Origin of the sequence: Shimia isoporae (assembly GCF_004346865.1) — a bacterium.
In the GTDB taxonomy this organism is placed as follows: Bacteria; Pseudomonadota; Alphaproteobacteria; order Rhodobacterales; family Rhodobacteraceae; genus Shimia; species Shimia isoporae.
The window spans coordinates 56150-279339 of sequence record NZ_SMGR01000001.1 but is presented as its reverse complement, the minus strand read 5'-3'; the positions used below and the strand labels follow the sequence as shown (position 1 = coordinate 279339).

Sequence of the window (223190 nt, the reverse complement as noted above, 5' to 3'; positions counted from 1 at the left end):
CAAAATCCTCAAAGATTCTTGTTAAGCCTCTGAATGTGCGAAGAATTATAGGTGTGGTATCTTTTGTTTGTCTCAAATGGGAGACGGATCTCACGCCTGCTTGGAACGGACTGGACTATGCTGCCAGACCACGCAAGTACTGGTCTCAAGCCCGAGCCATTCGGGCTCTCCTCGGTACCGGCAACCAGTATCCTGCCACCTGATTGAGGAGACGCTTATGACCCTGCCACCTCCGGGAGAGATCGCCAGCCTGGATCGCGACGCACTGTCCGACGCCTGGCGCGAGGCACTTGGAAGTGTCCCGCCGCCGCGCATGAGCCAAACTTTCATGCGCCGGGTGTTGAGTTTCGAGGCACAAGCGCAACAGCAAGGGGGATTGCCCAAAGCTGTGCAGAAGGCATTGCGCAAAGAGGCCGGCAAAGCACGCGCGACAAAAACACCCCAGACCACCCTCAAACTCGGTGGGCGGCTGCTTCGGGAATGGAACGGGGTCACCCATGTGGTCGATGTCACCGAAGGCGGGTTTCTCTGGAATGGAGACACATACCGCTCCCTCTCGATCATTGCCCGCACCATCACCGGCAGCCACTGGTCCGGCCCACGCTTCTTTGGCCTGACACGGAAAGGAGTTTCCAAATGAGCCTGACACGTAAGATCCGTTGCGCCATCTACACCCGCAAATCTTCCGAGGAAGGGCTGGATCAGGACTTCAACTCGCTGGATGCCCAGCATGAAGCCTGTGCCGCATGTATCGCCAGCCAGAAGCACGAGGGCTGGAAGCTCTTACCCACTCGATATGACGATGGTGGTAAATCCGGCGGCACATTGGAGCGCCCCGCGTTGCAGCAGCTGCTGGCCGACATCAAAGCTGGCCTCATTGACATGGTGGTCGTCTACAAGATTGACCGTCTGACCCGCTCATTGGCCGACTTCGCCAGGCTGGTCGATCAGTTCGAAGAAGCCGACTGTTCCTTTGTTTCTGTGACCCAGGCCTTCAACACCTCGTCCTCCATGGGGCGTCTTACCCTCAACGTGCTGTTGTCCTTCGCCCAGTTCGAGCGGGAAGTCACCGCTGAACGCATCCGTGACAAGATCGCCGCCTCCAAAAAGAAGGGCCTCTGGATGGGGGGCGTGCCACCACTGGGCTATGATGCCCACCCGGATCCCAATCGCCGGGAACTGGTTGTGAATGATGCAGAGGCAGAAACAGTTCGGCGGGTGTTTGACTCTTACGACGAACTGGAATGCCTCAACGCCGTCATGCGACAGAGCGAGGCCGAAGGTCTGATCTCCAAGCGCCACGTGTTCTCCACGGGCCGGGTGCAGGGAGGCCGCCCCTTTAGTCGCGGCCAGATCTATCACATCCTGCGCAACCCCACATATCTTGGGCGCATCCGTCACAAGGACAAGTCTTTCCCCGGGCAACACGCGGCGATCATCGAGCAAAGGCAATGGGATCGTGTGCAGGATAAACTTGAGGCTGCCGCCATGCGCCGCCGTGGTGGAGCTGGATCAGAGCGGGCAACATCGGCCACCCCAACCGCACCCTTGCTTGGCAAGTTGCGCGACGAGACCGGCGACATCCTGACCCCGTCTCACACACAGAAGGGTCGCCAGCGTCACCACTACTACGTCTCGAACCGCCTGATCTCGGGCAAGCCCGACCCCACCGGCTGGCGTCTTCCGGCAAAGGCACTGGAGAAGGCAGTGGCCTCCGCCATCGCAAATCACCTGCAATTGGCGGCCCGATACCATCAGGTTTTAACCCGCGCAAACGCCCTTCAATCTTCGGCCGCCTCTGACAGGGTACATAGTCTGGCCCACGATATTGAAAATGGCGGCATGAAGGTAGCCACCGCTTTCCTCAAATCCGGCGCCATCACCGATGGCCGCTTGCAACTTCATCTCGCGCCCGACGCACTCGCAAAACAGCAGGGCCTTCCCGGGGTCGACCTGCATGAGACTCTTTGCACCATCGATGTGCCCTTCACCATCCGACGGCGGGGTGTCGAGATGAAGATCGTCGCGGGCGAGATGCAGACCACGCCCGACGCCACCCTGATCCGGGCGCTGAAGAATGCCCATGACTGGGTCACACAGATGAAGGCCGGCACATCGGTCAAACACATCGCCGCCGCAACCTCCATCTCGGAAAGCTACATCACCCGCATCATCCCGATGGCGTTTCTGTCGCCCCGCATCCAACAGGCCATCCTGTCCGGATCACACCCAGCTGAGCTGACGCTCGAAACCATCGCCCGTAGCAAGATACCGATGGACTGGTCGGCCCAGGAGCACCTCTTTGGATTCGCATAAATCCCCTGATCCCTGATCGGAAAATCCGTTTCCCTGATACCTGCCTGAAAATTCCCTATTCCATGATTTGAATTCCCTGTTCCATCGAGCAGGGAATTTACGTTCCAACCCACTGTAATAGCTCCTGAAAATCCCACTGCTTTTAGGTAGATCAGGGCAATTTCAGTCAAATTCCCTGTTAATCGACCCTTAACAGGGAAATGCCCCACCAAACCTCACCGGCCAAATGACCGCTCTGAGACTTTTGAGAATGTTCACGGAAAACCAGCGACACGGTGCGTCTCAGTTCAAAACACAACCTCGCAACCGACGGAAATCACGCCACTAATCACGGCTAATTCTGCAGGGACAACTGAGACAGGGGTCGGTGGCGGAGGAGGTGGGATTCGAACCCACGGAGGGCGTTAACCCTCGTCGGTTTTCAAGACCGGTGCATTCAACCACTCTGCCACTCCTCCGACGCCCTCTCCCTAAAGCCGACGTAAAACCGACGCAACCCGTTTTTCTTCAAAAATCCGCTTACAGCTTCACGGCCACTTTCCATAAAGCCCGCATCCGGCTACACTCCGCCCAAACGTTCGCTGACGGCAATTCACAGCCATCTCAAACAGCGACATGGGGCAATAAAAATGGACGCAGGCGAGAGGCAATTCATGGCGGACCAACCACAGAAAATCGGCGCGAAAACGGCGCTGAGAGCCGGTACAGCGTTTCTCGCGCTCAGCCTGATCCTGTCTGCCTGTACCGAGGGCGAGGGTTTCACTTTCGGAAAAGGCCCAGATAGCGAAGCATCTTCAAGTGCCACCAGCGCTTCCGGCACAACAAAACTTGTCGAACGAGACGTCGAAGCACCAGAAGTGTTTTCTGTGTCAGAAGCCGGTCTTTGGGACGGCCGCCCGTCACTCGGTGGTGTCTGGGCCGCACACCCTGACGTTGGCGACCCCGAACGCGTTATCATCCGCAACCAATCCAACGGCAAGTTCGTCATTGGTGCGCTGTTCCGCCGAGAACGTGAAATTCCCGGCCCGCGGATTCAGATTTCATCGGACGCAGCCGAAGCTCTCGGCATGCTGGCTGGTCAGCCGGTCGAGCTAAACGTGACGGCCCTCCGCCGCGAAGAAGTCGCACCGGAACCGGAAGTCACCGAGGCCGAAACTGTGGCCGAAGTCGCCGACGTTGAAGAGGCACCATTGGAACCCATCGCAGCAGCGAGTGCTGCCATCGCGGCGGCGGAAGCCAGTGAAACCGCTGCCGCCCCTGCCGCGGCACCCACGGCAACACCGGCGGCCCAATCTGAAGTGGCGCCCAAACCGACATCTACGTCGCTCAGCAAACCCTATGTACAGATCGGCATTTTCTCGGTGGAATCCAACGCCCAAAACGCTGCAAAGCAAATGGAAGCCGCCGGCCTGACGCCGCTGATCAAGAAAACCACATCGGGTTCCAAAACCTTCTGGCGGGTGATTGTCGGGCCAGCCACGAGCAGATCCGACCTGAAAGCGATGATCAAGAAAGTCCACGGCACAGGCTTTACCGACGCCTATGCCGTCACCAACTAACGGAGACCGCTAATGCGTTTGTCCCTGCCCCGATTTCTGTCTCTCGGCTTGGCCCTTCTGTTGACTGCGGTGCAGGCGCAAGCCTTTGAAACAAAGGCCCGAGCCGCCTATGTCGTAGATCAAACAACCGGCACTGTTCTTCTGGCGAAAAACGCTGACGATGCCATCCCGCCCGCGTCCATGTCCAAATTGATGACGTTGTACATGGCGTTCGAAGCGGTCCGCGACGGTCGTCTGTCAATGCAGGAAACCTTACCCGTCAGCCAGCACGCCATGAGCTACGGCGGCTCAACCATGTTTCTGGACACCACCGACCGCGTGACGGTCTCCGACCTTCTGCGCGGTATCATCGTTTTGTCAGGCAACGACGCGTGTGCCGTGATAGCCGAAACGCTTAGCCCCGACGGCACCGAGGCTGGCTTTGCTCGCCTGATGACCCGCCGGGCCCGCCAACTTGGCATGACCAATTCGACCTTCGCCAACTCCAACGGCTGGCCTGCACCGGGCCACGTCATGTCGATGCGCGACCTTGCGCTGCTCGCGAACCATCTGATCACCGAGTTTCCGGAATTTTACCCCATGTTCGCGGAAACCGAGTTTGCGTTTGACGGCCGCGCGCCATCAAACACCCGCAACCGCAACCCGTTGCTGAAGCTCGATATCGGGGCAGATGGCTTGAAAACCGGCCACACACAGGAAGCAGGCTACGGACTTGTCGGGTCCGCAAAACAAGGCAACCGTCGTGTCATCTTCGCCATTTCGGGCCTGTCCAGCGAAAAGGAACGCGCCGAAGTTTCAGAACAAATTGTGAGCTGGGCTTTCCGCCAGTTCTCCGAAACCACGTTAGCGCGGGAAGGCCAGCGGATTGCCGAAGCCAATGTCTGGATGGGCAAAGACCAGCGGGTGGGTCTCGTACCGGCTAAGGACATCGATGTGCTTCTCCCTGTTCTGGCGCAAGGCAAAGTCAAAGGCGAAGTCATTTACAACGGTCCGCTTGAGGCCCCTATCGCCAAGGGCGATCAACTGGCGGAGCTTGTCCTGATGCCAGAGGATCTACCGCAGATGCGCATTCCCCTGGTGGCAGAAGCTGATGTAGCCGAAGGCGGCTTTGGTGTGCGCGTCAGCACCGCCATGAGCACTCTTTTTACCCAATTTACCGCGTCTGAGACCGGCACAGAGGCCAGCCAGTGACGACAAACACCGTAACCGGCGGACACTTCATCACCTTTGAGGGCATCGACGGATCGGGTAAGTCCACCCAGGCGCGCATGCTTGCAGATCACCTGATCGCCGAGGGGCATGAGGTTGTGTTGACCCGCGAACCTGGCGGCTCCAAAGGGGCCGAGGAAATCCGTGCTCTGGTGCTTGAGGGCGATCCCGACCGTTGGTCCGCCGAGACAGAGATCCTTTTATTTACTGCCGCGCGGCGGGACCACCTTGAACGCACCATCCTGCCGGCTCTCGCTGCGGGAAAAATTGTCATCTGCGACCGTTTCGCCGACAGCACACGCATGTATCAGGGATTGTCGCGCGGCGATCTCCGCAACGTCGTAGACCAATTGCACGATCTGATGATCGGCCGCGAACCTGACCTCACCATTTTGATCGACATGGACCCTGCCGAGGGGCTGTCCCGTGCCAAATCCCGTCAAACCGCAGAGGAGCGTTTCGAGGATTTCGGTCAGGCGCTTCAAGACCAGATGCGTTCTGGCTTCCTTGCCTTGTCTCGCGAGTACGCTGACCGCTTTCGTGTGCTGAATGGCGCCGGCACCCCGGAGGAAGTGGCAACTCGTGTCATGGAAGCCCTGGCGGAGCACTTGTCGTGAGTGATGAAACCACGCCAGAACCCGATCGGGTTCCCGGAGCCCCGCACCCACGCGAAACTGATCAGCTTTTCGGACAATCCCAAGCCGAGATGAATTTTCTGACAGCGGTTAATTCAGGCCGTTTGCATCATGGGTGGTTGCTTACGGGACCACAGGGTGTCGGCAAGGCTACAATGGCGTGGCGGATTGCCCGTTTCCTCCTAACCCAGCCAGTTGAGGATGGCGGCGGACTGTTCGGTGAGCCTCAACCCCATGACAGCCTGTCAATCGACCCGGATCACCCTGTTGCGCACCGTATTATAGCTCTCTCCGAACCGGGGCTGTTCCTTTTGCGTCGCGGCTTCGCTGGCAGCACAGACAGCGCTCGGGAGAAATCGCGGCAAGAGGGCAAGTTTGCGGCGGACATCCGAGTCAACGAAGTCCGGGAAATGGCATCCTTTCTGCACATGTCAGCGACCGACGGTGGGCGCCGTGTGGTGATTGTCGACAGCGCTGATGAGATGAACGTCAACGCCGCAAACGCGCTCCTCAAAATGTTGGAGGAGCCACCAGACCGCACAACGATGTTGCTGATTTCACATCAACCCTCCCGGCTCCTGCCAACCATTCGGTCTCGTTGTCGCGAGTTGCGGTTCCATCCGTTGTCGCCGGAAGACATGCATGCTGCGATGGAACAAGCAGGCCACGCCGCCGATGAAACCCCTGCGCTTGCAGAATTGTCCGCAGGGTCAGTCGGAGAAGCGTTGCGCATCACCCAACTGGGTGGTCTGTCAATTTATCAGGAACTGGCCGCGCTCTTTGCTTCTATGCCCCAGTTTGACCGGCAACGTGCCCTAAAGCTCGCCGAAGGCGCTGCTGCCCGCGGTGCTGACGCGCATTTTGACCTGCTCCTGACGTTGCTGGACGTCTTTGTATCCCGAATTGCCCGCACCGGTGCGTTGGGCACGCCTCCTGTTACCGAAATAGTTCAAGGCGAAGCCGAACTCTTGATGCGCCTGTCGCCGGATGCACACAAAGCGCGCGCCTGGGCCAATCTGGCGCAGGAAATCACGGACCGCACACGTCATGGTAAAGCGGTCAACCTTGACCCTGCCGCCTTGGTGCTTGATACGGTTTTCAAGATTCAGAAAACCGCCAGCGCCTAGGCGCTGCCTGAGGGCACCATGACAGACTACCCGCAGATCACTGACAGCCACTGCCATCTCGACTTCCCCGATTTTGACGGCAAACTGGACGAATTCATCGCACGCGCCGCAGACTTCGGCGTCACCCGTATGGTCACGATCTGCACACGGCTAAAAAACGAACCGAGTGTGCGTGCTATCGCGGAAACCTACGACCCGGTTTTTTATGCTGCTGGCACCCATCCGATGAGTGCCGCTGATGAACCGCTCGCCACGGTGGACGAATTGGTAGCACTTGCGCAGCACCCCAAGTTTGTTGGCATTGGCGAAACAGGGCTGGACTACCACTACACGGCCGACAGCAAGGAAATCCAGCAGACCTCGTTGCGCGTACATTGTGAGGCCGCCCGCGAAACCGGGCTTCCGCTGATCATCCATAGCCGCGATGCAGACGACGACATGACTGCGATACTCACAGACGAATTCAACAAGGGCGCCTACTCTTGCGTAATGCACTGCTACAGCTCCGGTCCGGAACTGGCCCGCAATATGCTGGATCTCGGCTTTTACCTGTCAATGTCTGGTATTGCCGCCTTCCCCCGCTCGCAGGAGGTCCGCGACATCTTTGCAAGCGCACCGGTCGACCGCGTCCTGGTCGAAACCGATGCGCCCTACTTGGCACCACCGCCGTACCGCGGCAAACGCAACGAACCTTCATACGTTGAAAAAACCGCGCGTGTCGGCGCGGAAGTCTTCGGTATGGAGTATGCCGACTTCGCCGTCCAGACACAGGCCAACTTCGACCGCCTGTTCTCAAAGGCCAAGCTGAAAGCGGCCGCCGCATGAGCGCAAAACTGACCTTCACGATCCTCGGCTGCGGCAGTTCGGGCGGCGTTCCACGGCTTGGCGGCCATTGGGGGGACTGTGATCCTGACAACCCGAAAAACCGTCGCCGCCGCTGCTCAATGCTGATCGAGCGCACGACCGATGAAGGCACAACCACCGTTTTGGTGGATACCTCCCCGGACATGCGCGATCAGCTCCTCGGCGAGGAAACGGGGCGGCTGGATGCAGTTGTCTATACGCACAACCATGCTGACCACATCCACGGCATTGATGATCTGCGCATGATTGTCTTCAACATGCGCGCGCGCATTCCGGTATGGGCCGACGGCGCCACTCAAAACGATCTTATGAGCCGCTTTGGTTATGCGTTTGTGCAACCCAAGGACAGTCCCTACCCGCCAATCCTGGAAATGCTCACAATCGACGAGACCCGCGATTTTGTGATTTCCGGACCGGGAGGCGATATCTGCTTCACGCCGATTCAGGTCGATCACGGAAGCATCGATGCACTGGCATTCCGGGTGAATGATGTTGTCTACATGCCAGACGTTGTCGACATCTATGACGAGGCATGGCCCAAACTTGAAGGGATGAAGTGTTTCATTGTCGATGCTCTGCGTCGCACACCGCATCCCACCCACGCACATCTGGAAAAGTCGCTGGAATGGATCGAACGCACCAAACCGGAGCGGGCGGTTCTGACCAACATGCACATCGATCTGGATTACGCCACACTCGAGGCCGAAACGCCTGACCACATCACGCCCGCCTTTGACGGCATGAAAATCACCTACGACCTCTGATTTCCGCCAATCCGCGGTCAGAGGCGCGAAAGCGCAAAACATGCAGACACTGATCTCGGTGATCCTGCCGGTCTTTATCCTGATCGGCTTTGGCTATCTCGCCGCCTGGCGCGGTTGGTTCACGCAATCCAACGTCGATGGGTTGATGCGTTACGCCACCAATTTTGCGGTACCGGTCCTGCTCTTTCGTGCGATCAGCAATCTCGATCTCGCCGCAGAATTCAACACAGCCCTGCTCGGCAGTTTTTATGCAGCGGCATTTCTTTGCTTTCTGACGGGGATGCTTGGCGCCAAGTTTTTCTTCGGGCGAGACTGGGAAGACGCCACCGCCATCGGGTTTGTCTGTCTGTTTTCCAACTCCCTCCTGCTTGGTCTCGCAATTATGGAACGGGCCTACGGAGCGGACAGCCTCACCGGCAACTACGCGATCATCTCGATCCATGCGCCATTTTGTTATGGTCTTGGCATTGCTGTCATGGAAGTCATGCGCGCGCGGCACACGTCAAAGGCCCGAATTGTACCCACGGTACTCAAAGCCATGTTCTCCAACGCGCTGATCCTGGGGATCGGGCTTGGCTTCGTCGTGAACCTTGGCAACATCCCCGTGCCCGGAGCGGTCAGTCACGCCGTCAACCTGCTTGCATCCTCGGCATTGCCTGCCGCCCTCTTCGGGATGGGCGGCGTTCTGTATCGGTATCGCCCAGAAGGTGACACGCGCACCATTCTGTTCTGCTGCTTTGTATCGCTCGGACTACATCCCGCATTGACCTTTGCCTTCGGCACTTGGTCCGCGATTTCCATCGACAACATGCGCTCCGCCATTGTGACTGCTTCAATGGCGCCGGGCATCAACGCCTATCTCTTTGCCAATATGTATGGCCGAGCGATGCGTGTTGCGGCCTCTACCGTTCTTATCGGCACAGCGCTTTCGGTGATCACCGTCTGGATGTGGCTAGGCGTTCTCCCCTAGGCAGTGGTCCGTGACCTCGCGGAACGGTGACTTGCGCCCGCGCTGCGACCACCCCATTTTTAGGCCTTAACCTCAGGAGCCAGCCCCATGTCCCAAGAGTCCCAACAAGACCCGATCCGTGTCGATATCGTCTCCGACGTTGTCTGTCCTTGGTGCATCATCGGCTACCGACAGCTTCTGAAAGCTTCCGAGGCCACTGGCATCGCCGTTGAAACCTACTGGCATCCGTTCGAATTGAACCCAGACATGGTGCCCGAAGGCGAAAACATCCGCGAGCATATCATGCGCAAATACGGCTCCACAGCCGAGCAATCCGCACAGGCCCGCACACGTTTGTCAGATCTGGGCGAGGAGCTCGACTTCACCTTTGCGTGGTCCGATGACAGCCGCATCTACAACACCTTCGCAGCCCACCAATTGATCCACTGGGCCAGCGACACCGGCAAAGCCCAAGACCTTAAACTTGCTCTGTTTGACGCCTATTTCACAGAAGGCCGGGACGTGAGCGACAATGATATTCTGATCGACGTGGCAGGGTCAGTTGGCCTCGATACTGATGAAGCACGCGCTGTTCTTTCGGACAACCGCTATGCCGACACCGTGCGCGAAAAAGAAACTTTCTGGACATCCCGCGGGGTTTCCGGCGTGCCGACTATGATTTTTGATGCGCAGCAGGCCACATCCGGCGCTCAAGGCGTCGAAATTTTCTCCAAAGTACTGGAACACATGGCGCAACAGCCCCGTAAGGTTCCGGCGGGCGCATAGAAAAGGGCGCCTCTGAGGGCGCCCTTTCAGTCTCTATCTGATCCGGCTCAAGCGTCTTTGGCGTTGGCGTAAAGCCAATCAAGCACCTCTTGCGCTTCTTCGCCTTCAAGGCCGGCATTCGGGAACATCGACTGAGTGATGGAATCCCACTCTTTCTTCGTGTGTCCTTTCGGATCACGCGGAACGTGGCAAAGCGTGCATTTCTCATAAAACAGCTTTTCGCCCGGCTCCATGTCCTCCAAGAGGCTTGCGACCGCGGTTTCCGCACGCTCCAAGCCGAACACAGAAGCTTCGAGCGTCATCTGCTCGTCAATCAATCGATCGTTCGCCAGATACGCCTTGTTCGGCCCTTCCACGTCGGTCGCTTTACGTAGCTTGGCCAGACAGGTGTTCGCAGTGGTCGCCTGCGACAGTCCGCTTGAAGGCCGGCTGGACGTCAAAATGTTGATCGCCCCCGAGTTACAACGTCCCTTGCTGTCATAGCTCAACCACGCGCCTTCATAGAGAGACACAACGCCTTCCATGATGTCCTCGCCAACGCGAGCGCCGACAATGATCGTGCCGCGATCGTTGTAAAGCTCCACCAAATCACCATCCTCAATGCCATGTTTGGCGGCATCGGCTTTGCTGACCTTGACCCATTCACGATCTTCGATGTTCATCTCGTCGCGCAGGTCCGCCTGCGCGAACTGACTGTGGATGCGGTTGTAGGGGTGCGGACTGACAACATGCACCATGTCCGGCTCCGGCGCGTTGCCGAGATACTCCGCTGGCTCCATCCAGGTCGGCATACCAGGGCAGTCGTCGATATTCATATCCGCAATATTCTGGCAGAAAATCTCGACCTTGCCCGATGCGGTCGCGAGCGGGTTGGCGTCCGGATCTTCGCGGAACGCTCCATGTCGCGTCCAGGTACGCTCCTCAGTCGGAGTGGGTACGCGGGCCACACCCACTTCCCAGAATTCGTCAAAGTCCATGTACTCCGAGGCCGTGGATTTGTCATAGGACTGTTCGATGATGTCCATGACTTCCATATTGTCAGTGAAACCTTCCTCCACACCAAAGAGTGCCGCGAGACGTCTGAAGATTTCAAAGTCGGGAAGACTTTCACCAATCGGTTCGATCACCTTGCGGAAGGCATAAACCTTGTCTTTGGAATATGTACCACCAGAACCAATCTCGTTGGTTTCCAGCGTCGTACAGGCCGGTAGAACAATGTCGGCAAACTGCGCAGAAGCCGTCCACCAACAATCCTGAACAACAACCGTGTGCACTTTCTGCAAGGCCCGGAGCAGTTCGTTCACGTCCTGCTGGTGCGAAGCAAAGTTGTTGCCCGCGTTATAGACCATCTGCACGTCCGGATAGTTATATGTCGTGCCGTTGCGTGTGAACTCCTTACCAGGGTTCAGCAGCATCTCGTTAATGCGGCTTGCGGGACAAATTCCCGGCGCACGGTTGCGGCCTTGTGGCAGTCCACCCGGTGCAATTGCTTGTGCGAAAAGCGCACCGCCCTGCCCCCAGTGCCAGCTGAAACCAACGCCGCCGCCCGGAAGACCGAACTGGCCGGTGAAGCAGCTGAATGCCGTGATTGCCCAATACGGCATTTCGCCGTGGTGCGCGCGCTGAATCGACCAGCTTCCACCGATCTGTGTGCGTTTGTTGTTCGCGTTGTTGGCAAGCGCGCGGATCTTCTGCGCGGGAATGCCGGTGATCTCTGCCGCCCACTCCGGTGTCTTGCGAATACCGTCGTCCTTGCCCTGAAGGTAATCGACGTACTTCTCCCAGCCGACGGTGTATTTCTTGAGGAATTCCTCGTCGTGCTTTTTACGGTCCACGAGGTGATAGGTCATCGCCATGAACAAGGCTGTGTCTGTGTTCGGAATGATTTTCACCCATTCCGCGTCCAACCAGTCCGCCGTGGTCGTCTGCTGCGGATCAATCGAGATGAACTTGACGCCCGCCTCGCGGATCGCTTCCCACTTCGGGAACATGGAGTGGTCAGTCACCCCACCTTCAGCACGGCCGTTCTTGTGCGGGTCTACGCCCACCAGAATGAACTGCTCCGTGTTTTGCAAAAGCTGCCACCACGACGTCTGGCGTGAATAGACTTCCATGTCACCCACGACGTGCGGCATCAAAATTTGGGCCGCGCCGCCCGAGTAATCACCCACTGTGACAGAACAGCCGCCGATCAGATTGAAGAAACGGCCCTGAAGCACGTTCGGCGTCAATACACCGCCATGGGCCCAGGCGCCGTAAGACGATGAGAAGATGGCGTCGTTGTCATGTGTCTCCAGCGTGTCGAGAATGGCCTTGGCTGTCAGGCCCAGCGCGGTGTCCCAATCTACCCGCACCCACTCGTCCTTGGCGCGCAAATCGGTCCGCCGGTCGCCATCCAGCCCCTCAAGATAGGACTTACGAACGTAGGGATACTCGATGCGTGTCGGCGAATACGTCCGGCTGACGGCACCACGCGACACCATATGAGTCGGCCGTGGATCATACTCCGTACGTGGGATTGCCTTAACAAACTCGCCGTCCTCAACCATTGCCCAAAACGCACCGTATTGCTCCGCGTGGGGAATAAAACTCACGTTACGCGCAGCGCCATCCGCGGCGGCAAAAAGGGGTGAACTTGTCAGCGGGGCAAAAGCAGCGGCCGCTGTACCTGATTTCAATAGCTGGCGTCTGGACAGAGTCATCGTCTATTCCTCATAATCTGTAATTCCCAAATCGTCAGATACGGGCCACTCCACCAAAAATATTGGCTGGTCTATGGACGGAGCCGGCATCGTCTCATCGACGCTAGCATGGCTTTTGAAATTCACAAACCTTTCGGATCGGCCGGATGATCACAATTCATCCAACGGTTGCACGCTGAAACAACGGCTCCAAACCTCTGATTCCTTGCGCGCCGGACCAAAGCCTTAACAGGGCCTTAAGCAAGCTCTGCATCGACCGTTTCAAACCGGCAGATCTACCATTCTCCAAAAATTTAAGATGTGATTTTTCGGCTTCTTTTCAGTGACTAAGCACCAATTTCCCTGGGGCCGGACCGTCAGTAACGCGGTGTTAATGGAGTATGCCTACGTTCCGCAAAACAAGCCTGAACTCTGTAAGCGATAGTTACCCGAAATGTGCCCAACTGATCAAATTAGTACCGCAGGCCAAATCGACCTGCCCAAGACCCTGGACCATTCCCATGCCACGGCGCTCCGCGCGCAACTCGAGGCTCTGCGAGGCCAATCGGTCACGCTCGACGCACAGGCTTGCCAGTTCATCGGCGGTGCTGGTGCAGAATTGCTCCTGGCTGCCCACGCTGAATGGTCCGACGCAAGCGTCGATTTCACCGTTCAGAACATGTCCGAAAAATTTGTTGCAGGGGTGTCCAACCTGGGCCTGCAACAGACAGCACTCTTCCAAGAGGTATCCCAAGAATGACAAAAATTTTGGCCATCGATGATTCCCGCACGATGCGGGCGATGCTGGAATCCGCCCTGACCGAAGCAGGGATGGATGTTGATCTGGCAGAAGACGGTGTCGAAGGACTCGAAGTCCTGCCCGGCTCCGCGCCTGACCTGGTGATCACGGACATCAACATGCCGCGCCTCGACGGCTTCGGCCTGATCGAAGGCGTCCGCGCAAAGCCGGAAAACGCCTCGCTGCCGATCCTCGTGCTGACCACCGAAAACGGTGACGCCCTCAAACAGCGTGCCCGTGACGCCGGAGCCACCGGCTGGATCGTGAAACCATTTGACGCAGAAAAACTAGTGGCGGTTATCAACCGCTTGGTTGTCTGAAAGGAGAACCGTTATGTCCGATCTTCGTGACATGTTCTTTGAGGAATGCGACGACCTGATGGAGGTTCTCTCCACCGGTCTCGATGACCTCCAGAACGGCAATGGCGATGCAGAAACCATCAACGCCATGTTCCGCTCCGTACACTCCATCAAAGGTGGTGGCGGCGCATTCGGCTTGGACCGTCTGATCAACTTCGCCCACGCCTTCGAGAATGTGCTCGAAGACCTGCGGTCGGAAAAGATCGAAGCGGACCCAGGCCTCATCGCCTTGATGTTCTCGTCCTTTGACCACCTGAGCGATCTGGTGGATGCCGCACGCGACGAAGTCGACATTCCGGAAGACGCTGGTGCCTCCATTCTGGCTGACCTGCATCAAGTCTCCGCACCTGAAGGTGGTGCTGGCGGTGAAGAAGCTGCAGAAGTTGACTCGGCCGACTTTGTGCCTCTGACACTGGACATCGGCGGCGACGACGACACACTCGCCCCCCTGCCCGATCTCGACTTTGATCTGGGCGGCGCTGCCGAAGACAGCAACGGCACCTTGGCCTATGTCATTGAATTCTCTGCGGATCCGGGTCTCTATGCCCGCGGACACGACCCCGCGCTTCTATTCCGGGCACTGGCCGATCTTGGCGAGTTGACCGTGAATGCGGACACCTCCGAAGTTCTGCCTCTCAACGAAGTTGGGGAATCCTTCGCGGGCCTGAAATGGACGCTTGAACTGATCCCGGCCGAAAGCACCACCGAAGACGACGTGCGCGAAGTGTTCGAATTCGTGGAAAGCCAGTGCGTGCTGGACGTCTCCACCACTTTCGTCGAGGGCGAAGCCCCTGCAGGCCTCCCCGATCTTCCAGATCTGGACGCGCCTGCCGAGCTTCCGCCGCTGGAAGACATTGCAGCGCCCGAGGCCGCACCGGCCCCGATCGCAGAAGCACCCGCGCCTGTCGCCAAGCCGTCCACAAAACCGGCGGAGGCAAAACCGGCGGCCGCAAAAAAGTCTGAACCGCGCAACAGCACGATCCGTGTTGATCTGGACCGTGTCGACCGTCTCATCAACCTCGTGGGGGAGCTGGTCATCAGCGAAGCCATGTTGCGCCAGTCGATGAACGAATTGCCTGTTTCTGCCAACAGTTCGGTGAGTGAGGCCATTGGCCAGCTCAAGACCCTGTCCGGCGTTCTACAGGAAAGCGTTATGGCGATCCGCGCACAGCCCGTGCGTGGCCTGTTCCAGCGGATGTCCCGGATTGTGCGTGAATCTTCCCGTACTGCTGGCAAGGACGCCCGTATGTTGGTGATCGGCGACAGCACGGAAGTCGACAAAACGGTCACTGAACGCTTGGTCGAACCGCTTACCCACATGATCCGCAACTCGGTGGACCATGGTCTGGAAACTGCGGAAGACCGTGTTAAGGCGGGCAAACCGGCGCAAGGGACGATCAAACTCGAAGCCGCGCACCGTTCCGGTCGCGTTGTGATTTCTCTGTCCGACGACGGCGCAGGTATCAACCGCGAGAAAGTTCGTCGCATCGCAGAAGAGCGCGGGCTGGTCCGTCCCGAAGACGACCTGACCGACTCCGACGTGGACAACCTGTTGTTCCGCCCCGGTTTCTCCACTGCGGATGCGGTTTCCGAACTGTCGGGACGCGGCGTCGGTCTGGATGTGGTTCGCAGCGAAATCCAGGCACTTGGTGGCCGGATCAACCTGCAATCCGAGCCGGGCAAAGGCACCTTGATGACCATCTCGCTGCCACTGACGCTGGCTGTGATGGAAGGCATGCTTGTCACCATCGAAGGCGAGTCTCTCGTGGTACCAACGGTGGCTCTGCGCGAAACGCTGCAGCCGGGTCAGGCAAATGTGCATGACTTCTGCGAAGGCGACCGCGGCCTGTCGATGAATGGCGAAATCCTCCCCATCGTCGATCTTGGCGAGGCACTCGGCTTCCGCAGACCGCTGGAAAACCTGGAAAACCAGGCGCTCCTGCTGATCGAAGGCGAAAGCGGCCGGCGCTCGGCACTGGCCGTCGACACCATCATCGAACAGCGCGAAGTCGTGATCAAAGGTTTGGAGCAGAACTATCAATCCATCCCCGGCATCGCAGCCGCCACCATTCTCGGCAACGGCAAAATTGCCCTGATTGTCGACACAGACCAAATGATCCCCGCCGCAGGCAAAAGCCAGCTGAGCCTGCTCAAGGGTCAAGAACATGCAGAGGTAGCCTGATATGACTGAGCAAATTACCGAAGAACAAACCGCAGATCGTATCGAGATCGTTTCCTTCACCATCGGCGAGCAGGCATTCTGCCTCGACATTGGCCATGTCCTGGAAATCCGCGGTTGGACCAGCACAACAACCCTGCCGCACGCGCCGGAATACGTGGTTGGCATGATGAACCTGCGCGGCGCAGTGCTGCCGGTAATGGATCTGTCCATGCGCCTCGGCCTGGGCAAAACCGTACCGGAATCACGTTCGGTGATCATCATCGCGCACATCGATCAGAAAAGCGTCGGCTTCCTGGTAGACGCGGTCTCCAACATCCTGACCGTTAACCCGACCGACATGCAGCCCACTCCTGAAGTGTCTTCGGCAAAAACCGCGGCCTTCATCAAGGGCGTTTACACGCTGGATGAAACCATCGTCCGCGCCATCGACGTGCATCAAATCATGCCTCAGGAAAAACTGGTCGCAGCATGACGCAGAATCTAGGCCATATGCTTGAGGACGGAACCATCAGCGACGGCGATTTCGCCCGTATTGCTGGTCTCGTTCGCGCCATGACGGGTATCGACCTGCAACCGCACAAGCGTGCGATGGTTGCGGCCCGTCTCGCGAAACGCCTGCGGGCGACCGGCATTTCGTCGGTCTCCGAGTATTGCAGCCGTCTCGAAAACGGTACTGCCGGCGCCGAAAAAGATCATTTCGTCAACGCCTATACGACCAATATGACGCGCTTTAACCGCGAAGAGCACCACTTCGAGCATCTGGCAGAACACACGCTGCCGGCGCTGATCGACAAAGCCCGTCGCGGCGGTCGCGTCCGCATCTGGTCCGCTGGTTGTTCGAGCGGCGAAGAGCCATATGGCCTGGCATTCCACGTTTTGGACCTGTGTCCGGACGCACACAAGTACGACATCAAGATTCTGGCCACTGACATCGATCTGGAAATTCTGGATCGCGCCGCAACCGGCCACTACCCCCGCATGTCGACAGAAACTCTGGATGCGAAACAGGCCTCCGCGTATTTCGAGCCGGTTCAGGGCAAAACCGACCAGATGTCGGTTGTCGGTGCTGCGCGCAACCTGATCGCCTTCCGCCAGTTGAACCTCCACGGCGACTGGCCCTTCAGCGGCAAGTTCGACGTAATCATCTGCCGGAACGTGGCCATCTACTTTGATGTTCCGACCCAAAGCAAGCTCTGGCGCCGTTTTGGCGAAGCGCTGACTGACGACGGTTCGCTCTTCATCGGCCACTCCGAAGGCATCGATGCGGATAACGCCGACCGTTTTGAAACTGTGGGCAGAGGCGTCTTCAAAACGACCCGCGCGCACCAAAAATCCGCTGGAAACGGCAAATCCTTAGAAATGGGGAAAGCAGTATGAGCCTGAAAGACAAACTCCACGTCATGGTTGTTGATGACATGTCCACAAGCCGCGGCCTTATCACACAGGCGCTGGATGAAATCGGCATCGTCAACTACCGCACCGAAAACAACGGTCAATCCGCGTGGCGCAGCCTGGCACAACGTCCGGTTCACCTCGTGCTGTCGGACTACAACATGCCCGAGATGGACGGTCTGCAGCTGCTGCATGCCATCCGTTCGCACAAGCCGATTGCCCGCACCGGTTTCATCCTGATCACCGGTCGTGCCGACCCCGAAACCATCAACCACGGCGTCAAGCTGGGCATGAACAACTTCATCAAGAAGCCGTTCCAGACCGCCCAACTCAAAGCCTGCATCGAGAAAGTAGTTGGCGCGCTCTAAGCGCGCCTTCGGGGGACGACTATGACCACAAGATCCACCGCAGATTTGCTGGCCACCATCGCAGAAGATGTTTCTGAAATGGCAAGCGTCGCACACTCACTCGACGCTCTCACCAGCGAACTGGACCTGACACACGCGGATCAGAACAAGATCCGCGACCTGCAAAGGGTGGATGCGCTGTTCCAGCACCTGGACGACGTTTCTGTGCTCCTGCGCAAGATGTCAGCCATGATCGGAAGCGGCCCCGACCTGGACACCGGCGCTCTTAGCAACGCCATTCGGCTGGACTACCTGAAGTCCCGCCTGACCGAAAATACCACCGTCGCAATGGCCCCGGCCGTCTCTGGCGACGTGAACCTGTTTTGACCGACGAGCCTCTGGAGGCAGACATGAACGCGATCTCGAAAATCACTCCGGCCCGCGGCGCCGATGAACGGGCTGTCCCGCGCGAAGCGGTACTGACGTCCGCAACCGACCCCCGTGGTGTAATCACTTTTGCTGGCACAGATTTCCGCGAAGTCGCGGAATACACGGCCGAGCAGCTGCTCAACGCACCGCACAAAATCGTGCGCCACGCCGACATGCCCAAAGGGGTGTTCCACTTGCTTTGGGACACAATCAAAACCGGCAAGCCGATCTGTGCATACGTCAAGAACCGCACCTCCTCCGGTCAATACTATTGGGTTCTTGCCAACGTAACCCTGACCGAAGACGGGTACATGTCTGCCCGCATCCACCCGGAGACCGAGTACTTTGAGATCGCCAAGGAACTCTACGCCGAAATGCTGAAGCTCGAGGCCGCCGGAAAAACACCGGAAGAAAGCGCAAACTGGCTTCTGGAACAGTTGGCGGCCAAAGGAATTCCCGACATCGAGACCTTTAGCGTGCTTGCGCTGGACGCCGAGTTCAAAAAGCGCGGCATCGTTTTGCCCAGCAGCGAAACAGCCTTCTCTCTGATGGACGAAATTCTCGAACTGGTCACCGACATGCGCCAACTGGCGCAGGACATCGAAACCGGCTTCAAACGTGTTCGCGGCGAACCGGTAAACCTGCGCATTCTCGCGGGTCGTCTCGAAGGCGCCGGCGCGGCACTTGGAACGATCTCGCAAAACTACGATGCCATGGCGCAGGAAATGTACGAACTCCTGGGTCGTCTTTATGGCAACAACTCCGGCGCCTTGCAGGATATGCACGTTGCCGTGTCCCACGGTCGCGCGGCACAGCAATTTTCCCAGCTTCTCAAAGAGGCCGTTACCCGTGAGCAAGACCATCTGGTCGAAGGCAACCCTGCGGGCTTGTTGACTGCCCAGCAAGCGCGTCTGGACAACATTTGCGCTCAGCGCATCCGGGAAATTGCCAATGCAGGTAAACCTATCCCTGATATCTGCCGAAGCCTGCGCCGTCGAATCAACGGCCTCGATGTTGTGAAACTGCTTTGCAAAGTCGAAAGCGGGCGTATGCGTGATGTTGACAGCGGTCTGGACGGTATCATCGAACGCCTGCAAGCCTTCCACGACAACACAGATCGTGGACTTGCAGAGCTTTCTTCGAAGGCCTCTCAAATTCAGCAGAAAATGAGTGCCTTTTAATCTGAAAAGGCTCCTGCCCGTTTAACGCGCCAATAACGCTTAACAAGTAAATCAGTATCAAAGTCCCTGACCCATACCCCTTCTCAGGGCTCTGTAAACGAACGGAAAAACGATGTCCGCCATGACCAAAATTCGCACGAGATTCTCTAAACTTGGCATTCAGGCCAAGATCGCCCTTGTGATCGGTGCCGCTTGCATTCTAGCAGTCGGTGCTGGCTTTGTTGCGCAATACAATCAACGCCTTGCAGCGCTGCAGGAGACGCAGACGCAGGTCGCTGAACTGATGACCCGCGCGGTTTCCGGTCAAATTAGGGATCTGGTTGAAAACGGTCAAGGTGAGGTCATCCATGACCAGCTGAAACCGGGTTTGAAAAACTATCCGCAAATTCTGACGGTCTATCTGAACACGCCGGAAGGCGAGCTCACAACTGTTACCAAAGACGGATTTGACGCCGCCCCGGCCAAACCGCTGATCGACGACTTCGCAGCCAAGTTGTCCCGCGACGGCAAGGCGGAATTGCTCCGCACCCAAGAGTACGCTATCAACGGGATTTCCATCGTCGGCAGCGACGGCAAAAGCGTTGCGGGCAACATGGTCATTGTCTGGGACATGGCACCTATCTACAGCGCCGCGATGCAGGCTCAGTTGATGGCGTCTGTCGCAAGCATGATTGCCGCGCTGGTGGCTATGGGATTGATCCTTTGGCTGGTTGGCCGCATGGCGATCCGTCCGATGCTCGCAATTGGTGATTCCATGGAACGCATTGCCGCACATGACTACGATCACGACGTTCCCTTTGGTGACCGCGGTGACGAAATCGGCCAGATGTCGCAACGCCTGACTTTCTTCCGGGACACTTTGTCCGAGGAATCCCAGCTGCGCGCCATGCGCGCCAAAGAAGACAACAAACGTCAGGAACTCGTGTCCCGCCTCGCCGAAGGTCTGGCAGACCTCGCCGACGGCCGTGTGGACCGCTCCATCGACATGGGCCAGTTTGAACATGGCCAGGACGGCATCGAAATCATCAACGACTACAACCAGGTAGTCACCAACCTGCGCGACATCTTGATGACTGTCACCACCACTGCCGAGAACGTTCGCAACAGTTCCGAAGAGATCGCGGAAGTGGTTATCGACCAATCCAAGCGCTCTGAAGCGCAGGCCGTGACCCTCGAGGAATCTGCCGCCGCCATCGAAAGCCTCTCCGGCTCTGTTGAACAAACCGCCAAGAGCGCGGCTGAAGCCAACACCCGCATTCTCGAAAACCGGGTTCAGGCGACTTCCGGCGGCAAGGTTGTCGAACAGACTGTCGAAGCGATGAAAAACATCGAAGCATCCTCCGAGCAGATCACCGCGATCATCGGTGTGATTGACGACATCGCGTTCCAGACCAACTTGCTTGCCTTGAACGCCGGCGTCGAAGCCGCCCGGGCAGGCGAAGCTGGCCGTGGCTTCGCGGTGGTTGCCTCCGAAGTCCGTGCCCTGGCACAACGTGCCTCCTCCAGCGCGAACGAAATCAAGGAACTGATCACCCGCTCCGGCGAACAGGTCACCAACGGCAGCCGCCTTGTAAACGAAGCAGGCACCGCCCTGAACGAAATTATCGGCGGCATCAGCCAGGCATCGGAACTGGTGTCCCAGATCGCATCGGTCTCTCGTGAACAAGCCAACAACTTGTCCGAAATCCGTGACGGTGTGACCGAGCTGGACCGCGTAACACAACGCAACGCCGCAATGATCGAGGAAAGCTCTGCCGCAAGCCGCAACCTGAGCGAAGAAGCCGGACGCCTGACCGAAACACTGGGTGCTTTCACCCTGTCGGAGGACGGACACCAGGAGCGCGCACATGTCGCTCAGCCGGCAGAACAGCAGGAAACGATCCAATCCTGGGACGAAGACCTCGAGCAGGACTCTGCACCTGCGGAAGGCTCTTTCGAAGACGCGCACGACACCGAAGCCGCTTTTGAGGCCGAGGAAGGCATCGTGGAAGAAGAAGCACCGAAAGAAGAGCAGCCGGTGATCGAATTCTCGTCGCGCAATCACCGCGCTCAAGCGGTCAACGAACCCGACGCATGGGCTGATTTCTGATCGTGTCTCTGTCACTCCAACGCAATACTCCGCGGCGAGCGGAGGCCACGGCCTCCGCTGCCCGGACCAGCACTTCGAAAGTCGCCATGAGCCACAACCACTCACACGCCATTATCGGGTTCCGTACGCAGGCCCTTCTGCAGGGAGACGTACAAGTCTCCACCGACCCCGAACTGGTCATCACCACGATGCTGGGCAGCTGTGTCGCTGCCTGCATGTGGGATGAAGTGGCCGGCATCGGTGGCATGAACCACTTTCTGCTGCCCGGCAACGACCCGAATTCGCAGGGCGCCGTGAAAGAAGGTGTTCACGCGATGGAGCTTCTGGTGAACGGCCTCATTCAGGCGGGCGCCAGCCGCGACCGGATGAAAGTAAAACTGCTGGGCGGTTCCAAGATGTTCAACAGCCGCATCGACATCGGCGCCAAGAATGCCGAATTCGCCATGTGGTTCGTGCGCAACGAAGGCTTTGAGCTTGTGGATTGCTGCCTCGGCGGGCAACGCGGGCGCAACATCCGTTTCTGGCCCGTTGGCGGCCGCATCCAACGCCGGTTCATGAACGAATCCAGTTCTGTGATGGAAGAGACCAGCCGCGCTTCCGAACGCCGAAGGGCCGTCAAGCACGACGACAATTCGGGCGAAGTACAGCTCTTCTGAGCCTTACACTCGAACACATTTCAAGGGGCCGCTTCTCGCGGCCCTTTTTTCGCCCAATACATTTTACGAATTTTTTCGATTTATCGGTTGAATTTCCCCACGCGGAGCCCACTTACCACTCACAAAGCGGAATTTAGTCAAATCACCCGGACTGACGACCCCAAAACCTCCCCGCGCTTCAACCTGCAACTAATTGGACCCCAAAAAATGCGCTTCACCAACATCACGGCCCCCCGCCCGTTTGCCATCCTTGGCATCACACTTGCATGCGCAATGGCCACTCCCGTCTCAGCGGTCACTTTCAAAGGCCCTGACGCCAACTTCCTCGCAGCTGCCGAAAGCATCGGTATGACCGGTGAAACTTGGGAAACGCCCGAACTCATCGCCGCCGCGATGCCGCATGTCTACAAATTCTCCCACAGCTATACGCTCCATAAGGGAGACTATGTCCGTCATCTAAAACAAAGCTCCGCGCCGATGGACCTTGCCAAAATTCTGGTACGTGATTTTGACGGCACACTGTCGGCGCAGGACTTTCTTCTCAACCGGATGCAGAACCATAACGCCGTGATCCTGAAGAATGGCGAGGTCATGCACGAGCACTATGGCAATGGCCTGACGGAACACGCACCGCATCTGGATATGTCCGTGTCCAAGTCTTTCACCGCCATGGCCGCGGCCATCGCTGTCGACAAAGGCCTTATGGGCTGGAACGATCTCGCAATCGACTACGTACCCGAGCTACTGGGCACAGCCTTCAAGGCCGCAACCGTGCAGGAAATCTCCGACATGCGCACCGCAGTGGTCCTGGCTGCTGGCACCGTCGAGAAATACTGGGATACCCGCCTCTCTGACGCCCAAGGCTACTATGGTCAGGAAAAATCCGCCCCATACCCCAACGGGACACTCGATTTCTTCCCCCTGATCACTGAGCGGCAGAACTACGCTATGGGCGAGAAATACGACTATCAGGACGTCAATTCAGAATTGCTCGGCCTGATTGTTGATCGCGCAAGCGGGGAAAGCTTCACAAATATTCTGGAGCGCGACTTGCTGCAAAAGGCCGGTGTCGCCGCCGACGCGCATTTCATGTCCGACAAAAAGGGGCTCGCGATGGGCTCCACCGGCTTGAACATGGCCACCAAGGATCTCGCCCGGGTCGGCCTTCTCTTCCTGAATGAAGGTCGAAACGAGAAGGGCGAGCAAGTCATCCCAGAAGACTTCGTCGCGAACCTTTGGGAAGGCAATGACATCGTCCGCAGCGCCTGGCTCAAAGGCAAGGAATCCGCTCTGGCAGGCGGTCACTACAAAGACCAATTCCGCGTTCTGGAAATAGGCGACAAACGCATCCTCGCGATGATTGGCGTAAACGGCCAGGTCTGCGCAATGCACAAAGAAACAAATTCGGTGATCGCATTGAACGGCGCTTACCCTATGGCGGAAACTCCCCGCTTCGCGATGATGCAGTTCCACCAGTTGATACCGTCACTGATTGATGCGTTGGCGGACTAATCTGAAAAACAACATACGTCTGCGCCGCGACTTCGGGGCGCCTGACAACTACCTAAAAAACGAAACCGCCCCAAAGGGCGGTTTTTCATTTTCAAATCTGTTTGAAGATTTGGTGCGGTCGAGAAGACTCGAACTTCCACTCCGGTTAAGGAACAGCGACCTCAACGCTGCGCGTCTACCAATTCCGCCACGACCGCACTTGCCCTGGTGGGTGAGGGGCTAATACCCACCCTTTGCAGGGATGTGAAGCGAAAAATACAGGGAATTTGTATTTTGTTGGCACAAGCCCGCCAACAGGACAGCACGGGCATTTCTCCGCTGGCCGGACGCGGGTCAGCCCGAGATTTCTCTTCCGCTAATATGAGAAATTCAAACCTTCGGAGTGTTGATCAGGAGAACAGCACAAGTCCGAGAACGCCGACCGGCACGACGCACATTGCCGGCAGCAACCACCAGCCCGGAGCCATCCGCTCGACGTCGCCCGTAGCCGTGATGTCGTCGAAGTAGTCCAATACCTCTTGCGGCAACGACGGCGCAAAACCGTCACGGATTTCTTCGTCACGCGGAAACAGGTTTGAACCGTCTGGCATATCTGGGTGCTCCTTGAGCAGGCTATCCACGTCGAGCTGTTCCCGAAAGGAAATCCCGACATCCGAACCGGAATTCTCCGGCATGCCTAAGATATAGGGAGCAAACGTTAACTTGGAGCTACCAAACTCCTTAAAACTTGCCAGAGTCTGTGTTTTGCGCGCCATTCCGCCCGTTTGGCAATTTGTCACCGGCGAACCGTTGCGCAATCCGCACCCTGGACGCGCAGGTGACATACCCGGCCACCTGCCCTAAATGTCCTGCAAACGTATCATTTCGGGAACCGCACATGGTGGAATGGATCATCAGCAACGGTCTGACGGATTATGACGAGGCCGTCGCCTTCATGGAGGCGCGTGCCGAAGCGATTCACAAAGGCGACGCCGAAGAGTGTATCTGGCTGGTGGAGCATCCGCCGCTGTACACGGCGGGAACGTCGGCACGCATAGAAGATCTTAAGGATCCGGATCGCTTTCCTGTCTACACGTCAAAACGAGGCGGGCAGTATACCTATCACGGCCCCGGACAACGCGTGGCCTACGTCATGCTCGATCTCAACAAACGCGGCAAGGACGTCCGACGTTTTGTCGAAAAGCTCGAGGAATGGGTGATCGCGACGCTGGATGAGTTCAATCTGCGGGGCGAAATCCGCGAAGGTCGCGTCGGCGTCTGGATCGAACGCGATGACAAGCCGCTGACGATCTCCGGCCAGAAAGCCGAAGACAAGATCGCCGCCATTGGCATTCGCCTGCGAAAATGGGTGAGCTTTCACGGCATTTCGATCAACGTCGAACCGGATCTGGCGCATTTTGACGGCATTGTGCCCTGCGGAATCACTGAATTCGGGGTAACCTCCCTCGTGGATATGGGCCTTCCGGTCACCATGGATGATCTCGATCTGGCACTCCGGCGCCGCTTTGAGACAACCTTTGGCGAAGCCCCGGAAGGCTGATCGAAAATCCGCCGAATGCGTTAACGGCAAACCCCATAGTTAACAAAGCCTTAACCCGCGCTCGGCGGCGCTCCACACACCTTGCGGCAAGGCTCCGCCAACGCGATTTGCACAGTCGTCTCAGAGGCATAAGTCCATGGCACCGCACCAACCCGGTGCGCACAATAACCCTGGACCTGCAAAGGACGACATAATGAAAAAAGCAACAACCATGACCGCAGCAGCCGTGGCAGCCAGCCTTCTCGCAGCCCCTGCTTTCGCCCATGACTGGACAGGTTTCTACGCTGGTGGCCAACTCAACTACAGCGATGACAGCATCGCCGGATCATCAGCAACCAGCTGGAACGGTGGCGTCCAAGCTGGCTACAATCACGATTTCGGCGGCTGGGTCGTCGGTGGTGAAGCCGAAATGAAATTCCCGGGCTCCGACCTCGGCGGCGCGAAATTCAATGACTCCATCGCACTCAAAGCACGCGTCGGCTACGACCTCAACGGCACGCTGGTCTACGGTACGATTGGCGGCGTGCGCGGCAACATGGGCCTCGGTGGCGTGGACGTTTCCAGCAACGGCTTGGTCTACGGCATCGGCGTCGAGCGTCCGCTGTCCGGCAACTGGACGGTCGGTGCCGAAGTTCTGCAAAGCGAATACAGCAACTTCGCGAGCTCCGGCAGCAGCTTCTACGACACCTCCGCATCGGTGCGTGTGAACTACCGCTTCTGACATTCCAACCTGTCAAAGCGCGTACCCCTTCGGCGTGTCGTCAGCGACACCCCGAGGGGGTTTTTCTTTGCTCGGGCCCTGACGCGCCCCTCTTCCTGTTCACATGAGATGTGTTAAGCTGCCGCCATTGCCCCCGAAGACGGACAGATTGTCGCCTTCGCGATATTTGCCCTGCTTTCAGGAACCTAACTGATAGACTACGTCCCACAGGACCGCGACGAACACGATTCTAGCTTGATAAGGTCAGAGAGATGAAAACCGTATTTGCACTGGCAGCAGCCACCCTTGCCCTCGCAGCGCCCGCCTTCGCCGAAGGTGACGTCGCCGAAGGCGAAAAGAACTTCAAGAAATGTAAAGCCTGTCACATGATCGTCTCCCCGGAAGGTGAAGAGATCTACAAAGGCGGCAAGACCGGCCCCAACCTTTATGGCGTTGTCGGCCGCGTTGCCGGCTCGACCGACTTTAAATACGGCGACGGCCTGAAAGAAGCAGGCGAAGCCGGCTTTGTCTGGACCGCCGAAGAACTGGTCGCATACTCCGCTGATCCGAAAGCGTGGCTGAGCGACAAGGGTTTTTCCAACAAATCCAAGATGAGCTACAAGCTGAAGAAAGGTGGCGAAGATGTTGTCGCCTACCTGATGTCAGTCGCGCCGGCGCCTGAAATGGAAGGTGGCGAAGAAGAGAAGTCCGAATAAGACATCTCTCGCGGTGAAATTCGGGCACCCGTCGCACTCCGTTGCGGCGGGTGTTTTTGTCAGAACCCTTGCCAACCGACGTCGGCTGGCCACTGAGGAATTCAGAAGTGATCACCACAGCCCGCCTCACTCTGCGTCGCGCCCGCGCCGATGATCTGGAAGACATGTACCGGGTTTTCTCAAACCCAGACGCGATGCGCTATTGGGATACCCTGCCGCACACCGACGTTTCCCAGACGGAAGACTTCCTGCAGCGCATGATCGCCGCCCCCGAGGACGCCTCAGACGATTTTATCATCGAACGTGACGGACGGGCGATCGGGAAAGGCGGCTGCTGGCGCATCGCCGAGGTTGGCTTCATCTTGCACCCCGATCACTGGCGGCAGGGCATCGGATTCGAAGCTCTCTCCGCGGCCATTCCCCACGCGTTTGAAACCTTGCCGATTGACCACCTCACTGCCGAGGCCGATCCGCGAAACACCGGATCGCTCACGCTCCTGAACCGGCTCGGCTTTGTCGAAACAGGCCGCGAAAGCAACACGATCAAGGTTGGCGACGAGTGGTGTGACAGCGTGTATCTCCGGCTGGAGCGTCCCGACTGAGGCTAATCCGCTTCGTTAATCCCGCTTATCCAGCGCATCTCCGCGCATGGCCGCCATAAGTTCAGCACCAGGCATGGCTTCTTCGGCGTAGCCAAACGTGCCCGAAACCAGAATTTCCTGCGCTGCCCTTTGCAACGCTCCGTATGCCGCCCGCGCCATTGACCCGCCCACACTGATCCGCGCAACACCTGCGTCCTGCAACTGCGCGACCGAGTAAAACGGCCCGCGCAATCCCATCACAACATTGACCGGCTGCTCCACTTCCGAGCAGAGCGTTTGGATCGCCTCCATATCCGGAAGCGCCGGCGCATAGAGAACCTCCGCTCCGGCCTCTCCATAAGCCTGCAGCCGTGAGATTGTGTCGGCCAGATCCGGTCGGCCGTTAAGATAATTCTCACACCGCGCCGTAAGAACAAATCCAGCGTCCCTCGCGGCCTCCGCCGCCGCCGAGACACGCTCTACCGCTTGCGTCAGGTCGTAGATGCCTCCATCAGGCCCACCAGTCACATCCTCGATAGAGCCACCAGCCAATCCGACGCCCGCCGCCAAACGCACCGTTTCGGCACACACCTCGGGAGACGCCCCGAATCCGTCCTCGAGGTCGGCCGAGACTGGCACATCTACAGCGCTGACGATGGCAGCGGCGTTTTCCAGAATCATCGCGCGGCTGACCGCGGCAACCCCGTCACGAAACCCGGCGCCTACAGCACAGCCCGCACTTGTCGTGGCCAAGGCTCCGAATCCCGCCTGTGCGAGAATCCGCGCCGATCCTGCATCCCAGGGGTTCGGCATCACGAATCCCGCCCCCTTTCGGTGCATTTCACGAAATTGTGCCACCCGCACCGCCTGTTTCTCGAAATCTGACATGCCAATACCCTCTCAAAGCGCCTAAAACACACCAAATCAAGAACAAATCAGGAACACAACCCCTCTGCGACACCTTGGACTTTGACCGATCCCGACCGGGGTGCGACACTTTTTTTTGATCTGCGTCAAATACGGAGATTGCGACTACGCCCCGTAGTCCCTAAAAACGGCCCGGAACGGGCGTCGGCAAGAATCCGCGCGCCCTCGAAATGCATCAACAGGAGGCGACGCATGGCAGACGCAGCCATTCAAGGCCACGAACATCATGACGAGCGCGGGTTCTTTACCCGTTGGTTCTTGTCCACCAACCACAAGGACATCGGTCTTCTTTACCTGATCGTATCCGCCCTTGCCGGTTTTATCGCAGTATTTTTCACTGTTCTGATGCGCATGGAGCTCATGGAGCCCGGCGTTCAGTACATGTGTCTGGAAGGCGCACGCTTCCTGAGCTTCGGCGCAGGTGACGGCCCCTGTACACCAAACGGCCACCTCTGGAACGTCCTGATCACCTATCACGGTGTCCTGATGATGTTCTTCGTGGTGATTCCCGCACTCTTCGGCGGTTTCGGCAACTACTTCATGCCGCTGCAGATCGGTGCTCCGGATATGGCCTTCCCCCGGATGAACAACCTCTCGTTCTGGCTCTATGTGGCCGGTACGTCCCTCGGCGTAGCGTCCATGCTGGCTCCGGGCGGCAACGGTCAGCTTGGTTCCGGTGTGGGTTGGGTTCTGTATCCGCCGCTCTCGACCACCGAAGGCGGCATGTCCATGGACCTCGCCATCTTTGCTGTTCACGTGTCGGGTGCATCGTCCATTCTGGGCGCGATCAACATGATCACCACCTTCCTGAACATGCGCGCGCCGGGCATGACCCTGTTCAAGGTTCCGCTGTTCAGCTGGTCGATCTTCGTGACCGCATGGCTCATCCTGCTGGCTCTGCCGGTTCTGGCTGGCGCCATCACCATGCTGCTGACCGACCGTAACTTCGGCACGACCTTCTTCGATCCTGCCGGTGGCGGTGACCCGATCCTTTACCAGCACATCCTGTGGTTCTTCGGTCACCCCGAAGTATACATCGTGATTTTGCCGGGTTTCGGCATCATCTCCCACGTGATCGCGACTTTCTCGCGCAAGCCGGTCTTCGGCTACCTGCCGATGGTATGGGCGATCATCGCGATTGGTGCTCTGGGCTTCGTCGTTTGGGCACACCACATGTACACTGTGGGCATGTCCCTGACGCAGCAGTCTTACTTCATGCTGGCAACCATGGTCATCGCGGTGCCGACCGGGGTTAAGATCTTCTCTTGGATCGCGACGATGTGGGGCGGCTCTATCGAGTTCAAAACCCCGATGCTCTGGGCATTTGGCTTCCTGTTCCTCTTCACCATGGGCGGCGTGACCGGTATCGTTCTGTCGCAAGCCTCTGTGGACCGCTACTACCACGACACCTATTACGTGGTTGCGCACTTCCACTATGTGATGAGCTTGGGCGCAGTCTTCGCCATCTTCGCCGGTATCTACTTCTACTTTGGCAAGATGACTGGTCGTCAGTACCCTGAGTGGGCGGGCAAGCTGCACTTCTGGACCTTCTTCATCGGTGCAAACCTGACCTTCTTCCCTCAGCACTTCCTGGGTCGTCAGGGCATGCCGCGTCGTTACATCGACTATCCGGAAGCCTTTGCCTACTGGAACAAGATCAGCTCCTATGGCGCGTTCCTGTCATTCGCATCCTTCGTGTTCTTCTTCGGCGTGATCCTGTACTCGCTGTTCCGTGGCGCGAAAGTGACCGAGAACAACTACTGGAACGAATACGCCGATACTCTGGAATGGACTCTGCCGAGCCCGCCGCCGGAGCACACCTTTGAAATCCTGCCCAAGCAGGAAGACTGGGACAAAGGCCACAGCCACTAAGGCGAGCCTCATAAACATCAAAAAGAGGCCCCGGAGCATCACTGCACCGGGGCCTTTTTCTTTTCTTTCGTTGCCGCATCATGCCTGACTTCTCCGATATCAAATCGCGCACAAACGCAACCTATGACCGCGTTGCCAGTCATTGGGACGCAGGCCGCAACACGGACCTGCACGAACGCCCATGGATTGACCGCCTGCTGGCTGGCTTGCCTGCGCCCGCCAGCGTGCTCGATCTTGGCTGTGGCTCCGCCCGTCCCATTGGGCAATACATCGCCAGCCTCGGCCACACCCTCACCGGCGTCGACGCCAGCCCCGCCATGCTTGCGCTCGCCCGCCAACGCGTCCCCGCCGCTATGTTCCACGAAATGGACCTCACCGCCCTCGACCTGCGCGACACATTCGATGCAGTTCTGAGCTGGGACGGCACCTTCCACCTCTCCGTTGCCGAACAACGCACCCTGCTGCCGAAACTGGCTGCCCTTACCGCTCCCTGCGGCAACCTGTTGCTGACAATCGGCTATGGCGAGAGCGAAACCACGGGCACAGTCGCAGGGCAGACTGTCTACCACGCCTCGCTTGATCCCGATGAATACATTCAAACCCTGACCCACCTCGGATTTGAAACCGTAACCTGCACAGCCAACGATCCAGACACGCACGGCCATCACATTATTCTCGCAACAAACAAGACCGCTGTATGACCCGCTCCGAAACGACTCAACGCAATTGGCAAGGCCCCTTCATCCGCCTCGCCGCAGTCTCGCACTAGGCTGACCTGATGCCCTACCGCTGGAATGATGCGCCCAACGCGCCTGTCCTGGTTCTCTGGCCACACCGCTCGCTCCCTAGACGCGGATTTGCAGCGATGATCCTCTTTGCCTTCACCATGGGGACGATCCCGCTTTACGGGCTTTTGGGCACAGTCTTTTTCTGGACGATCCTACCATTTATCCTCGCGATGGTTGCCGCACTCTGGTGGGGGCTGGAGCGCTCTTACAAAGACGGCGATGTGGTCGAGGAGTTGCATTTTTCTGGCGAGAACCTCCATCTCGTTCACAGTCCCTCCAAAGGCGAAAACAAGTCATGGGAGTGCAACGTATTCTGGGCCCGCGCCGAGCTCCACGTCGCGGGAGGGCCGGTGTCAAACTACGTGACACTCTCAGGCAATGGCCGAACCGTCGAAATCGGCAGCTTTCTCTCCGAGGATGAGCGCAAGGCGCTATTTAACGAGCTCGACGACTTCCTCAGAACGCGCCGCTGAAACCGCCAACTGTGGGACCGACGCAATACCGACGGTTTGCCGACGCTTTGCAGACGGGTCTTCCCAACGTCGCCATCCATAGTTTTTCCCGCCAATCGACGAGACACAGGCTATTCTCGGTCAGGAACTGGCAAAGGGAGGCCCACATGTCCATCGCACTTCAGGTTCTGTACCCGGCTACAGACGGCACCAAATTCGATCACGATTACTACACCAGCACCCACATGGATCTGGTTGAGCAACACATGGGCCCGCATGTGGCTTCCACGGTGGTAACAAAGGGTCTTGGCGGTGGTGGCCCAGATGCCCCTGCCCCGTTTCATGCCATCGCGACGATCATCTTTCCATCACAAGAAGCCATGGGCGCCGCTATGGATGCCGCCGGGCCTGTGATGCAGGACATCCCCAATTTCACGGATGTACAGCCTCAGGTGATGGTTGGGGAAGTCGTCTGATCCCAAGAAAAAGGGCGCCAATCGGCGCCCTTCCAAAGTCCGTTCGACTAGACGTCAGGCCATTCCGCCCCGCACCAGACCTTCGGCAATCCGCGCATATGCCTGCGCCATATCGCTTTCGCCTGCCGCGATCGGCGTGCCACCGTCCCCCGCGAGACGTGTATCAAGGTCGATAGGCAGAGCACCCAGCAAAGGCACCCCGATTTTCTCGGCTTCTTTGGCCACGCCACCGTGCCCGAAAATATGCGCTTCATGCCCGCATTTCGGGCAATGGAACATGCTCATGTTTTCGATCAGACCAAGTACAGGCGTTTTTAACTGATCAAACATACCCAACGCTTTGCGCGCATCCAGAAGCGCCACGTCCTGCGGCGTGCTGACCACAATCGCGCCCGTCAGTTCTGTCTTCTGACAGAGCGTCAACTGAACATCACCCGTGCCGGGCGGCAGATCCACGATCAGTACATCAAGGTCGCCCCACTGCACCTGTGTCAGCATCTGCTGCAACGCGCCCATCAGCATGGGACCACGCCAGACAACAGGCTTGTCCTCCTCCAGCATAAACCCCAGCGACATGATCGTGACGCCATGTGCATGCAGCGGCAGGATTGTTTTGCCATCGGGGCTTGCGGGGCGCTTGTTCACGCCCATCATGCGCGGCTGGCTTGGCCCATAGATATCTGCGTCCAACAAACCGACCTTTCGGCCCTGCTTGGCCAGCGCTACTGCCAGGTTGGAAGACACCGTAGATTTGCCCACACCGCCTTTGCCGGATCCAACCGCCAGAATTCGATCCACGCCAGCCACCTTCATCGGCCCCGCCTGCGGCTTGGGATGCCCCCCGACTTTCAACGTCGGAGGAGCCTTCGCAGCCGCCGCGGGCGCAGATTGACCACCGGAATGCGCTGTAAGCACCACCGACACCTCTTTAACGCCTTCCAGCGTCTTAATCAGATCCTCTGCAGCCTGCCGAAAGGGACCCATCTTTTGCGCAATCTCTGCCGTTGGTGCTTCGATCACAAATCGCACCACTCCCGACTCGACAGAGAGAGCACGAACGAAATCATGTGAGACCAGATCGCCGCCGTCCGGAAGGGATATCCGACGCAACGTCGCAAGTACTGACTCTTTCGTTATCGCCACCATTTTCCTCACTTTCTGCATTGCAGCATAATATATAAGCACGCTGCACTTTTACATTTCCTTCACAATTAGGCCTTTGTTTTCCATAACTTGCCCAATCTCCCTGCATTTTCAGGGTGACGTCGCGTCCCTATTCGCTCAGCGCATAGCGGCGTTGCGTCACTTGGTATTGTGCAATTGCAGCACGAACCTATATCACCCTCATCAAGACGAAACGAAACGAACACCGCCAGATGCTCGAGGTATCAAGATGGCATATGTAGCAAACACCAATTCCGTGGCAACCACCACTGAGGCCCGTGGTCTCTCGGTTCTTTTTTCGAACCTCGCAGAGAAATGGCGCCAGTATCGTGTGTACCGCACCACTTTCAACGAACTGATGTCTCTGTCTGATCGCGAACTTGCAGATCTGGGCATGAGTCGTTCGATGATCCGCCGCGTCGCCATCGAGGCAGCACGCGAGCACTAAGAAATTCCGGGAAGCCATCTCCTCCCTCGGCTTTCCAATTCAGCGGTGATGTCTCTCCTCCTCCCTGACGTCACCGCAAGAACATAGGGCCCACGGCCCGCACGGGATCAAGATCTCCTCTCCTCCTCCCTGGGGATCTTGAGACTAGAGCGACGGCACCTCTCCTCCTCCCTGGTGTCGTCGCACTCAAATACCGGGCCAAATGGCCCAAACGGGATCAAAGGTTCCTCTCCTCCTCCCTGGGACCTTTGAGACTAGAGCGGCGACACCTCTCCTCCTCCCTGGTGTCGCCGCACTCCAAATTCGGGCCACATGGCCCACCGGTATCAAGGCTCCCTCTCCTCCTCCCTGGGAGACCTTGACGAAAGAACGGCGGCGCCTCTCCTCCTCCCTGGCGCCGCCGTTTTTCTTTTCAGCACCCCACTCATCGTCCGTTTGTTTCGAGCCCGCTGTCGAAAGCTCCTCGTCTAGACATCTAATCCTCGGAAAAGGCGGGTTTTTTTGTGATCTCACCTCGACAAGAAATGCGCTCCCGTTGCACAAGGCTGTCACTGGCTTATTTCACAAACAGGATTTCGGCATGGCGAAGGCAATTGTAATCCGCGAACACGGCGCATCGGACGTTCTGCGGTACGAAGACATCACCCTTGCCGCCCCCGCTGCCGGTCAACTGCGCCTTCGCCAAACGGCGATAGGCGTCAATTTCCACGACGTCTATGTGCGCTCCGGCCTTTACAAAACCCTCCCTCTACCCGGCACCCCCGGCTGCGAGGCGGTGGGCATTGTCGAAGATATCGGCACCGGCGTTGAAGGCTTCGCCATTGGCGACCGTGTGGCCTATGTCAGCAGTGCCTACGGCGCTTATGCATCTCATCGGCTACTGGACGCATCTCTGGCAATAAAAGTACCTGCGGGTCTTCCGGACGGCCTCGTTGCGACGAATCTTCTACGTGCAATGACCGTGGACATGCTCATCGCACAGGTATGCCGTGTGAAGCAGGGGGACACGATTCTGGTGCAGGCCGCGGCTGGCGGCGTCGGACGCCTGCTGTCGCAATGGGCATCCCACCTCGGAGCAACCGTGATCGGCACAGTGGGGACCGCCGAAAAAGCAAAACAAGCCAAAGCTTCGGGTTGCGCCCACACAATTCTTTACCGTGAAACCGATTTCGTGGAAGCCGTAGGGAACCTGACACGCGGCCAGGGCGTCGACGTCGTTTTCGATTCGGTGGGCAAAGACACGTTCTACGGCTCTCTCGAAGCGCTCAAACCGACGGGGCATCTGGTAAATTTCGGCCAGTCCTCGGGCCCGGTCGCTCCTCTGGAGATGCCACAACTCGCGGCAAAATCCTTAACGGTGAGCCGCCCGATTCTATTTCACTACACGGCAAATCCGTCCGCCTACCAGGAAATGGCAAAAGCCGCGTTCGATGCCTTTTCCAAAGGTTTCCTGACAGCGGACACGGCCACCTCCATCCCTCTCCAAGCAGCTCCAGACGCGCATGCGCTGCTGGAAAACCGCTCAGGCGGAGGCGCCGTAATGCTTGTGCCCTAAGTGGCGCTACAAACCCGCACTTGGGCGCGCCTTGATCGTGTCGAACCAGGCACGGGAGGCCGTGTTTTCTTCGGGAATGCCTTGCTTCACTATCCGGGCGAAATCACAGAATACGAAGCCGGTGATATCCGCCATCGAGAACGCATCTCCCGCCAGATAGGCGCTTTCATTCAAACGGGTCTCCAGCGTCTCAAAGAACCGGCTGAGCCGTAGTATTCCGCGCTCAGCAAGGGCCGGAATTTGCTCGTAGTCCACTGCCCCGGGCAAAGCGCGCCCCTTGAGCGCAGGCGTCGAATTGCGCAGAGCTTCGGCAATTGCCATGCCGGCGTGGAATTCGCAAATCGCATTCCACATCAGGATCTTACCTTTCTCGTCGGGCGTCATTCCCATCATCGGCGGCTCTGGGAATGCGGCTTCAAGGTAGCCCGCAATGGCAATGTTCTCGGACAGAACCGTTCCCTCTTCGGTCACCAGAACGGGAACAGTCCCATTCGGATTGATCGCAAGAAACTCGGGTTGGCGATGGGCGTCGTTGCGCAAGTCCACCTGACGCGTTTCAACTTCAATTCCCTTCTCGGCAATCAACATACGCGCCCGGCGCGGGCTCGGCGCTGTGGCGCAGTCGTAAAAAATCATCCGGACCTCCTCTGGTTGCCCACACCCAACCCAGAGCCCAAACCAAAGTCAACGCCTCCAAAGTTGGGGCAACGCGGGGTCACCAAACATGTCGCCAAGCTTCTTTCGGGTCGGACAAACCCTTGGCCGAGTCCACAGGACGGCGGGGCTCACGCCGACAACGTGATGCCTAAAACGGCACGTCGTCAGGCGCGGTCACAAAGCGGGCCACGACCTTCTTCTCTCCCGCCTTCTCAAAGTCCACAGTCAGCTTGTCGCCCTCAATCTCTGTCACGGCGCCATAGCCAAACTTTTGATGGAACACCCGATCCCCAATGGTGAAGCTGCTGACCGCCGTCATATCGATTGCCGCCGCCTTGCTTTCCTTGGGTTGGCTCATGCCATAGGTCCCAGACCGTGCTTGCATCCGTTTCCAACCGGGCGAGTTGTAGACATTCGCCTCAGCCGCCTTGGCTTCCAGTCCAGACGAAAAGCCGCCACTTCCACCACCCTGATGGCCATACAGCCCCGGCGGAGTCAGCACCTCGACATTTTCCTCGCTCAATTCGTCAATGAACCGGCTTGGCATCTGGCTCTGCCATTGCCCGAAAACCCGCCGGTTCCCTGCAAAGGAGATCGTACAGATTTCTTCGGCACGCGTAATGCCCACATAGGCCAGCCGCCGCTCTTCCTCGAGCCCCTTGAGCCCGTTTTCATCCATCGACCTTTGCGACGGGAACAACCCGTCCTCCCAGCCCGGAAGGAACACCGCAGGGAACTCGAGTCCCTTGGCCGCATGCAGGGTCATGATGGTGACTTTTTCTTCGGCGTCTTCGCTCGCATTGTCCAGAACAAGGCTCACGTGCTCAAGAAACCCCTGGAGATTGTCAAATGTTTCCAGGGCTTTGACCAGCTCCTTCAGGTTCTCCAGCCGTCCGGGTGCTTCCGGTGTTTTGTCGTTCTGCCACATCGCAGTATAGCCGGATTCATCAAGGATCACCTGTGCCAGCTCGATGTGGCTCAATTCCGGTTGACCGTCTTGCACACGGGTCGCTTCCACAGTCAAACCGTCGTCAATCACCGCGTCGTCATCCAACGCCACCTCGACAGTCGGGACCACGCTTTGGCGCCGCCAACGGTCTATGTCATCCAGCAAAACTCCAAGTTCTTTGGCGCCTTTTCCGCCAATGCCTTTTTCCTCAAGCAAAATTCGCGCGCCTTCCAAAAGGCTCACACCATTGTTGCGCGCGCACGTCTGGATTTTCTGCTGCGCCACATTGCCAAGTCCGCGCTTTGGCGTGTTCACAATCCGCTCAAACGCCAGATCATCCTCGGGAGAGACAACCACGCGGAAATAGGCCATCGCATCGCGAATCTCCATGCGCTCGTAAAACCGCGGCCCGCCGATCACACGATATGGCAAACCGATGGTCAGGAACCGGTCTTCAAAGGCGCGCATCTGATGGGATGCCCGTACCAGTATCGCCATGTCGTCAAGAGATTTGCGGCCCATGCCACGCGTGCCGCGCTGCATCGCTTCAACCTCTTCCCCGACCCAGCGCGCTTCTTCCTCGCCGTCCCAATGCCCGATCAGGCGTACCTTCTCGCCCATGTCAGCTTCGGTCCAAAGCTCCTTGCCCAACCGGTTTTCATTGCCGCGAATGACGTTGGAAGCCGCCGCCAGAATGTTGCCGGTCGAGCGGTAATTCTGTTCAAGCCGCACAACATGTGCGCCCGGAAAGTCTTTCTCAAACCGCAGGATGTTGCCCACTTCAGCGCCACGCCAACCATAGATCGACTGGTCGTCGTCGCCCACACAACAGATATTCTTGTGCCCCTGCGCCAACAGGCGCAGCCACAGATACTGTGCGACGTTGGTATCCTGATACTCGTCGACCAGAATGTAGCGGAACCAACGCTGGTATTGCGCCAATACATCCGGATGATCCTGAAAAATCGTGACCATATGCAAAAGCAGGTCGCCAAAGTCGCAGGCATTCAACTGTTTCAAACGCGCTTGATACTGCGCATAAAGCTCGCCGCCGCGATGGTTGTAAGCGCCAGCATCCGCAGCGGGCAGCTTTTCAGGCGTCAAAGCCCGGTTTTTCCAGCCATCGATCAGGGATGCCAACTGCCGCGCAGGCCAGCGCTTGTCATCAATGCCTGCCGCAGTCACCAGTTGCTTGAGCAATCGTAGCTGATCATCTGTGTCCAGAATGGCAAAGTTGCTCTTGAGGCCAACCAACTCCGCATGGCGGCGCAACAGCTTCACACAGATCGCATGGAATGTGCCCAGCCAAGGCATGCCCTCGATCTGATGCCCCAACATATTGCCGACGCGGGTTTTCATCTCCTTGGCGGCCTTGTTGGTAAAAGTCACTGCCAGAATTTCGTTCGGGCGCGCCTTGTTCATATTCAGCAGATGCACAATCCGTGCCGTGAGCGCCTTGGTCTTGCCGGTTCCGGCACCGGCCAGCATCAACACAGGCCCGTCGAGATTCTCGACCGCCTCGCGCTGCGCGGGGTTCAGTTCGTCAAGATACGGCGTCGGGCGCGCCATCATGGCGCGTGCCGACAGCGAAGCGCCTTCGAAGGCGTCAAGTTCGTCGTCAAAACTGCTCATGGCGGGCAATCTACAGCGCCAAATCAGCGATTGGAAGTTCTCTTTATGTTCGCCCACAGTGGCAAACACGTTAAATACTGGACAAATCACGCAATCCGGCGAAACTCGGCGCATGGATTTGCACGCAAAATACCCCGCTCTGAGCGATCTGCGCAGCAAGGCGCAAAGCCGAATCCCCAAATTCGTTTGGGAATATCTGGACAGCGCCACAGGCGACGAGCGCACCAAGGCCCGCAACCGGGCAAAGCTCGACGAAATCCTGTTCCACCCCTCCATCCTTCATGGCGACATCACACCGGACACCTCAGTAGACCTGCTTGGCCAACGCTACCCCTTGCCTGTTGGAATGGCCCCGATCGGCATGTCCGGCTTGATGTGGCCCAACGCAGAGTTCTCTCTGGCCCGCGCGGCCGCGGCGGAGGGCGTCCCTTACTGCATTTCGACAGTGGCCACCAAAACGCCCGAAGAGATGACACCGTATCTGGGTGAAAACGCGTGGTTCCAGCTCTATCCTCCACGCGACGAGGGTATTCGCAAAGACCTGCTGGGCCGGGCAAAAGCGGCTGGGTTCTCCACACTGGTTCTTACGGTGGATGTGCCCACGGCTTCCCGCCGCGAACGGCAGATCCGCTCCGGCCTCACGACACCTCCGCGACTGACGCCCCGCCTTCTGGCACAGGTGGCCATGCGCCCGGCTTGGGCCTTGGCCACTGCCCGCGCGGGCATGCCGCGCATGAAACTGATTGACGACTATGCAGAAGAAGTCAGCGGCCTCAGCTCAACAGCCCACGCCGGCTATCTGTTGCGAACCTCGCCGGACTGGGATTACCTCAAATGGCTGCGCGACCATTGGGACGGTCCGTTTGTGGTCAAAGGTGTGATGCGTCCGGGCGATGCCCAGCGGCTTGATGCGGCTGGCGTAGACGCGCTTTGGCTCTCCAACCACGCTGGCCGCCAGTTTGATGCATCCCCGGCCACGATCGAAGCCCTGCCCGCCATCCGTGCAGCGACAAACCTGCCCTTGATTGTCGACAGCGGATTTGAAACCGGTCTGGATATCCTGCGGGCGTTGGCCTTGGGAGCAAGTTTCGTCTTCATGGGGCGCGGCTTTCACTATGCGCTCTGCGCGCTCGGCGACGCGGGCCCGGCTCATTTGCTGGACATCCTGCGACAGGACCTGGCGGCCAATATGGGGCAACTGGGCGCGGAAACCTTCGATGACCTGAAATCGAGTCTCGTGGACTAGAAAGATCGGACCGATCTACTTTGCCACCAAATCCTTCGGCATGGCGTCAAACGCTGTTTGAGCGGAAACGACCGGCAATCCGGATGGCACCCATCCCGGTCCACGCCTGCCCCCCAACATGCCTTCGCTTACGTCCATAACGCCCTCGACACCATTGTCCCGAAGAAGCGACATCATCCGGCCCGACCTGTTGCCCGAACGACAGATAATCGCGACCTGCTTGTCCGGGTTGCGTTCGATTGCCGCCAACAGCCAGCTTCCAAACTCCGGCTCGCGCATATCGAGCGGCCAAGCGCCCTCAGCGACGCCGGTTTCCTGCCATTCTTCCGGAGTGCGCAGATCAATCAGGATCAACTCACCGGACCGCAGCCGTACATGCGCCTCCGACGCGCTTAGGGTGTTTTCGGCCCAACCGGCATTCGGCACGATCAGCGCCCAACCCGCCAGCAAGAATCCACGACGATCCATCATGTCAAAACACTCCTCAAATCCGGCCCGAATACTGTCACGCGGCCCGTTTCCAAGCAACAAACGCCCACCTCCAACTTAACGGAGTTACAAAACTGCGCGAAAACCCCGCCATGCGCACGATTCAAACAACGCAAATTCATGTTTTCGCAAACACTGGGCGGGTTGCACATAAATGTAACACAAATCTTACAAATCAGGGTCTCTGGGTATTGCGCTGCGCTGCGGCGAAACGCTAGCAATTCGCCCGACACACCGACAGAGCCACAAAGGGGAAGCCTGCCGATGACCGATTTTCAGAAAATCCTGATCGCCAACCGCGGTGAAATTGCCATCCGCGTGATGCGCGCCGCAAACGAAATGGGCAAAAAGACCGTTGCGGTCTTTGCCGAGGAAGACAAGCTTGGCCTGCACCGTTTCAAGGCAGACGAAGCGTACCGTATCGGCGAGGGACTTGGTCCGGTAGCGGCTTATCTGAGCATCGACGAAATCATTCGCGTCGCAAAGGAATCCGGCGCCGACGCTATTCACCCCGGTTACGGCCTACTGTCGGAAAACCCCGACTTCGTGGATGCCTGCGAAGCCAACGGCATCACGTTCATCGGCCCCAAAGCCGCCACCATGCGTGCACTCGGCGACAAAGCCTCGGCCCGCAAAGTTGCGATTGAGGCAGGCGTACCCGTCATTCCAGCGACCGAAGTGCTGGGCGACGATATGGACGCCATCAAGAAGGAAGCCGCCGAAATCGGCTATCCCCTGATGCTCAAAGCGTCTTGGGGCGGCGGTGGACGCGGCATGCGTCCGATCTTCTCCGAAGATGAAGTCGAAGAAAAAGTGCTGGAAGGCCGCCGCGAAGCCGAAGCCGCTTTCGGCAATGGCGAGGGTTATCTGGAAAAGATGATCACCCGTGCCCGCCACGTTGAGGTCCAGATTCTCGGTGATCAGCAGGGCAACATCTACCACCTGTATGAGCGCGACTGTTCCGTGCAGCGTCGCAACCAAAAGGTCGTCGAGCGCGCGCCCGCACCGTACCTCTCAGAAGCGCAGCGGGAAGAGATCTGCGAACTTGGTCGCAAAATCTGCGCCCATGTGAACTACGAATGCGCCGGCACCGTCGAGTTCCTGATGGATATGGAAACCGGCAAATTCTACTTCATCGAGGTAAACCCGCGCGTACAGGTGGAACACACTGTTACCGAGGAAGTCACCGGCATCGACATTGTTCAGGCGCAAATCCTGATCGCCGAAGGCAAATCCATTGCCGAAGCCACCGGCAAGGCCTCCCAGTATGACATTCGTCTGAATGGACACGCGCTTCAGACAAGGATCACCACCGAAGATCCGCAGAACAACTTTATTCCGGACTATGGCCGTATCACCGCGTATCGTTCGGCAACTGGCATGGGCATCCGCCTGGACGGGGGCACCGCCTACTCCGGGGGTGTGATCACCCGCTACTATGACTCACTTCTGGTGAAAGTCACCGCGCACGCGCCGACACCTGAAAAGGCCATCGCGCGCATGGATCGCGCCCTGCGCGAATTCCGCATCCGCGGCGTCTCTACCAACATCGCGTTTGTCGAAAACCTGCTCAAGCACCCGACCTTCCTGAACAACCAGTACACCACCAAGTTCATTGACGAGACGGACGATCTCTTCAACTTCAAGAAGCGTCGCGACCGCGGCACCAAGGTCCTGACCTACATTGCCGACATCTCGGTGAACGGGCACCCGGAAACCACCGACCGTCCAGCACCTGCCGCCGATCTCAAAGAACCGGTTGCACCCGCCAAAAAAGCAGAGCCCGCCTATGGCACGCGCAACCTTCTTGAAGAAAAAGGCGCGCAAGCAGTCGCAGACTGGATGAAGGCACAGAAACAACTGCTTCTGACCGACACGACAATGCGTGACGGGCACCAATCTCTTTTGGCGACCCGTATGCGCTCGATCGACATGATCAAAGTAGCGCCAACCTACGCCTCCAACCTTCCACAGCTGTTCTCGGTTGAATGTTGGGGGGGCGCGACCTTCGACGTCGCGTATCGCTTCCTTCAGGAATGCCCGTGGCAGCGCCTGCGCGATCTGCGTGCGGCCATGCCCAACCTGATGACGCAGATGCTTCTTCGTGCGTCCAACGGCGTGGGCTACACCAACTATCCCGACAACGTGGTGCAGGAGTTCGTCCGTCAGGCGGCCGAGACAGGCGTCGATGTCTTCCGCGTGTTTGACTCGCTCAACTGGGTCGAAAACATGCGTGTTGCGATGGATGCGGTGGTCGAAAGCGGCAAGGTCTGCGAAGGCACAATCTGCTACACGGGCGATCTGCTCGATCCGAACCGCGCTAAATACGACATCAACTACTATGTCTCCATGGCCAAGGAGCTCGAGGCGGCAGGCGCACACATTCTTGGCCTCAAGGATATGGCTGGCTTGCTGAAACCGGCCTCTGCAAGGGTACTGGTCAAGGCGCTCAAGGAAGAAGTCGGCTTGCCGATCCACTTCCACACCCACGACACATCCGGCATCGCCGGCGCGACCATTCTGGCGGCTGCCGAGGCCGGCGTGGATGCCGTGGACGCTGCAATGGACGCATTCTCTGGCGGCACCTCTCAGCCTTGCCTCGGCTCCATTGTGGAGGCCACGCGCAATACCGACCGCGACACCGGTCTGGATATCAAAGCCGTGCGCGAAGTGTCCGATTACTGGGAAGGCGTGCGCGCCCAGTATGCCGCCTTCGAAAGCGGGCTGGCTGCGCCGGCTTCAGAGGTCTACCTGCACGAAATGCCGGGGGGTCAGTTCACGAACCTCAAGGCCCAGGCGCGTAGCCTCGGGCTGGAAGAAAAGTGGAGCGAAGTGGCCCAGACATATGCCGACGTCAACCAGATGTTTGGCGACATCGTCAAAGTGACCCCGTCGTCCAAAGTGGTTGGCGACATGGCACTGATGATGGTCTCCCAAGGCCTAACCCGCGAAGAAGTAGAAGATCCGAAAACCGAACTGGCTTTCCCCGACTCGGTGGTGGACATGATGCGCGGCAACCTTGGCCAACCGCACGGCGGTTTCCCGTCCGCAATCATCGACAAGGTCCTGAAGGGCGAGAAACCCAACCTCGAGCGCCCCGGCAAACACCTCAAGCCAGTGGACCTTGAAGAGACTCGCGCCGAAGTGTCCAAGGAACTTGAAGGCTTTGACGTCGATGACGAGGATCTGAACGGGTACCTGATGTATCCGAAAGTCTTCTTGGATTATATGGGGCGCCACCGCCAATACGGCCCGGTCCGCGCCCTCCCAACACGCACTTTCTTCTATGGCATGGAACCCGGAGAAGAGATCACCGCAGAAATCGATCCCGGCAAGACGCTGGAGATCCGACTGCAGGCAATTGGCGAAACAGACGAGAACGGGGAGGTGAAAGTCTTCTTCGAACTCAACGGTCAACCTCGTGTGATCCGCGTTCCGAACCGTCTGGTCAAGGCGTCGACGGCGGCCCGTCCGAAAGCTGAGCTTGGCAACAAGAACCACATTGGCGCTCCGATGCCGGGTGTCGTCGCCTCGGTGGCCGTGTCAGTGGGACAGGAGGTCAAAGAAGGTGACATGCTTCTGACCATCGAAGCCATGAAAATGGAGACCGGCATCCACGCGGAACAGGACGCCAAGGTCAAGGCCGTGCACATCACGCCGGGCGGTCAGATCGACGCCAAAGACCTGCTCATCGAGCTCGAATAAGTCCCCGGATATGAAAACGGCAAAGGGCGGGGTCTCCCCGCCCTTTTTTGTGTCTCACGCAACGAACGTTGCTATCACAAACGGTGCGACGAAAAACTGCACCGACGCAATACCGACGGTTTGCCGACGCGTTGCAGACGATCATTTTCTTACGATTTCAGGATGTTAACACCAAACTCCATGGTGTTCGCGCAAATAGTCAATCGCTCGCGCATTCTGAGCGTTGCGTCCCAGCCCATCCACATCGGTCTGATGCAACGCATCCGCCGCATGCCCTGAGAGCCGCACATCCGGCTCCCGCATCAAACCTGGTGTCCAGATGGGTGTTCCCGCCTTAGCCAGCATGCCAGACAGCCAAATATCATCCACATGACGCGCCTCGTCGGGCACATCAAAAACCTCAGGCGCAAACTGCTCCGGCCGCACGAGAGCGCCGGCATAACCTTGCAAAATATCCGAATAACCGCCCCGTAGATAAATCCGGCGGCCCACGCGATGAAACCGCGCCTTGCCTCGTGCAATTCGAGCCCGCTCGATCCGGTTGCGCAGGTGGTATTCCAGGTCAGTGATCACCCATTGCCGCACCGCCCGAGGCAACCATTCACTGGAAACAGCTTTATCATGGAACTTGCCAACCTGTTGACCAGCAAGGGCAATTGCACATCCCGGCTTGCGTTTCGCTGCCCGCAGAAAGCCTCGCGCCCAACCCTGTCGATAATGGATGTCATCATCGCAAAACAGGATACTCATATCGTGCCCTGCGAACTCATGCAGGGCGGGCAAAATCTTAGTCGCAGGCCCGAGGTCTTCTTCAACTCGACGAATTTCCACGCCTCGTGGAACTTCGGGCAAATTCCCCTCCCAGTCAGGAAATCGCCGAAAACGTCGAGGTACATAGAGGATAACCGCCTCTGGTTTTGGCCGCTGGTTCACCAACAACTCCAGCGTCGGGATCATTGAGTCAAACCGCGATGGAATGGCTGACAGGGTGATCACATACATCGCGCTCAATCCCAAATCCCGTACGTGCGCTGAAAAAACCGCACGGTTTCAAGGTTCGCGGCATCGCGCTCCCACCCACCAACCACATTCTGGTTCAGCGCCGTCTCATCAAGGTGAGATGGTTTCCGCAAGGGGGTCAGAACCGGATCGAACAGGCCACCTGTGATCCAGATCTTGTGCCCGCTGCGTGCCAGATGTCCCGACAACCACACGTCGTCTACTGACCATGCGAATTCTGGAATTTCAAAGACTTCCGGCGGAAAAAACTCAGGCCGCACCATCACGCCCATGAAGCCTTCCAGACCGTCGGCATATCCTTTTCGCAATGTCAGGCGGCAGGTTGGCTGCACATACTCCACGCCGAAGTACCGCGACTTTGCCCGACGCCACAGCCGCACAAACTGCCAACGCAAATTGGTCGTCCGCCACAGGCGCAAACGTTGCGGGCGCGGTATACTCCGCCTTTCTCCATCCATTGCCGGATAGGTACTCATACCGCTGACGGACACCACGTCGTTCGGCCGCCGGGCACGTTCCTTAAGCAACTGCCGCGCCAAGTGTTTCGGATAGACCTGATCGTCGTCGCAGAACAGGATTTCAACATCCCCGCCGGCAAAATCTCTGACAGCCGGCAAAATTTTGGTGGCGGGCCCGTAATCCTCGTCCACCAGCCGGATCTCCACGCCGTCCGGCACTTCGGGCAATTCGCCATCCCACTGCGGGAACCTCTGATACTGCCGCGACAAGTAAAGGATCACGCGTTCTGCAGGCACCGACTGCGCCAAAAGGCTTTCGAGCGTTGCACCCAGCTGCCCGAACCGAGGCGGGATGGAAGAGAGGGAAATGATATAAGTCTGTGCCACGTCACAGTCACAAAATGGTTGCCTGCCATAGGCTTACCACGAAGCACCGTATGCAGCCACCCTTCTGCAAGGATGCGCCCGATCCCAAAAGGGACCATGGGACCGGGCGGCTTCTCACTGGTGCGGCCATCGGCTCCCCAGCCTGTTCCGCGCGCTCTTTGTGCCACAACGTGGTTAACAAAACCCTATTGGCGCCGGACCGGTCGCAGCAACTTAACCGACGCTTCATCAAAGTTGCGTTCAAACTCGCCCCTTGGCGCTTCCCCTTTGGTCCTGCGCACGTTAGAGACATGCCCGACCACGAAAAGGGATCAAGACTGATGGCGATGGAAAAGACCTTCAACGCAGCCGAAGCCGAAAGCCGACTTTTTGACGCTTGGGAAAAGGCGGGCTGCTTCACCGCGGGCGCAAACGCGAAGCCCGGCGCCTCGACCTATTGCATCATGATTCCGCCGCCGAACGTCACAGGCGTTTTGCATATTGGCCACGCGTTCAACAACACGCTGCAGGACATCCTGATCCGCTGGAAGCGCATGCAGGGCTTTGACACCCTCTGGCAGCCGGGCACCGACCACGCGGGCATCGCCACCCAAATGGTTGTGGAGCGCAAGCTGGCCGAAACACAGCAACCCTCCCGTGCCGAACTGGGACGCGAAAAATTCCTTGAAAAAGTCTGGGACTGGAAAGCCGAAAGCGGCGGCACCATCATCAACCAGCTCAAGCGCCTTGGCGCGTCTTGTGACTACTCGCGCGAAGCCTTCACCATGTCCGGCGCACCCGGCGCGCCCGAAGATGTGGCCGGCGGCAACTTCCACGATGCCGTGCTCAAGGTCTTCGTCGACATGTACAACAAAGGCCTCATCTATCGCGGCAAACGCCTCGTGAACTGGGACCCGCATTTTGAAACCGCGATCTCCGACCTCGAAGTGGAAAACATCGAAGTCGCCGGTCACATGTGGCACTTCAAATACCCGCTCGCAGGCGGCGCGACCTACACCTACGTCGAGAAAGACGAAGACGGTAATGTCGTGCTCGAAGAAGAGCGCGACTACATCTCCATCGCCACGACACGTCCCGAGACAATGCTCGGCGACGGCGCGGTGGCCGTGCACCCTTCTGACGAACGCTATGCGCCTATCGTTGGCACACTCTGCGAAATCCCCGTTGGCCCCAAAGAGCACCGCCGCCTGATCCCCATCATCACCGACGACTATCCGGACAAGGATTTCGGCTCTGGCGCGGTGAAAATCACCGGCGCGCATGACTTCAACGACTATCAAGTCGCCAAGCGTGGCGGCATTCCGATGTATCGCCTGATGGACACCAAAGGCGCGATGCGTGCAGACGGCGAGAATTACGCCGCCGCTGCAACTGTCGCCATGGCCGTTGCCAAGGGGGATCGCACTCTGACCGAGAACGAAGCTGACGCGGTGAACCTCGTGCCTGACGACATCCGTGGTCTGGACCGCTTTGAGGCCCGCAAGCTGGTTGTTGAACAGATCACCTCCGAAGGCCTCGCGGTGATGACCACCGAGACGCAAAAAGACGAGGACGGCAACGAGATCGAAGTCTCCGTGCCTTACGTTGAAAACAAGCCGATCCAGCAGCCGTTTGGCGACCGCTCCAAAGTGGTTATCGAACCGATGCTGACCGACCAATGGTTCGTGGACGCCGAGAAAGTTGTCGGCCCCGCGCTGGATGCAGTGCGCGACGGCACCGTGAAAATCATGCCGGAAAGCGGCGAGAAAGTGTATTTCCACTGGCTGGAAAACATCGAGCCCTGGTGTATCTCCCGCCAGCTCTGGTGGGGGCATCAGATCCCGGTTTGGTATGGGCCCAAGGTCCACTATCAGGAGCACGCGAACGGAGAGCTAGATTTTTCCATTGATTTCAGCGAACTAACGAGCTTTTGCGCCGCAACCGAACAAGAGGCCCTTGCTCTTGCCACCGATCACTACGGTGTTATCGCCCAAGCATTTGCCGAGAAAGAACAAGCTTTCACGGCATCGCTGGAACCTAAAGAACTGATGGCAGTTCCGATTTTCCGCGACCCCGACGTCCTTGACACGTGGTTCTCCTCCGGCCTCTGGCCGATCGGCACCCTTGGCTGGCCCGATAACACGCCGGAGTTGGAAAAATACTTCCCGACCTCCACGCTGGTCACCGGCCAGGACATCCTGTTCTTCTGGGTTGCCCGCATGATGATGATGCAGCTGGCCGTTGTGGATCAGGTGCCGTTTGACACGGTCTACCTGCACGGCCTCGTGCGCGACGCCAAGGGCAAGAAGATGTCCAAATCCACCGGCAACGTCATGGACCCGCTGGAAATCATCGACGAATACGGCGCCGACGCGCTGCGCTTCTCCTCCGCTGCTATGGCCGCGCTTGGAGGCGTGCTGAAACTCGACATGCAGCGTATCGCGGGCTACCGCAACTTTGGCACCAAACTCTGGAACGCCGCGCGTTTTGCCGAGATGAACGACGTCTTCGCAGACGACGTGGCCGCATGGTCCGGCGAAAAACTCACGCAAACCGCCAACCTCTGGATCGTCGGTGAAACCGCCAAAGTCCGCGAAGAGGTCGACGCAGCGCTGGAAAGCTTCCGCTTCAACGACGCCGCCTCCGCGCTCTATGCCTTCGTCTGGGGCAAGGTCTGCGACTGGTATCTGGAATTCTCCAAGCCGCTCTTTGGCTCCGAGGACGCCGCTGCAGTGGCCGAGACCAAGGCCACCATGCGCTGGGTCATTGACCAATGCCTGATCCTGCTGCACCCGATCATGCCCTTCATCACCGAAGAACTCTGGGGCCAGCTGGCTGAGCGGTCCAAAATGCTCGTACACGCAGATTGGCCGACCTACACGGCGGCGGATTTCGTGGATGCCGATGCCGACCGCGAGATGAACTGGGTGATTTCCGTGATCGACAACATCCGCTCTGTGCGCGCCCAGATGGGTGTAAACGCCGGTGCCAAGATCGACGTTGTCGTCAGCGAGATCACCGACCAGAACCGCGAGGCCTTTGCACGCAACAAGGCGCTCATCTTCAAGATCGCGCGCGTTGTGTCCATGGAGGAGGTCGCGACCTTCCCCAAAGGCACGGCCACGGTGGCTGTTGACGGCGCAACTTTCGGCCTGCCGTTGGCGGACATCATCGACATCGATGCTGAAAAAGCACGCCTTGAGAAAGGCTTGGGCAAACTTGCCAAAGAACTCGGCGGATTGCGTGGGCGTCTGAACAACCCCAAGTTCGTCGCCTCCGCGCCGGATGAGGTCGTCGAGGAAGCCCGTGCCAATCTGGCTGCTCGCGAGGAAGAAGAGGCCAAAATCAAGGCCGCTCTGCAAAAACTTGCCGAACTGGACTGAGACCTTTGAAACTGGGCGTGTCATACCTACCTCTTGGGGATGACACGCTCACTTGACGCCCTTATCGAACGCCAGATCCTCAAGGCACAGGCCGAGGGTCAACTCCGCAACCTGTCCGGAGAAGGAAAGCCTTTGCCGGACCGCCCTGTAATCGAAGACGCCGGCACCGCCGTTGGCCATTCGATCATGGCAGGAGCAGGCGTACGGCCCCGCCAGTTCGTTCTGAAGGAACAGTTGGACGCTGCCCGCGAGGAATTGCGGCAAGCCACCAATCCCGACAAGAAAAAAGAGCTAATGGCGAAAATGGCCAAGCTCGAACTGTCCTATAACGTAGAACGCGAAGCTTACGCTAAATTCATGAAATAAAGGCGCCCGAAGGCGCCCTTAATCTTGCTCACAAAATGGTTGCTGAGCGGGATCGATCCCGCCTCTCCTGAATAGGATCAGCTAAACTTTGCGGGGCGCTTTTGCAGGTTCGCGGCGATAACTTCCATCTGGTGAGGCTTTCCCATCAGTTGCGCCTGTACTTTGCTTTCTTCCAGCAAAACCGCGTCCGGATCGTGCATGTTGTCTTCGGCAAAACCGATGAGCGCCTTCGCCGCGCGGATCGCAGAGGGGCTCTTACCCGCGATCTCTTCCGCCAGAGCCAACGCTGCAGCCAGCGGATCCTCGGCAATCTCGCTCACCAATCCCCATTCCAGAGCTTGTGCAGCCTCAAATGGCGCCGCTGTGTAGGTCAGTCGACGGATCACATCCGAACGGGTCAGATGCGGCAGCAATGCCATGCCGCCCATGTCTGGCACGATGCCCCATTTCATTTCCATGATCGAAAACTTGGTGCCCGGCGCCGCGAAACGCACATCCGCACCCAGCGCAATCTGGAGACCACCACCGTATGCCACGCCCTGCACCGCACAGATCACCGGCATCGGCAGCTTGCGCCAAACCAGCGGAACCTGCTGGAACAGATTTGCGTTGCCGTGGGTGCGCGGTTCAAGCAGTTCGACCGGATCTTTGCCTGCCATCGCGCCAAAGCTCATCACGTCAAGACCGGCACAGAAAGACGCGCCTTCGCCCGACAGCACCACGACACGCACGTCGTCCCGATCCATCAGACTTTCTCCGGCTTCGGCAATCGCCTCCAGCATTGCCGGATCAAGTGCATTCATCTTATCACCGCGCGTCAGGGTGACGCGGGCAATATGGTTTTCGACCTCTACAGATACGCGGGCCATGGCCAGCCTCCTCAAAAATTCGGTTTCTCGCAGCCTACTCTTCCAAGGCTCCCAAAGAAATCCACCCTGACGTGAGGGCATTTTCTCTTGCCGCACAGACGTCCTTGCGGCAGTTAACCTTCATGACCGGACCACGCTATACCAAACTCGCCCAATCCCTTCCCGCCACTGTGCCCTTTGTCGGCCCCGAGGCACAGGAACGCGCGATGTCGCGCCCGTTCGCGGCCCGCCTTGGCGCCAACGAAAATATCTTTGGCCCTTCGCCCAAAGCGATTGCGGCAATGGAACAGGCCGCGTCCGGCATCTGGATGTACGGCGACCCCGAAAGCCACGACCTGCGCCACGCTTTGGCTGACCACCACGGCGTCACGCCACAAAACATCGTCGTTGGCGAAGGAATCGATGGTCTGCTTGGCTACCTCGTTCGGCTGCTTGTGGAACAGGGCGACTCGGTGGTGACTTCGGACGGCGCCTACCCTACGTTCAACTACCACGTCGCAGGATTTGGCGGCGTCCTGCACAAAGTACCATACCACGATGACGCGGAAGACCTTCCCGCGCTTCTGACAAAAGCGGCCGAAGTCGACGCGAAACTGGTTTATTTTGCCAATCCGGACAACCCAATGGGCAGCTGGCGCTCGGGTGCCGACATCGTCGCGCAGCTGGACAATATCCCCGACGGATGCGTCTTGCTGATCGATGAGGCCTATATCGAACTGGCACCCGAAGGCACCGCAGCGCCTGTTGACATCAATGACCCGCGTGTGATCCGCATGCGAACGTTTTCCAAGGGTTATGGCATGGCTGGTGCCCGTGTGGGGTACGCAATGGGCGAAGCGGATTTCATCCGGTCGTTCGAAAAAATTCGCAACCACTTCGGTATGAACCGCGCGGCGCAAGCTGGGGCTCTTGCGGCTTTGAAGGATGCCGACTGGCTGGCCGAGACGCAGGTAAAGGTCGCCGAAGCCCGAGACACAATAACCGGAATTGCCGCCAAATTCGGTTTGAAAGCCCTGCCGTCCGCGACCAATTTCGTCGCCATCGACTGCGGGCGCGACGCAACCTATGCCAAATCTATTCTCGATGGTCTCGTAGCGCGCGGTGTTTTTGTGCGAATGCCATTTGTTGAACCCCAAAACCGTTGCATTCGGCTGAGCTGCGGCCCATCAGAAGCGCTCGCGCTGTTTGATGAGGCCCTTGAAGACGTGCTGGCCGAACTCGGATAAAAGACAGGCAGGCAGGCCCTCACGATTTTGTGGCAAGCCAACGGTGGAAACTGCGCTACACTTCCAGACAGGGAGTGTACCATGTCCAGTCCGGTTAAGCGCGTCGAAAACTACACCACCGCCTGCCTTGTGCTGGGGTTTGTGAACCTGCTTTGGATATTCGCCGCGATCTGGGCGTTCTTCGGGTTCGGCTGGGTACTGCTCACCGGCTGGCTGCTCAACAAGGGTATCACCCGGCTCGCAAACCGCTAAGCCTGGCCGATTACATCTGCCGCCGCCTCAAGCGCACCGGCCCCGTGCGGAATATCCAGAACACGCAGCCCTGTCTGTACCGTTGCCAGCATGCCAAGGATCATCTGCGCGTTGACATGCCCCATGTGCCCGAACCGGAAAAATCCGTCTCCCTTGGGATCGTCTTCAGTGCTCATTCCCAACCCGATCCCAAGCGTGAGCCCGGCCTGATCCTGACACCAGCGTCTCAACCGCGTGCCATGTTCCTTTCCGATCCGCAATGAGGTTACCGCATGACTCCGCGCGGCCGCATCTGCGATATTAAGCTCAAACGGACCGCCACGACCCCATGCTTCGCCGGCTGCCCAGATTGCTTTGGCCAGGACTTCATGTCGTGCCCATACAGCCTCGAGTCCTTCGTCTTTGATCATGTCCAGAGCAACCCGCAGACCGTAAAGATGATGGGTCGGCGCCGTTCCGCAAAACAGCTGGTAATAAAGTTCCGGATTGGCACGCGGCTGCCAGTCCCAATACTTGCTGACCCGATCAAGTCCGGCACGCGCAGCTTGGGCCTTGTCATTGAAGAACACAAAGGCTGCACCCGGCGGCACCATCAGACCTTTTTGGCTCGCAGCAACCATGACGTCCGCGCCCCAGGCGTCCATCTCGAACCTGTCGCATCCCAGAGACGCGATACAGTCCACCATCAACAAGGCCGGATGCCCCACCGAATCTATTGCAGCGCGGATAGCGGGAATGTCGCTCTTGGCCGAGGTCGAGGTATCCACATGGACCGCAAGCACAGCTTTGATTTTGTGGTCAGTATCCGCCGCCAACGCCTCCGCCACCCGGGCAGGATCAATCGGAGCACGTCGACCGAAATCGATCACGTCGGTCTCGATTCCGCGGCATTGCGCGACATCCCCCCAACCAAGACCAAAAGAACCCGCCACAGGCACCAGCACTTTGTCATCCGGAGCAAGTACATTGGCCAATGACGCTTCCCAGGCTGCGTGACCATTGCCGATGTAGATGGCGACATCATGAGCCGTGCCCGCGACCATTTTCAGGTCGGGCAACAGGCCATAGGTCAGGTCGATCAGCTCGCCTTCATAGATGTTCGGCGCTCCGCGATGCATTTCGCGCAACACCGCTTCCGGCATCACCGACGGTCCTGGAATTGCCAAATAGGTTTGGCCATGTGCCAAGGTCATTACGGGCTCTCCTGAGTTTAGGCAGGCCGACACTACGCCCAACTGCGGCGGCGTCAATCCGCCGGTGGCCAAATTACGCTGGCCTCACCGTTAACAGCGGAGTAAACCGTGCGGAACGGTCACAACAGAAGGCGTCGCTTGTGGACACGCAAAAGACCCTGCCCGAAACCAGAGCCTGGCCCCTATTGCGTTGGGTCTGGGTTGGTTATCTCAAGAAATACAAATGGTTCCTGATAGCAGCCGGTATCATGATGGCGCTCGAAGGCGCTTCTTTGGGCGCTTTCAGCTACATGATGAAGCCCATGTTTGACTCTGCCTTTGGCAGCGGCAGCACTGGCGCGCTCTTTACCGTTTCGATGGTTTTCGGCGCCATCTTCATGCTGCGAGGTGTCACCAGCGTCTCACACAAGTTGATCGTATCCTTCGTTTCCCAAAAATCGACGGCCGACCTGCGCATGGCCTTGGTTTCGCAACTTATGGTGCAGGATAACGCCTTTCACCAAACCCACCCTCCAGGGCATCTGATCCAGCGCATTCAGGCTGATGTTGGTGCGATCAACAACGTATGGTCGGCGTTTATTCTCGGCGCCGGCCGCGATGCCATTGCATTGGTATCGCTGGTTGGCGTGGCACTCAGCATAGACTGGCGCTGGACGTTGGTTGCGTTCGTTGGCACTCCTCTTCTGGTCCTGCCAGCCCTGGTCGCACAACGATTTGTGCGGCGTCGAGCGCGTGAAGCACGCGATCTGGGCGCGGATCTAGCCACGCGGCTGGACGAAATTTTCCACGGTATCGTGCCCACCAAGCTCAACAGGCTTGAGCAATATCAGTCGGACCGCTTCCGTCGTGACACAAAGTCTCTGGTCACCGCCCAAATCAAGGCGGCCGGTGGGTCGGCCTCCATCGGTGGCCTTGTTGATGTGACTGCCGGACTGGGCGTATTCTGCGTCTTGCTGTTTGGCGGGTCCGAAATTGTGTCTGGCGAAAAAACGGTTGGTGAATTCATGGCCTTTTTCACGGCCATGGGCATGATGTTCGAACCGCTTCGCAGTCTCGCAGGACTCACTGGCAGATGGCAGGTGGCCGCGGCGGCGATCGAACGCCTGAAAGAACTGATGGAACTCATTCCATCGATCAAGGATCCGGCGAAACCAAAACCGGTGCCCGCAGGTGTTCCGCGAATTTCTCTGTCCAAAGTTAACCTGTCCTATGGCGACACACCTGTTCTGAGCGGGACCACATTCACCGCTGAAGCCGGAAAAACAACGGCGATTGTGGGCGCGTCCGGCGCAGGCAAGTCCACGATCTTCAACGTGCTGACCCGCCTTGTCGATCCGCAGTCGGGCGAAATCCTTCTGCAGGATGTGAACAACCGCGACCTGACACTGGATGATCTCCGCAACCTGTTTTCGGTCGTCAGTCAAGAAGCCTTGCTGTTCGACGATACAATTCGCGAAAATATCCTACTCGGGCGTGAAAACGTCTCCGACGAGGAGCTCAACAAAGTTCTCGACGCGGCCCACGTGTCAGACTTCCTACCCAAGCTTGCAAATGGCCTCGACAGCGAAGTCGGCCCGCGCGGCTCCAATCTTTCCGGCGGTCAGCGCCAACGTGTTGTGATTGCCCGTGCCTTGTTGCGCGACACGCCAGTCCTGCTTCTCGATGAGGCAACGTCTGCGCTGGACACCAAGTCCGAAGCCGTCGTTCAGAAAGCACTCGACGGCCTGTCCGAGGGTAGGACCACTCTGGTGATCGCGCACCGCCTCTCGACCGTTCGCGGCGCGGACAAGATCGTCGTAATGGACAAGGGTCGGGTCGTGGACGAAGGCACTCATGATGAGCTTCTGAAACGGGGCGGCGTTTACGCAGAGCTCCACCGGCTCCAGTTCAACACAGAAGGGGCAACTGCCGAGGAGCGGGCGCTTTCTCCGGTGACTGACCCCGCTCTCGACGGAACCGCTGCGCGCCCCGGACTTTTGGCCCGTATTTTTGGTGGCTGGTTGCGCAGCTGAACCCAACGCCCACAGGCTTGCCGGCGCCCGGTTGACCCAGAGGAAACCCTTGACGTTTCCGGCGGTTTGGGTGCTAGCTGCCTGCCACCAGAACTGCGAGGGGAAGCGTTATGTTCAAGCCAGCAATCACCGGCACCGGTGTCTTTACGCCCAGCGAAGTCATCACCAACGATGAGTTGGTCGAAAGCTTCAACGCGTATGCCGACAAAATGAATGCGCAGAACGCTGAGGCCATTGCCGCTGGCGAGCTTGAACCCATACCGCACTCCTCCAGCGAGTTCATTTTCAAAGCCTCCGGCATCGAACAACGCCACGTGCTCGACAAGACTGGTGTCCTGAACCCGGATATCATGCACCCTCTTCTGCGCCAGCGTTCGGACGACGAACCCGGCGTGATGACCGAAATGGCAATTGACGCTTGTGGCAAGGCCCTCACGCAAGCCGGTCTGGAGGGCTCCGACATCGATTTGGTGATCTGCGCCGCGTCCAACATGGAACGCGCTTATCCCGCGGTCGCCATCGAAATTCAGAAAGAGCTTGGCGCAAACGGGTTTGCGTTTGACATGAACGTAGCCTGTTCTTCGGCGACCTTTGGCATTCAGGCCGCTGCAGACATGGTTCGTTCCGGGTCAGTCCGCCGCGCCATTGTGGTGAACCCGGAAATCTGCTCCGGCCACCTGGAATGGCGCGATCGGGACTGCCATTTCATTTTCGGCGACGTGGCGACCGCCACAGTGATCGAACGCTCCGAAGACGCCAAGGGTGACTACTTCGAGATCATTTCAACGCGGTGCGCCACCCAGTTCTCAAACAACATCCGAAATAACAACGGCTTCCTGCGCCGCTCACGTCCTGACGGTGTTGTGGACCGGCGCGACATGCAGTTCATGCAAAACGGCCGCAAAGTGTTCAAGGAAGTGGTTCCGATGGTCTCGACGCACATGCTGAACCATTTGGGCGATGAAGGCGTCAGCGACGTCCGTCGTCTTTGGCTGCATCAGGCGAACAAATCCATGAACGATTTCATCGGCAAAAAAGTAATGGGCCGTACGCCGGAAGCCGGAGAACAGCCCAACATCCTGCAGGACTATGCCAACACCTCTTCGGCAGGTTCGATCATCGCTTTCTCAAAGTATTCGGATGACATGCAAGCGGGCGACTACGGGATGATCTGCTCTTTCGGAGCCGGCTATTCCGTTGGTTCAGTGCTGGTACGCCGCCACTGACACTGCCCGACTCCGTGAACTCCTGAGTCGCTTTTCACCGCATAAGGGAATGGCAAAAACTGATATTATTGCCAGTCACAAACTCGATACCTACCACAATTCACAGCCAATTTTGCGAAACTAAGGCAAAGTTGTTAACAGAATCGGTTACATTCGTGCGCTAGCATAGTTGGTGGAAGGTGCTGATGTTGCACAGTGTTGCTTCCCCAGGCGACCCGCATCATCAGGCCCGGTAGAGGAATTACTCCAAAGCCCCCTTCTGCTCTGTGCTGTCCCGTGCAGAGGTTGTTGCACACCCGTGCACTTGTTCCTGTATGTCTTTTTATGACGCTAGGGTGCTTCGGTTTTCCGGGGCACCCTTTTTGGTAGGCAGCACGACGGAGTTTCAGTCGTCGCTTTTCTCTACCTTTGGCGAAACTTTGCGGAACCGCCCTTTTCCCTGCGGCGCGACTCCCATCTCGACAAGAATCACGGGATCAGGATCTGCGCCCCGGCTCAGCGGATCAGGCACCAGCCCCACACTCATGGCGAGCGCCGCAAGATCGGCCCTGTTGTTCAAACCTGTCTTGGACAGCAGATTGTTCATGCGCTGACGTACGGCTGAAACCGTGACGCCCAACTGTTCGGCAATCACCTTGTCCTGAAGACCCCCGCCAATCATCTCAAGCAACTCGCGCTGCTTTTCGGAAATCCGGTTGCGATCGATAAACTCCGCAGAAAAATGAGTCATGTATCGCTGGAACCCCATCACCGCGACAGTGTTGAGAACCCAGCCATGCGTCTGAATGATACGCTTCATCTCGCGCTTGGAGTGATCACCCGAAAAGGTGATCATCGAGGACTGCGGTGGAGCATGCGAACGCAAAGGCACTGAAAACCCCGCACGCAAACCGCGACGGGCAGCTTCTTCCAGAACTTTGTATCGTTGCTCGGGGATGTGCATGTACTCGTCGATGAACTCAAGACCAATCGCAATCGGGGTCAGGCGTTCCATCGCATGTGTCCTGAAATAGGACCATTTAATGATCTCTGGGTCCGTGTTGAACGCATTGAGCCAACTTGAGTCATACGACGTTCGCACGAACAGCATTTTTTGCCAGTCCGCGTAGTTATTGGCCGTGACGAAATCGATGTAAGGCAGGTTCAACGTGCGCCCGATATCAACGATCAAGGCCCACACCTCGGCAGAACTCTGGGTGGTTTCCAGATCCACGAGGAAATTTTGTAACAGTTCCGGTGTGTGGCGCTCGGCCTCAAATATCGGCCTGCGCCCGGTTCGGTCAGAGCTCAGACGGTTTCCTCCTCAAGGTGCAATTTCATGTCCACCAACACCTGTTGCAACGCAACTGTCTCACGCAAAAGCCGCTTGGCTTCACTCACCGTGATAATCCCGTCCTCGATGGACTGACTGTATTCCGCCATCAGCACCGCAAACCGTTGGCTCAGAGCAATCACGTCGGCATTTACACCGCCTTTGTCATTGGAATTGCGCCGACGGTCGTCGTGATTCAAAGTGCTGCCCTTCAGCTCTGCAAGCGCAGAAGTCACATGCGGGTAAGAGGACGCTTCCTCCAAAGCCGCAACCGCATCAATCGGCATAAACCGATCAAGATGCTCGTCATGTGAGGAATAATACCTACCCAAAGTCGCCTTGGACTTCCCGGTCAATTCACACGCCGCCTCAATGCCAACATCCTTGACCAGAGCCTCGGTGTGTTTCTTGAGATAGCTGCCTACAACACTCATTACATGTGCTCCGTTTTCCGGCGCCCCTGTTTTGGGGGAATATGCCAAGTCTTTTCCCATTAAAGACTTAACCCGAATTTGTCATTTGAAAAAGACCGGATGCATTTGTTCGGCGTGACGAGTTTGACGTTTTTCGCAAAGGGGTTGGTTAGGCAAATACCGAACTGTCCATCGGTGCCCCTCAACCTCCTCGGCCGCACGGACCGCTTCATTCCATCCCCAAAGGTCAAGGCCTTTCGGAGCGGGAAGTGCACCCTCAGCGTCGGGGCGGGGCGGAAATTGAAAAATTTCCGCCCCGTTTTGCTTTGATCTTGCGAGCAACCACGCCTTGGATTTATCACCACGCCCATGGCCAAGCTCTATTTCAACTACTCGACCATGAACGCCGGCAAATCGACGGTGCTTCTGCAAGCCTCCCACAACTACCGTGAACGCGGTATGCACACGTATCTGTTGACCGCGCGCCTTGATGATCGCGCCGGCGAGGGAAAGATTGCCTCCCGCATCGGTATCTCGGCCGCAGCGGACACGTTCGACGGCAGCACGGATCTTTTTGCAAAGATACGAGACCAACTGGCCAAAGATCCCTTCAACTGTGTCTTCATTGATGAGGCGCAGTTCCTGACACAGGATCAGGTCTGGCAACTGGCAAGGGTGGTAGACGACCTCAAAGTACCGGTCATGTGTTATGGCCTGCGCGTCGATTTTCAGGGCCATCTGTTCCCCGGTTCGGCGGCACTTCTGGCGCTCTCTGACGAAATGCGTGAGGTCCGTACGATCTGCCACTGCGGCAAGAAGGCGACAATGGTCGTTCGACAGGACGAAAACGGCAACGCGTTGCGAGAGGGGGCTCAGGTCCAGATTGGCGGCAACGAGACCTATGTGTCCCTGTGCAGGCGTCATTGGCGCGAGGCCATGAACGACCTCCCCCCTGAATGACACCGACACAATACCTACGTTCTGCAGATGCTTTGCAGAGACCGGTTTCTAAACCTTGTTCGGAAGCGCCTTGCCTTGCGCAAAGGCCTTCAAATTTTCAACGGCCATCATTCCCATTTGCGTCCGGACCTCTAGCGCGGCAGTCCCCAGATGCGGAAGCAATGTGACGTTCTCAAGCTGGCGCAACGCCTCTGGTACATCAGGTTCGAATTCGTAAACATCCAGGCCTGCACCGCCGATGACATTGTCCTGCAACGCAGAAATCAGCGCCTGTTCGTCGACCACCTCGCCACGCGAGATATTTATGAAATGGGCGTGCGGCTGCATGGCGTTGAACACATCCGCATCAAACAGATGCTGCGTTTCCGAGCCGCCTGGGACGGCGGCAACCACGACGTCTGCGACGGCAGCCATCTCCGTAAGGTCTTCCACACGTTCGGCATCAAACTCCATCGTTTTTTCAGAACGATTCCAGTACATTACCTTCATGCCAAATCCGAAATAGCAACGCTGTGCAATGGCCTGCCCAATACGCCCCATTCCGGCAATCGCCACGGTTTTTCGCGAAAGATGCATGCCAAGCATCTGGGTTGGATGCCAGCCGGTCCACTTACCTGATCGCACCAACCGCTCGCCTTCTGCGGCGCGGCGCGCGCTCATGAGCATCAGTGTCATCGCAATGTCAGCGGTTGCGTCTGTAACAGCTCCTGGCGTGTTGGTGACTTCGACGCCGGCCGTCTTTGCCGCTGCCACGTCTATGTGGTTGTAGCCAACTCCGAAATTGGCCAACAGCTTGCACCGCGGCTCCGGCACATCCGCGAAGACTTTGGCATCAAACATATCCCCCAACGTGGGCAACACGGCATCATAGTCACGCAAAGCTGTGCGCATGTCACTCTGGCTCAAAGGGCTCGTGTTGCGCCTCAAAACCACGTCGAATTCTTCTCGGGCGGCGGCCACAACGGGTTCAGGCAGCGGCCTTGTAATATAGAGCTTTTTCAATGCATTCGCCCTCCCACGGGGACGCCCTTATCGGGGCCGATCAGAACAATGTCACCATGTTCGTCCGGCAGCCCAAGAACGAGTATTTCGCTCATAAACTTGCCAATCTGGCGTGGTGGAAAATTCACAACCGCCATCACCTGTTTGCCGATCAACTGCTCTGGATCGTAATGCTTTGTGATCTGGGCCGAACTCTTTCGCTCACCAATTTCATCACCGAAGTCGACCCAAAGCTTGATTGCTGGCTTGCGGGCCTCAGGATAAGGCTCTGCGCGGGTCACGGTACCGACGCGGATATCGACCTTGAGAAAGTCGTCAAAGTCGATGTCACCCATTTGCCAACTCCCGACTGCGCAATGTGGCGGCCCCGACTGTACGTAGCATCAAAGGCGGCAGGCCGTTCGCAGGGTCCATCAACTCCTCAAGTCCCGCTTGCGTTGTACCATTCGGGCTGGTCACATTGATACGGAGTTGCTCGGGTGTTTCCTCTGCAAGCTCCGCCAACACGCCCGCCCCAGCAACCGTCGCCTTTGCCAATGCCATCGACAAGTCGGCGGAAAGCCCTTGGGCCTCGCCTGCCGCCGCCAAAGTTTCAATCAGATGAAACACATAAGCCGGACCGGAACCGCTTACACCGGTAACCGCATCCATCTGCTCTTCGCGCTCAAGACGCACCACTTGGCCGACAGCCTGCAACAGCCCTTCGGCGGCACCCAGACCATCATCGCCAGCATGCGCATTGGCAACTATCGCAGTGATACCCTTGCCGACCGCGGCCGGGGTGTTGGGCATCGCCCGCACAATAGGTGTCTCGCTCCCGAGCATGCCTTCGTAAGTTGCGATGGAAATACCCGCAGCCACCGACACAAACAGCGTCGTACCGTTGCCCATGGCAGCCAAAACCGGCAGGGCGTCCGCCATCATTTGGGGCTTAACGGCAATAATCACAATTGCCGGAGAGGCCGGAAGATCGGCATTCACGTGCACACCGGCACGTTGCACAAAATCGTTTGGATAAGGGTCTTTCACCCACACCGACGTCGCTGGCAGCCCATCGGCCAGCCATCCCTGCAACATGGCAGAACCCATTTTGCCGCAACCCAGCAAAACCAGCCCTTTTTCGGCCACATCTTTCATGTCCATAAGTCCCCCCTTCGTCTTTGGGGGAAAGTGTTACGCTCGCCCGTAGGCCTCTGCAATGGCAACCTGCATCGCGTCTTCAACCTTGCGGTCTCCCCAGACAACAAGCTGGAACGCAGGGTAGAAACGCTCACATGCCTCAACAGCCGAACGGATCAGGGCATCGATCTGTTCCGGACCCGCCACTTGGCCGCCGGTCAACGCCAATCCATAGCGATAAATCATCAATTGTTGCTTTGCCCAGAACGTGAACGCACCGGTCCAACACTCATCGTTAACCGCGTTCAGCGCTTCATAGAGCTGCGGCAGTTTTTCTTCGGGAGGCTCGTTTTCGAATGAACACACAAGTCGAAGCGTTTCGTCAAAACCCGACCATGCCAGGGTTATGGAATAAGTCTTCCATTGGCCTTCAACCGCCATTGCAATCTGGTCGTCGGCGATACGGTCAAAGTTCCAGTCATAATACGTCGCGATGTGCTCAACGATGTCGATAGGATGCAGGTCTTCTTCCAGAAGATGTTCGGACAATGCCATAGCGCCACCTCTTTTTGCTGTTGCGCTATGGACGTGGCAGCATCCCTAACGCTTGGTGTCTGCTCTAGAACCTGTGGTCGTTCCCACTGGCCTTACAACATATCGTGCTGCGCTCAAGCTGACCTGTAAAGCAAAATATCTGTGGATAACGCAATAAGTTGTGGATTAAACTCATTTCAGCACAAGACGCAGGCGTTTCCTGCGTACTCGCCCGCAATATTCGGCCGAGACCTGTTTTTTTCGCTGAATAACAACAACTTGACCAGGATTTTCTGAGAAATCCGAATTGCCTTCAGAAAGATCAGTTCATTGATCTCTGAGCGATCTTGGTCCCGTCACTCAGGCCTGCAGACGGGTACAAAACCACCGCTTCGCCCACATCAACACCGTCTAGAACCTGCGCTTCGATACCGTTGTTGCGTCCGATACGGACGTCCCGCAACTGCGCGGAGCCATCGGCTCCCGCAACAAACACCTTCCACTTGCCATCCTGCCGGAAAAGCGCGCTCGAAGGCGCAATGAGCGTGTCTTCGACTTCCCAGACGATGATCCGGGTTTCGACGCGAAAGCCATGCCCCAGTGTGCCCCAGCTCTCCGGATCACCGGTGAATTGGATCACCGCATTGACCCGCTGCTCTTCGACACCCAGCGCCGAGTGCTTGGTAAAACCCCACGGATCAATCCGATCCACAACGCCCGCCAAGTCGCCTTCTCCGCCCCAGTTGGTAATCGCCACGCGGTCGCCAACAGTCACACGCACTGCATCCGTGGACAAAAGTTCGACCACAACCTCCAGGTCGCTGGCGGTGTCGCCCACTTCAAGTATTGGAGTGCCTGCCCCGAGCGTGGTTTCGCTTTTCTGGATCACCTGAAGTACGCGACCGGTGATCGGCGACGGCAGGGAGATCGGGTTCACTTCCGCTGCCTGCGCAACGCCATAAAGGCTTTGGTCGTCAAAACTAATCAACCGCGCTTTTGCGTTGTTAAGATCGGCGACCCGCATCGATATCGCGGCTCTTGCAGTGTCCACCGTGGCCTGAACGGTTTTCCAGGTACCTTCTGCCCGATCAAGCGCGGCCCGAGAGATGGTGTCCTGTTTAAAAAGTGCGCGTGCACGTTTCACATCTTCTTCGGCCAGATCCCGATCCGCCAGAGCCTTGTTTACGTCTGCTTCCGCCACTCGCAGCGCCGCCTCCGCCGCCGCTATTGCAGCGTTGGCCTGCTCTCTTGTCCGAATATCCAATGCCGCAGGATTGGTGGGCAGCATCTGCGCTACTATCGTTTTGCCCTCTTCCACATAGTCTCCCGGCTCCAGAGAGACCCGCAGAAGCCGACCGGCGATCGGCGTGGACACCACATAAGGATCGCGTACCTGCGTTCGCGCTTCCTCATCCACGGTTACAACCATCGGGCCACGCGCGACCTGTCCAATGTCCACCAACATGGGCTTGGGCCAAAAAGCCGCCGCCAGGGCTCCGCCGATAATCACAGCCGCCACCACCGTCAAAACCCGCCGCGATTGCCGTTTCCTCGCCATCTCGCTCACTCTCTCGTCTTCAGGGTTGCCACAAGGTCGACTTTCTCGATCTCGCGTTTCACAAGCCAGCCGCTGATAAGGGCGGCTCCCACCACTGCCATCCCCGCAACGCCAAAGGCATCAGGTCGGAAACCGGTAGGGATCTGATATAGGTCCGTGCTGAAACCGGCGGCCACCAAGTAGGACAGGCCAAAACCGATCAGCACACCCAAAGGCAAAGCAATCAGTACCACCAATGCCAGCTCTCCAAGCAGAATGAAGGCGGCCTCGCTTTGGGAAAAACCCATGACCCGCAAGCTTGCCAAATCCCTTGATTGCTCGCCAAAGCTGATCCTTGCGCTGTTATAGACAATGCCAAATGTAATGATCCCCGCGATCAATGCCATGACATAGCGCATGGTGCCCGCGCCTTCGTCCATCAGCTTTTTCATCGCCAATCGTGCGTCATTCTTGCGGGTAACGCCCGCCACACTCGGCACATCCTTGAGTTCGGCAAACAATGCAGGATAGCTCTCTGCATCAACGCGTAGGTAAGCGCCCGAAATGCGGCCCGGCTCGCCCATCGCGCGGTTCAGGGCGTCTATGTGCATATATGCGGGCGCGCCCATCAGCGTATCTGCAATCCGCGCCACACGCAGCTCAAGCACCGGCCTCCGCCCCTGCAGGACTTCAACCACGACGGTGTCACCGGCTCCGACCCCAAGCGTGTCGGCCAGCGACTTCGCTAGCACAATGCCGCTCTCCGGCATAGGAATATCCCGATGGTCAGCATCCACAGCGCGGCTCAAATGAGCCCCATCCACCATGCCCGTCACTGATCCGCGATAGCTTTCGGTGCCATAACGCAAAACCGCGCTCACGCCACGCGTCGGTTCGACGTCAATCACGCCGGGGAGATGCAACAAATCAAAGGCTGCTTTGTCTGGCATCTGTTCAAAGAATGTGACTGTCACGTCGGAGCGATCGATAACACCGAATGTCGTATCAAGCGCTTCGTCAAAACCGGACATCACAGACATCTGCGCCGAACTCAGCCCCATACCCGCCGCAATTCCTAAAACCGCGCCAAAAATTCGACCAGGGTTGCGCATCACCCGACGCAGGACCATGCGGCTGGGTTGATCCAGCCAGTTTTTCAGCGACGCCGTGATCGCGCCGGAAGTGGAGTAATCCGCAGGAGCAGGCGGGCGCATGGCCACGGCAGGCGTCAGGGCGAAAACCTGACGCAGCACAGAAATTCCGCCGACCACTGCAGCAAGCACTGAGATCAGGATGCCGGTCGCGAAACTTGACGGCTCCACGCGAAAAACAAGAAAGGGCAAATGATAGATCGCTTGGTACAGCCCCGCGAGCGCCCGACCGGCCCACACCCCGCCAAGACACCCCATAACGGCACCGGCCAAGGCGATTGTCACCACCAATTTGAAGTAATGCATCGCGACCTCGGTGTCCGTGTACCCGAAGGCTTTGATCAGCCCGATCTGCTCACGTTCGGCGCTGACCATGCGGCTGATCACGATGTAAAGAAGGAACGCGGCCACGGCCATGAATATGGGAGGCACGACCGAAGACGTCGCCGTCAAACCCTTGATCTCCTCGCTGAGGAACCGGTTTGAAATCTGATCTTCCAGCCCATAGGCGCCCAGGCCGCCATAGCGGTCCAGCAGGGTATCAACGGCCGCGAGTACAGGCTTCACTTCGGCGCCGCGTTCTAACGACAAAAGCGCCTCGTTAAACGCACCCTTCATATCGTAGGCCGCTTCAAGGGCTTCCGCATTCAGCCAAAGCACGGCGAAGCGCGAGTCATCAGGAACAAACTCTCCGGGTGCGGTTGTGAAAAGAAATTCAGGCGATTGAGCGATGCCAACAATGCGGAATTCGCGATTGCTCCCGTACATGGTGGCAGACAACACATCTCCAAGCCCAAGGTCATGCGCATCTGCGAACGCACGCAATAACAGGATTTCGTCGGTACGCCCCGCCCTTGGACGCTGCCCCTTTGATAAATAGACATCATTCAGCCAAGGATCGCGCCACTCCGGCAGGCTCAACACCTGTGCCCTAACAGGCAAATCCTGACCAGCGATGTCGACCAGCGCGCTGCCCTGAACGCGCCCTTCCACAGCCGCAACGCCGGGGATCTCAGCCAGCCGGTCTAGCAGTTTCTGGGGCGCGCGGGTGACCGGCGCAAAAACTTCGGCAAGCCTGTAACGCTCATAGTAGGCCGCGCGGGTTTCCTCGAGCGAGGAAATCATGCCCGACATCATCACCTGCAAGAGAACGCCCACCGCAACCACCATCGCAATTGCGCCTGCCTGCCCCTTTATGCGCCACAAATCGCGCAATAGTTTTCTATCGAGCGCCCTCATCACATCACCACGCGATTTCGTCCGGGCTGAGGCGGGATTCGTTTTGGGTAACCGACTTGATCTGCCCATCCGCGAAATGGATCACGCGGTGCGCCATCTGCGCTGTCGCGGCAGCATGTGTCACGATCATCACGGTTGCACCCAACTCGCGATTCACGTCGTTAATCACATGCAAAACGGCCCGCCCGGTGGCGCTATCCAGCGCACCCGTTGGCTCATCGCAGAACAAGACCGTAGGATTTTTGGCAATCGCCCGTGCAATCGCCACGCGCTGCTGCTCACCACCTGACATCTGCGCGGGAAAGTGGTTCATGCGTTCGCCCAATCCAACAAGCTCAAGCGCCCGCTCAACGGCCATGGGGTTTTCCGCGATCTCCGTGACCAACTCGACATTTTCATAGGCGGTCAGGGACGGCATAAGATTGTAGAACTGAAACACGAACCCGACGTGGTCTCGCCGATAGAGCGTCAACGCTCTGTCACTCATTTCGCTCAGGTTCTGTTCTTGGAACCACGCTTCACCGTCGGTCGCTCGGTCCAGCCCACCTACAATGTTCAGCAAAGTCGACTTGCCTGAACCCGACGGTCCAAGCAATACGACAATCTCGCCCTCCGGAATTTCGAGATCTACACCGCGCAGCGCATGCACCGCCGCAGCGCCCTCACCATAAATCTTGGTTAGGCCGCGTGTCCTGAACGTGGTGGTTTCGGATTGCGTCTTGCGGTCCGCCATGACGTCTCCTTTTCGGCAAGGAGACTAGGCCGCGCCAACGACCCTGTCCATGTGTCGCAAGGTATCAGGCGGCCAAGAACCGCCTGTTCAACAAGCGCTTACTTGCCTTCGAGCGCCTCGATACGCGCTTTCAAAGCTTCGTTTTCTTCCCGCGCTTTTTGCGCCATGGCACGCACAGCGTCGAATTCTTCGCGCGTGACGAAGTCGCGATCAGCAAGCCAGCGGTCCATCAACGACTTCATGGCGTTTTCGGCTTCGTCCTTTGCTCCTTGGGCAACACCCATTGCATTGGTCATCAGCTGGGACATGTCGTCCATGAACTTGTTTCGGGTCTGCATCATGTTCTCCGGTATTGGCTGTCCTCTATATGGGGCGCGCCGTCGCCAGACACAAGAACGTTTGCCTGCCTTGACTTTGCCTGCTCTGCGCGGCCACTTAGGCGCCAAACGGTGAGGAACCATGCGCGCATCCATTCCCTTTCCCGAAATTTCGCCTGAGATTTTCTCGATCTCTGCCTTTGGTATGGAGTTCGCTCTGCGTTGGTATGCGCTGGCTTACATCGTCGGCATCCTGATTGGCTGGCGCATCGTAGTCGCCGCAGTGCGGGCCCAGCGTCTTTGGCCCAATGACACTGCTCCGATCTCCGCGAGACAAGTGGAAGACCTGCTGACCTGGGTGATCCTCGGTGTGATCCTCGGCGGGCGCTTGGGTTACGTGCTGTTCTACAAGCCGTCCTATTACGCGGCCAATCCGAGTGAGACATTGCAAATCTGGCAAGGAGGCATGGCCTTTCACGGCGGGATGCTGGGCGTTGTCATAGCGGCTTGGGTTTACACCAGTGCACACAAGCTCAACAAACTGCAGGTGGCTGACGCCATGGTTCTAGGCATGTGGCCCGGCCTCCTGCTCGGGCGCATTGCGAACTTCATCAATGCCGAACTCTGGGGGCGTCCGACCGATGTGCCGTGGGGCGTTATTTTCCCGGGGCACGCAGCACAGGATTGCGGTCAACTTGCTGCTCTGTGCGCGCGCCACCCGTCGCAATTGTACGAAGCTGCGATGGAAGGCCTTATTCTGGGTGCGTTGATGCTCTGGCTCGCATGGAGGCGTGGCGGCTTCAAAACACCCGGGCTCCTAACTGGGACGTTTTTCGCTGGTTATGGTGTTGCGCGTTTCATTGTTGAGTTCTTCCGCCAACCCGATGCCCATTTCGTAACCGATACCAACCCTCTGGGCCTTGCTTTGCACTTGGGTGGCTACGGCCTCACCATGGGTCAGCTTTTGTCCCTGCCGATGATCCTGCTAGGCGTGTATCTTATTGTAAGGGCCAAACCGGCGTGACCGCCCTGACCACGCACCTTCTGGCCCGCATCGAGGCCCATGGTCCCATGACTGTCGCCGATTTCATGACCGAAGCCTTATTGCACCCGGAACACGGTTATTACACAACCCGCGATCCTTTAGGATCCGACGGTGATTTCATCACTGCCCCCGAGATCTCGCAAATGTTTGGAGAACTCATCGGTTTAGCTTTGGCGCAATCTTGGATGGACCAAGGCGCACCAGCGGCGTTTACATTGGCCGAACTCGGCCCGGGTCGGGGCACACTCATGGCCGACATCCTTCGTGCAACCCGGAAGATACCCGGATTTCACAAAGCCGCGCAGGTACATCTCGTAGAGGCTTCTCCCGCATTGCGGGCAAAGCAACAGGACGTGATCGGTACGGCCACCTGGGTCTCGACGGCTGACGAATTGCCGGAACAACCGCTGTTTCTGGTGGCGAATGAATTCTTCGATGCTCTTCCGATCCGCCAGTTCCAACGCGGCACCGAAGGGTGGCACGAACGCCTCATTGCAACTCGCGACAGCACACTTGGTTTTGCCATTGGCCCGGAACTGCCGCAGCCACAACTCGAACACCGCCTAATCGACACATCAATCGATCAAGTGGTCGAAACCTGCGCGCCCGCCCAATCAGTTGCGCAGACCATTGGTGCGCGAATAGAGGCTCACGGGGGTGCAGCGCTCCTGATAGATTACGGAGACTGGACCTCACTTGGTGACACCCTTCAGGCTCTTCAAAATCACCGGCACGTCGACCCGCTCACAACACCGGGCGATGCCGACCTGACAGCCCATGTAGACTTCGAAGCCATCGCCAAAGCCGCGCCCTGCGCACATAGCCGGCTAACGCCGCAAGGTGTTTTTCTCGAGCGTCTGGGAATCACGCAAAGAGCGCAAGCTTTGGCGACGCAACTCGAAAACGCAGAGTTAGAGAGCCACATCGCCGCGCATCGCCGCTTGACGCACCCGCATGAAATGGGAAACCTGTTCAAGGTACTCGCGCTGTTTCCGACAGACGCCCCATCTCCACCCGGATGCACCACATGACTTTGGAAATTCTCACGTCCGACCTTCTCGGCCCTGTGCGTCACGGGTTTTTCACCCGCCGTGGCGGTGCCTCGTCCGGTGTTTTCCAAGGATTGAACTGCGGCCTTGGCAGTTCTGACCAATCCGAAATCGTTTCGATCAACCGCAGCCGCGTGGCGGACGCCATGGGCGTGCCGCTGAGCCACCTCGCACAACCTTATCAGGTGCATTCCGCAGACGTTCTGACAATCAGCGAGCCCCAATCCGGTGACAGGCCAAAGGCCGATGCCATTGTTACCGCCACACCGGGTCTCGCTCTTGCGATCCTTACTGCAGACTGCCAACCCGTACTGTTTGCCGATGAAAACGCAGGTGTTGTCGCTGCCGCCCATGCCGGATGGCGTGGAGCCGTCGACGGAGTACTTGAGGCCACATTGGATGCAATGGAAGCACTCGGTGCAAATCGCGCTGGTACCAAAGCCGTAATTGGCCCCTCCATTTCCCAAAGCGCCTATGAGGTCGGCCCCGAATTTTTGGACACATTTATGTCCGCTGCACCTGAAAACGATCGCTTCTTTGAGAAAGGAGAAGGCGACCGTATGCTTTTTGATCTACCGTCCTATGGTCTGCACCGTTTACGGGCTGCAGGAATCGGCGCCGCCGAGTGGACGCGGCATTGCACCTACTCCGATCCAGACCGGTTCTATTCTTACCGACGTGCCACACATGCAAATGAGGCCGATTATGGCCGGCTGATTTCGGTGATCCGCCTGTAAACAGGCCTATTGTCCCTCTGCTCCGCCACATTTGCGCCAGATTGCCTAAAAATTGGTTAGGTAATTTCCTCAAATCTGACCAATCCCGCCCCATCTGCGCCCCAATTGAGGGTGAAATTGTTCTCAACACGGAAACAGACCGGCCACAAAAGAAGGGCCGACAGCCACGGAGAGCAGACATGAAAAACCAACGCTTTATCAAATCGGTCGTCGCAGCATCCAAAGCCGAGACACCGGCCATGCCTTGGGCACGCGGAGCCCGTCGCGCCGCCTTCATCGCCAAGCGCAAAGGCGAAGGCTTGGCAAAAGCCGCCTAATTCACCCGGATCACCCGGACCCCTCGTAAAGAAGCCGTCCCGCTGGGGCGGTTTCTTTTGTTTTGAAAGCTGATTTTGCGTCTTAGCGCTTTAAGCGTCGCGGCTCAGCCGTTCTTCAAGCACTTCAAACGGCACTCCGGGCGCGTCTTTTGCTCCACGGATCACCAACGAGGTTTTCACGCTTGCCACGTTGTCGGCACTGGTCAGGTCTTCGGTCAGAAACGTCTGAAACGTGCTGAGATCCGGCGCCACGCATTTCAGGATGAAATCCACCTCTCCGTTCAGCATATGGCACTCACGCACCAGAGGCCATTCACGGCAGCGTTCCTCAAATGCACTCAGGTCCGCCTCTGCCTGGCTCACCAGCCCGACCATTGCAAATACCTGAACCTCGAACCCCAATTCACGGCTGTCCACATCTGCGTGGTAACCACGAATATATCCGGCCTCTTCCAATGTTCGCACACGGCGCAAGCAAGGCGGAGCCGAAATCCCGACTCGCTTGGCGAGTTCCACGTTGGTCATCCGGCCGTCAGCCTGTAATTCTGCCAGAATTTTGCGATCGATTGGATCAAGCCGGTGTCCAGCCATGTGGGTCATTCTCTCCGTTGGATTTGCGGTTCTTATACCACCGCCGCGCAAACGCGCAATAATGTTTCGCGTTTGCGCAATATCCTTTTGCGCTGTCCTGCCTATTGTATCATCACGAGACCGCACGTTCCTGAAATGCGGCTTGCCCTTTTCCTGACTGCATGAGACGGCTATATCCGCTATCGGACTCGCAAAGATATCACATGAAAAGGTGCCTCATGGCCGACACGAAACACACCAAGGTTCTGATCATCGGCTCCGGCCCTGCTGGCTACACCGCCGGCGTTTACGCCAGCCGCGCCATGTTGGAGCCGATCCTTGTGCAGGGCCTTGAGCCGGGCGGCCAACTGACCACCACAACCGAAGTTGAGAACTACCCCTCCTTCGTTGAGGTACAGGGCCCCGAGTTGATGATGAAAATGGAAGAACACGCCCGCGCCATGGGCTGTGAGGTCATCGGCGACATCATCACCGATCTCGACCTGTCTGAGCGCCCGTTCAAAGCCAAAGGCGACAGCGGCACTCTTTACACGGCTGATGCCGTGATCCTCTGCACCGGAGCCCGCGCCAAATGGCTGGGTCTGGACAGCGAAGAAGCGTTCAAAGGCTTCGGCGTGTCGGCCTGCGCAACCTGTGATGGCTTCTTCTACCGCGGTCAGGAGATCGTGGTCGTCGGCGGCGGCAACACCGCGGTCGAAGAGGCGTTGTTCCTCACCAACTTCGCCTCCAAAGTGACCCTGATCCACCGCCGCGACGAGCTGCGCGCGGAGAAAATCCTGCAGGACCGCCTGTTCAAACACGAAAAAATCGAAACCCTCTGGTTCCATGAACTGGAAGAAGTCGTCGGTACCGACATGCCCAAAGGCGTGACAGGCGTGAAAGTCAAACACACCAAAACCGGCGAGATCACCGAAATTCCCGCCGCAGGCGTTTTCATTGCTATTGGGCACGCCCCTGCGTCCGAACTGGTGGCAGACCAGCTGGAACTGCACAACGGCGGTTATGTCCAGGTAGAAGCCGGCACAACGCGCACGTCTATTCCCGGCGTTTTCGCCGCCGGTGACCTGACGGATCATGTTTATCGTCAGGCCGTGACATCTGCTGGCATGGGCTGCATGGCGGCACTGGACGCGGAAAAGTTTATCGCGGAACAGGAATAACCGTCCAATCGCGGCAAACTCAGGCGATCGGCACAACTGCCGGTTGCCACTCTACCCCACAAGGCCGTAGCCTGCGTTCGAGCGAACCGGAGCAACGCCTTGACCCAAGCCACAGCCCTCAATCTCGACGATATTCCCCACCCACCGCTCACACCGTTGGTTGGCCACACGCTTGACCTTCTGCGGGACCCGCTTGGATTGCACATGGGCGCTGCGGCCACTTATGGTCCGGTCTACAAGGTCAAAGTGCTCGGACAATGGCGGGTGTCTCTGGGCGGTGCAGACGCGCTTGAATTCATACTTGGGGACACACAGAAACTGTTCTCCTCGCATGACGGCTGGGACATGCTGCACACGCTGTTTCCTGGCGGACTGATGTTGCGGGACTTCGACGACCACCGCGCCCACCGCCGCATCATGCAGGCTGCTTTTCGCAAGCCCGTGCTGGATGCCTATCGCGCCCGGCTGGAAGAGGCGACGGAGATACTACTCGAGGACTGGGAGACAGACTCACCCTTCAAGTTTTTTCCCGCGATCAAAGATATGACCCTCCGCATGGGGGCCGCTGTTTTTATGGGCTTGGACCTTGACGATCCCCGCGCGGAACAGCTTTCCAGCGCCTTTCGTGCCGAAGTCGCTGCGGCAACAGCGGTGATCCGGAAACCTGTCCCCTTCACCAAAATGGCGCGTGGCATGGCTGCGCGGGTGATGCTGACCCAGCAGTTCTCAATGATGATACCCGAACGCCGGGACAACCCGGGCGACGACTTCTTTTCGCAGATGGTTCTGGCAGCAGACGAAGACGGCAATTCTTGGACCGCGGAGGAATTGGTCGACCACTTCAATTTCCTGATGATGGCGGCCCATGACACAACAGCGTCCGCCCTCACCAAAGTCGCATGGGCGCTGGCAACCTATCCAGAGTGGCAAGACAAGATCATCGCCGAGGTCGACGCTTTGCCTGTAGGCCCGATGGACGACGCGCGTCTCGCGTCGATGCAAGCCGCCGATCTAGTGTTCAAGGAATGCTTGCGGCTCTTGCCCCCGGTCCCTCTGATCCCGCGACGTGCGGTGCGCGATTTCCAGTGGGGCAATCATATCATCCCCGCTGGCACATGGGTCTCGGCCACCCCCGGTACTGTCATGATGTCACCTGAACACTGGACGAATCCGCAAGAATTCGATCCCGATCGATTTGGCCCCGAACGTGAAGAAGACCGCAGCCACAAATATGCATGGGCTCCGTTTGGCGGTGGCGCGCACAAATGCATTGGGCTGCACTTCGCAACGATGCAAGTGAAGCTTTTTCTGGCGGCACTGCTCAAATCCCACCGGATAGAGCTGGCCGATGACACGCCTGTGGACTGGGCACGGGTACCGATCCCGCAGCCCAAGGGCGGACTGCCAGTTGTTCTGCGCAAACGTGCACAGCCATCCTCACCTTGACCCACACGATCGTCGCATCCACTGTCTGAGCAAAAGCGACAGGACATCATCGTGGCAACTTCTACTGGTTCTTCCCTCTGGAAAGGCAATTGGCGCACCCGCGCACGGGTGATATCCGGGCTCGTTCTTTTTGCTTACGTCCTGTTTCACTTCATCAATATCGGATTGGGCATCTTTTCTTTAGAGATCATGGAGTCTTTTCAGGACGTTCGCCAATCCGTGCATCGCTCGGCTCTTGGGTCCACCTTGCTCTACGGCGCACTGCTCACCCACATGGGTCTTGCCCTTTATCGTCTTGCACGCCGGCGCACTTTGAAAATGCCCGCTTGGGAGGCTCTGCAAATCATCTTGGGCGTGCTGATTCCGCTCCTGCTCGCCGCACACATCTGGCATACACGCATGGCCCACGAACTGTTCGGGCTGAACGATCGTATGGGGTATCTTGTCGGCCTGATCTGGAACACCACCAGCGGATGGAATCAGGCCGCTCTTCTGCTTATCACATGGACCCACGGCTGCATGGGGCTGCACTTCTGGCTGCGTACGCAGGCGTGGTGGCGCAGCTCCCTGCCATTGTTGATCAGCCTTGCCACCTTGATCCCGGCCTGGGCGCTTACTGGCTTCATGATTCAGGGGCGCGCTCAAAAAGCGCTCCTCAGCGACCCCGAGGTGTTTCCGGACCTCGCCGAGACCTATAACTGGCTGTCACCCGACGCCTTTGCCTTATTGATAGAACGCACAGGGCAGACCCTCATGGGATTTGCCGCCCTGGTGGTACTGGCCATCGCTGTCCACCTGACCCGCCGATACGTCATCAACCGCGGCGCGGTGCCAATTCAATATGTGTCCGGCCCGGAAATCCGCGGTCAGCGCGGCATGACACTGCTGGAAATGTCGCGCACCAACGGCGTGCCTCATATGGCGCTATGTGGTGGACGCGGACGCTGCACCACCTGCCGCGTGATAATTGAAGAGGGTGCAGATCTTCTCCATCCGCCTTCCCCGGAAGAGGCCGCAAGCCTTGCTGCCGTCAATGCGCCGCCCAACGCGCGCCTCGCCTGTCAACTCAGACCCACGAACCCTGCCACCGTCCTGCAGGTTTTCCGCAGCGACGGACGGCAGGCCCGCGCCCATCAGAGCCTCGGTCAGGAGCGTCGCATGGCGATCCTGTTCCTCGATATGCGCAGCTTTACCGCCCGAACAACGGGCCAACTTCCCTATGACGTAGTCTTTCTGCTCAACCGCTTCTTCGACGCTATCGTGCCATCGATCACTGGGGCGGGCGGCACGGTAGACAAGTATCTGGGCGACGGATTGCTCGCTGTTTTCGAACATGAAGACGAAACCGCTTCAGCGAAGGCCGCGCTGGATGCCGCTGCGGGTATCAGCGCCGCCCTCATCACGTTCAATCAGACTCTCAAGGCGGAGAAGGCACCCCCCGTTGCCATTGGTATGGGGCTGCATCTGGGCACGCTTGTGATGGGCGAGATCGGCGCAGCTGACAATGCGCCGCGCACCATTATTGGCGATACGGTGAACGCAACGTCTCGGCTGGAGGGCAAAACCAAGGAACTCGGTGTTGAAGCACTGATATCCGAAGAGTTGCTCAAAGGTGCAGGTTACAAGACATCTCACCTTGAGTTCGTAGAATTGGAACTGCGTGGCGTGGCGCACCCCATGCCCGCCTTGCCCGTGAAACAGGCCGCAAGATTGCGTCAACAGCTCAACCCGGCACCAGAAACAACAACTTAATCGGCGATTAACCGCCTTGCGCCCAGCGCAATGTGGCTATGCATACGCATAAAAAGCTTCCAAAAGGAGATTTTTCGTGTATTGCGTTCACGCGTGAACACACTTTGAGTTTTGTTGATGACCGCCACTGTTGCCAAACCCTCGCCTGAAGACGAAGACCTGCTCTTCCGACTCCTGCGCCAACTGGACACCGCTCCCGGTGCCAGCCAGCGAGCGACGGCCTTGGCGCTTGGTATTTCTCTCGGCGGTCTGAACGCACAACTTCGGGCCGCTGCCGACTCGGGCCTGATTTCTATTAGCGACCGTGACGGACCCGATAAACGCCAACGGTTCGCTTACACGCTCACCCGTCGCGGCGCAGCCGAGAAAGTGCGGCTCACCGATCAATTCCTTACCCGGAAACTCGCAGAATACAACGCGCTGCATGCGGAACTCACCGGCACCGCAAGTGGCCTTGCTCCAATCAAACACAGGACCCACCCTATGCAAAACAACCTCGCTCCTATCCCCGAGCTCTACGTGTCTTATGAAAGCGCACAGAAGCTCAAAGTCGAAGCAGCAGATCTCGTAAGCTGGGACCTGACCCCGCGGCAGATCTGCGACCTGGAACTGCTAATGAACGGCGGGTTCAACCCGCTCAAAGGCTTCCTGACTGAAGAAGACTACAACGGCGTTGTCGAAAACATGCGCCTTGCTGACGGCGCGCTGTGGCCGATGCCGATCAACCTTGATGTGTCCGAAGAGTTCGCCGCCAGCATCAAAGACGGCCAGGACATCGCTCTGCGCGATCAGGAAGGCGTTATTCTCGCCACCATGACCGTGACCGACAACTGGGTTCCGAACAAAGCGCGCGAAGCGGAAAAAGTCTTCGGTGCAGACGATGACGCGCACCCTGCTGTGAACTACCTGCACAACCAGGCGGGCAAAGTCTATCTCGGCGGTCCGGTAACGGGCATCCAGCAACCGGTCCACTATGACTTCCGCGGTCGTCGCGACACGCCGAACGAACTGCGTTCCTACTTCCGCAAAATGGGCTGGCGCAAGGTCGTGGCCTTCCAGACCCGCAACCCCCTGCACCGCGCGCACCAGGAACTGACTTTCCGCGCCGCAAAAGAAGCACAGGCCAACCTGCTGATTCACCCTGTTGTCGGCATGACCAAGCCTGGCGACGTTGATCACTTCACTCGCGTGCGCTGCTACGAAGCGGTTCTGGACAAATACCCGGCCTCCACGACCTCCATGTCGCTGTTGAACCTTGCCATGCGCATGGCAGGTCCGCGCGAAGCGGTCTGGCACGGCCTGATCCGCGCCAACCACGGCTGCACGCACTTCATCGTAGGCCGCGACCACGCCGGCCCCGGCAAAAACTCCGCCGGCGAAGATTTCTACGGCCCCTACGACGCACAGGACCTGTTCCGCGCCCATGAGGATGAAATCGGCATCGAAATGGTCGACTTCAAACATATGGTTTGGGTTCAGGAACGCGCCCAGTATGAGCCGATGGACGAGATCAAGGACAAAGATGATGTCACGATCCTGAACATCTCCGGCACTGAACTGCGCCGCCGTCTGGCCGAAGGTCTGGAAATTCCAGAATGGTTCTCTTTCCCCGAGGTGGTGAAAGAGCTGCGCAAGACCAAGCCGCCACGCTCCAAGCAAGGCTTTACAGTTTTCTTCACAGGTTTCTCCGGTTCGGGCAAATCCACCATCGCCAATGCGCTGATGGTAAAGCTGATGGAAATGGGCGGTCGTCCCGTGACCCTGCTGGATGGCGATATTGTGCGTAAGAACCTGTCCAGCGAACTGGGCTTCTCCAAAGAGCACCGTGACCTCAACATCCGCCGCATCGGCTACGTTGCGTCCGAGATCACCAAGAACGGCGGTATCGCCATCTGTGCCCCGATCGCACCCTATGCAACCACCCGCCGCGCCGTGCGCGAGGACGTCGAAGCCTTTGGTGCCTTCGTTGAAGTGCACGTCGCAACCTCGATCGAGGAATGTGAGCGTCGCGACCGCAAAGGCCTCTACAAGCTCGCACGCGAAGGCAAGATCAAGGAATTCACCGGTATCTCCGACCCCTATGACGTGCCCGTGAACCCGGAACTGTCGGTCGAGACTGAAAACGTCGACGTCGACAACTGCGCACATCAGGTAATCCTGAAGCTGGAAAGCATGGGCCTGATCTCCGGCTAAAGCCGACGCAAACAAGTACGGAAAGGCGGGGCAATTGCCTCGCCTTTTTTCATGCGGTTTTGTGATTTGTCCGTTTTGTCCTAAAGTGGGACTTTGCACGCAGACATTTTTTAATCCCTATTTTAGCACGCGCATGGACAAACTGATTTCCTCCATAACCGGAAACCTGCACATCATTCGCAGACTTGTCTCCGGCTTCATCGTCTTCGCCTTTTTGGCTTTCGCAGTAGAAAGACTGCCGGGTGTCGACCTTGCCTCCCACTGGACGACCGAAAACGCCAACAACATCCTGGTCGGAGTCGTTTTCCTGTTCAGCGCATATCTGCTTGGCTCAGTAACCGAAAACGCCGGCAACAACTCTCTTCTTTATGTGGCCAGTATCTTTGCCTATGCATTCACATATCCGGTGAGAAAGTTCCGCTGGCTCCCCCTGTTTTTCCGCATAATTGCAATCGTTTACTGGTGGATTCTGGCAAGCTGGATCATGGTTCCAATCATTTTCCTCAGAAGATTTGCAGGTGGAAACAGTTATCAGCACCGGCTGGAGCCGCACCTTGACGGCGCTGGGAAAACGCTCTTCGCTTCCCTCAGTCCAGCGGTCCAATATGGCCTGACGCACCCTGTCAGCGTTCACTCAGACCACGCCAACGAGGACATACTAAGCCGGTGCGGTGACCGCCGTCCGGCGATGGAAGCCCTCATGAACCGGCAAAGCGATGTCGCAGCTGTCTTTTCGGCATCACTCATCGGCTTCTTGGTCTATTTCAGCGTTTCGCTCTACACGTCCAATTTCAACGAAGTTCCGATTTTCGAGCCGCCCAAGGAAAGCAATGAGTCTTCCGAGTCCGAAGATCCGGCTGGCGCTGAGTCCGAAGGTTCGGTGGTCGAAGTTGTTCCGGAATCTGAAGACGAACCGATCATTGTCCTCCCGGAGGAAAACGAGTCCCCGCCCGTGATCCTGGAAAACTCAGGTGAGATCGTCATCGAGGATCCGGTCTTAATCGAAGAACCCGTCATCATCGTGGAAGAGGTATCTTCCTTTCCGACACTCTGGACTCCGTTTGTTGTGGCCGCATTCCTGCCGGTCATCATGCTGATGTCCTACGCGTTGCTCTCGTTTCGCAAGAACGCCTCGATCAACCTCGTTCAGACAGCAGCCAACGCAAACGGCATCAAACCTCAGGGCCACATCGCATCGCGCCTGATGTATGTGAAACGCCGTAAAAGCAAAGCAACAAAATTCGTATCCCGCGCCTTTTGGCTCGCATTTCTTGTCGCGCTGCCGATCGAATGGTTGAGATGGAACCTCGCGGACATTCCCGTGGGCGAGCGCGAATTCTACCATCTTCTGCCGACATTGCCCGACTCATTCAGGGTGCTTTCAGACAACACCGCGCACTACATCATAGGCAAACTCTACTGGGCCGCTGTCATGGCAGCCACGCTGTTTGTTTATCTCGCGGTCTTTGCGCCAACCTTTGGCACCGAAAGTTCCCCGAACCTGCGGAGCAGACTGACCGCAACGCTTTTGTTTACGGCCGTCTACTTCCTGATCAATCTGGGAATCGGCGCTATCCCCAGAGGCATATCCATACCTTCTTGGGGCATCAGCGCGGTGGTGGCAGCAAGGCATTCACTGGGTTTTGTTCTCGGCGGATACATTGCTTTTCTCTCGCTTAGCGACGCGCGACCGCTTGCGAAACAGACAGACCGCTTTGCTCGGCACGTTCCGGTCCTGGTGCGTCTGGCGCTTGCGGCGTTTGCGATCGAATACGCGATCCGTCAGGGCGCGCAATTGACGACTCCTTTGTTCAACAACTTCTACTGGGTTTCCCCTGTCCCCGCGCTTCGGGAAGCCGCCTATTTTGGCGGAATATCCGGCGCTCTGATTATCGTTTTCGGCCCCAGCCGCAAAATCATTGCACACCGGTTGATCTGGTTGACGGGCGCGCTACTCTGGCTCTGCGCGGCGGTCCTGGCATTCACAGAACCGACGTGGTCCAACTTTGACTTGGGTGACGTGCTTGGAAACTCGCATGGCGTGAACCTGCACCTGCCGGATTTCATGCGCCTGAACTTCGGCTGGATCATCGTCACGACAATTGGCACATTGATCCTGGCGCGCATTGTTCATTATGCCTTGCCCGCCTACGCACGCACTCCCGCATCCGAAAACGGAGACACCTGATGAACCGTGTTCTTGCCCTGTTGACCTTTTTGACATCCGCGGCTCCTGTCTTTGCCGAAGCTCCGGAGGTCACGGATGCGCGTGCCAGCAAATCAGGTGATACATGGCGCTTTGACGTCACCCTCCTGCATCCGGACACAGGATGGGATCACTATGCCGACGGTTGGCGGGTCGAACTGAACGACGGCACCGTTCTGACAACGCGCGTCCTCACCCACCCGCATGTGAACGAACAACCTTTCACCCGCTCGCAGTCCGGCGTGAAAATTCCCGAGGGGACCCAAACCGTCTACATCCGCTCCCGCTGCATCGTGGATGGCTGGTCAGACGGTGTGTTTGCGCTGGAGTTGGAGTAGGCGGCCAAACCCTGACCCCAAGGCTTGCCCACCAAACCGCACCGTAACGACACCCAAACGTAATTTTGGCCCTGCCTAAAGTGTCAGGATTGCGCCTACACTTTCCCGGTTCTTTAGTGCGGCGGAGGTCTGCCTAGGATGTGCGAGCGGCCGTCGCGATCTCCTTCATGTGGCGCATATCTGTGCCACAACAACCTCCCAAAACCTGAATATGTGGAAACCTTCGCCTGATATCGGACAATTGGGCACCTAACTCGGTCGGATTGCCATCGTCGAGCTTCTCGGCTTCGTCCAGTTCGGCATGACTACAACGCGAGGCATTCGCAACGATGCCTTTTACGCGCAACATCCAGGCAGCACCTTCCAGACGCGTCGAAAAATGGTCAGGATGCGCACAGTTAATCATGTAGTAGGCTGCATAGCTGTCTGTTGCGGCATCGACTTTCGATATGGCTTGCTCCAGCGTCTCGCCAGTCGGCAACTGCCCATCAGTTCCCACTGTGAAAGAGATGACCACTGGAAGGCTGAACTGACGGGCCGCCCTGACCATGCCAATTGCTTCGCTTGAATAGGCAAGAGTGTACCCGCTGATCACATCCAAATCAGTTTCTGATAACACCGCAATTTGCTCCGCGTGATAGCGTTCTGCTTGATCCGGATTCATTTGCGTGGCAGGGGCATAGGCGTCTTCGCGCGGCCCAATATTTGCACTGATGACTGTCCCGGCACGACCAGAGTCCGACCGAACCGCTGACATCATAGCGATGGCGTCATGATTGAGTTTTGTGAGTTCGCTGAAAGAATATCCAATCGCGGCCCCTCGGTCTCGGCTTGCGACCCATGTCGGGCTTTCGAGAATGACACCTGTATCCGTTTCTTGGCCTAAAGCGATCAGGTCTTCCATATACCCTTTGAGGAGGTCTCGACCTTTTGTGGTTTTCAACAGTGGAAACGAGGCAAAACCCGGCAAATCCAGGCCCTGATTGAATATCAAGTCAGTTTCCATGCCCGTGTACGTCAGGTACAATTCAGGCTTGTCGGGAAGAAATGAAACACGATTATCTGTCAAATTTTCTGGCCGTTTACTCTAAACGCCAATCAACGATATCATGACTGCGTCATTTGTCACTGATGCGCCTCGACTGAAGCAACCACTGGTGCAACCGCCGCGGAACGGCGCTTTGTCCGCACAACACACCCCCCTTCCAAAAAGAAAGCCCACCGCAATCCCTCGCGATGGGCTGAACTCACTCTTTTGGCCAACGCCTAGTGCACGGCCACCGGCGAGTAGTCATTGTCGCGCGCCAGCATGAAAGCCAGCTTGCGTTCCTTGACCAAAGCCAGACGTTCGCCGTCCGCATCATGGACAGCATAAAGCGTCTTGGTGTCTTCGACCTGTTCTTGCACATCTTCCGGCAGATCAGCCACTTCTACCGGCTTCACATAAACAATGCGGTCTGCCACGTGACCGGCAAACTCGTCTGCTTCAAATTCATATGCGTCGTACATGGCTCTACCCCTTCTTGATCTGGATTGTTTGCACCACCGTTTCCGGCTTGGCCCGCGTCAGGTCGACATGCAAAAGGCCATTCTCCATGGCCGCTTCGCCTACCTCGACACCGTCCGCCAACACAAAACTGCGCTGGAACTGACGGGCTGCGATTCCGCGATGCAAAAACACACGCCCCTCGCTGTCGTCATGCTGCCGTCCCCGGATCACCAGTTGGCGATCTTCCACGGTGATGTTCAGATCTTCTTCCGCAAAACCGGCTACAGCCAGAGTTATGCGATACGAAAAATCAGAAGTCTGTTCGATATTGAATGGCGGATAGCCTTCGTTACCCGTCTTTGCGGTCCGTTCCAGAAGGCGCTCAAGCTGTTCAAACCCGAGCATGTGGGGATAGGCCCCCAAAGTATGCTTGCTCATCGACACGTCCTTATCAAAGCGACAGCCATGCGTCCGTCCCGTTCTGGCAACCGACGCTCAGATGAATATGGGGGCCATCCGGAGTAGAGGCAAGGGGGATCGGCGGTTCATGGCACATTAAGCAACGTCTGCGTCATACGCTTTGCACAGAGGCCTCAAGCGACTATATTTACGGCAAACCAAGAAAAAGGATGCCCGAAATGAGCGACACCGGCGATCTGTCGATGAAGAACGATGATGTGCTGAGGGTGGAGCTTGAGGTCTTCAAACAGGAGCACCGCGACCTCGACGATGCGATTCACGCGCTCGTGGAGCGAGGCAAAAACGATCAGCTGACAATCCAACGCCTCAAGAAGCAGAAACTGCGCCTTAAAGACATCATCGCGCGTATCGAGGACCGGCTGACACCCGATATCATCGCCTGATTTGCTCTGCATTGCAGAAACCGCGAATCCCGCTATAACCCGCCTTAATTCCTAGGGACTTTATACGCAGGAAGCGGACATGACGGACACACCAAAGGTCGGCATCATCATGGGCAGCCAGTCAGACTGGCCCACCATGAAAGAGGCGGCCATTCTCCTTGAAGAACTCGGCATCTCCTATGAGAAAAAGATCGTCTCGGCACACCGCACGCCCGACCGTCTCTGGGCCTACGGAAAGGAAGCCGCAGGTCGCGGCCTGCAGGTGATCATCGCCGGAGCAGGCGGCGCCGCCCATCTTCCCGGCATGATGGCATCCAAGACCCGCATCCCCGTGGTCGGCGTGCCTGTTCAAACCCGCGCCCTGTCGGGCGTCGACAGTCTCTATTCTATCGTGCAGATGCCCAAGGGCTTTCCTGTCGCCACCATGGCCATCGGCGCGGCAGGCGCGGCCAATGCCGGCCTCATGGCAGCCGGCATTCTGGCCCTGCAGGACGCCGACCTAGCCGAGCGACTGGATGCTTGGCGCGACGCGCTTTCCGCGTCCATTCCGGATGAACCTCAAGATGACTAAGCCCCTCGCTCCCGGCGCCACCATTGGCATCCTTGGCGGTGGCCAACTGGGCCGCATGCTGTCTGTCGCAGCCTCCAGACTAGGCTACAAGACCTGCATTTTTGAACCTGGCGGCGACTGCCCCGCCAGCCACGTAGCGAACTATCACTTCCAAAAAGGTTATGACGACGCTGACGCGTTGCGCGAATTCGCCAAATCTGTCGACGTCATCACCTATGAATTCGAAAACATCCCGACTTCCGCGCTGGACATTCTCGAAGAGCACTGCCCGATCCATCCCAATCGCGAAGCGCTGCGGGTCTCTCAGGACCGGCTGACCGAAAAAACTTTCTTGCGAGACCTCGGTCTGACAACGGCACCCTTTGCCACGGTCGACGACGCGGACAGCATGACCGCGGCTGTCGCAGAAGTAGGCACTCCTGCGATCCTGAAAACACGCCGCTTCGGCTATGATGGAAAAGGCCAGGCGCGCCTGAAAACAGAGGCCGACGCCAGCGCAGCGCTTGCGGACATGGCCGGCGCCCCTGCTGTTCTGGAAGGATTTGTGGAATTCTCCCACGAAGTCAGCGTCATCGCCGCGCGATCCATCGACGGTCAGGTATCCTGCTTCGATCCCGGCGAAAACGTACACGAAGGCGGCATTCTGCGCACGACAACTGTCCCTGCACGCCTGTCTGGCAGCCAGCGGATGGATGCCGTTCTGCTGGCTGGAAAAATCCTGAATGCACTCGACTATGTCGGAGTGATGGGGGTCGAACTTTTCGTGACTTCGCAAGGCCTCATCGTCAACGAGATCGCGCCTCGCGTACACAACTCCGGCCACTGGACCCAAAACGGTTGCACCATCGACCAGTTCGAACAGCATATCCGTGCTGTGGTCGGGCTGCCTCTGGGCGACGGCCAACGGGTGAACGACGTGATCATGGAGAACCTGATCGGCGATGATATGGAGCGCCTCCCCGATCTGCTGGCCGAACCTGCTGCGGCGCTGCACCTATACGGAAAATCGGAAACCAAAGCGGGCCGCAAAATGGGGCACGTGAACCGCGTTACCCCCAAAACGTCCTAGGAAACATTTAGAAGAAACCGACGAAAGGTCTGCCCATCGTGGCGGGCCTTTTCCGTTTCTACCGCCCCCATGCGCTCCAGAGCCTTCACACTGCGACGTGTTGGCGCGAGCAAAAATTGAATTGTATCGATCCGTTTGTCCTTCTGCGCAAAAGCCACCATCTGGCGCGCGATAGCGCCCCCATGACCAAAGGCTTCCGGTACAAGCACCAGACCAAAATCCCAAACATCCCCGTCTTTCTCAAAGCCACCCCAGCCGAGAAACTTCCCCTCGTGCCAAATTGCCCAGTGGCCAAGACCGTCCCCTTTCCATCGCGCGGCTTTACCGTCGAGAAATCTCTCCAGTGCCGCATGATCAAAAGCGCCGCGCAAAAGTGGTAGATGCTCTGCCACCCGCGGATCGTTCATCTGGCTCAGCAAAAGCTGCGGCGGCACATCGGCCAAAGCGTGAAATCCATACATGAAACTGTCTTCGACCTGTCGATCACCCAATGAAACGCGTCGCCACTTCTCCTGTCAGAAAACTGAATCGGCCACTTGAAATTGTCGCCCCAACGCGCCCGGTCGAGGGCTCTATCACAACAATGTCCGCGCGCTTGCCGATGGCAAGGTCGCCACGATCCACCAGTCCCAGTACCTGCGCCGGTTTCGATGACACAAGTGCCCAGCCATCCTGGAGCGACACCACGCCATCCGACACCAGACGCAGTACTGCCTGCTTCATAGCCGGATAATGATAGTCCGAAGCCAGCGCATCACATAGCCCCTCCTCGACAAGTTCACCCGCGCTCACATTGCCTTTGTGAGAGTTTCCCCGCACCACGTTCGGAGCTCCAAGAACAATCGCGTCACCGCCGGAGCGGGCCGTTTCCGCGGCTTCGCGCGTTTCGGGAAACTCGGAGATCGTCGCGCCACGCTTGCGCCAATCCAAGCGGTCCGACTGTGTCGCATCATCATGGCTGCCAAGCCGCACACCACGAGCAGCCAGGCGCCCGGCCAGGCGCGTAATGGCTTCCGGCACCTCGTCACGTCGCGCGTGCATCGCCTTCAACAACGCCTCATGCGCCTCCGGATTGCGCCCGGCCTTCAACGCCTGCCCCGTCAATCGTGGAGGTCTTTTTCCTTTGGCCAAGGCCGCATGAGGAAGGTGGTCATTGAACACAACATAAGGCACATCGTGCTCGGTCACGGCCTCCTCAAAAGCTCCGTAGTCCTCAAGCATATGCGTCTCTAGGCGCAACTGAACCAACATGTCGGTGCCTATCGCTTCAGCCGCATCAAGTGCAGACAGGAACCGTCGGGCGAACGCAGGTCCACGCATGCCGCCTTCCCAACTCCAGAACTGCGCCAAAACAGCCGTGGTGATCCCGTTCGCGGCAAGTTCCGCGTCTGTCGCCACCAATCCTGGTGCCAGATCCTTAATCGCACCGCGTCGTGGCGCGAGATGTCGCTCAAAACCGTCGCCATGCAAATCGACAATACCGGGCAAAACGAGAAAGCCGTTCAAATCCACTTCGCGCCCGCCTTCAGCGACGATCAAACCATCCGCAATCGACAGTGGCGCGTCCGAAAACCCGTCCGCCCGAAGCACTTCGGCACCCACAAGCCGAAAATCACTCATCGCCAGCCTCGTCTCCGCGCCAGATCCCTTTCCACAGGTCGCTCCAATCCTCGCCGCCTGGCACGTCCTGGCAGACGCCGTTGTCGCAGTCTCCCTCGATAAACAGCTCCAGTTCGCGCAGGGTTTTCTCGGCGTCACCCCAATTCAGTTCATGGTCAAATGCCCCATCGACCAGAAAATTCTTCACCTGAACTACGACCATGGGGTTGTTCATCATGAACGTATGCGTGACCGGCATCACGATATGGTCTTTCATGCCATCCACGCGGGTGCTCTCGACCGAAACCTTCCCGTCATCTGGACCTTCGATAAGTGCGGAAAACAGCGGGTTGATCGAACGGTCACCGGCAATAACGCCCAATTCAAAATCCACTGGGGGCAACGTCGCAGGCAACCCGTCCGTGGCAAGTTGCAGCCCTGCCGGACCATTCAAGAACTCGAAGGCTTCCAGCTTGCGCATCTCGTCGACAAGTTCCGACCCTTTGTTTGGTGGCCCGAGCATCACAACGCGGTTCAGATTTTCAGGGCGGTGCTCTTCCAGCCAGACACGCGTCAGAATACCACCCATTGAATGGGTCACAAAATTGAGCCCCTTGTCACCACACTGCGCAACAGCTTCGGGAATGGCCTGTTCCGCCAGAACAGAAATCTCTTCTTTCGTCGATGGGTAACCCTGCCGCACCACAGTATATCCCAACCGCTCCAGTGCGAGTTGCATCGGCAAAAAGCTGTTCTCGGTGCGCGCAAGACCATGTAGCAGGATCACGCACTCCGCGCGCGCAGCCTGAGGCGCGGCCCAAAGCCCAGCCACTAGCGACAGTATCAAAACAAACCGTGTCATGGCCTTGAGATAGGCAATAGCGCGCGATTACAAAAGGAAAAACGCTGCGACACGCAAAAGCCCGCCGGAAAGACCCGCCATGCCCAGCCCCCGCCTTGCCGCCCGAGCGCTTATTCTGCGCGACAACAAACTGCTTCTGGTAAATGCCTATCCGGATGGGAAAAGCGATCTTTGGTGTGCACCCGGAGGCGGCGTGGAAAAGCACGCCAGCCTGACGGAAAACCTGATACGGGAGGTCCACGAGGAAACCGGCCTGACCGTTTCTGTCGGCGCCCCCTGCCTGATCAACGAGTTTCACGACCCTGATCTGAAGTTCCATCAGGTCGATATCTACTTCCGCTGCACGATCATCACCGGAGAAATCACTGACGACTGGAAAGATCCGGAGGGCGTGGTCACACAGAGACGCTTCTTCTCCCGCGCGGACCTGTCGGGGATTGCCTTCAAACCCGACACTTTGCCAGAGGCGGCATGGAGCAATGCCGCGCTTTATGACCCGCTCGAACTTCTGGTGAAGCCTACGCGCGGCGCATAGAGATCAGCACACCGACGATCACCAACACTGCGGCTCCGACAAACCGCCATGTTACCGGCTCCGCCAAAAATGCCATTCCGCCCGCCATCGCAATCACTGGCACGCTCAACTGCGCCACGCCAGCGCGCGTCGCACCGAGCGACGGCAAAACGGCATACCACAGGGCGTACCCAAGTCCGGAGGTAACAACGCCAGACACCACCGCCAGCGCGATACCAGTGGTTGGCATCGGTCCACTTTCCCCCAAAATCAGCCATGCCACCAAAGCCACAGGGGCTGCCAAGATGAAGTTCATAGCAGTGGCTTGCGTGGCGTCCCCTTCAAACCGGCCTTGCAGCGAATAGACACCCCAGCCTGCGCCGGCGACCATCATCGCGAGCGCCGCACCCATAGGCACAGACACCTCATCGGATGGCCACAACAGCCACACAAGACCAGCCATCGCCACAGCGGCACCGATCCAGCGCGCTGCCGGTACCTGTTCACGCGCAACCAAGGCACCGCCAAACATCGTGATCTGTACGACACCAAACAGCAAAAGCGCCCCAAGCCCCGCATCCAACCCACGGTAAGCCACTGAAAATCCGAATATATACGCCAGAAGCCCCGCGACTGCCGTCACGCGCCCCAACCCACCGAGAGCAAAGCCGCGCCGCTGCCAGATCACGATTGCAGCCAACGCAAGCGCACCCGACACAAGCCTCACGACGCCAAAATCCAGCGGGTCCATGCCGGCCACCGCGACCCCCGCTCGGTTCAGAACGGAGTTGGCCGCAAAGGCGGTCATCGTAACGGCAGTCAGTAGCAGTAGTCTCATGAAGTCCTAGGTGGCACGCGGAGACCGGGCAGGCAAGCCGCCTCAGCCTCCGCGCGCCTCACCGGGCAGGGCAAGGACCAGCGCGCCCGCCACGGTTTTCAAGATGCAGGGTGCCACGGCATAGGCAAGCACGAGGGCGGATATCGCCTCCGGTGCATTGACCTCTCCGGGTCTGAAACCCGCACGTTCCAGCAACGGCAGAACCAGCGCGGCCGCGACGGCCAGCGACAGTTTTCCTGCCAACGACCACAGGCCAAACCCTGTGCCGCCTTGAATTTTCTCTTCGTCCAATGCGACCGAAAACAAAGCCGGAAGCAAAACCATGTCCGCACCCAGCGCCAGTCCCGAACCGATGCACACGGCTGCGAACCCCGTTGCGGCCCCGGGTTGAAGTCCGGCCACGCCGACGAAACTCGCGATCGCCAAGGCCATCCCGACGAGAAGAACTGGCTTGGCGCCCCATGTGCGCGCCGCGCGCGACCACACTGGCGCGCTCACCCCTGCGCAGGCGAAAAACAGCAGCAGGAACGGGCCCGCCAATCCGGTCAATTCCAGTCGATCTTCCACAAAAAACAGAAAGAGCGTCGACGTGATGGCCACGGGCAACGCATTGACCATCGCGAGAACCAACAGGAACCGGACCCGCCGTACTTTCAGGACAGCGCCAATGCGCTCGCCGGTGTCTACCGGTGCTCCCTCGCGCGACCATACCCGCCACATGGCCCAGCTCGCCAAAACCGCGAGCCCGACGTAAATCCCCGCGAACCCGCGATATCCCAGCGCCGTTGGAAGAACGGTGGCCAGCAGGATGCCCGCCACAGTGCCGAGTTCCCGCGCGCCAGCGAGGCGATAGTGCCCGCTTGCCCCACCACGCGCCATGAGCCTGACGCCTTGTGCATAAAACAGGATCGTCAAAAGACTGTAACTCGTGAAGATTACCACCAACACCGCGACCAGCCAGACCACCGGATTGCCGACTGCGGACATCCCGAACAGCCCCCAGAAACCCAGCGCCAACCCCGCAGCCCCCATTCCGGCCCAGACCTTCAGCGACACACCCGGCCGATCCACCAAGCGTCCGAGCAAAGGATCCTGTGCGAAATCCATGATACGGATGCCCAGCAGAACGGCCCCGAGAGTGGTCAGGCTCAAGCCCATCTCCACCGTCGCGTAGCGCGGCAGGTGGATGTACAGCGGCACACCCGCCGCCGCCAGCATGGCAGCGTAAAGCCCTATGCGAGAAAACACTCAGCCCTGCCCCCTCAGGCGCCGCGCCTGCGCCGGATCACGGGCCCGATCGGACATCCAAATGGCCATGTAGCGGTCGCGAAAGTTCGGATGGTTGAGCGTGCAGGTGCGGGTTCCGTTGACCCAGAAAGACATGGCATTTGCGCCTCTGGGCGCGGCAACGATGCGATCGCCCGGAGCGATGTCGCGGTAACACGCTGCAAGTTTACCCATGATGGCGTCATGGTCGGCCTTTTTGCCCTCAACCCGTTCCAGTTCACCCAGTGAGGCTTTCAACAACACTGCCGACCTGATTTTCCTGTCGTACTCGATCGCCAGAGCAAAGGGCGCATCCGCATCAAATCGTTTTCCGCCGGACGTGAAAAGATCCAGATCGTAAACCTTGAAGCCGAGATAACGAAACTGCCCCTCGCCGGCCACAGCTGGCTGCGGCACAACAGCTGTCACCTCCGGTGGAGCCGTCTCGCCAATTGCTTGCACGGCCCATCCAAGCGGCAGAAGCGCGCTCAGGGCGAAAATCAAAGCTTTACTGCGCAAGGTAATAGAGCGCGCCATATCAAACCCTCCCAGGTCCTTTATCGGATGGTTTGGAAGGGTTACGCAGCGCGCACTTGTCCGGATCACACCGGCAAAAAATTCAGCGCATCAGGGACGCGAGGGATAAAGCCCCTCAAGCACGAAACAATAGCGCATCTCCGGCGGTGCAAGCTCGCGCAGGTCGGGCACTGCAAAGGTCGTGCGACCATCACCGCCATAGTTCATCCCGACCAAGCTGAACACGGCGCTGTATTCCGCGATGGCAAGAAGCTTGCCGTCCGCTTCTGTTGTCCCGCGCGGACAGAACGTCGCTGCATTCAAGAAGACCTCAGCGATATAATCCCCGTCCCCCGCTTTGGCAGGCGCGGATACCCAAGCCAACGCACCGGCGCAGGCCAAAACAACTTTGAAGTTTCTGGTCATATCTGTCCCCCTGATCCAACTCTTGAATTCCGCAAGCGTCAAACAATTGAAAGCAGGCTAAGCCAAGCCTTTGCGATTCGGGAGAAAAATCTGGTTTACCGCCGCCCTTTGCGCCCTTTGTGAGCCTTTGTCACGGTCTTGATCATCTTGCCGAAGTCCTTCTGCCGAGACCGACGCTCGGCCAGCGTTTCAGTGTTATGGCGCTCTTCCGCAGCCAACTTGCGATAACGCTCAAGCCGTGCCGGATCAAGATCGCCGGCCTCTATCGCCGCCCGCACTGCACAGCCCGGTTCGGTTTCATGGGCGCAATCATTGAATTTGCACTGCGCGGCCAATTCAACGACGTCCGCAAACAGGTCGGCAATCCCTGCTTCTGCATCCGCCAACTGCAACTCCCGCATGCCCGGTGTGTCGAGCACTGCAAGTCCTGAATCGGTAAAGTGCATCTGCCGCGCCGTAGTGGTGTGTCTTCCGCGAGCGTCGTCCTCGCGGATGCCACTCGTCGCAGCCTTTTCAGCTCCGAAAAGGGCGTTCACAAGCGTTGATTTACCCACGCCCGAGGTGCCGAGAAAAGCAATCGTCTGCCCCGGCGCGCACCAGTCAGCAAGCGCACCCGCCACATCGCCAGCTTTGGCATCAATTGCAATCACCGGCACACGATCCGAAATCGCCTGCGCCTGATCAACGTAGGGCTGCGTGTCGTCACAGAGATCGGCCTTGGTCAGCACTATGACCGGCGCCACCTCGCTCTCAAAAGCCAGAGCCAGAAAGCGCTCAAGCCGCGCGACGTTGAAATCCTGATTGCAGGACGTGACCACAAACACCGTGTCTACGTTTGCCGCGATAAGCTGATAGTGCTTCGCATGCCCCGCCGCACGGCGCTTGAACAGGCTTTTGCGATCCAAAAGAAGGCTGTGCGTTGGCAATGCCTCGTCAAACAACAGCCAGTCACCCACCGCAAGCTCCAGCCCCGGCGGGATCAGCCCGTCAAAGCCGTCGCCTTTCACATTGGCACCGGATTTGTGCACTTCGGTCACACGGACCGGAGGCGTTGCCGCGAGGGCTTCCACATCGACCTGCGATGCAAAAAACGCTTGCCAACCAAGGTTCTCAAGCGCGCTGCGCGCAGGTTTCGGGGTGTTGTGTGTGCCCATCGAGGGCATGAATTGGGAATAGTCCCGTGTCATTGGTATGATCTTTCATGGTCGGGCACCAAGCCACCGCTTGCGCCCATGGTAACAGAGAAATAATCGCAGAAAAACAGGCGCCTGACGCGAATGCGCTGCCGCGTTGTTCTGTTTGATTGTGCAGGTGGGAAGCCGCTCTGCCTCCCCCTCATCATTGCTCCAATGACCGGGCCATAAAATCTCCAATGCTTATGCGGGATACATGGGCATGTTGGGCGGATCTGTCAAACGGCGTGGCGGGTTTTGGCCAAGGCTTTTCCAACGTGAAAATGCTTGTAAGCGCCTCTCGCCAGCGGGCCACGCCCGACCCAGAGTGGGCGCGTCATGGCATTGCAGTCTTCCCACGCGGATCAAACAAAACTTACGCATCACACTCTGAGCAAACACCGCAAAAGCGCCCTCCTGTGGTGAGTGTGGGCCGTCAAGGAATTGATCCTGTGGATCAATTCTGGTCCGAACGGGCGGAGCCCAGGGTGCGAACCGGTGATGTCGGGCTACTAAATTGAAGAATGAGGGTGACGCCCGAAGCTGTTTATGTGAGCCGCCTGATCAGATGGCTGTTTCGCGGACTTAGCGGACTTTGAACTCAACTTCGATTTGTTCCTGTTCACGTGCTTCCTCGAAGAGGGCTTTGACACGAGGCAACAAGGCGGCGACACTTGTTGACAGATTGGTGCCTACCGACAAATCGATACAGTAGGGTGGCATGATGTTGTTGATATCGCTTGTGATACTGTCCCATAGAGCATCTAAATTTCGCCCGTGCCAATCTGGTGCATCGAGCGATGAAAGCAAAATACCGTAGAAGTCATCAACCGTTTCGCAGCTTGATATGTCGATAGAAATTCGCTTCATTGCGCAAGCATTGCATACATTTGACGCGGTTACTATGGGCCCAAAACAGCCATTGCGCTTTGCCCTTTAAGCAACTCTCACCCTCATTCACAAAAAAGGGCCGCCCGAAGGCGACCATTCGAGCGGGGGTGGACCGCCTGTCTATACGTCGAAAACGAAGTTCACTGCAGCACTTTCAATTTGCGCTTGGTAGGTGTCCTCAAAAGCGCGTTCGAATGCGTCAACCCTCTCCTCGTCGAGGATTTCTCCCACGGCAGCGTAGTCTTCTCCATATTGAGCAAGATCAAATTGACCAGTAACGGCAAGGTTTCGTCTGTGTGTGCTCTGGACGGTCAGCAATGGAGCGAACACCGCTTCAAATTCTTCAGCGGCTGCTTCCAATCCGAGTTTAGTGAGTAACGGAATACAATCCGGGACCAGTTGTGGATAGCTTTCCAATAGACCTTCCCAAACGCCACCGTTGGCAATTCCGCCAATTAAGTGTGAAGCGCAGAAAACGATCCACTGGTTTTCGGAGATTTGTCGAGTGTCGAGTAGGCTTTGATAGCCGTTGATCACAACATTTGGTGTTCGCAATTGGCCGAGTTCGATAGAGACGTCTTGCGGAAACATCGCCACATATAGGTCGCCTAGAATAAAACCGTCTGACTGATCGCGGTTGAATTTGGCGAGATCTTCTTCGGCCAATTTAGGCAATTCCAGCATACAGAAATACCTCTTTAAGTTGATATTCCTGCATTATTCACAGTGGTATCGAAAAGAAAAGGGCCGCCCGGGATTGCATTTGTAAGCCGTCCTTATTGGATGGCTGATATGCGGGCCAAATGGTCGTTCACATCTTAGCTAAACCGGGCTCATTTCAAGTAACTGTTCAAGAAAGCCGCAGCCAACTCAGGCAAATCCAGCAATTGGCGCACTCTGACTGAAGATCGGGCGTCGCGCTATTGCCGTTCGATGCGCCTCTAGAGCATTTCCGGATCTCAACAGCAGGTTCAAGTAAGTCAGCTCCAATAGGTCGCGCTGCGCTCGGCTGCCTCCGAGGCGAGCGTGATCCGCCATAACTGGCGTTAGGTGTTGCAGTGCGGCCGTCCAATCCTGCCGTGCGATCGCACCCCAAGCTTGTGCCACAGGGCGAACAAGGTCTGCCGCAAAACCCGACTGCGTTTCGGTCAGGAGCGAAAGGCGCTCTCCATCTCCAGCCATGGCATGGGCCAGCGCGCTGTGTATGTCGGCAAAACTCATGCCCGGATTTGGAAAAAACTGTGATGCGTAATCGCTCAGGTCCCTCCAACGTTCGGGCGCAACTTTGAAACCTGCAATCTCAGAACGATACAGAAGAGCTGCAGCATCGGTCAGAACATTAATTGGCAGCGAAAACGACGTAGTGGGCGCTATCGCTCCGTCGTAAATCGACCATAGCTCCGTTTCATCCTCCTGTTCCAATGCCCACAAAGCGCGATGCCAGCTCAAATGGCCGTGCAACAAAGAGCGCGCATCATAGTCTGAAATCCAGTCGGCAAGGTAGGCGCGGCCAGCTTCCCCAAACCCCTGTTCGTAGAGTGTATGCGCTTTGAAATGCGAGGCATTCGCGTTGGCATTGTTCAAAGCGAGAGAGCCGTCCATCATAGACATTGCTTCGTCGAGCCGTCCCACCTCGCACAGCGCCTGACCGTGAACGCTCATTACCCACCAGTCCTCGCCCAAGGCATCAAACAGTTTTGTGGTGTAAGCAAGTTGTATGCTTTCCCGACCTGGTTCGCCCGACATTCCAATCAAGCCAAAAATATTGGTGCAAATCTGTGCGACCAAGACATCACGTGGATGATTTGCAGTGTGTTCCAGAACCGCGCCTCGGGCTTCGGGCACACGGCCCTGAAGTAAGAGATCGAAAACCGCGAGATGGCTCTGCTCACGTTCTGTCAGCCCCGACGCGCAGGAGAGTGCCGATGCAATTGCCTCCTGGGCGCCGGGCATATCGCCGTCGTACATTCGAGCTCGCGCAAGCCCAACATGGCCGAGGGCAAAATCGGGATCTGCCGCTACAGACGCGGTGAAAGCGTCACTAGCGCCAAAGGTCGCGGCAAGAATGTGATCAAGTCCTTCAACATATGCGTCCCGCGCTTGGGGTAGACTGGTCGTCAGTGTCAGTCCGTATCGATCAGCCAGCATCATCACTTCCCCTTTTTGTCAGTCCGTCCGAACGGTTCTGCTCGCAATTGGACAACGCTAGCACAAAAACTGAAACTCTATGCATGGATATGAATGATCGGCCGCTTCGGGTTCGAACCGGCCATTGCAGTTTGATCTTCAAGCAACTCTCAAACACCACTGACAAAAAAGGGCCGCCCGAAGGCGACCCTCTATCTCTCGGGCTGCGGCTATCGGCAGAATGGCCCAAAGGCCAATCGCCTGTCGCATCACCGTTCGCAAAGCGAACAGTGATTACATCATGCCGCCCATGCCGCCCATGCCGCCCATGTCGGGCATGCCGCCGGCTGCGCCGCCGTCTTTCGCCGGCTTGTCTGCAACCATCGCTTCGGTGGTGATCAGCAGGCCTGCGATGGACGCTGCATCTTCCAGAGCGGTGCGGGTCACTTTGGCAGGGTCAATCACGCCGAAGGAGAACATGTCGCCATATTCTTCGGTCTGCGCGTTGAAGCCGTATGCGCTGTCTGCGGATTCACGGATCTTGCCCGCAACAACCGCACCGTCAACACCGGCGTTTTCTGCGATCTGGCGCAGCGGCGCTTCGATGGCTTTTGCCACGATTGCGATACCTGCGTTCTGGTCAGCGTTTGCGCCTTCCAGACCTGCCAGTGCTTTACCGGCCTGAACCAGAGCAACACCGCCACCGACGATCACGCCTTCCTGCACAGCTGCGCGGGTTGCGTTCAGAGCATCGTCCACACGGTCTTTGCGCTCTTTCACTTCCACTTCGGTCATGCCGCCGACGCGGATCACAGCAACACCGCCTGCCAGTTTGGCAACGCGCTCTTGCAGCTTCTCACGGTCGTAGTCGGAAGAAGTTTCTTCGATCTGGGTGCGGATCTGGGCAACACGTGCTTCGATCTCGGCTTTCTCGCCTGCACCGTCAACGATGGTGGTTTCGTCTTTGGTGATCTCGATTTTCTTGGCGGTGCCGAGCATGTCCATGGTGACATTCTCGAGCTTCATGCCCAGATCTTCGGAGATAACCTGACCACCGGTCAGGATCGCGATGTCCTGCAGCATCGCCTTACGACGGTCGCCGAAGCCAGGTGCTTTAACAGCAGCAATTTTCAGGCCGCCGCGCAGTTTGTTGACAACCAGAGTTGCCAGCGCTTCGCCTTCAACATCTTCTGCAATGATCAGCAGTGGTTTCTGGGACTGGATCACCTGCTCGAGCAGCGGAACCATCGGCTGCAGCGAAGACAGTTTCTTCTCGTGCAGCAGAACCATGCAGTCGTCCAGATCAGCGATCATTTTGTCTGCGTTGGTCACGAAGTACGGCGACAGGTAGCCGCGGTCGAACTGCATGCCTTCAACAACATCGGTCTCGGTTTCCAGACCTTTGTTCTCTTCAACGGTGATCACGCCCTCGTTGCCAACTTTCTGCATCGCGTCTGCGATCTGCTGGCCGATTTCGGCTTCGCCGTTGGCGGAGATGGTGCCAACCTGTGCAACTTCGTCGGAGTCTTTGACTTCGCGTGCGGAAGCAACGATGCCTTCAACAACTTTCGCAGTTGCCAGGTCGATGCCGCGCTTCAGGTCCATCGGGTTCAGGCCAGCTGCAACCTGCTTCAGGCCTTCTTTGACGATGGCTTGTGCCAGAACGGTCGCCGTGGTGGTGCCGTCGCCCGCTTCGTCGTTGGTGCGGGAAGCAACTTCCTTCACCATCTGTGCGCCCATGTTCTCGAACTTGTCTTCCAGCTCGATCTCTTTGGCCACGGATACACCGTCTTTGGTGATGCGCGGTGCGCCAAAGGATTTGTCCAGAACCACGTTACGGCCTTTCGGGCCGAGGGTCACTTTTACGGCGTCTGCCAGAACGTTCACGCCGCGCAGCATTGCGTTGCGGGCATCGGTGTCAAACTTGACGTCTTTTGCCATTTTAAAGGCTCCTAATTTCGTAAATGTCGGTCAGACGATCAGGCAATGATGCCCATGATGTCGGATTCTTTCATGATCAGCAGCTCTTCACCGTCAACGGTGACTTCGGTGCCGGACCACTTGCCGAACAGAACTTTGTCGCCAGCTTTGACGTCCAGTTCTACGCGCTTGCCAGCGTCGTCACGCAGGCCTGCGCCTACGGAAACGATTTCGCCTTCTGCCGGCTTCTCTTTTGCGCTATCGGGGATGATCAGCCCGCCTGCGGTTTTCTCATCGCTTTCAACGCGGCGTACAAGCACGCGATCGTGCAGCGGTGTAAATGCCATCTTCGAGGTTCCTTCACTCAAAGTTTCTCCCACGCCCCGATGCCATTCTGCGGCACCGCTTGGGCGATTAGCACTCACTCGGGTCGAGTGCTAACGGCGAAAGAGGTAGGGGCAGCGGCGGGAGGAGTCAACGGCGGGGGCGAAGTTTTTTAATCTTGTAAGGATATCCTAAAGTCATATCCGAGATAGCTCCGGTGCGCCGACAAAACCACATCGTTGGAAATCGTGTCCAATGCCCAAAGCTCTAGACCTCGATGAAGCTCCGGAAGCAACGCGCCAGCCGTGACGCTGTCGGGCTTAGGAGGCAACCAATGCACCACCGTAGAAGAAATAGAAACTCCGTAGTCCCCGTTTGGACGATACCCGAAGGAAAGTCTCACATCTTGCCCACCAGAGAGGCTGTTGCAGCTATGCCAGCTTCGCGATTTGTTCACCAGTACACACCTGCCGCCGAGCTTATCAGCTTTTTGGAGAAGTGCCGAAGCCAGCGCGCCTCTTTCATGCGCACCCATTGCCTCAGCATCCAAAACAATGGTCGAGGACGTCTTGGTCTGAACGCATCCAGATAGAGAGATCGCAAGAATAGCCCCACAAATCGCCCGAAAATTAAGTCGCACGTTAGAATTCCCTAAAGAAAGATAACGGTCCTGATATTTTGGGACACTTCCGGCGCTCGTCCAACAAATTCCTCCCCTCAAGGGCCGACAACAATAACCCTGTTCGTCCCGGTCGACGCATTGGCGCAGCCATGGACATTTGCCGGGATCGACGACAGATCAGACCGAAAGGTCGTCTCGCCGCTGACGTAGATCGAATACACCACCCCAGGGTTCATGTCGGAATATGTCGGGTTAACGTTGGTCATCGCGGGGTCCGGAAGGGTGCCCTTGGTTTTGAACGCTTGTGGCGGCAAAGCGAGATACGACGTCTCGGCCCAACCAGTTTGCCCACCAGCCTTGTCCCACGTTGCACAGACCACCGGAATCTGAGGGTAATTCCATTGATAAAAACGGACATCGCCGCGCCCAATCGGAACCGCACAATTTGAATTACAGGCGGCTTGGCATAAGCGAACAGAGTGCGCCGCGACCGAATGAAGACAGATGTTGAACCCTTCGATGGCATGAGCAGAGGTGGCCGCACACAAAACGGCGGCAGCGGTAAAAAATGAACGCATAATTGTAGCCTAAAACCCTTTAAAATGATTTCAAAACGCTAAACTCGCGCAATGCATGTGTCAATTTCGCCCTAACGAGTTGCTTGGCGGCTCAATCCAGAGCCTCTGCCTACCCGTCCACCGGCGGGTTCCTAAACCCGCTCACCGCAAACGGCTGCATCAGCGCCCGTTCCACCAGCTCCAGATGGTCCTGTCCGTAAAACATGTCCCCATCGACAAAATACGTCGGCGAGCCAAAGACCCCACGCCTCAAGGCCTCCTGCGTGTTGTCCTGAAACACCGCCTGCACATTCGGCGTCATCGCCGCCATCAACAAGGGCGCCGCATCGACGCCCACAGCCGCAGCCACCCGCGCCAAATCCTCGGGGCAGTTCAGATCAATGTCGTCGCGCCAATGCCCCTGCAACAGCGCAAACGACAGCGCATCCACATCCAGCCCCGCCTGCTCTGCTGCAATCAACATCCCGCTGGACAGATGTAGCGCGTTGTCGTGATAGGTCGGGCGATGTGCAATCACCGGCAGACCGCGATACTCCGCCCAGCGCTCGATCTCGCGGCCAAAGAAATAATCCACATGCGCCTGCGTCCGCCCCGCAAAGGACAAACCGCCGGCAGCTTCGACGACAGGCGACAGTTCAAACGGACGGTGGATCAAATGACAGTCATGCGCATCACAAATCTCGGCCAGCCGTTGGGCGCCGAGATAGGCAAATGCGGAATGGGTGGAATAGAAGTATTCGATAGAGCGTTTGGTCATGGAGCGACGCTAGCAGCAGGGCTCTAAAATTCAAGCGCCTGAAGCTATCAACGAATAGGGGCCGCGCCCGACCCTGGGAGGAAGCGAAAGCGCCCTCCCGTGGGGAGTGAGGACCGTCCAGGAATTGATCCTGTGGATCAATTCAGGTCCGAACGGGCTGAGCCCAGGGCGCGGCCCGGGGCCTGACGGCCTGATCCGGACCAAGAAAATTTCACCTCAAGCCGCGTTCAGCAACGCCTCACTCACAGCCCAAAGCCGCTCTGCTGCCTCATCATCCGTGGCGTGATCATCCACCCCGAAATAACGAGCGGTCGGGCTATCCGGATCGGTCGGCGACGCAATATTGCAATCCTCGCAATAGACGCCTGCCTTGCCTTCCAGCAGCGGCGAGGTCGCCGCCCACACCGAGGTCGCCGCCCCCTGCTCCGGCGTTTTGAAGCCCTGCTTAGCGAGCTCAGACGGCTCGCCATCCTCACCAAGCCAGCCCAGCGCGATCATCTCTTCTTTCGGCAAATGCCGTTGCAACGGCGTGAAAATCCCGCCCGGATGTACCGAAAACGCCAGCCCGTCCGTGACCTTCAGGCGCCGCGACAGCGCATTGGCAAACAGCGCATTAGCCGTCTTGGCCTGCCCGTAGGCCTGCCATTTGTCATACTCCGTGCTCTCATACTGAATGTCATCCCAGCGGACTGGCGACAGCTTGTGTCCGGTCGATGACAGGCTCACCACCCTCGGTGCCTCCGCCGCGCTCAGCAGCCCCATCATTGCCTGCGTCAGAGCGAAATGGCCCATGTGGTTCACACCAAACTGACTCTCCCAGCCCGGACCGACACGCTCCATCGGACAAGCCATGATCCCCGCATTGTTGATCAGCAGATCCAGCTTGTTCAGCGAATTCGCCAATTCGTTCGCAAACCGCGAGATGGTCTTGATTTCCGACAAGTCCATCGGCAGGGCCACAACATCTCCGGCAACGTCGGCAAGCGCCGCTTCCGCCTTTTCAGGTGTCCTGACCGGTACAATCACCTGCGCACCTCGGCCAGCCAAAGCGCGCACGGTCTCCAATCCCAGCCCGCTGTAACCGCCGGTCACAACGGCTGTCTTACCGCCAAGATCGATGTCCGCAACCACGTCTGCCGCCTCGGGGCGCGGGCCAAACCCGTGCTCCACCGGCACTTGATCAGATTTCGCCATATCAATTTCCTCTCCAAAACACCTTTGATCGGAAGTGGCCATGCAATCGTTCACCGACAATTGCAGATCGTGCCAAATTCAGCGTTCAAATCCGAAGGCTTCGAAATCCTCGCGGTGACGCCGCCAGATCATCTCTTTCTGGCGTGCGCTCAATACACCCGCCGTGAACCCGTGCGCTTCGCGCTTCATGTTGCGACGAGGCACCTCGATGTCCTGACCAAAAATCCGGTGGAAAACCGGCGACAGGCCTGCCGCCAGATCCGCCTGATCCACAATATGATCCACCATCAACGCGCCTGCACCGTCCATGACGTAGTTCACTTGCGGCGCGAAATGCCGGGCCGCATCGCTATTTGGGTCATCAAAGGTCTGCTCGAGAAACGCCTCGAACCGCCTCGACCGAAGCAGAGGGACATACTGCGCAACCCAGTCCAGTGCCCCCATGCGATAGATGTATTCCGACACCATGCGCTCATAGGGATGCCGGATTACGGCAAACGTGGTGAAGGCGTCGTACTCTTCCTGCGTGACAAAACCCAACCCGACATATTCCCGCGCATAAAGATGCGCCAACCGCTCTGGCTGACCGGTTTCGCCGCGCCGCATTAATAATGCGCCCCGTTCTGCCCAACTCAGCCCCAAGTCTTCGAGAAAGACCTGCGCCACGCTCTGCCCGCCCGTCTTGGGGACATGCACAAAGATCGTTTTGTGATGGCGCGATAACATGGCGGCACCCTTGCAACCCCACGTCAAACCGTCAACTGCAACCGACCGGATTTACTTGCTCCGCCAAAGCGCTAGGCTGCACCCACAAAAGGGGAGCCTTCCATGCAGATCAAAGCCAACGGCATCACGCTTGAATATGAAACCCACGGCCCCAAGGACGGCGTTCCGCTGATTTTGATCCGGGGGTTAGGCTCACAGATGATCCACTGGCCGGCCGAGCTTTATGAAGGTCTCGCCAAACGGGGGTACTTCGTGATCCGCTTTGACAACCGCGACGTGGGGCTATCTCAGCGTTGCCCGCATCCGGACGCCCCGGGCGATGCCGACGACATTCTCGCTTTGACACAGGCGGGCAAGCCCGTGACCCCCGCCTATCAGCTGACCGACATGGCCAAGGATGTCATCGGGCTTATGGATGCCCTTGATATCGACACGGCTCATATCTTCGGCATTTCGATGGGAGGCGGCATCACCCAGCTTCTTGTGAACCATCACCCTGACCGCCTGCGCTCCGCAACGATTGTCATGACCGCCGCCCGCCCACTCGTGAGCGTGGATCAGGCGGCAACCATCCTCCCAGCGCTGCTGGCACGTCCACAGGACCGCGCCACTTACGTGTCCGGCTGGGTGTCAGAGCACGCCACAAACGGCAGCCCCGGCTTCCCGATGACAGAAAAAGAAATTCGGGCCGAGGCGGAACTTGCCTTTGATCGGGGCGTGGACGCAGACGGTATCAACCGCCAATTGCTCGCGGTACTGAATGCCCCCGACCAACGCGCCACCCTCGCAAGGACAACCGTCTCGTGTCAGGTAATCCACGGCGAAGATGACGCACTCATCCCCGTCGACCTCGGCGCCGAGATCGCGTCCATCATTCCCAACTGTCCCTTCCACCGGATCGCAGGCATGGGCCATATCATTACGCCCAAGCTCGCACCTCAAATCGTCGATATCGTGGACGGGTTCATCTCGGATCGAGGCCTCTAGATTTCACGGCGGAAACCGGACACGCTCAAACCGGTCGCACAAAGGGTGAGTAGCTTGGCGCGCCGGCCTTCAAACGCCCATCGCTGTCAAACTGTTCGTCACTGTTGAACGGCACCCGCTCGCGGATATTCCAGTTGTGGAACACATCAGTTTGCTCACTTAGCACGGCAGAAAGCCTTGTCTGCAAAGCGACTTCATCGTCGCCTTCAAAATATCCATGCACAGAGTGCACGGCAACCGGCGCAAGCACCTCCATGCCCAGATACCGGAATGTTTGTGCCAGCGGCCACAGCTGCAGCATCAGGTCCCCTTCTTTGCCGTCTGGCCCGCACTCTGATGCACTCGCACCGGTGCTCACACAAAACAGCACGGATTTGTCGCCGCACAAGCCGGCATCGAACCGCTCCTCGACGGAGTGCAGCAAACCTTGCACCAGAACGCGGTCACACCAGCCTTTGACCACGGCGGGCGGCGCAAACCACCAGATAGGGAAATGTAGGACGATCCGCTCAGCGGCCTGTATCTTGGCGACTTCGGCCGCCACCTCGGCTGGCAACCGACCCGCGGCGGCCGCTGCTTCTTGTGCTTTCAGGGGATCGAAGGCTGTCGCTCCGGCCTCCCCATAGTGATCCGCCCTTTCGACAGCATCGAAACCCATTGCGCAAAGATCAGACCGCAACACGTCGTGCCCATCCGCCTCCGCCGCGGCGATGGTCGCCGCCGCCCATGCATTGGTAAAACTGCCCTGCGACGGATGTGCGCTCACCACCAACACCGTGCCCATTGCCTGATCTTCCTTGTTCCTAAAGCTCTGTGACGGGTGAGTTTCTTCCTCAACCCGACTTGAAACCTGACTATTCCTGCCCCTCGGACAACGCCAAAACACCGGCATCGCTCAGCATGTAGACCCCCACGGAAACTTTCTCAAACCAGCCATAGTGGTTGTCCCGCATCACCGCCGTCGCCCGAGAAACGCCTGTTGCAGCAACTACGTCGCGTCCCCGACTTGCGCCGTTTTCTTCAAGAAAAGCCGCGCATTTCATGGCGTCTTGGCGATAGACCGTCACCCGTGCACCGCGCATCCCACCGGTGTTGGGATCCCCTTCAAGTTTCGCAAAGGCACTAAGCAGGCGTTCCTTGCGAACCTTCGATTTGCGAGGCTGAAACGGTCCGGGATCGGCATGTACCTCCACCGCGCCATCTTCGAGACGCACACTCAAGACACCAAGCCCAAGCCGTCGACAAAGACCGACATTGCCCTTAAACGCCTTGTAACCCACACGTCCCTTCCAGCGGGGAACCGCCACATAGACGGCGTCCGTAATTGCCTGCCGTGTCACGGCCTGCTGCAAAAGCGTCAATGAGAACTGCATCTTCAACTCGACAATTACAGGGTCATCGCCAGCCCGAACAGCCACGACATCTGCCGCGCCGACCTCTGCCTTCACCTCAAAGTCGCGCGCTTCAAGCCAAGCTTTTACAGGGGCATAAAGCGCCGTTTCTTTTTGTCCACTCATGCCCAACACCTAGCGGTTTTACGGACCTCTGCAAACGCCCGCCTTGCCTACACCTTTTGGGCTGCTACGGTGCAGCCGAACCAACAAAGGCCCCGTTCATGCGCAATTTCCTCGCCGCTTTCGCTTTCCTGTTCACAGCCACCGCTCTGCATGCCTCCTGTGAAGGACCGGATACCTTTCTGTCTTTGCCGGAAGAAACCCGTACCGCCCTTCGCGCGGAAGCGGCGCAGGTGCCTTACCATCAGGGTATTATGTGGCAAGTGGAAAAGAACGGTGTCGCTTCCATTCTTGTTGGCACCCTGCATGTCTCGCACCCGACACACGACAGGACGCTTAACGCGCTTCGCGCCCTCGAATTTGAACCCGAACAAGTGCTTCTGGAATTGACCACCCCGGCTCAAACAGCTTTCCAGAGCCATCTGATCGAAAACCCGGGCGTCTATCTGATCGAAAGCGGCGACAGCCTGATCGATCTTCTCGGAGACACTCACTGGGCAACCGTATCAGCCCAACTGCAACAGCGCGGCATCCCGCCATTCCTGGCCGCCCGCTATCAACCCTGGTTCCTTGGTCTCACCCTTGCGATGCCTCCCTGCGCCATGGCAGAGATCGCCGCAGGCAAGAAGGGCCTCGACCATCTGATCGAACAGGAAACCACGGGCAAAGCCGATATGGGTTCGCTCGACAGCACTCAGGGCCTTCTGGAGGTTCTTGCCTCCGATTCACTGGAAGAACAATTGCGTCAGCTGCGCTGGTCGCTTGAACTCGATCTCATGGCGGACACCGGCAACGAAATGCCCGCAATGATGGCAATGTACGCTGCCGAGGACATTCAGCTCATCTGGGAACTGGGCCAGCACACAACCCTGAGTCGCGCCAAGGATGACGCCACCATTATGGAGTTGGCCGCCCTGCTTGCCGAAGTCGAGGCCCAACTCATCGAAAGGCGCAACCTTCAGTGGGTCGAACGGCTGATCCCGGAACTCGCGGAAACTCCCTCGCTGGTGGCGGTTGGCGCGTTGCATCTGCCGGGGGAGGCTGGCCTGCTCCGGCTTCTGGAAAACGCTGGTTACAAGGTCACACGCTTACAACGCCCATGATCCTTGTCTTGCCCGACGCGCTGCGTCGCCGCAGGCCGTCAACGCCCCGTGACAAAGCCTACGCGCCCGCCTATAAGGCGCGCAAATTCGCTGTTTCTGACCCGTTTTGAGGATTCCGATCATGACCACGCAGGTTTTTGGCCACAAATCTCCCGACACCGATTCCACAGGCTCCCCGATCATCTGGGCTTGGTATCTGAACGAAATCAAAGGCACCGCTGCCGAAGCCAAGCTGCTGGGTGAACCCAACACCGAAGCCGCATGGCTGCTCAAGCGCTGGGACCTGCCCAAGCCCGCAATCATCGAAGATGTGGCTGAAGGCGCGCCGGTTGTGATTGTGGACACCAACAACCCGGCCGAACTGCCGGCCTCCATCAACGACGCCGACATCCGCGCCATCATCGACCACCACGCGCTGGTCGGCGGCCTGAAAACCAAAGGCCCGATCGACATCCAGATCCGCCCGGTCGCCTGCACTGCGACCATCATGTACGACCTGATCGGCGACGTCGACATGCCCGACTGGATCAAAGGCACCATGCTGACCTGCATCCTGTCCGACACTCTGGAATTCCGCAGCCCGACCACCACCGACCACGACAAAGCCGTGGCCGAAAAGCTGGCCGCCGATCTCGGCATCGACATCCCGTCCTATGCCTCCGAGATGTTTGCCGCAAAATCGGACGTCTCTGCTTTCTCTGACGCCGAACTGCTGCGTATGGACTCCAAAGAATACGAAGTCGACGGAACCAAGTTCCGCGTTTCAGTTCTGGAAACCACTGCCCCTGCCACCGTTCTGGATCGCAAGGCATCGCTGATGGAAACCATGACCTCTGTGGCTTCCGAGGATGGTGTGGATCAGGTTCTGCTGTTTGTTGTCGACATCCTGAACGAAGAAAGCACGCTGCTGGTTCCTAACGATCTGGTCAAATCCGTGGCTGCCAAATCCTTCGACGCAAGCGCAGACGGCGACTCTGTTGTCCTGCCCGGCGTGGTGAGCCGCAAAAAGCAGATCATTCCGAACCTCAAGGTCTGACCCTGTTCTTACCGAAAATGAAAAGCCGGCCCCGCAAGCGGCCGGCTTTTTCTTTGCTCGGCGCGTGGCAAAACCGCCTATCGGTCCTCGGCCCCTTCCGGCAAATTACCCGCGTCAAGCCAGTTCCAGATCTCTTGCCACAATGGCTCCCGCCCTTTGCGGAAAGCGCCTTCATGGCCCACTTTCTTCGCGCCAAGATCAGCAGGCGTACGCACCACCAGGTGTTTCTCGGCTTGGGAATAATGGCTCAGCGTGTCTGAACAGGCCGTCTTGGTGGCAATACCGTCATCTGAAAGAACCCACGCACAAATCGGGGCCTGCCGCTGGTCAAATCGGTGAGTGTATTTTCCCGCTGCCAGATCCGGCAACAGATAGCTTCGCCGTCCACTCCAACGCCGCCACGTCTTGAAAACCCCCGGCGGCAAGGCTTCCCCGCCCCAGAGGCCGCCGCCTCGGATATGGCCAAAACGCGCCAGCTCCATCGCCCCGAACCCCCACCAAAAAAACAGCTCCAGCGGTATACGGTGTTTGAAATGCACGCCCCAATGGCCGCTCCCGACGGACACAAACGCGTTGCGCGTGATCTTGTCGCTGTTCGGCATGAACCCGACAAATTGCCCGCCTATGGAGTGACCCAAAGTCATCAACGGCAATCCGGGTGCTGCCTCTTCAAGGCGATCAAGCGCTGCCGACATGTCACGTTGTCCCCAATGCGGGTAATCAATGCCACTGTTGGCCAAGTCCTCGGCGCCGCTGTCTCCGATGCCGCGGAAATCATAGGTCAGGACCACAGCTCCTTGCGCAGCGAACCACGCTGCCGCGTGGCGATAAAACCGCCTTGGAAATCCGGTTCCCGCAGAGATCAAAATCGCCATTTTCGGTGATTGCCCGCGAAAAAGACTACCTGCCAAGTTCCAGCCGTCTTTGGCCTGAAACTCGATATCTTCCGAGGTCACGCCCTCGACATCCACACCATCCAGCATCACGCGTCCTCACCTTCTTTTTGCGGTGTTTTCACCGCCAAAACCTCTTCGGCGTTCTCCGCCACATGCTTCAGAAACCGCCGGATCACTTCCTGTTCGTCCTCGCTGAACGGCGCCAATAGCTCGGCGTTCATCTGCTTCACCACCGGATTGGTCCGCGCGACAACAGCCACACCCTTGTCTTTCATAAACACCCGCACCACGCGCCCGTCTTCAGCGCTCTTCTGGCGTCGCACCAGATTCCGCGCCGCCAATCGATCAACCATCCCGCTGACACTTGGTTTGCCCATCGACAGCATCTTCGCCAAAGCGCTCACTGTCAGCCCGTCCTCTAGCGTCAAGGCAAACAGGACACCGTGCTGTGCAAGAGAAAGATCCGCCTCCGCCTTGGTGCGCCGGTCCGCAGCCCGCGCCAGCGCCGCATAGGCCCGGTTCATCAGATAGAAAATCTTTGGAGGTCTCTTACCCATTTTTGTTCGCATCCGAATTACTCTCATGTAGTTCGCACACGAACTATCGAGTCGCACAAGCACTAATTACCATGACGTATCGTCACCCCGTCCTTGACATTGTGCTGCCACAAGGTGCCTCTATCGACAGCCAAGCGCACAACGGCAGGGACAAAATGAGCTTCTCAGACCTCTTCGACTGGTTCGACCACGTCTATATCGTGAACTTGCCTGACCGTGATGATCGCCGCGCGGAAACAACAGCAGAATTTGCTCGTACCGGCGTTTCGATCCCCAACGACCAAGTCACCTTCTTCGCCGCAACCCGACCGAAAGACAAAGGTGAGTTCCCGTCCTTGGGATCCCTTGGCAACATGATCTCCCAAACGCGCGTGCTCGCAGAAGCCTTGGAGCGTGGCTATGACCGAGTGCTCATCTGTGAAGACGACTTGCACTTGCTGGATGTCCCAGACTCGGCGGTATCCGACGTTCTGTCTGACATAAAATCGCAACCATGGAACATCGCGCTTCTCGGTTACCTCGAGCCCGAAGTGCCTCCCGTCGGCCATACCGGCCTGATAGAATGGAGCGAAGGCACCCTGGGCGTGCAATTCTGGGCCATACAGGGTCGTGCCACCATTCAGGCCTTCCACGATTATCTGGTCGCCGTTCGAAACCGGCCTTCCGGCCATCCTGACGGAGGCTCGATGTTCTTCGACGGTGCATTCAACATGGTCCGCACCAAAGTCCCTGACATTCATTTCCGTCTGGCGACGCCAAATCTGGCAGGCCAGCGCAGCTCCCGCACGGACATTCACGCCCTTCGGTTTTACGATCGCATCGAGCCGTTCAAATCTTTCGCCAGCGCTTGTCGTAGGGTGATGAACCGCCGCCGTCGCAGCTGAACTCACGCCGCACTGCGGCACCGTCGCTATACCGACGTTTTGCAGACGTCTTGCAGACAGCCGGTTTTTGCGCCTTTTCACTGGCACCGCCGCCGCACCCCTGCCATACATCGCCCCAAGCCAAAGCCCCGCGCACAGGACAGCCACATGACACAGATCATCAACGCCCTTTCCGAGATTTCAGATCGCTATGAGGCGCTTTTTGTCGACCTCTGGGGCTGCGTTCACAATGGCATCACGGCCTATCCCGAAGCTGTGGCAGCGCTGAAGGAATACCGCGCAAAGGGCGGTATAGTAGTGCTCGTCACCAACTCGCCGCGCCCGCGATTGTCCGTAGCGGAGCAGCTTCTTGATTTCGGTGTCCCCAAAGATGCTTATGACACCATCGCAACTTCAGGCGACAGCGCCCGCTCTGCAATGTATCAGGGCGCGGTTGGCGAAAAAATCTATTTCATGGGTGAGGAAAAACGCGACGCGGACTTTTTCAAGCCTCTGGAAATACTTGATAATCCTGTAACGATCCAACGCGTGCCTTTGGCCGAGGCCGAAGGCATCGTATGTTGTGGTCCGTTTGATCCAATGGCAGATCCGGACGTGAACCGGTCCGACTTCCTGTTTGCAAAGACCAAGGGGCTGAAGCTGCTTTGTGCCAACCCCGACATTGTGGTCGACCGGGGTGAGGTCCGCGAATGGTGCGCCGGCGCCCTCGCCAAGCTTTACACGGACATGGGTGGCGAAAGCCTCTATTTTGGCAAACCCCACCCGCCGATCTACGATCTGGCCCGCCGTCGGCTCGCTGCCTTAGGAAAAACGATACCTGATCATGCGATCCTTGCAATTGGTGACGGCCCGCAAACGGACATCTCGGGTGCGATGGGTGAGGACATCGATTCCCTCTTTATCACAGGGGGGCTGGCCGCTGCCGAAACCCGCACGAGCCACCAGCCCGATGCCGATGCGTTAAGTGCTTATATTAAATCGGAAAATATCTCTCCACAGTATTCCATAGGTCACCTTCGCTGATTAAAAAAATGCTTGATTTTCTGCGACTGCAAAGTAATAAAGTTGCACCAAAGGGCAAACAGGAGCCCAAAAATTACCAAGCGAATCCACTCGCGCGACCCATCGGAGGCCCCATGTTGGACAATCTGCCACGCGGAACGATCTATATCGAAGACTTGGAAATCGGCATGTCCCGCTATGTGCGCAAGACCGTGACCGATCAGGATATCGAGATGTTCGCGGCTGTCTCCACTGACCACAATCCCGTGCATCTGGATGATGAATACGCCGAGGAAACCATGTTCGGCGGCCGGATTGCCCATGGCATGCTGACTGCTGGCCTGATCTCCGCTGTCATTGGCGAGCAATTGCCCGGTCATGGCACAATCTACATGGGTCAGAGCCTCAAATTCCTGGCCCCTGTGCGCCCGAACGACACCGTTGTCGCAGAGGTCACCGTCACTGACATCGATATGTCCAAACGCCGTGTGCGTATGGATTGTGCCTGCTCCGTGGATGGCAAAAAGGTGCTCGCCGGCGAGGCAACTGTGCTTGCCCCCTCTCGGAAGCTCGACTAACCCCGCGTCTCCCCTCTTGCAAGCGGCCGGACAAGGCGCTACGCCGACCCCATGCGGATCGTTCGAGACTATAAATTCGTCACGCCTGAGGACAAAGGCGCCTCCGTTGCCATCGGCAATTTTGACGGCGTACATATCGGCCATCAATCGGTAATCGATCTGGCGCGCGATGCGGCGCCGGACGCTCCTCTGGGCATCATGACGTTCGAACCGCATCCGCGCGAATATTTTGCCCCTGATGCTCCGGCATTTCGCCTGACCGGCGCCGAAACCCGCGCGCACCGCCTTGAAAAGCTTGGCGTCGAAAGGCTGTACGAACTGCCCTTCAACACCGCATTGTCCAGCCTCACGCCGCAAGAGTTCGCTCGCGACGTCATCTCCGACGGCCTGGGTCTTGCACATGTCGTCGTAGGCGCTGATTTCTGCTTTGGAAAGGGACGGGCCGGAACGGCGCAGGACCTTGAAAAATTCGGCAAGGAAATGGGATTTGGGGTCACCGTTGCGCCGCTGGTACAAGCCAACGACGGACAGGTCTCGTCGACGTCAATCCGCAAAGCCCTCTCCGACGGGCGGCCGCGCGATGCGGCAAAAATGCTGGGTCACTGGCACCGCATCGACGGTCCGGTCATTGGTGGCGAACAACGAGGCCGCGAGTTGGGCTATCCGACCGCCAACATGTCGATAGACGGGCTTCACCAGCCCAAACACGGCGTCTATGCAGTGCTGGTTGACGTGCTCGACGGCCCGCACGCCGGAAGCTATCACGGGGCTTCTTCTATCGGCGTGCGTCCAATGTTCGGCATCAACACCGCGAACATCGAAACCTTCCTTTTCGACTTCTCCGGTGATCTCTACGGAGCCACCCTGTCTGTGGCACTGGTCGACTATCTGCGCCCAGAAGAAAAGTTCGACAGCCTCGAAGCGCTGATTTCGCAAATGGATCTCGACTGCGCCAAATGCCGCGATATCCTGGCTGCGCTATGAGCCGGGACCCAATAGATCGCGACAAGCTCAGCCCCCGGTTCTGGAAAAAGAAACCGCTTTCGAAGCTATCGAAGCAGGAATGGGAAGCGCTCTGTGACGGATGCGGCAAATGCTGCCTCAACAAGCTTGAGGACGCAGACACCGGCAAAGTCTTCCTGACCCGCGTTGCCTGCCGGTTGTTGGACGACGACACCTGCCGCTGCACTCAATACCCCATTCGTCACCAATTCGTACCCGAGTGTATTGTCCTGAAGCCTGACAACCTCGACAGCCACGCCTACTGGATGCCGCAGACCTGCGCCTATCGCCTGCTTTGGGAAGGCAAGGAACTGTACGATTGGCACCCTCTGATTTCGGGTCGCGCAGAAAGCGTCCACGAGGCTGGCGTCTCCGTCTATCAGATGACAGTATCCGAATTCGAAACGCCCGAAGACGACTGGGAAGACCATATCATCGAGGAACCTCTCTAATGCATTTCGCCTCCGACAATTCCGGCCCCGCCCTACCCCAGGTCATGGAGGCGCTAGCCAAGGCAAATGAAGGCTTTGCAATGGCTTACGGAGCCGACGCGATCATGGACGAAGTGCGTCAAACGATCCGCGAAATCTTCGAAGCCCCAGAGGCCGCTGTCTATCTTGTTGCAACAGGCACCGCGGCAAACTCGCTTGCCCTCGCAACCCTGGGAGAGCCCTGGCAAACCGTTTTTTGCTCGTCTGTAGCGCACATCCACATGGATGAATGCAACGCGCCTGAGTTCTACTCCGGTGGCGCCAAACTGACCCTCGTAGGTCAATCAGACAAGATGACCGCTGACGAGCTGCGTACCTCGATCGAGGGCGAGGAGACCCGTGGCGTGCACGGCCCGCAACGCGGCCCGGTGTCCATCACCCAAGTGACCGAATTCGGAACGATCTACACGCTGGCAGAGATAAAGTCTCTCTGCGAGGTGGCCAAGTCCTACGATCTGCCGGTGCACCTGGATGGCGCCCGTTTCACCAACGCCATGATGGCCCTTGGGTGTTCGCCGGCTGAAATGACTTGGAAAGCAGGCGTTGATGCCGTCAGTTTCGGCGGCACCAAGAACGGCTGCCTCGGCGTGGAAGCCGTCATCTTCTTTGACCCCAAGCATGCTTGGGAATTCGAACTTCGCCGCAAACGTGGCGCCCACCTTTTCTCCAAACACCGTTATCTCTCGGCACAGATGCAAGCTTACTTGTCCGATGATGCATGGAAAGAAGCCGCCACAAAGGCCAACGCCAACGCGGCGCATCTCGCCGGCGGATTGCAGGCCATTGAAGGCGTCAGTTTCGTCTATCCGCCCCAAGCCAATATGATGTTCGTCGCCATGCCGCGCGCCATGCACAAACGTCTGTTTGCTGCCGGTGCCGAATATCACATCTGGTCCGGCAGCCTCGAAGGTGATGATCCCGACGAACCAGTCGAAGCACGTCTGGTTTGTGACTGGTCCATTTCAATCGACGACATAAACCGCTTCCTCGATCTGGCCAAAGGCTGACTCTGATGCGTGACAGCCTGCGCGCCAAGGCAGTGGCCATCTGCGATGCCAAAATCGCCAAGAAAGGCGAAGATGTCGGCCTGTCGTTCTATGCCTTCTTCGCGAACAGGAATGATGAACCGGAACTGCTGATGGAAGCCGCAACGTGGTGGATCCAAACCCATCAGCTGGATCACTTTGAAAAGGCGGTGAAAGTGCGAAACCTCGTCGTCTCGGGCGCTTGAGCCCAAAATCAGGCGACGTCAGTTCCCGTGAACTGTGGGTTATGCAAAAATAGCGCTTTCAACCGTGCGCCGAACCTCTGCAGCCACTTCGAAAGGATGAGTGATCATCCCCATGTGACCCGCTCCTTCAACAGTCACGCGCCGACCGTCCTGCACCATAGCCGCAACGCCGTCACAAACGGGCTTGATGATCGCGGGAGACGTCGCCCCGTCCATTACCAGAACAGGAACCTCAATCTGCTCCAGGCGCGGAATAATTCGCCCGACATCGTCTTGTACGTCCGCTTGGGACGCCACCACAACTGGGACCTGACGGGCAAAGGTCGCTCTCGTCTCCGCCGGCAAGTTTTCCCAAGGAGTCCCGTCCCCCCATTCTTCCACGAACAACCGCACTGAGGCCTCTTGATCGCCGGCGTCGTTCAACGCAAAGACGCGGGCCATATGCGCGCGGTTCTTGGCAAACTCTGCCGCAGCTGTGTCCTTCGCTGCAAGCATGACCACCGGCTCGAACAACGAGAGCGAGCGAACCAGATCAGGGCGCTCGATCGCCAGTCGCAACCCCAACAAGCCGCCGTAAGAATGCCCGATGACGTCCACCGGACCGTCCAGCTGTGCCATGATGGCATCCAGCATGAACCGACCAGTCATAACATTCGCCTCGTAGTCTGCGGATCGCCCGTGCCCCGGCATATCCGGCGCCCGAATGGTCAGGATATCGCCCAATTCGGCACCAAGGCCTCTGAATGCTCCCGAATGCCCGAGATTGCAATGCAATCCCAACGCAGGCCGAGCGCCGCCACCCAGCGAACGCCAGAATGTCTTTCCGATCAATTCCAAGTGGATGCCTTACAGTTTGCCCGCCAGATGCAGATCGAGATCGTCCAATCGATCCTGCCCCCAGAAGCGCGCGCCGTCGTCGACCACATAGAATGGCGCTCCGAATGCACCCGCTTCAACGGCTTCATCAAGGTTCCGCGCATAAGTCTCGGCACCTTCCAGCAAACCGCTGTCCGCAAGGTTGGGGTCAAAACCAGCTGCTTCGAGACAGGAACGAATGACAGCGTCATCGGCAACGTCTTTTTCTTCGGCCCAACAGGCGCGTGTGATGCCATGAGCCAGCGTGCCAAGATCGCCACCGCCCGCATTCTGCGCCGCGATAAAGGCATAGGACGATGGTGCCATATTGGTTGGCCAGTGCGCCGGCATCAGGTTGAAAGGCATGTCCAGTTTCTTTGACTGGCGCGTCAGTTCCTGTGCGCGATATTCCTGACGGCTGATGTGACGATCCTTGGGTGGAACGCCTCCTGTGCGGCCAAACAAAGCCACCACATCCAGCGGTTTATAGGTGATGGTCGCGCCATGTTTCGCCGCAATTTCCTCGAGCCGGGTTCCGGCGAGGTAAGTGTACGGAGAAATTGTCGCGAAATAGTAGTCGATATGCGCCATTTGGCCCTCCCGCTGCGCGTCGATGCTTTGCGAGACCCTAGGGCCATGTTAAGCGGTTGGCAACGTCACGAATCTGTCATCTGCGCCACTCTGCACCACTCTGGGGACCCCATCATGGCCACACTCCTTGAACCCAAACTGATCACCGGCAGCTCGAACAAGCCGCTGGCAAATGCCATCACCCGCCGTATGGCGTTGCACCGCGGAAAGCCGGTCGATCTGGTGGACGCGCGCGTGGAGCGGTTCAACGATCAGGAGATCTTCGTTGAGGTGTTCGAAAACGTCCGCGGCGAAGACATGTTCATCATCCAGTCGACATCCAATCCGGCCAACGACAACCTGATGGAACTGCTGATCATGTCCGACGCGCTGCGCCGTTCTTCAGCCAGCCGGATCACCGCAGTGATCCCGTATTTCGGCTACGCCCGCCAGGACCGCCGCGCTAAGGCTCGTACGCCGATATCCGCTAAACTGGTCGCCAACATGATGGTTGAGGCTGGTATTGAGCGGGTTCTGACAATGGATCTGCACGCTGCCCAGATTCAGGGTTTCTTCGACATTCCGGTCGACAACCTCTACGCCTCGCCGATTTTCGCGCTCGACATCCAGACACAATTCGCAGGTGCCATGGATGACATCATGGTCATCTCGCCCGACGTGGGTGGTGTTGCCCGCGCTCGCGAACTCGCAAAACGTATCAACGCGCCGCTTTCAATTGTCGACAAACGCCGTGAAAAAGCAGGTGAAGTCGCAGAGATGACCGTTATCGGGAACGTCGAAGGCAAGAAGTGTATCATCGTGGACGATATCTGCGACACCGCCGGCACGCTCTGTAAAGCCGCCGAAGTTCTGATGGAACACGGCGCAACCGAAGTGCACAGCTACATCACCCACGGTGTGTTGTCCGGCCCTGCGGTGGAGCGGATCAGCAATTCCGTGATGAAATCTCTCTGCATCACCGACTCGATCGAAGCCACGCAGCCTGTACTGGACACTCCGAATATCCGGATCATCCCGACCGCACCGCTTTTTGCTCAGGCCATCCTGAATATTGCCAACGGCACTTCAGTGAGCTCGCTTTTTGAAACCGAAACGCTTGAAGCCAGCTACGAAGGCCTCTTCAACAAGTAACGGTTCATTCGAAACGGCAAAAGCCGCGCTCAAGCGCGGCTTTTTTGCGTTTCATCAAAGGCTTGTCAGTCGTCGATGGCCCAGTCGTCCGCGTGGGCCAATTCGCCAATCGCCATCCAACTCATCCGCACACGGGCAACCCGACTGTCGCCCCACGTACGGAACACCAGATGAAATCCGAGGTTCGTGACTTCCTCGGCGACAACTTCCGCGCGGATGTTGTGTTCGGCATCCATGTCCCACAAGGACAACGACACCTGTACGTTCGGTGGCGTGCGATACTTTCCGGAAAACTTCACCAGCTTGCGCCGTTCCCGCGGCCCGTCCGCGGTCCACATCTCGCCATCCGTCTCAAAATCTGAAAACAGCGTCTCATCACCTTGATCGACGCCAATGTAGTGATTTCTAAGTCTTTTCATTCTGCAACCATCCCGAAGCGGGTTTGAGTGTGCGTACCTGCCGCGAAAAACGCAATCTCAAATGCGGATGCCTTGTGCAAGTCGTAGGCAGGCGAGACTTGACGGCAACCACTCAACAGGCTTCCTTCACTATCTAAGGAGGATGGAATGCAGATTTTGCCCCTTACTGGCAGCTTGGGTGCCGAGATCACCGACGTCGATATCCGCGACAGGGCCTCTCTTGAAGGGCTCAAAGACGCCTTTGCGAGATATGCTGTGATTGTCATCCGCAATCAATCGATCACGCCGGACGATCACATCGCTTTTGCGCGCAGTTTCGGTGAGATCAACATCAACCGATTTTTCAAACCGGTGGAAACGCATCCCGAAATCGCCACCGTGTTCAAAGACAAGGATCAAAGATCCGCTGTAGGTGAAAGCTGGCATACCGACCATTCCTATGACCAAATCCCGGCACTCGGGTCTATTCTGCATGGCATAGAAATTCCGCCAGTGGGCGGGGACACGCTCTTTGTCGGCATGGCCCAAGCCTACGCAGGCCTGTCGCCACAAATGCAGGATTTTCTGCTGGGTCTTTCTGCATGGCATAGCTCGCGTCACGCTTTCGGCAGTGCAACCAAGGACAGTGAAGCTGCCGAAACCGGCCGCATCGGTAATGCCGAAGCCGCAACTCAGGACGCGCTGCACCCGGTCGTAATCCGGCACCCGTTGTCCGGCGAACGCTGCCTCTATGTAAATCCCGGCTTTACGACACACATAGAAGGGCTATCCAAGTCGGAGTCCGACGGCATCCTCAACATGCTCTATGCGCATTGCCAACAACCCGAGTTTCACTGCCGTGTCCGTTGGAAAGCGGGCGATGTCACCATGTGGGACAACCGCGCCACGTGGCACAAAGCGATCAACGACTATCACGGATATCGCCGCCTGATGCACCGCATCACCGTCGAAGGGGTGCCACTGGAAGCCGCCGCGCCATGACAAACAAAAAGCCCCGCTGTCACCAGCGGGGCTTTCCGTAAATCTTGTGATCCGTGGATCAGACCATGCTTTCAAGAAGCGCTTCAAGATCCGAAAGGAACTTCTCGGCAGCATCCTTTTCATCGGCCGACGCTTCCTGGGCCGCCTTGCGCGCGCCAACCAGCACGTCCTCAAGATCAGCCTTGGTCACGGTGTCGCCCGCGTGAGCATGCTCTGCGATCACCGAGATCGACTCTGCGGACACTTCCGCGAAGCCGCGGGTGACAACAAAATCCTTCTCGCCTTGCGCGGTCTGAACCTTCACAACACCGGGGCGCAGTGAAGTCAGCAGAGGCGCGTGGCCGGGCATCGCGGTAAGGTCACCGTCTGCACCGGGGATTTGCACGGCGGTGGCCTGAAGCGAAGCAAGGCTCCGCTCTGGGCTCACCAGATCAAATTGCATCTCAGTTGCCATTTCGGGCCTCCTTAGGCCGCTTCAGCAGCCATTTTCTCGGCTTTTTCGATCACTTCCGCGATGCCGCCAACCATGTAGAAGGCTGCCTCGGGCAGGTGGTCGTATTCGCCGGCCACAACAGCCTTGAACGAAGAGATGGTGTCTTCCAGCGGAACCTGAACACCGTCAGAACCGGTGAACACTTTCGCAACGTCGAACGGCTGAGAGAGGAAACGCTGGATCTTACGCGCACGCGCAACGGTCAGCTTATCTTCTTCAGACAGTTCGTCCATGCCAAGGATGGCGATGATGTCCTGCAGCGACTTGTAGCGCTGAAGGATGTTCTGGACGTCACGTGCCACGTTGTAGTGCTCTTCACCAACAACCTGCGGGTCGAGGATACGGCTGGAGGAGTCCAGCGGGTCCACAGCAGGGTAGATGCCGAGTTCCGAGATCGCACGGTTAAGAACCGTGGTCGCGTCAAGGTGGGCAAAGGTGGTTGCCGGTGCAGGGTCGGTAAGGTCGTCCGCGGGAACGTAGACGGCCTGGATCGAAGTGATCGAGCCTGCTTTGGTGGAGGTAATGCGTTCCTGCATCGCACCCATGTCGGTTGCCAGTGTCGGCTGGTAACCCACAGCAGAAGGGATACGTCCAAGAAGTGCGGACACCTCGGAACCTGCCTGTGTAAAGCGGAAGATGTTGTCCACGAAGAACAGAACGTCGGTACCGGACTGGTCACGGAACTGTTCTGCCAGCGTCAGGCCGGTCAGAGCAACACGTGCACGCGCTCCGGGAGGTTCGTTCATCTGACCGTACACCAGAGCAACCTGCGATTCTTCGAGGTTGTCCGGCTTAATAACGGAAGATTCGATCATCTCCCAGTACAGGTCGTTACCTTCACGGGTCCGTTCACCAACACCTGCGAAAACCGAGTAACCGGAGTGCACTTTTGCGATGTTGTTGATCAGTTCCATGATCAGAACGGTTTTACCCACGCCGGCGCCGCCGAAGAGGCCGATCTTACCACCTTTGGAGTAAGGTGCGAGAAGGTCGATAACCTTGATACCTGTCACGAGGATTTCGGACTCGGTGGACTGCTCGGAGAACTCCGGAGCAGGCTGGTGGATCGCGCGGGTCTCGGTTGCGACAACCGGACCTTTTTCGTCCACGGGCTCGCCCACAACGTTCAGGATGCGGCCCAGGGTGGCGTTGCCAACCGGAACAGCAATCGGAGCGCCGGTGTCTTCGACTTCGGCGCCACGAACGAGACCTTCGGTCGCGTCCATCGCGATGGTACGAACGGTGTTTTCACCAAGGTGCTGGGCTACTTCCAGAACCAGTTTCTTACCGTTGTTTTCAGTGTTCAGTGCGTTCAAGATCTCTGGCAGAGCATCGTCGAACTGCACGTCCACAACGGCGCCGATGATCTGGGTCACCTTGCCTTTTGCGTTTGCCATGTTTCGTCTCCGGGTTCTTAGAGCGCTTCCGCGCCCGAGATGATTTCAATAAGCTCGTTGGTGATCACAGCCTGACGCGAGCGGTTGTACTGGATGGTCAGTTTGTCGATCATTTCGCCCGCGTTACGGGTTGCGTTGTCCATTGCGGACATCCGCGCGCCCTGTTCGGACGCTCCGTTTTCCAGCAGGGCTGCAAAAATCTGCGTAGCGACACCGCGCGGCAGCAGATCGGCCAGAATGGCCTCTTCGCTGGGCTCGTAGTCATACAGAGTGCTTGCACCGTCCTCGTCCGCCTCAAAGGCAGCGGGGATGACCTGCTGTGCGGTTGGGATCTGCGTCACAACGTTCACGAACTTCGCATAGAAGATCGTGGCCACGTCGAACTCGCCCGCGTCAAAGCGGTCAAGAACGTCGCGCGCGATGCTTTGCGCATTGTCATACCCCACGCGTTTGACCTCAGACAGGTCAACGTGGCCGACAAAGTCGTCACCCAAGTCACGTTTGATTGCGTCGCGGCCTTTCTTGCCGACGGTCAGAACCTTGACGGTTTTGCCCGCAGCCTTCAGCTCCGCAGCTTTCGCACGTGCCAACTTCGAAATGTTTGCGTTGAAGCCACCGCACAGACCACGTTCCGCAGTCATCACCACCAACAGGTGGGTCTGATCGCTTCCGGTGCCGGACAGCAGTTTCGGCGCAGAGTCAGAGCCGCCGACCGAGGCCGCAAGCCCACCCAGAACGGCGTTGAACCGTTCTGTGTAGGGACGCGACTGCTCAGCAGCTTCCTGCGCGCGGCGAAGTTTCGCCGCGGCAACCATCTGCATGGCTTTTGTGATCTTCCGAGTGCTTTTCACACTCTCGATCCTGTTTTTTAGGTCCTTCAGACTAGGCATGGTCCGAACCCCTTATGCGTAGTCAGCAGCGAATGCGTCCAGCGCGGCTTTGACTTTATCTGCGGCGTCACCTTTGATCTTCGGATCTTCGTCGGTGATCCACTTAAGCAGATCCGCTTCGTTGGTGCGCAAGTGGTTCAGCAGAGCCTGCTCGAACTTGCCAACTTCAGACACTTCGATGCCGTCCAGGTAACCGTTCACACCTGCAAAGATGATGCAGACGATTTCGGCGTTGGTCAGCGGCGAGTACTGCGGCTGTTTCATCAGTTCGGTCAGACGTGCACCACGGTTCAGCAGCTGCTGGGTTGCGGCGTCGAGGTCGGAACCAAACTGCGCAAACGCAGCCATTTCGCGGTACTGAGCGAGCGACAGCTTAACCGGGCCAGCCACAGAGGACATCGCCGAGGTTTGTGCCGAAGAACCCACACGGGAAACTGACAGACCGGTGTTCACAGCCGGGCGGATACCCTGATAGAACAGCTCGGTTTCAAGGAAGATCTGACCGTCGGTGATCGAGATAACGTTGGTCGGAATAAAGGCCGAAACGTCGCCACCCTGGGTTTCGATGATCGGCAGCGCGGTCAGCGAGCCAGCACCGAAGTCCTCGTTCAGCTTAGCGGAACGCTCAAGCAGACGGGAGTGCAGGTAGAAAACGTCACCCGGATACGCTTCACGTCCGGGCGGACGACGCAGCAGCAGGGACATCTGACGATACGCAACAGCCTGCTTGGAGAGGTCATCATAGATGATCAGCGCGTGCTTGCCGTTGTCGCGGAAGTATTCCGCCATCGCGGTCGCAGTGTATGGCGCGAGGTACTGCATCGGCGCAGGCTCGGAAGCGGTCGCAGCGACAACGATCGAGTATTCAATCGCGCCGGTTTCTTCCAGCTTCTTCACCAACTGAGCAACAGTAGAGCGCTTCTGGCCGATCGCGACATACACGCAGTACAGCTTTTTGCTCTCATCGTCGCCAGCAGCGTCGTTGTAGGATTTCTGGTTCAGGATGGCGTCAAGAGCAACGGCAGTCTTACCGGTCTGACGGTCACCAATGATAAGCTCACGCTGGCCACGGCCAATTGGGATCATCGCGTCAACGGACTTGAGGCCGGTTGCCATCGGTTCGTGAACCGACTTACGCGGGATGATGCCAGGCGCTTTGACGTCTGCGACGCCGCGGGTGTCCGACTTGATCGGGCCCTTGCCGTCCAGCGGGTTGCCCAGACCGTCAACAACGCGACCCAGAAGGCCGTCACCGGTCGGAACGTCCACGATGGAGTTGGTGCGCTTTACAGTGTCACCTTCTTTGATGTCACGGTCCGAACCGAAGATAACAACACCAACGTTGTCGTTCTCAAGGTTCAGGGCCATGCCCATGATGCCACCGGGGAATTCCACCATCTCACCGGCTTGGACGTTGTCCAGGCCGTAGACGCGCGCAATACCGTCACCGACGGAAAGCACACGGCCGACCTCGGCCACTTCGGCCTCCTGGCCAAAGTTTTTAATCTGGTCCTTAAGGATCGCAGAGATTTCGGCTGCTTGGATACCCATTATCCGACCTCTTTCATTGCATTCTGGAGGGAAGCGAGCTTGGAGCGGATCGAGGTATCGATCATCTTCGAGCCCACCTTAACTACAAGACCGCCAACAAGGCTTTTGTCGACGGTCGCGTTGATCTTGACGTCTTTACCCACACGGGCCGCCAGCGCTTTGGCCAGCTTGTCGCTCTGGGTCTTGGTCAATGCTTTGGCGGAGGTCACATCGGCAGTCACTTCACCTTTGTGTTCCGCAATCATGGCCCGCAGCTGGTCAATCAGCTGGGGCAGCACGAACAGGCGACGCTTCTCGGCCATCAGGCCAAGAACGTTCACCAGAACGGGCTGCAATTTCATGGAGCTTGCAACGGCTGCAATGGCCTTGCCCTGTTCATCGCGGCTGATGAGCGGCGAATTGATCAGGTCACGCAGTTCGGCGCTTTCGCCCAATGCTGCGCTCAGGTCGTCAAGACCACCTTCCAGTTTGGTCAGCGCGTTGTTCTCGGATGCGATCTCAAAGACCGCGGCGGCATAGCGTTCTGCGATGCCGGAGGAGATCGAAGCTGGTTCGGACACGTCCACCCTTCCGCTTTCTGGCCCCACACTCCGCATACAATTGTATGCACCGCGTAGGGACGTTTCATGCCCTGCCCAAGACAGGGCGGCAAATCCGAGGCGGGTGTAACAGAGGCTTGCTCAGCTATCAACTACGTTTGACATAAACGCGAGATAGGCAAAACGCCTTATTTTTAAGGGCTTGGCGACGGTGCGACCCTTTGCCTTTGACGCGAGGTTAAAAAAATGTGTCTGAAATCCTTGATTTGCGCGATTCCCCACCGGTTTCAGGCGCCCTACGCGCACCACATCAGGGTGCAATGCGACATTTGCGCAAAAGCAAGAGCTTGCCGCTCCCTTGTTATCTGTTTGGATACCAATTTCCGATAGGCCCGACAGGCAACTTTGTAGACATCGTGCCGGGGGCGCTATGAACACCATTCTTATTCTTTCGATTCTTGGCCTCGGCGGCGCTGGCGTCTTGGGCGGATTGATCGGCGGCTGGTCTTCGGAGGACACTCCAGACGACGACCCCCAGCAGGATGACCAGGAAACGTCCGACGACACCTCGGGTATGAGCGACGAAACATCCGCGCCGTTCGAGGATCAGGACGCACAGGACGCTTACGATTTCAACGAGCTTGAACCAGAAGATCTGGCAGCACCCGCTGACTACGAAGTGTACCATGGCACAGATGAGGACGATGTGCTTCGTCTGGATGCGGACACAGACAACCCGATCATGGCCATCGGCGGCGACGGAGCGGACACTTTTGTTGCGGAGTACCCCCACCGCACAGACGACGACCGCCCCTATGACGTGATCATTCCCGACTTCGACCCCGACGAGGACGTTCTGACACTCGAAGTGGTGGATGAAAACGCAGGCCCCAACGCCGAGGTCCCACAGGACTTCACCCTCGAACCGGCTGAAGACGGCAGCTATCTCGACGTGCGTGTCTCCGTATTTGATCCTGACATCGGCCCGGAAAGTGCCCGCGATTTCGTCGTCCGGCTGGAAGGTATCTCCGAAATCGACCCTGACAGTATTTATCTGGCCGAAACCGACTCAGATGAAGACGACACGAATGACGCCGAAGAAGAACCGACCAAGAAAAGCGCAGAACCTGCGGTACTGCCCATAGTGGAAAAGCCGGCGAACGTGATCGAACTTGAAGGCGATGCCGGCGACCTGCACCTGCGCGGTACTCGCGGCGATGACACAATTGTTGTTAATCACGACAGCGGCAATGTCGTAGTAAACGGAGGAGCTGGTGATGACACGATTGACGCGCGTGATTTCGAGCGCACTGACGAGGCACGCCTGCGTATCGATGGCAGCGAGGGCGACGACACTTATCTGTTTGCGCAGGGCATCAATGTTTCTGATGACCAATACGGCGGCTCTGACGTCTATTCGATGACGGTCGACCCCGACCAAATGGCGACGCGCGATCCGTCTACCGTGGTCTGGGACTTCCAGGACCGCTTCGAAATCAATCTGCCGCCCGAATACGCCGACTCTGTGCGCATCGAAAATCAACCACCACACTACGACCCCAACCTCGGATCAGTTGTGCAGCGTGACGATGTTTTTGTTGGCGACACACTGGTGATGCGCCTGATCAACCTCGACGAAGAGCATCGCATCACGCTGGACAGTCCGCAGTTCTCTATCGTGGCGCAAAGCATAGCGGCATAATCGAACATAGCCGCCATGCAACAAACGCGCCCTTCACACCCCTTGCCGATATTGAAGCCCGCCAAAGCCAGGCCTAACATCTGCGCGGGGAAGGACACGCGCGTCAGCGAGGGCATCAAATGAGTCTGCTGTTTCTTTTCTCAATGCTTGGGCTGGCCGCTGGGTTTGCGATTTACGATACCGTCATCGAAGACGACGACGATGATTCCCCAAATGAGGATGAGCGGGCCGGTGACGACCCGACTGATAACGGTGATCCAGGGGAAGAGGATACATCTCCTGAGGGCAGCACCGAACCTGAAAACGAAAGCACGTACTACGGAACGGAAGGCAACGACTCGATCTATTCCACCGCAGGTGAAAACATCGATGCCCGTGGTGGAGACGACTACATCCGCATCCGCCATGATTACTCCAGCGACGCAAACGATCCGATTGTCGTAACTGGCGGAGAAGGCTCCGATGTATTTTTCATTGAGGATCCGAGTCACCGCGATGCCGATCGCGCCTACGACATCGAGATCACCGACTTCGATCCGGATGAAGATGCGCTTAGGCTGGACCTGTTCGATCTTCAGGTCGGCAACGGGCACGACAATCTCCTTGACCTGAGCGCAGAACCGGCTGCCGACGGCAGCTACACCGATCTTCACATCACCATGCCGGGCCTGTCGGACAACGCAGAGCAGGTGGACATAACGATCCGTTTGCAGGGCTTGTCGGAACTGGATGTCAGCTCGCTGGAAATCGGAGAGTTCAATCCGCGCCGCGAAGATGACGGAACTCTCAACGAAGAACCACTGTTGGCCGAACTGGGAACGGGCGACGCCGACGAAACGTCCATTTCCAAGGATGGCATTGTTGCTTCGCTGGACGGCGACGACACAGTCACAGCCTCCTCCGATGTATCTGCGTTCGTCATGTTGGGCGACGGCGACGACTCGCTCGTGGTCAGCCGCGGCCAAACCACTGCCATGGGCGGTTCAGGCGATGACAACTTCTTTCTTGCACATGACGCGGACCGAAATCCCGACACTTTCCAAGCCGAGTTATACGGCGGCAAGGGCGACGACACGTTCGTGGTCGAAGATGCCCGCGGAGATGTGACACTGAACGGCGGCGATGGCGACGACACTTTGGTCGCACATGAGGCCATCGTTGATGACCGGCTCGTTCTGACCGGCGGGGACGGCAACGACAGCTACGTGTTTCGCATGGGGCAATCTGTAGATGAGCTCGCCAGCACTGGCGACGACACGTACACACTTGTGGTCACGGACGAAGATTTGCTCAACTCGCCACAGGCTACAGTTCAATGGAACGGAAGCAACGACAATTTCCTGATCGTTGTGTCGGATGGGCTTGAGAGTGACCTTCGTGTGGAACCACAGCCCCACGATCCGGATAGCGGCCTGCCTTACATGGATCGGGTCTATGTCGGCGACACCCTTGTGATGACCCTACAAAGCGATGACGGCAATCTCGCGGATAGCGGCGCATCGCTGAGAATCACAACAACAACCAGTTGGGCGGGGTCCGGCAGCTAGACCGGAGTGACTTCCGGTGCGGGAGCAAACACGCCCAGCGGCTTCTTTACGCTATCCTTCAAGCCCGGACCGGACGGGGCCTGAACCCGCTTGCTGGCCTCGACCAACAGGACGCCGCCGGCCATCACCGGCGACACCGTTTTGCCAATGCCTTCAAACATCCGCCCGGTCTTGCGCCAGAACCTTTTGTGGCTCGGAGGCTGGTAAAGCGTGGCACGGTGGCGTTCCGGCATGAACCCGTGCGTGCGCAACTGTGTTTCGAGCTGGCTCGCGGAATAGGGCCGACCATATCCAAAAGGCGTCGCATCGCTGCGTGACCACATACCTGAGCGGTGCGGCACCACAAAAAGCGCTTTCCCGCCCGGCCCCAACACGCGATTGGCCTCTACCAGAACATCACTTGGCCGGTCGCTTGTCTCCAGCCCGTGCATAATGACAAGCTTGTCCACATGCCCCGTTTCAATAGGCCAGAAGGTTTCCTCGCAAAGCACAGATACATTCGGCATCCCTGCGGGCCACGGCATGACACCCTGAGGCGCCGGCATTAAACCGATCACCCGCCGTGCGCTGCCCAGGTAAGGGCGCAACAACGGCACGGCAAAACCAAACCCTGCGACCGTCTGGCCTTCAGCCTCTGGCCAAAGCTCCAGCATCTCGTCGCGCACGGCCTTCTGCGCCGCCCGGCCCAGTGTGCTGCGATAGTAAAAGTTCCGCAGGTCCTGCACATCAAGATGCATTGCAGTCCGGTCTCCAATCGGCAAGTCTTGTGGCTAACATAGCAATCAAAAGGCGGATTTCCATGCCCCAGACCATCGTCACCATTCCCTGCCTTGCGGACAACTACGCCTTTCTGATCCACGACGCTGCCAGCGGGGACACCGCTTTGGTGGATGCACCGGAACCCGGCCCTATTCTGGAAGAGCTTGCCAACCGGGGCTGGCGCCTGAGCCACGTGCTTCTGACCCATCATCACTGGGACCATGTGGATGGCCTTGCCGGCATTCTGGAAAAGCACCCTGCCAAGGTCGTCGGTGCCTCCGCGGATGCAGAACGCCTGCCGCCTCTTGATGTCTCGTTGTCCGAGGGTGACACTTTGATTATCGGCGGTGAAGCCGCCCAGATCATCGACGTCTCGGGGCACACTATGGGCCACATCGCCTTCTATTTTCCCGACACCGGTGTTGTGTTCACGGCCGACAGCCTTATGGCGCTCGGTTGCGGCCGGCTTTTTGAGGGCCCGCCGGAAGTCATGTTTGATAGTCTCGCGAAACTCGCCGCCTTGCCGCCGCAGACAATTGTGTGTTCGGGGCACGAGTACACCGAATCCAACGCCAAATTCGCGATCACTGTCGATCCGGACAATCCTGCGCTCAAACAACGGGTCGAAAAGATTCGCGCAGACCGAGCAGCGAACATTCCGACCGTGCCGTCCATTTTATCCGACGAACTGGCGACAAACCCTTTCTTGCGGGGCCATGACCCGTCTGTTCAGGCCGCCGTCGGCATGCAAGGTGCCGATCCGGTAGAGGTTTTTGCCGAAATTCGCCGCCGCAAAGACAACTTCTGACACCTGCAAAACCGCTTTTGAAAGCTGCCTCACGAAACCGTGCGGCGGTTTTCTATGGTTAATTTTGCAGAAAGTCCTTGAAGACCGTGATCAATCGACCAAACTTTAACGTAACACCTACATACTGACCTAACCGGGTTGTCCCCGCGGTCAGCCCCAAACCCCCGGAGGGAGCAGACACACAGTGCCGTCATTCTCGAATTCGCTCGAACAAGCCATCCACGCAGCTCTCGGTCTTGCCAATGAACGCAAGCACGAGTTCGCCACGCTAGAACATCTCTTGCTCTCCTTGCTGGACGAGCCGGATGCCGTGCGCGTATTGCGGGCCTGTAGCGTCGATCTGGACGAGCTGCGTCAGAACCTTGTCGAATTCATCGATGACGATCTGTCCAATCTCGTGACCGACATCGAAGGTTCCGAAGCCGTACCGACCGCCGCTTTCCAGCGTGTGATCCAGCGTGCAGCCATTCACGTCCAAAGCTCGGGTCGCACCGAAGTGACCGGCGCCAACGTGCTTGTGGCAATCTTTGCCGAGCGCGAATCCAACGCCGCTTACTTCCTGCAAGAGCAGGATATGACCCGCTACGATGCGGTAAACTACATCGCACACGGTGTGGCCAAGGATCCTGCTTTTGGCGAACAGCGACCCGTTTCCGGTGCTGACGAAGAGCAGCCCAACGAACCGCGCATCGAGGGCGTTGCCGAGGAGCAGAAAGATGATTCCGCGCTGGCGAAATACTGCGTCGATCTGAATGTGAAAGCCGGCAAAGGCGACGTGGACCCGCTGATTGGGCGCGACCACGAAGTCGAACGCTGCATTCAGGTGCTTTGCCGTCGCCGCAAAAACAACCCGCTTCTGGTGGGGGATCCGGGTGTTGGCAAAACCGCAATCGCAGAAGGTCTTGCCCGCAAAATCGTTCAAGGCGAAACACCCGAGGTTCTGTCCAAGACCACAATCTTCTCCCTCGATATGGGAGCCCTTCTGGCGGGCACACGTTATCGCGGCGACTTCGAAGAGCGTCTGAAGGCTGTTGTAACCGAACTGGAAGAACACCCCGACTCGGTGTTGTTCATCGATGAAATCCACACTGTGATCGGTGCCGGAGCCACTTCGGGCGGCGCGATGGATGCCTCCAATCTGCTGAAACCTGCGTTGCAGGGCGGCAAGCTGCGCACCATGGGGTCCACGACCTACAAGGAATTCCGTCAGCACTTCGAAAAAGACCGCGCCCTGTCCCGTCGTTTCCAGAAAATCGACGTGAACGAGCCGACCGTAGATGACTCCGTCAAGATCCTGAAAGGTCTCAAGGAGTACTTCGAAGAGCATCACAGCGTGAAATATACGGCAGACGCGATCAAAACGGCCGTGGAGCTGTCCGCGCGCTATATCAACGATCGCAAGCTGCCGGATAAAGCCATCGACGTTATCGACGAAGCTGGCGCTGCCCAGCATCTCGTGGCCGCCTCCAAACGCCGCAAAACGATCGGTGTGAAGGAAATCGAGGCTGTCGTCGCAAAGATTGCCCGCATCCCGCCGAAAAGCGTCTCCAAGGACGACGCCGAAGTGCTCAAGGATCTGGAAAAGACCCTCAAGCGCGTGGTGTTTGGCCAGGACAACGCCATCGAGTCGCTCAGCTCCGCGATCAAGCTTGCCCGTGCCGGTCTGCGCGAACCGGAAAAGCCCATCGGAAACTACCTCTTCGCCGGTCCAACCGGTGTGGGCAAAACCGAAGTCGCAAAACAACTGGCGGACACCCTTGGTGTGGAACTGCTGCGCTTCGACATGTCCGAATACATGGAGAAACACGCCGTATCTCGCCTGATCGGTGCGCCTCCGGGTTATGTCGGCTTTGATCAGGGCGGCTTGCTGACGGATGGTGTGGACCAGCATCCGCATTGCGTCCTGCTGCTGGACGAGATCGAGAAAGCCCACCCTGATGTCTACAACATCCTGCTGCAGGTGATGGACCACGGGGAGCTGACGGATCACAACGGCCGCACGGTGAACTTCCGCAATGTCGTGTTGATCATGACATCCAACGCAGGCGCCGCAGAACAGGCCAAGGCCGCCATCGGCTTCGGGCGTGATCGCCGCGAAGGTGAAGACACCGCAGCAATCGAACGCACCTTCACTCCGGAATTCAGAAACCGTCTGGATGCCGTGATCTCCTTCGCGCCGCTGCCGAAGGACGTCATCATGCAGGTCGTCGAGAAATTCGTCATGCAGCTTGAGGTTCAGCTTCTGGATCGGGGCGTAACCATCGAACTCACCCCCAAAGCCGCCGCTTGGCTCGGCGACAAGGGATACGACGAAAAGATGGGGGCTCGTCCGCTTGGCCGCGTCATTCAGGAACACATCAAGAAGCCACTGGCCGAGGAACTGCTCTTTGGAAAACTTTCCAAAGGCGGTGTGGTCAAGGTGAAGGTCAAGAATGGCGAGTTGGAACTTGATATTTCCGGCCCCGAAAAGCGCCGCATCTCTGGTGACAAGCCGCCGCTGCTGACCGCCGACTGATAATGCGCCTGACGCTTTCAACATTTGTCGCGCTCGCTGCCCTACCGGCCGCGGGCGCGCCTCTTTTGGAGACCCCGGTCGACTGCAACATTGGCGATAACTGCTACATCCAGAATTACGTCGATCACAATTCCGCCTCCGGCTATCTCGACTTTACCTGTGGCCCCCTCAGCTATGACGGTCACAAGGGTACGGACTTTGCGCTGCCGACCTACGCGGCGATGGAGCAAGGCGTCAACGTGCTTGCATCTGCTGCCGGTGTTGTCAAAGGCACCCGTGACGGGATGAAAGACCAGATTCTGACCAAGGAAAACGCGGCCCAGATCGAGGGTCGAGACTGCGGAAACGGGGTGGTAATCGACCACGGGCAGGGTTGGGAAACCCAATACTGCCACCTCAAACAGGGGTCTGTACAGGTCGCCAAAGGCGACAAAGTCGAAGCCGGTCACATCCTCGGTCAAATCGGACTTTCCGGTCGCACGCAGTTTCCGCACCTGCATATTTCCGTTCGCCAGGGCGGCCGTGTTGTGGACCCGTTTTTTCCTTCCCAAGACGCCGACCGCTGTGGTGAACCTCGCGATGCAATGTGGGCGGATCCCCTGCAGTATGAGGCGGGTGGTCTGATCCGCACCGGCTTCGAAACGGGTATCCCCGACTATTCCGATGTGAAGTCAGGCGCTGCCGGCGACGCGGAAATCGCAACTGACGCCCCTGCCCTGGTGGTCTTTGCGTTCGGATTTGGGAGCCGATCGGACGACATTGTCGATATCACCATCACCGGCCCTACCGGCAACGTGATGTCCCAGTCCGTGACACTGGAAAAAGTTCAGGCGCAGTACTTCCGTGCCGTTGGCAAACGCACCCCCGCGCAAGGCTGGCCCAAAGGCACCTACACCGGCATTGTCACTCTGAGCCGCGACGGCGAGGTGTTAGATCAGTCGACCACCTCTGTCATGGTCAAGTGACGGGCATTATTTCTCGGTGAACTTCAACTCGATCCGACGGTTCTTGGCGCGGGCTTCGGCGGTGTTCGCTGTATCTACGGGCTGATACTCGCCAAATCCGTTCGCCGACAACCGGTCCGGCGGCAACCCGAGTTCGTCAATCATGTAGCGCACAACCGATAGCGCGCGCGCCTGACTCAGTTCCCAGTTGTCTGCGAACTGACCACCGTAAATCGGCAAATTGTCCGTGTGTCCATCGACCCGCAAAATCCAATTGATCTCCGCCGGAATGTCGTCGATCACGCTCTGCAGGATCGCGGCGACCTTGGCCAGCTCCCGCTCGCCCTCAGGTGACAGCCCTGCAGCGCCCACGTCGAACAGCACCTCGGAAGAGAACACGAAACGGTCGCCAACGATACGCACGCCCTCCTGCGCACCCAGCAAACTGCGCAGGCGCCCAAAGAACTCGGACCGGTATTGCGCAAGGTCTTGTGTCCGCGCCTCAAGGTCGGCTTTCTCCGCCTCCAGCCGCGCTCGCTCCGCTTCTTCCAGCAGGCGCCTTTTGCGTTCTTCTGCGGCGGCCCGTGCCAAAGCTGCGTTCAGGTCCGACCCCAACGCCTCCAGTTGCACTTTTGAGGCGGCATCGCGCTCTGCGTAATCGTCCAATAGGGCCTGCAAGCTCCCCAGTTGTGTCCTGAGCGCTGCGATCTGTTGATTCAAGGCTTCCACCTTGCGCAGACTCTCCGCAGATTTGGCTTCTTCTTCCGACAGGGCTTTGTTGGCCTCGGCAAGCAGCGCATCACGCCGCTCGGCCTCGGTCATGGCCTCGTCCTGCGCCAGTTCCGCCGCCCGCTGTGCTGCCAAAGCGGCGGCCAGCTGCTCGCGCACATCGCCCGTGTCGCCCAACGCATTTTCCGCCGCCAGCTTCGCTGCCAGTGCCGTCGCAAGACGCTCGCGCAGCGAGCTACCGTTTTCTTCGGCCTTAACCTGCGCCGCCACAGCCGCGGCCAGCTGCTCCTCCAGCGTCGCAACAACGTCCTGTAACCCGTCCCGCGCCGCCTCGGCTTCGCTGGCCCTTGTTTCTTCGGCAAGTTTTGCCTCCAGCGCTTCCGCCAACCGCGCTTCCAGCGCAGCAAGGTCGCTCGCGGCCTGCGCCTCGGCACCCGCTTTTTCTGCTTCCGCATTGGCCACCTGTGCGAGCAGTTCCGCAACTGTTGTCTTGCTGGTTTCCACACTCAGCAAAGCCGCCGCCAGCTCTGCCTTTACGCTCGCCAGCTCGCCATCTCGTGTCTCAAGTTCCGTTTCGACGGCCGCAAGCTTCAGGATCGTTTCGGCCAGATCCGCACCAGCCGCCTCGCCCTCGACAAGAGCTGCTGCCAGCTTAACCTCGAGATCCTCTTGCGCCGCCTTCGCCGCCGCCAGCAGGGTCAGCGTGTCCTCTGCCTCTTGCCGTTGTTGTTCCAATGCCAGCGTCATCGCTGTTAGCTCGGCGTCGGCGTCTTCCAGTCGATTGCGCAATTCTTCGGCCGCTGCTGCCTCAAGTAACCGCGCCCGTTCCTCGTCCGAAAGCTGTCCCTCAAGGTCAGCAATCTGCGCCTCACCTTCAGAGACGTCCTTTCGCAGGCTTTCGATCAGGGCCTGCATTGCATCCGCCTCCGCCGCCGCAAGTCGCGCGGCCTCGACCTGTGCGTCGATTTCGCCCCGTGCCTGAACCAGCGCCAGATTGAGCGCGTCGCGCTCGTCGATCAAAGTGTCCCGCTCACCCTCAAGTGCAGCAATGTCTCCGAGGGCTTTCTCCCGATCGGCAAGCAAGGCAGCAACTTGCGCTTCAAATGATGTGATCTCGGTCCGCGCTGCTTCCAACTCAATAGCTTGGCGGTCCCGCGTCGCCGTCAATGACGCGATCAGCGCATCTCTCTCCACCAAAGCCGCCTGCGTGTCCGTCAGAGTAGCTTGCAACCCGCCCAGTTCGCCTTCCAGTTCCCGGGTTCTTGTGCGCTCCAGGCCTAGGGCATCGGCCAGAGCAGCAACCTCGGATTCCAGAGCATCAAGCTCGGTTTCCTGTCCGGTGATGGTCTCGCTCAACACAAACTGCACGATCATGAAGATCGTCAGCACAAACATGAGCACAAGCAAAAGCCCGGTCATCGCGTCCACGAAACCGGGCCAGATCGAGGCTTGAAAGCGTTGTCCCGTCCGGCGGCTCAGGGCCATGACCTAGCCCTCCTGTCCACCATCAGACGAAGGTGGTTCACGACGGCGCACCTTGCCAATCGGCTTCACCGGCGCGGCACCGAATGCGCTCGCGGTTTGCTTGACGATGCGTTTGAGGCCACCCAGTTCCGTACGCAGTTCCGCCATGGTTTCTTGCCGGCCCGCGCTGATTTCTTCGAGGATACGCAACATCTGCACGTCAATCGAGCGCAACCGCATCCGGCTTTCGGCATCAACGCCGCCTTCGCCGTCTTCACCGCGACCTTCCAGATGCTGGATCAATTTCTCCTGCCCGTCTGCCACTCGCAACAGAGCTTGGGTTGCAGGCGCCTGCGTTTCTATCCGGTCGGTCATACGGTGAATTGCCTCGGCCAATTCAGTCATTGATCCGCCGTCTTCGTTGCGCGCCGAGGCCGTGACGATCATGGTTTCGCGCAACTCGTCCAATTGCGCAGACATATGTTCGAAAGCCGCACCAAGGACTTGTACGTCGCCCTCGCCTTCGCCGGAGCTAAAGCCGACCCGCGTAATCGAGCTCAGCCATTCTTCCAGTTCACGGTAAAAACGATTCTGGCCATGTCCCGCAAAAAGCTCGAGCAGTCCAACGATCAGCGATCCGGTCAGACCAAGAAGCGACGAGGCAAACGCGGTGCCCATTCCGCCCAGTTGGCTTTCGAGACCGTCCAGAAGGCGCGACACAACATCCGTACTCTTTTCACCTTCTGCCAGGTCCAGGCTTTTGATGGTGTCTACCACCGCCGGAACCGTGGTCGCGAGCCCATAAAAGGTGCCCAGAAGGCCGAGAAAGATCAGGGTGTTCACAAGGTAACGCGTGATTTCGCGACCTTCGTCGATCCGCGTCGCGACCGAATCCAGAATGGACCGCGTCGACGAGGCGCTGATCTGTCCGTTCGCCCCGCGCTCACGCAGCAGAGCCGCCAAAGGCACCAACAGTTTGGGTGGCGCGTTTACATCATAATTCTCGCGAAGCCCCACAAACCCTTCGATCCAGCGGATCGACGAGGTCAATGACAAGACCTGCCCGAACGTGGCGCAAACGCCGATCAGGAACACCACAAAGATGAAACCATTCAGATAGATGTTGGACAGAAACACATCCATCACGCTGGGCAACGCCACCGAGGCGCCAGCCGCGGTCGCGCCAAGCACAACCAGCATGTACAAGATCTGGGTTACAGGTCTTTTGAATTTCGGCTCGATTTTCCGGTCCGGCTGCTCCATGAGCGCGTGTCCTGACACTTGTTTTTCTGGCGTCACCCTACTGGCAAGCGCCCAGAGTGCCAAGGTTTTTCACCCTGGGTACATCAAAGTGGACCTCAGGCAGCCACCAATTCCCGCACCCGCGCGGACAGCCAGTCCAAATCCGCATCTTCGATGCCCAGTGCGGTCAAATGACTGGCAGTATTGTAAAGATACTCGGTATTGGGCCCGCGCCCGCCAACAGCTGTGGAAATGATACGCGCCTGCTCCTCAAGGTCCAGATGGCAATACTGCACGTGATCGGGATCGATCACATAGGTCACAGCCTCCACAGTCCGCCCGTCGCTCAACGCCACTTCCAACGTTTTTTCCAGATAAGCAGAGCTCACCAGTTCCCGCTCACGCAGGTAATCCAGAGTTTTTGCTTCATGTCCGTTCGCCACTTTCAAGGCCACGCCCTGACAATGCGCCCCGACCTCGGCATCCAGCGCGAGCACCAGACCGGGGTCTGCATCGGTGCCACGGTGGTGGATCGAGCGCATGCAAAAACTGCGATGCCAGCCGTGCAGGGTGCCCACAGACTGCTCACTCACCTCAAATCCGGGGTTCCACAATAGCGACCCGTATCCGAATACCCACATCTGCCTTGCGCCTTTTGCTGGTTCCGTGTCTGAGGTCGCGTTAAACACCAAAGGCAACGCGGCGAAAAGGGTGCAGTCGATGAAATGGATGGCAAGGCTTATGGTGCTGGGTGCGCTGGTCTGGGGCGGTTTCTGGCTGGCAGGCTACTATGGCGCGAAATCCGGCTTTGCCACTTGGTTCGAAGACCGTCGCGCCGATGGTTGGGTTGCAGAGTATGACGAACTCTCGGTTTCCGGCTTTCCCAACCGAATTGACACCACCTTCACCCAGATCACCCTTGCCGACCCGGAAACCGGGGTTGCATGGGAAGCCCCGTTCTTTCAACTGTTTGCACTTACATACAAGCCGCACCACCTGATCGCGGTCTGGCCGAACGAACAAACTCTTGCCGTTCCAACGGAGAAACTATCCCTGAAGTCCGAGGACATGCGCGCGTCCCTCGTACTGCATCCGGGAACGGATCTCGCGCTGGAGCGCATCAATGTCGATATCGACACGATGGCACTTTCCTCGTCGCTGGATTGGCAGATGACAGCCACTGGCCTCGACCTCGCTCTGCACCGTCAACCCACAGAAGGCGACCAGCCCAGCGCGACCTACAGGCTGGCCTTCCGCGCCACGGACCTCGCGCCTCCCGCAGCATTCTCCCTGCCCTCCGGGGTGGACCTACCACGCACATTCGAGGTGTTTCAGGCTGACCTGCACGCCAGCTTCACACGCCCATGGGACATTTCCGCCATCGAGGACGACCGTCCTCAACCGACCAAGCTGGACCTCAAACGCGCCGATATTGTCTGGGGGGACCTGGTCTTCAACGCGGCCGGAGCCGTCTCTATCGACAATCTTGGCTACCCGACTGGCGAACTGACTTTCCGGCTGGTGAACTGGCAGGACATGATCGCGGTCGCACGTGAAAGCGGGCGCGTCGCTCCCGCAGTTCTGGACACTTTGGAACAGGCGCTGACCTTTGTCGCAGGACTTTCCGGCAACAAGAAGCAACTGGACATTCCGCTGACCTTCAAAGGTGGCACAACCCGTTTCGGACCGATCCCGATCGGCCCCGCGCCTCGGATCGTCATCCGCTAGCGGCAGTACGGTCCACTGCGATGGCTGGCCACGTCAAAGTGGAAATGGTCACGATGATAGCGGTCTGCGTTGGGTCCGAGAACCGTGCCAAACGGACCACAGGCAGACCGGTGCATCTCTCTGAGCATTCTGCCCTTTTTGCCTTTTCCCCAGTCCCTCAGAACCGAAATTTCGTCGCCGCTTTTGGTGTAAAGCGCCGAAATATCAATAGCTTTCCCGCGACCATGCTCACTTACCTTTGCGCCTGGTCGGTTGTTGCGTGTCCGGCAGGCGTACCCGGCAGCCACCTTGAGCTTGCTGACACCTCCGCCAAAGTGTTTGACCGAGTCCGCAACGCCCTTGTCCACCCAGCGGTGCAGGGCAAAAGCCGTATCGCATGTCATCACCGCAGGCGTGCTCAGCGACACCTCGCCGACCTGATAGACTTTCACCGCGCCGGATTTGATGCCGCATCCTGGCAACTTGGCAGGCACCGGCGCGTGGGCTTTACCGATGATGTTCTTGCTCTTGCAGAGATAGCTCATCCCCTCCGGCAAGCGAGATCGCTTCTTGCGCTGTACGTTGACGCCGGTTTCAACAGCATCACGCCCGGTCGCCATCGCCACTCGGGTGGTTTTGGTTTCCGCAGCTTGCGTCTTGGCCGCCTTGGCCGGTTTGGTTTTGACAACGTTGGCCGTTGAGGCCGCCGCCACAGCCGCAGCGGGTTGCGCAACCGCTGCGCGCGTCACAGATGAGGGTCGCAAACGAGGTCGCAAAGACTTTGATGGTGCCTCGGCCCGCGCCTGTTTTTGGGTTGTTTCCTTCGGCAAGGGAAACACATCCTCACGGGTCACAGGTCGCAGGCTTGTCTTGGGGGCTTTCGCCGCCGCAAAGTTTCCCGCCACCATCAGCCCCAGTGCGCAGGCGGCCAATATTCCGCCGCGCGGGGTCATTCCTTGCCGCCCCCGCGACCAAAGTTCGGCGCAGCCGTGTCCTGCCCCGCTTCAATGATGCCGCGACGGATGGCCCGTGTGCGGGTGAAATAGTCGTGCAACTGTTCGCCGTCACCGGTCCGGATGGCCCGCTGCAAGGCAAACAGTTCTTCCGTAAAGCGCCCGAGGATTTCCAGCGTCGCGTCCTTGTTGGTCAGGAACACGTCCCGCCACATGGTCGGATCCGACGCCGCAATACGGGTAAAATCACGGAAACCGGCCGCTGAATATTTGATTACCTCACTGTCCGTGACACGGCGCAGATCGTCTGCGACACCCACCATCGTATACGCAATCAGGTGCGGCGCATGGCTGGTCACGGCCAGAACCAGATCGTGGTGGTCAGCATCCATCTCGTCGACATTTGCGCCCATACCTTCCCAGAGTGCGCGCAACTTGGCCACGGCTTCTGGGTCGCTGCCCTCGACAGGCACCAACAAACTCCAACGGTTGTCAAAAAGCTCGGCAAAACCGCTCTCCGGACCAGAGTGCTCCGTACCCGCCAGCGGGTGTGCAGGCACAAAGTGTACACCGTCGGGCAAATGCGGTGTCACCGCGTCGATCACATGGCGTTTGACAGAGCCCACGTCGGTTACTGTGGCGCCCGGCATTAAAGAAGGTGCGATGTCCGCAGCCACAGCCCCCATCGCCCCAACCGGAACACACAGCACCACAAGATCAGCGCCTTCAACTGCCTCGGCCGCGCTTTCACACACACGGTCGCACAGGCCGATCCGGCGGGCCGTCTCGCGGCTTTCAGCCGATTTGGCATATCCGGTGACTTCACCTGCCAAACCGCCGCGCTTCATCGCCCAGAACATTGAGGACGCTATCAGCCCGAGCCCGATCAGGGCCACACGGTTGTAAACCGGCGTTCTCACTTGCCGCCTCCGCGGTACTCGGCTTTGAAGTTCCCGATTGTGTGTGCCACTCGGCGGCAGGCTGGTTCGTCTCCAACCGTGATCCGAAGACAATGCGGCAGGCCATAGCCGGCGACGCGACGCACAATCAGACCTTCGGTTTTCAGGTAGTCGTCACAGGCTTCAGCTTCGGCCTGATCCGCAAATCTGGCCAGAATGAAGTTCGTGGTCGAGGTGTCCGACGGCACGCCCAACTCTGCCAAAGCTTCCGCCAGCCACGCGCGCATCCGCGTATTTTCCGCGCGGCACTTCTCGACCCACTCCTGATCCCGCACGGCTGCCTCGGCCACATCAAGCTGAATCGTAGACAGGTTGAACGGCTGACGAACGCGATTCAAAACATCGATGATCTCCTTGGAGGCGTACCCCCAACCGACCCGCAATCCGCCAAGACCGTAAATCTTGGAGAAGGTGCGTGTCATGACCATGTTGTCCCGCGCCTCCACGAGAGACGCGCCGCCGTCAAAGCCTTCAACGTATTCCGTGTAGGCACCGTCATGCACAAGAATGCAGCCTTTGGGCAGGCCATCCGCCAGTCGTGCAACCTCGTTGCTGCCAATCATGGTTCCCGTCGGATTGCCCGGGTTCGCAATAAAGACGATCTTGGTCTTCTTGGTACAGGCCTTGAGAATGGCATCCACATCCACTGTCCGTTCCCGCTCGGGGACTGCAACCGGCTTGGCGCCGACCATTTTGGCCAGGATCGGATACATAGAGAAACCGTGTTCAGGGTACACGATCTCGTCGCCCACACCGGCATAGGCTTGCGTTACAAACTGGAGAACCTCGTCGCTCCCGACACCGCAAATGATGCGATCAGCATCCAGCTTGTGCACATCGGCAATCGCCGCACGCAGACCGGCATGATCCGTCGAAGGATAGCGGTGCAGATTGTGGCCGGTCTTGGAATGGGCCTGCTTGACCACATCACTGGTGCCAAGGGGGTTTTCGTTGGACGACAGCTTGACCACTTCGGCCACACCATCCACCGTCGAAGAGCCGCCGACATAAAGTTCAATATCCAGAATGCCCGGCTGCGGCGCGATCACTGACATAACATCCTCCACTTACGAAGAGGTGTTTAGCTGCGGCTTTTGGCATTTGAAAGCCACGAAGCCACCATTGCGCCAAATTGCGCCCTTGTGGCAACGTTTGACGGGAAAGAACGACATCAGGCGCCGGTTTTGCGACCACATTCGGCAAAGTCAGATCAGGAGTACCGTACATGACGTTGCTGACATACGTCCTGATACTAAAAATCGCGATCTCACTGCTGTGCCTTGTCGCCCCTTACCTGCTCCTGCCATCCGCCCGCTTGGATACGATCACGTGGCTGCCCAAAGGCACCCCGCTGATGTACCGCCTTTACGGCACCGCCATTCTTGCGCTGCTGGTGGCATATGGGTCTGGCAACTACTCTCTGGCCCATGGAATCTTTCCATGGGGCATCGTGCTGATGGGCATTGTATCTAACCTTGGTGCCACGGCGTACATGCTAATGTCCCAACAACGCCGCGCCCTGCGAGGGGGCATCGCGTTCTTTGGCGCAATTGGCTTGCTGCTTGTTGCCGCGGCCCTCATGCCAGACGTGTTCAGCCGGCCGGTCTGACACAGGTGTCAGGCATAGTAGTCGATGAACGACTGCGTGCTGTCGATGCCGTTGGCTTTGAGTTCCGCCATCATGAACTGAGCAAATGATTTCCCGCCAGCGCCACCGTTAAAGGCGGTCACCGCGTTGTTGATCATGTTGCGCACGGACGAATCCAGCGTCTGCGATCCAAGCTCGCGCTGCGTCGTGCCACCTTTGCTGGCGCCATAGTCCGGATCAAGACCCGGGGCTTGTTCACCCTGACTGTCCAGACCACGCGACACCTTGGTCGGCTCCGGCTTTTCGACTTTCGCTGTTTCGCGCCCGCCGTACTGAGACAACGCGGCCTTGACCATGACGCTCTGCGCCGGCGTCAGAACCACGACACGCGGCACTCCGCCATTCATGACCATGTTGGACTGCAATGGAACTGCCATCTTGTTTCCCTTTCCTGTTCACACGCAGGCAGTTCTTGCCTTGGAATCCCCCAATTCCCCATCAACACCAACTTAATTGAAAACCGTTTAACCTGTCCCGAAACCCTTAGACTTTGCAGTATTTTCTTCGCCACAGATGTGAACAGTTTAAATCTTTTGAATACCTTACTCCGTGCGGCTAGGGTCGTTCGAAACGTTTGCGCAGAAGGCTCCTGCCGTGCCCGTCACAACAAAAACCAAATTCGCTCAATGGCTCTACGCGCTGCAATGGCGGCTTGCGCCCCATGAAATAGAGACCCGCTATCTGTCACGCAGATTGCCCGCGGGAGCATTGGACACGTTTGTCGACGTGGGCGCCAATATCGGCATGTACACGCACACTCTGCGCCCCAAAGCCCGCCGTATCTTCTCCTTTGAACCCAATGCCGGCCTTTTCGAACACACGCGCCATTTCTACGCCAGCGCAACCTGCATAGTTGAGCCGATGGGGGTCGATGACACGAACGGCTCAGCCACTCTGCGCATCCCGGCAAAAGACGGCATCGAAAGCGTCGATCTCGGAACCATTGCGCAAGGCAACAAATTCGATACCTCCGAACACGATGCCATCCACAGCTTTGACATCCGGACCGTCGCGATCGACAGCTATTTCTCCGACCATGATGGACGCATCGACCTGATCAAGGTCGATGTCGAAGGCAATGAATTCAACGTCGTGAAGGGGGCGCACGAACGAATCAGGCAGGACCGTCCGGTTTGGTTGATCGAAACGGAACTCCGCCATTCAGACAAGGTCAACGACCTCTTCGATTTGCTAGAAACCGAAGGATACCGTGCCTGCTATGTCGCGCGCGACAATCGGCTCAAAGACGTTTCGCCAGCAGACCTCAAAACGCTGCAAAGCCCAGAAAACCTTGCCATCCGCAGCCGCAACCCCCTGTCGCGCGTTTATGTGAACAACTTTTTCTTTGTTCACCCTGACTGCCGGATCGCAGCGCTTCTCACCTGATGACAAAATGAAAACCCCGCCACTTGGGCGGGGTTTTGCAAAACTCTTGGAATGTCGGCGAAGATTAGTTCTTCGCGTAGAATTCAACAACCAGGTTCGGTTCCATGACAACCGGGTACGGCACGTCGGACAGGCCGGGAGTGCGCACGAAGGTTGCGGTCATTTTGGAGTGGTCCGCGTCGATATAGTCCGGAACGTCACGCTCAGGCAGCTGAACCGCTTCCAGCAGAACTGCGAGCTGCTTGGACTTGTCACGCACCTCGATCACGTCGCCTTCTTTGACACGGTAGGACGGGATGTTGACGCGCTTGCCGTTCACTTTGACGTGGCCGTGGTTCACGAACTGACGTGCGGCAAAAACGGTTGGTACGAACTTGGCGCGGTACACAACCGCGTCCAGACGACGCTCCAGCAGGCCGATCAGGTTTTCACCGGTATCGCCTTTAACACGCTCGGCTTCGCCATAGATGCGGCGGAACTGCTTCTCGGTCAGGTCGCCGTAGTAGCCCTTCAGCTTCTGCTTGGCACGCAGCTGGGTGCCGAAGTCAGACATTTTGCCTTTACGGCGCTGACCGTGCTGGCCGGGGCCATATTCACGACGGTTGACGGGGGATTTGGGGCGACCCCAAATGTTTTCGCCCATGCGGCGATCGATTTTGTACTTGGCAGACGTGCGTTTGGTCACGGCTGATCTCCTTCGTTCAGGTTTCGAAGGGCGTTGTCCTCTCGCCGGATTTGGCCGACGTGACAGGCATCCCCTTGCGGGGGCCACCAACACCAATGAAGCCGCGCTTATACGCCTGTAAGCACAGGAGTCAAGCGGGTTTGCCTTCAGAAGAGACGCAAAGAAATTTGCCGCATATTGCTGCGACGGAAGGCCTCGTCAGATGGACCCCAGATAATACCCGATCGCCTCGGCCAATTCAGTTTCTTCGTAGCGAAAATGGGACCGCACAACCTCTTCCAGTTTTCGGTATGTGGCCGCGGCCTTGGCGAAATTTGCTTCGACCGGGTCGGCCTGCAACGCGTCGGCGGCATCACCAAGTCTGATGATCAACTCATGTACCACCTCGTGCTCGGCCTTCAACTTGGCCACAACGTCCATGAACTTACCGCCGCCGGCAGCCGCAATGCGCGGAAACATCTGCATACTTTCAATGTCATGGTGCATCTTCAGAATCTGGCACTCGTGCCCGCAAAGTGACCCGAACGCCTTGAAGTTCTCGGCCATGTCGAGTGAGAGCACGATCCGCCTAAGATCTTCGGGCGGCGTGTCCCCCGCTTCGATACGGGCAAGCACGGCCCCGATCTTGGCCATCTCCATGAGGTAATGACGGTGGATAAACGCGAGCTGCTTGCCCTGACGCCGATGGGTGTCCGTCGCTTCCGGTACCGGTGGCGCTTTCGGACGCGACGCCTCATCAAGGTTCAGATCATCAAGACTTTGCAAAGACAGGTCAGACATGACGACAACAAACGCGCAACGCCAATAAAGTTCAAGAGTATCCCTGAGAAACTCAAGCGCCTGCTCGTGCACGCGCGCTAATTGGGCCGCAAAAATGTCAAAACGATACAATCAGGCAAAAAATTGCGACGTCCTGGCCTATTTCAGCAACACACCGATATATATTGTCAGGTCAACACTCCAGACACCCGCCCCACGAGGAGCTACATCATGGCAGACACGACCTTCGGACACAAAGGCTGGACCCCGGACCGCCTTCCCTCGCTTACCGGCAAAACATACCTGATCACCGGCGCCAACGCGGGCGCCGGTTTTCAGGCCGCCCGCACGCTCCTGAACAAAGGGGCTAAGGTCGTGATGCTGAACCGCAGCGCCGAGAAATCCGCGGCGGCTGTACAGGACCTCAAACAAGAGTTTGGCGCCGAAGCAGACGTTAGTTTCATTCGCATGGACCTTTCCGATCTAGCCAGTGTACGCGCGGCCGCCCAAGAAGTGCTGCAAACCCAGTCCCGGATCGATGCATTGATCTGCAACGCTGCCATCGCACAGGTGCCAAACCAAAAGATCACGGTGGACGGCTTTGAGAGTCAGCTGGGCACCAACCACTATGGCCACTTTGTTTTGTGCGGCATGTTGTTTGACCGCATAGACACCTCCGGTGGCCGGATCGTCGTGGTGGCAAGTCTGGGCTACAAGCTTGGTATCAGAACCATCCAGTTCGACGATATGAACTGGGACAAGAATTACAGCCCCAATCCGGTCTACAGCCAATCCAAACTCGCGCAGATGATGTTCGCCTATGAACTGCAGGATCGCATCAAGGCCGCTGGCAAATCTGTCGAAGTCTATGTCTGTCATCCTGGCGCATCGGCAACCTCGCTCATCAGCACAAGCGGCAGCCGCACGATGCGCATTATCTGGTGGATGATGTCGAAAACCCCGATGGTTCAGACCGCGGAACAAGGCTCATTCCCCGAAGTGATGTGCGCCACCGAGACCGCGCTGACCGAACAACGCGCCCTCTATGGTCCGACCGGCCGTATGGAGGCCGTCGGCCCAGTCGGGCGCGGCACCCTTGAGCCGCATGCCTACGACAAACCTGTGATGGAACGGCTTTGGACCGTGTCCGAAGAGGCCACAGGGTTTAAATGGCAATTCTGACGGATTGCTAAAAGCGCGGGCCGGCATAATGCTGGCGCGCATAGTCCCCACACCAAAGGAACGCCGATGGATATTGTAAAAACAGCCGTCGACTGGACCAGAGCCGAAATGCTGTCCTCGTCGTTCTTCATTGCCTTCGGCCTGCTTTTTCTCGGGGCCAGCTTCGGGTTTTCATATCTGGGCAAAACAGAATTGGCCCGTGCTTATGTAATCCCGACTATGGTTGCGGGCTCGCTTCTTTTGATCATCGGCGGCGGGATTTTCATACAAAGCTACGGGCGCGTAACAAGCTTTCCCGCGGCTTACGGTGCCAATCCTGCCGACTTCCTCTCGTCCGAACTCCTGCGCGCCGAGGCCGTACTGGGGCAATACCGGATTGCGGTGTTCAGGGTTATTCCGCTGATCATTGTCGCATGCGCGGTGCTCTTCGCGCTGATCGACTCTCCGATTTGGCGCGCGAGCCTTGCGACCACAATCGCAATGATGTCGGTGATTCTGATCATCGACACGAACGCCAACACAAGGTTGGCGGTCTACAAAACGAAACTGGAACAAGCTGCGCCGCCGGAGTGACCCAACGGCGATACCCGGCTCAAGCCCCCTACCGCAAGGCCACTGGCACGTCTTTGCGATGCACTACGGACCAATCGTCGAACTCGACAGTTTGCCCGTACGGTTGTGCATCACGATACAACCCTATGCGCGCAAAGATGTACTTGCCCTGCTGGTTCGTATTTATGTCCTCCCGCCGCAGGACTTCGTGCCCATCAACGGTAACGCGGCAAAAGCCCTGCTTTTCAGACAGGACGTATTCCATCACGACATCATGCCACTGCCCGTCATCCAGCCGCACCCCAAGTCGCGCGGTTTTGGCGGTGCTGTGATCGGGACGTCCACTTGAATAATCGTTGCACTTGGCCCGTCCCCCCTTGTCCAGATAGACGGCAACCGGTGGGCTTCCGAGAATGGGCTTGGTTTCCGACGCCTTGATTTGCGCAACCATCGTCCTGCCGGTCGCTTGGAAATCCGGCGTTACCCGAACCCGAAAGCTTTGCCGGACATAGGCCGCACCTTCCAAATTCTGTGCAACTTCAGCCCGCTCCTTTCCCCCGCGCGCGTCAAACTGGGCGCCGTGCATTCCGGGAAGAACCGTGACTTTCAAAACGCCATTCTCACGCTGCATCGCTTGTTCCGGCGTGTTGAATGTGTGCGGCACAACAAACGGGAACTGCCTCGAGAAATCCGTGTAGAACCCGGTATCGGCCGCAGTGAAGCCCACTGGCAAAAGCACAGCGGCGAGACAAGCGACCAATCGTTTTCGATTTACAAGAAACATCATGTACGTGACCTACCGCACAATAATATCTCAATTCTTAAGCGAGGCAAACCGCCCCCCTTGTTCACGAGGTTCAAGCCCCCCACTTTTCGCGGTGGCCCCTCTGACCTAATGTCTTTCCCATCCCGCCTCCAGAACCAACGCACCTCACTTCAAGGCCCGCCCATGCCCCGCCGCTACGCCGACATCTATCCCTCTTTACCGCTCCTTAGCAGCGACGAGATGGAACATGTCTCGGCAGCCTCACTCATGTCCGTCCGCTATTTTCAGGCAGAGCCGGACAGCATGCCGGAAGAAGTGTTTTCCGAACACCATGTGCTCCTGAACCTGTGCGACACTCCGCATCGTGTGCAAAACCGTCGAGACGGCACGATGCGCGACTTTGACTTTCACAAGCACGAAATCGTCGTCACCCCCGCGGGTGTCCGGTCCGGCTGGCGCTGGTTTGGCAAGTCGGACGTGATCGTGGTCACGTTGGCGCCTGACCGCGTGGAGGCATTTGCCCAGCGCGAGCTCGGAATGGTCCTCGACCGGCAACAACTCGTCGACCTACCGCAGTTCAGCGATCCGGACCTGTGCTCTGCTGGTGTGATGCTGCGCGATGCGCTGGAAAACGATGACCTGACCTCGGCGGTAATGTTCGAGGCCATGAGCCGCGTCTTTCTGGTCAAGCTGCTAAAACGATATGGTCAGCAGCGCCCTGAGGATCTCGCGCTGTCTGCCAGCTTTACGTCCGACCACTTTCACCGCGTTCTCGGTTTCATTCGCTCCAATCTGGACCGCACCATCACGCTTGACGATCTGGCCCGTGAGGCCGGCATAAGCCCGTCGCATTTCGGACGCCTGTTCAAAGACACCGTTGGCGATACGCCAATGCAATATGTTCTCGCCTATCGCATTGAACAGGCCATCGAGATGATGAAGGACAACAAGCGCCAGCTTGGTGATATCGCACTTGCCTGCGGTTTCGCAGATCAGGCGCATTTTTCGCGCAGCTTCAAACAGGTCATCGGCCAGACGCCCCGACAATTCCGCAGCGGATGACCGGTCGCGGGAATATGCAAAAACTCCGCCGGACCGTTCAAGTTTCCCACGCAGCCGCCCGCTATTTCTGACTCATCAATCCCGCCAACAGGCCCTTTGAGGAGACAACAGATGAACAAGATCGCGCTCACCGCAGCCGCATCGCTGATGGCCAGCACCGCAGCAATTGCGCAAGTTGAAACTCGCACCCTCACCTTCGAAAACGAAGGCGCACAGCTCTCCGGCACGCTCTACCTGCCCGAAGGCCACGATGGCTCCGTCCTGCCCATTGTGGTCGTGACCGGCGCCTGGACCTCGGTCGAGGAGCAGATGCCATCCGTGTATGCCAAGGAAATGGTTGGACGCGGCTTTGCGGCGTTCACTTTCGACTTCCGCGGCTGGGGCAAGTCCGGAGATCTGCCCGGCCACGTGCGCTACGCCGAAAGCCCTGCCGCAAAGACTTCCGACATCCGTGCCGCGTTCGAATTCGTTGCCACCCTGCCCGAAGTTGATGCCTCCCAAATCAACGGTCTCGGCATCTGCGCTTCCGCCGGCTACATGGTCGATGCGGTCGCAGGAAATGACACCGTCAATCGCATCGGGCTTGTTGCACCCTGGCTGCAAAACGAGCACCTCGTAGAGACGGTCTATGGCGGCTCCGAGGGCGTCGCTGGTTTGATCAACCTGTCCCGTGCCGCCGAGGCGGCAGGCGGTCAAATCATCCCCGCTTCGGGCCCCGAAGGCGCCGAAGGTGTGCTCATGCCCATTGGCGGCTACTACTACGACGCGGACCGCGGTGCTGTTCCGGCATACGACAACAAATGGAACAACGCGGGCTGGGAAGGCTGGCTGACCTATCACCCCGCCGACAACGGTGCCCGACTGACTCACCCGCTGGCCATCGTGCATTCCGAAACCGCAGCCATTCCGGACGGTGTCCGTGCCTTCCTGTCTGGGTTCGCGGGCGAGGCCACGTTGCAGATGCTCGAAGACGTCACGCAGTTCGACTTCTACGACAACCCCGAAGACGTCACCCGCGCGGCCGACACGATCGCCACCCATTTCAAAAGCTGAAGCGACCTGAGCGCCCCCAACGAAAAGGATGCCTTCGATGAAACAGACACTCACCGCAATCGCCACGGCCACGCTGGCTACGACAGTCACCGCAGCCGACCTTCCTCCGGCAGGGTTTCCCCAAGAGGCGCAGATCCGCACCCTTGTAACCTCTATCACCGTCGCCGTGGATCGCGCGGCCTATGACCTCGCCGAGGGCGCCTTCGCGCCCGAAGTTGTGATCGATTACACCTCGCTCTGGGGTGGAGAACCGGCGACGACCACACCGACCGCGCTTATGGACAGCTGGCGCGGTATCGTTCCGGGATTTGACGCGACATGGCACGAACTCGGGCCCGTAACCGTCAACGTGAGCGGCGACACCGCGACCGCATCCGCTTTTATCGATGCCCGCCACTGGATCGGTGATCGGCTCTGGCGCCCTGTCGGCACATACCACTGGGACCTCGCGAAACTCGACGGCCAATGGCGGGTCACACGAATGGAGCTCGCCATGATCGAGGAACTCGGCGACCGCACCCTGACCGCTCTTGCCATGGAACGTGCGCAGCAATCTGAAGCCGGCAACTAATAAACACTAAGGGCGCGGTCTCCCGCGCCCTTAGTGTTTCCACGTTTTCGCAAGCGTTAAAAGAAGATCAGCCAGATGATCAGCAAATAAAGCCCGTATTGCAGGATGTTATACACCGGCTTGTTCCAGGCTTTGATTTTCTTGCCGAGCAACCGGACTTTCTGGATGCCGCCAAAAGCCTTGTTCACAGCTCCGATCTTGTCTCCGGGCATGTTCGCAGTCGCAGACGCGGCCATCACGATGTTGGAAAACAGTGTATTGATCCAATCCACCACCCGAAAAATAACCGGCCGACGGATATCAAGAAACAGAACGATCCGATCTTTGTCGGTCTTGTTCTCGGCAAAATGCAGGTAAGTTTCGTCGAACATGACAACTTCACCGTCGCGCCATGAATACCGGTCGCCGTCCACCTCGATGAAACAGTCGTCGTCGTTCGGTGTTTCGAGACCCATATGATAGCGCAACGATCCGGCAAACGGGTCGCGGTGCGTCACCAGGCGCGCCCCGGGCGGCAGCATCGCAAACATAGCGCCTTTCACACTTGGAATACTCTCCACCATCGCGGTTGTCTCAGGACAAAGCTTGCGCGCGGAGTCGAGCGAGCTGCCATACCACTTGAGATAAAAGCGTGTCCAACCTGTCTTGAAGAAAGAGTTGAAGCCGATGTCATCAGGCTTGTCCGACGCCTTGATTGCGCCTTGAGCGTTCAGAACGCGGGCCTCGTCGCGGATCTCCGTCCAACGCTCCTTAAGCACATCCAGTTCCGGAAATAGAGCGGGATCCACGTAAGGCGTCGTCGGCACCTTGGAGGTCGCGTAAAAGAGACAGTTTATCGGCCCGAATACATTGGCGTGATCAGTGATGCTGCGCTTCAGTTTCTTGTGTCTTTGCGTACCGCGGGTCTGCACGTAAAACGCGCACAGGATAAAGACAGCGAGTATTACTAAGTTCATTATTGCTGGTCCGAAATCGAGGTCGTCTGAATATGCAGGACAATCGCACGTTCAACCGCGTCTGATCAAGACTGACGGCCCAGACAGAATGTCACCCCTCCCGGCTTTCGACCGGATTTTGAGCACATCGATCCCACTGTGCGTGCGCGGCCTCCCGTTTTGGCTGAAGGTTGCGAAAGGGGTAAACGCCAAAACATGAAATCGACGCTTTGCCGACGGAATACCGACGCTTTGCAGACGCCCTTATGCCGCCCGCCGCCAGCTTCTCAGCAATCCGGCAGCAGACGCCGCATAGGACCGGGCCATGCCATCATCCGTCCGCGCCTTGATGACAGAGTGCAGCCCCAAAAGTAGCCCCATAAGCACTTGCGCAGATGCTGCGGCACCTAACGGTAGCGATACTTCGCCTTCCTCTTCGGCCCGCAACAGAATCGCGGCGAATCGATCTTCCAAAGTGGCCAGATACCGTTCGATCCGCGCGTTCACGTCCGGATCTGTACGCTCGAATTGGCTGATCGAATTGAACGCAAGGCACCCGGCGTCTTGGACGCGGGGAATCTTTTCTTCCGACGCAATACCCTCGAACCACTCTGCCAGATCATCCAGCGTGAACCGCGCCGGATCCGGAAAGTGGCGCGCCTCCGCGTTGTCCAGATAAGTGTCTAAAGTTTCTAGGAAAAACTTCTCTTTACCGCCATATGCCGTCTGCAAGGTAAACCGCGTTAAGCCGGTTTTTTCCTCGATTTCCCGCGTGCTCGCTCCGGCATATCCCTTTTGCCAAAACAGCTCCAAAGCCCCGGCGATTGCGGTCTCGTGATCGGCTTTGCGTTTTCGCGCCATGAGTTTCCCCTTGCGTTTTCTATCCACCTGGATAGTTTAATTTCTATCCAATTGACTAGCATGTTGCAGCACCCTGCTCAACACGCGGTTGTCCAAGACCAACAGGAGACCCAAAATGACAATTCTCGACCCACAGCTCGGCGCGGCGAAACCAATCCTCCTGCGCGTAATTTTCATCCTCAATGCCCTCAAGATCCTGTTCACGGTCGGATTTTTCGTCGCCTTCAAGTTTTACGGCCTCTCGGTTCACGGCCTCGAGGGCGACAGCGCCGCAAACCTGATGCTCCTCGCCCTGGCCCTCTATGTGGCCGCCTTCGGCGCCATCGTTGCTTCGATCCTGAAACGTAACATCACCGGCATACGCCTCGCTTTGCTGGCCGATCTCGGGGTTTCGCTCTACGTCGTTGCTCCAATCGGCTTCGTAACTTTCGCGGTGTCCATGGCCCTCACGTTTTCCAAACCTGTCCGCGCCTATTTCGCCTACCGCGCCTGAGACCAGAGGACTGACGCCATGAAATCCCCACAAGCGATCTCTGCCGAATTTCCCTTCGAATCCAGGTTTGTCGATGTGAATGGCAGCCGCATCCACTACGTCGATGAAGGCGAAGGCGACCCCGTGCTTTTCATACACGGCAACCCGACATCCTCTTATCTCTGGCGAAACATTATCCCGCACACGGTGCCCCACGGTCGCGCCATCGCGCTCGACCTGATCGGAATGGGCAAATCCGACAAACCCGATCTCGGCTACCGTTTTGCTGATCACGTGCCATATCTAGACGGGTTCATCGAGGCTTTGGGCCTTAAGAACATCACGCTTGTTATCCACGACTGGGGCAGCGCGCTTGGCTTCCACTATGCCCATCGGCACCCTGACAACATCCGGGGAATTGCCTTCATGGAAGGCGTCATCCGACCAATGACTTGGTCCGGCTTTCCGCCGGACTTCCGTACCGGTTTCAAGATGATGCGGACAACTGGTCTTGGCTGGCTGATGATCTCCGGTGCCAATGTTTTCGTGAACAAAATCCTGCCGAGCGCGATTGTGCGTGACCTCAGCGCCGAAGAAATGGTGCACTACCGCGCGCCGTATCCTACTGCGAAATCCCGCAAGCCCGTTCGGGTCTGGCCGACGGAAATTCCCATCGACGGCTCACCGTCGGATGTGCATGACATTGTTGCAGCCTATTCCGCATGGCTCGGGGAAACCGACGTGCCGATGCTTCTGTTTTTCGGCTCGCCAGGTGGCACGATCCGCGCCGACGGCGTTCAATGGTGCCGCGACACAATCCGAAATCTGCGTGTGGTCGACGTTGGCGCAGGCATTCATTTCATTCAGGAAGACAATCCCCACCTGATAGGCCGGGAACTTGCCAACTGGTTACAGGAACTGGTTCCTGCAAAATCTGCCTAAGTGAGAAACGGCGCCCTTTGCGGGCGCCGTTTTGTATTATGCTGCGTCGTGCCGCAGGATTGCCGCTTCGCTGGCGCTCAGATTGCGCCGTGCAAACGGCCCGAAATCGTGCGGGTTGTATTCCAGCTCCGGCAACTTCTCGAAAAGCCTCGCCCGGTCTTCGTCAGCCAACGAAGCAAGGGACGCATTGGCCGGATGGAAGCTCTCGCTTTCGACGCCGTTGGCCCAGAGAATCTCATGCCCCGGCAACAACAGGTGCACATAGGTCACTTCTCGCAGGGCGTGATCCACCACAATGTTGGACCCGTTCACCAGATCCCGCGCGGCCACAAGAACTTCGTTGGTATTGAAAAGGGCTCGCGCAGCGGCCCCACGCACCAACATCCGATGGTCCGGCGACACCAACAATTCCTGATCCGGCCGATCAATCCCCAATGCACCGGCGCGGATGCGAATAGGCCTCAGCTTGGGCATTGCGAACAGCCGTGCACCGGTCATCCGTTTGCTGCCAATCCACTGAACCTCCTGTGCGCCGTTGTCCCGCGTCTGAACCCGATCGCCTTCCCGCAGGTCTTCGATACGTCGCGGTCCTTCTGGAGTTGCGATCATCGTACCCGGGGTGAAACAGATCACACCGGCACGACGGCCTCCCGGCGCCCGCGCTTCAAGCGCTTCCATTGAATGATGCACAACCCAAAGCTCCCGCCCCTTGGGCGGTAACTCGTCGAGGAACATCAGCAGCGGCGCGCTGCCCGGAACTTCGATCACGGTGGCGGTATAACTCTGCGCTCCGTCCGTTACGACAAAGCCACCTTCCATGAGCGGTTCTTCTACGTCCAGATTTCCAAGATCAACAGTCGTCCCATCCCCGGTAACTGCTGCTCCTACCAGACGGCGCACCATGCGCGCCGCCCGCTTGCGTACGTTTGCCGCTTCTTCCCCTTGGTCGAGTCGCAAAAGCGTGCCGGAGCCGTCCACTTGGACAGCGTCTCCAGTCCACGACCACACCACGCCTGTTTGCAACGTTTGAATCGGTGCGGCCCTAAGACCATCTACTTCTGTTTGCGACCAGGAGATGACAAACGTGCCACGAAAGCCCGTTTTCATTGCCCGATAACCTGCCATTTAGTTTTTTTATTAACGGCAAGTTAACAAAGCCGATTCGGGCTGCCTAGGAAAAAATTTGAAAAAGTGAATGAGTGCGGCCTCTTAACCTCAGAAGTTGAAGTCGAGCTTGATCGCTCCGACCACTTGCTCTTCGGTCTGCGCCTTGAATTCCTTGCTCAGCCAGCTCACCCCGTAGAACACGTGATATGCCTTTCCGCGCACGTGCAAGCCAGCGCGAATGCGGCCCCGCGCATCCGTCAACTCATAGCCGCGGCTGCCCGGCAGATAAACACTGTCAAAGACTTTTGCGATGTCCGCGCCAGCCACAAAGGACAGGCCTCGCTGATGGTTGCGGATTGCGCGATAGCGATGCCCGGTGACCCAGTCACGCACCAATAGCTCCCCTTGCCCGAACTTGCCGAATGTCACATCGAACCCGGCCCGCGCCATGGTTTCGTCACCGGCGCGCACCTCGACGAAAGGACGCAAAGTACCTGTCGCGCCAAGTTGCAGGTCGCGCCCGACTTCCCCCACCACGCGGGGAATCCACTGGTTCTGGATCTGATCGGCGCGTACCGCGTCAGACGGCCCAGCAATCCCGATCAGGTCATGCAAAGCGGTCTGCAAATCGTCCAGATGTGTCATCGGCCCGACGGCCATCAGGTCTCCACCAAAGACAAACTCAGTCTTTCCGCGTTTGAAATGCGTGTGCAGTCCCCAGAAGAATGTGCCAGCCCAAGGACGATCAGACGGCGCCGGCCGCGTGAGGCTCTCGCCGGACATCACCTCACCGCCAAACCGGAACTCGATCACATCGCCAAAGGTTTCCGGAAGGTCGCCATTCCAGCCGCGCCCCCAAATGCGCGAGGTTGTGTACGACCCGCTCCGCCAGCGGTCGTACCCGTCTCCAATCGCATCGTTGACCAGCAGGTTGCCAAATCCCAACGCTTCTCGTGCGCCCGCAGGTTTGGCGTCGCGGTCCTTCGCGAAAGCACTCGAGGTGAAAATCGCAATCGAGACGCACACAACAAGCGCGCCCAGAATGGCGGAGGCAAATCGGCCCATAGAATCCCGTCCTTGGTCTTCCCCCACCAAGCTCGGGCACCTTATCCACGCCACTGGCGCGACACTAGTGCAAGCGCGCCACAGTTCACTTCAAATGCAAACGGGCGGACAAGATCGCATGTCCGCCCGTTTGCCATTCACAATCCGGATTAATCCCCTGATGCGGTGCCTTCTTCGGACGACGGGCTGTCCTCGGTGGCGGCATCACCTTCTGCAGGGTCTTCGGCCGTTGCTTCAGGCGTTTCGTCACCCGCAGCGTCGGCCTCCGCGCCTTCCTCAACAGAGGCCTCAACTTCTGCCCCTTCTTCCGGCGGCAGAATGCCCAAAAGCCGCGCCGTTGGATCATCGATCTCACCGGTTTGTTCCAGCTCGTAGTCATATTGAAGCCAAAGCACTGCGGTTTCTGTGGCGGTACCAAAAACTCCGTCGACCGACCCGACATCGTAACCGTAGCCAACAAGCAGGGTCTGAAGCTCCCGCACCGCCGGACCACTTGCCATCGGCGAGGTCAATGACAAGCCCAACATGCTTTGGGCCTGTTCAACCTCCTCCTCGGCTTGCGATACGATTTCATAGACCTGCGTATCGTCATGGTACGTCGACCGATACAGCACGCCATCACATTGATAGAGCGTCTCTGTGCCATCCTTGATCTTCTGACACTCATTGTCCTCAGGCAGCGAGGTCACATAGACCAGCGTGGAACCGGCTACGACCGCGGTGAAGAACCACCCCCAGCTCGGGCCCCAATAGTATGGTCCCCAATGCCAATGCGGCGGACGGTAATAGGGCGGCCGATGGTATGGGGGGCGCCAACTCGGCGGACGATGTCCAGGAGGACGCCAGCCCGGTGGCTTTCCCGGTCCGGTTCCGGGGCCAGGCCCCGCGATTGGCGGACGCACGACTGGCGGTCTCTGCCCCCCCGGGGGGCGGGCGCCCGGCGGTCGTGTTCCGGTCCCGGGCGGGCGATCCGCAATTGGCGGTCTGTTTCCCGGCGGACGCGCACCGGGCGGGCGCTCGCCTGGTGGCCGGGCTCCCGGTGGGCGGTTCCCCGCGCCCGGAAGCGACGGACGTGTCGACGACGGTGGACGCGCGCCCGGCGGGCGGGCAATAGGCTGTTCCGGCCGCGCCACGGGTCTGCTTGGCCGCGTTGCCGGTTGGCTCGGTCGCGTAACCGGTTGACTTGGTCGGGTGACTGGCTGGCTCGGCCGCGTTGCAGGACGGCTGGGGCGCGTCGCAGGTTGCGCCGATGGACGCGACGGGCGCACACTCGGTGCCGGCCGTGCCTTTGGTGCGGAAATCGCAGGACGTGTGCGAGACCCTCCCGGTCTCGCCGTTGGTTGACGCGTAAATCCGCCTCGGGCCCCCGGCCCGCCACGCACCTGCGCCTCAACCCTGTCCGGACCAAAACCACCACTTAGGAATGGCACTGGTGTTTGCGTCAGGGCCATTGCGAAACTCAGAAAGAAAACAAGAAAGCGTTTCATCTCAATTGCCTCCCCCGATTGCGTCACCGCGGTCTTGCTGCTTTGGCCAGACCAGCCGGTTGACCTCATCGTCTGCATAGAAAGTGAACGTATCGTCGCCGATGTCCGGAGCGAAATCCCAGTCGTTGAAATAGGCTCGGAACTGAGGCCATCCCTGCGCATAAGGGTTCGTGCCGACAAGTAACATCGGCACCGGATTTACGGGATCCGTGCTGATCCACATTTGCAGATCACCCTCGTAGCTGGACAGCGCCACATGATGAACTTCGTTGCCCGCAATACGCTTCACTCCAAGATATGCCGCATCCGTCACATCACCGAGAAACTCGTCGGCGAAGTCGGACACAAGGACCTGCCATATCGGCAGGCTCTCTCCGTGCTCCTGCAGGATCACATCTGCCAGATCCTCGAACGATCCAAGATAGGGCTTGTGGGCGTAGGCATTTTCGTCCGGAAGAAAAACCGTCAATCCGAGCCCGTCATAAAAGAACTCACGTAGTCCCTCTTCCTGCTCGGCATAGGCATAATATTTGTCCGGCCGAGCGACGACCGCGCGGCCACTGCGCAGTATCGTCAACTTCTCCCGCCCGTCGATCACCTGATCAAAAGACACGAACCAATTCACACCGATTGTTTCCTGAGACGCCAGTGTCGAGGCAGCCGCTTCGACAACCTCGACAGCGCGCGGATCCAGCCGCATCGTTGCCGGGTCTTTCGGCTCCTCTTGGGCGGCCGCTGCGCCCGCGATCGCCAGCCCGCAAAAGACCGCAATCCATTTTCCAAAATCGAGACGCATAAAGACTCCTGAAATATGGTCAGAAGCCGCTTCGCAGGTCGAATGCGACTCGCCGACAGTGAAAGTCAGTATGGCAACCCTAGCAACAAGTTGGCGCATTCCAAAACGCAACGTGCGGGGAATAATGGGAAAGGCTTGTCAGCGAAACGCTGATCAGAAGAGCTTGGCTTCGCGGGCCAGAAGCGCGGCTTGCGTCCGGTTTGCCGCGCCAATTTTGCGGTACAGGTTCTTCACATGCAGCTTGATCGTCGGCTCCGACAGATCGAGATCGCGCGCGATCTCCTTGTTGGACTTTCCATCCGCCAACCCTTCAAGCACCTGCAATTCGCGTCGTGTGAGCTTCTTTGCGATCGGGTGGGTGGAATGTTCGGCTCCAGTCAGCAAGTCCAACGGAACGAACTTCTCGCCCGCTGCCATAAAGCGGATCGCGTTCACCAGCGATTTAGCCGGCATGGTTTTCGGAACGAAACCCGAAGCCCCGGCCTCGATCGCTTCCTGAACCACAGCTCTCGGTGCTTCTCCGGAAATCAACGCCACACATGGCGCATTAGGCTCGGCCATTACTCGCTTCATACCCTCAAGCCGGTTCATGCCGGGCATATTGTAGTCCAAAAGAACAAGATCGAACGGTCCCTGCGCCCTGACGCGCGTGATGGCACTTTCAAGGTCATGCGCGGTGCGCACCTCAATTCCGCCCGCGCCTTGGACAAAGGCAACAAGCGTATCCCTTAGAAGGTCATGATCATCCGCGATAAGGATCAGCACAGACAGGTTCCTTTTGCATAGACCGCGCAACTGCCGAGGTCACGCGAACCGGTCAAGGCAAGGATTCCCTAACCTGACACCGGGCACAATCTGCTGTTTAAGACAGCTAAACCACTGTTCGGCTTAACTTTGCCGATTGAATGGCGCCCTTAGGACGAATGTGGCGCATTCGCGAAAGCTTACCCAACGTCAAATTAAAAAACCTATCCTTTCGGATAGGGAACTATACCTATGCCCGCTGCAGTTGTTTTATGTCATCTGCGATAAAGAACGCAGCATTCGGGACACGGGATATGACATTGACACTTCGCAACGCTCTATCCTTCATTTTTTGCCTGCTGCTACCACTCACGACGGTCTTAGCGGCCGGAGGCGTCAAAGGTGAGACCACCGGAGACGTCATTTTGACCGTGTCAGGCAAAATCAGCGCCAAGAACGCTGACGGCACGGCAACGTTCGACATCGAGTCGCTTCGGGCACTGCCCGCGCAGACCGTGTCGACAACGACCATATGGACAGAAGGGGTTCATGTGTTCACGGGTGTACCGCTGGCGTTGCTGCTTGATAAACTGGGGAGTTCAGGCAGCACGCTGCGGGCCTCGGCTATAAACGACTACACCGTAGAAATTCCGGTCGCCGACTTGGCCCCACAAGCGCCAATCCTTGCCTATGAAATGGACGGAGCGCCGATGCACCGTCGCGACAAAGGCCCGCTTTGGATCATCTATCCTTATGATTCCTCGCCTGACTACCAGACATCGATCGTCTATTCACACAGCGTGTGGCAACTCGACAGGCTTGAAATCGTCGACTAATCTGCGCCCATGCAGCAGAGACCGTTGACCCCCTCTCAGGCCAAACGGCCATGAAATCTACGGCCTCTCGATTCACGGCAGCATCCTCGCTTACAGCCCCCCTGCAGTTTTCGACGCAGCCTTACGCTCGCCGTGTGATTGCTGCCGCCTTGGTACTCGCACTTGCGACCCTCATCGCTCTGTCGTCGCTGCTTTCCTATCGTGTCATCACGAACTTCAGCGGCGTGCGTCCGGAAGCATCCGACAATGTCGGCTGGTCCCTTTCGCAAATCGAAGTGGAAGCCGGCGACTTCAACAACGCGGTCAAAGATGCGCTTTTGAACGGGTCACCCAATCTCAATCAGCTCCGCCTGCGGTTTGATATTTTCTACAGCCGCCTGAACACTTTGCGCACTTCGCCACATTACAAACGTGTCGAGACGATCCCCGAATTCTCTGAAGCACTGAACAAGACCTGGACTTATGTTCAAGAGCTCGTCCCGATCATTGATGGGTCCGACGATCAGTTGATTGCGTCACTGCCGGTGCTGTACAGCCGCGGTCCGGAACTGCGGGAAAACACCCGCATCCTGTCGATTTCCTCGCTCACCTACTTTGCCCGCGCAGGTGACGAAGATCGCGCCGCCATCACCACGATGCTATTGCAACTGGCCGGCCTTGCTCTGCTGCTCTTTGTGACGCTGGCGGCCCTGACGGGATATGTTCTGTCGATTTACCGAAAATCCCGTGCCCGGGAAATTGCCATCGCGCAAGCAAACCATCGCATGCAAACGGTGCTGACCACATCCCTTGACGGGGTAATCGTGACAGATGTTGCCGGCAATGTGCTGGAATTCAACAAGGCAGCCGAGGAAATCCTTGGCTACACCTTCGACGAGGTTCGAGGTCGGCCCATCGTCGAAATGATTTCACCGGACGACCGCCGTGACTTGCATCTTGAAAGCATCCGACGCATCCGCGACGGGGAGGCCGGCACTATCGAAGGCAAGGGTCGTGTTACCATGCGCGCAAAACGCGCAAACGGCGAAGTCTTTCCGATAGAATTGTCGATCCAGCGTGCTGACGACGGGGAACAGGAACTCTTTGTGGCCTTCATGCACGACATTTCAAAACGCGTGGCCGCCGAAAAGGAGCTTCTGGAGACACGCGACAAGGCTTTGGCGGGTGAGCGGGCCAAAGCCGAATTCCTCACCATGATGAGCCATGAAATCCGCACGCCTCTGAACGGCGTGTTGGGCAACCTCGCCTTGATGAACGACACAGACCTTACAGAAAAGCAGACCCGCTATCTGAGGAACATGGATATTTCCGGTCGCGTTCTCATGCGCCACGTCGACAGCGTTCTGGACATCGCCCGCTTTCAGTCCGGTGAACTGGATTTCGACATTGCATGCACGGACCTGACAACCCTGCTGGATGAACTGGTCGCCAGCCAGATAGGTCAGGCGGAACAGCATGGCACGCATCTCGACTGGCACTGGGTCGGCCCGCCCATGACCTGGGGGCGTACCGACCGCGCCGCTCTCGAACAAATACTGCTCAACTTGCTTGGCAACGCCATCAAGTTCACTCCGGACGGAAACGTCACCGTCGAAATCGAAAAGATGCCGGAAACCGAGGGCGACAAGCCAATCATAGAATTGCGTGTGATTGACACGGGTATCGGCATCGCCACCGAGGATCTTGACCGTGTCTTTGACGATTTTGTCACCTCGGACACCTCCTTTGGTCGTCAAACCGGCGGCACGGGTCTTGGTCTCGGCATCACCCGCAGGTTGGTCCAGGGCCTTGGCGGTACGATCGGCGTCGAAAGCACCAACTTCGAAGGAAGCACCTTTTGGGTGCGTCTACCGATGGAGCGAGGCCGCGCACCGGGAAGCGTGGACGCTGCACCTGCGCCAAGCAAAGCGGACCAACAAATGTCGGTGCTGCTTGTCGAAGACAACGCCATCAACCGCGAAGTGGCCACCGAATTGCTCGAGAAAGATGGCCACACGGTCGTCACAGCCACAGACGGGCAAACCGGCGTGGATCGCGCAGCAGCGGCCCATTTCGACCTGATACTCATGGACATCGCAATGCCGGGTATGGACGGCCTGCAGGCCACGCGCGCAATCCGGTGCGGTGACGGGCCCAGCCGCAATGTTCCGATCATCGCGGTCTCTGCCAACATCCTACCACAGGAACGGGACCGCTTTCTTGAGGCCGGAATGAACGGTTTCCTGCCCAAACCACTTAATCTGAACGACATGCGTCTGGCCCTCACAAACCTTAACACCCCCATTGCTTCTGGCGCAGTAGACTTGTTGGACACCGGACAGCTTGCTGCGAACCGCGAGGGTATGGGAGAAGCTGTCTTCGCCCGCCTGCTGACCCGTTTTATTGACGAGGTGGACACCCTCGTTTCGGACGCAGACAGGTCAGAAGAAAGCCAGTTCGGCGCGCTGACCCACCGGCTTCATACTGTTGCAGGTAGCGCGGCCGTGTTCGGGGCAGCGCAACTGCGCCAAACGTTGCTGATGGCAGAAGCCAGCATGCACGAGGCAGCCTTTGATGAAACTGCCAAGCTGCTGGCCGAACTCCCGTCCGTATGGCAGCAAACCAAAGACGCCCTTGATGTTTTGATGGCGGCCTGACGCCTAAGGCATTTGAGCACCTGAAGTTGGCGGGTAATCCTGCACGGCTTTCCTGAACCACCCCAACGCACGCCCTTGCCGACCGCTGCTGCGAAAAGCCACAGCCATAGGCAGAGGTTCTCGCACACCATAATTCAGGACATCAAAACGCGACCGGAACTGGCGGCTTTGCGCATAACTGTCCACCACGACGCCAATCGCTTCGCTGCGCTCGATCACTCCCGCGGCCATCGTGAAATCCTCCATGATGTGAAGCCGCCGCGCCGGATCGCCGTCCACTTTCTGCATCAAATCCTGAATTGGGTCAGCATAGGGTCCCGTCATCTCCGGCACGATCAGGGGAAAACTCGCCACGTCCTCCGCCGTCACAGCCTGTCCCGCAAGAGGATGCCCGCGGCGCACATAAAACTGCGCCACCAGTGGGGGCAAAGGATCACATCGCACACCTGCCTCGGCCAATAGAGGACGAGCTGGCCCGACAATCGCATCCAGATCACCCTGCCGGAAAAGCTGCAAGGCGGTTTCAAATGGAGCGCCGCGCATCTGCACGCGCACCTCCGGATGGGCGCCCACCAGCGCCCATATCGCGCGGCTCATAAGCCCTTCAAGCGAACTGGAGCTCACACCGATGCGCAACACCTGTTCGCGACTCTCACGCCCTGCGTCCACATCTGCAACCAACTGATCCATGTCGGCCAAAATCCGTGCCGCCCGGTCAATGAATTCCCGCCCTGACGCCGTGGCCGTCACACCTCTTGCATGGCGCTCAAACAACGCCGCACCCAGATCCTGTTCCACGTCGGCGACGGCTTTGGTGACAGCCGACTGGGTCACATTCAAAACCCTTGCCGCAGCAGTAATCGACGACTGTCGATCCACTGCCACCACATAGCGCAATTTGGTCAGATTCATGTCAGGCCTCACTCCATTCCATTTTGGAATACCTCGAGCCAATATTGAATTTGCCAGATACCCTTCGTCAAGTTGATACTCTGCTCACCTTTGGGAGGAGACAGCATGACAAACCAAGCCATCGTCGCCGGCGTCGGCATGATCAAATTCGCCAAACCCGGCGCATCTGACAGCTATGACGCGATGGGCGCAGCCGCCATCCGTGACGCGCTCAAGGACGCCGGCTTGACCTATGCCGACGTTCAGCAGGCCTACGCAGGTTACGTATATGGTGACAGCACCTGCGGACAGAAAGCCCTGTATCAGGTGGGTATGACAGGCATTCCCATCGTCAACGTCAATAACAACTGCTCTACTGGATCTACTGCGCTCTTTCTTGCGCGACAGGCCATCGAGCATGGCGTTGCAGACTGCGTGCTCGCTGTCGGCTTTGAACAGATGCAGCCCGGCGCACTCGGCAGCCACTGGACAGACCGCCCAACTCCCTTCGACGATTTTGATGCGGCGTGCGACGACCTTGTCGGCAATTCACAAGTGCCGCTAGCCCTGCGCTACTTTGGCGGTGCCGGAAAGTCGCATATGGAAAAACATGGCACCAATTTGAACGATTTTGCCAAGATCCGCGCCAAAGCTTCCCGGCACGCGGCCAAGAACCCGCTCGCCCTTTTCAATCAGGAAGTGACGGAAGAACAGGTCATGTCTGCACCTGTCATGTGGGAAGGTGTGATGACGCGCCTGATGGCCTGCCCGCCAACTTGCGGCGGCGCGGCGGCGATCCTCTGCTCCGAAGCATTCGCAGCCAAACATGGCATCGACACCACCGTCTCGATAAAGGCCCAATCCATGACCACGGACTATGCCTCCACTTTCGAGGCTCGCGACATGATGCAGGTTGTTGGCTACGACATGACCGCCGAAGCGGCCAAGCAGGTACAGGAGCAATCCGGAATAGATATTGCTGATGTCGATGTTGTCGAACTTCACGACTGTTTTGCCCACAATGAGTTGATCACCTACGAAGGCCTTGGCCTGACACCCGAAGGTACAGCACAGAAATTCATCGCCGACGGCGACAACACCTACGGCGGCAAATTCGTGACCAACCCGTCCGGGGGTCTCCTGTCCAAGGGCCACCCGCTCGGCGCCACCGGCCTTGCCCAGTGTTACGAGCTCACCCACCAACTGCGCGGCACAGCCGAGGCACGTCAGGTCGAAGGCGCAAAAACCGCATTGCAACACAACCTCGGTCTCGGTGGCGCCTGCGTCGTGACCCTCTATCAGGCAGCTTAATTCATGGGTATTTTTGACCGATCCACACAAGGCCATGTCACACCTCCCGTCGAGGTCACACTGGAACGCGGCGCCATCGCCTTCTTTGCTGAAACCATTGGCGAAACCGACCCCGTACATCTGGACGTCGAGGCTGCGCAGGCAGCAGGCCATCCCGACGTTCTGGCACCAGCGACCTACGCTGTCGTTGTCGGTACCTTCGCAGGCCAGAAGGCTGCACGTCAGGGCCAGCCGGACCTGCTGACACTGATCAACGGAGATCTGCGCGTGCTGCTGCACGGTACCGAAGCCTACGACTATCACGGCCCTATGTTCGCAGGTGACACCGTGACCGTGCAAAACGAAGTCACAGGCTTTTCGGACCCCAAAGGCGGCAAACTGGAAATCGCCCATGTGACCACACGCATCACGCATCCCGAACGCGGCCCGATCGTGACGGCGACCCGTGGCATCATCCACAGGCTTGGATAAGGGAGACAACCCATGACCGTGACCCCCCAAAACGCAAAGGTCGGCGATATGATCCCCGATCACAAGTTCGGCCCCGTTACCCGCACAACGCTGGCGCTTTATGCCGGAGCCTCCGGCGATCACAACCCGATCCACATCGATCTGGATTTCGCAAAGAATGCCGGCATGCCCGACGTTTTTGCCCACGGGATGCTGTCAATGGCGCAGCTTGGCCGCCTTGTCAGCAATTTCGCCGGACAGGACAAGATCCGCCACCTCGACACCCGCTTCACAGCCATCACGCCGGTGGGCGCGACGGTGGATTGCACCGGAGAGGTGACCGACAGGCGCGAAGAAGGCGGAGAGACTCTCCTGACGCTGAAACTGGCCGCCCACATCGATGACGGTACACAGACTCTGAAAGGCGAGGCGGTGATTGCCGTCTGAAGCCTGCTCACAAAGGAACAGCCCATGCCAAACCACATGTGGATGAGCGAAGATCACCAAGCCTTCGCCACAACCGTCAAACGCTTCTTTGACGAAGAGATTACCCCCAACAAAGACGCATGGACCGAAGCTGGCGTCATCCCCAAGTCCCTGTGGAAGAAGGCCGGCGCACTCGGCATTCTTGGTGCGACTTTCCCCGAAGATCATGGTGGTCTTGGGCTGTCACGCCACTTCGACGCGGTCACCTTTCTGGAACAGACCAAAGCTGGCGACAGCGGTTGGGGCGTTTCCGTGCACAACATCGCCGCGCATTACATCACGGCTTTCGGCACGGAAGAGCAAAAGGCCCGCTGGCTGCCCGATCTGGCATCCGGTCATAAAGTCGCGGCCATCGCCATGACAGAACCGGGCACAGGCTCCGACCTTCAGGCGGTGAAAACCACCGCCATCAAAGACGGCAACGAATATCTGATCAACGGCTCCAAAACCTTCATCACCAACGGCGCCTCCGCCGATCTGATTGTGCTGGTCGCCAAAACCGATCCCACAGCCAAAGGTCGGGGGGTCTCCCTCATCATCGTGGAAACCGAAGGTCTCGAAGGCTTCGCCGTCGGTCGAACGCTCAAGAAAATGGGAATGAAGCGCAACGACACCGCCGAACTGAGCTTTCAGGACGTGCGCGTGCCATTGACCAATCTTCTCGGCACCGACGAAGGACAGGGCTTCGTCCAGTTGATGAAACAACTTCCGTGGGAGCGGCTCATTCTCGGGTACATGGCGCTGGGCGCCTCCCAATGCGCGCTTGAGCACACATTGGCTTATGTCAAAGAACGCAAAGCTTTCGGCCAGCGCATCATGGATTTCCAGAACACCCGCTTCAAACTTGCCGAAGCTGCCACCAAGATCGAACTCCTCGCCGCCTTCTGCGACCAATGCCTCGCCGAACTGGATGAGGGCAAGCTGACCCCCGAGAAAGCCGCCATGGCCAAATGGTGGGGCACCCAAACCCAATGCGAAATCGTGGACGAATGCCTGCAGTTGCATGGTGGATATGGCTACATGTCCGAATACCCGATCAGCGAACTCTATACTGACGCCCGCGTACAGAAAATCTACGGCGGAACGAATGAGATCATGAAAGAGGTGATCGCCAGATCGCTGGACATCGACTGATGACGTCTCGCGTAACATCAGGGTCGCACCCGATCCCGAGGGCGGGCCTGATGCTGCGTACAAACCGAACAACACCCCCCAAGGTCCGTGACCTTTTCGAACATAGAAAATTCGCACCCGCCCTAGGGGGCGGGGTCGGGTGCGAACCGAGCCGCTGCGCGTCTCGGAAGACATCATGGAAACTCTCATGACCAAACTCACCGGAAAAACCGCCTATGTCACCGGCGCAGGCAACGGCATCGGCCGCGCCGTCGCCCTGAAACTCGCCTCCGAAGGCGCCAACGTTGTCGTCAACGACCTCAAAGAGGGCGAAGCCCAAGCCGTCGTTGATGAAATCACCGCCACAGGTGGCACGGCCATCGCCTTCGCGGGCTCCGTCACGGAAGACGGCTTTGCAGAGCGTTTCATCGGTGCCGGCGTTTCGGAATGGAATGCCATCGACATCATCGTCAACAATGCGGGATACACATGGGATGCCCAGATCGGCCACATGACCGACGACATGTTCGACGCGATGATGGACGTGCACGTCAAAGCGCCTTTCCGAATTCTCCGCGCGGCTTCCGGCTTCATCAAGGGGGCCGCCAAACAGGAAGCCGAAGAGGGGCGTGAGGTCTTCCGCAAGGTAGTCAATATCTCTTCCATCGCCGGAACCGGAGGCAATTTCGGACAAGCCAATTATTCCTCCGCAAAATCAGCCGTTCTTGGCCTGACCAAAACCATGGCCAAGGAATGGGGTCGACTGAAGGTCAACGTGAACGCTGTTGCATTTGGCTTCATCGAAACCCGCCTGACCGAAGGCACTGACGAAAAGAAAACCATCGAAATCGACGGCAATACCGTGGGCATCGGCATCCCCAAGAAGATGGCTCAGGGCGCCGCCGCCGTCATCCCGCTCGGTCGTCCCGGCACCCCCGAAGAAGCTGCAGATGGCGTCTACCTGATGTGCTGCCCGGAATCGAATTATGTCTCTGCACAAGTGCTCACCGTCGGCGGCGGCTTGAACGGTCTCTAATCATATGGCTCGGGCTGCAAGCCCGGGCCGCGCCCGACCCTCCCCACGGGAGGGCGCTTTGCTTCCTCCCAGGGTCGGTCGCGGCCCTTTGCATTACATCGTGGGGACGAGGATCAACACATGCTCAACGGCATCCGCATCATCGAAATCGAAGGCCTCGGCCCCGGTCCCTTTGCCGCCATGCACCTCGCCGATCTGGGCGCGGACGTGATCACCATCCACCGCAAAGGCGGCGGCGGCATCACCGCAGACCAATCCGTCTTGGACCGCGGCAAACGCTCCATTGCGCTGGATCTAAAGGACCCTGATGACCTCGCCACCGCGAAGAAGCTCATATCGACAGCGGACGCCCTGATCGAAGGCTTCCGCCCCGGCGTCATGGAACGCCTCGGCCTTGGCCCTGAAGCCCTACATGCTGAGAACCCAAAACTGGTCTACGGCCGCATGACCGGCTGGGGCCAATCCGGCCCCCGCGCCCAAACCGCAGGCCATGACCTCAACTACATCGCACAGTCCGGCGCTCTCTGGTACGCATCCGAGCCCGGCTCGCCGCCGATGACACCCGCCACACTGGTCGGCGATATTGGCGGCGGCGCGCTCTATCTGGTGATTGGCATACTGTCCGGTATTCTGAATGCGCAACGTACCGGTCAAGGTACCGTGGTTGACGCGGCCATCATCGATGGCTCTGCACATATGATGAACTTGCTGATGGCTTTGAAACAGGCAGGCGGCCTCGCCACGGATCGAGGCATGAGCCTGCTCGACGGTCCACACTGGTCCCGCAGCTATGCCTGCGCCGATGGAGGGTACGTATCTGTGCAGTGCCTTGAACCACAGTTCTATTCCGCCTTCCTCGCCAAACTCGATCTCTCTGAGGACCCTGAATTCTCCCGCCAGCATGACAAGGCGCTGTGGCCGAAACTGACGACACGCCTCGCCGATCTATTTCTCGCACACCCGCGGGATCACTGGGATGCCCTGTTCGCAGACTCGGATGCCTGCGTCGCAGTTGTGCTTTCTCCAAAAGAGGCGGCAATCGCGCCTCATACAGCGGAACGCGGAATCTGGCAGGCACCCGACGGTCATCTGCAGGCCGCAGCAGCTCCGCGCTTTGACGGCAGGGCGAGCGACCTTAAACGCGCCCCCGCAAGAGGACAACACACAGACGAGATCCTCGGCGAGCTTGGATAAGGAAAGGCAGGTCCCTACAGGGTCCTGCCGTAGTCTGTACCGACGCAATACCGACGCTTTACCGACGCCATGCAGACAGGCTTAGCGCACGCTGTTGCGCACCGTGTCGATCATAAGCTGTACGTTCTCCGGATCCGCATCAGGTGTAATGCCATGCCCGAGATTGAAGATATGCGGTCCTTTACCAAACGCATCGACGATCTTTCGGGTTTCGTCCACAAGATCCTGTCCGCCGGTCACCATATGCGAAGACTTGAGGTTGCCCTGCACACACCCGTCCACTTGTACGTTGGCCGCAGCCCACTCTGGCGTCACCCCGTCATCCAGTGCCACACAATCAGCGCCCGTCGCCTTGGCAAACCCGACATACCGCTCGCCGGCGCCGCGCGGGAATGCAATCACCGGCACATCTGGATGACGTGCCTTAAGCTCAGCGATGATTTTCTTTGCCGGTTCAAGAGCATAACGATCAAAATCCGCCCCCTTGAGTGAGCCTGCCCAGCTGTCAAATAGCTTCACAACCTCAGCGCCTGCTTCAATCTGTTTCGACAGGTAATCCACTGTGCCCTCGGTCAATCGGTCGATGATCTGGTCAAACAGCGCGGGGTTTTCATCTTTCAATTTATGCGCCGGCCCCTGGTCCGGCGTTCCGCGACCTGCCACCATGTAGGTCGCAACCGTCCACGGTGCACCGGCAAAGCCAATCAAGGTTGTTTCCCGCGGCAATTCGCGGCGCAAAATCCGTACGGTCTCATAGACCGGATTTAGCGTTTCATGGATCGCACTCGCTGCGCTCAACTTGTCAAAGTCGGCCTGTGTCTCGATCGTCGAAAGCCGTGGGCCCTCTCCGGTCACAAACCATAAATCGGCACCGAGAGCCTGTGGCAGCAAAAGAATGTCGGCAAACAGAATGGAAGCATCAAAACCATAGCGGCGGATTGGCTGTAACGTGACTTCGGCAGCCAGTTTTGAGTTGTAGCAAAGTGACAAAAAGTCCCCTGCTTCGGCTCGAGTTGCACGGTACTCTGGAAGGTAGCGACCGGCTTGGCGCATCATCCAAATGGGTGGAGTTTCAAGGGTTTCGCCGGCCAACGCCCGCAGGATCGTCTTATCTTTTGTCATGCTCACCCTCATATGTGCGCCAAAAATGCATCTCGTTGACATGTATCAAGGAACGCCGTGGATTGGCATGCCCTATCCGATCAAAACACCGACACAGCGACACTCTGTCTCCACCGCCAGAAATCGTTCCCTAGGTCACGCGCAACGGACGGTCTGTCAACCCTTCCGCGCTTGCCAGACCGTCCACTCAGGATTAGACCGACGCCTATGACTTTGACCATGCCTTCCCCCGCTTCGCCCTTGAAAATCGGCACACGTGGCTCCCCGCTGGCCCTTGCCCAGGCTTACGAGACTCGCCGTCGATTGATGGGCGCTTTTGATTTGCCGGATGATGCCTTTGAAATCGTGATCATCACCACGTCAGGGGACAACGCGCAACTCATTGCCAAAGACAAGCCTTTGAAGGAATTGGGCGGCAAAGGTCTCTTTACCAAAGAGATCGAGGAAGCCTTGCTTGGCCACAGCATCGACATTGCTGTGCACTCGATGAAGGACATGCCTGTGGCGCAGCCCGAAGGCCTGTTGCTCGACACATACCTGCCGCGAGAAGACACACGTGATGCCTTCGTATCGCCATCCGCCACGACCCTCGCTGATCTGCCGGAAGGCGCTGTCGTGGGCACTTCGTCCCTGCGCCGGCGGGCGCAATTGTTGCACTTCCGATCCGATCTGAAGGTGGTGGAGTTTCGGGGTAACGTGCAGACAAGGTTAAAGAAATTGCAGGATGGGGTCGCCGATTGCACCTTCCTCGCGATGGCGGGCCTCAACCGTCTGGAGATGTCCGACGTGGCCTCTTCCGCTATCGAACCGCACGACATGCTACCTGCTGTGGCTCAGGGGGCTATCGGCATCGAACGGCGGGCGGACGACAGCGCGACTGCGGCAATGCTGGAGGCCATACACGACGTGCCCACAGGCCAAAGGCTGGCAGCCGAACGGGCCTTTCTGGCTGCCCTCGATGGATCTTGCGAAACCCCAATTGCAGGCCTTGCCGAACTGGACGGTACAGCTCTGCGGTTGCGCGGTCAGGTGCTACGTCCGGACGGTTCCGAAAGCATTGCAGACGACCGCACGGCATCCATCTCTGACGGAGCCGAACTCGGCATGGAGATGGCACGTCATCTGCTGTCACAAGCCGGAGCCGATTTCTTTTCGTGGCGCGGTTAACCCTGACGCTGGGTTAATTTCCATCATTACGCGCCAATCCGATCACGATTTGGCCACGATTCGCGGCGATTCTTCTGTTGGAGGCGTGAACAGAGGATGGACTGATGAACGCGATGACTCGGCTTGGCACATTGGGTGCTGACAGCTGGCACTCATTAACAGCCGCACCGGTGAACGCCGGCTATAGGTTCAGCGAAACCAAGGGACGGTTCCGCCACACAAGCCGGAACGAGGCGTTGCTTCGGTTCCTCGGCCTGACTCTGGTTATGGGCGCACTGGTTCAGTGGACCCTGCCAAATGCCAATTTTGTAGGTGACCCCAACTCAACCAAAGCGTTGCTGTCAATCGGGTTTTCTCTGGTCGGTATGGCGCTTTATCATTTCGCGGTGCGCGGTCATCGCAGCGAAATCAGCTTTGACCCGATCAAAGGCGAAATCGTGGTTTGCGCTCTAAGCCGTCAGGACCGCCAAAAAGGCACTCGCCGCATTCACCTGAGCAAGGTCAAAAGCATTTATGTGCGCCGATCGGACATGCCACCGGGCGAGGCCGCACTCCGCATCCGCCTGAACGACACCAGCCATGAAATCACCGCCATCCGCGGCGCCCATGATGAAATCGAACTGGCGCATGGGCTGTTGTGCCGCGATATTCGCATGGCCAAAAAGCGGCGCTAAACCCAAAGCGGCGCCAAACCCGAAGTTCAAAAACAAAAAGCGAGGCATATGCCTCGCTTTATTGTGTTAAGTCCACTTCGCCAGCGGCGGCAGGCTCATCAGCACTGCATTGGCGTCATGTCCGGTTTCAAGACCGAATTTTGTGCCACGGTCGTAGACCAGATTGTACTCTGCATAGAGACCTCTGTGCACAAGCTGTGCGTCTTTTTCCGTCTCACCGAAAGGCTGCACACGGCGTTTTTCGACGAGTGGCCGAAACGCCGGCAGGAAAGCCCGCCCGATGTCCTGAATGAACGCGAAATCGGCTTCCCAGTCGCCACTGTTGTGATCATCCAGAAAAATCCCGCCTACGCCGCGTGCGCGTTTGCGATGAGGAATGTAAAAATACTCATCTGCCCACGCCTTGAGACGGGGATAATGCCCGTCCCCATGCAGGTCACATTGCGCTTTCTGAACGCCGTGAAAATGCGCTGTGTCTTCGTCATACTCAAGGCAGGGGTTAAGGTCGGAACCTCCGCCAAACCACCACGCATGCGGTGTCCAGAACATTCGGGTATTCATGTGTACTGCAGGGCAATGCGGGTTTTGCATATGCGCAACAAGGCTAATGCCCGACGCCCAGAACCTAGGATCTTCCTTCATCCCGGGTATGCCCTTGCGCGCGGCCATCGCCATCTGCGCTCGTTCCCCCAATTCGCCGTACACCGTCGATACGTTCACGCCGACCTTCTCGAACACACGTCCACCGCGCATGACTGACATAAGTCCGCCACCCGCATCAGACCCGTCGTCTGACGCGCGTTTGGTTTCCGTCACTTCAAAGCGCCCAGCCGGCGCATCCGAGAACGGCCCAACTGAATGGCTGTCCTCCAATCCTTCAAACGCGGCCACGATCTCATCCCGTAAGGTCCGGAACCATGCACTTGCGCGAGAGCGCTCGTTTTCCATCAAATCGGTCATACCTGAATTGCCTTTGATCAATGCGCCGGTGTGCTGACCGGATCGATCAACGACCGACCGCCATCCAGCGTCACAATCTGCCCTGTCATGAAGCCCGCGCCCTCTGACGCCAGAAACTGCACCGCATCGACAAGTTCGCCCGGCGCTGCAATCCGACCAAGAGGCGTATTGTCCTCAATCTCGGCGCGGCACTCGCGATTGTCCTTGAGCGTGTCCTTCAAACTCGCGGACATCACGGAGCCAAAAGCAACAGCGTTTACCCGAATGCGTTCGGGGGCCAGAGCCACCGCCAGCGACCGGGTCATTTGGTCCAGCGCTGCGGTTGCAATCGAATACCCCAGCAAATCAGGGTGCGCACGGTGTGCTGCAATTGAACTGAGATTCACGATCGATCCAACCTGGCCCTCTTCGCGCCCTTCCGCCTGCTTGATCATCCGGCGCGCCACCATCTGTGACAGTTTCAGCGACGTCATCAGGTTTTGCTGCAACATAGCTTCCACCGTGTCATCGTCCGGATTGAGCGGTTCGGAAGAGATAACCTGGCGGCTGCCGTTGATCAGAATATCCACCTGATCAAAGGCATCTATTGTCGCCGAGATCAGATTATTGATTGTCAATTTCTCCCGAAGGTCGCCCGCGAAATAGCGCACGCTGCCCTCTTCGGTCCGTGCCCCCAGTTCAGCCACAAGACGTTTCTCGTCCATATCGGCAAACATCACGTTGGCGCCGTGCTCGACAAAGTGCCGCCCGATCGCAAGACCGATCCCGTTGGCAGATCCGGTGATAATCGCCGTCTTACCAGCAATAGAAAATGACATGAACGATCCCCAATGCTCCGTCGCGATTCCGCTCGAACTTACGCTGAATTACCGTTTGGTGCGAGATGGTCGTTGCGCGTGCAAGATTTTGAAGCTGCGATCACCGGCAACTTCCTCGACTTTGACAAATGACTCGCGCAATGCCGACTCGTAAGGAAGGTGCCGATTGGCAACCATCCAGAGTTGTCCCGCCGGTGCCAGTATCTTCGCTGCTGTCCGTATGAACTGGACCCCGAGGTCTGGCTCGGCTTTACGGCCTGTGTGAAACGGCGGGTTCATGACCACTGTGTCCACGCGACTTCCCGGTTTGAAATCCCGAACATCGTTCCAGTGAAACTGGGCACGGGCGTCTTTGATATTGAGCTTGGCGCATTCCAGAGCAACGTGATCTGCCTCTACCAGATGCATGACCTCAACGCCGTCTCGCTTTAGGATCTGCGACGACAAGTATCCCCACCCGGCTCCAAGATCTGCAACCACGCGCCCCAATTTTGGCGGCAATGCAGCGGCAAGAGCGCGCGACGCCGGATCAATGGCATCCGCCGAGAACACGCCCGCACGAGTCACAAACCCCTCTCCGGCATCCTGAGTTTCGGGCGCCAGCCAATCGCCAAACTCGCCCCCTTCGAACCAAAAAATCCGACCGTGCGACTTTGAAAGCGAGCCACTCAGATCAGCCCGTTTGCGCGTCTCTTTCAAGAAACTGTCGATTCCATCGGTTTTTTGGCCATCCACGACGATCAGATCTGCGCAGGCAGCCGCGCGGGAGATCAGGTCCTTTGCCTGTGCCTTGGCTCTTGGCACCATCACGACGGCAACACTATAGCGGCCGCTTTCCGTTATCGCCGTTGCGAAACCTGCCCGCTCGAATACATCGTGATCCGGCTTCACTGGCTGTACGACTTCAACCCGCGCACGATCAAGCGCACTTAAATCAGCATCGGCTCTGGGCGCGAAAACAGCTATCCGTCCCTCGGACGGCAAAGAGAGACCATGCTCCTGCACGGCAACAGAAAGTCGGGATGTGGACATGTTCTTTTGTGATCCGTGTGGAACGGATCACTCCTTTTCCATGGTACATTGCAGCGGATGCTGATGGCGACGGGCAAAATCCATCACCTGAGTGACTTTGGTCTCCGCAACCTCGTGACTGAAGACACCGACCACTGCGACGCCTTTTTTGTGCACGGTCAACATAATCTCGAACGCCTGTGCGTGTGTCATCCCAAAGAAACGCTCAAGAATGTGCACGACGAATTCCATCGGCGTGTAATCATCATTCAGCAACATAACTTTGTACATTGGCGGGCGCTTTGTCTTGGCACGCGTCTTCAGAGCGACCCCAAGATCGCCCTCGCCTTCGTCATCATTGTCAGACATCACCAAGTTGAACTTTGACATGCGCGGTCTGCACCCTTCGCGTTTCCGGTTTCGTGTTTATATAGCGCGATCTCCGCGCTAGAAAAGAGGCCACAGATCGCCGGAAGTCCGCAATGCCGCAAAACCTCACCACAATTGCCTTTGATGCCGACGATACGCTCTGGCACACGGAACGGTTCTTTCGACTGACACAGGAGCACTTTGCCGATCTGCTCCGCGACTTTGTTGAACCGGGTCATCTTGAAGAACGCCTGCTAGAGGCCGAACGGCGCAACGTCGGTCACTACGGATTTGGTGTAAAAGGCTTTGTCCTGTCCATGATCGAGACGGCGATTGAGGTGACCGACGAAAAAGTACCGGCTACGGTTATTCGTGACCTCATGGCGTCCGGACGCGAAATGTTGCAGCACCCGATTGATTTATTGCCGCACGCCGCCGAGGTGGTCGAGGCAACCGCCAAAACTCACAGGGTTTTGATGATCACCAAAGGGGACCTCGTCGATCAGGAACGAAAACTGGCGCAATCCGGACTTGGTGAGTTGTTTTCCTGGGTGGAAATCGTGTCCCACAAGACACCGGACGTTTATCAGGCTGCGTTCACCCGCTACGGCGACGGGCCGGATCGCGCAATGATGGTTGGGGACAGCATGCGCTCCGACATCGTTCCGGCCGTCGCTATCGGCAGTTACGCCGCCCACGTACCACACGGCTTGGAGTGGGAGCTCGAAAAAGCCGACGCACCAGCCGACACAACAAAATTCCGCACCCTTGGCGACCTCGGCGAACTGCCCGCGTTAATCTCGGAAATCGGCTGATTTCTCCCGAACGGGATCGAACAGTGCAGATGTGGTAGCTGGCATCGTGCTGACCTCAAAATCTTGAAACAAACTGCGCGCGCCTTCTTCGGCAAACCTTAAGTCATTCGCGCAAATCGTCGAAATCATAGACTTTATTCAATCCCTCCACTGTGTTAACCTTACTCCCAATAACAAATGGCCAGACCGGAAAACCGGCGGCTTTGAGGCAGAAAAAAGGGCAGTTCTCGTGAAGGTTCGGCGTGTATGGCCGGCCCGTGTGGGGCTAGGTATCGTAGTATTGGCTTTGTCCGCAATCATGGCGCCAGTGGTGTCCATGGCCGCTCCCTATGCGGCGATGGTCGTTGACGCACGATCCGGCAAGGTGCTTCATTCTCGCAACGCAGACACCCGTCTGCATCCGGCGTCTCTCACCAAGATGATGACGCTCTACATCGCCTTTGAGGCGGTGGAGAACGGGGAAATCTCGCTTGATACTAAAGTGAAGATTTCCAGAAACGCAGCCGCCGAACCCCCGTCCAAACTCGGCTTGCAAAGCGGACAGAAAATCGCGCTCCGCTATCTGATCCGTGCTGCCGCGATCAAATCCGCCAATGACGCGGCTACAGCGATCGGCGAGGCCATCGAAGGTTCCGAAGCTGCATTTGCCCGCCGCATGAACCGCACCGCCAAAGCGCTCGGCATGAGCAACACCACGTTCAAGAACGCCCATGGCCTGACTGCCTCCGGTCACCTCTCCACTGCACGGGACATGACCACGATGGGCCGTCACATGCTCTACGACTATCCCGACTACTATAACCTGTTCTCACGCCGTTCCACGCATGCGGGCATCAAAGCTGTAAACAACACGAACCGCCGTTTGCTCGACGCCTATCGTGGCGCGGACGGAATCAAGACAGGTTACACGAGCGCCGCAGGCTTTAACCTCGTGGCCTCGGCGGAACGCGGTAGCAAGCGTGTCATCGCCACTGTATTCGGCGGACGTTCCACCGCAACTCGGAACGCCAAGGTCGCCGAATTGCTTGACCTCGGCTTTGCGCGCTCAGCAAGCCACGTCGCCCTGCGCAAACCGGCTATGCCCGCCTATACCGGTTCTTCCAAGGGCGCAGGCAAAACCATCCGGGTGGCAACCGCAGTCAAGAAATCCCTACGCCCGCGCCTACGGCCCGGCAGCGGCGAGGCCCCTGCGGCACCTGCGGCAGTGGCACAGGTCACTGTAGACAATCAGGGAACCATCGTGGCGGCTGCCGAAGTTATCGAACATGATATTCAGTCTGCGCTCCTGGCCGCAGCCGGAGAAGACGGCCTCGTTCTGGCAAGCGTCACGCCCGTGCCACAGGCCCCGCCCGAACCCAAAGTGGTCACCCGTGTCTCTACTTCGGGTGGGCGGCACTGGGGTATCAATGTCGGCCGCTACGGCAGCCGTTATGCCGCCGAAAAGATGCTGCTAAAAACTGCGCTGGCTGAAATGTCGACGCTTGATGGCAGCCTGCGCAAGGTGGTCAAGAACTCCCGTGGCTTTGAAGCCAACTTCATGGGCATGACGAAAGAAACGGCAGATCTGGCCTGCCGCCGCCTTCAGGCGCGCCAAATCACCTGCTATACGCTCGGCCCGTCCTGATCGACGCGGAAAGCTAACCAAAAAAGCCTGCAGAACAGTTTGTTTTGCAGGCTTTTTGTTTGGCCAAAAACCCAAATCGGAAAATTGGTAAAAAAAGTTGTCCAAAACTATGGAAATCGAGAACGAACTCTTCTAAACCACAAGCATTCCCAAAGTGACCTTGCGGAGGCCCATCGTGGACAACAGCGCATTCATCCAGAAACTCCAATCCATCTGTGGCAAACGCCAGGTGTTAACCGATCCTCGCGCCACTGAACGGTTCCGCAAAGGCTTTCGCTCCGGAGAAGGTGCTGCTCTGGCTGTGGCGCAACCCGGCACACTTCTGGAAATGTGGAAAGTGCTTCAGGCCTGTGTCGCCGCGGATCACATCGTCATTCTTCAAGCCGCCAACACCGGACTGACCGAAGGCTCGACCCCTAAAGGCACCTATGACCGTGATGTCGTCGTTATCAACACCCGCCGGATGGACGGAATCCATCTGCTCAATGACGGAAAACAGGTTCTCAGCCTACCCGGCTCAACGCTGTTTTCGTTGGAAAAGAAGCTTGCTCCGCTGGGGCGCCAACCCCATTCCGTTATTGGATCTTCTTGTATTGGCGCCTCGATTGTTGGCGGCGTCTGCAACAATTCCGGCGGCGCACTTGTAGAACGCGGTCCGGCCTACACCGAACTCTCGCTTTATGCGCGTATAGCCGAAGATGGCCAGCTGGAACTGGTGAACCATCTCGGCATCGATCTCGGCAACACGCCGGAGGAAATTCTGACGCGCGCGCAATCCGGCGACTTTGCACAAACCGCAGTCGAGACTACGAACCGTAAGGCCTCCAGTACCGACTATGCCCAACGCGTCCGCGATGTGGCTTCAGACCGACCCGCACGATTTAACGCCGATCCAAAGGGTCTCTACGAGACCAGTGGCTGTGCAGGCAAACTGGCGGTTTTTGCCGTGCGGCTCGACACCTATCCGGAGTATGGCGCAGAAAAGACGTTCTACATCGGCACCAACGAAGCCGCTGATCTGGCCGAGCTACGCCGCAGTCTGTTGACCGGGTGCGAGACACTGCCCACCTCAGCGGAATACATGCACCGCGAAATTTTCGATATCTCCGAAAAGTATGGCAAAGACACCGTGGTGATGATCGACAAGCTTGGCACGGACCGATTGCCGACTTTCTTTGCCATCAAGGGCGCGATCGACGCCCGCCTCAACAAATGGCCGCTGATGCCTCGCAACTGCACCGACCGTTTCATGCAGGCACTGGCAAGCATTTGGCCTCGTGTTCTCCCCAAAAGGCTGATGGACTACCGCGACCGATTTGAGCACCACCTGATCCTGAAAACCCATGATGGTGGCATCGACGAAGCCGAAGCACTCCTGCGCAACTTCTTTGCTGCACGAGAAGGAGACTTTTTCGAGTGCGACGCCCGAGAAGGGAAATTGGCGGGCCTCAATCGTTTCGCGGCCGCAGGTGCAGCCATCCGATATCAGGCGGTGAATCCCAACGACGTGGAAGATGTCCTCGCCCTCGACATCGCTCTGCCGCGCAATACTGCCGAGTGGGAAGAAAAGCTTCCTCCCGAAATCGCCAACCAACTGAGCCACAAGCTCTATTATGGCCATTTCCTGTGCCACGTGCTGCATCAGGACTACATCGTGAAGAAGGGCTGCGATCCGGCGGCCCTCAAGAAGGCGATGCTGGAGATTCTCGATCAACGCGGCGCCGAATATCCGGCTGAACACAACGTCGGGCATCTCTACACCGCGAAACCGGCATTGGCGGATCACTACAAGTCGGTTGACCCGACAAACTCCTTCAACCCCGGCATCGGCAAGATGTCCCGCAAAAAACACTATGCCGACTAGGCTCGCAAAAGCCTCCGAATTCAGGTCTTTGGCTTGTCGTCATACTGTCCCGACAGGATCCGCTGCGCATCACCTTCGGGATCGTCGTATTGGTTGGAACGCACTGTATAGACAAACGCCACAAGCCCAACGCCCCCTAAAAAGAGCGAGATCGGGATTAGGTAGGCTAGAATCTGCATCGGTTTACCTCAGGCGCAGTGCATTCAGCGAAACTGTAATCGACGACAGGGACATCGCCAATGCGGCAATCAGCGGCGTCGCCAAACCTGCCACCGCCAGCGGAACGGCGATGACATTGTACACAGTCGCAATCTGGAAATTTTCACGAATACGCTTGATGGCAGAAGCGGAGGTTACCAGCGCATCCGGAATCGGGGACAAATCGCCGCCCAGCAAAACGATGTCAGACGCAACGCGCGCCGCATCCAGCGCCGAAGCCGGAGAGATCGATACATGCGCAGCGGCAAGTGCGGCCGTGTCATTCAAACCGTCGCCGACCATCAGGACGTGTTGCCCTTTGTCCGACATCGCCTGAACCCTCATTGCCTTATCCTCGGGCAATGCTTCCGCCACCCACCGCTCGATGCCAAGGCGCTCAGCCAAAGTTTCGACAGCCCCTGTCGTGTCTCCGGAAATCAGGACAACATTCATACCGGCGTCCTTGAGCGCCGCCACCGCCTCTTCGGCACCTGCCCGCAAGCTGTCAGCAAAGAGAAAAGCCTTGGGCGCCGCATCACCGATCGAAAGGTACGCCGAAGTCTGCTCGCGCGCGTCGGCGCCGACCCAACTGGCACGCCCCAGACGCACGCGCCGTCCTTCAAGCTGCCCTTGTGTTCCGTAGCCAGGCACTTCCTCAATCTCGTTCAACCGCGCAGGCCGGATGCCCGCTGCCTGCCCTGCGTGCGTTATCGCCTGGCTAAGGGGATGCGACGAACCCATCGCCAGCGCCAGAGCCACTCCGAATTCCTCCTCGGAAAAGGTTTCCGCATTTACCAGCTCCGGCGCCCCAGCCGTCAGAGTGCCCGTCTTGTCAAAAACGACCGTATCTACCTGCGCCATGCGTTCCAACGCGGTGGAGTGCTTGATCAACATACCCTTGCGGAAAAGTCTGCCAGATGCCGCCGTGGTTACAGCAGGCACAGCCAGTCCCAGAGCACAGGGGCAGGTGATGATAAGAACTGCGGCCGCAATATTCAGTGCCGTGCGCATGTCAAAGGTATAGAGGTACCAGCCGAGGAAACTGAGCGCCGACAAAATGTGTACCCCCGGCGCATAGAGCTTTGCCGCCTTGTCCGCCAAAGAGGTGTAGTTTGACCGGCCGGACTCAGCTACTGCAACCAGATCGGCCATACGATGCAAGCTAGTTTGCTCACCGACAGCGCTTGCACGGATCACCAACGGACCGGTGAGGTTCACTTCCCCCGCGCTTACGCCAAGCCCGGGCTCTGCAAACACCGGCAAGGTTTCCCCCGTCAGCAAGCTGCGGTCCAGTTCGCTGCGACCGTCTACGATTTCGCCATCCACAGGCATCCGCCCGCCTGGCTTCACCAAAACAAGGTCGCCAACGTTCAACTCGCTGACCTGTACAACGTCTTCGACACCTTCACACACCCGTGTCGCGCGCGGCACTTCAAGCGCGGCCAATTCTTCTGCTGCCGATCTGGCCACCGCACGTGTCCGGTGATCCAGATATCGCCCTGCCAACAGGAAAAAGACCAACGCGAGTGCCGCATCAAAGTAGGCGTGTTCGCCGGACAGGGAAGTCTCCCAAAGCGAGGTTACCACCGCCAGCACGATCGCCAGCACAATCGGCACATCCATGTTGAGCCGCCGGTTCTTCAGCGCATTCCAGGCATGCACATAAAACGGTTTGCCTGAGAAGATGATCGTGGGCAGCGCGATCGCTGCCGAAATCCAGTGAAACAGGTCACGCGTAGCCGCTTCGGCACCGGACCAGACCGAAATCGACAACAGCATTACGTTCATCGACGCAAAGCCCGCGACCGCAAGGCGCATCAAAAGATCGCGGCCCGCCTTGTCGTTTTCCGTGGCGCTAAGTGTTCCGGCATCCAGTTCATGCGCCTCATAGCCTGCTTTCGCAAGAACCTCGGCCAGTTCTGCCGCACTCACCTCTGCGTCTGCTTCGACCGATGCCCGCTTCAGCGTCAGGTTCACACGCGCGGACTTAACTCCGGGGTGACGGGCCAATGCCCCCTCGACCGTCGAAATACAGGCTGCACAATGAACGGCCGGCACCGACAGCGCGATCCGCGCATCCGGAAGCGGCGCGGCATCCGCCAAGGCGGCCGCTGCCGGAGCAGCATCACAGGCCGGACAGGCCGAAACCGATGGGCGCAACGCGGCCGTCATGCCTAGCCTTTCTGAACCCGCAGAACCACGCGCTGCTCGAACGGCGTGCCGTCCAGCGCAGTCGCTTTCATGCGGATGTTCCAGTTGCCGGGTTCCAGCTCCTCACGTGCCACATAGGCCGTTCCGTCAAACTGGAAATCGGGGCGCGTGTCGTCTTTGACGTGCGTGGCCCGCCCTAATACAGCATCGAGCTTGCCAACTTGCACCGGCTTGCCTTCCGCATCCGTGATCGACAGGATCAGAAGACCGCCCTTGGCCCGTGCATCCACGGTCCATCCAAGGTTTTCCTGCGCGGCTTTCTTCTGGTCGAATTGCTGACTGGCGACGTAGGAGTTCTTCACTTCCAGGCCCGGAAACGTCGCCACAGCATTATATGCAAGTGCCAGATTGACCGCGATGATGATCCCGAAAGCGCCGACGAAGATCATCAGGGCATGCTTGCCTGTAAACTTCTTCTCGCTCATCAATTTCCCTTCCCGTTAAAGACCGTGTCCTTGTGCACCCGGTCCCCGTTGCTGATATCTTCCACCCAGAACCGGAATTCGGTCAGGTGTCCTTCCGCCGGTGCCGAACCACTTGGCGCGATGACGTAAACCCGCTGGTTCAACATCGTATCCGCCGGCACCGTCACCGTCTCATATGGCGTACCCTCAAGTTCGATGCGCAGGGTCAAATCGCCTTTGACCGTGATCCGGAAAGGACGATCGTCGCCATGTTTGTTGCGCAAGCGCACTTCATAGGTATTTCGGATCGATCCGTCCGACAGTGTCACAAAGGTCGGGTTGCGCACAGGTGCCACCGTCGCTTCGATGTCAGACCGCAGGAACAGCGCCACGATAAGCGCGACACCGACAGCCGACCACAACACAGTATAAAGGATGGTGCGTGGCCGCAAAATATGCTGCCAGATCGGGCGCGGTTTTCCGCCTTCGCGCTCGCGCGGCTCGTCCGTCAGAGCAAGGTAATCGATCAGGCCACGCGGCTTGCCGATCTTGTCCATGATTTCGTCACAGGCATCGATACAAAGACCACAGGTGATACACTCCATCTGCTGTCCGTCGCGAATATCGATCCCCATGGGGCACACGTTCACACAAGCCATACAATTGATGCAGTCGCCTTGTGTGTCCTCGTCCACGCCTCGCGCCTTGCGGGGCTCGCCACGCCATTCGCGATACCCGATGGTCAACGTATCTTCATCCATCATCGCCGCCTGAATGCGCGGCCATGGGCAGGCGTAAATGCAAATCTGCTCCCGCGCAAACCCGCCGAAGAAGAACGTGGTAAAGGTCAGAATGGCCATGGTGGTATAAGCCACCGGATGCGCTTGCCCGGTCACAAGATCAACGGCAAGCGTCGGAGCATCTGCGAAATAAAACACCCAAGCCCCGCCCGTCGCGAGGCCAATCAGCAACCAAGCAACCCATTTGGTGACGCGCAGTCGCGCCTTGCGAAAATCGAGTTTCTTTTGCCTGTGCAGCCGCAGGCGGGCATTGCGATCCCCTTCAATCCAGCGCTCCACCAGAATGAAAAGGTCTGTCCAAACCGTTTGCGGACAGGCATAGCCACACCAAACCCGTCCTGCGGCCGACGTAAACAGAAACAACCCCAACCCCGCCATGATCAGAAGTCCCGCAACGAAGTAGAACTCGTGCGGCCAGATTTCGATCATGAAGAAGAAAAACCTCCGGTTGGCAAGGTCAATCAATACCGCTTGATCAGGCAGGCTTGGGCCCCTGTCCCAGCGCAAAAACGGTGTGATGTAGTAGATGCCCAACATCACCGCCATGAGATACCACTTCAGGTTCCGGAAGTTGCCTTTCACACGTTTGGGAAAAATCGGCTCGCGGGAGGCATACAGCGACGGCTCTGGTGGTGTGCTCACGGAATCACTCACTCATGGCAAAAGGAATTTAGGCAGTATTTCGCCCACCATAGCACGCCAGAACTTTGACCTGTGTCAAATCACACATTTCCGAGTCAGCTTTTGTAAGCCTCTGAATCTTCAGGCTTCGATCAGGCGCGCTTGGCTTGGCGTCATTCCCGTCCAGCTGTGGAACGCGCGGTAGAAACTGTTCGGGTCGCGATACGCCAGCAAATAAGAGATTTCCTCGACGCTCATGTCGCCGCGACGCAGGTAATGCATCGACAAATCCGATCGTGTATCGTCCAGAACCTTCTGAAAGGTTTCGCCTTCTGCGCTCAAATGCCGCTGCAAGCTGCGCCGACTTGTCAGCAACCGTCCGCAAACTGCATCCACCGAGGCTTGCCCCGACGGCAAAAGTTCCATCAGCGCATTGCGTACGCGCAGTGTCATAGGCGTATTGCGCTTTTGCTCCGCGAGTTGCTTGTTGAGTTCGCGTTCAAACCCGGCCCAAAGTTGTGCGTTTTCCGAGATCAAAGGACGGAGTGCATCCTCTCGCGACAACGTCAGGCTTGGCCCTTTGCCTTCGTTCGCCCGACGGCCGAAATATCGATCGTAGTCCGCTTGATCCAAGCGCAGCTTCGGCATCTCGATCCCTTCGGGCACGATGTCGACGCCTGTGAAATTGCGGCAAATCTCAATGAAATACACAAGCTCAAATGCAATCATCGATTCTGGCATCACAAAAGCAGGATCGGACGTGGCGAACTCAAGTTTCACATGGGAGCTGTTCTGCGAAATAAGCAGCCGGATTGGGGCCACCAAGGGCTTGAAAACTGCCAGTCGCTCCAGACCGACCAGAATGTTGGGACTGCAGGAGAACGCAAACAGGGCAGGTGCAAAAGGCCCCTTGGCCAAGGCGCGTGCCATCTGGAACGGCGTGTCACCACCGCTTGTTTCTTCGTCAATCGCGTCCCAAACCGCGTAAAATTGCTCCGCAGTAATGCCCCGCGGATCATGATCCACCAGATCAACCGGCAGCCCGGACCGACGCATGATGCGCTCGACATTGAGCCCCAACAGTTCGAAAACCTGCCGGGACATCTTCTGGATCGGATAACGCGGTTGTTTTTGCATGGGCCATTCCAACTGAGTATGCCCAACATGGCATACCTCAAATCGGATTGGCATAATCTGCGACCAGAATGGCACGATCTGCATATTCTTTTTGGGAAATTGGGTATCGGCCCTTCCAGGAAACGCGCGAACAGGACGGAAGGACCGATACCGATAGCCCGAAAGTTGGGCATTCAGGGAGTTGGGACTGCAAGTCACCGCTCCCTTAACCAAAGACTAACGCGGATTCCCGCCCTGAAACTTGATCTCGGTCAAGACGACACTCTTTTTTGTCTCTTTTTTGCGCCTTGCCAAAACGAAAAAGGGCCGCCCCATCGGGCGGCCCTAAGCTTGTCGTAGCCAAAGCGGTTTATTCGCCGCCACCAAGCTGGTGGACATAAGCCGAGACCGCGCGGATCAAAGCTTCGTTCACCGCTGTTTCCGGCGCACCGCCGCGCGGTGGCATCACGCCAAAGCGACTGTAGGTGACGGTTTCCACGATGTCTTCATAGGTGCCACCGTAAAGCCAGATGCCATTGGCAAGGTTCGGCGCCCCCTGTTCAGGGTCCCCCATGCCATTTTCCATATGGCAGCTCGCGCATTCGTTGGCGAACACCTCTGCCCCCGCTTCGACGACGGAAGCGTCCATCGGATCGCTCGACAACGACATGACAAAGTTGGCAACAGCATCGATGTCCGCATCTTCCAGATAGTCATCGCCAAATGCGGGCATCTGCGAGTAACGCGCTTCGTCGTCCACTTCGTTGCGGATACCATGTTTGACCGTCAGATAGATGTTTTCGATGTCACCGCCCCAAAGCCAGTCATCGTCAAGCAGGTTGGGATACCCTTTGGCACCGGCCGCACCTGACCCGTGACATTGCGCGCACCAGGTCTTGAAGACCGCTGCACCCGCTGACACCGCGTAAGGCCCCAGCTCCGGATCGGTGGCAATCTCGGTCAGCTCAGCCGCTTCGAGTTTTGCGTTGATCGGGCCAAGCTGCTCTTTGAAGCTGTCGATATCGGCCTGCACGTTGGCCCGCGTCGACCAGCCAAGCACACCCTGAGTTGCGCCGTTGATGCCAGGCCATGCCGGATAGAATATGGTATATCCGATGCCCCAGATGATGGTGATGTAGAAGACCCAGACCCACCACTTCGGCAGCGGGTTGTTGAACTCTTCAATCCCATCCCAACTGTGGCCAGTGGTGGTCGGATCGCCTTCGAGCTTCTTCGGTGGTTTGCTCATGTCCTCGCCTCCTTGTCCGTGGCGGGTTTGTCTTCATGCCGGAACGGGATCTCTGCCGTGTCGCGATATTCCTTGGATGCGCCCGGGCGGAACACCCAGACCACGATCCCGAGGAAGAAAGCGAACAGGAACAGCAGCATCCAGCTGTCAGCGAACTCTCTGAGGAAAGAATAGGTTTCCATAATCTCCCCCCTTACCGAGACGCATCAGGCGTGAAGGTCGAGAAGTCGACCAACGTACCCAGCATTTGCAGATATGCGATCATCGCATCCAGCTCGCTGATACCCGGATTGCCGTCAAAGTTGCGCACGTTGACGTTCTCGCCATAGCGCTCCAGCAAACCGTCGTAGTCGCTGTCCGGATCAGCCTGCGCAGCAAAGTCCGCCTGCGCATTTGCGATCATGTCTTCGGTGTAAGGCACACCCACGATCGCATTGGCCTTCAGCAAATCACCCATGTATCGGCCATCGATCTGCTTTTTCTCGAGGAAGCCGTACTTCGGCATCACCGATTCAGGCACAACACTCTGCGGATCACGCATGTGGTCCACGTGCCACTCGTCCGAGTAACGACCACCGACGCGGGCGATATCCGGCCCGGTCCGCTTGGATCCCCACTGGAACGGGTGGTCCCATTTGGATTCTGCGGCCAGAGAGTAGTGACCATAGCGTTCAACCTCGTCACGCATTGGACGGATCATCTGACTGTGGCAGACGTAGCAACCTTCACGCAGATAGATCTCGCGGCCAGCCATTTCGAGGGGAGTGTAAGGACGCATACCCTCCACCTCTTCAATGGTGTTTTCCAGCCAGAAAAGCGGCGCGATTTGCACGATGCCACCGATGGTCACGACCAGAAAGCTGAACACCAGCAGGAGGGTCGCGTTGGTCTCGAGGATTTTGTGTTTGTCGAGAATTGCCATTGCTCCGGCCCTCCTTATTCAGCCGGGACCGCGACGGACAGGCTGGCCTCTTTGGCCGGCGCTTTCCGCACAGTCATCCACAGGTTGTAGCACATGATCACTGCCCCAGCGAGGAACATGACCCCGCCCAGACCGCGCACCACATACATCGGGAACTTCGCAGCCACGGTGTCGGCGAACGAGTTCACAAGGAAGCCATTGGCATCCACTTCACGCCACATCAGACCTTCCATGATACCGGTCACCCACATGGACGCCGCGTAGAGCACGATGCCGATTGTGGCGAGCCAGAAGTGCCAGCTGACCAGCGACAGCGAATAGAGCCGTTCGCGTTTCCAGAGCACTGGGGTCAGGAAGTAGAGCGCACCGAAGGTGATCATGCCGTTCCAGCCAAGCGCGCCGGAGTGCACGTGACCAATGGTCCAGTCAGTGTAGTGCGACAGCGAGTTAACTGCGCGAATGGACATCATCGGGCCTTCGAAAGTCGACATGCCATAGAAGCCGACCGAGATCACCATCATGCGGATCACAGGGTCCGTACGCAGCTTGTCCCACGCACCGCTCAAGGTCATCAGACCGTTGATCATACCACCCCAGGACGGCATCCAGAGCACAACCGAGAACACCATGCCAAGGGTCGAAGCCCAGTCAGGCAGCGCGGTGTAATGCAGGTGGTGCGGACCAGCCCAGATGTAGATGAAGATCAGTGCCCAGAAGTGGATGATCGACAGTTTGTAGGAAAATACCGGACGCTCGGCCTGCTTCGGGATGAAGTAGTACATCATTCCAAGGAAACCCGCGGTCAGGAAGAAGCCCACCGCGTTGTGGCCATACCACCACTGTACCATTGCGTCCTGCACACCGGCCCAAACGATCACGGACTTGGAGCCCCAGATCGACACCGGAATGGTCAGGTTGTTGACCACGTGCAGCATCGCAACGGTCACGATGAACGAAAGGAAGAACCAGTTCGCCACATAGATATGCGGTTCCTTACGTTTGATGATCGTACCGAGGAACACCGCCAGATAGCACACCCAGACGATTGTCAGCCAAAGGTCGACGTACCATTCCGGTTCAGCGTATTCCTTGGACTGCGTGCCGCCCAGCAGGTAGCCGGTTGCGGCCAGAACGATGAAAAGCTGGTAGCCCCAGAAAACGAACCACGCGAGGTTGCCACCCCAGAGGCGTGCGGCACTTGTGCGCTGCACAACGTAAAAAGACGTTGCCAACAAAGCGTTGCCGCCAAATGCGAAAATCACCGCAGATGTGTGCAGCGGTCTCAGTCGCCCGAAGTTTGCATAGCCTTCCGCCCATTCAAAATTGAGCGCTGGAAAGGCGAGTTGAAAGGCAATCACAACCCCAACGAGGAAGCCAACAACCCCCCAAAAGGCGGTCGCGACCACACCGTAACGGATCACGTCATCCATATATTCGTCTTGCGGGTGAAAGGCCTTGGTTCCGATCCCGCGCAATGTCGAAATAAACAGCCCGAATGATACTGCCATGATTATCCAGGCATGCACCATATAAGCCGTATCACGTGCAAAGTTGGCCGCCATCATCGCAAAAAGCGTGATAAGGCCAAGCACGATCAGCTTGAAGTAATTTACCATATTGCGTCCCTTTGTCTTGCCCGGTGCCATTTTTTCGTGCGCCCGGACGGATTTAGACTGAGTGCGTTAATGCGGGACCGCCGAAGTCCGTTCCTTGATCTGGGTCAAGGCGACAACCTCAACGCTGTGTCCCTATTTTGAAAAGTCAGCCGAGTGTGGAATAATCTCCACATTCATAAAGCTAACTTTGACGTGCACCTTTTTCATAACACGGGAAAGAAAAGATGGCCTACAAATCTTTGCTCTGCGTGCTCACAGACACAGACTTCTCTGACGCACCGCTTGCACAAGGCATGGCGCTTGCCGAATCCCAGGACGCGCATCTGGACGTTCTGACGTTGGGTGTTGACCGCAGCCAGAACGGATATTTCTACGCGGGCGCCGACGCCCTGATGATGCAAGAAATGCTCGCACGAGCGCGAAAGGAAGCAGAGGAGGTCGAAGCCAAGTGCAAGGAGACACTGGGAAAAACCGATCTTCGTTGGGCCTGTGATTCGGGTGTGGCGCAAATTGCCGACCTTGGCCGGCACGTCGCAATGCGTGCCCGATTCTCAGATTTGGTGATCTTGCCAAAGCCCTACGGTCCAAATCATGGAACCGAACTCGAACCAACCATCGAAGCCGCCCTTTTTGAAGGTCAGGCACCCGTGCTTATGGTCCCCGACGACGGCAAGCCGGTGACCATGCCGAAAACCGTCTGCATCGGCTGGAACGAAAGCGCCGAAGCGTTGGTGGCCACACGTGCCGCCCTACCCTTCCTAAAAGCCGCGGAAGCCGTACATGTGGTGGTGATCGATCCCCCCGTTCACGGTCCGAACCGCTCCGACCCCGGCGGCCTGCTTTCACAGTTCCTCTCGCGACACGGTGTCCGGGTTGAGGTCGATGTCATTTCAAAGACTCAACCCCGCGTCTCCGATGTTCTTCTGCGTCACGCGACGGACAAGGGGGCCGAGATGATTGTCATGGGCGCGTATGGTCATTCGCGCTTCCGCGAGGCGATTCTCGGCGGTGCGACCAGAAATATGCTGGAGCGCGCAACGATGCCGGTGTTCATGGCCCACTGATCAGAACGCCAACGTAATACCGACGTTTTACCGACGTCTTACCGACGCTTTGCAGCAACACAAAAAAACGCCCGGTCGCTCAAGCGCCGGGCGTTCGTTCGTGTAACGTTTGAGGCGTTTACATCATCACGCCGCCATCCGAATCGTCTCCGGCTTCGTCCAGCAGACGGCGATAGTCCGGCACGATCACATGGCGCTTGCCTTCCAGAGAGATCACCTCGTCCCGTTTCAGCGCAGAGATCTGGCGACTAACGGTCTCGAGTGTCAGCCCCAGATAGTCTGCCATTGCCTCGCGGGTCAGCGGCAGGTCAAACTGGAGTTCTTCATCTGTATCCTGCAGCTTCAAGGCCGCGTTGCGACGGGCAACAATCGCCAGCAGACTTGCAATCTTTTCCCGCGCAGTCTTGCGGCCCAGCACAAGCATCCATTCACGCGCTGCATCCAGCTCGTCCAGCGTCATCTCAAGCAGGCGTTGCGCAATATGCGGTGTCTGCATAATCATGTTTTCAAATGGTTTTCTACGGAAACAACACAGCACTAGACCCGTGGTAGCCACCACATCATATGCGGCATTTTCCCGCCCCGGACGTCCGATAAAGTCGCCAGGCAACAGCAGGCCAACCATCTGCGTCCGGCCGTCTTCCATCGTCTGTGTCAACGATGCGATACCGCTCACGACAGAGGCGACGAACTCCATCCGGTCTCCCGTCCAGACCACAGTCTGGCCAGCTTCCACCGTGCGATAATATTTGATTTCGTCGAGCCGCTCGAGTTCATCGGGTTCGCACCGCGAGCACACCGCCTGATGACGGATTGCACAGTTTTCACAGCCGGAGGGAACTTGAGCGGACTTTAAGTCAATTTGATTCATAAGCGATCTTGATCTGGGTCAAGGTTAACAAGCCTTCTGGACGCCTATACCTATTCCCATGGAACAGGAAAAACAATTGGCAAAGCTGGGTCTCTTTGACGCGAAAGTACCCCGCTACACCAGCTACCCCACAGCACCACACTTCAATAATGACGTAAATCCAGACACTTATGCAGACTGGATTGCTACGATCCCGGCTGGGTCGCAGGTTTCGCTCTATGTGCATGTGCCGTTTTGCCGCCGTTTGTGCTGGTTCTGCGCCTGCCGTACCCAAGGCACGTCGACCCTGTCGCCGGTGGCCAGCTACGTCGAGACCCTGAAGGCGGAACTGACCCTACTCAAATCTCGGCTCCCTGCCGGCGTGACACTCTCCCGCCTGCATTGGGGCGGCGGCACCCCGACGCTACTTGACCCGACAATGATGGAAGACCTTGCAGGCGCGATCTTCGACGTCGCCCCGATGGCGGCGGATGGCGAATTCTCCGTTGAAATCGACCCGAACGAAATTGACGAAACCCGCATGGCCGCGCTTGCAGCCGCCGGCATGAATCGCGCGTCTATTGGGGTGCAGGATTTCGATCCTGACATTCAGCAAACCATTGGCCGGCTGCAAAGTTACGACATCACGCGTGACGCAGTCGACATGATCCGAGCCTACGGCATTCAGTCCGTCAACGCGGACATTCTCTTTGGCTTGCCCCATCAAAACCAAGCCCGCATGACCGAAAGCGTTCAAAAACTTCTGTCGCTTTCGCCTGATCGGGTTGCCCTATACGGCTATGCGCACGTACCGTGGATGGCCAAACGCCAGCAGATGATCCCGACCGACGCTTTGCCGACACCGCAGGAACGCCTCGCCCTCTTTGAAACTGCGCGCAAACTGTTCCTGTGGGACGACTACGACGAAATCGGTATCGACCACTTCGCGGCCAAGACCGACGGCCTGTCCATTGCCCAAAAGAACGGCACACTGCGTCGTAATTTTCAGGGCTATACAGACGACACCGCGGACGTACTTCTCGCGGTTGGCGCCTCTTCCATTGCCCGCTTCCCGCAAGGCTATGCGCAGAACGCGCCTGCCACCGGTGCCCACACAGCAGCGATCCGCGAAGGTCGTTTTTCCACATCGCGTGGCCACACATTCTCAGGCGAAGACCTCGTTCGGGGAAGAATGATCGAAGCGCTGATGTGCGACTTCCGCATCAACCGCGCAGAGATCACATCCGGTTTCCAGGTGAACGACGCTTGGGTTTCACGTCTTTTCTCGAACGTGGCTATGCAGTTTCCGGACATGGTTGCGATAGACGCCGATGGCCTTTCCATCCCCGAACATGCAAGGCCGCTCACGCGCATGATTGCCCGCGCATTCGACGCCTATGATATGAGCAAAGCGAAACACAGCGCCGCGATCTGATCAGAAAACCTGCAAGGAGCCGCCGCAGAAACCTGCGGCTGCCATTCCCGTTAGACAGCCGGCGCGGCCGCCAGCAACTCGCGAGTGTATTCGGTCTGCGGGTTGTCAAACAGGGCAGCCGCCTCTCCGGTTTCCACGACATCGCCCGCGCGCATAACGATGATCTTGTGACTCATCGCACGCACCACATGAAGGTCATGGCTGATGAACAAATAGGCTAGGCCGTACTTACGCTGCAACCGACGCAGCAAATCAACGATCTGCACCTGCACTGTCATATCGAGCGCTGACGTGGGCTCGTCCAAAACCACAAGTTTCGGACGCAATACCATTGCCCGCGCAATCGCGATGCGTTGTCGTTGTCCGCCGGAGAATTCGTGGGGATACCGGTCCATCGTCGCAGGATCGAGCCCAACTTCCTCCATGATCTCCGCAACCACGGACCGCGTGTCACGCCCACCCGGATTGCCGTGGACGCCCAGACCCTCTGCGATGATCTGCTCGCAGGTCATCCTCGGGCTCAAGCTCCCGAACGGATCTTGAAAGACAATTTGCATATCCTTACGCAATGCGCGCAACCGTCGTGTCGACCAGCTCCGAACATCATCCCCGTCAAAGGTGATGCCGCCGTCACTTTCGATCAATCGCATGATCGCAAGCGCCAGGGTCGTCTTCCCTGACCCACTCTCTCCGACAATCCCAAGCGTCTCGCCGGCGCGTACAGAAATCGTCGCCTCGTTCACGGCTTTGACGTGTCCGACGGTGCGGCGCAGGAACCCCTGCTGGATCGGGAACCAGACACGCAGACCGTCGGTTTCCGTCATTACAGGCGCCCCTTCATCCACGGGTTCAGGCGCGCCGGTCGCCCGTGCATTCAAAAGCAACTGCGTGTACTCATGCTGCGGGTTCGCAAATATCTCAGCCACCGGACCGGCTTCGACAATTTCGCCATCTTTCATCACGCAGACCTTGTCTGCGATACGGCGCACAATCCCCAGATCATGCGTGATAAACAAAAGCCCCATGCCTTCGGACCGCTTTAGTTCCGCGAGCAGTTCCAAAATCTGGGCCTGAATGGTTACGTCGAGGGCTGTGGTGGGCTCATCGGCGATCAAAACGTCCGGCTTGTTGGCAAGCGCCATGGCAATCATCACACGCTGCCTTTGTCCACCAGACAATTGATGTGGATAGGCGCTGAGGCGACTTTTGGCGTCGCGAATACCGACCTTTTCAAGAAGTTCGACAATGCGCCCCTCTGCTTCTGCACCAACCACGCCTTGGTGCAATGCCAGACTTTCCCCCAGCTGCTTTTCAATCGTGTGCAACGGGTTCAGCGATGTCATCGGCTCCTGAAAGATGAAACTGATGTCGTTGCCACGCACATCTCGCAGCAACTTCTCAGAGGCACCGACCATTTCCTGATCGTTATAGGTTACAGAACCCGAAACCTCTGCGCTCCCCGGTAGCAAAGAAACCGTCGAAAGTGCAGAAACCGACTTCCCCGAACCGGACTCGCCTACAAGAGCGACAGTTTCGCCCCGATCAACAGTAAAGGACACCCCCTTCACCGCCTCGATCAACTGACCGTCCTGCCGGAACGCCACGCGCAGGTCCTTGACCTCAAGAATGCTCATGAAAACGTCTTTCTTGGGTCAAAGGCGTCACGCACACCTTCGAAGATGAACACCAGCAAAGAAAGCATGATCGCAAAGGTGAAGAAGGCGGTGAACCCAAGCCACGGCGCCTGCAGATTTTGCTTCGCCTGAAGCGTCAATTCGCCAAGGCTCGGCGCGGACGACGGCAAGCCAAATCCGAGGAAATCGAGACCAGCCAGCGTGCTAATGGTGCCAGTCACAATAAATGGCAGCATGGTCACCGTTGCCACCATGGCATTAGGCAGCATGTGACGGAACATGATCACTCGATTTGACACGCCCAGCGCCTTGGCGGCACGAACATACTCCAGATTGCGAGCACGCAGGAACTCGGCCCGTACAACACCCACAAGTGCGGTCCAGCCGAACAGAACCGTCAACAAAACAAGCAGCCAGAAACTTCGCCCCAAAATCGCAAACATGATGATGATGATGTATAGGCTCGGCGTTGCGCCCCAAATCTCAATCACCCTCTGGAAAATCAGGTCGAGCCAACCACCAAAATAGCCCTGCACCGCACCGGCAATGATGCCAATGAGACTCGCGGCAGTCGTCACGATCAGAGTAAAGAAAATCGACAAACGGAAGCCATAGATGACCCTTGCCACGACATCGCGCTTGCGATCATCCGTACCCAGCCAGTTCTGGCTGTCGGGTGCCAAAGGCGCTGCACCGGGACGGTCAACAGGTGTGTCATAGCTGTAAGGAATGACTGGCCAGAGCGCCCAGCCTTTCTCATAGTCCATCAGGGCCAATTCTTCGGGAGACTTGCCAGCATCCAGACCTTCCAGAATATCCTCGGGGTAGTCGAAACAGTCCTCAACGCCACCCGTTGCAATGAGACATTGCACAACTGGATCCTTGTAGTCCGCCTCCGTACGGAAGTCCCCGCCAAATGTGGTTTCCGGATAGAAGTTGAAGATAGGTGCGTACAGTTCTCCGCGATAGCTCACTACAATCGGTTTGTCGTTGGCAAGAAACTCAGCAAACAGAGAGACACCAAAAAGAACGCTGAAAAGGATCAGCGACCAAAAGGCGCGACGATTGCGCTTAAAATTGCTCCAGCGTCTCTGGTTGAGCGGGGACAGCGCCATCAGCCAGCCCTCCGATCGAAATCGATCCTCGGATCGACAAGCACGTACATCAGGTCCGACAGAATACCCACGACAAGACCGATCAGGCCAAACACAAACAGCGTGCCAAAGATCACAGGGTAGTCACGCGCCACTGCGGCCTCGAACCCCAGACGCCCGAGACCATCGAGCGAAAAGATCGTTTCGATCAGCACCGACCCGCCGAAAAACACGCCGATGAAGACGGCTGGGAACCCGGCGATTACGATCAGCATGGCGTTACGGAAAACATGGCCGTACAGCACCTTGCGCTCGCTCAGGCCTTTGGCCCGCGCCGTCATCACGTAGTGTTTCTTGATCTCATCGAGGAAACTGTTTTTGGTCAGCAACGTCAGAGTCGCAAAGGCCGCGATTGTGGATGCAATGATCGGCAGCGTGATATGCCAGAGATAGTCCAGAACCTTACCCATCGCGCTCAGGTCCTCGAAGTTGTCCGAGGTCAACCCGCGCAGCGGGAAAATCTGCCAATAGCTGCCGCCGGCAAACAGCACCACGAGCATGATCGCGAACAAGAAGCCGGGAATGGCATAGCCAACGATTATCGCACCACTTGTCCAGGTATCAAACGGCGTTCCGTCCTTAACGGCTTTGCGAATGCCCAACGGGATCGACACGAGATAGGCAAGCAGCGTCGACCATAGCCCAAGCGTGATCGACACCGGCATCTTCTCCAGCACGAGGTCTACAACGCTAATCTTGCGGAAATAGCTCTCTCCGAAATCGAGCCGCATGTAGTTCCACATCATGTTGAAAAAGCGTTCGAGAGGCGGCTTGTCAAAACCAAACTCTTTCTCGAGCTGCGCAATGAACTCCGGTGGCAAACCTTGCGCACCCGCATATTTGCTGTCGCCAGCAGCGCCACCTGTAAAGCTCTCTTCCTGCAGGTTGCCAGCGTCATCGCCGCTGCCGGCAAATCCGCCGAAAACGTCGCCACCACCCTGTTGCTGTGCGATGATCTGTTCAATCGGTCCACCTGGTACAAACTGAACCAAGGTAAAATTGATGATCATAATCCCCAGAAGGGTCGGAATGATCAGCAAAAGTCGCCGTAGTATATATGCGCCCATGCGCCCGTTACCTCAGTGCACCTTCGGCCTTGAGCCGCGCCGCTTTTTCTTCGTTGAACCACCAGAAATCAAGCACGCCATCAGCATACTTCGGTAGAGGGTCCGGATACTCGAACATGTCGAAATAGGCCACCCAAGTTTGGTCGATAAACCAAACCGGCACCATGAACCGTTCATAACGCAACACGCGGTCAAGCGCCGTCAAAGCGACGCGTTCTTCCTCGGTGGACTCGGCCGCCAGAGAAATTTCGATGATCTTGTCCACAAGCGGACTGGCAAGGCCAGCAGGGTTGAACAAAGAAATCGCCGCGTCTTCAGAGCCATAACGCTGCATAAGTCCAGTTCCCGTACCCAAGAAGGCAGCGTAGCTGTCGAAGATTATGTCGTATTCCCGCTCACGCTCTTTGAGGGTGAATTGTGCCGGATCGATCTTCTCTTCCTTCGCGTCCACGCCCATCCGGCGCAGGTTTTTCACAAAAACGCCGATAACGGCTCCCATCGTAGCCGATGCCGACGACGCATAGGGGATTACCACGCTCAGGGTTTCACCCGCCTCGTTGCGGCGCAGGCCGTCATCTCCAACAACCCAGCCCGCCTCATCCAGCAGCCCCATCGCCTTGCGCAGGTTGCGTCTGTCGATCTCGCGCGCCGGGTTGGATTCATGCGCCATGACCACAGGCTCGGTCAGCACTTCTTCGGGAACCAGATCTCCCAGCGATTTCAGAAGCTCAAGCTCGGCACCTTCCGGTACGCCGACAGCTTCATTGGGCGCGCCCTGAACAAAGCTGTGACGTTGTTTGAAAAGCCCGAACTGCAGCGACTCGTTGGTCCACTCGAAGTTATATGCCAGCGCCATCGCTTCTCGCACCCGACGGTCCTGCAGGTGCTCGCGGCCAAGATTGAACACAAATCCTGACGGTGTCGGCGGCGTGCCATCCGGTAATTCCACTTTCTTCACGTAGCCAGCGCGCAACGCCGGAAAATCATATCCGGTAGCCCATTGCTTGGAATTGCTTTCGGCACGGAAAGTATATTCGCCCGCCTTGAAAGCCTCGAAAGCAGCGGCAGCATCCGCGAAATACTCGATTCGGATGCGGTCAAAATTGTGCCGCCCGACGTTGATCGGCAGGTCCTTGGCCCAGTAATCCGGGTTTCGTTTGTAAACGATGCGGCGGTTAACGTCATAGCTGTCGATGACATAAGGCCCAGAGCCCGGCGAGGTCTCCATCCGGGACTCATCCAACCGTGCGCCCGTTTCCTCGAACCACTTTTTCGACCAAACCGGCACACCGCCAACCTGATCGATCAGGCTCCTTCGGGAGATGCCCTCGGTGAAATAGAATTTGATTGTATGATCGTCGATCACTTCGGCGCGTGGAATGCGTTTCTTTACGGCCGCCGCATAGGACGGCAGCCCCTGCTCCAGCAAAAGGTTGTGGCTGAACAGAACATCATGTGCCGTCACCGGTGCCCCGTCTGAAAAACGTGCCTCTGGACGCATATAGAAAATCACCCAGGTTTTGCCTTCATCGTATTCCAGACGTTCCGCCAAAAGCCCATAAGACTCGCCATAAACATCCGCAGGCGCAGCCCCACCGGTCGCCGGCATTTCGCCGAGCAGGCTCTCATACATCATCCAGCTATAGCGTCCCGCGCGGCCTTTGCGGCTATACGGGTTCATGGAATCAAAAGTGCCGGGCGCCCAAAGAGCAATTTCGCCGCCCTTCGGCGCATCCGGGTTGACGTAGTCGAAGTGCGTGAAATTCTCGGGATAGGTCAACTCACCATAAAAGTTGTACCCATGGCTCCGAACGATCCCGTCACCCTCTGCGACAACCTGCGGAGCGATTGCCTGGCTCCCAAACGCCAAAAGCCCCGCTACAACCCATCTCGCCAGACCCTTTGCAGGCAACACGTTGAACCGTAAGGCTTTGGATGTGGACATGGTTTTCCCCTGAATGCATGAGCAGTTCTGCTTTTTCTTGGGGTTCAAGCTAATGGCGAGGCTGCTCAACATTCAAGTTCGGATTGCGTCAACTCGGCGTGAAAACGCCGTGCGTTGCCGTGCGGCCGTCTTTTCACACCTTTTGGCCGGCGCTCGTTTTAAGAATTGTCGGAGGAATTGGGTGAGAGGCTGGACAACGACCCAAGCGGGGCTCGTTACGGCTGCTTCCTTCCGGATCTGACCGGGTTGGCGAGGCGCTCGCCCGCGCCAACCTCTCACGCAGCGATATAGTGCCCTTCGAAACAGGATGCAAGCCAAGCGCCAACTGTTACGCGGGCCAATGATCATGGTCCAATTGCAACGTGAACGAAATGAACCCGTCTTCGCTTTCCACACCAGGCTCCAGCGGCAGCGTTATAAGATCCAAGTGTTTCCGTGAGCCTGCTCCGGTCTCGAAAACCGCCGAAACATCCTTCATACGTCTAAAGGTCCACGATGGAATTGCGCGATCCCCTCCAAGGAAAGGCTGCGCCAGATAACGCCCGATTGCGTCGCGTACCGAAATACGAGGAATTCTCACGATCTTGGAAGGGTCCACTCCGGGAAAATTCCCGCCACCGCCTCCGCGAAAGTCATTTGTTGCCAGCAGAAATCGTTGATCGGGCGCAACATCGCGTCCCTGCCAAAGCAAATCCGTCACCCTCTGTGCTTCGGGATTGATCCGCGTTCCGCTAGCGTCAAAACGCGCAGGCTGCGTCAGGTCGATCGCATAGGACACACCGAAAACCGTCTCTCTTTTGTACGAGGGCACATCACGTTCGAACAATCGTTGCCCTGGTTTTCGAGGCTCCAGTTGATTGTAAAAACTTGCTGACATCTCCAGCCAGTCTTGCAAATCGGAGCCCGTGATCTGCAACACCGAGACAAAATTGTCATAAGGCTGCAGTTCCGCGATTCCTCTCGCCTCCAGTGGTCCGGAAGCCAGATCAACGTAATTCCCTGCTCCGGCCCTGCCCCCACATCTCGACGGCGTCGTCGATGCAAGCAGGGGCAAGCTTTCAAATTCGGTTCCCGCAAAAACTGATCGCAATGCCGACATTTTGGCTTCGGCGACGATGCGTGTCATGCAGTCGTCCTTCACCATGGAGAAATAGCTAAAGACAGGGTGCGCCAGTTCGCCGACAACGCGCGACAACTCCGTCAGCACTTCGTCTTGGGACGCCTTCAATGCACCAACAATCTTGGGGGATTCAGCGGCGCCATTCCCAGACAGCAGAACACTTTCGTGCTTTTCGACGCACCATTTCTTGCGACCCGAAGCATTTTCCGCCTGCGTGAGGTACAGATCAATTTGCCCAAGACACGCCGCCATAGCTCCCGGCATGACAACGGGCTTGCCATTGACGCTTTTGCGTAACTCGGCCTCCAAGGCACTGTCGGCGCTCTGAGCACTGGGAAAACATTCGTGAACGTGCCCTGCAATCAGCGCATCGACCCCTTCCAGTGCAGCAACATGGCTTGCGACCTTTTCCATGTCCGGCCCGTAGGGCGCGGTACTAAGGCCGGAATGAGCCAGAGCAACCACCAGATCAGCGCCTTCGGCCAGCAACGCTGCGACCTGACTTCGAGCGGCCTGCAAAATATCGCATCCCACGACCGCGCCCTGCAGTCTTGACGCGTTCCAATCGACCACCTGTGGCGGCAACACACTGAAAATCCCGACATTGATGCTGCCACGGCCACCGCCCAGCGTCAGCGGGATAAGAACGCGGCTTTCCCATAAATCCGAATATCTTCCCTGCGTATCGCGTGCATCCAGGTTGGAACACAACACGGGGAACTCTGCCGCCTTAAGCGCATCGCGCAAACTCGGCTCTTCAAGGTCAAACTCGTGATTGCCAAGGCCAACCGCCCCGTATCCGATTGCATTCATGGCTGCGATCACAGGATGAATTCCGCCGGAACGCGACGAATTCGCCATTTCCGCAATTGGGCCGCCCTGTAAAAAGTCACCGTTGTCGACAACCAGAGTGGCGTCTGCGCCAAGACGTTGCGCTTCAATCAACGTGGCCAGTTTTGCCAGCGAAGCGCCGTCGGTAGGACGATTTCGAAAATAGTCATACGCCAATAATTTGGCGTGAACGTCCGTCGTGGCCAGCACACGCACATGCGCTTTGTCGACCTCAGGGCCGACCTTGGGGGAACCTGGCAAACCAAACCCTCACTTCAGCAACAAAATGGACCAGCTTATCGGCCTCCAACACACAGCGCTCCCCTCAGCTCCGAATTGACCTATATCTCGAAAACCGCGGACAATCTACAACCTATAGGTGTGCTTGCGGAACTTCCGCTTACATACCGTTGGAATGAACATCCTTGTGTTACTCTTTTGATTGCCCTGATGACAGCGTCGTGGCAAGCATCGTCGTCGGAGGACATGATGCGACACGCTGAAGCAGTAACTTTCGGAGGCTCCGGCCTCAATCGCGCCGCAGAGGTGCGCGGCGACGCAGAAGCATTCTCGGAGTTGCATGCAAATTCTGCAAGCCGTTCTGTCGCACTCTGGCGTGGCAAACCGTTGATGTGTGGCGAACACATGCATCAACTCGTGCATTTGCCCACGGATCATCCGCTTTTTGCCGAAACCAATGTGCCGCCCATATTCTTGGGCCTCTCGGAATCCGGTGCCGCGGTGTTCGCGCGAGACGTATCAGCATTCAAACCTGCTGAGATGGACGAAGCCCAATTGGGTGCATTTTTTGATCCGAGCCAGCAGCGACATCCGAGCCTGCCCGACGACCACGCGTTCTGTGAACTCCGAGGCGTGATGTCGCGCCTTTCCGCCAGAGATGCCGAGTTGGCGGCCACGGCAAAGGCCCTCTATGGCTGGCACAGATCGCACCGGTTCTGCGCGGCTTGCGGTCAGGAAAGCCGCATGGTCCAAAGCGGCTGGCAACGAGACTGCCCGGCCTGCAACACCTCCCACTTTCCGCGGACAGATCCCGTGGTGATTATGCTCATCACGCACGGGAATCGGGTCCTGATGGGGCGTTCGCCCGGATGGCCGGAAGGAATGTACTCGCTGCTTGCTGGATTCGTGGAACCAGGAGAAACCCTTGAAGCCGCTGTCCGGCGCGAGGTTTTTGAAGAAGCGGGAATCAAGGTTGGCGAGGTCTCCTATCTCGCCAGCCAGCCTTGGCCTTACCCGTCGTCTTTGATGTTCGGATGTGCCGGTGAGGCTCTAAGCGACAAGATCACCATCGACACAAACGAAATCGAAGATGCGATCTGGGTAACTCGTGAAGAGATGATGGAGGCTTTTGCCGGTCAACACCCCGTTTTGAAACCCGCACGCAAGGGGGCAATTGCGCACTTCATTTTACGCAACTGGCTTGCAGACCGCCTCGATTAAGGCGACTATGCGAGCGCGAACATAAGGGGCTGGGACAAAACAATCATGGAATTCACGGCGCGCGAGGACATTGACGTCCCAATCGAACAAGCCTTTGAAATGGTAACGGATTTTGAAGTTTTCGAACGCTCGGCTCTACGTCGGGGAGCCGAAGTCTCCCGCCTGGACAATCTGAACCGTCCAGGAGTTGGCGCAAAGTGGAACATTTCCTTCGAGTTTCGCGGCAAGCCACGATCGATTGACCTGGAGGTAACCGGCTTTGACCGTCCGAACGAAATTGCACTTCACGGCAAGGCGCAGGGCATAGAGTCAAACGTCAAGGTGGAGCTCGTGGCACTTTCTCGCACGAAAACGCGCCTTCAGTTCTGGACCGGCCTATCCGCCAACACACTCTCTGCCCGCTTGCTACTGCAGTCTCTCAAGCTGGCCCGCGGCACGCTGAACACCCGCTTGGGCAAACGCATGGCCAACCTGCGTCGCGACATGGAAGACCGCTACAGCCGCATGGCGTGACGAGCGGTCATCTATCCTGAGCGGTCGGGTAAACCCCCACAATCTTCAAGTGGTTGGTGAAGTAGCGCAGTTCATCAAGCGCCAGAGCCACATTGGCGTCATCCGGATGGCCATCAATATCCGCGTAAAAACGTGTCGCAGTGAATGACCCGTCAACCATATAGCTTTCAAGCTTGGTCATGTTGACGCCGTTGGTCGCGAAACCGCCCATCGCCTTATAAAGCGCCGCGGGAATGTTGCGGACCTCAAACACGAATGTGGTCATCATCTTTCCATGCGAACGCCGACTCAGATCGGGTTCACGCGACATGATCACAAACCGCGTGGTGTTGTGACCGTGATCTTCGATGTCGGTCGCCAGAACGTTGAGACCATAAATCTCCGCCGCCAGATCAGACGCGAGCACACCCTGATCCAAAACTTTGCTTTCCGAAAGCTCCCGAGCCGCCCCGGCGCTGTCAGCAGCTGAAATACCAACGATTCCGTTTTTCTGCAGAAACTGGGCTGACTGTGGCAACAAAACCAAGTGCGCACGAACGGATTTGACATCGTCCAGCGTCACACCCGGCATCGCCATCAGGCTGATGCGCACGCGCACGAACGCTTCGTCGATGATGTGCAACCGGCTTTCCGGCAACAGGCGGTGAATGTCGGCAACCCGACCATAGGTAGAGTTCTCGATCGGCAGCATTGCGAGGTCGGCGGCACCCGACTCGACGGCTTCGATAACCTCCTCAAACGTGCGGCACGACATGGCTTCCATGTCAGGGCGCGCTTGCTGACACGCCTCGTGTGAATAGGCGCCCAACTCGCCTTGGAATGCGATCTTGTTCGTCGTGCTCGACATCTCACCCTCATTTCCCGCCGCAAGGGCGTTTCGTCGCGGTAACTATACCTTGCGTTCATCAAGGGGAAGCGGATAGATACGCGTCAAACGCCACGAGACGGAAACGTAGCATGTTCGACACGATGACAATGACCAAGGTAGTGGGCGCACTCTGTGGCGCTCTGCTGATTTTCCTGCTGGGCTCCTGGGCCGCAGAAAGTATTTATCACACCGGCCCCAAAGGCCACGGCGACGACCACGCCAAGCAGGCCTACGTGATTGAGGTCGACAGCGGCGACTCTCCCGCAGAAGAAGCAGAAGCCGGTCCGTCGCTCGAAGAGCTGCTGGCATCCGCAGATGTCGACAAAGGCGCAAAGGTCTTCGGCAAGTGTAAAGCCTGCCACAAGCTGGAAGACGGCGCGAACGCGACCGGCCCGCACCTTTACGGCATTGTTGGCCGCGAAGTTGATGGCGTCGCTGGTTACAACTACTCCGGCGCTCTGATCGCGGTGGCAGACACATGGACCCCCGAAAACCTCGACGGTTTCTTTGCAAACCCCAGAGGCTATGCGCCGGGCACCAAGATGTCTTTCTCCGGTTTGAAAAAGGCGACCGACCGCGCCAACCTGATTGCTTATCTGGAAACCATCGGCGGATAAGTTAGCCAGTATCGAAATTGAGAGAGGCCGTTGCTTTTGCGACGGCCTTTTTTCATTTCAGGTCCGTGAGGATCTCTGGCTTTGGGCAGGCAGGGACTGATGCGCCGATCCGAAAGGTGGGAGGGAGGGAGGGGAGGGAAAACCGTCCGAACCGGCGCATAGTCGAATGACGCATCGCGTCGCGTCATCATTCTGGGTGATCGGCCCGTTTGCCTAAGGCCGCTGTCATCCTGATGAAGCTGATATGATATTTCCTGACGCGATTGCATCACGACAACCGGACAAGAAATTGGGAATTTCGGCCAAAACTTCGTTTTTTGAAATGATTGAAGTTTAAACGTTGCTTGCCCACTGAAATTGGTCATTTGTTTCAACCGCACAGGGACGTGTTGCGCGTATATTCGATAATGCAGTGGTGGCGTTTTTGCCGGAAAGCACCATCAGAGCCAGTACTAGCATTCCTGAACGACCGCACCCGCCCTTGCAATGCACCAGCACCCGCCCGCCCTTCTCCAGTTGCCCTAGCAGTTCGGCTGAAAGCGCAGGCCAGTTGTTCATGAATTCGGCAGATGGCACGCCGAAATCAACGATCGGAGCGTGGTGCCACGTCCATTGTCCGGATTGCAACCGGCCTTGGATACCTGTCCCTTTGGCGGCCATTTCCGCTTCCGAGGTCACGCTCACGACCGCACTGGGCGCCCAAGCCGCGACTCTATCGAAATCTTCGAGCGACACAGGCATCGGTGACAGGGCCACTATCCCTGGTCCGATCCGCCACTCCACGATTTCAAACGACATCAATCCAAACCTCCATCTGCCGCGCATTCACCATCTGCCGCGCGGCGCGAACCTGACGGTGAACCCTGCATTGCCGGTGGACGCGCCGCCCCGCCCCGCATAACCTGAGCGCCGACGCGCCGAATCCGGCGCGCGAGACAAGACCGACCAAACAGGCCTGCACTATGAACGACACTCCCGACACTGGCTATCAGGTTCTCGCGCGGAAATATCGCCCAGAAACCTTCGCCGACCTTGTCGGGCAGGACGCAATGGTGCGCACCCTGAAAAATGCCTTCGAGGCCGACCGCATCGCGCAAGCGTTTGTTATGACCGGCATCCGAGGCACTGGCAAAACAACGACGGCCCGTATCATCGCCAAAGGCATGAACTGTATCGGTCCCGATGGCGGCGGAGGTCCGACCACCGATCCTTGCGGGGTGTGTGAGCACTGCACCGCGATCATGGAAGGCCGGCACGTCGATGTCATGGAAATGGACGCTGCTTCGCGTACCGGTGTGAATGACATACGGGAAATCATCGACTCGGTGCACTACCGCGCGGCTTCGGCGCGCTACAAGATTTACATCATCGATGAGGTCCACATGCTGTCGAACAGCGCGTTCAACGCGCTGCTAAAGACGCTTGAGGAGCCGCCTGCACATGTGAAGTTCATCTTCGCCACTACCGAAATCCGCAAGGTTCCCGTGACTGTCCTGTCACGCTGCCAACGCTTTGACTTGCGCCGCATTGAACCGGAAGACCAAATCGGCCTGCTCCGCAGAATTGCCAATGCCGAGGGCGCGGAAATTGCGGATGACGCATTGGCCCTCATCACCCGTGCGGCCGAAGGATCCGCACGTGACGCCACATCCCTGCTTGATCAGGCGATCTCGCACGGTGCCGGAGAAACCACCGCCGATCAGGTGCGCGCCATGCTCGGACTTGCCGATCGCGGACGTGTGCTCGATCTGTTTGACATGATCCTGCGCGGTGATGCTGGGGCGGCCCTCAACGAACTTTCAGCGCAATATGCCGACGGGGCGGATCCGATGGCTGTCCTGCGCGATCTTGCGGAAATCACCCACTGGATTTCAGTCGTCAAAGTAACCCCCGAAGCCTCCGAAGACCCAACCGTGACACCGGACGAACGTGCGCGGGGCCAATCCATGGCGGAACAGTTGCCAATGCGCGTCCTGACCCGCATGTGGCAGATGCTTCTCAAGGCCCTCGACGAAGTGGCCACAGCGCCGAACGCCATGATGGCCGCTGAAATGGCCATCATCCGTCTTACTCACGTGTCTGATCTACCCAGCCCAGAAGAGCTGGTGCGCAAATTGCAAGACTCCCCACGCCCCCCGATGCCGCCCTCAGGCGGTCCAGGTGGCGGCGTTGGCATGGGACAGGGCGGCGCAACTGCACAGAGCTATCAGGGCAGCACAGTGCCCAACGGCGGCGGTGCACAGGGTGGCAACGTCACCGCGCTTGCCGTCGCCGATAATACCGCACTGGCGCGCTATGCGTCTTGGGAGCATGTTCTGGAACTCATCCGCACCCGTCGAGACGGTGTTCTACGGGTACAGGTCGAGAAATACGTTCGTCTGGTCAGTTACCAGCCGGGCCGCATCGAATTCGAACCCGCACCCGATGCCCCGCGCGACCTGTCGCAGCGGCTCGGCAGCCAACTTCAGCGTTGGACCGGAAACCGATGGGCGGTGATCATTGTCGCAGACGGCGGCGCGCCCACCGTGGACGAAGTTCGCAACGCGGCGGAAAACGAAATGCGGTCCGAAGCCGAAGCCCACCCGTTGGTGCAAGCTGTCCTCGACGCCTTTCCCAAGGCCAAGATCACCGACATCAAGTCACGCAAGGAAATCACGCAGGAGGCCATGGCCGAAGCCCTGCCTGAAGTCGAAGACGAGTGGGATCCTTTCGAGGAAGACTGATTTCAACAGCGGATCGGAACCAAACCGCTCACGCCCATAACCTCATTTGTATCGGGTACGCATTCTGGCTTTGCGGGCTCCCGCTTCTCTCCTACGGTTTCTGCGCCGCATTTGGCGCCGCACGAAACCTACGGAACCGCAAACATGCCTATACGCCGCTTCATTCAGACCGATGTCTTCTCGTCAGACCCCACGCTTGGCAACGGGCTTGCTGTGGTCGTGGACGGAGATGACCTCACGACCGAACAGATGCAGGCCTTCGCCGCATGGACCAATCTGGCAGAAACCACTTTTCTTTTGCCCCCCACAGACCCGGATGCGGACTACCGCGTCCGAATTTTCACAACGCGACGCGAAATGCATTTTGCCGGACACCCCACTCTCGGGAGTTGTATGGCCTGGCTTCACGCTGGCAATGTCCCCAAAAAACCGGAAGTGGTGCGGCAGGAATGCGCCATTGGCATCGTCGATATCGATCTTTCCGGCCCAACCCCGGCGTTTGTATCCCCACCCACAGAAGTCTCGGCCATGTCCGAAGCTGAACAGACCCGCCTGATCACAGCCATGGGTATAAACCGGTCAATGGTCAAAAGCGCGATTGTTCTGGACAACGGTCCGGTATGGAACCTTTTCGAACTTAATTCTGCCGCCGATGTTCTGGCCGTTGACGCGACCCGCGTGGTTTGGCCCGAGCATCAGGGTCTCGCTCTGTTCGGGGCCTACCCCGAAGGTTCTGAATGCCAGTTCGAAACACGCAACATTGCGCCCTCCTCCGGCATGGTCGAAGATCCGATTACCGGGAGCCTCAACGCCGCAATCGCCTGCTGGCTGCTGCAAACAAACCGTCTTCCCGATGCGGCCGTAGCAGCTCAGGGAACCAATCTCGGACGCACGGGTCGCGTGTTTTACAGGCAGTCGCCAAACTATCCCGGCAAAGTCCTGATCGGAGGAGCGGTGAATGTGTTGATCGATGGTACACTCGACCTCTGAGTACCTTGTAAACAAGGCCAGCGCGCCGTATCTAGACGCAAACACACTTTCAGGAGAGACCCAGATGCTCAAAGGCCTCGGCAACCTCGGCGACATGGCCGGGATGATGAAAAAAGCCCAAGACATGCAACAAAAGATGACCGACTTGCAGGACGATCTGCACAACATCATGGTCGTCGGCGAAAGCGGCGCAGGTCTGGTCAAGGCCACGGCGTCTGCCAAAGGCGAACTCAAGGCGCTCGACATCGATCCTTCGATTTTCAACGGTGACGACAAGGAAGTCGTCGAAGACCTGATCCTTGCCGCGATCAAGGACGCCCAGACCCGTGCCTCTGACCGCGCGCAGGAAGAAATGGGCAAGATTACCGCCGAGCTTGGACTTCCCGCAGACATGAAGCTGCCGTTCTAAGCACTTGCACGCCCCCCCGCGTTTCTCGCTATAGTTCGGCGAGACAAGACCCTGGAAGGGCGCAAAGCCATGAGCAGTTCCGAAATTGACACGCTGATCGAAATGATGGCCAAGCTCCCGGGGCTTGGCCCCCGGTCTGCGCGGCGTGCGGTGCTGCATATGATCCGGAAACGGGGGCTCCTGCTGACACCGCTGGCCGACGCCATGCAGGCCGTCGCCGCCACTGCCCGGGAATGCCTGAACTGCGGCAACATCGGCACATCTGATATCTGTGACATCTGCGCCAGCGAGAAACGCGCCACCGGCGAACTCTGCGTTGTAGAGGACGTTTCCGATCTCTGGGCCATGGAGCGTGCCGGCGTTTTCAAAGGTCGCTACCACGTTCTTGGCGGCACGTTGTCGGCACTCGAAGGCGTCGGTCCGGAGGACATTTCGATCCCGAAGCTGGTGGATCGGGTGACTTCCGAGCATATCTCTGAAGTGATTTTGGCGCTCAACGCCACAGTCGACGGACAGACCACGGCCCACTACATCGCCGACCAGCTTGAAGACCGCGTGCGCCTGACCTCCTTGGCGCAAGGCGTGCCGGTAGGCGGCGAACTCGACTACCTCGACGAAGGGACTATCAGCGCCGCGCTGACCGCCCGAAAAACGCTCTAAGGCACCTTCGTGCACAACACGGTGTTACTGGAAACAAAGGATGTAGGGGGCCGCCGTAGTGAACACATCGAACCGATTTGGACATCTTCAAACGCCCCCTGAAGGGCCTTTCCGGTTCATTGCACTCGACGTCGAAACCGCCAGCCGATCGGCGGGCAGCATCTGTCAGATCGGCCTCTGCTTTGTCAGCGACGCGGGCACCATGCAGACCTATTCGGTCCTCATTGACCCCGAAGAACCCTTTGCACCGTTCAATTCAGAGCTTCACGGAATTTCCGCTGAAACGGTGCGGGAGGCCCCGACTTTTCCGACAGTCTATGTCGCCCTCTTCGACCTCCTCAACAGCCACAGCCTCGTGCAGCACAGCACCTTTGACGAAAAGGCAATGACTGCCGCTTGCGCTCGCTATGATCTTCCGATGCTGACGTCCCATTGGACAAACAGCGTCAAGGTAGCTCGACAAGCATGGCCCGCGCTCAAGGGCGCTGGCGGGCACGGTCTGGCCAATCTCAAGACATACCTCGACCTCGCTTTTCATCACCACGATGCAGGCGAGGACGCGCGCGCTGCAGCCTGTGTGATCCTCAAAGCAGAAGAGACGACCGGCGTACGTCTTTCCCATCTCAAGACAAAACGACAGCTGGACTTGCCAATCTAAAGAGTGCCTCTGCACGAAAAAAGGCCGCCCAACCGGACGGCCCTTTCTATTCTCTGTACAACAGCGATTAGCGCGGCTGCTCGTCTTCGTCGTCGCCACCCGGCAAGTTGAAGAAGCTGTCCGCATCCGCGAAATCCGCATCCGAGGTCTCATCCTCGTCACCGTCTTCGTCGTTGAGAGAGAAGGTTTCCAGTCCCTCAATCGCCGTCGGGATTTTCGGTTCCGCTTCCATCTCCAGCGACGTCTCGGTGCTCACCAACTTGCGACGCTCGTCATCCGACATCACCACGCCATCCGCCGCCTTCTTGGAGGCAGCTTTCTGAACGGCCGCGTCCAGTTCGGATTGCTTACACAAACCCAGAGCAACCGGATCGATGGGTTGGATGTTGGCAATGTTCCAGTGGGTCCGCTCGCGGATCGCCTGAATGGTCGGCTTGGTAGTGCCCACCAGCTTGCCAATCTGGCCATCGGAAAGTTCGGGGTGAAATTTCACCAACCAAAGGATCGAGGCCGGACGGTCCTGACGCTTGGACAGCGGCGTGTACCGCGGACCGCGACGTTTTTCTTCACCAGTGGCCGCCGCGTTGAACTTCAGCTTCATCTTGTAAAGCGGGTTCTCTTCGGCCTGCGTGATTTCTTCCTGGACCAACTGGTTGTTGGCAATCGGGTCGAAACCCTTGACGCCAGTCGCAACATCGCCGTCGGCAATGCCCTGAATTTCCAGCTCATGCATGCCAACAAAATCGGCAATCTGTTTGAAGCTGATAGTCGTGTTGTCCACCAGCCAGACGGCGGTTGCTTTGGGGTGCAGCAGCTTGGCCATATGATGTCTCCTTACGTCAATCGTCCCAACCTGCGGATATAGATTTCCCGTCGCCTGACTTTCCGTCAGACGGCACCGATCTTCTGGTGCGGGTTTCCGTTGTCGGGGAACTTGAGGCCGATATAGTGCCCCCAAGTCAAAAAGGAAAGACCCAATGCGCCTATTGTTGAGCCTCGCCCTCGCCGCCCTAACTGTAACTCAGGCAGTTGCAGAAGACGACGTAGCAGGAGAATTTGACTACTACGTGATGGCGCTTAGCTGGTCCCCGAATTGGTGCGCCATCGAAGGCGACGCCAAGAACTCTCCGCAATGTGACTACGACGAGGATCACGGGTGGATCCTGCACGGGCTCTGGCCTCAATACCATCGGGGCTGGCCGGACTATTGCCGCACATCGCATCGCAACCCGCCCCGGAACCTCACCAATAGCATGGCCGACATTATGGGAACGTCGGGGCTGGCATGGCACCAATGGAAAAAGCACGGCACCTGCAGCGGCCTGTCCGCTGAAGATTACTATTCGCTTTCAAGAGAGGCCTACGGACGCGTGAACAGGCCCGCTGTCTTTCGCAAACTGGACCAATCGGTCCGCCTGCCAGCATCCGTGGTGGAGGAGGCATTCCTGAAGGAAAACCCGCAACTGGAAGCTGACATGCTGACCATCACCTGTCGCGACGGATTCATTCAGGAAGCAAGGATTTGTTTGTCACGGGATCTGACACCGGTGCCTTGCGGGCGGGACGTAGCCCGCGATTGCACTTTGGGTGATGCCCGCTTCGACCCCGTACGATAAGTCCGGTTATTCGTCTGAGATCTTGTTGATCCGCAACTTTCCACTAGCGGCTTCACGGCACTTGCTGCTGGAAAAATCCGAACTCGTGCTGACCCAGTTCAGCGCCATGACGCTATCGCCTCTGGCCCGCAAATAGAACGGGATCGGCTCTGTGCGGGCGCCGCTGTTTGAACCGCGCGTCATTGTTCCGCAGTACAGACGGTCACCATTGCTGAGAGCATAGGCCGTGAATTCGGGGAATTGTGCAAATCCAGGGTTGCTGGTTTGCTCCGCCAGCCTGTTCTTGGCCCAGAATACCTCCTGAGACGTTGGCGTTACCGGCTCCGTGCGAACGCGCTGCATATCCAGCGAACACGCACTCAGAGCAGCCAGACACGCTCCTGCGATCAATAGCTTCTTCATCCCTGCGTCTCCTCAACTTCTTGTTGCGACACAGATAAACACAGCTTTGCGGCCACATCACGGCAAAAATGCAAAAAGCCCGATCCAGATGGACCGGGCTTCGCGCAATTTCAACGGTTTGCCAGCTTAGTGTAGCTTGGCATCGACCTCGGCAATGCCCGCTTCGATCAGCTTGTTGGCATCAGCCGCAGACATCTGCTTGGCAATCACGTCCTCAGCAGCGGCGATCGCCACCACAACAGCTTGATCGCGTACCTCTTTGACGGCAGAAGCCTCGGCCGAAGCAATCTGGTCAGTCGCGGCTGCGAGACGGCGCTCGATGGACTTCTCCAGATCGGCTTTTGCCTGAACGGCCGCCTTTTGGGCTTCGTCCTTGGCCTGAGCCACGATGCGTGCTGCCTGCTCTTGAACTTCCTGCTGCTTGCGCTCGTAAGAAGCCAGAACGGTCTGGGCTTCTTCACGCAGGGCACGGGCTTCATCGAGCTCGGATTTGATGTCGTCGGCGCGCTTGTCCAACATGCCACCCAAAAGGGAGGGCACTTTGAAATAGAACAGCACGGCGATGAAGACGATGAAGCCGAGCGTCACGATGAAGTCGGTGTTCTTCAGAGAGAAGAACGGGCCGCTTGCCGCGAAGGCCGGGCTTGCCAGCATCAGGGTGGCGACGGTTGCGAATGTTGTGCGCATCAATCTTACCCTTTCATCCGGTCTGCGACCGCTTTGGTCACGGCGTCGGCATCAGCTTTGCCACCCAATGCTGCCACAACCTCGTTTGCGGTTGCGTCGGCAACTTCCTGGATGCTTTCCAGAGCGCCTGCACGGATCTCGGCGATTGCCTTCTCCGACTCGGCGGCCTTGGCGGAAATCTCCGCGTCTGCCTTTGCGGTTGCGTCGTCCAGCTCTGCCTGGATCTCAGCCTTGGTCTCGGCAATGATGCGCTGCGCTTCCGCACGGGCATCGGCCAGAGCCTTGTTGTAGGCTTCTTCCGCTTCCACAGCTTTCGCCTTCAGCTCTTCAGCTGCGGCGATGTCATTCGTAATGGTCCCCTGGCGCTCGGCCAGAACCGCGGCAATCCGCGGCAGCGCAATGCGCGACAGGACGAAATAGATCACGACCAGCGTGATCAGAAGCCAGAAAATCTGGTTGCCCCAGTTCGAGAAATCGAGCTGCGGCATGCCTGGTGCAGAGGCGGCCTCTGCGGCGTGGCTTGCGGCGTCAGTTGTTGTACTCGCCATAACGTCCTCCTGGGAACTTCCGTTAGATTACGGGTGGGGCGCTACGCGGCGCCCGCACCCGCACGTAAGGATGGTTCCGCGTGGATTAGACGGCGAACATCAGCAGCAGAGCGACCAGGAACGAGAAGATGCCCAGTGCTTCTGCGAATGCGATGCCGATGAAGAGGGTAGCAGTCTGCGAAGCAGCTGCGGACGGGTTGCGCAGAGCGCCGGCCAGGTAGTTGCCTGCAACGTTACCAACACCGATTGCGGCTGCGCCGGAACCGATAGCTGCGAGACCTGCGCCGATGTGTGCGAGTTGACCTTCCATTGGTGTATCTCCTTACGATTGGAAGTTAATAGATAGATGAGGGTTCAGAACCTTAGTGCGACGGATGCAGGGCATCTTTCAGGTACACACAGGTCAGAATGGTGAACACGTAAGCCTGGATGAAGGCCACGAGAACTTCGAGACCGTACATGGCCGTAATCGCCAGTACCGACACGGGGCTAACCACTGCAATCGCGGCAAAGCCTGCGAAAACCTTGATCACCGCGTGGCCTGCCATCACGTTACCCGCAAGACGGATAGAGTGGCTGACGGGGCGAACGAAGTAGGAAATCAGTTCGATGACCGCGAGGATCGGACGCAGCGCGAGCGGCGCGCTGGAAACCCAGAAGAGGCCAAGGAAGCCGGCACCGTTCTTGACGAAACCAACGACGGTCACGGTCAGGAACACCAGCAGAGCAAGCACGACAGTCACCGCAAAGTGGCTCGTGGTGGTAAAGGACATCGGGATCAGGCCAAGGAAGTTGGCGAAAACGATGAACATGAAGAGGGTCATGATGTAAGGGAAGAACTTGACGGCGTCCTTGCCGGCCACGTCTTCAACCATCTTGTAGATAAAGCCGTAAGCAAGCTCACCGATCGACTGGCTGCGGCTCGGCACGATTGCGCGACGACGTGTGCCGATCACCATCATTGCAATGACGGCCACAACGGCCAATGCCATCCAAAGGGTCGCGTTGGTTGGGGTGTACCAGTGGATTGTGTCGCCACCAAACAAAGGTTTGATGATGAACTGATCCATCGGGTGGAATACCAGACCGCCTTCTTCTGCGCCGTGTGCTTCGCTTGCCACGTTCAGTTCCTCTCGTTTTTCTCGGCCTCTTCGGCCAATTTCTCCGCCTCAATCTCTTTGGCTGACCGCATCATGGTTTTGATGCCCGCCGCGAGACCCAGCAATGTAAACAGCATCATGAAAATCGGGATTGTTCCAAACAGAACGTCGAGCCCGTATCCGATGCCAAAGCCGATCCCGAGACCGGCCACCAATTCAATCACCATGCGCCACGCCAGATTGGCTGCCGAATAGTGCTCGTCAACGCGGGGTTTCGGGTCCTGGGCTCTTTTGGCCGCCTCGATCCGGTCGTGCAGACGTTGCATCTGCTCCTTTTGATCCGGCTCGGTCACGCGCAAAAACCCCTCCGCTGACGTTGGCGCATTGCTATTGCGCACGAGGGTATGAGTCAACCGCGATGATCATGGCAACGGCCTCAATCTAAACAACTGTTTTAAAAGCGTTTTACGGAAAGGAAATCGAGAGCAACGTGCGCTGACACCCCACTCCAAAGGCCGATCATGCGGATTTCGCATATTCAACGAATTGGTTGAGTTTCGAAATGTAGGCACCTCTGACAGGTGTTGCGCTTGACCGCCGGAGCCCACCTCGCTACGCCCAAAGACGTGACCCAATCAAACGCCCTCGATACCGTCTTCTCGGCCCTCGCGGACCCAACGCGCCGCGAAATCCTCAATATGCTGCTTGAGGACGACATGGCAGTGACCGACGTGGCCGAGCCCTTTGACATGTCCCTCGCCGCGATATCGAAACATCTGGTTATCCTCGCCGGTGCCGGTCTGATCTCTCAGGAAAAGCGCGGTCGGGTGAAATGGTGCAAGCTGGAACCCGACGCCCTGCGCGCTGCTTCTGTCTGGATGCAGGGGTTTGGCCAATTCGAGCCCGTGAATCTCGACGCCTTCGAGCGGTTTCTGGAAACGGAGCTTACCGAGCCAGTGCCCGACACTGCTGCGAAGTCACCCGAATAAAGTCGCAGCCTCGGGAAACGGCTATCCTTCGTCCCTCAGCAACATCAGCAAAGCGCCGACCGTCAAGGCGACACCGACCAACACAAGGCCGGTTGGTGCCCCGTGGCCCAGCGCAACCTCCCAGCAGATCACCCATGTCGGCACCAGATAGGTATACGCCATAACCTTGGAACTCGGCAGTTCCAACGCCGCAAACTGCAACAGAACAAAAGTCGCCGCACTGGCAAAGACGGCAAGGTAGACAACGGTTACCCAAACCAGAGGCGGCAATTCCGCCCAATTGGTGCTGCGAAGGTCGCTCCAGCCCCACAGTGTCAGAACCGCCAACCCCGCGAGCAACATACCAAACGTGAAAACCACGGGCCGTTCACCACGATTCAACTTGCGCACCATAGGGGTGTAGGCGGCATGCGCCACACAGCCCCAGAAATAATAGACCTCGCCCTGCCCGACCTCGAAACGCAGAAACGCTGCCCAATCGGCCCGGAAAATCACCCAAAGCGCGCCGACAGCACCAAGCCCGAGCGCCAGAAACATCCACTTCGTGGTGATCTGGCGCAGCAAAACCCAGCCAAAGCCCGCCGACATCAACGGCGTCAAAGTGAAAACCGCAGCCGTGCTCACCGGATGAGCCGTTTTCAGACCCTCGAACATAAGTACAAAGTAGATTGCGAACAGCCCGCCAAGTACCAGATAGCGCCAAGGTGCGCGCAGGGCACTCGTGGGAATACCGCCCGTCACCATCGCGGCCACGCCAATCACAGCGCCAGCAATCAGGAAACGCACCGCGTTCAATGCTGCAGGGGCAACCTCATTTGCCACCATACCGCCAAGCGAAAAAGAGCCCGCCACAAGTGCGGAAAACGCGAGCATCGCCAGATGCCCCTTGGCGGCTCCTGTCATGAGGCAGTCCAGTCTTTGGCCTGCTCCTTCAAGAACGTCAGGAATGTCTGCACTTTGGTGGTACGGTGCAGGTCGACATGGGTCACCAAACGGATCGGCACCTCCCATTCGGGACGTGGTGGCAACACCTGATGCAGACAGGGATCGTCCTTCGCTGCCCATTGCGCCAGAAAACCGAGCCCTGCTCCAGACCGAACTGCTGCGGAAATCCCACGGTCAGACGTTGATCGGAACGTCACATTTGCCCGCGGCAACGCATCCTTCAGCCACTGATAAAAAGGTGCACGGCTGTCCTCGTTGTCATGACCGACAAACCTGTGGTTCAGCAGATCGGCTTCACCCTTGGGCATGCCCCAGCGTGCGATGTAGGCGTCTGACGCATATAGGGCCGAAGGCAAGCGCGCCAGTTCCTGCACGACATTATCAGGTTGCTCTTCGCCTTGTCCTGCGCGCACGGCCACATGGGCTTCGCCATATTCCAGCCGGAATACGCGGTCCCCCGTCAGAAAGCGCACAAGCAAGTCGGGGTGGGCCGCCTGAAAGTCGGCCAGAACAGGGGCCAAAAGGGGAGCGAAACCACCCAGAGATGTGACCACCAGTTCGCCCGATACGTCCTCGCCACGTCCTTTCATTCGGCCTTCGAGCTGACCGAACTGGTCATCCGTCGCCTGCGCAACCCGCATCAGGTCCTGTCCGGCTTCGGTTGCTGTGTATCCGCGCGCGTGACGTTGAAAGAGCTTCAAACCCAGCTTGCTCTCCAGCGAGTCGATGTGTCGGATCACCGTTGCATGGTGCACGCCAAGCACATCTGCCGCGCCACTGACAGTCCCAAGCCGTGCCACCTGATACGCTGTGCGTATTTCATCCCAGTTGTCCATGTCTCGTCCTTCGCTCGCCTTATGGTGCATTTTTCAACACTTCATGCGCACTCTGTGCAGTTGTGTGAAATTTTGCAATGGCTAAATCTGCCTTCAACATCGTCTACTCGCAACAAGGAACTCAGATATGTCCAGCACCGTCCTTCACATCGACGCCTCAGCCCGTTTCGCCGACAGCGCATCCCGCGCCAAATCGTCCGAACTGGTCGCGTCGCAAAACGCCGACACCGTCATCCGTCGTGATCTGACAGAGGGCCTGCCGTTCCTCGATGAAACCTTCACGAGCGCCACCTTCACGCCCGAAGAGAACCGGACCGAGGCACAGAAAGCGGCATTGGCGGTATCCGACGAACTCGTCGCCGAACTTCAGGCCGCCGACACAATCGTCATCGGCACGGCCATGTACAACTTCGCAATTCCCGCTGTGCTCAAGGCCTGGATCGACCAAATTGCCCGCGCCGGCGTAACCTTCGCCTACACCGAAAACGGCCCCAAGGGCCTGCTGGAAGGCAAGAAAGCCATCATCACCATCGCCACCGGCGGTACGCCTCTGGGCTCGGATTACGACTTCGCCTCCAACTACCTGCGCTTTGTCCTTGGTTTTGTCGGCATCACCGACGTGACCATTCTGGACAAAGACGGCAACGCAATCGAGGCCCGGGCGGCCTGACGAGCAAAGCCCCGTCCACGCTCCCCTAAAAAACCGGAAGGCGGCCGTCGGGCCGCCTCCAAGTCAAATCCGCACTCACGGAAAAGGGCGAAAGCTACGCCTGCAAGAACCGGCGCACGTTGGGCAACTCTGCCAACTGCGCCGGATCCACGCAAAAAACCGCATTTGGCGCTCCCGCCGCAGCCCAGACTTTGTCATGGGCCAGAAGGCTTTCGTCCATCCACGTATCCATGGGCGCGATGTGTCCCAGCGGCGCGACCCCACCGATCGCAAACCCTGTCTCGTTGCGAACACGCTTCGGGTCCGCCCGCTTCAAGCCTTCACCGAAAATTCCTTCCGCCTGCGCCATGTCCAACTCGTGGTGGCCGCCAAGCAAAACCAGCTTGAGCTCACCCGTATCAGCCCCCTCAAATACCAATGACTTCACGATCTGGCTGACGTCACAGCCGCAGGCCCTTGCGGCATCTGCCGCACTTCGGGTGGTCTCCGGCATCCGCAACACCTCCGCGATCAAACCCAATTCGGCCAAGGCCGCCTCAACCCGCGCAACGCTTTTGGACATGTCTATTCCCTGTTTAGAAATCCAGCGTTTCCACCTGCACGCCCAACCGGTCGAAAACCTGCCAGAGAGCGCTCACGTCCATGGCGATCGTGCGGTCATTGACCAACGGATGCATGTAAATGCGATCGGCATGGCGCACAGCGCTGTCAATGAAGAAACGCACGCCGTTCTCGACACCGTTGATCATTGCCAAAGGCGTCACCGCTCCGGGGCGGATTCCAAGATTCTGCATCAACCTGTCTGCCGAACCGAACGACAGGTTCCCGACTTCCAGCTGCGTGCCCAGCGCCTTCAGATCGATCTCCCGGTCCTGCTCCAGTGTGACCAGATAATTGCGTTTTTTCTTGTCCCGCAGATAGAGATTCTTCACGCGAAATGCCTTTTCGCCTTCGACAATCATTGCGGCTTCCACCGACTTTGCATCTTCGACCGTTCGCAGCGGCACATGTTCGTAAAGGACGAAATCCAAACCCCAGTCTTCCAGTTTTGCCAACAAGGCATCCGAACTGACCGGCAAACTGTCCTGATATGTTGAAGATGCGTCCATGACATTTCCTTCTCAACGCTGCCCAATGGTCATGCCCCAAGTGGTGACGTTCCGCAATTCTGTTTCCCCTCGAGGTCTGTCCAGCGCAGTGCGGGAGAAATCAAATACACTTAATAATTGAAGGAATCACCCAAGTATGCTCGCATAAGGTATATTTGAGGAGACTTCGCATGACTGCAGACTATCCCGATTATTCAAAGACAATTTCCGGCTCTACGACATACCACGATGGCAATACCGTCAACTGTCACAATGCCAACATCATTGTTGAAAACAGCAGCACCGCCACTTTCGCCAATATCGTTTGCACAGGTACCGCCTACCTGACCTGTAATGGCGATTTCGTGTTTGGCAGCACGCTTGTGATCGACAACCTGACTTGTGTGGATGCGGTCATAAGCACCAACACCAGCAGCACGATCGACATCAAGAATATTTCCGCCACCGGAACGGTCTCGATCAAGGTGGACAACTCGTCCACACTGCGCATCCGCGCCGGCTCGATCAATATCATCAAGGGCATTGTGGATCACGCAAGTACCGGCGTTTGCCGCGCAAGCCTTAATCAGGATCTGGTCACCCCGGAGCACGCGTCCACATGGGACGCCAGCCGCTAGACGGCCCTCCGGTCTTGCCGCGGCACCTTGCGTTTGGCGTTCGCGGCAGCCACCTCCCGGGCCAAAAGCTCGGGGAAAGGGCTGGCTGGCTCCCAAATCCGTGAATAGTCGGTCGGGCTGACGTCCCTGCCAAAGTCGCCCGACTGTTGACTCTACTGCCCCACAGGCGTAAACGCCCGCCAACACTCCGGGAGTCTGTCAAGCTTCCGGTCCCATGGCCTATGTGCCGGGATCGCCCCCCGTCAGCGAGTTTCGCCCACGGGGGACATTGGCGTTTGGGCGGTCCGTGCCTATCTTCGGACCTAAGTTTGAAACGGTGCTAAGGAGCCGAAAAGCGATGTTTGAAAATCTAAGCGAACGCCTTTCCGGCGTCTTTGATCGCCTCACCAAACAAGGTGCCCTTTCCGAGGACGACGTCAAAACCGCTCTGCGCGAAGTGCGCGTGGCCTTGCTAGAAGCCGACGTCTCGCTGCCTGTCGCGCGTGACTTTGTGAAAGCGGTACAGGAAAAAGCCACCGGACAAGCCGTCACCAAATCCGTCACGCCGGGCCAGCAGGTCGTCAAAATCGTCCATGACGAGTTGAAATCGGTTTTGGCGGGCGGCGACGAAGCTGACCTCGGTACCCTCAAGATCGACAACCCGCCTGCGCCCATCCTGATGGTCGGTCTTCAAGGCTCCGGTAAAACCACCACCACAGGTAAGCTGGCCAAACGCCTGACTGAAAAAGAAGGCAAGCGGGTGCTGATGGCCTCGCTCGACATCTACCGTCCGGCCGCGATGCAACAGCTGCAGGTGCTGGGCACTCAGATCGGTGTAGACACCCTTCCGATCGTTGCTGGCGAGTCCGCTGTTCAGATTGCCAAGCGCGCCAAGCAGCAGGCGACTCTGGGCGGCTACGACGTTTACATGCTCGACACCGCAGGCCGACTGCAAATTGACGAAGTCCTCATGAAAGAGGTCGAAGACGTCCGTGATGCCGTCAACCCGCGCGAGACCCTTCTTGTGGTCGACGGGCTGACCGGTCAGGTCGCGGTTGAGGTTGCCGAGGAATTTGACGGCAAGATCGGCATCTCCGGTGTCGTCCTGACCCGTATGGACGGTGATGGCCGCGGCGGTGCAGCCCTGTCCATGCGCGCCGTAACCGGCAAGCCGATCAAATTTGTCGGCCTGGGCGAAAAGATGGACGCGCTCGAAACGTTCGACCCCGACCGGATCGCAGGTCGCATTCTGGGCATGGGTGACATCGTTGCCCTCGTCGAAAAAGCTCAGGAAACCATCGAGGCCGAACAGGCCGAGAAAATGATGAAGCGCTTTATCAAGGGCCGCTTCAACATGAACGACATGAAATCCCAACTCGAGCAGATGCAGAAGATGGGGGGCATGGAAGGCCTGATGGGCATGATGCCCGGCATGGCCAAGATGGCCAAAGGCGTGCAGGACGCAGGCTTTGACGACAAAATGATCAAACGCCAGATCGCCATGATCGAGTCCATGACCAAGATGGAGCGGGCAAACCCGCAGATCCTGCAGGCGTCGCGCAAAAAACGCATCGCCAAAGGCTCCGGCATGGAAGTGTCCGACCTCAACAAGCTTCTCAAGATGCAGCGCCAGATGGGCGACATGATGAAGAAGATGGGCAAGATGGGCAAAGGCGGCATGCTCAAGCAGGCTATGAAAGCCATGGGCGGCAAAGGCGGCGCTGATCTCGCCAACATGGACCCCACCCAGATGGATCCCAAACAGCTGGAAGCCGCAGCCAAAGCCATGGGTGGCAAAGGCGGTCTTCCCGGCGGACTTCCCGGTCTGGGCGGCGGCATGGGCCTGCCTTCCGGCCTGTCCGGATTTGGCAAGAAAAAGTAACCCGTGATCGTCGCGCCCACCATATCGACCCCGCGCCTGACGCTGCGCCATCACGTGCTCGAAGATTTCGAGCCGATGGCGAAGCATTTCGCGACGGATTGGGCGCAATACATGGGCGGCCCGATTTCCAGCGATGAACTCTGGCGCTGGCTGGGTGCCGAAGTCACAAGCTGGCAATGGCTGGGCTATGGCAGCTGGGCGGTTGACCTAACCGCAACCGGTGCCCTGATCGGACAAGTCGGGATCAACAAACCGCCCCGTTTTGCGGAACCTGAACTCGGATGGTGCTTCTTCCCCGAAGCACAGGGGCAGGGTTACGCGCTGGAAGCGGCCACTGCGGCGCGCAACTGGGCGTTTGAAACCCAAGGCATGACCACGCTGGTCAGCTACATCGACCCGCCGAACGCGCCCTCGATCCGTCTCGCCGAAAAACTTGGCGCCGAGCGCGATGAGAACGCAAACCGCCCCAGCCCAAACGATCTGGTCTACCGCCACTTCCCGTCCGACAGCGACGGCAGCCCGGAGGCCTACGCATGAGTCTCTCGCTGAACATCCCAACTGTTGAAACCGACCGCCTGATCCTGCGCGGCTTCCGCGAAAGCGATCTTGATGCCGTGTATGCTTTCAACCAGACGGAGCGCAGCCACTGGGTCGGCGGCCCCAAAGAGACGCGCCACGAATGCTGGCGTGTCATCATCGGCATCCTCGGCCACTGGGCCGTGCGCGGCTATGGCTTCTGGATGATTGAAGAGAAAGCCACCGGCACACAGGCTGGCGGAGTCGGCATTATTCATCACGAAGGCTGGGACGAACCTGAAATTGGTTGGCACCTGTACGAAGGCTTCGAAGGCAAAGGCATCGCCTACGAGGCCGCCCTCGCCGCACGCACCTATGCCGCCCACAACTTCGCCATCCCCGCGCCGATCAGCTATATCGACCCGAAAAACACCCGCTCCGTTGCGCTTGCCAAACGCCTTGGCGCGACCTTCGAACGCGACGGCGAAGTGATGGGCCACGCCTGTCATGTCTACCGCCATCCGGTGACAGAGGTGGCGGCATGAGCAACGTCGTGATCCCCGTTCTGGAAACCAAACGCCTTGTCTTGCGTGGACCGGAGCCAGAGGACTATCCGAATTTCAAGGCCACCTTCGCCTCCTACCGTTCCCGCTTCATGGGCGGTCCGCTGAATGCCTATGAAACATGGATGCTATATGCGGCTGAAATCGGCCACTGGGACATCCGCGGCTACGGCATGTGGATGATCCACGACAAGGATACCGATGAAACGCTCGGCATGGCTGGCGGCTGGATGCCGGCGAAATGGCCAGAGCGCGAAATCGCTTGGATCATCTGGCCTGAAAAAGCCGGCCACGGATACGCACTCGAGGCGACCCACGCCGCACGCCGCTATTTTTACAACGAGTTGGGCTGGGACAGCGCCGTGTCCTACATCGACCCCAAAAACCTCGACTCCATCCGCCTTGCCGAACGCCTTGGCGCCGTAAAGGACAAAGAGGCACCCTCCGTGGATGGCCATGACGTTGTTTATCGCCACCCGTCCGCTGACACTTTGCGCACGACGCAACTTGGCGATGCCATCGAAATGGAAATCAGCCATTACGCCGACCCGATGTTCAAACCGAAAGGCTACGCTCTTGACTGACCACACCCAACGCGCCGCCGAATTGCTCAAAGGTTACCGCGAAAGCATCGACCGCCTCGACGCAATCCTCGTCTACACGTTGGGCGAGCGGTTCAAAGCAACACAGGCTGTCGGGAAACTGAAAGCCGAACACGACCTTCCCCCGTCCGATCCGGATCGCGAAGCGAAACAGATTGCACGTCTTGAAGATCTTGCGAAGAAGGCCGACCTGGACCCTGAATTCGCCAAGAATTTCCTGAACTTCATCATTGCTGAGGTCATTCAGCACCACAAGAAGCATCAGGAATAACTAACCGTTGGGCAGATTGACCCTGCTCTTCGACACCAACCCGCACCGTGCTGGTGCACATACCAAAAGCACCCCGGTGCACACGCCATTATAGGAGATAAACCCATGGCTATGAAAATTCGTCTCGCCCGCGGCGGTTCCAAAAAGCGCCCCTTCTACCGCGTCGTTGCAGCTGACTCGCGCATGCCGCGTGACGGCCGTTTCATCGAGAAACTGGGCACCTACAACCCGCTGCTGCCCAAAGACAGCGAAGAGCGCGTAAAACTGAACATGGAACGCGTTCAGTACTGGCTGGACCAAGGCGCACAGCCGTCTGACCGTGTGGCTCGTTTCCTCGAAGCAGCCGGCACTCTGGAAAAGAAAGAGCGCAACAACCCGAAGAAAGCCGAACCCGGCCAGAAAGCCAAAGACCGCGCTGAAGAAAAAGCAGCCAAAGCGGCAGAAGCTGCCGAAGCACCTGCTGAAGAAGAAGCAGCCGCAGAAGAATAAGTTGGACGGGTGCCGGAATGAGCGATTTTTCTCAGGATTTCCGGTCCGATCTGACTCGGCTCATGCAGTGGCGGCGCGACGTGCGTCGCTTCCGCACCGATCCAGTGGACGAGGCGCTCCTGACGGAGTGCCTCTCCTCATTTCTCTTAGCCCCTTCTGTGGGCTTGTCGGAACCTTGGCGCGTTGTACGCGTTAGATCCGAGGCTGCCCGCGCCGCCGCACTCAGAAATTACGAGACCGCCAACGCCGAAGCCCTTGCAAGCTACTCCGACGATCGCGCCGCACTTTACGCGCGTCTGAAACTTTCCGGCATGCGGGAAGCGCCGGAGCAACTGGCGGTTTACTGCGACGACTCCACTCCAAAGGGCGCCGGACTGGGCGCCGCAACGATGCCTGAGATGCGCCGGTATTCAGTCGTCGGTGCGATTACCCAGTTCTGGCTCACGGCACGCGCCCACGGTCTCGGGGTCGGTTGGGTCTCGATCCTTGATCCCGTTCAGCTCAACAACGATCTGGACGTGCCATCTGAATGGTCTCTCGTCGCATATCTCTGCGTGGGCTGGCCCGAGACGCTATCGGACACTCCCGAACTTGCCAAAGTCGGCTGGGAAGAGCGCGACGTAGACCTGCCCGTCCAAAACCGTTAGAGCCCTCCAGCGACCCCGACGCCACACCGACGCGTTGCAGACGTTTTGCAGACTGGCCCAATGCCTCTCCCTTGCACCACGCCCCCCAATCCGTCAAAACAGAACCCAAGACCAAAAGGGGCCAAACCCATGACAACCAGCGATCCCGAGATGATCTGCGTCGGCGCCATCGGAGGCGCCTATGGCGTGCGCGGCGAGGTGCGGCTGAAATCCTTTACCGCAGATGCTCAGGCCATTGCCGACTATGGCCCACTTGTTACCGGCGATGGCGCTATGGAATTTGAGGTGACTATCACGAGGGCTGTAAAAAACGGCCTTGCTGTCCATCTGTCGGGTATCGCAACAAAAGAACAGGCCGACGCCCTGAAAGGCGTGCAACTTTATGTGCCACGCGACCGTCTGCCAGATACCGAAGAAGACGAGTTCTACTACACAGATCTTGTTGGGCTTGAGGTCCGCGACACCGGAGGTACGGTCCTTGGCACCGTAAAATCCGTGCAAAATCACGGCGCAAGCGACTTGCTAGAGGTTCAGGGTCCGGCACTGAAGGCCACCGTTTTGCTGCCTTTCACCCGCGCAGCCGTGCCCACCGTCGACATTTCTGCCGGTCGCATCATAGCCGACCCGCCAGAGGGGCTCTTCTAGGATGGCACCGTCTTTTCGGATGCATTTGAAACAAGCTGCGCTTGCTCTGCTTGGGACATCGGCCAATTGTGCCGCCACGTACAGGAGCCTGTGTTTATGAAGATTCTCGTACACAGCGGCTTTCACAAGACCGGCACAACCAGCGTCCAGAAAATGCTGGTGCATAACCGCGCCCGTCTGGAACGGCATATCCGCTTCCTGACCAAGCCCGGTATGATTGGCGCCTGCGAAGCCGCCCGTGCATACTCCGTCAGCCGCCACCCCGCCGACCTGACAGAATTTGCTTCCGAAATCGCTGCCGTATTCGAAGAAGTCGACACGTCTGACCCACGCCCGTTGATCCTCAGTTCCGAAGACCTTTCCGGCCATATGCCCGGTCGCCGCGGCCTCACCAGCTACGATGCGGCGCCCTTGCTGATGAAGGCGATTGCCAACACTGCCGAGGCGGCCTTCGCCGAGCGGCCGGACTTGATTTTCTACTATTCCACGCGCACTTCAGACGACTGGCTGCGCAGTTGCTACGCCCAACACCTGCGCGCCATTCGGATGACGATGACCTTTGGCGAATACCGCAGCCAATACGCCGAAAGCGCCGATCTTGATGCCATCATCAACCGGGTGCGTGACACGGTGGGGCCGTACAAGGTCGTATCCGCCCCTCTCGAAGAGGCAGGCGCGCGTCCGATTGGGCCGCTCGCGACGATTATGGACGCTCTGGAAATGCCCGGCCGCGCGCGACGCCATCTGGACATCCTGCCGCCAGCCAACGTGTCAATGCCGGAGGAACTTCTGGACGCCATGCTTCTGGCCAACCGCTCGGATCTGAGTGACAGCGAAGTGTCCAAGGCCAAATCCGAAGCGCGCCGCATCTGGCTCACCGGCGATCTCTGACATGGGTGGCGCGTGACATGGCGTCCAAAACCCGCCCCCTGATTATCCACGCCGGTTTTCACAAAACCGGCACAACCACGCTTCAACGCACCCTGCGCGAAAACCGCGACGCCCTAAAGCGCCACTGCAATATCCACTTCAAGTGGAAAATCCGCCCTTTGGTCCATGCGACGTGCGGCTATTCCACTTGGCGCGATCCGCTCACACTTGGAAAGGTATCCGTGCGCGCCGACGAATACTGGGCCGCTCAGCCGACATTCAAAAGCCGGGCACTTATCCTTTCCGCAGAACAGTTGGCCGGCCACTTGCCAGGGCGGCCTGACGTACCCGACTACCGCACCGCCGTACCGATCCTCAGCGAGATTGTCGCTTCTGCCCGCCGTCGCTTCGAGAAAACCGATCAGGAGGCGGATATTCGCATCGTGATGACCACGCGCCAGCCCGATGCGTGGATCGAAAGCGCCTATTGGGAGCACGTCAAATCTTCGGGGATCACCATGGATGTGGACCAGTTCAGGACACAAGTAGGCCCCGTGGCCGATCAACGCCCCGTGCTGGAGGAATTGGCCGAAAGCATCGCTCCAGCCCCCGTCATCCCCCTCGCGCTGGAACATTGGCAGAGCCTGCCCTTGGGACTCGCGGCGCCTCTACTCGATCTGGCCGAAGTACCACCGAAAGTGCGCGACTCGCTTACGCCAGCAACTCCGCAGAACACCCGACTACCACAGCCCCTTCTGGATGAACTACTGGACCTCAACCGCAAAATCAGCGACAGGGAGGCCCGCAACGCTGCCAAGGATGCGTTGATGGCCGCCCATGAAAGGAGCCAGCGAGGTGAGTGACAAAACCGAAAAATCCCGCTCTCACGGACGCATCTCGATAACTGCGTCGCTGAAACCTCGCGAGTTGATGGACACCAATCCCCGCCTCGCGGGTGTCTGGACAGCGCAGATCATCACGCTCTTTCCCGATGCTTTCCCCGGTGTACTGGGCGAAAGCCTGACAGGGCGTGCGCTCAGGGACGGAAAATGGCAGCTGCACACCACCAACCTGCGGGATTTCGGCGTCACCAAGCACCGCAACGTGGACGACACGCCCGCGGGCGGCGGCGCAGGTATGGTCCTGAGACCGGACGTGCTTGGCAACGCTATTGAAACCGCCATGGCTGGCGCACGCGGCAACTGGCCTCTCGTATATCTTTCTCCTCGCGGCCGTCGTTTTGACCAGCGCATGGCAAGGGCATGGTCCAAGGCAGACGGCATCACCATGCTTTGCGGTCGCTTCGAAGGCGTCGACCAACGGGTGCTGGACCACTACAACATCATGGAAGTCAGCCTTGGAGATTTCGTTCTCACGGGGGGCGAAATCGCAGCGCAAGCCATGATCGATGCCACGGTCCGCCTGCTTCCCGACGTGCTGGGCAACGAGGAAAGCACCGTTGACGAAAGCCACTCGGCCGGCCTCTTGGAGCATCCGCAATACACCCGCCCGGCAGAATGGAAGGGCCGCTCCATTCCTGACGTTCTGATGTCAGGCCATCACGGCAACGTTGAAAAGTGGCGCCGCGAAATGTCCGAAGCCCTCACTCGGGACCGGCGACCCGATATGTGGGCCGCCCACGAAGCCAAAAAGAAGTAAGCAACCGCAATCAAAAGCCGCGCCCCGATCCTCCCACTGGATCGGGGCGCGGAGGCCCTGAGTTGGGGACAAACTCAGGGGCGATCGGCGCGTTGTTCCCCAGAACCCACACGCGCCAATTCCTTGGTAATTTCCTTGATGACGTAACTGCGCATCGGTCCAAAGCGGCAGGTCCGCGTGATCTCCTGTGCAGCACAGAAACGGGTGATCGAATTCAAGGTGCGGGCGGTCAGGAGCCCCGAGCGGCGTCCCGTCGCATACCCACGTTCCGTCAATTCCCGCTGGAGGACATAAACATAGGCGTTTTTGTCCACGCGAGACACCAGGTACAGCACACGTGCGAAGTCTTCATCTGACGCGTTAGCAACGATCTCGTCCGCGGCGGTCCAGAACGCGCGACCCTTGTGCTTCTCTGACGCGAGCCAGAGTGTTTCCTCTCCGCGCACCTTGCCGCGCAGAAGCGGATGGGAAAGCAATTCCTCCCGCTCCGGCATCATGTCCGCATTGCCACGCAATCCTTTCACCAATGCCTCCGCCGCGCGCCCGCCATCCCTGTTTTCCGGATCGCGTGCGACAGCGAGTAGATTTGCCTCGATCACATTCGCATCCGCTTCAAAGACGTCTCCGGACTTCAAACCCTGAAACACGATCCCCATCGATCGCACATGACCGGCTTGAGCGGCCTCAAGAAGACCGGCCCGACCTGCCTCCACATCCGAGGCCTCTCCGAATTTTTGAAAATAGTGATACTCAGCCCACGTCGGCGCTGCTGCGTCTACGTCCCGCGCCATCGCGGCTTCAAGCTGAGCCACCGCGTCGCCTGTCCTGCCTTCCGAAACCAACAGCTTGGCGTATCCAACCCGCGCCCTGTCCCGACCTGCAGCGATTGCGGCCTCATACCAGCGCGCGGCGGCCTCCATATCAACCGCCGTGCCGACGCCTCTGGAAAGATAGTAACCAAGCTTTTCCTGAGCCGGGCTATACCCTTCCTGCGCCAATGCCGACATGGTCAGGAACGCAGCATCCGGATCCGCGGATTTCCGCAGGTTTTCCGCAGTTGTGTAACGTTGTTTGGGTGTCAGCTCTTCGACTGACTCCGTTGCCGCAGCCGCCGGTTCAAGCCACATGACAAGCGCCATACACTTTGCGCTCACTGATAATAACCGAAACATGAGAACCTCCAGTAGTGGGATGCCCTCAAGCTAAACAGTGGCCGACCTAATTCCGCGCTCCGAAAAGTATGTTGCGACACTCAAAAGGATAGCGCTTGTCGCCTTTGTGATCGTCAGGTGCCGAGCCGGTCGCGCCAACGAACCCAGGCTTCCGGACTGCCGCGAAACACGTTGATGTCCACTTCCCCGTCTACGCCCGGCACCTCACCGGTGCCCGTATACTGCCAAAAGGTCCAACGCCCACCCGGATAAACTTCACTGGGGTGACCCGCCACCGACCGCAGCCAAAATTCGGTACCGCCGATGTCTCCAATACCGGTGTCCTGATAAAAATCGACCGTCGTATAGATGATGGGCCGACGGTCATAGTGCGCTTGAAGGATGGCCAGAAACTTGCGCGCCTCGGATCGCACTTTGGCCCCGCTTGGCCGTTTCGTGCACGTCTTGGAACGGGGCGTCCATTCCATATCGAGCACGTGTGGCAAGTCCGCTCCGCGCGGCACATTCCGGATGAACCAGCGCGCCTGCTCTTCCGCGGACCGGCAGAAGTAATAGTAGTGATACGCGCCCCAGGGCACGCCGGCCGCCTGCGCGCCACGGCGATGTTCCGCAAACCGCGGGTCAGCCAGGTCGCCGCCTTCCGTCGCTTTGAAGAAGGCAAAGCTCACACCGGCTTTGCGCGCTTTTTCCCAATCGATTGTACTCTGCCAGCGAGAAGCGTCGATGCCATGGATAGGATAACTCTGGGGCTTTCTGTTTCCCCAATCGTAGGGGTCGAAATCGCCGAACTTGGGATAGGTCACGAGGCGCGAGACTTCTGCCTGCAACTGTGCCGCTTGTTGGTCTGCCACCGTCACCGGCTCCACCTGCGGGCGGCTGCATGCAACAAGAATTCCTGCCAACGCCAGAACCAAAGGAAAAACCCGCATCACCCGCACCTCACCCAACATGTTTCGCCGGCCCGTTTTGCAGCCGTTGTCACAAGACTACGCGGCACAATATTCCGAGCCTAGTCAAATGTCCGTGCAATACAGGCTTTCCAGCCCTAAGCCGCCTTTTTGCTCTCTAGAAATGACATTTTCTCTTTGTGTCCTCGAAGCGCGGGCCATCCAATGGCTGCCACAAGAAGGACGCCCAGCTTGTTCAGCAGGGCAAACACAAGTGCATCTAGAAACCATCCAAGCGGCATCCCCAACGCCCCCCAGAACTCTGGCAAGGTTGCAAATGCTTCAAATAACCAACGGCCAGTTGCGGCGTGAACGGCCAAGCCGATCCAGAAACCCGCGCAATAGGGGCACCGCCACTGCTCATACAGCGTCTGCAACGACGTTGGCAGTTTTCCGACTCCTTTCAGAAACCACGTACCCCAGTGCGGTAGATGCTCCCAAAACAACATGTGGATTGCGACCCCCAGCAAAACATTTTCGATGGCCATTGCACCCTCCCATTTAGTTTGCCTAACTTACTTAATTTCAAGAAATTGACCTCACGACGCACCTCGTGGTTCAGCTTTTGGACAGCAACTCTTCCACCTCGGAAACGACGCTTTCATAAATCCTCGTGCCGCCGGCCAGTTTGATCTGTCCTTCGCGGGTCAAAACAATGTGCTGCGCGCGTGCGTCCTTTTTGCACTGAAAACGCTCCACCAACCCGCGATCTTCGAGCTTGGAGATCATCGTGCTGGCACTCGCCTTGGTCACGCCCAACGCATCCACAATGTCCTGCAAGTGTTGACCATGTGAGTCTTCATACCG

General features: G+C 58.0%; 229 protein-coding genes, 2 tRNA genes and 1 other RNA gene (1 of these 232 cut by a window edge). 119 read left to right on the top strand and 113 right to left on the bottom strand.

The genetic code is table 11. The annotated features are described in order from the left end of the window. The first annotated feature begins 217 nt into the window (after positions 1-217). Positions 218-640, top strand: a complete 423-nt coding sequence (locus BXY66_RS01420) for a DUF2924 domain-containing protein (RefSeq protein WP_132858399.1) — start codon at positions 218-220, stop codon at positions 638-640. Continuing rightward, the gene (locus BXY66_RS01415) at positions 637-2316 is read left to right on the top strand and encodes a recombinase family protein (protein ID WP_132858398.1); all 1680 of its coding nucleotides are present in this window, start codon (positions 637-639) and stop codon (positions 2314-2316) included. The genes BXY66_RS01420 and BXY66_RS01415 overlap by 4 nt, the downstream gene beginning before the upstream one ends. Before the next feature lie 368 nt (positions 2317-2684). Here the strand turns inward: BXY66_RS01415 and BXY66_RS01410 are convergent. Then, a tRNA-Ser gene (locus tag BXY66_RS01410) sits at positions 2685-2774 on the bottom strand. A 195-nt stretch (positions 2775-2969) separates the two neighbouring features. Between BXY66_RS01410 and BXY66_RS01405 the strand changes: the two genes are divergently transcribed. From BXY66_RS01405 to BXY66_RS01370, 8 genes are all read left to right on the top strand, one after another. Next, positions 2970-3875 (top strand): SPOR domain-containing protein, encoded by a 906-nt coding sequence (locus tag BXY66_RS01405; protein ID WP_132858397.1) that lies wholly within the window; start codon positions 2970-2972, stop codon positions 3873-3875. A gap of 12 nt (positions 3876-3887) precedes the next feature. Further along, the gene (locus BXY66_RS01400) at positions 3888-5066 is read left to right on the top strand and encodes a D-alanyl-D-alanine carboxypeptidase family protein (protein WP_132858396.1); all 1179 of its coding nucleotides are present in this window, start codon (positions 3888-3890) and stop codon (positions 5064-5066) included. Further along, complete coding sequence (tmk, locus tag BXY66_RS01395) at positions 5063-5701, top strand: dTMP kinase (RefSeq protein WP_132858395.1); 639 nt, start codon at positions 5063-5065, stop codon at positions 5699-5701. Before BXY66_RS01400 ends, tmk begins: the two co-directional genes overlap by 4 nt. Further along, the gene (locus tag BXY66_RS01390) at positions 5698-6846 is read left to right on the top strand and encodes a DNA polymerase III subunit delta' (protein WP_132858394.1); all 1149 of its coding nucleotides are present in this window, start codon (positions 5698-5700) and stop codon (positions 6844-6846) included. The genes tmk and BXY66_RS01390 overlap by 4 nt, the downstream gene beginning before the upstream one ends. 18 nt (positions 6847-6864) lie before the next feature. Continuing rightward, positions 6865-7671 carry a TatD family hydrolase gene (locus BXY66_RS01385; RefSeq protein ID WP_132858393.1) on the top strand — a complete coding sequence of 269 codons (807 nt, stop codon included), beginning with the start codon at positions 6865-6867 and terminating at the stop codon, positions 7669-7671. Further along, on the top strand, positions 7668-8474 hold the full coding sequence (locus tag BXY66_RS01380; protein ID WP_132858392.1) for an MBL fold metallo-hydrolase: 807 nt from the start codon (positions 7668-7670) through the stop codon (positions 8472-8474). Before BXY66_RS01385 ends, BXY66_RS01380 begins: the two co-directional genes overlap by 4 nt. Before the next feature lie 40 nt (positions 8475-8514). Continuing rightward, positions 8515-9444, top strand: coding sequence for an AEC family transporter (locus BXY66_RS01375; RefSeq protein WP_132858391.1), 930 nt, complete (start codon positions 8515-8517; stop codon positions 9442-9444). Positions 9445-9531: 87 nt separating this feature from the next. Continuing rightward, complete coding sequence (locus BXY66_RS01370) at positions 9532-10209, top strand: DsbA family oxidoreductase (RefSeq protein ID WP_132858390.1); 678 nt, start codon at positions 9532-9534, stop codon at positions 10207-10209. A 47-nt stretch (positions 10210-10256) separates the two neighbouring features. On the opposite strand, the gene BXY66_RS01365 is transcribed toward BXY66_RS01370, so the two are convergent. Beyond that, positions 10257-12911 carry a molybdopterin-dependent oxidoreductase gene (locus BXY66_RS01365; protein ID WP_132858389.1) on the bottom strand — a complete coding sequence of 885 codons (2655 nt, stop codon included), beginning with the start codon at positions 12909-12911 and terminating at the stop codon, positions 10257-10259. A gap of 433 nt (positions 12912-13344) precedes the next feature. On the opposite strand from BXY66_RS01365, the gene BXY66_RS01360 reads away from it, so the two are divergent. From BXY66_RS01360 to BXY66_RS01310, 11 genes are all read left to right on the top strand, one after another. Continuing rightward, entirely contained in the window at positions 13345-13650 is a 306-nt protein-coding gene (locus tag BXY66_RS01360; protein ID WP_132858388.1) for an STAS domain-containing protein, read from the top strand. After that, on the top strand, positions 13647-14009 hold the full coding sequence (locus BXY66_RS01355) for a response regulator (RefSeq protein WP_132858387.1): 363 nt from the start codon (positions 13647-13649) through the stop codon (positions 14007-14009). Before BXY66_RS01360 ends, BXY66_RS01355 begins: the two co-directional genes overlap by 4 nt. A gap of 13 nt (positions 14010-14022) precedes the next feature. Next, positions 14023-16230, top strand: coding sequence for a chemotaxis protein CheA (locus BXY66_RS01350; RefSeq protein WP_132858386.1), 2208 nt, complete (start codon positions 14023-14025; stop codon positions 16228-16230). Position 16231: 1 nt separating this feature from the next. Continuing rightward, positions 16232-16702: a chemotaxis protein CheW gene (locus BXY66_RS01345; protein ID WP_132858385.1), complete on the top strand. Its 471-nt coding sequence runs from the start codon at positions 16232-16234 to the stop codon at positions 16700-16702. After that, positions 16699-17607: a CheR family methyltransferase gene (locus BXY66_RS01340; RefSeq protein ID WP_132858384.1), complete on the top strand. Its 909-nt coding sequence runs from the start codon at positions 16699-16701 to the stop codon at positions 17605-17607. The genes BXY66_RS01345 and BXY66_RS01340 overlap by 4 nt, the downstream gene beginning before the upstream one ends. Continuing rightward, complete coding sequence (locus BXY66_RS01335; protein ID WP_132858383.1) at positions 17604-17990, top strand: response regulator; 387 nt, start codon at positions 17604-17606, stop codon at positions 17988-17990. The genes BXY66_RS01340 and BXY66_RS01335 overlap by 4 nt, the downstream gene beginning before the upstream one ends. Positions 17991-18011: 21 nt before the next feature. Then, positions 18012-18356 carry a hypothetical protein gene (locus tag BXY66_RS01330; RefSeq protein WP_132858382.1) on the top strand — a complete coding sequence of 115 codons (345 nt, stop codon included), beginning with the start codon at positions 18012-18014 and terminating at the stop codon, positions 18354-18356. 23 nt (positions 18357-18379) lie between these two features. After that, positions 18380-19579: a PAS domain-containing protein gene (locus tag BXY66_RS01325; protein WP_132858381.1), complete on the top strand. Its 1200-nt coding sequence runs from the start codon at positions 18380-18382 to the stop codon at positions 19577-19579. 121 nt (positions 19580-19700) lie between these two features. Beyond that, the gene (locus BXY66_RS01320) at positions 19701-21668 is read left to right on the top strand and encodes a methyl-accepting chemotaxis protein (protein ID WP_165929077.1); all 1968 of its coding nucleotides are present in this window, start codon (positions 19701-19703) and stop codon (positions 21666-21668) included. 86 nt (positions 21669-21754) lie between these two features. Continuing rightward, a complete protein-coding gene (locus BXY66_RS01315; RefSeq protein ID WP_132858379.1) occupies positions 21755-22324 on the top strand; it encodes a chemotaxis protein CheD in 570 nt (189 codons plus the stop codon). A 207-nt stretch (positions 22325-22531) separates the two neighbouring features. After that, on the top strand, positions 22532-23836 hold the full coding sequence (locus BXY66_RS01310) for a serine hydrolase domain-containing protein (RefSeq protein WP_132858378.1): 1305 nt from the start codon (positions 22532-22534) through the stop codon (positions 23834-23836). 110 nt (positions 23837-23946) lie between these two features. Here the strand turns inward: BXY66_RS01310 and BXY66_RS01305 are convergent. Both BXY66_RS01305 and BXY66_RS01300 read right to left on the bottom strand, forming a co-directional pair. After that, a tRNA-Leu gene (locus tag BXY66_RS01305) sits at positions 23947-24033 on the bottom strand. 192 nt (positions 24034-24225) lie between these two features. Then, positions 24226-24591 (bottom strand): hypothetical protein, encoded by a 366-nt coding sequence (locus BXY66_RS01300; RefSeq protein WP_132858377.1) that lies wholly within the window; start codon positions 24589-24591, stop codon positions 24226-24228. Between the two features lie 122 nt (positions 24592-24713). Between BXY66_RS01300 and lipB the strand changes: the two genes are divergently transcribed. From lipB to BXY66_RS01280, 4 genes are all read left to right on the top strand, one after another. Then, positions 24714-25376 carry a lipoyl(octanoyl) transferase LipB gene (gene lipB / locus BXY66_RS01295; RefSeq protein WP_132858376.1) on the top strand — a complete coding sequence of 221 codons (663 nt, stop codon included), beginning with the start codon at positions 24714-24716 and terminating at the stop codon, positions 25374-25376. Positions 25377-25569: 193 nt separating this feature from the next. Then, positions 25570-26097 (top strand): outer membrane protein, encoded by a 528-nt coding sequence (locus BXY66_RS01290; protein ID WP_165929076.1) that lies wholly within the window; start codon positions 25570-25572, stop codon positions 26095-26097. A 251-nt stretch (positions 26098-26348) separates the two neighbouring features. Beyond that, complete coding sequence (locus tag BXY66_RS01285) at positions 26349-26792, top strand: c-type cytochrome (protein WP_132858374.1); 444 nt, start codon at positions 26349-26351, stop codon at positions 26790-26792. Between the two features lie 107 nt (positions 26793-26899). Continuing rightward, positions 26900-27394 (top strand): GNAT family N-acetyltransferase, encoded by a 495-nt coding sequence (locus BXY66_RS01280; RefSeq protein WP_243694265.1) that lies wholly within the window; start codon positions 26900-26902, stop codon positions 27392-27394. Between the two features lie 15 nt (positions 27395-27409). On the opposite strand, the gene BXY66_RS01275 is transcribed toward BXY66_RS01280, so the two are convergent. Further along, positions 27410-28261, bottom strand: a complete 852-nt coding sequence (locus BXY66_RS01275; protein WP_132858373.1) for an isocitrate lyase/PEP mutase family protein — start codon at positions 28259-28261, stop codon at positions 27410-27412. Positions 28262-28492: 231 nt separating this feature from the next. On the opposite strand from BXY66_RS01275, the gene ctaD reads away from it, so the two are divergent. From ctaD to BXY66_RS01255, 4 genes are all read left to right on the top strand, one after another. Further along, positions 28493-30172, top strand: a complete 1680-nt coding sequence (gene ctaD, locus BXY66_RS01270; protein ID WP_132858372.1) for a cytochrome c oxidase subunit I — start codon at positions 28493-28495, stop codon at positions 30170-30172. 80 nt (positions 30173-30252) lie between these two features. Continuing rightward, complete coding sequence (locus BXY66_RS01265; RefSeq protein WP_132858371.1) at positions 30253-30873, top strand: class I SAM-dependent methyltransferase; 621 nt, start codon at positions 30253-30255, stop codon at positions 30871-30873. 77 nt (positions 30874-30950) lie between these two features. Further along, complete coding sequence (locus BXY66_RS01260) at positions 30951-31433, top strand: DUF2244 domain-containing protein (RefSeq protein ID WP_132858370.1); 483 nt, start codon at positions 30951-30953, stop codon at positions 31431-31433. A 146-nt stretch (positions 31434-31579) separates the two neighbouring features. After that, positions 31580-31888 carry an EthD family reductase gene (locus BXY66_RS01255; RefSeq protein ID WP_132858369.1) on the top strand — a complete coding sequence of 103 codons (309 nt, stop codon included), beginning with the start codon at positions 31580-31582 and terminating at the stop codon, positions 31886-31888. A gap of 54 nt (positions 31889-31942) precedes the next feature. Here the strand turns inward: BXY66_RS01255 and BXY66_RS01250 are convergent, their stop codons facing one another. Then, complete coding sequence (locus BXY66_RS01250; protein WP_132860296.1) at positions 31943-33031, bottom strand: Mrp/NBP35 family ATP-binding protein; 1089 nt, start codon at positions 33029-33031, stop codon at positions 31943-31945. Between the two features lie 250 nt (positions 33032-33281). Between BXY66_RS01250 and BXY66_RS01245 the strand changes: the two genes are divergently transcribed. Both BXY66_RS01245 and BXY66_RS01240 read left to right on the top strand, forming a co-directional pair. Further along, positions 33282-33500: a DUF1127 domain-containing protein gene (locus tag BXY66_RS01245; protein WP_132858368.1), complete on the top strand. Its 219-nt coding sequence runs from the start codon at positions 33282-33284 to the stop codon at positions 33498-33500. 580 nt (positions 33501-34080) lie between these two features. Then, positions 34081-35055 (top strand): quinone oxidoreductase family protein, encoded by a 975-nt coding sequence (locus tag BXY66_RS01240; RefSeq protein WP_132858367.1) that lies wholly within the window; start codon positions 34081-34083, stop codon positions 35053-35055. 6 nt (positions 35056-35061) lie between these two features. Here the strand turns inward: BXY66_RS01240 and BXY66_RS01235 are convergent, their stop codons facing one another. After that, complete coding sequence (locus tag BXY66_RS01235) at positions 35062-35691, bottom strand: glutathione S-transferase family protein (protein WP_132858366.1); 630 nt, start codon at positions 35689-35691, stop codon at positions 35062-35064. 169 nt (positions 35692-35860) lie between these two features. Further along, a complete protein-coding gene (locus BXY66_RS01230) occupies positions 35861-38293 on the bottom strand; it encodes an ATP-dependent helicase (protein ID WP_132858365.1) in 2433 nt (810 codons plus the stop codon). Between the two features lie 112 nt (positions 38294-38405). Here BXY66_RS01230 and BXY66_RS01225 point away from each other — a divergent pair, with 112 nt between their 5' ends. Beyond that, positions 38406-39539, top strand: coding sequence for an alpha-hydroxy acid oxidase (locus tag BXY66_RS01225; protein WP_132858364.1), 1134 nt, complete (start codon positions 38406-38408; stop codon positions 39537-39539). A 15-nt stretch (positions 39540-39554) separates the two neighbouring features. Here the strand turns inward: BXY66_RS01225 and BXY66_RS01220 are convergent, their stop codons facing one another. Beyond that, positions 39555-40010 carry a rhodanese-like domain-containing protein gene (locus tag BXY66_RS01220; RefSeq protein WP_132858363.1) on the bottom strand — a complete coding sequence of 152 codons (456 nt, stop codon included), beginning with the start codon at positions 40008-40010 and terminating at the stop codon, positions 39555-39557. A gap of 282 nt (positions 40011-40292) precedes the next feature. Between BXY66_RS01220 and BXY66_RS01215 the strand changes: the two genes are divergently transcribed. Further along, complete coding sequence (locus tag BXY66_RS01215; protein WP_132858362.1) at positions 40293-43733, top strand: pyruvate carboxylase; 3441 nt, start codon at positions 40293-40295, stop codon at positions 43731-43733. 165 nt (positions 43734-43898) lie between these two features. Here BXY66_RS01215 and BXY66_RS01210 read toward each other — a convergent pair whose 3' ends face one another. Together BXY66_RS01210 and BXY66_RS01205 are read right to left on the bottom strand one after the other, a co-directional pair. Continuing rightward, complete coding sequence (locus BXY66_RS01210) at positions 43899-44735, bottom strand: glycosyltransferase family 2 protein (protein WP_132858361.1); 837 nt, start codon at positions 44733-44735, stop codon at positions 43899-43901. A gap of 5 nt (positions 44736-44740) precedes the next feature. Further along, positions 44741-45598, bottom strand: a complete 858-nt coding sequence (locus tag BXY66_RS01205) for a glycosyltransferase family A protein (protein ID WP_132858360.1) — start codon at positions 45596-45598, stop codon at positions 44741-44743. 320 nt (positions 45599-45918) lie between these two features. Between BXY66_RS01205 and BXY66_RS01200 the strand changes: the two genes are divergently transcribed. Both BXY66_RS01200 and BXY66_RS01195 read left to right on the top strand, forming a co-directional pair. After that, the gene (locus BXY66_RS01200; RefSeq protein WP_132860295.1) at positions 45919-48960 is read left to right on the top strand and encodes a valine--tRNA ligase; all 3042 of its coding nucleotides are present in this window, start codon (positions 45919-45921) and stop codon (positions 48958-48960) included. 39 nt (positions 48961-48999) lie between these two features. Further along, positions 49000-49326 carry a DnaJ family domain-containing protein gene (locus BXY66_RS01195; RefSeq protein WP_132858359.1) on the top strand — a complete coding sequence of 109 codons (327 nt, stop codon included), beginning with the start codon at positions 49000-49002 and terminating at the stop codon, positions 49324-49326. Positions 49327-49403: 77 nt separating this feature from the next. On the opposite strand, the gene BXY66_RS01190 is transcribed toward BXY66_RS01195, so the two are convergent. Then, complete coding sequence (locus tag BXY66_RS01190; protein WP_132858358.1) at positions 49404-50195, bottom strand: crotonase/enoyl-CoA hydratase family protein; 792 nt, start codon at positions 50193-50195, stop codon at positions 49404-49406. A 122-nt stretch (positions 50196-50317) separates the two neighbouring features. On the opposite strand from BXY66_RS01190, the gene BXY66_RS01185 reads away from it, so the two are divergent. Continuing rightward, on the top strand, positions 50318-51421 hold the full coding sequence (locus BXY66_RS01185) for a pyridoxal phosphate-dependent aminotransferase (protein WP_132858357.1): 1104 nt from the start codon (positions 50318-50320) through the stop codon (positions 51419-51421). An 81-nt stretch (positions 51422-51502) separates the two neighbouring features. After that, the gene (locus tag BXY66_RS20380; RefSeq protein WP_165929075.1) at positions 51503-51673 is read left to right on the top strand and encodes a hypothetical protein; all 171 of its coding nucleotides are present in this window, start codon (positions 51503-51505) and stop codon (positions 51671-51673) included. On the opposite strand, the gene BXY66_RS01180 is transcribed toward BXY66_RS20380, so the two are convergent. Further along, a complete protein-coding gene (locus tag BXY66_RS01180; protein WP_132858356.1) occupies positions 51670-52866 on the bottom strand; it encodes a pyridoxal-phosphate-dependent aminotransferase family protein in 1197 nt (398 codons plus the stop codon). The two genes, BXY66_RS20380 and BXY66_RS01180, sit on opposite strands and share 4 nt — an antisense overlap. A gap of 140 nt (positions 52867-53006) precedes the next feature. Here BXY66_RS01180 and BXY66_RS01175 point away from each other — a divergent pair, with 140 nt between their 5' ends. Both BXY66_RS01175 and BXY66_RS01170 read left to right on the top strand, forming a co-directional pair. Next, positions 53007-54878: an ABC transporter ATP-binding protein gene (locus BXY66_RS01175; protein WP_243694264.1), complete on the top strand. Its 1872-nt coding sequence runs from the start codon at positions 53007-53009 to the stop codon at positions 54876-54878. A 110-nt stretch (positions 54879-54988) separates the two neighbouring features. Further along, positions 54989-56104: a beta-ketoacyl-ACP synthase III gene (locus BXY66_RS01170; protein WP_132858355.1), complete on the top strand. Its 1116-nt coding sequence runs from the start codon at positions 54989-54991 to the stop codon at positions 56102-56104. A gap of 385 nt (positions 56105-56489) precedes the next feature. Here BXY66_RS01170 and BXY66_RS01165 read toward each other — a convergent pair whose 3' ends face one another. Next, positions 56490-57317, bottom strand: a complete 828-nt coding sequence (locus BXY66_RS01165) for a helix-turn-helix transcriptional regulator (RefSeq protein WP_132858354.1) — start codon at positions 57315-57317, stop codon at positions 56490-56492. Positions 57318-57391: 74 nt separating this feature from the next. Continuing rightward, entirely contained in the window at positions 57392-57850 is a 459-nt protein-coding gene (locus tag BXY66_RS01160; protein ID WP_132858353.1) for a hypothetical protein, read from the bottom strand. Positions 57851-58198: 348 nt separating this feature from the next. Here BXY66_RS01160 and BXY66_RS01155 point away from each other — a divergent pair, with 348 nt between their 5' ends. Continuing rightward, positions 58199-58789 (top strand): thymidine kinase, encoded by a 591-nt coding sequence (locus tag BXY66_RS01155; RefSeq protein ID WP_132858352.1) that lies wholly within the window; start codon positions 58199-58201, stop codon positions 58787-58789. A 48-nt stretch (positions 58790-58837) separates the two neighbouring features. Here BXY66_RS01155 and BXY66_RS01150 read toward each other — a convergent pair whose 3' ends face one another. The 8 genes from BXY66_RS01150 to BXY66_RS01115 form a co-directional block, all read right to left on the bottom strand. Beyond that, positions 58838-59791: a 2-hydroxyacid dehydrogenase gene (locus BXY66_RS01150; protein WP_132858351.1), complete on the bottom strand. Its 954-nt coding sequence runs from the start codon at positions 59789-59791 to the stop codon at positions 58838-58840. Further along, on the bottom strand, positions 59788-60126 hold the full coding sequence (locus tag BXY66_RS01145) for a tRNA-binding protein (protein ID WP_132858350.1): 339 nt from the start codon (positions 60124-60126) through the stop codon (positions 59788-59790). The genes BXY66_RS01150 and BXY66_RS01145 overlap by 4 nt, the downstream gene beginning before the upstream one ends. Beyond that, positions 60119-60934 (bottom strand): pyrroline-5-carboxylate reductase, encoded by an 816-nt coding sequence (gene proC / locus BXY66_RS01140; RefSeq protein ID WP_132858349.1) that lies wholly within the window; start codon positions 60932-60934, stop codon positions 60119-60121. The genes BXY66_RS01145 and proC overlap by 8 nt, the downstream gene beginning before the upstream one ends. A gap of 30 nt (positions 60935-60964) precedes the next feature. After that, positions 60965-61465: a type III secretion system chaperone family protein gene (locus BXY66_RS01135; protein WP_132858348.1), complete on the bottom strand. Its 501-nt coding sequence runs from the start codon at positions 61463-61465 to the stop codon at positions 60965-60967. Between the two features lie 301 nt (positions 61466-61766). Continuing rightward, a complete protein-coding gene (locus tag BXY66_RS01130) occupies positions 61767-63002 on the bottom strand; it encodes an efflux RND transporter periplasmic adaptor subunit (RefSeq protein WP_132858347.1) in 1236 nt (411 codons plus the stop codon). 5 nt (positions 63003-63007) lie between these two features. After that, positions 63008-65371, bottom strand: coding sequence for an ABC transporter permease (locus BXY66_RS01125; protein WP_132858346.1), 2364 nt, complete (start codon positions 65369-65371; stop codon positions 63008-63010). A gap of 4 nt (positions 65372-65375) precedes the next feature. After that, positions 65376-66104, bottom strand: coding sequence for an ABC transporter ATP-binding protein (locus tag BXY66_RS01120; protein ID WP_132858345.1), 729 nt, complete (start codon positions 66102-66104; stop codon positions 65376-65378). Positions 66105-66202: 98 nt separating this feature from the next. Further along, positions 66203-66442, bottom strand: a complete 240-nt coding sequence (locus BXY66_RS01115) for an accessory factor UbiK family protein (protein WP_058239539.1) — start codon at positions 66440-66442, stop codon at positions 66203-66205. Positions 66443-66563: 121 nt separating this feature from the next. On the opposite strand from BXY66_RS01115, the gene lgt reads away from it, so the two are divergent. From lgt to BXY66_RS20375, 4 genes are all read left to right on the top strand, one after another. Next, positions 66564-67445: a prolipoprotein diacylglyceryl transferase gene (lgt, locus tag BXY66_RS01110; protein ID WP_132858344.1), complete on the top strand. Its 882-nt coding sequence runs from the start codon at positions 66564-66566 to the stop codon at positions 67443-67445. Then, the gene (locus BXY66_RS01105) at positions 67442-68497 is read left to right on the top strand and encodes a class I SAM-dependent methyltransferase (RefSeq protein WP_243694263.1); all 1056 of its coding nucleotides are present in this window, start codon (positions 67442-67444) and stop codon (positions 68495-68497) included. Before lgt ends, BXY66_RS01105 begins: the two co-directional genes overlap by 4 nt. After that, positions 68494-69252, top strand: coding sequence for a peptidoglycan editing factor PgeF (pgeF, locus tag BXY66_RS01100; RefSeq protein WP_132858343.1), 759 nt, complete (start codon positions 68494-68496; stop codon positions 69250-69252). The genes BXY66_RS01105 and pgeF overlap by 4 nt, the downstream gene beginning before the upstream one ends. Before the next feature lie 179 nt (positions 69253-69431). After that, entirely contained in the window at positions 69432-69569 is a 138-nt protein-coding gene (locus tag BXY66_RS20375) for a hypothetical protein (protein ID WP_165929074.1), read from the top strand. 90 nt (positions 69570-69659) lie between these two features. Here BXY66_RS20375 and BXY66_RS01095 read toward each other — a convergent pair whose 3' ends face one another. Next, positions 69660-70160: an Lrp/AsnC family transcriptional regulator gene (locus BXY66_RS01095; RefSeq protein ID WP_132860292.1), complete on the bottom strand. Its 501-nt coding sequence runs from the start codon at positions 70158-70160 to the stop codon at positions 69660-69662. Positions 70161-70378: 218 nt separating this feature from the next. Here BXY66_RS01095 and trxB point away from each other — a divergent pair, with 218 nt between their 5' ends. The 6 genes from trxB to BXY66_RS01065 all read left to right on the top strand — a co-directional run bounded on the left by trxB (position 70379) and on the right by BXY66_RS01065 (position 79255). After that, positions 70379-71320 (top strand): thioredoxin-disulfide reductase, encoded by a 942-nt coding sequence (gene trxB, locus BXY66_RS01090; RefSeq protein WP_132858342.1) that lies wholly within the window; start codon positions 70379-70381, stop codon positions 71318-71320. Positions 71321-71419: 99 nt separating this feature from the next. Then, the gene (locus BXY66_RS01085; RefSeq protein WP_243694262.1) at positions 71420-72766 is read left to right on the top strand and encodes a cytochrome P450; all 1347 of its coding nucleotides are present in this window, start codon (positions 71420-71422) and stop codon (positions 72764-72766) included. A 51-nt stretch (positions 72767-72817) separates the two neighbouring features. After that, positions 72818-74518, top strand: coding sequence for an adenylate/guanylate cyclase domain-containing protein (locus BXY66_RS01080; RefSeq protein ID WP_132858341.1), 1701 nt, complete (start codon positions 72818-72820; stop codon positions 74516-74518). A gap of 117 nt (positions 74519-74635) precedes the next feature. Further along, positions 74636-76711 (top strand): bifunctional sulfate adenylyltransferase/adenylylsulfate kinase, encoded by a 2076-nt coding sequence (locus tag BXY66_RS01075; RefSeq protein ID WP_132858340.1) that lies wholly within the window; start codon positions 74636-74638, stop codon positions 76709-76711. Positions 76712-76844: 133 nt separating this feature from the next. Continuing rightward, positions 76845-78899, top strand: a complete 2055-nt coding sequence (locus BXY66_RS01070; RefSeq protein WP_132858339.1) for a hypothetical protein — start codon at positions 76845-76847, stop codon at positions 78897-78899. After that, positions 78899-79255: a hypothetical protein gene (locus BXY66_RS01065; RefSeq protein ID WP_132858338.1), complete on the top strand. Its 357-nt coding sequence runs from the start codon at positions 78899-78901 to the stop codon at positions 79253-79255. The genes BXY66_RS01070 and BXY66_RS01065 overlap by 1 nt, the downstream gene beginning before the upstream one ends. Positions 79256-79388: 133 nt before the next feature. On the opposite strand, the gene BXY66_RS01060 is transcribed toward BXY66_RS01065, so the two are convergent. The 3 genes from BXY66_RS01060 to BXY66_RS01050 all read right to left on the bottom strand — a co-directional run bounded on the left by BXY66_RS01060 (position 79389) and on the right by BXY66_RS01050 (position 81182). After that, complete coding sequence (locus BXY66_RS01060; protein WP_132860290.1) at positions 79389-80261, bottom strand: homocysteine S-methyltransferase family protein; 873 nt, start codon at positions 80259-80261, stop codon at positions 79389-79391. Positions 80262-80521: 260 nt separating this feature from the next. After that, positions 80522-80764 carry a DUF1150 family protein gene (locus BXY66_RS01055; RefSeq protein ID WP_132858337.1) on the bottom strand — a complete coding sequence of 81 codons (243 nt, stop codon included), beginning with the start codon at positions 80762-80764 and terminating at the stop codon, positions 80522-80524. Between the two features lie 4 nt (positions 80765-80768). Next, positions 80769-81182, bottom strand: a complete 414-nt coding sequence (locus BXY66_RS01050) for an Hsp20 family protein (protein ID WP_132858336.1) — start codon at positions 81180-81182, stop codon at positions 80769-80771. 200 nt (positions 81183-81382) lie between these two features. On the opposite strand from BXY66_RS01050, the gene BXY66_RS01045 reads away from it, so the two are divergent. The 3 genes from BXY66_RS01045 to BXY66_RS01035 all read left to right on the top strand — a co-directional run bounded on the left by BXY66_RS01045 (position 81383) and on the right by BXY66_RS01035 (position 83247). Next, positions 81383-81607, top strand: a complete 225-nt coding sequence (locus tag BXY66_RS01045) for a YdcH family protein (RefSeq protein WP_132858335.1) — start codon at positions 81383-81385, stop codon at positions 81605-81607. 79 nt (positions 81608-81686) lie between these two features. Next, positions 81687-82178, top strand: a complete 492-nt coding sequence (purE, locus tag BXY66_RS01040) for a 5-(carboxyamino)imidazole ribonucleotide mutase (protein ID WP_132858334.1) — start codon at positions 81687-81689, stop codon at positions 82176-82178. After that, positions 82171-83247, top strand: coding sequence for a 5-(carboxyamino)imidazole ribonucleotide synthase (locus BXY66_RS01035; protein ID WP_132858333.1), 1077 nt, complete (start codon positions 82171-82173; stop codon positions 83245-83247). The genes purE and BXY66_RS01035 overlap by 8 nt, the downstream gene beginning before the upstream one ends. Here the strand turns inward: BXY66_RS01035 and BXY66_RS01030 are convergent. Genes BXY66_RS01030 through BXY66_RS01020 form a run of 3 tightly spaced genes read right to left on the bottom strand, consistent with a single transcriptional unit; the run spans position 83244 to position 85708 of the window. Continuing rightward, on the bottom strand, positions 83244-83708 hold the full coding sequence (locus BXY66_RS01030; RefSeq protein WP_132858332.1) for a GNAT family N-acetyltransferase: 465 nt from the start codon (positions 83706-83708) through the stop codon (positions 83244-83246). The two genes, BXY66_RS01035 and BXY66_RS01030, sit on opposite strands and share 4 nt — an antisense overlap. 22 nt (positions 83709-83730) lie before the next feature. Beyond that, a complete protein-coding gene (locus BXY66_RS01025; RefSeq protein WP_132858331.1) occupies positions 83731-84867 on the bottom strand; it encodes an alpha-D-ribose 1-methylphosphonate 5-triphosphate diphosphatase in 1137 nt (378 codons plus the stop codon). Next, positions 84860-85708, bottom strand: a complete 849-nt coding sequence (locus tag BXY66_RS01020) for an esterase/lipase family protein (protein WP_132858330.1) — start codon at positions 85706-85708, stop codon at positions 84860-84862. Before BXY66_RS01020 ends, BXY66_RS01025 begins: the two co-directional genes overlap by 8 nt. A gap of 79 nt (positions 85709-85787) precedes the next feature. Here BXY66_RS01020 and BXY66_RS01015 point away from each other — a divergent pair, with 79 nt between their 5' ends. Further along, entirely contained in the window at positions 85788-86243 is a 456-nt protein-coding gene (locus tag BXY66_RS01015) for an NUDIX domain-containing protein (RefSeq protein WP_132858329.1), read from the top strand. Here BXY66_RS01015 and BXY66_RS01010 read toward each other — a convergent pair. The 14 genes from BXY66_RS01010 to BXY66_RS00945 all read right to left on the bottom strand — a co-directional run bounded on the left by BXY66_RS01010 (position 86227) and on the right by BXY66_RS00945 (position 99579). After that, on the bottom strand, positions 86227-87060 hold the full coding sequence (locus BXY66_RS01010; RefSeq protein ID WP_132858328.1) for a DMT family transporter: 834 nt from the start codon (positions 87058-87060) through the stop codon (positions 86227-86229). The two genes, BXY66_RS01015 and BXY66_RS01010, sit on opposite strands and share 17 nt — an antisense overlap. Positions 87061-87102: 42 nt before the next feature. After that, on the bottom strand, positions 87103-88308 hold the full coding sequence (locus BXY66_RS01005; RefSeq protein ID WP_243694261.1) for an MFS transporter: 1206 nt from the start codon (positions 88306-88308) through the stop codon (positions 87103-87105). Continuing rightward, positions 88309-88863: a hypothetical protein gene (locus BXY66_RS01000; RefSeq protein ID WP_132858327.1), complete on the bottom strand. Its 555-nt coding sequence runs from the start codon at positions 88861-88863 to the stop codon at positions 88309-88311. Positions 88864-88953: 90 nt separating this feature from the next. Then, positions 88954-89268, bottom strand: a complete 315-nt coding sequence (locus BXY66_RS00995) for a phage tail protein (protein WP_132858326.1) — start codon at positions 89266-89268, stop codon at positions 88954-88956. A gap of 95 nt (positions 89269-89363) precedes the next feature. Next, on the bottom strand, positions 89364-90455 hold the full coding sequence (gene rsgA / locus BXY66_RS00990) for a ribosome small subunit-dependent GTPase A (protein ID WP_132858325.1): 1092 nt from the start codon (positions 90453-90455) through the stop codon (positions 89364-89366). 570 nt (positions 90456-91025) lie between these two features. Continuing rightward, the gene (locus tag BXY66_RS00985) at positions 91026-91310 is read right to left on the bottom strand and encodes a barstar family protein (RefSeq protein WP_132858324.1); all 285 of its coding nucleotides are present in this window, start codon (positions 91308-91310) and stop codon (positions 91026-91028) included. A 141-nt stretch (positions 91311-91451) separates the two neighbouring features. Further along, positions 91452-92015: a DMP19 family protein gene (locus BXY66_RS00980; RefSeq protein WP_132858323.1), complete on the bottom strand. Its 564-nt coding sequence runs from the start codon at positions 92013-92015 to the stop codon at positions 91452-91454. Between the two features lie 186 nt (positions 92016-92201). After that, entirely contained in the window at positions 92202-93482 is a 1281-nt protein-coding gene (locus BXY66_RS00975) for a tetratricopeptide repeat protein (protein WP_243694260.1), read from the bottom strand. A gap of 270 nt (positions 93483-93752) precedes the next feature. Beyond that, positions 93753-95399 (bottom strand): chaperonin GroEL, encoded by a 1647-nt coding sequence (gene groL, locus BXY66_RS00970; RefSeq protein WP_132858322.1) that lies wholly within the window; start codon positions 95397-95399, stop codon positions 93753-93755. A 38-nt stretch (positions 95400-95437) separates the two neighbouring features. Beyond that, entirely contained in the window at positions 95438-95725 is a 288-nt protein-coding gene (locus BXY66_RS00965; RefSeq protein ID WP_132858321.1) for a co-chaperone GroES, read from the bottom strand. Between the two features lie 694 nt (positions 95726-96419). Then, a complete protein-coding gene (locus tag BXY66_RS00960) occupies positions 96420-96902 on the bottom strand; it encodes a hypothetical protein (protein ID WP_132858320.1) in 483 nt (160 codons plus the stop codon). Between the two features lie 109 nt (positions 96903-97011). Continuing rightward, entirely contained in the window at positions 97012-97659 is a 648-nt protein-coding gene (locus tag BXY66_RS00955) for a 2-hydroxychromene-2-carboxylate isomerase (RefSeq protein WP_132858319.1), read from the bottom strand. Between the two features lie 216 nt (positions 97660-97875). Then, positions 97876-98853: an oxidoreductase gene (locus tag BXY66_RS00950; RefSeq protein WP_132858318.1), complete on the bottom strand. Its 978-nt coding sequence runs from the start codon at positions 98851-98853 to the stop codon at positions 97876-97878. A gap of 78 nt (positions 98854-98931) precedes the next feature. After that, positions 98932-99579, bottom strand: coding sequence for a sulfotransferase family 2 domain-containing protein (locus tag BXY66_RS00945; RefSeq protein WP_132858317.1), 648 nt, complete (start codon positions 99577-99579; stop codon positions 98932-98934). A gap of 102 nt (positions 99580-99681) precedes the next feature. Here BXY66_RS00945 and BXY66_RS00940 point away from each other — a divergent pair, with 102 nt between their 5' ends. Then, positions 99682-100566 (top strand): alpha/beta fold hydrolase, encoded by an 885-nt coding sequence (locus BXY66_RS00940; RefSeq protein WP_132858316.1) that lies wholly within the window; start codon positions 99682-99684, stop codon positions 100564-100566. A gap of 25 nt (positions 100567-100591) precedes the next feature. On the opposite strand, the gene BXY66_RS00935 is transcribed toward BXY66_RS00940, so the two are convergent. Beyond that, positions 100592-101350: an NAD(P)H-dependent oxidoreductase gene (locus tag BXY66_RS00935; protein ID WP_132858315.1), complete on the bottom strand. Its 759-nt coding sequence runs from the start codon at positions 101348-101350 to the stop codon at positions 100592-100594. A 70-nt stretch (positions 101351-101420) separates the two neighbouring features. Next, positions 101421-102083 carry a DUF2161 domain-containing phosphodiesterase gene (locus BXY66_RS00930; RefSeq protein WP_132858314.1) on the bottom strand — a complete coding sequence of 221 codons (663 nt, stop codon included), beginning with the start codon at positions 102081-102083 and terminating at the stop codon, positions 101421-101423. A gap of 98 nt (positions 102084-102181) precedes the next feature. On the opposite strand from BXY66_RS00930, the gene BXY66_RS00925 reads away from it, so the two are divergent. Then, a complete protein-coding gene (locus BXY66_RS00925; protein ID WP_132858313.1) occupies positions 102182-103183 on the top strand; it encodes a TraB/GumN family protein in 1002 nt (333 codons plus the stop codon). A 121-nt stretch (positions 103184-103304) separates the two neighbouring features. Further along, on the top strand, positions 103305-104219 hold the full coding sequence (locus tag BXY66_RS00920) for a manganese-dependent inorganic pyrophosphatase (protein WP_132858312.1): 915 nt from the start codon (positions 103305-103307) through the stop codon (positions 104217-104219). 77 nt (positions 104220-104296) lie between these two features. Here the strand turns inward: BXY66_RS00920 and BXY66_RS00915 are convergent, their stop codons facing one another. After that, entirely contained in the window at positions 104297-105202 is a 906-nt protein-coding gene (locus BXY66_RS00915; RefSeq protein ID WP_132858311.1) for an alpha/beta hydrolase family protein, read from the bottom strand. Continuing rightward, a complete protein-coding gene (locus tag BXY66_RS00910; protein WP_165929073.1) occupies positions 105202-105672 on the bottom strand; it encodes a MarR family winged helix-turn-helix transcriptional regulator in 471 nt (156 codons plus the stop codon). Before BXY66_RS00910 ends, BXY66_RS00915 begins: the two co-directional genes overlap by 1 nt. Positions 105673-105743: 71 nt before the next feature. On the opposite strand from BXY66_RS00910, the gene BXY66_RS00905 reads away from it, so the two are divergent. The 7 genes from BXY66_RS00905 to BXY66_RS00875 all read left to right on the top strand — a co-directional run bounded on the left by BXY66_RS00905 (position 105744) and on the right by BXY66_RS00875 (position 110860). Continuing rightward, positions 105744-106556, top strand: coding sequence for a glycosyltransferase family 25 protein (locus BXY66_RS00905; RefSeq protein WP_132858309.1), 813 nt, complete (start codon positions 105744-105746; stop codon positions 106554-106556). Positions 106557-106703: 147 nt separating this feature from the next. Further along, positions 106704-107579, top strand: coding sequence for a TIGR01459 family HAD-type hydrolase (locus BXY66_RS00900; protein ID WP_132858308.1), 876 nt, complete (start codon positions 106704-106706; stop codon positions 107577-107579). Positions 107580-107692: 113 nt separating this feature from the next. Then, positions 107693-108136, top strand: coding sequence for a MaoC family dehydratase (locus BXY66_RS00895; RefSeq protein WP_132858307.1), 444 nt, complete (start codon positions 107693-107695; stop codon positions 108134-108136). 51 nt (positions 108137-108187) lie between these two features. Further along, positions 108188-109120, top strand: a complete 933-nt coding sequence (locus BXY66_RS00890; RefSeq protein WP_132858306.1) for a bifunctional riboflavin kinase/FAD synthetase — start codon at positions 108188-108190, stop codon at positions 109118-109120. Beyond that, on the top strand, positions 109117-109590 hold the full coding sequence (locus tag BXY66_RS00885; RefSeq protein ID WP_132858305.1) for a YcgN family cysteine cluster protein: 474 nt from the start codon (positions 109117-109119) through the stop codon (positions 109588-109590). Before BXY66_RS00890 ends, BXY66_RS00885 begins: the two co-directional genes overlap by 4 nt. Then, positions 109590-110636 carry a threonine aldolase family protein gene (locus BXY66_RS00880; protein ID WP_132858304.1) on the top strand — a complete coding sequence of 349 codons (1047 nt, stop codon included), beginning with the start codon at positions 109590-109592 and terminating at the stop codon, positions 110634-110636. Before BXY66_RS00885 ends, BXY66_RS00880 begins: the two co-directional genes overlap by 1 nt. 5 nt (positions 110637-110641) lie before the next feature. Continuing rightward, entirely contained in the window at positions 110642-110860 is a 219-nt protein-coding gene (locus BXY66_RS00875) for a DUF6500 family protein (protein WP_132858303.1), read from the top strand. A 39-nt stretch (positions 110861-110899) separates the two neighbouring features. Here BXY66_RS00875 and BXY66_RS00870 read toward each other — a convergent pair whose 3' ends face one another. Together BXY66_RS00870 and BXY66_RS00865 are read right to left on the bottom strand one after the other, a co-directional pair. Continuing rightward, positions 110900-111697: an alpha/beta fold hydrolase gene (locus BXY66_RS00870; RefSeq protein WP_165929072.1), complete on the bottom strand. Its 798-nt coding sequence runs from the start codon at positions 111695-111697 to the stop codon at positions 110900-110902. A gap of 9 nt (positions 111698-111706) precedes the next feature. Then, positions 111707-112306 carry a 2-hydroxychromene-2-carboxylate isomerase gene (locus tag BXY66_RS00865; RefSeq protein ID WP_132858301.1) on the bottom strand — a complete coding sequence of 200 codons (600 nt, stop codon included), beginning with the start codon at positions 112304-112306 and terminating at the stop codon, positions 111707-111709. Positions 112307-112420: 114 nt separating this feature from the next. Here BXY66_RS00865 and BXY66_RS00860 point away from each other — a divergent pair, with 114 nt between their 5' ends. Further along, complete coding sequence (locus BXY66_RS00860) at positions 112421-113437, top strand: ribose-phosphate pyrophosphokinase (protein ID WP_132858300.1); 1017 nt, start codon at positions 112421-112423, stop codon at positions 113435-113437. A gap of 65 nt (positions 113438-113502) precedes the next feature. On the opposite strand, the gene BXY66_RS00855 is transcribed toward BXY66_RS00860, so the two are convergent. Further along, positions 113503-113856: an H-type lectin domain-containing protein gene (locus BXY66_RS00855; protein ID WP_132858299.1), complete on the bottom strand. Its 354-nt coding sequence runs from the start codon at positions 113854-113856 to the stop codon at positions 113503-113505. Positions 113857-114003: 147 nt separating this feature from the next. On the opposite strand from BXY66_RS00855, the gene BXY66_RS00850 reads away from it, so the two are divergent. Further along, positions 114004-114837, top strand: a complete 834-nt coding sequence (locus BXY66_RS00850) for a TauD/TfdA dioxygenase family protein (RefSeq protein ID WP_132858298.1) — start codon at positions 114004-114006, stop codon at positions 114835-114837. Positions 114838-114895: 58 nt separating this feature from the next. Here BXY66_RS00850 and BXY66_RS00845 read toward each other — a convergent pair whose 3' ends face one another. From BXY66_RS00845 to BXY66_RS00825, 5 genes are read right to left on the bottom strand one after another with little or no spacing between them, the layout of a single operon-like run. Continuing rightward, positions 114896-115291: a F0F1 ATP synthase subunit epsilon gene (locus BXY66_RS00845; protein ID WP_132858297.1), complete on the bottom strand. Its 396-nt coding sequence runs from the start codon at positions 115289-115291 to the stop codon at positions 114896-114898. Between the two features lie 11 nt (positions 115292-115302). Next, positions 115303-116727, bottom strand: coding sequence for a F0F1 ATP synthase subunit beta (gene atpD / locus BXY66_RS00840; RefSeq protein ID WP_132858296.1), 1425 nt, complete (start codon positions 116725-116727; stop codon positions 115303-115305). A 17-nt stretch (positions 116728-116744) separates the two neighbouring features. Beyond that, positions 116745-117617: a F0F1 ATP synthase subunit gamma gene (locus tag BXY66_RS00835; RefSeq protein ID WP_132858295.1), complete on the bottom strand. Its 873-nt coding sequence runs from the start codon at positions 117615-117617 to the stop codon at positions 116745-116747. A 12-nt stretch (positions 117618-117629) separates the two neighbouring features. Beyond that, a complete protein-coding gene (atpA, locus tag BXY66_RS00830; RefSeq protein ID WP_132858294.1) occupies positions 117630-119168 on the bottom strand; it encodes a F0F1 ATP synthase subunit alpha in 1539 nt (512 codons plus the stop codon). Further along, entirely contained in the window at positions 119168-119728 is a 561-nt protein-coding gene (locus BXY66_RS00825) for a F0F1 ATP synthase subunit delta (RefSeq protein ID WP_132858293.1), read from the bottom strand. The genes atpA and BXY66_RS00825 overlap by 1 nt, the downstream gene beginning before the upstream one ends. Before the next feature lie 409 nt (positions 119729-120137). Between BXY66_RS00825 and BXY66_RS00820 the strand changes: the two genes are divergently transcribed. Both BXY66_RS00820 and BXY66_RS00815 read left to right on the top strand, forming a co-directional pair. After that, positions 120138-121409: a hypothetical protein gene (locus BXY66_RS00820; RefSeq protein WP_132858292.1), complete on the top strand. Its 1272-nt coding sequence runs from the start codon at positions 120138-120140 to the stop codon at positions 121407-121409. Between the two features lie 119 nt (positions 121410-121528). Continuing rightward, the gene (locus tag BXY66_RS00815) at positions 121529-122956 is read left to right on the top strand and encodes a hypothetical protein (RefSeq protein ID WP_132858291.1); all 1428 of its coding nucleotides are present in this window, start codon (positions 121529-121531) and stop codon (positions 122954-122956) included. Here the strand turns inward: BXY66_RS00815 and BXY66_RS00810 are convergent. Further along, complete coding sequence (locus BXY66_RS00810) at positions 122953-123693, bottom strand: class I SAM-dependent methyltransferase (protein WP_132858290.1); 741 nt, start codon at positions 123691-123693, stop codon at positions 122953-122955. The genes BXY66_RS00815 and BXY66_RS00810 overlap by 4 nt on opposite strands. 62 nt (positions 123694-123755) lie before the next feature. Between BXY66_RS00810 and gloB the strand changes: the two genes are divergently transcribed. The 3 genes from gloB to BXY66_RS00795 all read left to right on the top strand — a co-directional run bounded on the left by gloB (position 123756) and on the right by BXY66_RS00795 (position 128003). Further along, on the top strand, positions 123756-124523 hold the full coding sequence (gene gloB / locus BXY66_RS00805; RefSeq protein WP_165929071.1) for a hydroxyacylglutathione hydrolase: 768 nt from the start codon (positions 123756-123758) through the stop codon (positions 124521-124523). A 184-nt stretch (positions 124524-124707) separates the two neighbouring features. After that, on the top strand, positions 124708-127038 hold the full coding sequence (gene clpA / locus BXY66_RS00800) for an ATP-dependent Clp protease ATP-binding subunit ClpA (RefSeq protein WP_132858289.1): 2331 nt from the start codon (positions 124708-124710) through the stop codon (positions 127036-127038). A gap of 2 nt (positions 127039-127040) precedes the next feature. Continuing rightward, positions 127041-128003, top strand: coding sequence for a M23 family metallopeptidase (locus BXY66_RS00795; protein WP_132858288.1), 963 nt, complete (start codon positions 127041-127043; stop codon positions 128001-128003). A gap of 6 nt (positions 128004-128009) precedes the next feature. Here BXY66_RS00795 and BXY66_RS00790 read toward each other — a convergent pair whose 3' ends face one another. The 3 genes from BXY66_RS00790 to BXY66_RS00780 all read right to left on the bottom strand — a co-directional run bounded on the left by BXY66_RS00790 (position 128010) and on the right by BXY66_RS00780 (position 132058). After that, on the bottom strand, positions 128010-130196 hold the full coding sequence (locus BXY66_RS00790; RefSeq protein ID WP_132858287.1) for a peptidoglycan -binding protein: 2187 nt from the start codon (positions 130194-130196) through the stop codon (positions 128010-128012). A gap of 3 nt (positions 130197-130199) precedes the next feature. Next, positions 130200-131438, bottom strand: a complete 1239-nt coding sequence (locus tag BXY66_RS00785; RefSeq protein ID WP_132858286.1) for a biopolymer transporter ExbB — start codon at positions 131436-131438, stop codon at positions 130200-130202. 95 nt (positions 131439-131533) lie between these two features. Beyond that, positions 131534-132058 carry a gamma-glutamylcyclotransferase gene (locus BXY66_RS00780; protein ID WP_132858285.1) on the bottom strand — a complete coding sequence of 175 codons (525 nt, stop codon included), beginning with the start codon at positions 132056-132058 and terminating at the stop codon, positions 131534-131536. 79 nt (positions 132059-132137) lie between these two features. Between BXY66_RS00780 and BXY66_RS00775 the strand changes: the two genes are divergently transcribed. Next, a complete protein-coding gene (locus tag BXY66_RS00775) occupies positions 132138-133145 on the top strand; it encodes a DUF2125 domain-containing protein (protein WP_165929070.1) in 1008 nt (335 codons plus the stop codon). On the opposite strand, the gene BXY66_RS20565 is transcribed toward BXY66_RS00775, so the two are convergent. Genes BXY66_RS20565 through hisC form a run of 3 tightly spaced genes read right to left on the bottom strand, consistent with a single transcriptional unit; the run spans position 133142 to position 136091 of the window. Then, on the bottom strand, positions 133142-134077 hold the full coding sequence (locus tag BXY66_RS20565) for an extensin-like domain-containing protein (protein WP_243694259.1): 936 nt from the start codon (positions 134075-134077) through the stop codon (positions 133142-133144). The two genes, BXY66_RS00775 and BXY66_RS20565, sit on opposite strands and share 4 nt — an antisense overlap. After that, a complete protein-coding gene (locus BXY66_RS00765; RefSeq protein WP_132858283.1) occupies positions 134074-134997 on the bottom strand; it encodes a prephenate/arogenate dehydrogenase family protein in 924 nt (307 codons plus the stop codon). The genes BXY66_RS20565 and BXY66_RS00765 overlap by 4 nt, the downstream gene beginning before the upstream one ends. After that, positions 134994-136091, bottom strand: coding sequence for a histidinol-phosphate transaminase (hisC, locus tag BXY66_RS00760; RefSeq protein ID WP_132858282.1), 1098 nt, complete (start codon positions 136089-136091; stop codon positions 134994-134996). Before hisC ends, BXY66_RS00765 begins: the two co-directional genes overlap by 4 nt. 170 nt (positions 136092-136261) lie before the next feature. Between hisC and BXY66_RS00755 the strand changes: the two genes are divergently transcribed. Beyond that, complete coding sequence (locus tag BXY66_RS00755; RefSeq protein ID WP_132858281.1) at positions 136262-136645, top strand: hypothetical protein; 384 nt, start codon at positions 136262-136264, stop codon at positions 136643-136645. Positions 136646-136653: 8 nt separating this feature from the next. On the opposite strand, the gene BXY66_RS00750 is transcribed toward BXY66_RS00755, so the two are convergent. Then, on the bottom strand, positions 136654-137061 hold the full coding sequence (locus BXY66_RS00750) for a hypothetical protein (RefSeq protein ID WP_132858280.1): 408 nt from the start codon (positions 137059-137061) through the stop codon (positions 136654-136656). A gap of 217 nt (positions 137062-137278) precedes the next feature. On the opposite strand from BXY66_RS00750, the gene BXY66_RS00745 reads away from it, so the two are divergent. Continuing rightward, the gene (locus BXY66_RS00745; protein WP_132858279.1) at positions 137279-138070 is read left to right on the top strand and encodes an FkbM family methyltransferase; all 792 of its coding nucleotides are present in this window, start codon (positions 137279-137281) and stop codon (positions 138068-138070) included. A gap of 64 nt (positions 138071-138134) precedes the next feature. Here the strand turns inward: BXY66_RS00745 and rpsD are convergent, their stop codons facing one another. Together rpsD and BXY66_RS00735 are read right to left on the bottom strand one after the other, a co-directional pair. Next, on the bottom strand, positions 138135-138755 hold the full coding sequence (rpsD, locus tag BXY66_RS00740) for a 30S ribosomal protein S4 (protein ID WP_132858278.1): 621 nt from the start codon (positions 138753-138755) through the stop codon (positions 138135-138137). Positions 138756-138953: 198 nt separating this feature from the next. Continuing rightward, entirely contained in the window at positions 138954-139535 is a 582-nt protein-coding gene (locus tag BXY66_RS00735; protein ID WP_132858277.1) for a hemerythrin domain-containing protein, read from the bottom strand. Positions 139536-139745: 210 nt separating this feature from the next. Between BXY66_RS00735 and BXY66_RS00730 the strand changes: the two genes are divergently transcribed. Then, the gene (locus BXY66_RS00730) at positions 139746-140696 is read left to right on the top strand and encodes an SDR family oxidoreductase (RefSeq protein WP_132858276.1); all 951 of its coding nucleotides are present in this window, start codon (positions 139746-139748) and stop codon (positions 140694-140696) included. Between the two features lie 66 nt (positions 140697-140762). Then, the gene (locus BXY66_RS00725; RefSeq protein ID WP_132858275.1) at positions 140763-141269 is read left to right on the top strand and encodes a hypothetical protein; all 507 of its coding nucleotides are present in this window, start codon (positions 140763-140765) and stop codon (positions 141267-141269) included. 28 nt (positions 141270-141297) lie between these two features. On the opposite strand, the gene BXY66_RS00720 is transcribed toward BXY66_RS00725, so the two are convergent. Continuing rightward, positions 141298-142035, bottom strand: a complete 738-nt coding sequence (locus BXY66_RS00720) for a heparin lyase I family protein (RefSeq protein ID WP_132858274.1) — start codon at positions 142033-142035, stop codon at positions 141298-141300. Positions 142036-142197: 162 nt separating this feature from the next. Here BXY66_RS00720 and BXY66_RS00715 point away from each other — a divergent pair, with 162 nt between their 5' ends. The 3 genes from BXY66_RS00715 to BXY66_RS00705 all read left to right on the top strand — a co-directional run bounded on the left by BXY66_RS00715 (position 142198) and on the right by BXY66_RS00705 (position 144700). Further along, entirely contained in the window at positions 142198-143076 is an 879-nt protein-coding gene (locus BXY66_RS00715; protein ID WP_132858273.1) for a helix-turn-helix domain-containing protein, read from the top strand. Positions 143077-143187: 111 nt separating this feature from the next. Beyond that, positions 143188-144129, top strand: coding sequence for an alpha/beta hydrolase (locus BXY66_RS00710; protein ID WP_132858272.1), 942 nt, complete (start codon positions 143188-143190; stop codon positions 144127-144129). A gap of 37 nt (positions 144130-144166) precedes the next feature. Next, positions 144167-144700 carry a nuclear transport factor 2 family protein gene (locus BXY66_RS00705; RefSeq protein WP_165929069.1) on the top strand — a complete coding sequence of 178 codons (534 nt, stop codon included), beginning with the start codon at positions 144167-144169 and terminating at the stop codon, positions 144698-144700. A 56-nt stretch (positions 144701-144756) separates the two neighbouring features. Here BXY66_RS00705 and BXY66_RS00700 read toward each other — a convergent pair whose 3' ends face one another. Together BXY66_RS00700 and BXY66_RS00695 are read right to left on the bottom strand one after the other, a co-directional pair. Then, positions 144757-145656 (bottom strand): aspartyl/asparaginyl beta-hydroxylase domain-containing protein, encoded by a 900-nt coding sequence (locus BXY66_RS00700; protein ID WP_132858270.1) that lies wholly within the window; start codon positions 145654-145656, stop codon positions 144757-144759. A gap of 243 nt (positions 145657-145899) precedes the next feature. Then, positions 145900-146496 carry a TetR/AcrR family transcriptional regulator gene (locus BXY66_RS00695; protein ID WP_132858269.1) on the bottom strand — a complete coding sequence of 199 codons (597 nt, stop codon included), beginning with the start codon at positions 146494-146496 and terminating at the stop codon, positions 145900-145902. A 115-nt stretch (positions 146497-146611) separates the two neighbouring features. Between BXY66_RS00695 and BXY66_RS00690 the strand changes: the two genes are divergently transcribed. Both BXY66_RS00690 and BXY66_RS00685 read left to right on the top strand, forming a co-directional pair. Further along, the gene (locus BXY66_RS00690; RefSeq protein ID WP_132858268.1) at positions 146612-146989 is read left to right on the top strand and encodes a hypothetical protein; all 378 of its coding nucleotides are present in this window, start codon (positions 146612-146614) and stop codon (positions 146987-146989) included. Positions 146990-147007: 18 nt separating this feature from the next. Further along, positions 147008-147910, top strand: coding sequence for a haloalkane dehalogenase (locus BXY66_RS00685; RefSeq protein ID WP_132858267.1), 903 nt, complete (start codon positions 147008-147010; stop codon positions 147908-147910). A 36-nt stretch (positions 147911-147946) separates the two neighbouring features. On the opposite strand, the gene BXY66_RS00680 is transcribed toward BXY66_RS00685, so the two are convergent. The 5 genes from BXY66_RS00680 to BXY66_RS00655 form a co-directional block, all read right to left on the bottom strand. Beyond that, on the bottom strand, positions 147947-149017 hold the full coding sequence (locus tag BXY66_RS00680) for a Hint domain-containing protein (RefSeq protein WP_132858266.1): 1071 nt from the start codon (positions 149015-149017) through the stop codon (positions 147947-147949). 108 nt (positions 149018-149125) lie between these two features. After that, complete coding sequence (locus tag BXY66_RS00675; protein ID WP_132858265.1) at positions 149126-150082, bottom strand: lipid A-modifier LpxR family protein; 957 nt, start codon at positions 150080-150082, stop codon at positions 149126-149128. Between the two features lie 149 nt (positions 150083-150231). Further along, positions 150232-150984, bottom strand: coding sequence for a peptidoglycan-binding protein (locus BXY66_RS20665; protein ID WP_165929068.1), 753 nt, complete (start codon positions 150982-150984; stop codon positions 150232-150234). A gap of 586 nt (positions 150985-151570) precedes the next feature. Then, positions 151571-152365, bottom strand: coding sequence for a DUF2092 domain-containing protein (locus BXY66_RS00660; protein ID WP_165929067.1), 795 nt, complete (start codon positions 152363-152365; stop codon positions 151571-151573). A gap of 153 nt (positions 152366-152518) precedes the next feature. Then, positions 152519-153130 carry a LuxR C-terminal-related transcriptional regulator gene (locus BXY66_RS00655; protein WP_132858262.1) on the bottom strand — a complete coding sequence of 204 codons (612 nt, stop codon included), beginning with the start codon at positions 153128-153130 and terminating at the stop codon, positions 152519-152521. Between the two features lie 293 nt (positions 153131-153423). Between BXY66_RS00655 and BXY66_RS00650 the strand changes: the two genes are divergently transcribed. Both BXY66_RS00650 and BXY66_RS00645 read left to right on the top strand, forming a co-directional pair. Next, complete coding sequence (locus BXY66_RS00650) at positions 153424-153945, top strand: putative pterin-binding protein (protein WP_132858261.1); 522 nt, start codon at positions 153424-153426, stop codon at positions 153943-153945. Positions 153946-153995: 50 nt separating this feature from the next. Then, a complete protein-coding gene (locus BXY66_RS00645) occupies positions 153996-156581 on the top strand; it encodes a hybrid sensor histidine kinase/response regulator (RefSeq protein WP_132858260.1) in 2586 nt (861 codons plus the stop codon). Positions 156582-156584: 3 nt separating this feature from the next. Here BXY66_RS00645 and BXY66_RS00640 read toward each other — a convergent pair whose 3' ends face one another. Continuing rightward, complete coding sequence (locus tag BXY66_RS00640) at positions 156585-157493, bottom strand: LysR family transcriptional regulator (RefSeq protein WP_132858259.1); 909 nt, start codon at positions 157491-157493, stop codon at positions 156585-156587. Between the two features lie 105 nt (positions 157494-157598). Here BXY66_RS00640 and BXY66_RS00635 point away from each other — a divergent pair, with 105 nt between their 5' ends. From BXY66_RS00635 to BXY66_RS00610, 6 genes are all read left to right on the top strand, one after another. Beyond that, on the top strand, positions 157599-158783 hold the full coding sequence (locus BXY66_RS00635; protein ID WP_132858258.1) for a lipid-transfer protein: 1185 nt from the start codon (positions 157599-157601) through the stop codon (positions 158781-158783). 3 nt (positions 158784-158786) lie between these two features. Beyond that, complete coding sequence (locus BXY66_RS00630; RefSeq protein WP_132858257.1) at positions 158787-159254, top strand: FAS1-like dehydratase domain-containing protein; 468 nt, start codon at positions 158787-158789, stop codon at positions 159252-159254. 12 nt (positions 159255-159266) lie between these two features. Further along, the gene (locus BXY66_RS00625) at positions 159267-159680 is read left to right on the top strand and encodes a MaoC family dehydratase (protein WP_132858256.1); all 414 of its coding nucleotides are present in this window, start codon (positions 159267-159269) and stop codon (positions 159678-159680) included. Positions 159681-159704: 24 nt separating this feature from the next. Then, a complete protein-coding gene (locus tag BXY66_RS00620) occupies positions 159705-160853 on the top strand; it encodes an acyl-CoA dehydrogenase family protein (protein ID WP_132858255.1) in 1149 nt (382 codons plus the stop codon). A gap of 187 nt (positions 160854-161040) precedes the next feature. After that, complete coding sequence (locus tag BXY66_RS00615; RefSeq protein WP_132858254.1) at positions 161041-161868, top strand: SDR family NAD(P)-dependent oxidoreductase; 828 nt, start codon at positions 161041-161043, stop codon at positions 161866-161868. Between the two features lie 120 nt (positions 161869-161988). Further along, on the top strand, positions 161989-163062 hold the full coding sequence (locus BXY66_RS00610; RefSeq protein WP_132858253.1) for a CaiB/BaiF CoA transferase family protein: 1074 nt from the start codon (positions 161989-161991) through the stop codon (positions 163060-163062). Positions 163063-163143: 81 nt separating this feature from the next. Here BXY66_RS00610 and hemE read toward each other — a convergent pair whose 3' ends face one another. After that, positions 163144-164184: a uroporphyrinogen decarboxylase gene (gene hemE, locus BXY66_RS00605; protein WP_132858252.1), complete on the bottom strand. Its 1041-nt coding sequence runs from the start codon at positions 164182-164184 to the stop codon at positions 163144-163146. Positions 164185-164391: 207 nt separating this feature from the next. On the opposite strand from hemE, the gene hemC reads away from it, so the two are divergent. Together hemC and BXY66_RS00595 are read left to right on the top strand one after the other, a co-directional pair. Beyond that, positions 164392-165351 carry a hydroxymethylbilane synthase gene (gene hemC / locus BXY66_RS00600; RefSeq protein WP_132858251.1) on the top strand — a complete coding sequence of 320 codons (960 nt, stop codon included), beginning with the start codon at positions 164392-164394 and terminating at the stop codon, positions 165349-165351. Between the two features lie 104 nt (positions 165352-165455). Continuing rightward, entirely contained in the window at positions 165456-166025 is a 570-nt protein-coding gene (locus tag BXY66_RS00595) for a hypothetical protein (RefSeq protein WP_132858250.1), read from the top strand. A gap of 66 nt (positions 166026-166091) precedes the next feature. Here the strand turns inward: BXY66_RS00595 and hemF are convergent, their stop codons facing one another. From hemF to clpS, 4 genes are read right to left on the bottom strand one after another with little or no spacing between them, the layout of a single operon-like run. Beyond that, the gene (hemF, locus tag BXY66_RS00590; protein ID WP_132858249.1) at positions 166092-166985 is read right to left on the bottom strand and encodes an oxygen-dependent coproporphyrinogen oxidase; all 894 of its coding nucleotides are present in this window, start codon (positions 166983-166985) and stop codon (positions 166092-166094) included. Positions 166986-167002: 17 nt separating this feature from the next. Continuing rightward, positions 167003-167803 carry an SDR family NAD(P)-dependent oxidoreductase gene (locus BXY66_RS00585; RefSeq protein ID WP_132858248.1) on the bottom strand — a complete coding sequence of 267 codons (801 nt, stop codon included), beginning with the start codon at positions 167801-167803 and terminating at the stop codon, positions 167003-167005. Positions 167804-167851: 48 nt separating this feature from the next. Then, positions 167852-168835, bottom strand: coding sequence for a class I SAM-dependent methyltransferase (locus BXY66_RS00580; protein WP_132858247.1), 984 nt, complete (start codon positions 168833-168835; stop codon positions 167852-167854). 27 nt (positions 168836-168862) lie between these two features. Continuing rightward, positions 168863-169204: an ATP-dependent Clp protease adapter ClpS gene (gene clpS / locus BXY66_RS00575; RefSeq protein WP_132858246.1), complete on the bottom strand. Its 342-nt coding sequence runs from the start codon at positions 169202-169204 to the stop codon at positions 168863-168865. A gap of 92 nt (positions 169205-169296) precedes the next feature. Between clpS and BXY66_RS00570 the strand changes: the two genes are divergently transcribed. The 3 genes from BXY66_RS00570 (at position 169297) to dld (ending at position 173486) form a co-directional block, all read left to right on the top strand. Continuing rightward, a complete protein-coding gene (locus BXY66_RS00570) occupies positions 169297-169998 on the top strand; it encodes an HAD family hydrolase (protein ID WP_132858245.1) in 702 nt (233 codons plus the stop codon). 229 nt (positions 169999-170227) lie between these two features. Further along, entirely contained in the window at positions 170228-171622 is a 1395-nt protein-coding gene (locus BXY66_RS00565) for a D-alanyl-D-alanine carboxypeptidase family protein (protein WP_425057050.1), read from the top strand. A 175-nt stretch (positions 171623-171797) separates the two neighbouring features. Continuing rightward, complete coding sequence (dld, locus tag BXY66_RS00560; RefSeq protein ID WP_132858244.1) at positions 171798-173486, top strand: D-lactate dehydrogenase; 1689 nt, start codon at positions 171798-171800, stop codon at positions 173484-173486. A gap of 20 nt (positions 173487-173506) precedes the next feature. On the opposite strand, the gene ccoS is transcribed toward dld, so the two are convergent. From ccoS to ccoN, 9 genes are all read right to left on the bottom strand, one after another. Next, positions 173507-173665 carry a cbb3-type cytochrome oxidase assembly protein CcoS gene (ccoS, locus tag BXY66_RS00555; RefSeq protein ID WP_132858243.1) on the bottom strand — a complete coding sequence of 53 codons (159 nt, stop codon included), beginning with the start codon at positions 173663-173665 and terminating at the stop codon, positions 173507-173509. Positions 173666-173669: 4 nt separating this feature from the next. Beyond that, positions 173670-175856, bottom strand: a complete 2187-nt coding sequence (locus tag BXY66_RS00550; RefSeq protein ID WP_132858242.1) for a heavy metal translocating P-type ATPase — start codon at positions 175854-175856, stop codon at positions 173670-173672. A 2-nt stretch (positions 175857-175858) separates the two neighbouring features. Continuing rightward, complete coding sequence (locus BXY66_RS00545) at positions 175859-176320, bottom strand: FixH family protein (protein WP_207911274.1); 462 nt, start codon at positions 176318-176320, stop codon at positions 175859-175861. Further along, positions 176320-177753 carry a cytochrome c oxidase accessory protein CcoG gene (gene ccoG / locus BXY66_RS00540; protein WP_132858240.1) on the bottom strand — a complete coding sequence of 478 codons (1434 nt, stop codon included), beginning with the start codon at positions 177751-177753 and terminating at the stop codon, positions 176320-176322. Before ccoG ends, BXY66_RS00545 begins: the two co-directional genes overlap by 1 nt. A 108-nt stretch (positions 177754-177861) precedes the next feature. Then, complete coding sequence (locus BXY66_RS00535) at positions 177862-178857, bottom strand: AraC family transcriptional regulator (protein WP_165929066.1); 996 nt, start codon at positions 178855-178857, stop codon at positions 177862-177864. A 349-nt stretch (positions 178858-179206) separates the two neighbouring features. Continuing rightward, entirely contained in the window at positions 179207-180085 is an 879-nt protein-coding gene (gene ccoP / locus BXY66_RS00530; RefSeq protein WP_132858238.1) for a cytochrome-c oxidase, cbb3-type subunit III, read from the bottom strand. Then, entirely contained in the window at positions 180082-180267 is a 186-nt protein-coding gene (locus BXY66_RS00525; protein WP_132858237.1) for a cbb3-type cytochrome c oxidase subunit 3, read from the bottom strand. The genes ccoP and BXY66_RS00525 overlap by 4 nt, the downstream gene beginning before the upstream one ends. Positions 180268-180278: 11 nt before the next feature. Then, positions 180279-181007 carry a cytochrome-c oxidase, cbb3-type subunit II gene (gene ccoO, locus BXY66_RS00520; protein WP_132858236.1) on the bottom strand — a complete coding sequence of 243 codons (729 nt, stop codon included), beginning with the start codon at positions 181005-181007 and terminating at the stop codon, positions 180279-180281. Between the two features lie 14 nt (positions 181008-181021). Continuing rightward, positions 181022-182623, bottom strand: a complete 1602-nt coding sequence (gene ccoN, locus BXY66_RS00515; RefSeq protein WP_132858235.1) for a cytochrome-c oxidase, cbb3-type subunit I — start codon at positions 182621-182623, stop codon at positions 181022-181024. 224 nt (positions 182624-182847) lie between these two features. Here ccoN and BXY66_RS00510 point away from each other — a divergent pair, with 224 nt between their 5' ends. Next, complete coding sequence (locus tag BXY66_RS00510) at positions 182848-183687, top strand: universal stress protein (protein ID WP_132858234.1); 840 nt, start codon at positions 182848-182850, stop codon at positions 183685-183687. A gap of 118 nt (positions 183688-183805) precedes the next feature. On the opposite strand, the gene fnrL is transcribed toward BXY66_RS00510, so the two are convergent. Then, the gene (gene fnrL / locus BXY66_RS00505) at positions 183806-184558 is read right to left on the bottom strand and encodes a transcriptional regulator FnrL (RefSeq protein ID WP_132858233.1); all 753 of its coding nucleotides are present in this window, start codon (positions 184556-184558) and stop codon (positions 183806-183808) included. 58 nt (positions 184559-184616) lie between these two features. On the opposite strand from fnrL, the gene hemN reads away from it, so the two are divergent. After that, positions 184617-185972, top strand: coding sequence for an oxygen-independent coproporphyrinogen III oxidase (hemN, locus tag BXY66_RS00500; RefSeq protein WP_132858232.1), 1356 nt, complete (start codon positions 184617-184619; stop codon positions 185970-185972). A gap of 50 nt (positions 185973-186022) precedes the next feature. Here hemN and BXY66_RS00495 read toward each other — a convergent pair whose 3' ends face one another. The 6 genes from BXY66_RS00495 to BXY66_RS00470 all read right to left on the bottom strand — a co-directional run bounded on the left by BXY66_RS00495 (position 186023) and on the right by BXY66_RS00470 (position 193984). Next, the gene (locus BXY66_RS00495; RefSeq protein WP_132858231.1) at positions 186023-187606 is read right to left on the bottom strand and encodes an ABC transporter ATP-binding protein; all 1584 of its coding nucleotides are present in this window, start codon (positions 187604-187606) and stop codon (positions 186023-186025) included. Further along, entirely contained in the window at positions 187603-188721 is a 1119-nt protein-coding gene (locus BXY66_RS00490; RefSeq protein ID WP_132858230.1) for an ABC transporter permease, read from the bottom strand. The genes BXY66_RS00495 and BXY66_RS00490 overlap by 4 nt, the downstream gene beginning before the upstream one ends. Further along, positions 188721-189827, bottom strand: coding sequence for a microcin C ABC transporter permease YejB (locus tag BXY66_RS00485; protein WP_132858229.1), 1107 nt, complete (start codon positions 189825-189827; stop codon positions 188721-188723). The genes BXY66_RS00490 and BXY66_RS00485 overlap by 1 nt, the downstream gene beginning before the upstream one ends. 7 nt (positions 189828-189834) lie before the next feature. After that, the gene (locus BXY66_RS00480) at positions 189835-191772 is read right to left on the bottom strand and encodes an extracellular solute-binding protein (RefSeq protein WP_132858228.1); all 1938 of its coding nucleotides are present in this window, start codon (positions 191770-191772) and stop codon (positions 189835-189837) included. 180 nt (positions 191773-191952) lie between these two features. Further along, an RNA gene (ffs, locus tag BXY66_RS00475) (signal recognition particle sRNA small type) lies at positions 191953-192049 on the bottom strand. A 51-nt stretch (positions 192050-192100) separates the two neighbouring features. Further along, positions 192101-193984 (bottom strand): 5'-nucleotidase C-terminal domain-containing protein, encoded by a 1884-nt coding sequence (locus tag BXY66_RS00470; RefSeq protein WP_132858227.1) that lies wholly within the window; start codon positions 193982-193984, stop codon positions 192101-192103. Positions 193985-194212: 228 nt separating this feature from the next. Between BXY66_RS00470 and nudC the strand changes: the two genes are divergently transcribed. Then, positions 194213-195184: an NAD(+) diphosphatase gene (gene nudC, locus BXY66_RS00465; protein WP_132858226.1), complete on the top strand. Its 972-nt coding sequence runs from the start codon at positions 194213-194215 to the stop codon at positions 195182-195184. 45 nt (positions 195185-195229) lie between these two features. Then, complete coding sequence (locus tag BXY66_RS00460) at positions 195230-195697, top strand: SRPBCC family protein (RefSeq protein ID WP_132858225.1); 468 nt, start codon at positions 195230-195232, stop codon at positions 195695-195697. A 7-nt stretch (positions 195698-195704) separates the two neighbouring features. On the opposite strand, the gene BXY66_RS00455 is transcribed toward BXY66_RS00460, so the two are convergent. Beyond that, complete coding sequence (locus tag BXY66_RS00455; RefSeq protein WP_132858224.1) at positions 195705-196544, bottom strand: prephenate dehydratase; 840 nt, start codon at positions 196542-196544, stop codon at positions 195705-195707. Between the two features lie 110 nt (positions 196545-196654). On the opposite strand from BXY66_RS00455, the gene BXY66_RS00450 reads away from it, so the two are divergent. Next, complete coding sequence (locus BXY66_RS00450) at positions 196655-197182, top strand: c-type cytochrome (protein ID WP_132858223.1); 528 nt, start codon at positions 196655-196657, stop codon at positions 197180-197182. Between the two features lie 333 nt (positions 197183-197515). Here the strand turns inward: BXY66_RS00450 and BXY66_RS00445 are convergent, their stop codons facing one another. Then, complete coding sequence (locus tag BXY66_RS00445; protein WP_132858222.1) at positions 197516-197980, bottom strand: protein-tyrosine phosphatase family protein; 465 nt, start codon at positions 197978-197980, stop codon at positions 197516-197518. A 164-nt stretch (positions 197981-198144) separates the two neighbouring features. Between BXY66_RS00445 and BXY66_RS00440 the strand changes: the two genes are divergently transcribed. The 5 genes from BXY66_RS00440 (at position 198145) to BXY66_RS00420 (ending at position 202622) form a co-directional block, all read left to right on the top strand. Beyond that, entirely contained in the window at positions 198145-199905 is a 1761-nt protein-coding gene (locus BXY66_RS00440) for a DNA polymerase III subunit gamma/tau (RefSeq protein WP_132858221.1), read from the top strand. Positions 199906-200049: 144 nt separating this feature from the next. Further along, a complete protein-coding gene (locus tag BXY66_RS00435) occupies positions 200050-200895 on the top strand; it encodes a PhzF family phenazine biosynthesis protein (protein WP_132858220.1) in 846 nt (281 codons plus the stop codon). Between the two features lie 64 nt (positions 200896-200959). Then, a complete protein-coding gene (locus tag BXY66_RS00430; protein WP_132860284.1) occupies positions 200960-201304 on the top strand; it encodes a YbaB/EbfC family nucleoid-associated protein in 345 nt (114 codons plus the stop codon). A 69-nt stretch (positions 201305-201373) separates the two neighbouring features. Continuing rightward, positions 201374-201964 (top strand): recombination mediator RecR, encoded by a 591-nt coding sequence (gene recR, locus BXY66_RS00425; RefSeq protein ID WP_132858219.1) that lies wholly within the window; start codon positions 201374-201376, stop codon positions 201962-201964. A gap of 58 nt (positions 201965-202022) precedes the next feature. Then, positions 202023-202622 carry an exonuclease domain-containing protein gene (locus BXY66_RS00420; RefSeq protein ID WP_132858218.1) on the top strand — a complete coding sequence of 200 codons (600 nt, stop codon included), beginning with the start codon at positions 202023-202025 and terminating at the stop codon, positions 202620-202622. A gap of 67 nt (positions 202623-202689) precedes the next feature. On the opposite strand, the gene BXY66_RS00415 is transcribed toward BXY66_RS00420, so the two are convergent. Further along, a complete protein-coding gene (locus BXY66_RS00415; RefSeq protein ID WP_132858217.1) occupies positions 202690-203445 on the bottom strand; it encodes a DUF1013 domain-containing protein in 756 nt (251 codons plus the stop codon). A 154-nt stretch (positions 203446-203599) separates the two neighbouring features. Here BXY66_RS00415 and BXY66_RS00410 point away from each other — a divergent pair, with 154 nt between their 5' ends. Further along, on the top strand, positions 203600-204238 hold the full coding sequence (locus BXY66_RS00410) for a ribonuclease T2 family protein (RefSeq protein WP_132858216.1): 639 nt from the start codon (positions 203600-203602) through the stop codon (positions 204236-204238). A 6-nt stretch (positions 204239-204244) separates the two neighbouring features. Here the strand turns inward: BXY66_RS00410 and BXY66_RS00405 are convergent, their stop codons facing one another. The 6 genes from BXY66_RS00405 to BXY66_RS00380 form a co-directional block, all read right to left on the bottom strand. Continuing rightward, positions 204245-204640 (bottom strand): hypothetical protein, encoded by a 396-nt coding sequence (locus tag BXY66_RS00405; protein ID WP_132858215.1) that lies wholly within the window; start codon positions 204638-204640, stop codon positions 204245-204247. 126 nt (positions 204641-204766) lie between these two features. Then, the gene (locus tag BXY66_RS00400; RefSeq protein WP_132858214.1) at positions 204767-205327 is read right to left on the bottom strand and encodes a F0F1 ATP synthase subunit B; all 561 of its coding nucleotides are present in this window, start codon (positions 205325-205327) and stop codon (positions 204767-204769) included. A gap of 5 nt (positions 205328-205332) precedes the next feature. Beyond that, entirely contained in the window at positions 205333-205875 is a 543-nt protein-coding gene (locus BXY66_RS00395; protein ID WP_132858213.1) for a F0F1 ATP synthase subunit B', read from the bottom strand. Positions 205876-205960: 85 nt separating this feature from the next. Beyond that, positions 205961-206185, bottom strand: coding sequence for a F0F1 ATP synthase subunit C (locus BXY66_RS00390; protein WP_022572950.1), 225 nt, complete (start codon positions 206183-206185; stop codon positions 205961-205963). A 52-nt stretch (positions 206186-206237) separates the two neighbouring features. After that, positions 206238-206996: a F0F1 ATP synthase subunit A gene (locus BXY66_RS00385; protein ID WP_132858212.1), complete on the bottom strand. Its 759-nt coding sequence runs from the start codon at positions 206994-206996 to the stop codon at positions 206238-206240. A gap of 2 nt (positions 206997-206998) precedes the next feature. After that, positions 206999-207328: an AtpZ/AtpI family protein gene (locus BXY66_RS00380; protein WP_132858211.1), complete on the bottom strand. Its 330-nt coding sequence runs from the start codon at positions 207326-207328 to the stop codon at positions 206999-207001. A 237-nt stretch (positions 207329-207565) separates the two neighbouring features. On the opposite strand from BXY66_RS00380, the gene BXY66_RS00375 reads away from it, so the two are divergent. Further along, on the top strand, positions 207566-207964 hold the full coding sequence (locus BXY66_RS00375; RefSeq protein ID WP_243694258.1) for an ArsR/SmtB family transcription factor: 399 nt from the start codon (positions 207566-207568) through the stop codon (positions 207962-207964). 21 nt (positions 207965-207985) lie between these two features. Here BXY66_RS00375 and BXY66_RS00370 read toward each other — a convergent pair whose 3' ends face one another. Both BXY66_RS00370 and BXY66_RS00365 read right to left on the bottom strand, forming a co-directional pair. Then, positions 207986-208867, bottom strand: coding sequence for a DMT family transporter (locus BXY66_RS00370; protein ID WP_132858210.1), 882 nt, complete (start codon positions 208865-208867; stop codon positions 207986-207988). Then, entirely contained in the window at positions 208864-209745 is an 882-nt protein-coding gene (locus BXY66_RS00365) for a LysR family transcriptional regulator (protein ID WP_132858209.1), read from the bottom strand. The genes BXY66_RS00370 and BXY66_RS00365 overlap by 4 nt, the downstream gene beginning before the upstream one ends. A 127-nt stretch (positions 209746-209872) precedes the next feature. On the opposite strand from BXY66_RS00365, the gene BXY66_RS00360 reads away from it, so the two are divergent. After that, positions 209873-210415 (top strand): FMN-dependent NADH-azoreductase, encoded by a 543-nt coding sequence (locus tag BXY66_RS00360; protein WP_132858208.1) that lies wholly within the window; start codon positions 209873-209875, stop codon positions 210413-210415. Positions 210416-210509: 94 nt separating this feature from the next. Here the strand turns inward: BXY66_RS00360 and BXY66_RS00355 are convergent, their stop codons facing one another. Both BXY66_RS00355 and BXY66_RS00350 read right to left on the bottom strand, forming a co-directional pair. Then, positions 210510-210977 carry a YbaK/EbsC family protein gene (locus BXY66_RS00355; RefSeq protein WP_132858207.1) on the bottom strand — a complete coding sequence of 156 codons (468 nt, stop codon included), beginning with the start codon at positions 210975-210977 and terminating at the stop codon, positions 210510-210512. A gap of 13 nt (positions 210978-210990) precedes the next feature. Further along, a complete protein-coding gene (locus tag BXY66_RS00350; protein WP_132858206.1) occupies positions 210991-211524 on the bottom strand; it encodes a prolyl-tRNA synthetase associated domain-containing protein in 534 nt (177 codons plus the stop codon). A 170-nt stretch (positions 211525-211694) separates the two neighbouring features. Here BXY66_RS00350 and BXY66_RS00345 point away from each other — a divergent pair, with 170 nt between their 5' ends. From BXY66_RS00345 to trmD, 12 genes are all read left to right on the top strand, one after another. Then, complete coding sequence (locus BXY66_RS00345; RefSeq protein WP_132858205.1) at positions 211695-212141, top strand: hypothetical protein; 447 nt, start codon at positions 211695-211697, stop codon at positions 212139-212141. A 337-nt stretch (positions 212142-212478) separates the two neighbouring features. After that, positions 212479-214002: a signal recognition particle protein gene (gene ffh, locus BXY66_RS00340; protein ID WP_132858204.1), complete on the top strand. Its 1524-nt coding sequence runs from the start codon at positions 212479-212481 to the stop codon at positions 214000-214002. A 3-nt stretch (positions 214003-214005) separates the two neighbouring features. Further along, positions 214006-214539 (top strand): GNAT family N-acetyltransferase, encoded by a 534-nt coding sequence (locus BXY66_RS00335; RefSeq protein ID WP_341785781.1) that lies wholly within the window; start codon positions 214006-214008, stop codon positions 214537-214539. Then, on the top strand, positions 214536-215063 hold the full coding sequence (locus BXY66_RS00330; protein ID WP_132858203.1) for a GNAT family N-acetyltransferase: 528 nt from the start codon (positions 214536-214538) through the stop codon (positions 215061-215063). The genes BXY66_RS00335 and BXY66_RS00330 overlap by 4 nt, the downstream gene beginning before the upstream one ends. Continuing rightward, on the top strand, positions 215060-215665 hold the full coding sequence (locus BXY66_RS00325) for a GNAT family N-acetyltransferase (protein WP_132858202.1): 606 nt from the start codon (positions 215060-215062) through the stop codon (positions 215663-215665). The genes BXY66_RS00330 and BXY66_RS00325 overlap by 4 nt, the downstream gene beginning before the upstream one ends. Continuing rightward, the gene (locus BXY66_RS00320; protein WP_243694257.1) at positions 215658-215954 is read left to right on the top strand and encodes a chorismate mutase; all 297 of its coding nucleotides are present in this window, start codon (positions 215658-215660) and stop codon (positions 215952-215954) included. Before BXY66_RS00325 ends, BXY66_RS00320 begins: the two co-directional genes overlap by 8 nt. A 105-nt stretch (positions 215955-216059) precedes the next feature. After that, a complete protein-coding gene (gene rpsP / locus BXY66_RS00315) occupies positions 216060-216443 on the top strand; it encodes a 30S ribosomal protein S16 (protein WP_132858200.1) in 384 nt (127 codons plus the stop codon). A gap of 17 nt (positions 216444-216460) precedes the next feature. Continuing rightward, positions 216461-217090, top strand: coding sequence for a 5,6-dimethylbenzimidazole synthase (bluB, locus tag BXY66_RS00310; RefSeq protein WP_132858199.1), 630 nt, complete (start codon positions 216461-216463; stop codon positions 217088-217090). Positions 217091-217219: 129 nt separating this feature from the next. Next, on the top strand, positions 217220-217735 hold the full coding sequence (gene rimM, locus BXY66_RS00305) for a ribosome maturation factor RimM (RefSeq protein WP_132858198.1): 516 nt from the start codon (positions 217220-217222) through the stop codon (positions 217733-217735). A 96-nt stretch (positions 217736-217831) separates the two neighbouring features. After that, positions 217832-218626: a hypothetical protein gene (locus tag BXY66_RS00300; RefSeq protein ID WP_132858197.1), complete on the top strand. Its 795-nt coding sequence runs from the start codon at positions 217832-217834 to the stop codon at positions 218624-218626. Between the two features lie 17 nt (positions 218627-218643). Continuing rightward, positions 218644-219468 (top strand): hypothetical protein, encoded by an 825-nt coding sequence (locus BXY66_RS00295; RefSeq protein WP_132858196.1) that lies wholly within the window; start codon positions 218644-218646, stop codon positions 219466-219468. Continuing rightward, positions 219443-220264, top strand: coding sequence for a tRNA (guanosine(37)-N1)-methyltransferase TrmD (gene trmD, locus BXY66_RS00290; RefSeq protein WP_132858195.1), 822 nt, complete (start codon positions 219443-219445; stop codon positions 220262-220264). The genes BXY66_RS00295 and trmD overlap by 26 nt, the downstream gene beginning before the upstream one ends. Positions 220265-220338: 74 nt before the next feature. Here trmD and BXY66_RS00285 read toward each other — a convergent pair whose 3' ends face one another. From BXY66_RS00285 to BXY66_RS00270, 4 genes are all read right to left on the bottom strand, one after another. After that, on the bottom strand, positions 220339-221436 hold the full coding sequence (locus tag BXY66_RS00285; RefSeq protein WP_132858194.1) for an SEL1-like repeat protein: 1098 nt from the start codon (positions 221434-221436) through the stop codon (positions 220339-220341). A 113-nt stretch (positions 221437-221549) separates the two neighbouring features. After that, the gene (locus tag BXY66_RS00280) at positions 221550-222365 is read right to left on the bottom strand and encodes a glycoside hydrolase family 25 protein (RefSeq protein ID WP_132858193.1); all 816 of its coding nucleotides are present in this window, start codon (positions 222363-222365) and stop codon (positions 221550-221552) included. A 116-nt stretch (positions 222366-222481) separates the two neighbouring features. Then, complete coding sequence (locus BXY66_RS00275; RefSeq protein ID WP_132858192.1) at positions 222482-222871, bottom strand: hypothetical protein; 390 nt, start codon at positions 222869-222871, stop codon at positions 222482-222484. 70 nt (positions 222872-222941) lie between these two features. Then, positions 222942-223190 carry the 3' portion of a MarR family winged helix-turn-helix transcriptional regulator gene (locus BXY66_RS00270; RefSeq protein ID WP_132858191.1) on the bottom strand. It continues 138 nt past the right edge of the window, so only the last 249 of its 387 coding nucleotides appear in the window; the start codon falls outside the window, past its right edge; it ends in the stop codon at positions 222942-222944.

What these genes read in the sequence shown, in the direction of transcription:
- BXY66_RS01420 (WP_132858399.1), top strand. Translation starts at nt 218, where the DNA reads ATGACCCTGCCACCTCCGGGAGAGATCGCCAGCCTGGATCGCGACGCA.
- BXY66_RS01415 (WP_132858398.1), top strand. Translation starts at nt 637, where the DNA reads ATGAGCCTGACACGTAAGATCCGTTGCGCCATCTACACCCGCAAATCT.
- BXY66_RS01405 (WP_132858397.1), top strand. Translation starts at nt 2,970, where the DNA reads ATGGCGGACCAACCACAGAAAATCGGCGCGAAAACGGCGCTGAGAGCC.
- BXY66_RS01400 (WP_132858396.1), top strand. Translation starts at nt 3,888, where the DNA reads ATGCGTTTGTCCCTGCCCCGATTTCTGTCTCTCGGCTTGGCCCTTCTG.
- BXY66_RS01385 (WP_132858393.1), top strand. Translation starts at nt 6,865, where the DNA reads ATGACAGACTACCCGCAGATCACTGACAGCCACTGCCATCTCGACTTC.
- BXY66_RS01380 (WP_132858392.1), top strand. Translation starts at nt 7,668, where the DNA reads ATGAGCGCAAAACTGACCTTCACGATCCTCGGCTGCGGCAGTTCGGGC.
- BXY66_RS01375 (WP_132858391.1), top strand. Translation starts at nt 8,515, where the DNA reads ATGCAGACACTGATCTCGGTGATCCTGCCGGTCTTTATCCTGATCGGC.
- BXY66_RS01370 (WP_132858390.1), top strand. Translation starts at nt 9,532, where the DNA reads ATGTCCCAAGAGTCCCAACAAGACCCGATCCGTGTCGATATCGTCTCC.
- BXY66_RS01365 (WP_132858389.1), bottom strand. Translation starts at nt 12,911, where the DNA reads ATGACTCTGTCCAGACGCCAGCTATTGAAATCAGGTACAGCGGCCGCT.
- BXY66_RS01360 (WP_132858388.1), top strand. Translation starts at nt 13,345, where the DNA reads ATGTGCCCAACTGATCAAATTAGTACCGCAGGCCAAATCGACCTGCCC.
- BXY66_RS01355 (WP_132858387.1), top strand. Translation starts at nt 13,647, where the DNA reads ATGACAAAAATTTTGGCCATCGATGATTCCCGCACGATGCGGGCGATG.
- BXY66_RS01350 (WP_132858386.1), top strand. Translation starts at nt 14,023, where the DNA reads ATGTCCGATCTTCGTGACATGTTCTTTGAGGAATGCGACGACCTGATG.
- BXY66_RS01345 (WP_132858385.1), top strand. Translation starts at nt 16,232, where the DNA reads ATGACTGAGCAAATTACCGAAGAACAAACCGCAGATCGTATCGAGATC.
- BXY66_RS01340 (WP_132858384.1), top strand. Translation starts at nt 16,699, where the DNA reads ATGACGCAGAATCTAGGCCATATGCTTGAGGACGGAACCATCAGCGAC.
- BXY66_RS01335 (WP_132858383.1), top strand. Translation starts at nt 17,604, where the DNA reads ATGAGCCTGAAAGACAAACTCCACGTCATGGTTGTTGATGACATGTCC.
- BXY66_RS01330 (WP_132858382.1), top strand. Translation starts at nt 18,012, where the DNA reads ATGACCACAAGATCCACCGCAGATTTGCTGGCCACCATCGCAGAAGAT.
- BXY66_RS01325 (WP_132858381.1), top strand. Translation starts at nt 18,380, where the DNA reads ATGAACGCGATCTCGAAAATCACTCCGGCCCGCGGCGCCGATGAACGG.
- BXY66_RS01320 (WP_165929077.1), top strand. Translation starts at nt 19,701, where the DNA reads ATGACCAAAATTCGCACGAGATTCTCTAAACTTGGCATTCAGGCCAAG.
- BXY66_RS01315 (WP_132858379.1), top strand. Translation starts at nt 21,755, where the DNA reads ATGAGCCACAACCACTCACACGCCATTATCGGGTTCCGTACGCAGGCC.
- BXY66_RS01310 (WP_132858378.1), top strand. Translation starts at nt 22,532, where the DNA reads ATGCGCTTCACCAACATCACGGCCCCCCGCCCGTTTGCCATCCTTGGC.
- BXY66_RS01300 (WP_132858377.1), bottom strand. Translation starts at nt 24,591, where the DNA reads ATGGCGCGCAAAACACAGACTCTGGCAAGTTTTAAGGAGTTTGGTAGC.
- lipB (WP_132858376.1), top strand. Translation starts at nt 24,714, where the DNA reads ATGGTGGAATGGATCATCAGCAACGGTCTGACGGATTATGACGAGGCC.
- BXY66_RS01290 (WP_165929076.1), top strand. Translation starts at nt 25,570, where the DNA reads ATGAAAAAAGCAACAACCATGACCGCAGCAGCCGTGGCAGCCAGCCTT.
- BXY66_RS01285 (WP_132858374.1), top strand. Translation starts at nt 26,349, where the DNA reads ATGAAAACCGTATTTGCACTGGCAGCAGCCACCCTTGCCCTCGCAGCG.
- BXY66_RS01275 (WP_132858373.1), bottom strand. Translation starts at nt 28,261, where the DNA reads ATGTCAGATTTCGAGAAACAGGCGGTGCGGGTGGCACAATTTCGTGAA.
- ctaD (WP_132858372.1), top strand. Translation starts at nt 28,493, where the DNA reads ATGGCAGACGCAGCCATTCAAGGCCACGAACATCATGACGAGCGCGGG.
- BXY66_RS01265 (WP_132858371.1), top strand. Translation starts at nt 30,253, where the DNA reads ATGCCTGACTTCTCCGATATCAAATCGCGCACAAACGCAACCTATGAC.
- BXY66_RS01260 (WP_132858370.1), top strand. Translation starts at nt 30,951, where the DNA reads ATGCCCTACCGCTGGAATGATGCGCCCAACGCGCCTGTCCTGGTTCTC.
- BXY66_RS01255 (WP_132858369.1), top strand. Translation starts at nt 31,580, where the DNA reads ATGTCCATCGCACTTCAGGTTCTGTACCCGGCTACAGACGGCACCAAA.
- BXY66_RS01245 (WP_132858368.1), top strand. Translation starts at nt 33,282, where the DNA reads ATGGCATATGTAGCAAACACCAATTCCGTGGCAACCACCACTGAGGCC.
- BXY66_RS01240 (WP_132858367.1), top strand. Translation starts at nt 34,081, where the DNA reads ATGGCGAAGGCAATTGTAATCCGCGAACACGGCGCATCGGACGTTCTG.
- BXY66_RS01235 (WP_132858366.1), bottom strand. Translation starts at nt 35,691, where the DNA reads ATGATTTTTTACGACTGCGCCACAGCGCCGAGCCCGCGCCGGGCGCGT.
- BXY66_RS01230 (WP_132858365.1), bottom strand. Translation starts at nt 38,293, where the DNA reads ATGAGCAGTTTTGACGACGAACTTGACGCCTTCGAAGGCGCTTCGCTG.
- BXY66_RS01225 (WP_132858364.1), top strand. Translation starts at nt 38,406, where the DNA reads ATGGATTTGCACGCAAAATACCCCGCTCTGAGCGATCTGCGCAGCAAG.
- BXY66_RS01220 (WP_132858363.1), bottom strand. Translation starts at nt 40,010, where the DNA reads ATGATGGATCGTCGTGGATTCTTGCTGGCGGGTTGGGCGCTGATCGTG.
- BXY66_RS01215 (WP_132858362.1), top strand. Translation starts at nt 40,293, where the DNA reads ATGACCGATTTTCAGAAAATCCTGATCGCCAACCGCGGTGAAATTGCC.
- BXY66_RS01210 (WP_132858361.1), bottom strand. Translation starts at nt 44,735, where the DNA reads ATGTATGTGATCACCCTGTCAGCCATTCCATCGCGGTTTGACTCAATG.
- BXY66_RS01200 (WP_132860295.1), top strand. Translation starts at nt 45,919, where the DNA reads ATGGCGATGGAAAAGACCTTCAACGCAGCCGAAGCCGAAAGCCGACTT.
- BXY66_RS01195 (WP_132858359.1), top strand. Translation starts at nt 49,000, where the DNA reads ATGACACGCTCACTTGACGCCCTTATCGAACGCCAGATCCTCAAGGCA.
- BXY66_RS01190 (WP_132858358.1), bottom strand. Translation starts at nt 50,195, where the DNA reads ATGGCCCGCGTATCTGTAGAGGTCGAAAACCATATTGCCCGCGTCACC.
- BXY66_RS01185 (WP_132858357.1), top strand. Translation starts at nt 50,318, where the DNA reads ATGACCGGACCACGCTATACCAAACTCGCCCAATCCCTTCCCGCCACT.
- BXY66_RS20380 (WP_165929075.1), top strand. Translation starts at nt 51,503, where the DNA reads ATGTCCAGTCCGGTTAAGCGCGTCGAAAACTACACCACCGCCTGCCTT.
- BXY66_RS01180 (WP_132858356.1), bottom strand. Translation starts at nt 52,866, where the DNA reads ATGACCTTGGCACATGGCCAAACCTATTTGGCAATTCCAGGACCGTCG.
- BXY66_RS01170 (WP_132858355.1), top strand. Translation starts at nt 54,989, where the DNA reads ATGTTCAAGCCAGCAATCACCGGCACCGGTGTCTTTACGCCCAGCGAA.
- BXY66_RS01160 (WP_132858353.1), bottom strand. Translation starts at nt 57,850, where the DNA reads ATGAGTGTTGTAGGCAGCTATCTCAAGAAACACACCGAGGCTCTGGTC.
- BXY66_RS01155 (WP_132858352.1), top strand. Translation starts at nt 58,199, where the DNA reads ATGGCCAAGCTCTATTTCAACTACTCGACCATGAACGCCGGCAAATCG.
- BXY66_RS01145 (WP_132858350.1), bottom strand. Translation starts at nt 60,126, where the DNA reads ATGGGTGACATCGACTTTGACGACTTTCTCAAGGTCGATATCCGCGTC.
- proC (WP_132858349.1), bottom strand. Translation starts at nt 60,934, where the DNA reads ATGGACATGAAAGATGTGGCCGAAAAAGGGCTGGTTTTGCTGGGTTGC.
- BXY66_RS01135 (WP_132858348.1), bottom strand. Translation starts at nt 61,465, where the DNA reads ATGGCATTGTCCGAACATCTTCTGGAAGAAGACCTGCATCCTATCGAC.
- BXY66_RS01130 (WP_132858347.1), bottom strand. Translation starts at nt 63,002, where the DNA reads ATGGCGAGGAAACGGCAATCGCGGCGGGTTTTGACGGTGGTGGCGGCT.
- BXY66_RS01125 (WP_132858346.1), bottom strand. Translation starts at nt 65,371, where the DNA reads ATGAGGGCGCTCGATAGAAAACTATTGCGCGATTTGTGGCGCATAAAG.
- BXY66_RS01120 (WP_132858345.1), bottom strand. Translation starts at nt 66,104, where the DNA reads ATGGCGGACCGCAAGACGCAATCCGAAACCACCACGTTCAGGACACGC.
- BXY66_RS01115 (WP_058239539.1), bottom strand. Translation starts at nt 66,442, where the DNA reads ATGCAGACCCGAAACAAGTTCATGGACGACATGTCCCAGCTGATGACC.
- lgt (WP_132858344.1), top strand. Translation starts at nt 66,564, where the DNA reads ATGCGCGCATCCATTCCCTTTCCCGAAATTTCGCCTGAGATTTTCTCG.
- pgeF (WP_132858343.1), top strand. Translation starts at nt 68,494, where the DNA reads ATGACTTTGGAAATTCTCACGTCCGACCTTCTCGGCCCTGTGCGTCAC.
- BXY66_RS20375 (WP_165929074.1), top strand. Translation starts at nt 69,432, where the DNA reads ATGAAAAACCAACGCTTTATCAAATCGGTCGTCGCAGCATCCAAAGCC.
- BXY66_RS01095 (WP_132860292.1), bottom strand. Translation starts at nt 70,160, where the DNA reads ATGGCTGGACACCGGCTTGATCCAATCGATCGCAAAATTCTGGCAGAA.
- trxB (WP_132858342.1), top strand. Translation starts at nt 70,379, where the DNA reads ATGGCCGACACGAAACACACCAAGGTTCTGATCATCGGCTCCGGCCCT.
- BXY66_RS01075 (WP_132858340.1), top strand. Translation starts at nt 74,636, where the DNA reads ATGACCGCCACTGTTGCCAAACCCTCGCCTGAAGACGAAGACCTGCTC.
- BXY66_RS01070 (WP_132858339.1), top strand. Translation starts at nt 76,845, where the DNA reads ATGGACAAACTGATTTCCTCCATAACCGGAAACCTGCACATCATTCGC.
- BXY66_RS01065 (WP_132858338.1), top strand. Translation starts at nt 78,899, where the DNA reads ATGAACCGTGTTCTTGCCCTGTTGACCTTTTTGACATCCGCGGCTCCT.
- BXY66_RS01060 (WP_132860290.1), bottom strand. Translation starts at nt 80,261, where the DNA reads ATGGAAACTGACTTGATATTCAATCAGGGCCTGGATTTGCCGGGTTTT.
- BXY66_RS01055 (WP_132858337.1), bottom strand. Translation starts at nt 80,764, where the DNA reads ATGTACGACGCATATGAATTTGAAGCAGACGAGTTTGCCGGTCACGTG.
- BXY66_RS01050 (WP_132858336.1), bottom strand. Translation starts at nt 81,182, where the DNA reads ATGAGCAAGCATACTTTGGGGGCCTATCCCCACATGCTCGGGTTTGAA.
- BXY66_RS01045 (WP_132858335.1), top strand. Translation starts at nt 81,383, where the DNA reads ATGAGCGACACCGGCGATCTGTCGATGAAGAACGATGATGTGCTGAGG.
- purE (WP_132858334.1), top strand. Translation starts at nt 81,687, where the DNA reads ATGACGGACACACCAAAGGTCGGCATCATCATGGGCAGCCAGTCAGAC.
- BXY66_RS01035 (WP_132858333.1), top strand. Translation starts at nt 82,171, where the DNA reads ATGACTAAGCCCCTCGCTCCCGGCGCCACCATTGGCATCCTTGGCGGT.
- BXY66_RS01030 (WP_132858332.1), bottom strand. Translation starts at nt 83,708, where the DNA reads ATGTATGGATTTCACGCTTTGGCCGATGTGCCGCCGCAGCTTTTGCTG.
- BXY66_RS01025 (WP_132858331.1), bottom strand. Translation starts at nt 84,867, where the DNA reads ATGAGTGATTTTCGGCTTGTGGGTGCCGAAGTGCTTCGGGCGGACGGG.
- BXY66_RS01020 (WP_132858330.1), bottom strand. Translation starts at nt 85,708, where the DNA reads ATGACACGGTTTGTTTTGATACTGTCGCTAGTGGCTGGGCTTTGGGCC.
- BXY66_RS01015 (WP_132858329.1), top strand. Translation starts at nt 85,788, where the DNA reads ATGCCCAGCCCCCGCCTTGCCGCCCGAGCGCTTATTCTGCGCGACAAC.
- BXY66_RS01010 (WP_132858328.1), bottom strand. Translation starts at nt 87,060, where the DNA reads ATGAGACTACTGCTACTGACTGCCGTTACGATGACCGCCTTTGCGGCC.
- BXY66_RS01000 (WP_132858327.1), bottom strand. Translation starts at nt 88,863, where the DNA reads ATGGCGCGCTCTATTACCTTGCGCAGTAAAGCTTTGATTTTCGCCCTG.
- BXY66_RS00995 (WP_132858326.1), bottom strand. Translation starts at nt 89,268, where the DNA reads ATGACCAGAAACTTCAAAGTTGTTTTGGCCTGCGCCGGTGCGTTGGCT.
- rsgA (WP_132858325.1), bottom strand. Translation starts at nt 90,455, where the DNA reads ATGACACGGGACTATTCCCAATTCATGCCCTCGATGGGCACACACAAC.
- BXY66_RS00985 (WP_132858324.1), bottom strand. Translation starts at nt 91,310, where the DNA reads ATGAAGCGAATTTCTATCGACATATCAAGCTGCGAAACGGTTGATGAC.
- BXY66_RS00980 (WP_132858323.1), bottom strand. Translation starts at nt 92,015, where the DNA reads ATGCTGGAATTGCCTAAATTGGCCGAAGAAGATCTCGCCAAATTCAAC.
- BXY66_RS00975 (WP_243694260.1), bottom strand. Translation starts at nt 93,482, where the DNA reads ATGATGCTGGCTGATCGATACGGACTGACACTGACGACCAGTCTACCC.
- groL (WP_132858322.1), bottom strand. Translation starts at nt 95,399, where the DNA reads ATGGCAAAAGACGTCAAGTTTGACACCGATGCCCGCAACGCAATGCTG.
- BXY66_RS00965 (WP_132858321.1), bottom strand. Translation starts at nt 95,725, where the DNA reads ATGGCATTTACACCGCTGCACGATCGCGTGCTTGTACGCCGCGTTGAA.
- BXY66_RS00960 (WP_132858320.1), bottom strand. Translation starts at nt 96,902, where the DNA reads ATGCGTTCATTTTTTACCGCTGCCGCCGTTTTGTGTGCGGCCACCTCT.
- BXY66_RS00955 (WP_132858319.1), bottom strand. Translation starts at nt 97,659, where the DNA reads ATGACCAAACGCTCTATCGAATACTTCTATTCCACCCATTCCGCATTT.
- BXY66_RS00950 (WP_132858318.1), bottom strand. Translation starts at nt 98,853, where the DNA reads ATGGCGAAATCTGATCAAGTGCCGGTGGAGCACGGGTTTGGCCCGCGC.
- BXY66_RS00945 (WP_132858317.1), bottom strand. Translation starts at nt 99,579, where the DNA reads ATGTTATCGCGCCATCACAAAACGATCTTTGTGCATGTCCCCAAGACG.
- BXY66_RS00940 (WP_132858316.1), top strand. Translation starts at nt 99,682, where the DNA reads ATGCAGATCAAAGCCAACGGCATCACGCTTGAATATGAAACCCACGGC.
- BXY66_RS00935 (WP_132858315.1), bottom strand. Translation starts at nt 101,350, where the DNA reads ATGGGCACGGTGTTGGTGGTGAGCGCACATCCGTCGCAGGGCAGTTTT.
- BXY66_RS00930 (WP_132858314.1), bottom strand. Translation starts at nt 102,083, where the DNA reads ATGAGTGGACAAAAAGAAACGGCGCTTTATGCCCCTGTAAAAGCTTGG.
- BXY66_RS00925 (WP_132858313.1), top strand. Translation starts at nt 102,182, where the DNA reads ATGCGCAATTTCCTCGCCGCTTTCGCTTTCCTGTTCACAGCCACCGCT.
- BXY66_RS00920 (WP_132858312.1), top strand. Translation starts at nt 103,305, where the DNA reads ATGACCACGCAGGTTTTTGGCCACAAATCTCCCGACACCGATTCCACA.
- BXY66_RS00915 (WP_132858311.1), bottom strand. Translation starts at nt 105,202, where the DNA reads ATGCTGGATGGTGTGGATGTCGAGGGCGTGACCTCGGAAGATATCGAG.
- BXY66_RS00910 (WP_165929073.1), bottom strand. Translation starts at nt 105,672, where the DNA reads ATGGGTAAGAGACCTCCAAAGATTTTCTATCTGATGAACCGGGCCTAT.
- BXY66_RS00905 (WP_132858309.1), top strand. Translation starts at nt 105,744, where the DNA reads ATGACGTATCGTCACCCCGTCCTTGACATTGTGCTGCCACAAGGTGCC.
- BXY66_RS00900 (WP_132858308.1), top strand. Translation starts at nt 106,704, where the DNA reads ATGACACAGATCATCAACGCCCTTTCCGAGATTTCAGATCGCTATGAG.
- BXY66_RS00895 (WP_132858307.1), top strand. Translation starts at nt 107,693, where the DNA reads ATGTTGGACAATCTGCCACGCGGAACGATCTATATCGAAGACTTGGAA.
- BXY66_RS00890 (WP_132858306.1), top strand. Translation starts at nt 108,188, where the DNA reads ATGCGGATCGTTCGAGACTATAAATTCGTCACGCCTGAGGACAAAGGC.
- BXY66_RS00885 (WP_132858305.1), top strand. Translation starts at nt 109,117, where the DNA reads ATGAGCCGGGACCCAATAGATCGCGACAAGCTCAGCCCCCGGTTCTGG.
- BXY66_RS00880 (WP_132858304.1), top strand. Translation starts at nt 109,590, where the DNA reads ATGCATTTCGCCTCCGACAATTCCGGCCCCGCCCTACCCCAGGTCATG.
- BXY66_RS00875 (WP_132858303.1), top strand. Translation starts at nt 110,642, where the DNA reads ATGCGTGACAGCCTGCGCGCCAAGGCAGTGGCCATCTGCGATGCCAAA.
- BXY66_RS00865 (WP_132858301.1), bottom strand. Translation starts at nt 112,306, where the DNA reads ATGGCGCATATCGACTACTATTTCGCGACAATTTCTCCGTACACTTAC.
- BXY66_RS00860 (WP_132858300.1), top strand. Translation starts at nt 112,421, where the DNA reads ATGGCCACACTCCTTGAACCCAAACTGATCACCGGCAGCTCGAACAAG.
- BXY66_RS00855 (WP_132858299.1), bottom strand. Translation starts at nt 113,856, where the DNA reads ATGAAAAGACTTAGAAATCACTACATTGGCGTCGATCAAGGTGATGAG.
- BXY66_RS00850 (WP_132858298.1), top strand. Translation starts at nt 114,004, where the DNA reads ATGCAGATTTTGCCCCTTACTGGCAGCTTGGGTGCCGAGATCACCGAC.
- BXY66_RS00845 (WP_132858297.1), bottom strand. Translation starts at nt 115,291, where the DNA reads ATGGCAACTGAGATGCAATTTGATCTGGTGAGCCCAGAGCGGAGCCTT.
- atpD (WP_132858296.1), bottom strand. Translation starts at nt 116,727, where the DNA reads ATGGCAAACGCAAAAGGCAAGGTGACCCAGATCATCGGCGCCGTTGTG.
- BXY66_RS00835 (WP_132858295.1), bottom strand. Translation starts at nt 117,617, where the DNA reads ATGCCTAGTCTGAAGGACCTAAAAAACAGGATCGAGAGTGTGAAAAGC.
- atpA (WP_132858294.1), bottom strand. Translation starts at nt 119,168, where the DNA reads ATGGGTATCCAAGCAGCCGAAATCTCTGCGATCCTTAAGGACCAGATT.
- BXY66_RS00820 (WP_132858292.1), top strand. Translation starts at nt 120,138, where the DNA reads ATGAACACCATTCTTATTCTTTCGATTCTTGGCCTCGGCGGCGCTGGC.
- BXY66_RS00815 (WP_132858291.1), top strand. Translation starts at nt 121,529, where the DNA reads ATGAGTCTGCTGTTTCTTTTCTCAATGCTTGGGCTGGCCGCTGGGTTT.
- BXY66_RS00810 (WP_132858290.1), bottom strand. Translation starts at nt 123,693, where the DNA reads ATGCATCTTGATGTGCAGGACCTGCGGAACTTTTACTATCGCAGCACA.
- gloB (WP_165929071.1), top strand. Translation starts at nt 123,756, where the DNA reads ATGCCCCAGACCATCGTCACCATTCCCTGCCTTGCGGACAACTACGCC.
- BXY66_RS00795 (WP_132858288.1), top strand. Translation starts at nt 127,041, where the DNA reads ATGCGCCTGACGCTTTCAACATTTGTCGCGCTCGCTGCCCTACCGGCC.
- BXY66_RS00790 (WP_132858287.1), bottom strand. Translation starts at nt 130,196, where the DNA reads ATGGCCCTGAGCCGCCGGACGGGACAACGCTTTCAAGCCTCGATCTGG.
- BXY66_RS00785 (WP_132858286.1), bottom strand. Translation starts at nt 131,438, where the DNA reads ATGGAGCAGCCGGACCGGAAAATCGAGCCGAAATTCAAAAGACCTGTA.
- BXY66_RS00780 (WP_132858285.1), bottom strand. Translation starts at nt 132,058, where the DNA reads ATGTGGGTATTCGGATACGGGTCGCTATTGTGGAACCCCGGATTTGAG.
- BXY66_RS00775 (WP_165929070.1), top strand. Translation starts at nt 132,138, where the DNA reads ATGAAATGGATGGCAAGGCTTATGGTGCTGGGTGCGCTGGTCTGGGGC.
- BXY66_RS20565 (WP_243694259.1), bottom strand. Translation starts at nt 134,077, where the DNA reads ATGACCCCGCGCGGCGGAATATTGGCCGCCTGCGCACTGGGGCTGATG.
- hisC (WP_132858282.1), bottom strand. Translation starts at nt 136,091, where the DNA reads ATGTCAGTGATCGCGCCGCAGCCGGGCATTCTGGATATTGAACTTTAT.
- BXY66_RS00755 (WP_132858281.1), top strand. Translation starts at nt 136,262, where the DNA reads ATGACGTTGCTGACATACGTCCTGATACTAAAAATCGCGATCTCACTG.
- BXY66_RS00750 (WP_132858280.1), bottom strand. Translation starts at nt 137,061, where the DNA reads ATGGCAGTTCCATTGCAGTCCAACATGGTCATGAATGGCGGAGTGCCG.
- BXY66_RS00735 (WP_132858277.1), bottom strand. Translation starts at nt 139,535, where the DNA reads ATGTCTGACCTGTCTTTGCAAAGTCTTGATGATCTGAACCTTGATGAG.
- BXY66_RS00730 (WP_132858276.1), top strand. Translation starts at nt 139,746, where the DNA reads ATGGCAGACACGACCTTCGGACACAAAGGCTGGACCCCGGACCGCCTT.
- BXY66_RS00725 (WP_132858275.1), top strand. Translation starts at nt 140,763, where the DNA reads ATGGATATTGTAAAAACAGCCGTCGACTGGACCAGAGCCGAAATGCTG.
- BXY66_RS00720 (WP_132858274.1), bottom strand. Translation starts at nt 142,035, where the DNA reads ATGATGTTTCTTGTAAATCGAAAACGATTGGTCGCTTGTCTCGCCGCT.
- BXY66_RS00715 (WP_132858273.1), top strand. Translation starts at nt 142,198, where the DNA reads ATGCCCCGCCGCTACGCCGACATCTATCCCTCTTTACCGCTCCTTAGC.
- BXY66_RS00710 (WP_132858272.1), top strand. Translation starts at nt 143,188, where the DNA reads ATGAACAAGATCGCGCTCACCGCAGCCGCATCGCTGATGGCCAGCACC.
- BXY66_RS00705 (WP_165929069.1), top strand. Translation starts at nt 144,167, where the DNA reads ATGAAACAGACACTCACCGCAATCGCCACGGCCACGCTGGCTACGACA.
- BXY66_RS00700 (WP_132858270.1), bottom strand. Translation starts at nt 145,656, where the DNA reads ATGAACTTAGTAATACTCGCTGTCTTTATCCTGTGCGCGTTTTACGTG.
- BXY66_RS00695 (WP_132858269.1), bottom strand. Translation starts at nt 146,496, where the DNA reads ATGGCGCGAAAACGCAAAGCCGATCACGAGACCGCAATCGCCGGGGCT.
- BXY66_RS00690 (WP_132858268.1), top strand. Translation starts at nt 146,612, where the DNA reads ATGACAATTCTCGACCCACAGCTCGGCGCGGCGAAACCAATCCTCCTG.
- BXY66_RS00685 (WP_132858267.1), top strand. Translation starts at nt 147,008, where the DNA reads ATGAAATCCCCACAAGCGATCTCTGCCGAATTTCCCTTCGAATCCAGG.
- BXY66_RS00680 (WP_132858266.1), bottom strand. Translation starts at nt 149,017, where the DNA reads ATGAAAACGGGCTTTCGTGGCACGTTTGTCATCTCCTGGTCGCAAACA.
- BXY66_RS00675 (WP_132858265.1), bottom strand. Translation starts at nt 150,082, where the DNA reads ATGGGCCGATTTGCCTCCGCCATTCTGGGCGCGCTTGTTGTGTGCGTC.
- BXY66_RS00660 (WP_165929067.1), bottom strand. Translation starts at nt 152,365, where the DNA reads ATGCGTCTCGATTTTGGAAAATGGATTGCGGTCTTTTGCGGGCTGGCG.
- BXY66_RS00650 (WP_132858261.1), top strand. Translation starts at nt 153,424, where the DNA reads ATGACATTGACACTTCGCAACGCTCTATCCTTCATTTTTTGCCTGCTG.
- BXY66_RS00645 (WP_132858260.1), top strand. Translation starts at nt 153,996, where the DNA reads ATGAAATCTACGGCCTCTCGATTCACGGCAGCATCCTCGCTTACAGCC.
- BXY66_RS00640 (WP_132858259.1), bottom strand. Translation starts at nt 157,493, where the DNA reads ATGAATCTGACCAAATTGCGCTATGTGGTGGCAGTGGATCGACAGTCG.
- BXY66_RS00635 (WP_132858258.1), top strand. Translation starts at nt 157,599, where the DNA reads ATGACAAACCAAGCCATCGTCGCCGGCGTCGGCATGATCAAATTCGCC.
- BXY66_RS00630 (WP_132858257.1), top strand. Translation starts at nt 158,787, where the DNA reads ATGGGTATTTTTGACCGATCCACACAAGGCCATGTCACACCTCCCGTC.
- BXY66_RS00625 (WP_132858256.1), top strand. Translation starts at nt 159,267, where the DNA reads ATGACCGTGACCCCCCAAAACGCAAAGGTCGGCGATATGATCCCCGAT.
- BXY66_RS00620 (WP_132858255.1), top strand. Translation starts at nt 159,705, where the DNA reads ATGCCAAACCACATGTGGATGAGCGAAGATCACCAAGCCTTCGCCACA.
- BXY66_RS00615 (WP_132858254.1), top strand. Translation starts at nt 161,041, where the DNA reads ATGACCAAACTCACCGGAAAAACCGCCTATGTCACCGGCGCAGGCAAC.
- BXY66_RS00610 (WP_132858253.1), top strand. Translation starts at nt 161,989, where the DNA reads ATGCTCAACGGCATCCGCATCATCGAAATCGAAGGCCTCGGCCCCGGT.
- hemE (WP_132858252.1), bottom strand. Translation starts at nt 164,184, where the DNA reads ATGACAAAAGATAAGACGATCCTGCGGGCGTTGGCCGGCGAAACCCTT.
- hemC (WP_132858251.1), top strand. Translation starts at nt 164,392, where the DNA reads ATGACTTTGACCATGCCTTCCCCCGCTTCGCCCTTGAAAATCGGCACA.
- BXY66_RS00595 (WP_132858250.1), top strand. Translation starts at nt 165,456, where the DNA reads ATGAACGCGATGACTCGGCTTGGCACATTGGGTGCTGACAGCTGGCAC.
- hemF (WP_132858249.1), bottom strand. Translation starts at nt 166,985, where the DNA reads ATGACCGATTTGATGGAAAACGAGCGCTCTCGCGCAAGTGCATGGTTC.
- BXY66_RS00585 (WP_132858248.1), bottom strand. Translation starts at nt 167,803, where the DNA reads ATGTCATTTTCTATTGCTGGTAAGACGGCGATTATCACCGGATCTGCC.
- BXY66_RS00580 (WP_132858247.1), bottom strand. Translation starts at nt 168,835, where the DNA reads ATGTCCACATCCCGACTTTCTGTTGCCGTGCAGGAGCATGGTCTCTCT.
- clpS (WP_132858246.1), bottom strand. Translation starts at nt 169,204, where the DNA reads ATGTCAAAGTTCAACTTGGTGATGTCTGACAATGATGACGAAGGCGAG.
- BXY66_RS00570 (WP_132858245.1), top strand. Translation starts at nt 169,297, where the DNA reads ATGCCGCAAAACCTCACCACAATTGCCTTTGATGCCGACGATACGCTC.
- ccoS (WP_132858243.1), bottom strand. Translation starts at nt 173,665, where the DNA reads ATGCAGATTCTAGCCTACCTAATCCCGATCTCGCTCTTTTTAGGGGGC.
- BXY66_RS00550 (WP_132858242.1), bottom strand. Translation starts at nt 175,856, where the DNA reads ATGACGGCCGCGTTGCGCCCATCGGTTTCGGCCTGTCCGGCCTGTGAT.
- BXY66_RS00545 (WP_207911274.1), bottom strand. Translation starts at nt 176,320, where the DNA reads ATGAGCGAGAAGAAGTTTACAGGCAAGCATGCCCTGATGATCTTCGTC.
- BXY66_RS00535 (WP_165929066.1), bottom strand. Translation starts at nt 178,857, where the DNA reads ATGCAAAAACAACCGCGTTATCCGATCCAGAAGATGTCCCGGCAGGTT.
- ccoP (WP_132858238.1), bottom strand. Translation starts at nt 180,085, where the DNA reads ATGAGCAAACCACCGAAGAAGCTCGAAGGCGATCCGACCACCACTGGC.
- BXY66_RS00525 (WP_132858237.1), bottom strand. Translation starts at nt 180,267, where the DNA reads ATGGAAACCTATTCTTTCCTCAGAGAGTTCGCTGACAGCTGGATGCTG.
- ccoO (WP_132858236.1), bottom strand. Translation starts at nt 181,007, where the DNA reads ATGGCAATTCTCGACAAACACAAAATCCTCGAGACCAACGCGACCCTC.
- ccoN (WP_132858235.1), bottom strand. Translation starts at nt 182,623, where the DNA reads ATGGTAAATTACTTCAAGCTGATCGTGCTTGGCCTTATCACGCTTTTT.
- BXY66_RS00510 (WP_132858234.1), top strand. Translation starts at nt 182,848, where the DNA reads ATGGCCTACAAATCTTTGCTCTGCGTGCTCACAGACACAGACTTCTCT.
- fnrL (WP_132858233.1), bottom strand. Translation starts at nt 184,558, where the DNA reads ATGAATCAAATTGACTTAAAGTCCGCTCAAGTTCCCTCCGGCTGTGAA.
- hemN (WP_132858232.1), top strand. Translation starts at nt 184,617, where the DNA reads ATGGAACAGGAAAAACAATTGGCAAAGCTGGGTCTCTTTGACGCGAAA.
- BXY66_RS00495 (WP_132858231.1), bottom strand. Translation starts at nt 187,606, where the DNA reads ATGAGCATTCTTGAGGTCAAGGACCTGCGCGTGGCGTTCCGGCAGGAC.
- BXY66_RS00490 (WP_132858230.1), bottom strand. Translation starts at nt 188,721, where the DNA reads ATGGCGCTGTCCCCGCTCAACCAGAGACGCTGGAGCAATTTTAAGCGC.
- BXY66_RS00485 (WP_132858229.1), bottom strand. Translation starts at nt 189,827, where the DNA reads ATGGGCGCATATATACTACGGCGACTTTTGCTGATCATTCCGACCCTT.
- BXY66_RS00480 (WP_132858228.1), bottom strand. Translation starts at nt 191,772, where the DNA reads ATGTCCACATCCAAAGCCTTACGGTTCAACGTGTTGCCTGCAAAGGGT.
- nudC (WP_132858226.1), top strand. Translation starts at nt 194,213, where the DNA reads ATGCGACACGCTGAAGCAGTAACTTTCGGAGGCTCCGGCCTCAATCGC.
- BXY66_RS00460 (WP_132858225.1), top strand. Translation starts at nt 195,230, where the DNA reads ATGGAATTCACGGCGCGCGAGGACATTGACGTCCCAATCGAACAAGCC.
- BXY66_RS00455 (WP_132858224.1), bottom strand. Translation starts at nt 196,544, where the DNA reads ATGTCGAGCACGACGAACAAGATCGCATTCCAAGGCGAGTTGGGCGCC.
- BXY66_RS00450 (WP_132858223.1), top strand. Translation starts at nt 196,655, where the DNA reads ATGTTCGACACGATGACAATGACCAAGGTAGTGGGCGCACTCTGTGGC.
- BXY66_RS00445 (WP_132858222.1), bottom strand. Translation starts at nt 197,980, where the DNA reads ATGTCGTTTGAAATCGTGGAGTGGCGGATCGGACCAGGGATAGTGGCC.
- BXY66_RS00440 (WP_132858221.1), top strand. Translation starts at nt 198,145, where the DNA reads ATGAACGACACTCCCGACACTGGCTATCAGGTTCTCGCGCGGAAATAT.
- BXY66_RS00435 (WP_132858220.1), top strand. Translation starts at nt 200,050, where the DNA reads ATGCCTATACGCCGCTTCATTCAGACCGATGTCTTCTCGTCAGACCCC.
- BXY66_RS00430 (WP_132860284.1), top strand. Translation starts at nt 200,960, where the DNA reads ATGCTCAAAGGCCTCGGCAACCTCGGCGACATGGCCGGGATGATGAAA.
- recR (WP_132858219.1), top strand. Translation starts at nt 201,374, where the DNA reads ATGAGCAGTTCCGAAATTGACACGCTGATCGAAATGATGGCCAAGCTC.
- BXY66_RS00415 (WP_132858217.1), bottom strand. Translation starts at nt 203,445, where the DNA reads ATGGCCAAGCTGCTGCACCCCAAAGCAACCGCCGTCTGGCTGGTGGAC.
- BXY66_RS00410 (WP_132858216.1), top strand. Translation starts at nt 203,600, where the DNA reads ATGCGCCTATTGTTGAGCCTCGCCCTCGCCGCCCTAACTGTAACTCAG.
- BXY66_RS00405 (WP_132858215.1), bottom strand. Translation starts at nt 204,640, where the DNA reads ATGAAGAAGCTATTGATCGCAGGAGCGTGTCTGGCTGCTCTGAGTGCG.
- BXY66_RS00400 (WP_132858214.1), bottom strand. Translation starts at nt 205,327, where the DNA reads ATGCGCACAACATTCGCAACCGTCGCCACCCTGATGCTGGCAAGCCCG.
- BXY66_RS00395 (WP_132858213.1), bottom strand. Translation starts at nt 205,875, where the DNA reads ATGGCGAGTACAACAACTGACGCCGCAAGCCACGCCGCAGAGGCCGCC.
- BXY66_RS00390 (WP_022572950.1), bottom strand. Translation starts at nt 206,185, where the DNA reads ATGGAAGGTCAACTCGCACACATCGGCGCAGGTCTCGCAGCTATCGGT.
- BXY66_RS00370 (WP_132858210.1), bottom strand. Translation starts at nt 208,867, where the DNA reads ATGACAGGAGCCGCCAAGGGGCATCTGGCGATGCTCGCGTTTTCCGCA.
- BXY66_RS00365 (WP_132858209.1), bottom strand. Translation starts at nt 209,745, where the DNA reads ATGGACAACTGGGATGAAATACGCACAGCGTATCAGGTGGCACGGCTT.
- BXY66_RS00360 (WP_132858208.1), top strand. Translation starts at nt 209,873, where the DNA reads ATGTCCAGCACCGTCCTTCACATCGACGCCTCAGCCCGTTTCGCCGAC.
- BXY66_RS00355 (WP_132858207.1), bottom strand. Translation starts at nt 210,977, where the DNA reads ATGTCCAAAAGCGTTGCGCGGGTTGAGGCGGCCTTGGCCGAATTGGGT.
- BXY66_RS00350 (WP_132858206.1), bottom strand. Translation starts at nt 211,524, where the DNA reads ATGGACGCATCTTCAACATATCAGGACAGTTTGCCGGTCAGTTCGGAT.
- BXY66_RS00345 (WP_132858205.1), top strand. Translation starts at nt 211,695, where the DNA reads ATGACTGCAGACTATCCCGATTATTCAAAGACAATTTCCGGCTCTACG.
- ffh (WP_132858204.1), top strand. Translation starts at nt 212,479, where the DNA reads ATGTTTGAAAATCTAAGCGAACGCCTTTCCGGCGTCTTTGATCGCCTC.
- BXY66_RS00330 (WP_132858203.1), top strand. Translation starts at nt 214,536, where the DNA reads ATGAGTCTCTCGCTGAACATCCCAACTGTTGAAACCGACCGCCTGATC.
- BXY66_RS00325 (WP_132858202.1), top strand. Translation starts at nt 215,060, where the DNA reads ATGAGCAACGTCGTGATCCCCGTTCTGGAAACCAAACGCCTTGTCTTG.
- rpsP (WP_132858200.1), top strand. Translation starts at nt 216,060, where the DNA reads ATGGCTATGAAAATTCGTCTCGCCCGCGGCGGTTCCAAAAAGCGCCCC.
- bluB (WP_132858199.1), top strand. Translation starts at nt 216,461, where the DNA reads ATGAGCGATTTTTCTCAGGATTTCCGGTCCGATCTGACTCGGCTCATG.
- rimM (WP_132858198.1), top strand. Translation starts at nt 217,220, where the DNA reads ATGACAACCAGCGATCCCGAGATGATCTGCGTCGGCGCCATCGGAGGC.
- BXY66_RS00300 (WP_132858197.1), top strand. Translation starts at nt 217,832, where the DNA reads ATGAAGATTCTCGTACACAGCGGCTTTCACAAGACCGGCACAACCAGC.
- BXY66_RS00295 (WP_132858196.1), top strand. Translation starts at nt 218,644, where the DNA reads ATGGCGTCCAAAACCCGCCCCCTGATTATCCACGCCGGTTTTCACAAA.
- trmD (WP_132858195.1), top strand. Translation starts at nt 219,443, where the DNA reads ATGAAAGGAGCCAGCGAGGTGAGTGACAAAACCGAAAAATCCCGCTCT.
- BXY66_RS00285 (WP_132858194.1), bottom strand. Translation starts at nt 221,436, where the DNA reads ATGTTTCGGTTATTATCAGTGAGCGCAAAGTGTATGGCGCTTGTCATG.
- BXY66_RS00280 (WP_132858193.1), bottom strand. Translation starts at nt 222,365, where the DNA reads ATGCGGGTTTTTCCTTTGGTTCTGGCGTTGGCAGGAATTCTTGTTGCA.
- BXY66_RS00275 (WP_132858192.1), bottom strand. Translation starts at nt 222,871, where the DNA reads ATGGCCATCGAAAATGTTTTGCTGGGGGTCGCAATCCACATGTTGTTT.